This is a genomic window from Chitinophaga horti (genome assembly GCF_022867795.2).
Classification (GTDB): Bacteria; Bacteroidota; Bacteroidia; order Chitinophagales; family Chitinophagaceae; genus Chitinophaga; species Chitinophaga horti.
The window spans coordinates 5,131,958-5,362,643 of the sequence record NZ_CP107006.1; the positions used below are offsets into that span (position 1 = coordinate 5,131,958).

Annotated in this window: 175 protein-coding genes, 4 tRNA genes and 1 pseudogene (2 of these 180 cut by a window edge); 78 read left to right on the plus strand and 102 right to left on the minus strand. The window is 49.6% G+C overall.

All coding sequences use genetic code 11. The features are described from left to right. The 25 genes from MKQ68_RS20650 to MKQ68_RS20770 form a co-directional block, all read right to left on the minus strand. Positions 1-711 carry the 5' end (the start) of a RagB/SusD family nutrient uptake outer membrane protein gene (locus tag MKQ68_RS20650; RefSeq protein ID WP_264280750.1) on the minus strand. The gene continues 1,194 nt to the left of window position 1, outside the view, so 711 of the gene's 1,905 nt are visible here — the first part of the coding sequence; its start codon is at positions 709-711; its stop codon lies beyond the left edge, outside the window. Positions 712-729: 18 nt separating this feature from the next. Continuing rightward, positions 730-4,152, minus strand: coding sequence for a TonB-dependent receptor (locus MKQ68_RS20655; RefSeq protein ID WP_264280751.1), 3,423 nt, complete (start codon positions 4,150-4,152; stop codon positions 730-732). A 156-nt stretch (positions 4,153-4,308) separates the two neighbouring features. After that, positions 4,309-5,346: a FecR family protein gene (locus tag MKQ68_RS20660; protein ID WP_264280752.1), complete on the minus strand. Its 1,038-nt coding sequence runs from the start codon at positions 5,344-5,346 to the stop codon at positions 4,309-4,311. A gap of 74 nt (positions 5,347-5,420) precedes the next feature. Continuing rightward, positions 5,421-6,062, minus strand: a complete 642-nt coding sequence (locus MKQ68_RS20665; RefSeq protein WP_264280753.1) for an RNA polymerase sigma-70 factor — start codon at positions 6,060-6,062, stop codon at positions 5,421-5,423. Positions 6,063-6,247: 185 nt separating this feature from the next. Next, complete coding sequence (locus MKQ68_RS20670; RefSeq protein ID WP_264280754.1) at positions 6,248-7,924, minus strand: ArnT family glycosyltransferase; 1,677 nt, start codon at positions 7,922-7,924, stop codon at positions 6,248-6,250. 11 nt (positions 7,925-7,935) lie between these two features. Then, positions 7,936-9,051, minus strand: a complete 1,116-nt coding sequence (gene nagA / locus MKQ68_RS20675; protein ID WP_264280755.1) for an N-acetylglucosamine-6-phosphate deacetylase — start codon at positions 9,049-9,051, stop codon at positions 7,936-7,938. Between the two features lie 45 nt (positions 9,052-9,096). Then, entirely contained in the window at positions 9,097-9,888 is a 792-nt protein-coding gene (locus MKQ68_RS20680) for an amidohydrolase (RefSeq protein WP_264280756.1), read from the minus strand. Positions 9,889-9,972: 84 nt separating this feature from the next. Further along, the gene (locus MKQ68_RS20685; RefSeq protein ID WP_264280757.1) at positions 9,973-10,434 is read right to left on the minus strand and encodes a regulatory protein RecX; all 462 of its coding nucleotides are present in this window, start codon (positions 10,432-10,434) and stop codon (positions 9,973-9,975) included. Continuing rightward, positions 10,434-12,773 carry an ATP-dependent helicase gene (locus MKQ68_RS20690; RefSeq protein WP_264280758.1) on the minus strand — a complete coding sequence of 780 codons (2,340 nt, stop codon included), beginning with the start codon at positions 12,771-12,773 and terminating at the stop codon, positions 10,434-10,436. The genes MKQ68_RS20685 and MKQ68_RS20690 overlap by 1 nt, the downstream gene beginning before the upstream one ends. A 179-nt stretch (positions 12,774-12,952) precedes the next feature. Next, positions 12,953-13,501 (minus strand): DUF4136 domain-containing protein, encoded by a 549-nt coding sequence (locus tag MKQ68_RS20695; RefSeq protein WP_264280759.1) that lies wholly within the window; start codon positions 13,499-13,501, stop codon positions 12,953-12,955. A gap of 43 nt (positions 13,502-13,544) precedes the next feature. Continuing rightward, on the minus strand, positions 13,545-14,087 hold the full coding sequence (locus MKQ68_RS20700) for a DUF4136 domain-containing protein (RefSeq protein ID WP_264280760.1): 543 nt from the start codon (positions 14,085-14,087) through the stop codon (positions 13,545-13,547). A gap of 218 nt (positions 14,088-14,305) precedes the next feature. Next, positions 14,306-15,391, minus strand: coding sequence for a TlpA disulfide reductase family protein (locus MKQ68_RS20705; protein WP_264280761.1), 1,086 nt, complete (start codon positions 15,389-15,391; stop codon positions 14,306-14,308). A 21-nt stretch (positions 15,392-15,412) separates the two neighbouring features. Further along, positions 15,413-16,903 (minus strand): PKD-like family lipoprotein, encoded by a 1,491-nt coding sequence (locus tag MKQ68_RS20710; protein ID WP_264280762.1) that lies wholly within the window; start codon positions 16,901-16,903, stop codon positions 15,413-15,415. 18 nt (positions 16,904-16,921) lie between these two features. Next, positions 16,922-17,656: a DUF4843 domain-containing protein gene (locus tag MKQ68_RS20715; RefSeq protein ID WP_264280763.1), complete on the minus strand. Its 735-nt coding sequence runs from the start codon at positions 17,654-17,656 to the stop codon at positions 16,922-16,924. A 14-nt stretch (positions 17,657-17,670) separates the two neighbouring features. After that, entirely contained in the window at positions 17,671-19,149 is a 1,479-nt protein-coding gene (locus MKQ68_RS20720; RefSeq protein WP_264280764.1) for a RagB/SusD family nutrient uptake outer membrane protein, read from the minus strand. 10 nt (positions 19,150-19,159) lie between these two features. Next, positions 19,160-22,618 (minus strand): SusC/RagA family TonB-linked outer membrane protein, encoded by a 3,459-nt coding sequence (locus tag MKQ68_RS20725; RefSeq protein WP_264280765.1) that lies wholly within the window; start codon positions 22,616-22,618, stop codon positions 19,160-19,162. A gap of 103 nt (positions 22,619-22,721) precedes the next feature. Then, positions 22,722-23,843: a FecR family protein gene (locus MKQ68_RS20730; protein WP_264280766.1), complete on the minus strand. Its 1,122-nt coding sequence runs from the start codon at positions 23,841-23,843 to the stop codon at positions 22,722-22,724. A gap of 75 nt (positions 23,844-23,918) precedes the next feature. After that, positions 23,919-24,461 (minus strand): sigma-70 family RNA polymerase sigma factor, encoded by a 543-nt coding sequence (locus tag MKQ68_RS20735; RefSeq protein ID WP_264280767.1) that lies wholly within the window; start codon positions 24,459-24,461, stop codon positions 23,919-23,921. Positions 24,462-24,623: 162 nt separating this feature from the next. Further along, positions 24,624-26,201 (minus strand): M28 family peptidase, encoded by a 1,578-nt coding sequence (locus MKQ68_RS20740; RefSeq protein ID WP_264280768.1) that lies wholly within the window; start codon positions 26,199-26,201, stop codon positions 24,624-24,626. A 117-nt stretch (positions 26,202-26,318) separates the two neighbouring features. Then, on the minus strand, positions 26,319-26,777 hold the full coding sequence (gene rpiB / locus MKQ68_RS20745) for a ribose 5-phosphate isomerase B (RefSeq protein ID WP_264280769.1): 459 nt from the start codon (positions 26,775-26,777) through the stop codon (positions 26,319-26,321). Positions 26,778-26,825: 48 nt separating this feature from the next. Continuing rightward, positions 26,826-27,674: a twin-arginine translocase subunit TatC gene (tatC, locus tag MKQ68_RS20750; protein WP_264280770.1), complete on the minus strand. Its 849-nt coding sequence runs from the start codon at positions 27,672-27,674 to the stop codon at positions 26,826-26,828. Between the two features lie 716 nt (positions 27,675-28,390). Next, the gene (locus tag MKQ68_RS20755; RefSeq protein ID WP_264280771.1) at positions 28,391-29,659 is read right to left on the minus strand and encodes a hemolysin family protein; all 1,269 of its coding nucleotides are present in this window, start codon (positions 29,657-29,659) and stop codon (positions 28,391-28,393) included. Between the two features lie 103 nt (positions 29,660-29,762). Beyond that, positions 29,763-30,332 carry a guanylate kinase gene (gene gmk / locus MKQ68_RS20760; protein WP_264280772.1) on the minus strand — a complete coding sequence of 190 codons (570 nt, stop codon included), beginning with the start codon at positions 30,330-30,332 and terminating at the stop codon, positions 29,763-29,765. 78 nt (positions 30,333-30,410) lie between these two features. After that, positions 30,411-31,721: a UDP-N-acetylglucosamine 1-carboxyvinyltransferase gene (gene murA / locus MKQ68_RS20765; protein WP_244835844.1), complete on the minus strand. Its 1,311-nt coding sequence runs from the start codon at positions 31,719-31,721 to the stop codon at positions 30,411-30,413. Then, positions 31,718-32,425 carry a DUF4290 domain-containing protein gene (locus tag MKQ68_RS20770; protein ID WP_264280773.1) on the minus strand — a complete coding sequence of 236 codons (708 nt, stop codon included), beginning with the start codon at positions 32,423-32,425 and terminating at the stop codon, positions 31,718-31,720. Before MKQ68_RS20770 ends, murA begins: the two co-directional genes overlap by 4 nt. 254 nt (positions 32,426-32,679) lie before the next feature. Here MKQ68_RS20770 and MKQ68_RS20775 point away from each other — a divergent pair, with 254 nt between their 5' ends. Beyond that, positions 32,680-33,465 carry an SDR family oxidoreductase gene (locus tag MKQ68_RS20775; protein ID WP_264280774.1) on the plus strand — a complete coding sequence of 262 codons (786 nt, stop codon included), beginning with the start codon at positions 32,680-32,682 and terminating at the stop codon, positions 33,463-33,465. Positions 33,466-34,061: 596 nt separating this feature from the next. Here the strand turns inward: MKQ68_RS20775 and MKQ68_RS20780 are convergent. Beyond that, a complete protein-coding gene (locus tag MKQ68_RS20780; RefSeq protein WP_264280775.1) occupies positions 34,062-34,529 on the minus strand; it encodes an Lrp/AsnC ligand binding domain-containing protein in 468 nt (155 codons plus the stop codon). 514 nt (positions 34,530-35,043) lie between these two features. After that, positions 35,044-36,627, minus strand: a complete 1,584-nt coding sequence (locus tag MKQ68_RS20785) for a protein O-mannosyl-transferase family (protein ID WP_264280776.1) — start codon at positions 36,625-36,627, stop codon at positions 35,044-35,046. A 103-nt stretch (positions 36,628-36,730) separates the two neighbouring features. On the opposite strand from MKQ68_RS20785, the gene trmB reads away from it, so the two are divergent. The 7 genes from trmB (at position 36,731) to MKQ68_RS20820 (ending at position 41,905) form a co-directional block, all read left to right on the plus strand. Next, complete coding sequence (gene trmB / locus MKQ68_RS20790) at positions 36,731-37,438, plus strand: tRNA (guanosine(46)-N7)-methyltransferase TrmB (protein WP_264280777.1); 708 nt, start codon at positions 36,731-36,733, stop codon at positions 37,436-37,438. Next, a complete protein-coding gene (locus MKQ68_RS20795) occupies positions 37,416-38,021 on the plus strand; it encodes an MGMT family protein (RefSeq protein ID WP_264280778.1) in 606 nt (201 codons plus the stop codon). The genes trmB and MKQ68_RS20795 overlap by 23 nt, the downstream gene beginning before the upstream one ends. A 4-nt stretch (positions 38,022-38,025) precedes the next feature. Beyond that, entirely contained in the window at positions 38,026-38,469 is a 444-nt protein-coding gene (locus MKQ68_RS20800) for an IPExxxVDY family protein (RefSeq protein ID WP_264280779.1), read from the plus strand. Between the two features lie 123 nt (positions 38,470-38,592). Then, complete coding sequence (locus MKQ68_RS20805) at positions 38,593-38,823, plus strand: 4a-hydroxytetrahydrobiopterin dehydratase (protein WP_264280780.1); 231 nt, start codon at positions 38,593-38,595, stop codon at positions 38,821-38,823. 116 nt (positions 38,824-38,939) lie between these two features. Beyond that, positions 38,940-40,922 carry a histidine kinase gene (locus MKQ68_RS20810; protein WP_264280781.1) on the plus strand — a complete coding sequence of 661 codons (1,983 nt, stop codon included), beginning with the start codon at positions 38,940-38,942 and terminating at the stop codon, positions 40,920-40,922. Position 40,923: 1 nt separating this feature from the next. Further along, the gene (locus MKQ68_RS20815; RefSeq protein WP_264280782.1) at positions 40,924-41,667 is read left to right on the plus strand and encodes a LytR/AlgR family response regulator transcription factor; all 744 of its coding nucleotides are present in this window, start codon (positions 40,924-40,926) and stop codon (positions 41,665-41,667) included. Positions 41,668-41,722: 55 nt separating this feature from the next. Then, positions 41,723-41,905: a hypothetical protein gene (locus tag MKQ68_RS20820; RefSeq protein WP_264280783.1), complete on the plus strand. Its 183-nt coding sequence runs from the start codon at positions 41,723-41,725 to the stop codon at positions 41,903-41,905. A 269-nt stretch (positions 41,906-42,174) separates the two neighbouring features. Here MKQ68_RS20820 and rho read toward each other — a convergent pair whose 3' ends face one another. Continuing rightward, entirely contained in the window at positions 42,175-43,881 is a 1,707-nt protein-coding gene (rho, locus tag MKQ68_RS20825) for a transcription termination factor Rho (RefSeq protein ID WP_432803750.1), read from the minus strand. A 321-nt stretch (positions 43,882-44,202) separates the two neighbouring features. Here rho and asnS point away from each other — a divergent pair, with 321 nt between their 5' ends. From asnS to MKQ68_RS20840, 3 genes are all read left to right on the plus strand, one after another. Next, on the plus strand, positions 44,203-45,642 hold the full coding sequence (gene asnS / locus MKQ68_RS20830; protein WP_264280784.1) for an asparagine--tRNA ligase: 1,440 nt from the start codon (positions 44,203-44,205) through the stop codon (positions 45,640-45,642). A 281-nt stretch (positions 45,643-45,923) separates the two neighbouring features. Further along, positions 45,924-46,454: an ExbD/TolR family protein gene (locus MKQ68_RS20835; protein ID WP_264280785.1), complete on the plus strand. Its 531-nt coding sequence runs from the start codon at positions 45,924-45,926 to the stop codon at positions 46,452-46,454. 106 nt (positions 46,455-46,560) lie between these two features. Continuing rightward, a complete protein-coding gene (locus MKQ68_RS20840; RefSeq protein WP_264280786.1) occupies positions 46,561-47,517 on the plus strand; it encodes an isopenicillin N synthase family dioxygenase in 957 nt (318 codons plus the stop codon). A 4-nt stretch (positions 47,518-47,521) separates the two neighbouring features. On the opposite strand, the gene MKQ68_RS20845 is transcribed toward MKQ68_RS20840, so the two are convergent. Beyond that, positions 47,522-48,577: a hypothetical protein gene (locus tag MKQ68_RS20845; RefSeq protein WP_264280787.1), complete on the minus strand. Its 1,056-nt coding sequence runs from the start codon at positions 48,575-48,577 to the stop codon at positions 47,522-47,524. A 302-nt stretch (positions 48,578-48,879) separates the two neighbouring features. On the opposite strand from MKQ68_RS20845, the gene MKQ68_RS20850 reads away from it, so the two are divergent. Then, positions 48,880-49,989 carry a chromate transporter gene (locus tag MKQ68_RS20850; protein ID WP_490715594.1) on the plus strand — a complete coding sequence of 370 codons (1,110 nt, stop codon included), beginning with the start codon at positions 48,880-48,882 and terminating at the stop codon, positions 49,987-49,989. A gap of 316 nt (positions 49,990-50,305) precedes the next feature. Here MKQ68_RS20850 and MKQ68_RS20855 read toward each other — a convergent pair whose 3' ends face one another. The 4 genes from MKQ68_RS20855 to MKQ68_RS20870 form a co-directional block, all read right to left on the minus strand. After that, on the minus strand, positions 50,306-51,283 hold the full coding sequence (locus MKQ68_RS20855) for an aldose epimerase family protein (RefSeq protein WP_264280789.1): 978 nt from the start codon (positions 51,281-51,283) through the stop codon (positions 50,306-50,308). Continuing rightward, positions 51,222-51,485: a hypothetical protein gene (locus tag MKQ68_RS20860; protein WP_264280790.1), complete on the minus strand. Its 264-nt coding sequence runs from the start codon at positions 51,483-51,485 to the stop codon at positions 51,222-51,224. Before MKQ68_RS20860 ends, MKQ68_RS20855 begins: the two co-directional genes overlap by 62 nt. Positions 51,486-51,682: 197 nt before the next feature. Beyond that, positions 51,683-52,657: a deoxyhypusine synthase family protein gene (locus MKQ68_RS20865; protein ID WP_264280791.1), complete on the minus strand. Its 975-nt coding sequence runs from the start codon at positions 52,655-52,657 to the stop codon at positions 51,683-51,685. Positions 52,658-52,807: 150 nt separating this feature from the next. Then, positions 52,808-53,260, minus strand: coding sequence for a hypothetical protein (locus MKQ68_RS20870; RefSeq protein WP_244835901.1), 453 nt, complete (start codon positions 53,258-53,260; stop codon positions 52,808-52,810). A gap of 452 nt (positions 53,261-53,712) precedes the next feature. Between MKQ68_RS20870 and MKQ68_RS20875 the strand changes: the two genes are divergently transcribed. From MKQ68_RS20875 to MKQ68_RS20900, 6 genes are all read left to right on the plus strand, one after another. Further along, positions 53,713-54,261 carry an acyl carrier protein phosphodiesterase gene (locus MKQ68_RS20875; RefSeq protein ID WP_244835902.1) on the plus strand — a complete coding sequence of 183 codons (549 nt, stop codon included), beginning with the start codon at positions 53,713-53,715 and terminating at the stop codon, positions 54,259-54,261. 59 nt (positions 54,262-54,320) lie between these two features. Beyond that, on the plus strand, positions 54,321-54,935 hold the full coding sequence (locus MKQ68_RS20880) for a DUF2911 domain-containing protein (protein WP_264280792.1): 615 nt from the start codon (positions 54,321-54,323) through the stop codon (positions 54,933-54,935). A 518-nt stretch (positions 54,936-55,453) separates the two neighbouring features. Then, positions 55,454-56,593, plus strand: a complete 1,140-nt coding sequence (locus tag MKQ68_RS20885) for a cystathionine gamma-synthase (RefSeq protein WP_264280793.1) — start codon at positions 55,454-55,456, stop codon at positions 56,591-56,593. A gap of 159 nt (positions 56,594-56,752) precedes the next feature. Further along, entirely contained in the window at positions 56,753-57,523 is a 771-nt protein-coding gene (locus tag MKQ68_RS20890) for a TIGR02757 family protein (RefSeq protein WP_264280794.1), read from the plus strand. 6 nt (positions 57,524-57,529) lie between these two features. Continuing rightward, the gene (locus MKQ68_RS20895; RefSeq protein ID WP_264280795.1) at positions 57,530-58,483 is read left to right on the plus strand and encodes a DUF6263 family protein; all 954 of its coding nucleotides are present in this window, start codon (positions 57,530-57,532) and stop codon (positions 58,481-58,483) included. Next, positions 58,483-58,812 carry a hypothetical protein gene (locus MKQ68_RS20900; protein WP_264280796.1) on the plus strand — a complete coding sequence of 110 codons (330 nt, stop codon included), beginning with the start codon at positions 58,483-58,485 and terminating at the stop codon, positions 58,810-58,812. Before MKQ68_RS20895 ends, MKQ68_RS20900 begins: the two co-directional genes overlap by 1 nt. 96 nt (positions 58,813-58,908) lie before the next feature. Here MKQ68_RS20900 and MKQ68_RS20905 read toward each other — a convergent pair whose 3' ends face one another. The 3 genes from MKQ68_RS20905 to MKQ68_RS20915 form a co-directional block, all read right to left on the minus strand. After that, a complete protein-coding gene (locus MKQ68_RS20905; protein ID WP_264280797.1) occupies positions 58,909-59,577 on the minus strand; it encodes a sterol desaturase family protein in 669 nt (222 codons plus the stop codon). Positions 59,578-59,681: 104 nt separating this feature from the next. Further along, entirely contained in the window at positions 59,682-62,231 is a 2,550-nt protein-coding gene (locus tag MKQ68_RS20910; protein ID WP_264280798.1) for a bifunctional glycoside hydrolase family 9 protein/polysaccharide deacetylase, read from the minus strand. A gap of 4 nt (positions 62,232-62,235) precedes the next feature. After that, positions 62,236-63,432 (minus strand): class A beta-lactamase-related serine hydrolase, encoded by a 1,197-nt coding sequence (locus tag MKQ68_RS20915; RefSeq protein WP_264280799.1) that lies wholly within the window; start codon positions 63,430-63,432, stop codon positions 62,236-62,238. Positions 63,433-63,605: 173 nt separating this feature from the next. Here MKQ68_RS20915 and MKQ68_RS20920 point away from each other — a divergent pair, with 173 nt between their 5' ends. Both MKQ68_RS20920 and MKQ68_RS20925 read left to right on the plus strand, forming a co-directional pair. Then, a complete protein-coding gene (locus tag MKQ68_RS20920) occupies positions 63,606-64,619 on the plus strand; it encodes a fumarylacetoacetate hydrolase family protein (RefSeq protein WP_264280800.1) in 1,014 nt (337 codons plus the stop codon). 24 nt (positions 64,620-64,643) lie between these two features. Continuing rightward, a complete protein-coding gene (locus MKQ68_RS20925; RefSeq protein ID WP_264280801.1) occupies positions 64,644-65,525 on the plus strand; it encodes a flavin reductase family protein in 882 nt (293 codons plus the stop codon). 54 nt (positions 65,526-65,579) lie between these two features. Here the strand turns inward: MKQ68_RS20925 and MKQ68_RS20930 are convergent, their stop codons facing one another. After that, entirely contained in the window at positions 65,580-66,320 is a 741-nt protein-coding gene (locus tag MKQ68_RS20930; RefSeq protein WP_264280802.1) for a DUF4197 domain-containing protein, read from the minus strand. A 22-nt stretch (positions 66,321-66,342) separates the two neighbouring features. Next, on the minus strand, positions 66,343-67,176 hold the full coding sequence (locus MKQ68_RS20935) for a universal stress protein (RefSeq protein ID WP_244835968.1): 834 nt from the start codon (positions 67,174-67,176) through the stop codon (positions 66,343-66,345). A gap of 217 nt (positions 67,177-67,393) precedes the next feature. Here MKQ68_RS20935 and MKQ68_RS20940 point away from each other — a divergent pair, with 217 nt between their 5' ends. Next, positions 67,394-67,555, plus strand: coding sequence for a hypothetical protein (locus tag MKQ68_RS20940; protein ID WP_264280803.1), 162 nt, complete (start codon positions 67,394-67,396; stop codon positions 67,553-67,555). 6 nt (positions 67,556-67,561) lie between these two features. Beyond that, positions 67,562-69,085, plus strand: a complete 1,524-nt coding sequence (gene lysS, locus MKQ68_RS20945) for a lysine--tRNA ligase (RefSeq protein ID WP_264280804.1) — start codon at positions 67,562-67,564, stop codon at positions 69,083-69,085. 249 nt (positions 69,086-69,334) lie between these two features. On the opposite strand, the gene MKQ68_RS20950 is transcribed toward lysS, so the two are convergent. From MKQ68_RS20950 to MKQ68_RS20985, 8 genes are all read right to left on the minus strand, one after another. Beyond that, positions 69,335-70,273 carry an alpha/beta hydrolase family protein gene (locus MKQ68_RS20950; RefSeq protein ID WP_264280805.1) on the minus strand — a complete coding sequence of 313 codons (939 nt, stop codon included), beginning with the start codon at positions 70,271-70,273 and terminating at the stop codon, positions 69,335-69,337. Next, on the minus strand, positions 70,224-71,477 hold the full coding sequence (locus MKQ68_RS20955) for a beta-propeller domain-containing protein (protein ID WP_264280806.1): 1,254 nt from the start codon (positions 71,475-71,477) through the stop codon (positions 70,224-70,226). The genes MKQ68_RS20950 and MKQ68_RS20955 overlap by 50 nt, the downstream gene beginning before the upstream one ends. Before the next feature lie 893 nt (positions 71,478-72,370). Continuing rightward, positions 72,371-72,709, minus strand: a complete 339-nt coding sequence (locus MKQ68_RS20960) for a tRNA-binding protein (RefSeq protein WP_244835982.1) — start codon at positions 72,707-72,709, stop codon at positions 72,371-72,373. A 354-nt stretch (positions 72,710-73,063) separates the two neighbouring features. Beyond that, positions 73,064-73,645 (minus strand): LPS export ABC transporter periplasmic protein LptC, encoded by a 582-nt coding sequence (lptC, locus tag MKQ68_RS20965; protein ID WP_244835984.1) that lies wholly within the window; start codon positions 73,643-73,645, stop codon positions 73,064-73,066. 7 nt (positions 73,646-73,652) lie between these two features. Then, entirely contained in the window at positions 73,653-74,948 is a 1,296-nt protein-coding gene (gene bamG, locus MKQ68_RS20970; protein WP_490715595.1) for a BamG family beta-barrel-assembly machinery protein, read from the minus strand. An 18-nt stretch (positions 74,949-74,966) separates the two neighbouring features. After that, positions 74,967-75,665: a type III pantothenate kinase gene (locus MKQ68_RS20975; RefSeq protein ID WP_264280808.1), complete on the minus strand. Its 699-nt coding sequence runs from the start codon at positions 75,663-75,665 to the stop codon at positions 74,967-74,969. A gap of 4 nt (positions 75,666-75,669) precedes the next feature. After that, on the minus strand, positions 75,670-76,305 hold the full coding sequence (locus tag MKQ68_RS20980) for an LON peptidase substrate-binding domain-containing protein (protein ID WP_264280809.1): 636 nt from the start codon (positions 76,303-76,305) through the stop codon (positions 75,670-75,672). 33 nt (positions 76,306-76,338) lie between these two features. Continuing rightward, positions 76,339-77,214, minus strand: a complete 876-nt coding sequence (locus tag MKQ68_RS20985; RefSeq protein ID WP_264280810.1) for a glycosyltransferase family protein — start codon at positions 77,212-77,214, stop codon at positions 76,339-76,341. An 89-nt stretch (positions 77,215-77,303) separates the two neighbouring features. Here MKQ68_RS20985 and meaB point away from each other — a divergent pair, with 89 nt between their 5' ends. Then, on the plus strand, positions 77,304-78,218 hold the full coding sequence (gene meaB / locus MKQ68_RS20990) for a methylmalonyl Co-A mutase-associated GTPase MeaB (protein WP_264280811.1): 915 nt from the start codon (positions 77,304-77,306) through the stop codon (positions 78,216-78,218). A gap of 127 nt (positions 78,219-78,345) precedes the next feature. On the opposite strand, the gene MKQ68_RS20995 is transcribed toward meaB, so the two are convergent. Next, positions 78,346-79,686: a chloride channel protein gene (locus tag MKQ68_RS20995; protein ID WP_264280812.1), complete on the minus strand. Its 1,341-nt coding sequence runs from the start codon at positions 79,684-79,686 to the stop codon at positions 78,346-78,348. Between the two features lie 292 nt (positions 79,687-79,978). Here MKQ68_RS20995 and MKQ68_RS21000 point away from each other — a divergent pair, with 292 nt between their 5' ends. Further along, entirely contained in the window at positions 79,979-80,599 is a 621-nt protein-coding gene (locus MKQ68_RS21000; RefSeq protein ID WP_264280813.1) for a MarR family winged helix-turn-helix transcriptional regulator, read from the plus strand. Between the two features lie 58 nt (positions 80,600-80,657). Here the strand turns inward: MKQ68_RS21000 and MKQ68_RS21005 are convergent, their stop codons facing one another. From MKQ68_RS21005 to MKQ68_RS21075, 15 genes are all read right to left on the minus strand, one after another. Further along, the gene (locus MKQ68_RS21005; RefSeq protein ID WP_244836002.1) at positions 80,658-80,888 is read right to left on the minus strand and encodes a hypothetical protein; all 231 of its coding nucleotides are present in this window, start codon (positions 80,886-80,888) and stop codon (positions 80,658-80,660) included. An 18-nt stretch (positions 80,889-80,906) separates the two neighbouring features. Continuing rightward, positions 80,907-81,470 (minus strand): DUF420 domain-containing protein, encoded by a 564-nt coding sequence (locus MKQ68_RS21010; protein WP_244836004.1) that lies wholly within the window; start codon positions 81,468-81,470, stop codon positions 80,907-80,909. A 45-nt stretch (positions 81,471-81,515) separates the two neighbouring features. Then, complete coding sequence (locus tag MKQ68_RS21015; RefSeq protein WP_264280814.1) at positions 81,516-82,109, minus strand: SCO family protein; 594 nt, start codon at positions 82,107-82,109, stop codon at positions 81,516-81,518. Positions 82,110-82,268: 159 nt separating this feature from the next. Then, complete coding sequence (locus MKQ68_RS21020) at positions 82,269-82,688, minus strand: cytochrome C oxidase subunit IV family protein (protein WP_264280815.1); 420 nt, start codon at positions 82,686-82,688, stop codon at positions 82,269-82,271. Between the two features lie 69 nt (positions 82,689-82,757). Next, complete coding sequence (locus MKQ68_RS21025) at positions 82,758-83,435, minus strand: cytochrome c oxidase subunit 3 (RefSeq protein WP_264280816.1); 678 nt, start codon at positions 83,433-83,435, stop codon at positions 82,758-82,760. A 44-nt stretch (positions 83,436-83,479) separates the two neighbouring features. After that, positions 83,480-84,037 (minus strand): cytochrome c oxidase subunit 3, encoded by a 558-nt coding sequence (locus tag MKQ68_RS21030; protein WP_264280817.1) that lies wholly within the window; start codon positions 84,035-84,037, stop codon positions 83,480-83,482. A gap of 14 nt (positions 84,038-84,051) precedes the next feature. Next, positions 84,052-84,861: a heme o synthase gene (gene cyoE / locus MKQ68_RS21035; RefSeq protein WP_264280818.1), complete on the minus strand. Its 810-nt coding sequence runs from the start codon at positions 84,859-84,861 to the stop codon at positions 84,052-84,054. Positions 84,862-85,052: 191 nt separating this feature from the next. Beyond that, positions 85,053-86,879 carry a cytochrome c oxidase subunit I gene (locus tag MKQ68_RS21040; protein WP_264280819.1) on the minus strand — a complete coding sequence of 609 codons (1,827 nt, stop codon included), beginning with the start codon at positions 86,877-86,879 and terminating at the stop codon, positions 85,053-85,055. 95 nt (positions 86,880-86,974) lie between these two features. Next, a complete protein-coding gene (locus tag MKQ68_RS21045; RefSeq protein WP_264280820.1) occupies positions 86,975-88,012 on the minus strand; it encodes a cytochrome c oxidase subunit II in 1,038 nt (345 codons plus the stop codon). Between the two features lie 67 nt (positions 88,013-88,079). Continuing rightward, entirely contained in the window at positions 88,080-89,291 is a 1,212-nt protein-coding gene (locus tag MKQ68_RS21050; RefSeq protein WP_264280821.1) for a quinol:cytochrome C oxidoreductase, read from the minus strand. A 44-nt stretch (positions 89,292-89,335) separates the two neighbouring features. Further along, complete coding sequence (locus MKQ68_RS21055) at positions 89,336-89,968, minus strand: c-type cytochrome (RefSeq protein WP_244836020.1); 633 nt, start codon at positions 89,966-89,968, stop codon at positions 89,336-89,338. Between the two features lie 77 nt (positions 89,969-90,045). Beyond that, complete coding sequence (locus tag MKQ68_RS21060) at positions 90,046-90,636, minus strand: DUF3341 domain-containing protein (RefSeq protein WP_264280822.1); 591 nt, start codon at positions 90,634-90,636, stop codon at positions 90,046-90,048. Between the two features lie 48 nt (positions 90,637-90,684). Next, positions 90,685-92,121, minus strand: coding sequence for an NrfD/PsrC family molybdoenzyme membrane anchor subunit (gene nrfD / locus MKQ68_RS21065; protein WP_264280823.1), 1,437 nt, complete (start codon positions 92,119-92,121; stop codon positions 90,685-90,687). 101 nt (positions 92,122-92,222) lie between these two features. Next, positions 92,223-95,324, minus strand: coding sequence for a TAT-variant-translocated molybdopterin oxidoreductase (locus MKQ68_RS21070; protein WP_264280824.1), 3,102 nt, complete (start codon positions 95,322-95,324; stop codon positions 92,223-92,225). 117 nt (positions 95,325-95,441) lie between these two features. Further along, the gene (locus MKQ68_RS21075) at positions 95,442-96,683 is read right to left on the minus strand and encodes a c-type cytochrome (protein WP_349773797.1); all 1,242 of its coding nucleotides are present in this window, start codon (positions 96,681-96,683) and stop codon (positions 95,442-95,444) included. Positions 96,684-97,237: 554 nt separating this feature from the next. Here MKQ68_RS21075 and purN point away from each other — a divergent pair. Beyond that, on the plus strand, positions 97,238-97,810 hold the full coding sequence (purN, locus tag MKQ68_RS21080) for a phosphoribosylglycinamide formyltransferase (protein WP_264280825.1): 573 nt from the start codon (positions 97,238-97,240) through the stop codon (positions 97,808-97,810). 41 nt (positions 97,811-97,851) lie between these two features. Next, on the plus strand, positions 97,852-98,517 hold the full coding sequence (locus tag MKQ68_RS21085) for a hypothetical protein (protein ID WP_264280826.1): 666 nt from the start codon (positions 97,852-97,854) through the stop codon (positions 98,515-98,517). A gap of 765 nt (positions 98,518-99,282) precedes the next feature. Here the strand turns inward: MKQ68_RS21085 and MKQ68_RS21090 are convergent. Continuing rightward, the gene (locus tag MKQ68_RS21090; RefSeq protein ID WP_285892321.1) at positions 99,283-101,550 is read right to left on the minus strand and encodes a TonB-dependent receptor; all 2,268 of its coding nucleotides are present in this window, start codon (positions 101,548-101,550) and stop codon (positions 99,283-99,285) included. Between the two features lie 255 nt (positions 101,551-101,805). Between MKQ68_RS21090 and MKQ68_RS21105 the strand changes: the two genes are divergently transcribed. Both MKQ68_RS21105 and MKQ68_RS21110 read left to right on the plus strand, forming a co-directional pair. Beyond that, complete coding sequence (locus MKQ68_RS21105; protein ID WP_264280827.1) at positions 101,806-102,432, plus strand: SCO family protein; 627 nt, start codon at positions 101,806-101,808, stop codon at positions 102,430-102,432. 12 nt (positions 102,433-102,444) lie between these two features. Further along, entirely contained in the window at positions 102,445-102,873 is a 429-nt protein-coding gene (locus tag MKQ68_RS21110; RefSeq protein ID WP_244836051.1) for a Fur family transcriptional regulator, read from the plus strand. Between the two features lie 45 nt (positions 102,874-102,918). On the opposite strand, the gene MKQ68_RS21115 is transcribed toward MKQ68_RS21110, so the two are convergent. The 3 genes from MKQ68_RS21115 to MKQ68_RS21125 form a co-directional block, all read right to left on the minus strand. After that, positions 102,919-104,637: a M3 family oligoendopeptidase gene (locus MKQ68_RS21115; protein WP_264280828.1), complete on the minus strand. Its 1,719-nt coding sequence runs from the start codon at positions 104,635-104,637 to the stop codon at positions 102,919-102,921. A 103-nt stretch (positions 104,638-104,740) separates the two neighbouring features. Continuing rightward, positions 104,741-105,382, minus strand: a complete 642-nt coding sequence (locus MKQ68_RS21120; protein ID WP_264280829.1) for a DUF5606 family protein — start codon at positions 105,380-105,382, stop codon at positions 104,741-104,743. Positions 105,383-105,459: 77 nt separating this feature from the next. Further along, entirely contained in the window at positions 105,460-107,964 is a 2,505-nt protein-coding gene (locus tag MKQ68_RS21125; protein ID WP_264280830.1) for a lamin tail domain-containing protein, read from the minus strand. 120 nt (positions 107,965-108,084) lie between these two features. On the opposite strand from MKQ68_RS21125, the gene MKQ68_RS21130 reads away from it, so the two are divergent. Both MKQ68_RS21130 and MKQ68_RS21135 read left to right on the plus strand, forming a co-directional pair. Then, positions 108,085-109,077 carry an aspartate-semialdehyde dehydrogenase gene (locus MKQ68_RS21130; RefSeq protein WP_244836066.1) on the plus strand — a complete coding sequence of 331 codons (993 nt, stop codon included), beginning with the start codon at positions 108,085-108,087 and terminating at the stop codon, positions 109,075-109,077. A gap of 353 nt (positions 109,078-109,430) precedes the next feature. Continuing rightward, the gene (locus MKQ68_RS21135) at positions 109,431-109,682 is read left to right on the plus strand and encodes a hypothetical protein (protein ID WP_244836068.1); all 252 of its coding nucleotides are present in this window, start codon (positions 109,431-109,433) and stop codon (positions 109,680-109,682) included. Between the two features lie 179 nt (positions 109,683-109,861). Here MKQ68_RS21135 and MKQ68_RS21140 read toward each other — a convergent pair whose 3' ends face one another. From MKQ68_RS21140 to uvrB, 4 genes are all read right to left on the minus strand, one after another. After that, positions 109,862-110,554 carry a DUF2461 domain-containing protein gene (locus MKQ68_RS21140; protein WP_264280831.1) on the minus strand — a complete coding sequence of 231 codons (693 nt, stop codon included), beginning with the start codon at positions 110,552-110,554 and terminating at the stop codon, positions 109,862-109,864. Positions 110,555-110,724: 170 nt separating this feature from the next. Then, a complete protein-coding gene (locus MKQ68_RS21145) occupies positions 110,725-111,774 on the minus strand; it encodes a porin (RefSeq protein WP_264280832.1) in 1,050 nt (349 codons plus the stop codon). Between the two features lie 285 nt (positions 111,775-112,059). Continuing rightward, positions 112,060-113,451 (minus strand): ammonium transporter, encoded by a 1,392-nt coding sequence (locus tag MKQ68_RS21150; RefSeq protein ID WP_264280833.1) that lies wholly within the window; start codon positions 113,449-113,451, stop codon positions 112,060-112,062. Between the two features lie 424 nt (positions 113,452-113,875). Beyond that, positions 113,876-115,933, minus strand: coding sequence for an excinuclease ABC subunit UvrB (uvrB, locus tag MKQ68_RS21155; protein WP_264280834.1), 2,058 nt, complete (start codon positions 115,931-115,933; stop codon positions 113,876-113,878). A gap of 125 nt (positions 115,934-116,058) precedes the next feature. On the opposite strand from uvrB, the gene MKQ68_RS21160 reads away from it, so the two are divergent. Then, entirely contained in the window at positions 116,059-116,871 is an 813-nt protein-coding gene (locus tag MKQ68_RS21160) for a S1/P1 nuclease (protein WP_264280835.1), read from the plus strand. Between the two features lie 299 nt (positions 116,872-117,170). Here MKQ68_RS21160 and MKQ68_RS21165 read toward each other — a convergent pair whose 3' ends face one another. Both MKQ68_RS21165 and MKQ68_RS21170 read right to left on the minus strand, forming a co-directional pair. Next, positions 117,171-118,070, minus strand: a complete 900-nt coding sequence (locus MKQ68_RS21165) for a PfkB family carbohydrate kinase (protein ID WP_264280836.1) — start codon at positions 118,068-118,070, stop codon at positions 117,171-117,173. A gap of 86 nt (positions 118,071-118,156) precedes the next feature. Then, on the minus strand, positions 118,157-119,569 hold the full coding sequence (locus tag MKQ68_RS21170; protein WP_264280837.1) for an MATE family efflux transporter: 1,413 nt from the start codon (positions 119,567-119,569) through the stop codon (positions 118,157-118,159). Positions 119,570-120,068: 499 nt separating this feature from the next. On the opposite strand from MKQ68_RS21170, the gene MKQ68_RS21175 reads away from it, so the two are divergent. Then, positions 120,069-120,563, plus strand: a complete 495-nt coding sequence (locus MKQ68_RS21175) for a hypothetical protein (RefSeq protein ID WP_244836077.1) — start codon at positions 120,069-120,071, stop codon at positions 120,561-120,563. A 181-nt stretch (positions 120,564-120,744) separates the two neighbouring features. Here MKQ68_RS21175 and MKQ68_RS21180 read toward each other — a convergent pair whose 3' ends face one another. From MKQ68_RS21180 to MKQ68_RS21190, 3 genes are all read right to left on the minus strand, one after another. Then, on the minus strand, positions 120,745-122,736 hold the full coding sequence (locus MKQ68_RS21180) for an OmpA family protein (protein ID WP_264280838.1): 1,992 nt from the start codon (positions 122,734-122,736) through the stop codon (positions 120,745-120,747). A gap of 52 nt (positions 122,737-122,788) precedes the next feature. Further along, a complete protein-coding gene (locus tag MKQ68_RS21185; RefSeq protein WP_264280839.1) occupies positions 122,789-123,799 on the minus strand; it encodes a PorP/SprF family type IX secretion system membrane protein in 1,011 nt (336 codons plus the stop codon). A gap of 94 nt (positions 123,800-123,893) precedes the next feature. Further along, the gene (locus MKQ68_RS21190) at positions 123,894-131,600 is read right to left on the minus strand and encodes an Ig-like domain-containing protein (RefSeq protein ID WP_264280840.1); all 7,707 of its coding nucleotides are present in this window, start codon (positions 131,598-131,600) and stop codon (positions 123,894-123,896) included. Positions 131,601-132,261: 661 nt separating this feature from the next. On the opposite strand from MKQ68_RS21190, the gene MKQ68_RS21195 reads away from it, so the two are divergent. Both MKQ68_RS21195 and MKQ68_RS21200 read left to right on the plus strand, forming a co-directional pair. Then, positions 132,262-134,850 carry an NACHT domain-containing protein gene (locus tag MKQ68_RS21195; RefSeq protein ID WP_264280841.1) on the plus strand — a complete coding sequence of 863 codons (2,589 nt, stop codon included), beginning with the start codon at positions 132,262-132,264 and terminating at the stop codon, positions 134,848-134,850. Between the two features lie 194 nt (positions 134,851-135,044). Beyond that, positions 135,045-135,956, plus strand: a complete 912-nt coding sequence (locus MKQ68_RS21200) for a transglutaminase domain-containing protein (RefSeq protein ID WP_264280842.1) — start codon at positions 135,045-135,047, stop codon at positions 135,954-135,956. Here the strand turns inward: MKQ68_RS21200 and MKQ68_RS21205 are convergent. Together MKQ68_RS21205 and MKQ68_RS21210 are read right to left on the minus strand one after the other, a co-directional pair. After that, the gene (locus tag MKQ68_RS21205) at positions 135,953-137,554 is read right to left on the minus strand and encodes an OmpA family protein (protein WP_264280843.1); all 1,602 of its coding nucleotides are present in this window, start codon (positions 137,552-137,554) and stop codon (positions 135,953-135,955) included. The two genes, MKQ68_RS21200 and MKQ68_RS21205, sit on opposite strands and share 4 nt — an antisense overlap. A gap of 822 nt (positions 137,555-138,376) precedes the next feature. Further along, positions 138,377-139,225 (minus strand): hypothetical protein, encoded by an 849-nt coding sequence (locus MKQ68_RS21210; protein WP_264280844.1) that lies wholly within the window; start codon positions 139,223-139,225, stop codon positions 138,377-138,379. A 269-nt stretch (positions 139,226-139,494) separates the two neighbouring features. On the opposite strand from MKQ68_RS21210, the gene MKQ68_RS21215 reads away from it, so the two are divergent. From MKQ68_RS21215 to MKQ68_RS21225, 3 genes are read left to right on the plus strand one after another with little or no spacing between them, the layout of a single operon-like run. Continuing rightward, the gene (locus tag MKQ68_RS21215) at positions 139,495-140,550 is read left to right on the plus strand and encodes a sensor histidine kinase (protein ID WP_264280845.1); all 1,056 of its coding nucleotides are present in this window, start codon (positions 139,495-139,497) and stop codon (positions 140,548-140,550) included. Further along, the gene (locus tag MKQ68_RS21220) at positions 140,547-141,629 is read left to right on the plus strand and encodes a sensor histidine kinase (RefSeq protein ID WP_264280846.1); all 1,083 of its coding nucleotides are present in this window, start codon (positions 140,547-140,549) and stop codon (positions 141,627-141,629) included. Before MKQ68_RS21215 ends, MKQ68_RS21220 begins: the two co-directional genes overlap by 4 nt. 19 nt (positions 141,630-141,648) lie before the next feature. Next, positions 141,649-142,431, plus strand: coding sequence for a LytR/AlgR family response regulator transcription factor (locus MKQ68_RS21225; RefSeq protein WP_264280847.1), 783 nt, complete (start codon positions 141,649-141,651; stop codon positions 142,429-142,431). Here the strand turns inward: MKQ68_RS21225 and MKQ68_RS21230 are convergent, their stop codons facing one another. Continuing rightward, positions 142,432-145,485, minus strand: coding sequence for a ligand-binding sensor domain-containing protein (locus MKQ68_RS21230; protein WP_264280848.1), 3,054 nt, complete (start codon positions 145,483-145,485; stop codon positions 142,432-142,434). Between the two features lie 159 nt (positions 145,486-145,644). Here MKQ68_RS21230 and MKQ68_RS21235 point away from each other — a divergent pair, with 159 nt between their 5' ends. Then, positions 145,645-146,424: a DUF5602 domain-containing protein gene (locus MKQ68_RS21235; RefSeq protein WP_264280849.1), complete on the plus strand. Its 780-nt coding sequence runs from the start codon at positions 145,645-145,647 to the stop codon at positions 146,422-146,424. Between the two features lie 52 nt (positions 146,425-146,476). Here the strand turns inward: MKQ68_RS21235 and MKQ68_RS21240 are convergent, their stop codons facing one another. The 6 genes and pseudogenes from MKQ68_RS21240 to MKQ68_RS21265 all read right to left on the minus strand — a co-directional run bounded on the left by MKQ68_RS21240 (position 146,477) and on the right by MKQ68_RS21265 (position 151,936). Next, positions 146,477-147,832 carry a DUF58 domain-containing protein gene (locus MKQ68_RS21240; RefSeq protein ID WP_264280850.1) on the minus strand — a complete coding sequence of 452 codons (1,356 nt, stop codon included), beginning with the start codon at positions 147,830-147,832 and terminating at the stop codon, positions 146,477-146,479. 12 nt (positions 147,833-147,844) lie between these two features. Further along, a complete protein-coding gene (locus MKQ68_RS21245; protein WP_432803751.1) occupies positions 147,845-148,279 on the minus strand; it encodes an AAA family ATPase in 435 nt (144 codons plus the stop codon). Between the two features lie 69 nt (positions 148,280-148,348). Next, positions 148,349-148,835: pseudogene (locus MKQ68_RS21250) on the minus strand (AAA family ATPase); the annotation flags it as partial. Further along, a complete protein-coding gene (locus MKQ68_RS21255) occupies positions 148,836-150,062 on the minus strand; it encodes a DUF4350 domain-containing protein (protein ID WP_264280851.1) in 1,227 nt (408 codons plus the stop codon). Between the two features lie 4 nt (positions 150,063-150,066). Then, complete coding sequence (locus MKQ68_RS21260; protein WP_244836128.1) at positions 150,067-150,951, minus strand: hypothetical protein; 885 nt, start codon at positions 150,949-150,951, stop codon at positions 150,067-150,069. Position 150,952: 1 nt separating this feature from the next. Beyond that, on the minus strand, positions 150,953-151,936 hold the full coding sequence (locus tag MKQ68_RS21265) for a stage II sporulation protein M (RefSeq protein ID WP_264280852.1): 984 nt from the start codon (positions 151,934-151,936) through the stop codon (positions 150,953-150,955). A 62-nt stretch (positions 151,937-151,998) separates the two neighbouring features. Here MKQ68_RS21265 and MKQ68_RS21270 point away from each other — a divergent pair, with 62 nt between their 5' ends. The 4 genes from MKQ68_RS21270 to MKQ68_RS21285 all read left to right on the plus strand — a co-directional run bounded on the left by MKQ68_RS21270 (position 151,999) and on the right by MKQ68_RS21285 (position 155,849). Further along, positions 151,999-152,799, plus strand: coding sequence for an RDD family protein (locus MKQ68_RS21270; protein WP_244836131.1), 801 nt, complete (start codon positions 151,999-152,001; stop codon positions 152,797-152,799). A 129-nt stretch (positions 152,800-152,928) separates the two neighbouring features. Beyond that, positions 152,929-153,990: a carbohydrate-binding family 9-like protein gene (locus tag MKQ68_RS21275; protein ID WP_264280853.1), complete on the plus strand. Its 1,062-nt coding sequence runs from the start codon at positions 152,929-152,931 to the stop codon at positions 153,988-153,990. Positions 153,991-153,999: 9 nt separating this feature from the next. Beyond that, entirely contained in the window at positions 154,000-155,076 is a 1,077-nt protein-coding gene (locus MKQ68_RS21280; protein ID WP_264280854.1) for a glycoside hydrolase family protein, read from the plus strand. A 95-nt stretch (positions 155,077-155,171) separates the two neighbouring features. Further along, entirely contained in the window at positions 155,172-155,849 is a 678-nt protein-coding gene (locus tag MKQ68_RS21285) for a hypothetical protein (protein WP_264280855.1), read from the plus strand. 40 nt (positions 155,850-155,889) lie between these two features. Here the strand turns inward: MKQ68_RS21285 and MKQ68_RS21290 are convergent, their stop codons facing one another. Next, positions 155,890-161,328 carry an Ig-like domain-containing protein gene (locus MKQ68_RS21290; protein ID WP_264280856.1) on the minus strand — a complete coding sequence of 1,813 codons (5,439 nt, stop codon included), beginning with the start codon at positions 161,326-161,328 and terminating at the stop codon, positions 155,890-155,892. A gap of 428 nt (positions 161,329-161,756) precedes the next feature. On the opposite strand from MKQ68_RS21290, the gene MKQ68_RS21295 reads away from it, so the two are divergent. From MKQ68_RS21295 to MKQ68_RS21315, 5 genes are read left to right on the plus strand one after another with little or no spacing between them, the layout of a single operon-like run. After that, complete coding sequence (locus MKQ68_RS21295; RefSeq protein ID WP_264280857.1) at positions 161,757-162,452, plus strand: response regulator transcription factor; 696 nt, start codon at positions 161,757-161,759, stop codon at positions 162,450-162,452. After that, on the plus strand, positions 162,439-163,800 hold the full coding sequence (locus MKQ68_RS21300; RefSeq protein ID WP_264280858.1) for a sensor histidine kinase: 1,362 nt from the start codon (positions 162,439-162,441) through the stop codon (positions 163,798-163,800). Before MKQ68_RS21295 ends, MKQ68_RS21300 begins: the two co-directional genes overlap by 14 nt. 56 nt (positions 163,801-163,856) lie before the next feature. Further along, a complete protein-coding gene (locus tag MKQ68_RS21305; RefSeq protein ID WP_264280859.1) occupies positions 163,857-165,101 on the plus strand; it encodes a TolC family protein in 1,245 nt (414 codons plus the stop codon). 6 nt (positions 165,102-165,107) lie between these two features. Then, entirely contained in the window at positions 165,108-166,187 is a 1,080-nt protein-coding gene (locus tag MKQ68_RS21310) for an efflux RND transporter periplasmic adaptor subunit (protein ID WP_264280860.1), read from the plus strand. Positions 166,188-166,195: 8 nt separating this feature from the next. Further along, positions 166,196-169,294: an efflux RND transporter permease subunit gene (locus tag MKQ68_RS21315; RefSeq protein ID WP_264280861.1), complete on the plus strand. Its 3,099-nt coding sequence runs from the start codon at positions 166,196-166,198 to the stop codon at positions 169,292-169,294. Positions 169,295-169,458: 164 nt separating this feature from the next. Here the strand turns inward: MKQ68_RS21315 and MKQ68_RS21320 are convergent, their stop codons facing one another. From MKQ68_RS21320 to MKQ68_RS21345, 6 genes are all read right to left on the minus strand, one after another. After that, positions 169,459-170,214, minus strand: coding sequence for a nucleotidyltransferase domain-containing protein (locus MKQ68_RS21320; protein WP_264280862.1), 756 nt, complete (start codon positions 170,212-170,214; stop codon positions 169,459-169,461). Between the two features lie 247 nt (positions 170,215-170,461). Beyond that, entirely contained in the window at positions 170,462-171,145 is a 684-nt protein-coding gene (locus MKQ68_RS21325) for a GDSL-type esterase/lipase family protein (RefSeq protein WP_244836149.1), read from the minus strand. Positions 171,146-171,232: 87 nt separating this feature from the next. Then, positions 171,233-172,627, minus strand: coding sequence for a family 10 glycosylhydrolase (locus MKQ68_RS21330; protein WP_264280863.1), 1,395 nt, complete (start codon positions 172,625-172,627; stop codon positions 171,233-171,235). Positions 172,628-172,653: 26 nt separating this feature from the next. Then, a complete protein-coding gene (locus MKQ68_RS21335) occupies positions 172,654-174,345 on the minus strand; it encodes a DUF5018 domain-containing protein (RefSeq protein ID WP_264280864.1) in 1,692 nt (563 codons plus the stop codon). A gap of 30 nt (positions 174,346-174,375) precedes the next feature. Then, positions 174,376-176,082 carry a RagB/SusD family nutrient uptake outer membrane protein gene (locus tag MKQ68_RS21340; protein ID WP_264280865.1) on the minus strand — a complete coding sequence of 569 codons (1,707 nt, stop codon included), beginning with the start codon at positions 176,080-176,082 and terminating at the stop codon, positions 174,376-174,378. An 11-nt stretch (positions 176,083-176,093) separates the two neighbouring features. Then, positions 176,094-179,291: a SusC/RagA family TonB-linked outer membrane protein gene (locus MKQ68_RS21345; RefSeq protein ID WP_264280866.1), complete on the minus strand. Its 3,198-nt coding sequence runs from the start codon at positions 179,289-179,291 to the stop codon at positions 176,094-176,096. Between the two features lie 623 nt (positions 179,292-179,914). Between MKQ68_RS21345 and MKQ68_RS21350 the strand changes: the two genes are divergently transcribed. The 11 genes from MKQ68_RS21350 (at position 179,915) to MKQ68_RS21400 (ending at position 196,995) form a co-directional block, all read left to right on the plus strand. Continuing rightward, positions 179,915-182,542, plus strand: coding sequence for a family 10 glycosylhydrolase (locus MKQ68_RS21350; protein ID WP_264280867.1), 2,628 nt, complete (start codon positions 179,915-179,917; stop codon positions 182,540-182,542). A 1,078-nt stretch (positions 182,543-183,620) separates the two neighbouring features. Then, positions 183,621-183,693 (plus strand) — tRNA-Ile (locus MKQ68_RS21355). A gap of 17 nt (positions 183,694-183,710) precedes the next feature. After that, positions 183,711-183,782: transfer RNA gene (locus MKQ68_RS21360), tRNA-Gln, on the plus strand. 19 nt (positions 183,783-183,801) lie between these two features. Further along, a tRNA-Ile gene (locus MKQ68_RS21365) sits at positions 183,802-183,874 on the plus strand. Between the two features lie 34 nt (positions 183,875-183,908). Further along, positions 183,909-184,394 carry a ribonuclease H-like YkuK family protein gene (locus MKQ68_RS21370; protein WP_244836160.1) on the plus strand — a complete coding sequence of 162 codons (486 nt, stop codon included), beginning with the start codon at positions 183,909-183,911 and terminating at the stop codon, positions 184,392-184,394. Positions 184,395-184,989: 595 nt separating this feature from the next. Next, a complete protein-coding gene (locus MKQ68_RS21375; protein WP_264280868.1) occupies positions 184,990-186,405 on the plus strand; it encodes a slipin family protein in 1,416 nt (471 codons plus the stop codon). A gap of 177 nt (positions 186,406-186,582) precedes the next feature. Continuing rightward, on the plus strand, positions 186,583-187,191 hold the full coding sequence (locus tag MKQ68_RS21380; protein ID WP_264280869.1) for an RNA polymerase sigma factor: 609 nt from the start codon (positions 186,583-186,585) through the stop codon (positions 187,189-187,191). A gap of 100 nt (positions 187,192-187,291) precedes the next feature. Continuing rightward, on the plus strand, positions 187,292-188,458 hold the full coding sequence (locus MKQ68_RS21385; protein WP_264280870.1) for a FecR family protein: 1,167 nt from the start codon (positions 187,292-187,294) through the stop codon (positions 188,456-188,458). A 256-nt stretch (positions 188,459-188,714) separates the two neighbouring features. Then, complete coding sequence (locus MKQ68_RS21390) at positions 188,715-191,987, plus strand: TonB-dependent receptor (protein ID WP_264280871.1); 3,273 nt, start codon at positions 188,715-188,717, stop codon at positions 191,985-191,987. A gap of 17 nt (positions 191,988-192,004) precedes the next feature. After that, positions 192,005-193,447 carry a RagB/SusD family nutrient uptake outer membrane protein gene (locus tag MKQ68_RS21395; RefSeq protein WP_264280872.1) on the plus strand — a complete coding sequence of 481 codons (1,443 nt, stop codon included), beginning with the start codon at positions 192,005-192,007 and terminating at the stop codon, positions 193,445-193,447. Positions 193,448-193,566: 119 nt separating this feature from the next. After that, positions 193,567-196,995, plus strand: coding sequence for a carbohydrate-binding protein (locus tag MKQ68_RS21400; protein ID WP_264280873.1), 3,429 nt, complete (start codon positions 193,567-193,569; stop codon positions 196,993-196,995). 118 nt (positions 196,996-197,113) lie between these two features. On the opposite strand, the gene MKQ68_RS21405 is transcribed toward MKQ68_RS21400, so the two are convergent. Together MKQ68_RS21405 and MKQ68_RS21410 are read right to left on the minus strand one after the other, a co-directional pair. After that, positions 197,114-198,316 (minus strand): DUF4272 domain-containing protein, encoded by a 1,203-nt coding sequence (locus tag MKQ68_RS21405; RefSeq protein WP_264280874.1) that lies wholly within the window; start codon positions 198,314-198,316, stop codon positions 197,114-197,116. Positions 198,317-198,342: 26 nt separating this feature from the next. Next, positions 198,343-198,687, minus strand: coding sequence for a hypothetical protein (locus MKQ68_RS21410; protein WP_264280875.1), 345 nt, complete (start codon positions 198,685-198,687; stop codon positions 198,343-198,345). A gap of 260 nt (positions 198,688-198,947) precedes the next feature. On the opposite strand from MKQ68_RS21410, the gene MKQ68_RS21415 reads away from it, so the two are divergent. Genes MKQ68_RS21415 through MKQ68_RS21440 form a run of 6 tightly spaced genes read left to right on the plus strand, consistent with a single transcriptional unit; the run spans position 198,948 to position 203,681 of the window. Then, positions 198,948-199,799: an STAS domain-containing protein gene (locus tag MKQ68_RS21415; RefSeq protein ID WP_255858894.1), complete on the plus strand. Its 852-nt coding sequence runs from the start codon at positions 198,948-198,950 to the stop codon at positions 199,797-199,799. A 16-nt stretch (positions 199,800-199,815) separates the two neighbouring features. Continuing rightward, positions 199,816-200,223 (plus strand): STAS domain-containing protein, encoded by a 408-nt coding sequence (locus MKQ68_RS21420; RefSeq protein WP_244836179.1) that lies wholly within the window; start codon positions 199,816-199,818, stop codon positions 200,221-200,223. Next, positions 200,204-200,617, plus strand: coding sequence for an anti-sigma regulatory factor (locus MKQ68_RS21425; RefSeq protein WP_264280876.1), 414 nt, complete (start codon positions 200,204-200,206; stop codon positions 200,615-200,617). The genes MKQ68_RS21420 and MKQ68_RS21425 overlap by 20 nt, the downstream gene beginning before the upstream one ends. Beyond that, positions 200,610-201,626 carry an ATP-binding protein gene (locus MKQ68_RS21430; RefSeq protein WP_264280877.1) on the plus strand — a complete coding sequence of 339 codons (1,017 nt, stop codon included), beginning with the start codon at positions 200,610-200,612 and terminating at the stop codon, positions 201,624-201,626. Before MKQ68_RS21425 ends, MKQ68_RS21430 begins: the two co-directional genes overlap by 8 nt. Before the next feature lie 4 nt (positions 201,627-201,630). Beyond that, positions 201,631-203,271, plus strand: a complete 1,641-nt coding sequence (locus tag MKQ68_RS21435) for an ATP-binding protein (protein WP_264280878.1) — start codon at positions 201,631-201,633, stop codon at positions 203,269-203,271. After that, the gene (locus MKQ68_RS21440) at positions 203,268-203,681 is read left to right on the plus strand and encodes a response regulator (protein ID WP_264280879.1); all 414 of its coding nucleotides are present in this window, start codon (positions 203,268-203,270) and stop codon (positions 203,679-203,681) included. Before MKQ68_RS21435 ends, MKQ68_RS21440 begins: the two co-directional genes overlap by 4 nt. Before the next feature lies 1 nt (position 203,682). Here MKQ68_RS21440 and MKQ68_RS21445 read toward each other — a convergent pair whose 3' ends face one another. Together MKQ68_RS21445 and MKQ68_RS21450 are read right to left on the minus strand one after the other, a co-directional pair. Continuing rightward, positions 203,683-205,044: a sensor histidine kinase gene (locus tag MKQ68_RS21445; RefSeq protein WP_264280880.1), complete on the minus strand. Its 1,362-nt coding sequence runs from the start codon at positions 205,042-205,044 to the stop codon at positions 203,683-203,685. Next, positions 205,041-205,736 (minus strand): response regulator transcription factor, encoded by a 696-nt coding sequence (locus MKQ68_RS21450; protein WP_264280881.1) that lies wholly within the window; start codon positions 205,734-205,736, stop codon positions 205,041-205,043. The genes MKQ68_RS21445 and MKQ68_RS21450 overlap by 4 nt, the downstream gene beginning before the upstream one ends. A 150-nt stretch (positions 205,737-205,886) precedes the next feature. Between MKQ68_RS21450 and MKQ68_RS21455 the strand changes: the two genes are divergently transcribed. The 3 genes from MKQ68_RS21455 (at position 205,887) to MKQ68_RS21465 (ending at position 208,309) form a co-directional block, all read left to right on the plus strand. After that, entirely contained in the window at positions 205,887-206,372 is a 486-nt protein-coding gene (locus tag MKQ68_RS21455; RefSeq protein ID WP_264280882.1) for a hypothetical protein, read from the plus strand. Between the two features lie 78 nt (positions 206,373-206,450). Continuing rightward, a complete protein-coding gene (locus tag MKQ68_RS21460; RefSeq protein ID WP_264280883.1) occupies positions 206,451-207,368 on the plus strand; it encodes a bestrophin family protein in 918 nt (305 codons plus the stop codon). 260 nt (positions 207,369-207,628) lie between these two features. Beyond that, a complete protein-coding gene (locus MKQ68_RS21465) occupies positions 207,629-208,309 on the plus strand; it encodes a DUF1003 domain-containing protein (RefSeq protein WP_264280884.1) in 681 nt (226 codons plus the stop codon). 7 nt (positions 208,310-208,316) lie between these two features. Here the strand turns inward: MKQ68_RS21465 and MKQ68_RS21470 are convergent, their stop codons facing one another. Then, a complete protein-coding gene (locus tag MKQ68_RS21470; RefSeq protein WP_264280885.1) occupies positions 208,317-209,216 on the minus strand; it encodes a DUF2268 domain-containing protein in 900 nt (299 codons plus the stop codon). 84 nt (positions 209,217-209,300) lie between these two features. After that, on the minus strand, positions 209,301-209,690 hold the full coding sequence (locus MKQ68_RS21475; RefSeq protein ID WP_244836196.1) for a DUF1801 domain-containing protein: 390 nt from the start codon (positions 209,688-209,690) through the stop codon (positions 209,301-209,303). A gap of 371 nt (positions 209,691-210,061) precedes the next feature. On the opposite strand from MKQ68_RS21475, the gene MKQ68_RS21480 reads away from it, so the two are divergent. Next, complete coding sequence (locus MKQ68_RS21480; protein ID WP_264280886.1) at positions 210,062-210,601, plus strand: GNAT family N-acetyltransferase; 540 nt, start codon at positions 210,062-210,064, stop codon at positions 210,599-210,601. Here MKQ68_RS21480 and MKQ68_RS21485 read toward each other — a convergent pair. Further along, positions 210,590-211,003, minus strand: coding sequence for a DUF6157 family protein (locus tag MKQ68_RS21485; protein WP_264280887.1), 414 nt, complete (start codon positions 211,001-211,003; stop codon positions 210,590-210,592). The two genes, MKQ68_RS21480 and MKQ68_RS21485, sit on opposite strands and share 12 nt — an antisense overlap. 105 nt (positions 211,004-211,108) lie before the next feature. On the opposite strand from MKQ68_RS21485, the gene MKQ68_RS21490 reads away from it, so the two are divergent. From MKQ68_RS21490 to MKQ68_RS21520, 7 genes are all read left to right on the plus strand, one after another. Continuing rightward, positions 211,109-211,717: a sigma-70 family RNA polymerase sigma factor gene (locus MKQ68_RS21490; protein ID WP_264280888.1), complete on the plus strand. Its 609-nt coding sequence runs from the start codon at positions 211,109-211,111 to the stop codon at positions 211,715-211,717. An 82-nt stretch (positions 211,718-211,799) separates the two neighbouring features. After that, a complete protein-coding gene (locus MKQ68_RS21495; protein ID WP_264280889.1) occupies positions 211,800-212,957 on the plus strand; it encodes a FecR family protein in 1,158 nt (385 codons plus the stop codon). Positions 212,958-213,201: 244 nt separating this feature from the next. Then, positions 213,202-216,510: a SusC/RagA family TonB-linked outer membrane protein gene (locus MKQ68_RS21500; RefSeq protein ID WP_264280890.1), complete on the plus strand. Its 3,309-nt coding sequence runs from the start codon at positions 213,202-213,204 to the stop codon at positions 216,508-216,510. A 24-nt stretch (positions 216,511-216,534) separates the two neighbouring features. Next, complete coding sequence (locus MKQ68_RS21505) at positions 216,535-217,998, plus strand: RagB/SusD family nutrient uptake outer membrane protein (protein ID WP_264280891.1); 1,464 nt, start codon at positions 216,535-216,537, stop codon at positions 217,996-217,998. A gap of 24 nt (positions 217,999-218,022) precedes the next feature. Continuing rightward, entirely contained in the window at positions 218,023-218,883 is an 861-nt protein-coding gene (locus MKQ68_RS21510; protein WP_264280892.1) for a DUF4843 domain-containing protein, read from the plus strand. 23 nt (positions 218,884-218,906) lie between these two features. Further along, positions 218,907-220,463, plus strand: coding sequence for a PKD-like family lipoprotein (locus MKQ68_RS21515; RefSeq protein ID WP_264280893.1), 1,557 nt, complete (start codon positions 218,907-218,909; stop codon positions 220,461-220,463). Positions 220,464-220,473: 10 nt separating this feature from the next. Further along, positions 220,474-221,619 (plus strand): TlpA disulfide reductase family protein, encoded by a 1,146-nt coding sequence (locus tag MKQ68_RS21520; RefSeq protein ID WP_264280894.1) that lies wholly within the window; start codon positions 220,474-220,476, stop codon positions 221,617-221,619. Positions 221,620-221,756: 137 nt separating this feature from the next. On the opposite strand, the gene MKQ68_RS21525 is transcribed toward MKQ68_RS21520, so the two are convergent. From MKQ68_RS21525 to MKQ68_RS21540, 4 genes are all read right to left on the minus strand, one after another. After that, positions 221,757-222,461: a DUF2185 domain-containing protein gene (locus tag MKQ68_RS21525; protein WP_264280895.1), complete on the minus strand. Its 705-nt coding sequence runs from the start codon at positions 222,459-222,461 to the stop codon at positions 221,757-221,759. A 454-nt stretch (positions 222,462-222,915) separates the two neighbouring features. Then, positions 222,916-223,956, minus strand: a complete 1,041-nt coding sequence (gene darG, locus MKQ68_RS21530; protein ID WP_264280896.1) for a type II toxin-antitoxin system antitoxin DNA ADP-ribosyl glycohydrolase DarG — start codon at positions 223,954-223,956, stop codon at positions 222,916-222,918. A gap of 3 nt (positions 223,957-223,959) precedes the next feature. Further along, the gene (gene darT, locus MKQ68_RS21535) at positions 223,960-224,550 is read right to left on the minus strand and encodes a type II toxin-antitoxin system toxin DNA ADP-ribosyl transferase DarT (RefSeq protein ID WP_255859272.1); all 591 of its coding nucleotides are present in this window, start codon (positions 224,548-224,550) and stop codon (positions 223,960-223,962) included. A 234-nt stretch (positions 224,551-224,784) separates the two neighbouring features. Beyond that, positions 224,785-224,858: transfer RNA gene (locus tag MKQ68_RS21540), tRNA-Asn, on the minus strand. 151 nt (positions 224,859-225,009) lie between these two features. Between MKQ68_RS21540 and susR the strand changes: the two genes are divergently transcribed. The 3 genes from susR to MKQ68_RS21555 all read left to right on the plus strand — a co-directional run. Next, a complete protein-coding gene (gene susR / locus MKQ68_RS21545; protein ID WP_264280897.1) occupies positions 225,010-226,605 on the plus strand; it encodes a SusR family glycan utilization regulator in 1,596 nt (531 codons plus the stop codon). Positions 226,606-226,951: 346 nt separating this feature from the next. Then, positions 226,952-229,906: a SusC/RagA family TonB-linked outer membrane protein gene (locus tag MKQ68_RS21550; RefSeq protein WP_264280898.1), complete on the plus strand. Its 2,955-nt coding sequence runs from the start codon at positions 226,952-226,954 to the stop codon at positions 229,904-229,906. Positions 229,907-229,924: 18 nt separating this feature from the next. Further along, positions 229,925-230,686, plus strand: the 5' portion of a protein-coding gene (locus tag MKQ68_RS21555; RefSeq protein ID WP_264280899.1) for a RagB/SusD family nutrient uptake outer membrane protein. 174 nt of this gene lie beyond the right edge of the window; only the first 762 of its 936 coding nucleotides appear in the window; its start codon is at positions 229,925-229,927; its stop codon lies off the right edge, out of view.

A 230,686-nucleotide genomic window follows, 5' to 3' on the forward strand; every position in this document is an offset into this window, starting at 1 on the left:
AGCAGTAACGAGCAATTGCGCCTTTACACTTAACGCTACAGCCTTGGTTGCGCGACCCAGTTCGGTCGCCTCGTTCACGATTTGCGGAGGCAGCTCCAATGCAGCTTCGTCCAGCAGACTGGCGATGTAATTCACGCAGGAATCCACCGGCATCTGCCATACTTTTACTTCATTAGGACCACTGGAAATGGGCAAATTTTTATCGAGCAGCGGAATAGGCCCGTACATACGGAAAAGGAAGTAGTGATAGTACGCTTTCAGAAAAGTCGCTTCCGCCTTCCAGCGTTTCTTTTCGTAATCATCCATATCCGGCACCTTATCGATGTTTTCGATAAACGTGTTACAGTCGCGGATGGCCACGAACATACCACGGCCGCCGCGCGTACCGCCCCAGTAGTTGGAATATGGATCTACTATATTCTGAAACCCGCGCGCAATCTGCCAGGCAGGCATGCTGATATTTACATTGTAGTCATTGCCCCACAGCTCATCGCCGCCGAGAATGGTTAGGTAGTTATATTGATCGGTATACCTTGGCTGATAGCTGTACAAGGTGAACAGGTATTGCTCGGCCTTACTGCGCATGCGAAATACATAGTCTACTGTGGCTACGTTATCCGGCACAATGTCCAGGTAATGGCAACCAAACACCACCGGCCAGCTTAGTAACACCAGCCATAATTTTACGTTCCTGGTTAGTTTTATCATCATATCATTAAGTGCTGATGGTTAAAAAGAAATTTGTGTTCCGAAGTTGATCACTCGTTGTACCGGGTAACCTAATCCATTGCCGCCCATTTCCACATCCCAGAGTTTGAAGCGACTGAGGGCAAACAAGTTGATGCCGCTCGCATAAAAACGCGCCTTTTCGATCTTGATACGGCGCGTAGTCGCCTGTGGCAGGGTGTAACCCAGTTCGGCGGTTTTGAGGCGCAGGAACGCACCATTACGCATGAACCACGTACTGCTCACCTGGTTGTTATTGATGTTACGATTGCTCAGTCGCGGCCAGATAGCGTACAGGTTACGATTATCTTCTGACCAATGATCGTCTGCATAGGCTTTCAGCAAAGCCCTGTCGTTCACAAAAGGTGCTGTAGTGGTGGGATTGATCCAGAACGATTCACGCGCCAGGCCCTGGAAGAAGGCGGACAGATCGAAGCTTTTATACCCTACGGAGAAGCCGAAGCCATACACGATCTCAGGGGTAGTAGGATAACCAATGGGCACCAGGTCGCGGGTAGAGATAATGCCATCGCCGTTTACATCGTGGTACTTAATATCGCCGGCCATGTACTCGCCAAAGCTTTGGTGCGGGGAGTTCAGCACTTCTTTATCATCGGCAAACAAACGTTCTGCAATGTAACCACGTACTTGTGACAACGGCTGACCGATCATGGACAAATATCTTTCGTCATAATCAGGTTCTTCGAACACCTCAAACTTGCTCGTAGAATACGTAAAGTTTGCACGTGCCTGCATCCAGAGGTGACGGGAGAAGTTATGGCTGTAGTCAATGGAAAGGTCCATCCCTTTACCGCTGGCCTCACCGATATTCGCTTTTACATCCGAAGAGGAAACTACACCCATCGTTACCGGGATAGACGCGCGGGTCATGAGGATGTTGCGGCGATACTCAGTGTACACATCGAGCAAAATGTTCAGGTTATTGTTCAACCCGATCTCCAGGCCCCAGTTGGTTTTAGTAGCCGTTTCCCAGGTGATGTTGTTATTGCCGTAACGATTCACGTTAATGCCCGGGCGGCTGTAAGTGTAGTCCGTACCAAAGGCAGACGAGCGACCGGGATCATTCATATTTACATCAGATAAATAGAAGAACCTGTCCTCCGGCGCACCAATCGCATCGTTACCTACGAGACCGTAAGTGTAACGCAGTTTCAGGTTATGCAGGATGTGCTGGTAAGGCTTCAGGAACTTTTCATTGGAGATGATCCACGCGCCGCCCACAGATGGGAAGAAGCCGAAACGTTTGTCCTTATGAAATCTCTCCGATCCGTTATACCCGAAATCGAACTCCACGAAATAACGGTTATCATAGGAGTACGTGTAACGACCCGATAAACCGATGTTACGATGCGGCAGCGAGAGTTGCAGGCTGCCTGCATTCGCGGTGATCTGGTTGTTCATCAGGAATACCAGCATCGCGCTGAAGTTATGTTTATCCCTGAAGGTGCGGTTATAGTTGGCAGTCGTTTGTAAATACGTGGTGGCGCGAATGTCTTTGTTACCCTCGTCGTATTCGAGGTACTCGGTACCGTCATTCGGATTGATGATGCCCAGCGTATAGTTATCGGCGTACTTATCGTACTGCTGCACCTGGTACCAGAACGGCTTATAGAAACGGGCGACGTCGAAGAAGGAAGTGCGGGTCGTATTGAACAACGCATGCACCGACAAACCTTCTGTGATAAACGAAAAATCCTGTTTCGCTTCAAACTGCGCTACGATGGTGGAACGGGTGTATTCTTTATAACCCTTCACCATATCTGCATATGGGTTGATGTAGTTACCTGTACCGAAGTTACCGAACATAATATGCTGCGTATGCGTATGCGCATCATCCATCGGGTAATAAGCCGGGAACAGCACCGGGTTAGCGTACATCACCCGGTTGTACATATCCGTACCGCTGGTGAGCGGACCGGTATAATCATCGAACGTACCATACAGGCGTACACCAATTTCAGTTGATTTAGTCAGGTTGATGTTAACGTTCGAGCGGAGTGCGTATGTTTTTAAGTTGATGTTATTGTTGAAGTTGTTCCGCTTATCCACTTTCAGCACGCCATTGTCCTGGTTCATGGTAGCGGCCAGGTAGTAGCGGGCAATTTTACCACCGCCGGAAATATTCAGGTTCGCGCGCTGGTTGTTCGTGTGTGTTTTGAACAGCTCCCTACGCCAGTCAGTTGCGGGATATACCAGGGGATTTGTACCCGCGATCGTGTTATCGATCTTCGCTTCGGAGTACAATTGTTTACCCAGCGGATCGCGGGTTACCACGGCTTCGTTGCCTAATTTCATGTACGTGATAGGGTCGGCCAGTTCTACGTTTTCAGTAGGTGCGGAAAGTGAGTTTTCTACACGTACAGATACGCGGGCCTTACCTTCCACCCCTTCTTTGGTGGTAACGAGAATTACACCATTTGCACCACGGGCACCGTATAAAGCGGTGGATGTCGCATCTTTCAAAATAGAGAAGCTGGCGATATCATCTACCTGCATGCGGGCAAGGTCAGTGGTGGTCAATTCTATACCGTCGATGAGGATGAGCGGGTCTTTTTTATAACCGAATGTGGTCACACCGCGAATGAAAAAGTCTGCATTATCTGCACCTGGTTCACCGCTACGCTGGTAAGCAATTACGCCGGCCATACGGCCTGCCAGTGCAGTGGTCAGGTTACTGGAGGGCACCTTTAATTCTCTCGGGTTGATGGTGGTCATCGCGCCTACTACCTCTTTCTTTTTCTGTTTACCGAAGCCTACGATCACGGTTTCGTCCAGTTGGTTGCTCGCAGGCGCCAGTTGCACATTGATGACGTCGCGGCCATTCAATGATATTTCCTGTTTATCGTAACCGATCATGCTGAATATCAGTGCGGTGCCGCCTTCTGGAATATCCAGCACGTACTTACCGTTTAAGTCGGTAGTAGTACCTACACTTGGCTTTTCCTTTACGGCAATGGTAACGCCGGGCAGCGGCGAGCCGCTGGTATCCGTTACAATGCCGCGTACATCCTTGCGCAATACTTTCGACAGGTTATCTTCCCCTCGGGTAGTAATGGCAATGAGGTTACCGTCCAGCAGTTTGTACTGCAGGTTGGCCATAGGCAGCACGGCTTCCAGCACTTTAAATACATTTTCCTCTTTTACGTTGAGGTCCACTTTTTTGTCGGGCTGCAACTTACGTTCGCTGAACAGGAAGTGGTATTTCGTTTGTGCCTCTATGGCCATTAACACCTTCCGGATATCGGCTTCGCGCAGGTCCATGGTAACCCTGTCCTGCGAATGCACAGAGGCAGAAAGGTGAAGAAAGGAAACGAGGATAAATAAAAAGGTCAGTTTCATAACGACAAGTACCTTTAGCAGCACATGCGGCGGTCCGAAAGCATGCACCAGATGCTTTTTTTTCATAACTTACGTAGAATTAGTAGTAAACAATAGGAAGCCGCGGTCGCTCAAAACTAAGGCCTCCTTACATGCTGATTAAGCGGGAAATGTTTCAGCGTTTCCCGTTTTTTTTATTTTGGTTGTTCTGTTTGCGTTGCTATATTATCTCAGTTTTTTAATTCAGTAAATGACCAGGGCATCGTCTTCGTGCCTGTAGTTAAACGACTCGATCACCTGCAGCGCTTCCAGCGCTTCTTCAGGTGTTTCTTTTTTAAAGGCGCCGGTGAACCGGAGTTGTTCCAGCGATTTATTATCAAAACGGATGGTTACATTATACCAGCGCTCCATGCGCAAGGCAAGGCTGGCAAAGTCTTCGTCGCGGAACAGCAGCATATTGTCGACCCAGGCGGTCTCAATGATCGCGCTATCTTCCGGCGGATAATAGGTTGGCCTGCTGATCAGCGGATCGTGGGCATGTTCTACCTGGAAGCTGTCCGTTGCGGGCAGCACCAGTTTATCGGAAGGTTTTAATCGTATTTTTTTATCGGGTTGCGCGGCGAGCGTCACTTCTACTTCTCCTGTAATGAGCGTGGCTTCATAAGCGCGGTCGCCGGGGTATGATTTGATATTGAAACTTGTACCCAGCACATGAATGCGCATCCTGTCGGTATGCACAATAAACGGACGCGAAGCATCGCGCGCTACGTCGAAATAAGCTTCGCCGCTGAGGTAAACTTCGCGGCTGTTACTGGCAAAACGAGGCGGATACTTTAATTCGCTGTCGGCGTTCAGCCATACGGTAGTACCATCGGCCAGTTTAATGAGGGAGCGTTTGCCACGTTGATTATGTTCGGTGCGTAGATCGTCCTGGTTCGCGTTATGGCTGTACAATAGCCAGGCACCGGTAACCAATACCAATACAGCGGCGATTTTAAGCAAGGGTGCCAGCCAGGCGCGTTTAACTGTGCGCACCGGTGCTTCTTCCCATACATCGGCTGCTTTCATTTGAGAAACAAGGCGTTCGAAAGCCTGGGAGGAGTGAATAGAATCGTCGCCTGTTTCGCGCTGCTTCCAGAAACGCTGCATCAGCTCCTGGCCTTTAGCCAGGCTGGGATCGGCTTTCAACAGGGCATCCAGCTCCTGCAGTTCTGCTGCAGAAATATCGCCCGAAAGCTTTTTAGATAACAGCCATATATACCGGTCGGTGTGCATGTGCATAACGTGGAATTAGCGCGTGTATACATATGACACCAAAACAAACCGAACTTACGTATCCGTTACCAAAAAAAATTTCAGGAAGCCATTCCTGGGAGTAAGATAGCCAGCAAACCCGCTATAGACAAGATATCCGTCGCAGGTGTTTTTTGCCGGTAGTCCGACAGGTAGGGCGCGAGAATGACATGTAATTGTTTTACCGCCTGGAATAACTGGGTTTCTACCGTACGGTGAGAGAGCTGGAGGATCTCCGCCACCTCTTTCGGTTTAAAGCCTTCATCTTTAATAAGGCGGAAAATCATACGCCTGCGGGGTGATAATTGCTCTACGGCCTCGTCGAGGCGCAACAGCAGCTCCCGCCATTCGGTGGCTGAGCAGGGGTCAAAGGTGTTGACGAGGCGGGCTTCGCCGGCGTCGTCGGTGGATACGATATGGATATTGGAAAACTGTCGGAGGTGATTGAGCGATTGGTTGCGTACCGCGGTAAACAGGTATTTGCCGATATGCGCTACGGCTTCGAATTGCTGCCTGCCGGTCCACAGTTTCATGAACACGTCGGACACTACCTCTTCGGCTGCTTCTGTGCTTTGCAGGTATTCGGCGGCAAACTTCACCAGGCGCGTATAACAGCCTGTAAACAGTTCCTCAAAAGCTTTCTGATCGCTTTGGGTCACTATTTTATGCCATAAGGTAGAGAGATGTGTATTATCAATATTCATCCGGGATAGTTTAGGCCGGTTACAACGATACAGTATGATGCATTAACAGTGGAATAAAAACCGGGCGCACGAAACTACAAGTCTGTCTTTAACATGGAATAACTTTCCTAAAGTAAATGTTAATATTTGATTTTGCAAGGTGAAGAGAAAAATTAACGGGGAAGTGTGCAACGCAACGCCCTTGTTTATTCGACAATGAGTTTGATGGTTTGACTGTTGTGTGTGGGTGGCAGTCCGGGTACAAAGACCGTGTATTTGAGTCGGTAACTGCCGGGCGTTTGCGGTGCTTTTACGAGTACATCGATCGAGTCGCGGGTGAGTGCTTCTCTGAGCGTGAGCGTGGTCCTTACGGTATCGAAGTATTTATCCTTACCCATGATCGCGTAGCCCGTTACCGCCGGCCTATCCGCCGGGAAAGGCAGCGCCACTGTGTAATCGGACTGCTTACCGAGCCGGAAATGCAGGTCGGCCCCAGGCGTAGTCGTTACCTTACTTTCGGCCTGCGTGAACTGCAGGAGCGAATAAGACACGTACGGCGCATATTTTTCGAGGTAAATCTTGCCGCGGGCGTCGGTCAGGCTGTCGGGCTGCTGAAAGAACGGGCGATAGCCGCCGACCAGCAATACTTCTTTATTCCAGATCGGCTCCTCCATATGCCAGTAATTGTACTGGCTGCGGCGGTTGCTCACCGTATTAAAGCTATACGCTTCGCCGCCAGTGTAGAACATGTATTTAGAGGGCGCCTGGTAGCTGTTGAAAAAAACAACCGGCCGGTCACCGGCTTTCGCTTTAATAGCATTTGCCCATTCCTGGTTATGGTGCAGCTCCGGGCGCACATGTACGCCAGGCATAAAGTCCCAGACCATGTATACACGTGTCACCAGCACCAGCGCCAACGATATGGGCAGTGTGTAGATCAGTGGCTTCAGGCTACGTTTATTGCGGATGATAGACTGGTGCGCCAGGATGACAAGTGGTGTAAAGACCATTACCGTCCAGTTAGCCTCTACGCGGCCTTTGAATGTGCTGATCAGGAAGAAGACGAGTACACCCGTCAGGCAGAACTTCAATGTACGTTCAAACGTGCGCTGTACCGGGCTGCTGAATGCGTAATAGAGTAACAGCCAGCCCATGAGCGGACCGAATAACAATAACTGCCCGATAATATATTCGATGGAATAATTGAGCTGGTAGGCATCCGCATTACGCTCCACCAGGTGGTATTGCAGCGATGGGAAATGATGCGTGTATTGCCAGTAAATATGTGGCAGGAACAGTACCGTGGTGATGATGCAGGCGATGTAATAACGGGTCACTTTCAGCAGGCTTACGTTGCTCAGTACTGTGAAGAAGACAAGCAATACGCCGTGGTATTTGCTGTAAAACATCAGCGCCATGCTCAGGCCCAGCAGAATCGTGTTTTGCCAGTCCTGCTTTTCGAGAAAGTCTTTATAAATACGGAAGTAAAGGGTCGCGAAGAAAATGAGCGGCACATCCGGCACAGCCAGCATGCCCCCGAGCTGCATGGCGCCCATGGCGCCCATGATCAGGTAAAACACCCGGTTGTTCTTCGGGCGCAGCATATCGTCTACCAGCATGAGCGTAAGTACATTCAGTACGACCATGCCTATACGTACGCCCAATTCGTTATGAAATACCGCGTAACCCAGTTTAATGAGCAGCGCGATCATCGGCGGATGGTCGAAATAGCCCCAGCTGAGGTTGCGGCTGTACACCCAGTAATAAGCCTCATCGTCCATCAAACCGGTAAAGAGTGCCTGCGCAACGCCCAGGGCAAACCACACGAAATAGAAAATGCTTTTATACTTATCCCGCCTGATATAACTAAGAAAGGTAGACATAGGGGGCGAAGTTATGAAATAGTTTGGGGCAGCAGCAATTGTTTCAGTGCCAGGGAGCGGTCGAGCACAACAAAGGCGGCCTCGTAACCCGGAGCGATCATGCCCAGCGGCACCTCACGTGTTAACAGCCGCGCCGGGTATTCGGCGGCCATACGCAGGGCTTCATGTAAATCGATGCCTACATGCGTTACGCAGTTTTGCACCGCCTGCAACATGGTGAGGCAGGAGCCAGACAGGATACCCTCCGGCGTCACGAAGCGATCGGGACGGCGAATATATTTATAGTCACCTTCCAGGTTTTCGTCTACCGCATCGGTGATGAGGTATAAACGTTCGCCCAATATCTTTTTGCTGATGCGCACCGCGTTGTAATTTACATGCACGCCGTCCACCACGATGCTGGCCATTACTTTCGGATGATCGAAAATAGCGCCCGGCATGCCCGGCTCGCGGTGCTGGAAGCCCGACATAGCATTGTACAGGTGTGTGGCGGCGGGAATGCCGGCCTCAAAACCAGCGTAGGCCTCAGGGTAAGTGGCGTTGCTATGGCCGGCAGAAATGATGATGCCGGCATCCATCAGGCGCTTTACGAGTTGGATGTCGCAACGTTCGGGGGCGAGGGTCATCATTTTTACGATGCCTTTGCCTTCTTCCAAAATCCAGTCGATATCCGCCGCAGTTGGCACTTTGATATAGGCTTCGATGTGGGCACCTTTCTTTACGGGATTGAAGAACGGACCTTCGAGGTGGAGGCCGAGTAATCCCTGGCCGCCTTGCTCCCAGTATGCTTTCACCGCCTTCATGGCTGCCAGCATCAATTCTGTAGAGCTGGTGGGTATGGTAGCCATGAAGTAGGCCGCGCCGCCGCTTTTGCAGTAGCCATATAAAGTGGTAAGCGATTGCACGCTCGGGTACATGGAAAACAGTTCGCCACCGCCGCCGTAGATCTGCATATCAATAAATGCGGGGGCGATGTAATCGCCCTGGAGGTCGGTGGTATGTACCGTTTCTTTCACTTCTCCATCGGCCACTAACGCGGTTACTTTTCCGTTTTCGGTGAGGATGGTGTGGCCTTGTAACCAGCCAGTGGGCGATGCAATGATTCCGTTCGTGTAGGCGTGCAACATATGTGTAAGATGAAACAGGGCCGGCTCAAAGGCCAGCCCTGCATGTTAGAGTATCATAAATTTATCGGCGTCCTTCAGGAAGGGGAGCCGGCCCCGTACCTCGTCCAGGTGCTGGCGCGAAAGGGTATAAGTAAATACGTCTTCGTCGTGTTCTTTGCGGTAAACGATCTCTCCCAGCGGGTCGATCAGGCTGCTGTCGCCGCTGTGGTAGATGTTATTGCCATCGTTGCCAACGCGGTTCACACCGATCACGTAACACTGATTTTCGATCGCGCGGGCGTGTAGCAAGGTTTTCCAATGCACATTACGCCTTTCGGGCCAGTTGGCTACGTTGATAAGCAGGTCGTACTCCGGTGCGCCGTCGCCGTTGATTACGTTGCGCGCCCAAACCGGGAAACGCAGGTCGTAACATACCGCCAGGTTGATCTTCCAGCCTTTTACCTGGGCAATGAGGCGTTTATCGCCGGGTGTGTAGTGATTATGTTCGTCTGCAAACGCAAAAAGGTGGCGTTTGTCGTAAGTGCCATATACGCCGTTGGGCTGCATCCAGATAAGACGGTTCAGGTACTGACCACCTTCTTCGATGATCAGACTGCCCATGATGATCGCGTTCTTTTCCTTCGCCTTCTGCTTCATCCAGGTTACCGCCTGTCCGTCCATCGTTTCTGCGAGCCTTTCGGGTTGCATGGAAAAACCGGTGCTGAACATTTCGGGTAGAATAATGACTTCAGTACGTTCTTTGATGCCGTCAATTTTGGCATCAAACATCGCCAGGTTGGCTGCTTTATCTTCCCAGTGGAGATTGGCCTGAATAAGACTTACGGTAAGATCGGACATATGATTCTTTTCATTTCCCGTGGTTAACGGGGTAACAACAAAATTACGGCGCTATGGGTTAGAAAAATTTGAATAATTTTCGATTTAGGGGGATGATTTTGCGATTTGTTTAATTACCTCCCCGATTAACTCCTGTTCAAATCCCCGTTGCAATAAAAACTGCATGGTTTTATACTGCCGTTTCAGGTACTGCTCGCCCTTCAAACTCTCATATTTCTTCTCCGCCAGTTTGTTCAACGTGGCCATGTAATCGTCTTCATCTATTTCCTTGAGGGCCTTTTTAATGCAGTAGGGCGACACCTGCTTCATCTTTAATTCCTGCACGATCTTTTTGCGGCCCCATTGTTTCATCCGAAACCTGCCGCCGGCGAAGGCACAGGCGAAGCGTTCCTCGTTCAGGAAGTTTTCTTCGATGAGGGCGGTGATCAGCTGGTCGATGGCCTCGCCTTTGAGGCCCAGCTCAAAACATTTGGAGCGCACCTCTGAATGGGCGCGCTCCTGGTATGCGCAATAGTTCCTTAATTTCTGTAATTCCTGTTCGTGCATTATTCCCTTACGATACGCAGCTTGGCGTAGTTGAGCATAATTTTCTTTTCGCCGCCGCCGGTGGGGAAGTTAACGGTGGCAATACGGTTGTTGGCAGCACCTTCCATGGCGGTAATTACACCGAAACCAAATTTCTGGTGTTCGATTTTCATGCCGGGCTCCATTGTAGCGGGATCGTCGGGCGCAAAGCCGGGCGTAGGTACGTGGGTGCTTGTTGCCGCAGCCGGTTTAGGCATTGGCCTTGGGCCGGATGTGGTAGCCGTTTGCTGGCCGGGTGCTTTTTTCTGCATCCGATCGAACGGGCTGCCGCCGCCACCGGGGCGACCTGCAGCACCTCCGCCACCGCCGAAGCTGTTGCGGATACCGCCGCCTGCATAACTGCGGTCCAGGAATTTTTCCGGCACTTCTTCGAGGAAGCGGCTCGGTTCATTTTGTTGTAACTGTCCGAAACGGTAACGGCTGTTGGCGTACGTAAGCCACAGGCGGGATTTGGCGCGCGTGACGGCTACGTAGAACAGGCGGCGCTCCTCTTCCAGCTCCTCGCGGGTGTTGATGGACATGCCGCTGGGAAACAGCGTTTCCTCCATACCCACGGTAAATACCACCGGAAACTCCAGGCCTTTTGCAGCGTGGATCGTCATCAGTTTCACCACATCGCTGTCCTCATCGTTGCCCTGGTCGGCATCGGTGAGCAGGGTGATTTGCTGCAAATAAGCACCCAGGCTTTTTTCCAGCAGCTCACCGTCTTCGGTAGGTGTTTCGGTAAATTCCTTGATGGAGTTCAGTAACTCCTGCACGTTCTCGTAACGGGCAAGACCTTCTGTAGTTTTATCGTTAAACAGCTCTTTTACGATATTGGTGCTTTTACCAACCTGCACGGCTACGTCGTACGCATTGCTCTTTTCCAGCATGGAGCGGAAGCTGCGGATCATCAGTACGAAGTTGTCGATCGCTTCGAGGGTACCGGCTTTAAAACCGAACTCGCGGGCGCGTTCGAGTACTTCCCACATGGTGATGTTATTTTCGTTGCTCGCCAACACCGCGCGGTCGATGCTCGTTTTACCGATACCACGCACCGGGTAGTTGATGATACGTTTCAGGCTTTCCTCATCGCGTGCATTGATGATGATACGCAGGTAAGCCAGGAAGTCCTTTACCTCTTTACGCTGGTAGAACGAAATACCACCGAAAATGCGGTACGGGATGGCCAGACGGCGTAAGCTTTCCTCCAACGCACGGCTCTGGGCGTTGGTGCGGTACAGGATCGCGAAGTCGCGGTTACCAAAGTGGTAGCGCAGCTTTTGTTCAGCAATCGTATCTGCCACGTACTTACCTTCTTCGTTATCGGTCATCGTACGTACCAGGCGAATCTTCTCACCTTCAGTATTGTCGGTCCAGAGTTTCTTTTCGATCTGGCCTTTATTTTTTGCAATTACTTCATTGGCTACGCCCAGGATGCTTTTGGTACAGCGGTAGTTTTGCTCCAGCTTTACCACATGCGCATCGGTGTAGTCCTTTTCGAACTGCAGGATGTTTTGGATGGTAGCACCACGGAAGGAGTAGATACTCTGCGCATCGTCGCCCACCACGCAAATATTTTCATGCACGGCACCGAGCAGTTTGATGATCTCGTACTGCGCAGGGTTGGTATCCTGGTACTCATCGATCATGATGTACTTAAACTTGTGCTGGTATTTAGCCAGTGCATCGGGCACTGTTTTCAGCAACACGTAAAATTTGTACAGCAGGTCGTCGAAGTCCATGGCGCCGTTCTTGAAACAGCGTTTGGCGTACATGTCGTAAATCTTACCCGTCAGCGGACGGTTTGCGCGCATGTCTTCCTGGGTGATGTAATAGTCGTGCTGGTATTGTTCCGGGCTCATAAGGCTGTTTTTAGCAGCGGAGATGCGGTTGTATACCAGGTTGGGTTTGTAGTGTTTATCATCGAGGTTCAGCTCGTTGATGATGGTTTTTACCACAGATTTTGCATCGTCGGCATCATAAATGGTAAAGTCGCGCGGATAGCCGATCTTATCAGCGTCCGAGCGCAGCAGGCGGGCAAATACGGAGTGGAAGGTGCCGATGTACAGGTTGCGGGCTTCGTTGCCGCCGAGGATCTTTTCTACCCTCTCCTTCATTTCCTTTGCCGCCTTGTTGGTAAAGGTGAGTGACAATATATTGAACGCATCCACGCCATTTTTCATGAGGTGGGCGATACGTGTGGTCAGTACTTTTGTTTTACCGGAGCCGGCGCCGGCAACGATCATCAGGGGGCCTTTAATATGTGTTACCGCTTCCCGCTGCCGTTCATTCAGCTCATTCAAGTAGTTTGGATTCATTCCCGAGTGTGGTGTTAAATCGTAATAATTAAACTTCTTTCCGAAGCGTGTAAAAGTACGATATGATAGCGGGATGGAAAAATCTGCCGGAGAATTATCGCCGTGGTGTTGTGTTTCAGCGGGTTACCAGGCTGGGTGGACGTGTGATATTAACAGAAATTCTATTATAAAGAATCTGCCTAGTGCAATTTCTTTAACAGGGTGGATGCGGTGGCCGTTATACTGGCTTTCAGGTGTTTTTCTTTGCCGTAGCGGTTGTCGCTGGTGGCGACGTGCCAGATCAGTTTACCGTTACTTTTATCGTAAATCTGCAGCACGGCACGTCTTTGTTTGTACTCAGCACCGCGGGAGCCCATTCTTTGTACGGGCACTTCTGCGGGCAGGCCGCCGAGCATTCTCAGCTCCGGGGCGGTGAAGGGCAGCCGGTTCGTAGCGCCGGAGTTCATGGTGAACGTAGCCATGCCATATCGTATCATAAGATCCCCGGCTTCCGCTTCCTGCAGGCCAGCCAACGTTAACATACGCACAAGTTCCCAGCGCAGCAGGTGGTTTTCGCCGGCGAGCCGCTCTACGAGGGGGCCAGATACACCCATTTCTTCTACCAGTGTAAAGGTCTTGTAAGGAGCCAGGCTGGGACGACGGCGCTCAGGATAACGTTCAGCCACTTTAACGGATGACGAACACGCGGAAAATACAATAACAACGAGGGTGTAAAAAACAACTTTCATGGGACGTAATAGTCACCCAATATACAAAAAGCAGCCGGTTCGTCTAACGTATATCCTTAAACAATTCCGCTACGGCGGCGGTCACCTGCGCCTCGCGCCGGCTGGCCTTCGGCGACACCACATCTTCTACTACACCGCGCCATACCATTTTGTTCTGCGCACGATCCACCAGGTGAATAGTAGCGGTACCTTCCTTATAGCGGCCCACTTCTATTTCCTCACTCTTCCAGGAATAGCGGCGCTGCCCTACGTAACGGGGTGCCTCGCGAATATCGGTCTGGCGGGTTTGTACTTTTTCCTGTAACACCAGGCCAATATTTACTTCCAGGTCGGGATTAGCCGCCTGGTGCAGGCCGTGTAACGTCAGCTGACGGGCAATTTCTCGCTGCAGCATGGTAACGCCCTGCCGGTAAGCCGCATCCGGAACGGTGGAGTCGCCGGAGGCGGAGACTTCGTAAAAGTTAAATGTTTTGTATGACGAAAGCGAGAAACCGTCGGCCGGTTCGCGGTCGACTACGCGAGTGGTACTGCAGGCGGCGAGCAACAACAGCAGGGCGGGCATCAGTATCAAAAATATTCTTTTCATGGCTGGATGAGTTGATCGGTGATTAAACTGCAATAAGAATACCGGTTTGTAACGCCAGAGGCCGTCCAAAATTTGCAGACGCAAGGGGGATGACCCAAAAGTGAATGAAGGCTTTGAGAATCGCTTAAACGATGACAAGTTTCGATCAGGTAACCCGAATAAATTAGGGCTGACCAATACTTTTTGGTCAGCCCTTTATCATCCTATCACGATGCGGATTATTTTCCCGCGAACAATTGTGCAAGCTTTTGCTGCAAGGCTTCTTCCCGCAGGTCTTTGGCAATTACCTTACCGGACGGGTCCAGCAGGAAGTTGGTAGGCACCGCGCGTATACCGTATTCTTCCACGATATCGCTTTTCCATCCTTTCAGATCGCCCACGTGCGACCAGGCCAGGCCGTCTTTTGCAATCGCGGCCAGCCAGGCATCTTTCTTCGTATCCAACGTTACACCCAGTACTTCAAAACCTTTGTCGTGGTACTTGTTAAACGCAGTCACCACGTTCGGGTTCTCTTTGCGGCAGGGGCCGCACCAGCTGGCCCAGAAGTCGACCAATACATATTTACCGCGGTAGCTGGAGAGTTTAACGATGTTGCCGGCAGTATCTGCCAAAGCAAATTCAGGCTTGGCGCCAATGCCCGTCTTGGCAGCGATCTTCCGTATCTCGGTGATTTCTTTACCGTATACAGAATTAAGTGCTTCCGGTTTCAGTTTTGGCAGCAGCAAGTCTACTTTTTCCGGCGCAGGGTAATTGATGTAACGATCGATGATGACCCAGGGTGCCACCGGTGACGCGGGGTATTTACGTACCAACGTAAACACCGCTGTGTCCAGCTCCCGTTGAAGATCGTCGAACAGTCCACGTACTTCGGCGATGGCCGCCGTATCTTTTACTTTATTCGCAGCATCCAGGCGTTTGTAATAACCACCCGCCTTAGGCGTAATGCTGTTCCAGGCGTCAAACCATTCCCTTAAGTGGGTGTTGTAGCGCGAGCCGGTAAAGGTTACGTCCTTAAACGTAGTATCGGTTTTCAGGCTTAATACACCTTTGTCAGAAAAAAACGAATATCCCCTGCGGGTACCGGCCACGTTCAGGTAATACATTTCTCCCGCGTTGGTCCCTTTGTAGGTGAACTTTCCGTCCTTCACCATTACCGAGTCGTTTACCTGTTTTTTCGCTTCTGTATGGGAAATGTAAAGTTTACCGGCGCTCATGCCCTTCACTTCGCCATTCAGCACAAAGCCCGGTTGCTTTTGCGCATATGCTGCCGTAGTAGCCAGCAGCAGTATCATGATCTTTTTCATACCTGGTGTATTTTTTAATGGTTATGGTATTTTTAACGCGAGGTCTACGACACGGGCAAAGCCTTCGTATTTCACGCGATAGTTGGTAAAATCTCCAACGTTATTCAGATCAAAAAAGTATACACGCCCCTGTGTTCCATCCCAGGTAACGGCCAGCAATTCGGACCCCAATAACTGGTTACGCTTATATTTCAGCAAGGTAACTGTTTCTTCCGCAGGGAAGCTAAACTTCTGCGTCGTCGTGTTAGATGTAGACTCGTAGCGGTGAATGGTGTTGCCGGTGGCGTAGTAGATATGCGGCGTTAAGGTAGAGGATGCGATCGCCGTTTTGGTCAAAATTCCCGGGGCGTTCATCTGCACTTTTTGCAGGGCCAGGTCTTGCGAGGCGCCTGTAGCTACCACGAGTTTAAAGCGCAGCAGCCATGGATTATTTGCATCGTCTTTCATGACTGCATTGTACTCACGTGTTACGTTCGCCGTATCCATGAACAACATTTCCATGCCGACGTTGTTCATATCGAAAAGGGAGCCGCTCACCACGGGCAGCGTTTGCAGTTTGGAAGTACCTACGGAGTAAAAACGTTTGCCGATCTGGTCGTACGTTACCGCCGTATAAGTAGAGCCGCCTGCCACATAAGGCGCCATACGGTAATTAAAATCACCTTCGGGTTTGCTCAGCTGCTGACCAAACTTTTTCGTACCAGGGAAGCCACCTACTAAGTTGGAATGCACTTTACCATTATTGATAATGATGCCCTGTGTCGGCGACGTATTACTGGTAGATGCCCAAAACAGGCGTTGTGGTTTAATGACATCCGGCGGTAAAAAGAAAATGTACTGGTAGTCCCACAGCTTCACCATCGTTTGATAATTGAGCTCGATCGCACTATTCTCTGACAAAAGATGGATCTCTTTTGAATCTACTGAGTAACCATCGCTCACCTGGTAATAAGTCATATCCAACTTCACTGGCTTACCGGGTAACATTCCGCCGTTCAGGAGGCTGTAAATATTCCGTTCCACCGTGCCATTGGGCATGATCATAGAAAGGTCGCCGCCGGTATTCCTGTCTTCCAGCACCAGCCAGCCGGTACCATACTTGTTTACCATGGTCATATCCCAGAAGATAGCGTTACTTACGCCGGTATTTTTATCGGTTACCCGGTAGGAGAGGCGGTAGCGCTGACCCAATACAAAGGGCGGGGCCGACACCTTGATCGCCAAAGCCTTTGTGGTAGCGATCACCGTTTTAGGCAATGCGTAGGAAGAGCTGGGTGAGTTGTCGAACACCATCCATTCGTACGTTAAGCTGTCTTCATTAGTGGCAGCAGACTGTGTAACAACAGGTGCTATTTTTAATGAGTCGCCGATGATTACCGACATGGTACGGCTTGTTGTGTCGGAAATAGTAATCCGGTTAATATCGATGTAATCGTAATTACCCTTGTCTTTATAGCAGCCCGCCGCCAGCAGTGCAAGCGCCAGACACATTATGATGGGAGTGAATTTCATGCTTTACTTTTTTAGCGGTTAAGGGAATACAACACGTTCTCCGTTTTCGTCGATCATCGGACCATTCGCCAGTTCATAGTTGTTCAGGGCGTATTTCACCGACTGGATATAAAATGCCTGGTCACCGGGAAAGATTGCACCGGTCCAGTTGGTGCGGCCAGTCACCTGTATCATAAACCTGAACTTCGTTTGGGAGAAGGTACCGAAATTTGATGCCAGGCTATTGTCCCAGTTGCCCGGCTTCAACAGCTGATCGGTAACGGTAAGCTTGTAATGCAGGCGGTCCAGCTTATTGGCAGCAGCGTTCGGAATATCGGAATACCCTGGCAGAAAATCGGCCGAGCTGTCAATTTCAAACACCACATGCAGCGTACTATCCTTCAAACCGGGGCGGCGATACAGGATAACCGGCACACGTGTTTCGAATGCTTTCGCCGGCATTACCAGCTCTTTTATTTCATAGTGATAACCTGCTATTGCGGTGGAACTGTCCAGCGCTTTAATAGCGATTACCCGGTCCCGATCGGCTGCAGAGCCCATAATACGGAAGGTGAGCCAGGCAGTGTCATGCTGCACATTATCCGCACCAACAGCAAAGGAGTATACGATGCTATCGGGATTGACGATAAATTTAGTGAAGTAGATCCTTGGATCTTCCTGGTACATTAACCGTTCTTCTTTACCGCATGCAGTAAGCAATGCGGAGCCGAGCAGTATTGAAAGTATGAAGCGTTGTATTTTCTGAATTTTCATCTGGCTTGTTTTAGTTATTTACCAAATTCGATTTGCGCCAATGGCATCGGGAAGGTGTACTTCGCCTGTGTCATGGTGCCGGCTACACCATCCGGAACGGTAGTGGCATTGGTACGTTTCAGGTAGAACCAGTATTGACCTTCTCCGTAAAACTCTTTACGGTATTCCTTACCTATTTCGGCATTGAGGTTGCCAGAACTGGTGAGGGCCGGCAAACCGCGTGCGGTACGTACCTGGTTCAGGAACACCAGGCCTTCGTCAGCCGTGGCGGATGCTTCGGCAGCGATGTAGTACATCTCCGGCAAACGCATCACCGGTACCAGCTTTTGCTTTACGTTATCAGGGTTATCGTTGTAGTATTTTTTGGTGTAGATAAAACCACTGGCGTTAGCCGCGGTCCAGAGGATGCGTGCATCGGGCAGGCGGATATCGGTACCATAACCCGGCAACGAACTTTCATAAGCCGCGTTCATTTTTGTGAGGGTCGAATACAGATCGCGGTTATCATCGCGCGCCAAAGGTGCGGGCTTGAAGAAGTCTTCCGCATGGCGCCGCAGGCCTGATGAATACACAGAAAATATATGTTCGCGGCTGAAGGTAAGATCGGATGCCAATGCGGCAGGATCAGCATTCAGCTCTGAGGACGCGATGAAGCGAAACTTATTGCTTTGTATCACTTCCCGTGCATATTTTAATGCGTTGATCTTATCTCCTTTATACAGGTATAATCTTGCCAGTGCTGCTTTCACCGCCCAATAGTTCAGGTGGTTCTGGCGGTACATGGTAAACAGGTCCAGGCTTACGGAACCCTGGTTGTCGGCGATCTGGTCGATGTTGGTATTTACCGCGAGCAGCTCGTGTGCAGCCAGTAAATCCTGTTCTGCTTTACCTAATACCGCGTCCATACTTTCTGCTTCCTGCGGGTTGATCGTGAATGCGCTCATGTAAGGAATGGCCTTCGTCGCAGCATTCTGCCCGTTGAGGTAAGCCGGCGCAAACATCCGCAACAGCTCGAAGTGCTGAAATCCGCGGAATGCGAGGCTCTCCCCTTTAATGATATTGTATGCCTCACCACCCAGCATGCTTTGCTTACCTTCGATGTTTTTAAGAATATAGTTCGCCTGCGCGATCAGCTGGTACGATCCGCCCCACATGCCAGCTACGGTAAATTCGGCATCGAGGTTAGCACCTATCACCGTATTGGTATAAGTAGCCCTGGCCCAATAGCCCCAGTATAGACCAGACGCCTTATTCTCATATCGCCCGGCCAGCACATCGATAGCGCCGAAGGTGAGGTTACGGCCGTAGAGCGAGTCGCCTGCGGCCAGCTGGTACATGCCGAACAGGGCGTCGATAAAGCCCTGCCTGGTGCTGAACTGTTTATCCTCACGCACCTGTGTTTTAGGCGACACATCCAGCCATTTGGAGCAGGATGAAAGCGTGAGCACAGCGCCCGCCACGATCAGTAATGTATATTTTATGCTGAATCTCATATTTCCTCTTTTAAAAACTGGTTTGTAATTGGAGCGTAAACGTGCGGCTGAACGGATAGATCAAACCACGCTCGCGTTGAATGCTCGTAAAGCGGAACAGGTCGCCCGTAAAGAAGGTGACACGGGTGTTTTGCACGCCCAGCCTGTTGTTAAGTGCATCCGGGAAACGGTAGTAGGCCGACAAGCTTTCGCAGATCAACTCGTTCTGGTCCTGCACAAAGCGGGAGGAGGCGTAGGTAGTACCGGTGGCAAATCCACCTGCATTCAGCAGGCCTTTAAAGAAGGTTTTATCCCCCGGCTGGCGCCAGCGCTCTTCTGACACGCGGCGATCTACGTTATACATCTGGTACTGCACGTTCTCTACCCGATCGATGAGGGTTTGGTTATACGCCTGTCCGCCCAAACGGAAACGGAAGAACATATTCATACCGATGCCGCGCAGCTCGAAGTTGGTACCGAACGTGCCCTCTATTTTTGGACGGGCATCCCCAACGATCACCTGGTCGAGCGGATTGTAATTGTTGGTCAGTTTGCCATCACGCGTCTCGTATATTTCCAGTCCGGTGGATGGATCTATACCCCTGGACTTCACCGCCCAAATTGCATTCACGCTCTGACCTTCCGCATACCGGATGATCGGGGTGGTAGACCTTGCCGTATCGGCCTTTTCGTTCATCGCCTTCAGTGTATTAGATACCTTTTCGATGGTACTCTTTACGTGGAACGCATTCACAAAAACAGACCAGTTATCGCGGGACTTAGCGTTATTGATGATGTTTACCCTGGCGTTTACTTCGAAACCTTTGCTCAGCACATCGCCCATATTCTCTGCATAGTTGCGGAAGCCGGAAGATGGTGCGAGAGAAATGGTGGCAATGCTGCCGCGGGTACGTTCTACGAAATAGTTCGCGGTAACATCTATCAGGCTTTTGAACAATGTGATGTCCGCACCCAGGTTGCTCTTCCTGGTTTGTTGCCACGAAAGCGACGGGTTACCGTATCCTAAGAGATAAGTACCGATAACACCCCTATACTCCGTACCCGTAAAGTACTGGCTGGTATTGAGGCCCAGGTAGCTGGGAAAGTTTTGCGAGCCGGTAGAACCGTAAGAATAACGCAGTTTCAAACGATTCACAAAAGACAGGTCTTTTACAAATTGTTCGTTATGCAAGTTCCAGCCTGCACCAGCCGACCAGAAAGGCGCAAAGCGATTTTCGGCACCGAATTGCGACGAACCATCCAGGCGGTAAGATAAATCGATCAGGTAGCGGCTGTCGTAAGCGTAACTCAGGTTGCTCAGGTAACCGGCCAGGCGGGAGCGAAACTCCGAACCAATAGGCCTGGCATTTACCGGGAAGCGGTTACCGAGTGTAAGCTGATCCAGAGAGGGATTAGGAAAACCCTGCACCTGGAACTGCTCCGTCGTATACTGTACATCCTGGAAGTTGGCACCTATTGTACCAAACACCGTATGATCACCGAAATGCCTGGTGGCATCGGCAGTTACCATTGCTTCGGTTGTCGTGCGGCGGCCATAGCCCTTATCGTACGTACCTTTCTCGAAAGTAGGCACCTGTACGAACGAGGTATGTTGCGCCGGCTTAAACATGTCCCTTTCATCCCTTTGCTGCGTAAACGCCAGCCTGGTAGATAAACGCAGCCAGCTTAACGCCTGCCATTGTGCCGCAAAGTTGTTGGTAACGTTTTGATACGTGCTCCTGTTAACGGTATTAAGCCCGGCATTGTACAGCGGGTTTACCGCCCTGCCAGGCCTTTGACCGTCAAGGTTATCATAGAGATCGAAGTTTCTCAGGTAAGTACCGTCATTTGCGTACAATTCTTCCATGTACACTTTCATAGTACCATCGGCGTTATAAGGCGTCCAGTAAGGGTTCAGGCGCGTGTATTGTGCGAAGGAACCATAAGGTGATTCATTACCACGATTGTAAGCGATCGTGAGATCGTTCCTGAACTGGAAATTCTTGTGCCGGTAACTCAGGTAGGTATTGCCGGTAATCGTACGACGGTCGGAACCCTTCATGACACCGAGGTCATTTGCGTAAGTGAGGTTTACGCCGTAAAGCGCTTCCTGTGCGCCTCCTTCCAGGTAGATGTTGTGCTTCTGGCCAATACCGGTACGCAACGGTTTGCTCAGCCAGTCGGTATTAACACCACTTTCTACTGCGGCGAGGCGGGCGCTGTAAAAGTATTTCAGCTGCTCGTCCACATAATTGAACGTGTTGTTATACACACCTGCGCTCTGCTCCAGCTCCAGCTTCTCCCTGGCGTTCAGCAGGTCGTAACCATTGAGGTCCGGTGCTTCTACGAACATGCTGCCGTTGTAGGTGACGCGCAGTTTACCGGCCTGCGGACGCAGCGTTTCAATTACGATAACGCCATTGGCTGCACGCGAACCGTAAATCGCCGTAGCAGCAGCATCTTTCAGGATGTCTACTTTCGTGATGCGGTTAATATCGAGATCGTTGATGCGTTGCAAAGTAGTTTCAAACCCATCGAGGATGAACAGGGGGACATTTGGAGCGCTCCCGTAGTTGAATACAGAGGCGGTGCTGTTCACGTCCACCAGGCTGTTACCGCCGCGCAGCACCACTTCGGGCAATGCGTTCGGGTTGGAACCGAGGTTAAGATTTTCAGGCATCTGGAACGATGGGTCCAGCGACTTCAGTGCGGTTAGCACATTGCCGTTGGTCACCTTGCTCAGATCTTCTGCTGTAAAAGAAGTGGCCGCACCGGTAAAGTTTTGTTTAGGGCGGGCAAAGATGCCTGTCACCACCACATCCTTGATCGATTGCTGGCTCACGTTCAATGAATAGCTATAAGTACCGCTATTGGCAAATGGCTTTGTAACCAGTGTTTCATATCCCATAAAGCTGATCTGCAGCCTTGCGCCGGGTTCCACTTTTAAAGCGAAAGTACCCGTGGCGCTACTCACTGTACCGATCTTGGTATCGATCACGGCTACGGTAGCACCAATTACGGGCTCGTTGGTCCTGGCATCCAGCAAGCGACCAGTGATTTCCAGCGGTTGCCCGGGCACTACGTCCGTAGTCCGTGGCGCTCTGTAACCGGACGGCCTGATGATGATCGTGCGCTTGTTGATCGTGTAAGTCACCGGCTGCTCGTCCAGCACCATCTGCAGCACCTCGCTCAGCGGACGGCGTGTAACGTTCACCGTTACCTTCTTCGCCTTTTCAAAATTGGCATTTTCGTACAGGAAAGCGTACCCGCTCTGTTTACGTATCTCCCTGAAAATGTCTGTGAGATTCGCATCTTTCAAATCGAGGGTAATCACCGGCTGCCGGTCTTGCCGCGCACCCAGTACGGGCTGTTGCGACATGGCTTGTAAAACGGGTAAAAGCAGCAGGCACAGGATGGCCAATTGCTTTAACATGCGGGCAAAGCTACGCCCCTCCGCCCGTGCAGGCGGTTTTAAGTAAATACACTTCATACTGTAGTCCTTTAAGTTGACATTAAAAGCAACAATTGCGCATCCAGTTGCGCGGGATAATTATATCCGCTATTGATTCATTTGGTTGATTCCTGTTTCTCGTTTATCGTTCCACTGTTATGGTTGACGGTGAAATGCGGAAATGTACGGCTTCCGTAAGTTCCAGCATTTTTAACACCTCTGATAATTGCTCACTCCTGGCGATCTGGCCCGTTAAGACTTTGCGTTTTAAAATATCTGATGTAAATACTACTTCTACATTATACCAGCGGCCCAACTGTCGCATGATGCCTTCCAGCGGCTCTTCGTTAAAAACGAACATACCGTCTTTCCAGGCAGCCGCATCTTCTATAAACCGATCAACACTTACCTGCAGTTGCTGGCCCGACAACTTTACCTGCTGCCCTGGTTTGATGACGCTGGTAATGGCTTCCCCATTTCTCACTTTGATCGCTCCTTTCAGCAGGGATGTTTTAAACACTTCCTCATGGTAGGCCGATACGTTAAATGATGTTCCCAGTACCTGTACTTCCAACCCGTTTACCTTTACCAGGAAAGGCTGCCCGGCCTTTTGCGCCACTTCAAAATATCCTTCACCCGTTAATTCCACGCTTCTCTCCGCCCCTGCAAATGCCGTCGGGAACCGGAGCGACGAGCTGGCGTTTAGCCATACATTGCTGCCGTCGGGCAGTATCACCTGGTACTGGCCACCGCGTGGGGTGGTAATGGTATTATATAAAACCGGCTTTGGAATGCCTGTTTCTTCTTCGCTGTTATAAGCCAGTTGCGCGCCGGCAATTTTCACGATGCGTGTACCGGCCTGGTTGCCCAGTGTGCCGTTCTGCAAAGTATCCAGCTCCACGATGCTACCATCGCCTAAGGTGAGCGTGGCTTTGTTGCCGCCAGGCTTCACATCATACTGGTAACGCTCCTCTATGCCCGCCAGCACCGGCGTTTCGCTACGCTGCCAGAAGTAGGCGCCCGCAGCAATTAAACCAGTGATGGCTGCCGCAGCTCCCATCCGTAACCACATCGGCCGGCGGGACTTTATCCGCCAATCGACCCGTTGTTTCATCGTGCGATGAAGCTGATCGCCGTCGCCCGGGATGATTTCATCCTGTGGCACCTGGTCGTACCAGGCATGCAACTCAGCCTGCTCAGCTTCCGTCGCCGTCCCTTCCAGGAACTTCTGCGCCAATTGTTGTATGCGTTGTGGAGCCGTCATGTTGCGTATTTGGAAGGGTGTTTAGATATATAGAGACTTGCCGGCACAATTTACCCTTAGCCGGATTCAAAAAAACTAGAAAAAGAAATGAAATGCTTTGCCGAGGTTCATCCTGATCAAACGCAAAGCTTTAGTGAGATGGGCTTCCGCCGTTTTGGGGGATATATTCAGCTGCCGGGCCACATCGCCCAGTGACTGGTCATGTAATTTGGTAGCGCGGAACACGATGCGGCATTTCTCCGGCAGTTCGCCGCTCAGTTTGTTCACCATCTCCAGTAATAACTTGTGTTCCAGCTCGTAGGCGTCTACTCCGGGTTTAATGGCCGCATTGTCGTGTAAGGTCCTGCGCTGCTGTTCGCGTGCCAGGTAACGGTAAACGCCGTAGCGCACCATGGCCGCCAGGTATTTGGAAAGTTCTTCGATAATGAGGGTATGACGCTTCTGCCAGATGGTTACAAATACGTCCTGCACCACTTCTTCGGCGGCGGTAGCATCTTTTAAATGATGCCAGGCGGTGGCGTACAGGCGGTCCCAGTAACGTTCATATATTTCGGTGAACGCACGACCGTCATCTTCCCTGACCAGACCCAATAAATCAGAATCTCCTAACAGACGCATAAACAAAAACTAAAACAGCCCGGTGTATTTTAGATAAATCGCTATAGAAATGGTTGATTATTTGCACAAAATACGCAAAAACAGCGATAATTCTAATACCGTTCAACACACAGGCCTGTAAACAAAAAGGGCCGGCACCATGGCCAGCCCTCTCATAAGTTTTTATTTTTCGTTGCGGTCCACCTTTAACCGGTCTTCCCGGTTGGCGATTTCCCAGGCGGTGTAAAACACCAGCCTCGCACGTTTTTGTAACATCTGGTAACTGATCTTTTCTACGGTATCCGTTTCCTTGTGGTAATCGGCATGCACCCCGTTAAAGTAGAAGATGATCGGAATTTTGTGCTGCGCGAACATGTAATGGTCCGAGCGGTAGTAAAAACGGTTCGGATCATTCGGATCGTTGTAACGGTAATCCAGGTCGAGCTTCGTGTAAGTATTGTTGGCCAATTCGCTGATGGGGCGCAGGTCGGAGCTGAGTTTATCATCGCCGATAACGTACACATAGTTGCTGTCGGATGCGTGCTGCGGATCAATACGACCGATCATATCGATGTTGAGGTCGGCCACTGTGTTCGCCAACGGATAAATTGGGTTATCTGTATAATATTTTGAACCGAGCAAACCTTTTTCCTCTCCGCTCACCGTCATAAACACGATGCTGCGGCGCGGGCCTTTACCAGCTTTTTTCGCTTTGGCAAAAGCTTCAGCCATTTCCATTACGGCAACAGTACCAGAACCGTCGTCGTCGGCGCCATAAAATATTTTGCCATCATGTTTGCCCAGGTGATCGTAGTGTGCTGTAACGAACAGTATCTCGTCTTTCTTATCGGTACCTTCCAGGTAACCCAGCACGTTGCTCGATTTATTATCGATCTGTCCTTTTTTGAAGGTCAGGTTTACCGGCCCACTGGCAGCAGAGGTATACGCGCGACCCGCTTTTACGGAGGCGATCATGCTATCGGCTACTGCTTTACCAAAAACGGTTTCCACGAAAGTCGGTGTAACCAGGTAGGAGTTGGGAATGTACTCCATCGTGGTCATCAGGTTTTCCTTCATGTACACACGTGATTTGGTGTAGCTCTGCACCAGGTATTTTGCCATATTCGGATCGGCCAGCCTGGAGGAGATCACGAATAAAGCCTTTACGCCTTTACCACCCGCCGCTCTTGCTTTCGCTTTGATCTCGGAGTTGGGGGACGGCCTTTTAGATTTAGTAAGCGGGTAATTGCCGTCCGCATCGCGGGGCTCCCCTTCCAGTACCACTACGACCTTGTCGTTAAGGTCGCCCAGATTTTTGTAATCGTCATGCTCTTCTGTGCTGATGCCGTAGCCTGCGAACACCAGCGATGCGTTATTAATATCCTGCGCGGCAGTTTCGCGTACGTTCGCTACATAATCTTTACCGAACGTAAATGTTTGGCGGCCTACCGACAGCGTGCTGGAAGTAACTGTATCCTGCACCATGGAAAAGAATTGCTCCCATTTACCATTAACGCCGGGCTTCAATCCCAGTTTTTTGAAATGAGCGGCGATATAAGCTGCCGCCACACGCTGGCCTTTTGTAGCCGTTTCGCGGCCTTCCGTTTTATCACCGGCAATAAAGTACAGGTGTTTTTTGAGGTCGGCGGCGGTAATGCTGTTGCCGTAGGTATCTGCACCGGGTTTAGACAACGCAGGTGCCTGTGCACAGGCGCTAATGCCGGCTCCCAGCAAACAGGTGAGCAGGGTAAATGTTCTCATATGCAGCGAAATTGGTTTTTTAATGTCGGTTACTGTTAAACAGGTACCGGCAATAGCGGGTAACTATTGCCGGTAAATATAGTTTCGTTCACTGCCGTATAATGGCTCATAAACACATTATGCGCAGGCGATCTTATTTACGCGGTTAGCGTGTCGGCCACCTTCGAACGGTGTGGCGATAAACGTTTCCACCATTTGTTTGGCCACGTCGGTGCTTACAAAACGCGCAGGCACGCTCAGTACGTTGGCGTTATTGTGCCCGCGGGCCAGTCGTGCCAGCTCTTCGCCCCAGCAGATGGCAGCGCGTACGCCCTGGTGTTTGTTAGCGGTAATGGCCACGCCGTTACCACTGCCACAAACCAGTATACCAAAAGCTACTTCCCCTTTTTCCACTGCGAGTGAAAGCGGGTGTGCATAATCCGGGTAATCTACGGAGTCAGGCGAGTTTGTTCCAAAATCTTTTATCTGAATGCCTTTGCCTTCGAGGTAAGAAATGATCTCCTCTTTGTATTCATAACCCGCATGGTCACTGCCGATGGCTACCGGTAAAGCAAGATCAAAAGTATTTTGTTCCATATCTGTGTTAATTAAAGCTGTTTAAGTTAAGGTTGATGCGGTTGCCCGTTAGGACCACTCATCTGCTTTTTCCTCTTCTTCACGTTTACGGTAAACCCTGGCCGATATCACGATGCTGATCTCATACAACAGGTACAAAGGTATGAATACCAGTAATTGGTCCAATATGTCCGGCGGGGTAATTACAGCTGCTAATACCAGCAATACCACAATGGCGTGGCGGCGGTAGGTGCGCATGAAGTTAGGGCCGAGTATGCCGAGTTTAGCCAGGAAGTATACGAGTACAGGCAGCTCGAACAGTACCCCCATACCAAATACGATCTGCGACATGAGGCCGAAGTAATCGGAGAAGAGGAACTGGTTATCGATCTGGTCACTCACATTATAGCCGGCCAGGAAGTTGATGGTAAACGGTGCCACCAGGAAATAACTGAACAACACGCCGATGAAGAACTGGGCGGATACCCAAAAGATAATACCTCTCGAGCCTTTCAGCTCCCGCTCTTTTAAAGCCGGTTTTACGAACTGCCAGAATTCCCAGAAGATGTAAGGCAGCGCGCCCATTACACCGACGATAATCGCCACTTTAAATTGCAGCATGACCATACCGGCCATTTGGGTGTTGAGGAACTTAAAGCTCACCGGTTGCATACACAGTTTGTCGCCCATGCCTAACAGGCCGCCAAGTTTACACAACCACTGGTACGACGGAAAGCCTGGCCGGGTAGGACCAAACACCACGTAATCCAGAATTTCTTTAGTGTATATAAAACCAACTATGGCGAGGGCGATAATTGCAAACGCGGAACGCACCAAATGCCAGCGGAGCTCTTCAAGGTGATCAAAAAACGACATTTCCGCCTTGTCCTCATTGTTGCTGAATATCTTCTTTAACATGTTTATCCTGATAGTAAAGGACACAAATATAGCAGAAGGCATCCAATATATTTCAATAAAGCGACGGGCGGAAAAAAAGAAGAAAGCGGACGGATGGTCCGAATGAGCAGGATTAACGCAAAACCGATTCAGGATTGTAAGGGGCGAAGTGTCGAGGGGTAGGTAAAAAAAAGGAGCCAGCCCGAGAAGAATCAAGAGCCGGCCTTTCATCCATTGTTTGTTAACCCCAAAAAAGTTGAATTCGAGAATGTCTTTTATAGTTCTCTTTAATAATTACTTACACATTTATTTGGCAAGCTAAATTTCTGTAAGTAATTACTGTCAGAGAGCGTTTGAATTTCTGAAACAAAAATAGAAAGAAATCTTGTATTATCAATGTTACAACAAAGTTTTTTACAACCTTTTAACAAAAATCAAATAGACGTGTTAGAAAAAACATCATGATTTGATAATCCGGTAGTTAAATTACTACCAACATTTTATAAATCCGGAATTTTTCAGAAATATGACAATTCTATATAATTCTAGAATATTAATATTCCTAACTAACTGATCTATATGATTTACAAGAACTTCCTTGAAACTGCACCCTACATGAGTTCTACCTCACTTCGGTTGCTGCAGTATAAATGCGTACCGCTTTTCATCTGTTAGAGGCTTATTTTGTATCACTCGAAAAATGGCGTCCTAAAAATGTTGTAAAAATGATGAATTTGCTAGTTCAGGATCTTCAATTTTACCATTTCGATGCGCGTATCGGTCACATTAAGCACGTCAAATTCATAGTCGTCGATGATGATACGCTCTTTTAATTTCGGAATTGTTTCGTGATGCGTGATGATGTAACCACTCAAAGTTTCACTTTCATCCTCCGGAAAATCAAATCCATACTTTTCATTGAGATAGTCCAGCTCCAGGCGACCGGAAAAGATATATTCTTTCTCGGCGATCTGCTTTTCTACGAATTCTTCTACGTCGTGTTCATCTTTAATATCCCCGAAAATCTCCTCCAGTACGTCTTCAATGGTAACAATGCCGGCGGTGCCGCCAAATTCGTCAACCACCCAGGCAATACTTCTCCTTTCCTTATTGAACTTGCTCAGCAGGTCAATAGCGCTCATGGTTTCGGGTACGGCCAGGATGGGATGAATTACCGAACGGATGTCCGACGGTTGTTTGAACATATCCAGCTGGTGAACGTAGCCTAAAATATTGTCGATATTGTTTTCGTAGATAATGATCTTGGAAAGTTTAGTCTCCATGAATTTCTTGCGTGCGTCGGAAATAGGCGCGGTAATGTCCAGCGCTTCAATTTCTTTACGGGGAATGAGGCAGCCACGGATCTTCACGTGCACGAGCGACAAAGCATTCTCGAACAGCTCTGTGTTCAGGTCCTGCCCTTCGCCCATGTGTTGCTGCGATTGGCGAATGTAATGTTCCACATCTACCCGGGCGAAAGAGCTGCGGTTTTCCACGATGCGTACGTTAAACAGGTACTTCAGTATCCACTCGGAAATAGATACCAGCAGGTTGCCTAATATATACAGCGGCTTGGTGAGCAGCGAAATGGGCAGGGCGAAAAAGCTGAGCAGCGACTCGGGGCGGGAGCGGAATACGCTGCGGGGAATAAAAAACCCAAAGAACAGGATGATAAGGGTGGCCACGATAATTTCCATGAACAGGAGAATGGGCAGCAGGCGCGGCGTATCCTGTTCGGGGATGAAGTACGTCCAAACGGGATCCAGCAGGCCCGAAAACAACATACTGTATATTACGGTGGTGATCGTAAGCCCTATCAGGCTGGTGGCAAGTATTCTCGCAGGGTTTTCATTGAAGCCCGCCAATATTTTACCTGTAGCACGTCCCTGCTTTTTCTTCAGTTCGATGCTCAGTTTATTTACGTTGGCAAATGCGGTTTCCATACCGGCAAAAAAGCCGGCCAGCAGGATCAGGGCAACTAATAAGATTATAGTATAAATATCCATCTTAACAAAGATAAAGGATTCCTGTTATTTGTACATCGCTGTAAAAACCATAGGATAGACCAGGTGATGACAAAAAACATACCGGAAGGGCAGGTGCCCGTCCCTAGCTGCGCAGGAAGCTTTCCACGATATTTTTCACCTCCCCGTAAGCCACATCGAGGTGTTCATTTACCACAATCCAGTCAAATTCATGGGAAAACGACAGCTCGTAACGGGCTTTACCGAGCCGTTCTTCCAGGGACGCCTGGGTTTCGGAGCCACGGCCGCTCAGTCGTTCGCGCAGGGCGTCGATAGAGGGGGGCTGGATAAATATGGTAAGGGCATGGCCCAGGTATTTTTCTTTGATGGACAGGGCGCCCTTTACGTCGATATCTACCATGGGTACACGATCCTCCTTCCAGATGCGTTCCAGCTCACTTTTAAGGGTGCCATAGTATTTACCGGCGTACACCATTTCGTGTTCGGCAAATGCGTCTTCTTCTATTTTTTGCTGAAAATCGTCGGGGGTAAGAAAGTAGTAGTCCCGGCCATGCACTTCGCCTTCGCGGGCCTGGCGGGTGGCTGCAGAAACAGAAAAGGCCAGCTGCGGCATTTCGCCTAACAGTTTTTTTACGATGGTGGTTTTTCCTGCGCCGGAGGGGGCGGTAATGATAATGATCTTTCCTGCTTCCATCCCGCAAAAATAATCTAAAACAAAAAAGGAGAAAAGTAATTCCTACTCTTCTCCTTTCTCTTATGTAAAATTATCTCTTTAGATACGTTTGATATCTGCACCCAGCGCGGTAAGGCGGGCATCGATATATTGATAGCCGCGATCGATCTGGTCGATATTGTGGATGGTGCTTTTGCCTTCGGCGCTTAACGCAGCGATGAGCAGCGACACACCCGCACGGATATCCGGAGACGACATGGTGATACCACGCAGTTTGTGCTGACGGCCTAAACCGATAACGGCGGCGCGGTGCGGATCGCACAGGATGATCTGCGCGCCCATATCGATCAGTTTATCGACGAAGAACAGGCGGCTTTCGAACATTTTCTGGTGGATCATCACGCTACCTTTCGCCTGGGTGGCCACTACCAGCACGATGCTGAGCAGGTCCGGCGTAAAGCCTGGCCATGGGTGATCGGAAATGGTGAGGATAGAACCGTCGATGAACGTTTGTATCTCGTAGCTGTCTTGCTGAGGAATATAAATATCGTCACCACGGAACTCCATCTGGATACCCAGCTGCTGGAATTTTTCGGGGATGATGCCCAGGTTTTCGATACCTGCGTTCTTGATCGTGATCTCGCTCTGCGTCATGGCGGCGAGGCCGATGAAGGAGCCGATCTCGATCATATCGGGCAACATGGCATGCTCGGTTCCTTTAAGGCTGGTTACCCCTTCGATAATGAGCATGTTGGAACCGATACCGCTGATCTTTGCCCCCATACGGTTCAGCATTTTGCTGAGCTGCTGCAGGTAAGGTTCGCAGGCGGCGTTATAGATAGTAGTCGTTCCGCTGGCCATTACCGCTGCCATCAGGATGTTGGCGGTACCGGTTACGGAAGGCTCGTCCAGCAACATAAAAGTGCCTTTGAGGCCGTCTGTTTCCAGGCGGAAGTAGTTATCGTCGTTATCGTATACGAATTTAACACCCAGTTTTTCGAACCCGATGATGTGGGTATCGAGCCTGCGGCGACCGATTTTGTCACCACCCGGCTTGGGAATATATGCCTTGCCAAAGCGCGCCAGCAAAGGACCGGCGATCATCACGGAACCGCGCAGGCGGCCGGATTTCTTTTTAAATTCTGCGCTTTGCAGGTAGGGAATATCGATATTATCGGCCTGAAACTCGCATTTATCGCGGCTAATACGGTTAATCTTTACGCCGATTTCTCCAAGTAATTCGATCAGCAGGTTGACGTCTACAATGTCGGGTATATTGCTGATAGTAACTTTTTCGGGTGTAAGCAAAACAGCGCTGATAATCTGTAATGCCTCGTTTTTAGCGCCCTGGGGAATGATCTCTCCTTTTAAACGGTTGCCACCGCGAACTTCAAAAGCGTTGCTACTCACTTGTTCCTATTTTTGTATTTGTTGTTGTTGTGTTTATTGCCTTGCTTGTTGCCTCCCTGGTTGTTATTGTTGTTGTTGTTCTTGAACTTCTGGTAGTTCTTACGTTTACCGGAGCCACTGCTGTTAGCGGCAGCAGTTTGTGCACGGAAGGCTGCCTGTTGTTCAGAAGCGCTTGCGCTGAAGTTCTCGGTCTGCGATTTGTTGGAACCACCGCCGGGATGGTACTCAAGCTGACCTTTGGAAATGTTATGCAGCTCTGTACGGATCGCGTCGTCATGTACGCTTTCTTTATGCCAGTTGCTGTAAGCGAGTTTCATGTAGTTGGCCACCGTTTGTGTAAACCCTTCCTTCTTTTCCGGGTTTTGTTCTGCGATCGCTTTGTCCATCACCATCTCCAGGTTTTTACCGAAGTGGCGGTTACGCGGGTATTTTTTAGGATATCCTAAACGCTCCGGTTTACGGCGCAAGGTTTCGCGGGTGGGGATGGGGTACGGCGATTCCACGTTCAGTTTGAAGTCTGATATGAGGAACAGGTGATCCCATAATTTATGGCGGAAGTCTTCTACGTTGCGTAAATGTGGGTTAAGTGTGCCCATCAGCTCTATCAGCGCCATAGCATTTGCCTGGCGGTGATTGTCGTCCTTAATGGACAACAGGTATTCTACCATTTTCTGGATGTTGCGGCCATATTCTTTCATAATCATATGGCTTCTGGTGGTATTATATTCCATCACGCACTTTTAAATAACGAAAATAAATGCTTTGCGAAATTACGGCGTCCTAAACGCGAGGGAACTCAGGAGGTTTCTTTGTTCTTTAAGGTAGCGGACGGCCGAAAGTGTAAGTTTAAATTGCAGTAAACCTATATATTTTGCAAACCTAACGAAAAATACCCATAAAAACTTAAATTCCAAATTCCCCGGTTGGCGAAAAGCCTTTATAGGGTTAATTTTAACAAATGGAACTATCACTAAAAGGAAAAACCGCTGTTATATGCGGCGGCTCGCAGGGACTCGGTCTTGCCTCCGCCCGCGAACTGGCCCTGTTAGGCGCTGATTGTATACTTATCAGCCGCGACGAAAAGAACCTGCTAAACGCCCTGCAAACGCTGGATGTATCGCAAGGCCAGCAACACAGTTTTGCAACTGCCGACTCCTCCCAGCCCGACACGGTAAAGGCGGCCATTACAGGCATTACAGCCAAACAACCGGTGAACATCCTCGTGAACAATACCGGCGGACCGGCTGCCGGCCCCATTACAGATGCAGATCCCGAAGCATTTGTGAAAGCATTTTCCATGCATGTGGTGTGCAACCAGCTGCTCGTACAGGCGGTGCTGCCTGGCATGAAAAGCAGCGGTTACGGCCGCATCATCCAGGTGATTTCTACTTCCGTTAAAGCGCCTATTAAAGGCCTGGGTGTTTCCAACACCACCCGTGCAGCCGTAGCCGGATGGGCTAAAACCCTTTCGAACGAACTGGCGCCATTTGGCATTACCGTGAACAACGTGTTGCCGGGTTCTATGACCACCGACCGCTTATTTTCCTTGTTTGAAGCCAATGCCCAGCGCCGTGGGGTAAACAAGTCGGTAATCGAAGCCGAGTGGAAATCCGAAATACCGATGCAACGCTTCGGCGACCCGGCAGAATTTGGTGCAGCCGTAGCCTTTCTCGCATCGCCGGCGGCGGCTTACATTACAGGCATCAGTTTGCCGGTAGATGGCGGCAGGATACCCAGCCTGTAATTACTGACCAGATTTTCGTTTGCTATGCCGGCCACCTTGTTTGTGCCGGTACGGCGCGTCGTGTGTTAACCTTAAGTATGGGATAACTGCGGGATAACACTGGGATACCAGGCCAATATAATACCGATATTACCGGAGAAAAGGTGGATTTGAGGCGGACTTGATGTGGACTTGATGCGGTTATGACGTTGATAATGAATAGATTGCGAGCAACGAGAAAATGAAGAGCAATTGATTATCCATTAGTTGCGAGGATTTTTGGTGATTTTCGCAGCTTTTGATGATGGTATTTTCGCGTTCGTTATCGCGAATACACTTGCCCTCGCGCCGGGTAGCGCGTTGCGGTACAAGAGAGTGACACAACGGCGGCTGAGGAGAGAATAAAAGCCGGCTAAATAAAGATGAAAAACGGCGAAAACAAGACATGGCTACGCCATTGCCCGAAGACTGATCTGAAAGGCAAAATGAATGTTTTCATGCAGTTGTGAAGGCTGCTCGTCAGGACTGGCGCCAGGCGGCACCGAAAATCGCCCTGACGTTTACCAGTGGCCGTGCCACCGGTAACATCAGTTTCATAACGGGACGAATGCAGGGTTTTATTCTACCACATTGATCGTGCGGGTAAAGCTTTCTTCGAGCGAGATAAAAGTCTCGGTACGTTCAATACCCTTGATCTTCTGTAATTCATCGTGCAACACGTGGCGCAGGCCGGATATGTCCTTACAAATGATTTCAGCGAACATGCTGTAACTGCCGGTGGTGTAATTAAGGCGAACGATCTCCGGGATCTTACGCAGTTCTTTGGCCACAGAATCGTACAGGGAGCTCTTTTCGAGGAAAATGCCGATAAAGGCAATTACATCGTAGCCAATCATTTTTAAATCTACATGTAATTTAGTACCTTTAACTACACCCAGCTCTTGCAGTTTCTTCATCCTCACATGGATCGTTCCCCCGGAAACAAAGAGCTTTTTGCCCAGATCGGCATAGGAGATTTCAGCATTGTACATCATCTCGCTGATAATCTGCAAGTCAAGTTTGTCAATATTCAAATTGTGGCTCATTTTGACAAATCGTTTTAGAATGTTTTAAAACTACATGCAAATATTTAAAATTTTTCGAAATTTACAAAATTCTTCTTGAAAAATTTGCAAAAAAGTAGTCCTCCCTTTAGATTTGCATCATAATCACTACCGAAAACGACTTGCGAAAGGCATTTCCCCGACCGGTTAAACTTTGTGGGGTGATGAAATTGGCAGACATGCCCTCTTGTCTCGGGGGTGAGGATAACGGGATAAACACAGCATAATGGGTTGACCACTAATCTTATTTGTGCTGCGGCTAACTGCCTCGTGGAGGTTCGAATCCTTCTCCTACAGCAAAGCGCTCAGAAACAATTTCTGAGCGCTTTTTTTATGGTGCATCGCCGGATCTCCTGCATTCGGCCCCGCTCTCATCAGGGCGGCCAGCACACAGCTGCTTTGTGCGCAGCACGGTCCCTGGCCCTTAGCTGGCGTCTTTGCCTGAGGATAGGCCATCCGCCTGGTTCAGACACTTTGCCTGAGGCAGGCAGTTTACCTAATTCAGCTTCCCCCTATACTTCAACTCATAAATCTTCCCAAACCCGTCATTCTCCGGGTTCACCAACACCAGGTAATCCTTATACTTCTCCACGAACACCGCCGTTTTTTCATAAGTTTCCGGGTCGCGGAACTTTACGGCATCGTCGCGGTGGATCATATCCTCGGCAATGTATACATGGTGACCGGCAGCGATGGTTTTTTCGGCTTCGTCCATACAACGATCGAACGCCTGTTCCGGTGAGCAGATAGACGCCGGGCTTTCATACACGATATACGCCAGCATACTACCTGAACCCAATGACAACACCAGGTCGCCGGTACGGGCGTGCTGCTTTAACCAGGCGGCGCGGTTTACGATATAATCGCTGCTTTCGGAGCGAATGAGCATATAGCCCCCTACCAGGTTATGTAACGCCAGCAGGCTCACCGCCAGCCAGGGTACGAACGTCAGTTTCTTTTCGAACAACGGCGACACCAGCCAGGAAGTGAACAGGAGTACGATGGGGACGAGCAGCATAGTCCAGGGTTCGGGCGAGTTGGGATCGAGGTACAGGAGTACCAGGCCATAGATGGCGATCCACAGGACGAGCAGCCAGTTCTCCGGCTTAAAACCTTTCCGTGTCGTATGCCTGAAACCTTTGATCAGCAGCCATAACAACGCGATGCCAGTCAGCACCAGGGTAGCACAGGCTACAAAGTTGAGCACCCCGTTCGTATTCGCTGCGTACACCTCCTCCACGATCATATTTGCCGGAAAATGGCCGCGGATGAACTGCTCCACCGAATCAATCCCATATAAAAAGCCGGTGGACACGATGTTGCTCACCAACACAAAACCAGTCACAAAAATAGAACCGTAGGACTGCGAGGCGCCATCCATTAAGAAGGCTACGAACGCCTGTTGCGGCGCAAGCGCCTGGTAAGTGATATAATAACCGCCGATCACCACCAGCACCCCGACAATGCCATATACAAAAGCGGCAGCCCAATACCGCCGAAGGAAAAAGGCAAAGGGGAAACAGAAGAACAACGGAATAGCGTTCGGTTTGTAGATCAACACACCAATGCCTGCTATAAATCCGGCCAGCACGGCCAGTACCAGGGGCCGCATCTCCCGTTGGGAAAGAATTAAATACAACACCCCGATGCAAAACACGTTGGACAATGCATACACCTCGGCCTCTACCGAATACCGCCAGTACCCATAAGCAAACAGCAACAGCGCGCAACCACACAGGGCGGCGTTACGGCTCATCTTCAGCACCCGCTCCTGGAAGCGGAAACAGAGTACGACGGTGAGTGCGCTACAGATGGCGCTTAAAGTACACATCAACCAATAAGCGTCGATGCGCTCACCGAACAACTGCCAGATGGCTTTTGCCAGGGGCAGGAAGAACAGGTAACGCGGCTGGAACAGGTGCGCATAACCGGAACTACGTACGAGGTAAGCATAGTGAAACCCATCATCTGCCTCGCTGCGGTTGCCCGGGAAGCTGAGAATGAAAAATAGCGTAAGGGCTGCAAAAGCGATCAGTCCATAAGTAAGGGATGCTTTGCCGGGGTTTGTTTTTGCAGTCATAATAATGTTTTAGCGCAGGATTTGCCGCCTAAAATTAAGCGGCTATTCTTAAAAAAGGAAACGTAAGAGCGGCAACGCAGCCTTTTGCTTACTTTTGCAGGGCATGGGACAAAAAAAATTACAACGTTTCGCAGACATTGAGACTTTTCCTAACGTGCTTATTTACCCGGAAGGCATGCAGGGAAAATGGAAGGAACACTTCGGCAACGATCAGCCGATTACGCTGGAGCTGGCCTGCGGCAAAGGCGACTACGCATTGGGACTGGGACGCATGTTCCCCGACCGCAACTTTATTGGGGTAGACCTGAAAGGCAACCGCATCTGGAAAGGAGCTAAAACAGCCCTGGACGAGAAGCTGGCTAACGTTGGCTTCCTGCGTACACAGATCGATCACCTGGAAAATTATTTTGAGGCGGGCGAAGTATCGGAGATATGGATCACTTTCCCCGATCCGTTCCTGCGTGCATCCAAAGCGAAAAAGCGGCTTACGCACCCGAAGTTCCTCGCTATTTACCAGAAGGTACTACGCCCGGGCGCTACCATCAACCTTAAAACAGATTCCGCGGAATTATATCACTTCACCCAGGCAGTAATACCGGCAGCCGGTTGTACCCTGGTAGAAGATGTGGCCGACGTATACGCCAATCCACACGCAATTACGCCGGTATTGAAGATACAAACGTTTTATGAGGGAATGCACCTGGCCGACCGCCGCACCATCCGCTACCTCAAATTCACTTTGCCATCGCAGCCGATCGACTGGCGCACCATACAATTACCCGATGAATATGCCGTTGAAGGAGAACATTGATTTCTACTACAACGAGCAGGGGCTGATGGTGTTAACGGCTAAGTTCCACCTCGACCGTGGGACCTGTTGCGGAAATGGCTGCAAACACTGCCCGTACGATTATGAAAACGTACCCGAACCAAAAAAAGCAGGCTCCTCGCCGAGCGGGACCAGGAGCAAAAAAAGCCCTGAAGCGGAAGCACCTTCGTTTTACGACAAGGTGTTTGAGTTAGTGAGAAAGATACCCAAAGGCCGGGCTACTACATATGGCGCCATTGCGGAAGCGGCAGGCATTCGCCTCTCCGCCCGCATGGTAGGCTGGGCCATGAATGGTGCCGGCCACGTTAAACCAACCGTACCGGCGCACCGCGTGGTAAACAGGAATGGCATGTTAAGCGGCAAACACCACTTCGCCACCCCAACACTTATGCAGGAACTACTCGAAGCAGAAGGCATCACGGTGAAGAACGATACGATACAAGACTTTAAGCATATTTTCTGGGACCCGCAGGGGAAGTCGCCCGCAACAAAGCGATCATCGGCCGTAAAGCCCGCCCCGCCCGTAAAGAAACCAACAACAGTGAAGAAAACTAAAAAACCGTAAGCGCATGTCCGTACTCAAATTAAAACTTGACCAGGACCAGCTGGTAGAAGATTTTTTCGAGGATACCTTTCTCGTAGGCATCGCCTCGTCTGCACGTGATTACCAGTTATGCTGGCAGCTGAACCGCCAGCTGCATTTCGACTTCCGGGTAAACAACTCGCTGGAAATAAAACTAACCAAAGGCGCACGCTCCTTTTACTTCCCCGTATTTGATTTTTTGGAGCCTACCAAAACAGTGGAACATTACTTGTATAACAATCACTGTAAAGGGGAGTTCCTGTTGCCGGAGCTTAAACACATTCATTACATCTGGCTCATCAAAGGAAATTATTACCAGCAGGAAGACATTAAAAAATTAATTGAACTGCTGCGCTATGTGGAGATGGTACAATTAGTATCTTTATTAGATATTAGAGACATTAAGAATAAGATGAATTTAATTTTTTGATGAATGTTTCGCCAGTGGGCCATGAATGTTCCGGACAGTAGCAAAGCCGGCAGACACAGAAAGTACGAGTGAACACCCCGAAACGTATATATATCTGGCATCTCATCCTAAATCATTTTTCGTATGTGGGAGGAAAAAGATAAGCAGCTTTACCGCGCTTTTCAGTTCAAGGATTTTAAGGAGGCTTTCGGCTTCATGACCAAAGTTGCGCTGATTGCCGAAAAGATGGACCATCATCCGAATTGGACGAATGTTTATAACAAGGTAGAAATCTTCCTTTCAACACATGAGGCAGGCAATACCGTTACCGATAAAGACCATCAGCTGGCAAAAGCTATTGATGGCCTGTTGTAATCCATTAATTTACCAGATCAGTGACGCGATTTATTTTAACGCTTCTTTTGTTCTGTTGCACCCTCACAACAACTGCAGGCACAACTTTAGAAGACACGTTTATCCCCGGCTATGACATGTCGCTCCAGGGTGCGGACCTCCGCCATCAACTGGGCGTACTGAAAAGCCAGGGCGACCGCTACACCATCCAGGAAGTGGTACAACTACCTTTCGGTAAAGACACGAGCGTTTTCCACGCGGGCCGCACAATAAACGACGGCACTAACGACGTATGGCTAAAACTCACTGTGCACAACAACACCACGCTCGACAGCAGTGGTTTTGTATTTGCAGGCTGGCACGATTACATGTACTGGTACGAGCCCGGCAGCAACGGCCAATATACGCTGCGCGCCCAAACCGGCCTGATGATGGACAATGCCGGCGTAGAACGCTGGAACCATTACGCCTTTCCTATCCACGTAGCCGCCGGCGCTACCGCAACGTACTACCTTCACATCTCCAACCGCTATTACCGCGAAAATGCGCTGCTCCCCGTACTCCTGAACGATATTGAATACTATAACTTCCGCCATGAAACATCGAATTATTATAAGCAGGAAGCGCTGATCATACAGATCATTATCGGTATGCTGCTCGTATTCCTCAGCATCACGATCATTAACTACACGCAACTACCCGACCGCTCGTCGCTGTACTTTGCGGGCTATATCCTCGGCCTCATCGTGTACTTCGCCCTGCGGCTGGATGCCAAGCCTTACCAGCTTTCGTTCTCACATCACTGGCCGAAGCTGAAGTACTATTGGGACATCCCGGCACTGTACTTCTGTTTTTACGTGATGTACTTCATGTTCGGCAACGTGTTTCTCAGCCTGCGGGAGCGCTATCCGTTAATGGAGAAAATATTCCGCTGGTCGTCATGGGTATCATGCATACTGATGCTGATATCGGTGTACTGTATTTACCGCGGCTGGTATCATATTCCGGGTAAGGTGTACACTTACTTTTACTTTATTACGCTGGTGCCCTTGGGCATTAGCCTGGTAGCACTCGCACAGCGTTCGCGGCACCATCCGCTGATCCGTTTTTTCTTGTTTGGGTCGATATCAATTTATGTACTGTCGCTTTGCGCGTTCGTGTTTAACCAGGAGCCGGTGGGACTTACCGCCATTCCCGAACTGGTTACTCCTTCGGGCATGTTAGTGGCCGGCGTACTGTTGCAGGCGTTGTTTTTTGCGGCGGGACTGAGTTATCGAAACAAACTGGTACACCAGGAAAAAACGAAAACACAGGAGCTGCTCATCAAACAGCTGAATAAGAACAAAGAACTGCAACGCAAACTGAACGAGCAGCTGGAAGAACTGGTGAAAGAACAAACCACGGAAATCCTGCGTAAGAAGCAGGAGCTGGAGGAGCAGCGCAAACTGCAGCTGGAAATCGAGTATGGCAAAAAGTTGTCGGAAATCGAACTGAAGGCCATTCGCGCACAAATCAACCCACACTTCATTTTCAACTGTCTTAACTCTATCCAGTTGTTCGTGATGCAGCGCGATTATGAATATGCGCAAAAGTATTTGTCAGACTTCTCTTACCTCATCCGTAAGACGCTCGACTTTTCGCGGCGCAATTTTATATCGCTGTCTGATGAGATCACCTATTTAAATACTTATCTTGGGCTTGAAAAGATGCGTTTCGAGCATAAGATGGAATACGAGATCATAGTAGACCCCACTATTCCAACCGGCGAACTGGAGGTGCCGGCCATGTTGTTACAACCTTATGTAGAAAACGCCGTGAAGCACGGTATGAACAATGAAGCGCACACCACGGGCAAACTCACGATCCGTTTTAGCCAGGACGATGATGAAGAAATGCTGGAATGTGTGATTGAAGACAATGGCATCGGCATCGAAAGATCGAAAGCGATACGACAATTGCCGGCACATCACCAATCTTCCGGCATGGAAATTAGTTTGAACCGTGCGGAGTTGCTGAACAAAATGTACAATACCGAAATTCAGATCGAAATTATTGACAAAACAGGCATGCAGTATCCGGAAAGCGGCACAATCGTTCGCATCCTGATACCCCAATTATAAGATGGTCCGCGCCGTAATCATAGACGATGAAAGGAACAGCAGGGATATCATTACCCTTATGCTGGAAAAATACTGCCCCGGCGTTGAGCCCGTGGCAACGGCTGCTAATTGTCGGGAAGGTATTGCGCTCATCCGGGAACTTCGGCCGCAATTAGTATTTCTCGACCTGGAAATGCCGGACGGCACCGGCTTCGACGTACTGACCGGCGCTTACGACGAAACGTTTGAAGCGGTATTTGTTACGGCGTTTGAAAAACGTTTCCTGCACACGATCCGTTTCGCAGAAGTGGAGCTGATCTTAAAACCGATCGACAAGGAAAGCCTGGTAGCGACGGTTGACAAGGTGTTACAACGCATCAACACCAATGCCTCCAAACAACGTTACGAGGTATTACTTAATAACTTTTCGAAAGAAGAAAACGACGAAAAAAACCTGATCATACCCGCCCCTGACGGTGCTGCGCCTGTGATTCCCATCAGCATGATCGATTACCTGGAAGGTGCCGGTGACAAAGTGGTTTTTCACTTGCAGGATAGCAGCATACTCCCCTCCACACATGGTTTCCGTTTTTACGCGGAGTTGTTTAATGCCATGAAGTTTTACCAGGTGAACAACCAGCAGATCGTGCAACTCTCTCACATCACAAAAGTCGATGCCGACCGTAACCTTGTGCTGCTCAAAAGCGGCGCCAGTGTTGAAGTAACGGAGCGGCGTAAAAAAGAGCTGCTCGCGCTCTGGCGATAATACCGCATTATTTTGGCAAAGAATTTGAATTATCAGGTTATCAAAAATACGCAACATGAGAAACCTGAAAAAACTGAGCCTGCTGCTGCTGGCTGCAGGTTGCTGCTTCGCCACTGCCTGCGTGGCTCCCAAAGCGCCACCACGGCCGCCAAGACCACCAAGGCCACCTAAGCCACCAAGACCTGCCATGGTCAAACCACCTACGCCACCACAAGCCGTGTTTGCGTACAGGGCATAATATCAGTACATCCACATATATTGAAACAGCAACCTGTTATCGGGTTGCTGTTTTCTTTTGCACCAGCATCAGCGCTTTTCCCACCCGCCGTTGTGTCACTCACTTCGGCGGCATTTTCTCTTCCCGTCATCGAATTGGACCTCCGCACCATTCCGCGATGCAGTAGTGCGGGAGCCAGGGGCGCGCGCGCCGCTCACATTAACAAACAAGTATAAAAACAAAACCCGCCTCAAATGAAGCGGGTTTTGCAAATGATATGAAGACTGATACTATCGGTTCATAGAGATCAGGAACTCTTCGTTGTTACGGGTGCCGCGCATGTGTTGCAGCATGAAGTGCATGGACTCCTCGGTGTTCATATCCGCCAGGTGGTTGCGCAGGATGTAAATGCGGGAAAGCATTTCTTTATCCAGCAACAGATCGTCGCGACGGGTAGAAGAAGCAGTAACGTCGATAGCCGGGAAAATACGCCTGTTGGCGAGGCGGCGATCGAGTTGCAGCTCCATGTTACCGGTACCTTTAAACTCTTCGAAGATCACCTCGTCCATTTTAGAACCAGTGTCGATCAGCGCAGTAGCGAGGATAGTGAGGGAACCACCGTTCTCGATCTTACGGGCGGCACCGAAGAATTGTTTAGGCTTCTGCATAGCATTAGCTTCCACACCACCGGACAATACTTTACCGGAAGCAGGAGCCACGGTGTTATGCGCACGGGCCAGGCGGGTGATGGAGTCGAGCAGGATAACTACATCGTGGCCACATTCTACCAGGCGTTTTGCTTTTTGCAGCGCGATGGCGGATACTTTCACGTGTTTTTCTGCAGGCTCGTCGAACGTGGAAGCGATCACTTCTGCTTTAACGCTACGTTCCATATCGGTCACCTCTTCCGGACGCTCATCGATCAACACCACCATCAGGTAAATATCCGGGTGGTTAGTGGCGATGGCGTTTGCTACCTCTTTCAGCAGCATCGTTTTACCCACTTTCGGTTGGGCTACGATGAGGCCACGCTGGCCTTTACCGATAGGCGTGAACATATCGATAATACGGGTGGAGTAGTTATTAGGCGTAGTAGTAAGCGTGAGTTTTTCGAAAGGGAACAGCGGCGTAAGGTAATCGAAAGGTACGCGGTCGCGCACTTCTTCCGGTGTTTTACCGTTGATGGTTTCCACTTTCAGCAAAGCGAAATATTTCTCTCCTTCTTTCGGCGGACGAACAGAGCCACGCACGGTATCGCCGGTTTTGAGACCGAACAGTTTTATCTGCGAAGGAGATACATAAATATCGTCTGGTGAGCTGAGGTAGTTGTAATCGGAAGAGCGCAGGAAACCGTAGCCGTCGGGCATCATTTCCAGTACACCTTCACTTACGATGATACCGTCAAACTCTATATTGAAAACAGGTTCTTTCTTATTGTTGTTGCCACGCTGCTGGTTCTTAGCTACTGGTGGCGGCGCTACCGGCTCTTCAACCGTTACGAAGTCATTCACAAAATCATCCTCTTCTTCGTCGCGGAGCTCCACTACTTCTTCCTCTTCTTCCGGTAATTCGTCGGACAGTGCTGGCAGCACGATGTCTTCATCATCATCAAAAGTTAAAGAAGGAATATCAAGATCTAATTCAAGTGTGCGTTTTTTTGGAGGTTCCGGGTTAGCAGGTTTTGCAGGAGTTTCTTTCTTAGGTTCTGGTGCTGGTGTTGCTGCTGCTTTCTTTCCTTTTTTCGGTTTATCTTCTGTAGCTGGTTCTGCTACCGGGGCTTCTTCTTTTTTAGAGGATGTTGTCGCTTTACGTTTTCTACCTTTCTTCTCTTCGCCGTTCTCTGCCTGGTCTTCCGATGCCATTACCGCTTGTTTATCGAGGATTTTATAGATCAGGGCCTGCTTATCGAGTTTTTTGGAATTGGGAATTTCGAGCTTCTCCGCAATGTCAAGCAGTTCAGGAACGAGCATATCGTTCAATTGTAAGATGTCGTACATCATCGTGAGTTGTCAAATTTAATTTTGAAGTGTCTAAAGGCGGGTACCACTGCGTGTTTTCACACACACACACCAATTAATAAATAATTGTTTTGAGTCAAGTGAAACTGGTTTGAAATCATTAAACTTGAGGGATGCCTTGAGTTTAGGACTGCTGATGAAGATGGCAAAATGGAAACTTGATCAGACAGATTATAACGCAAGATTAAAACAACTTTTACTATTATCCAAAAAAAGTCCGTTTTAACGTTTCAAAACAGCCGGGAAATGGGATTTAGGACTATTTTTGCAATCCTTAAATAAATAAAAAGTAAATATTTTATGAGCCAAAGAGTGAAGGTCAAACAGATCCTGCTGGACGACAAAACGAACTACGAAGTTACAGTAAAAGGTTGGGTGCGGAGCTTCCGCAACAATCAATTCATAGCTTTGAACGATGGCTCAACCAATAATAATCTGCAGGTAGTGATCAGCCAGGAAAACACCGACCCGGCCCTGGTGAAGCGCATCACCAGCGGTGCGGCCATCAGCGTTACCGGCGAAATTATTCCTTCGCAGGGTAAAGGCCAGAAGGTAGAGCTGAAAGCGCAAACATTGGAGATACTGGGCGACTGTGATCCCGAGCAATATCCGCTGCAGCTGAAAAACAGGCCAAGCCTCGAATACCTGCGCGAAATTGCACACCTGCGCTTCCGTACCAATACGTTCGGTGCAGTGTTCCGCGTGCGTCACACGCTGGCATATGCCGTGCACAAGTTCTTTAACGATCGTGGATTCGTATACCTGCACACACCCATCATTACTGCATCCGACGCAGAAGGCGCCGGCGAAATGTTCCGCGTAACCACGCTCGACATGAAGAAGCCGCCACTGGATGATGCAGGCAACATCGACTACAAACAGGACTTTTTCGGACGCAGCACTAACCTCACCGTATCCGGCCAGCTGGAAGGTGAACTGGGTGCCATGGCGTTCGGTGATATCTATACTTTCGGTCCCACTTTCCGTGCTGAAAATTCTAACACAGCGCGTCACCTCGCAGAGTTCTGGATGATTGAGCCGGAGATGGCTTTCTATGAACTGAAAGACAACATGGACCTCGCAGAAGCCTTCATCAAATACGTGATCGGCTACGCACTGGAACACAATCGCGAAGACCTGGAATTCCTTGCCCAGCGGCTGGAAGAAGAGGAAAAACAAAAACCGCAGGCGGAACGCAGCGAGCTTAAACTGGTAGACAAACTCGAATTCGTATTGAACAACGAATTTGAACGTCTTACTTATACCGAGGCCATTGACATTCTGAAAAACAGTAAGCCGAACAAAAACAAAAAGTTCAACTACCTGATCGAAGAATGGGGCGCAGATTTGCAGAGTGAGCACGAACGTTACCTGGTAGAAAAACACTTCAAAAAACCAGTGATCCTGACTGACTATCCGGCCGCTATCAAATCGTTTTACATGAAGCAAAACGACGACGGCAAAACCGTTCGCGCGATGGATATTCTGTTCCCCGGTATCGGTGAAATCGTAGGTGGTTCGCAGCGTGAAGAGAACTACGACAAACTGGTGAAACGTATGGAAGAACTGCACCTGCCGGTAGAAGAAATGTACTGGTACCTGGATACCCGCCGCTTCGGCTCCGCGCCGCACGCAGGCTTTGGTCTGGGCTTCGAAAGGCTGGTACTGTTCGTAACCGGTATGACCAACATACGCGACGTGATCGCCTTCCCAAGAACACCAGGAAGCGCAGATTTTTAATCCTCCTACAATTCATTATAGAAGGCTGGCCGTTGGTCAGCCTTTTTTGTTTTCGTACACCTATGCTTTGTGTTTTCGTACGCCTATGCTTAAACAGTCAGCATTCTTGTTTCATACCGCTATCCTTAAACGAAGTAAACTTTTATGGAAAATAAAACACCCTGCATCCTATAGCCAACATAACAAGTTAATGTGCGAAAGATGCTACAGTGGCGGGCTATCGCGCCCGCTACTTACTGCTCGATCGTACAGGCATTTCATCATCCTAAATATTTATTCCTATGGCAGAGATGAATACAAACACCAGCAACCACCACGGCAAACCACGCAGCAAAAAGTTATCGACCCGGGTAGACATGACGCCCATGGTGGACCTGGGCTTTTTGCTGATCACTTTTTTTATGCTCACCACTACCATGGCGCAACCAAAAACCATCGACCTCATCATGCCTGCCGAAGGTAAAAGCATGCCCGTTCCTGAAAGTAAAGCACTTACCGTATTACTCACCGGCGACAACCGCATCGCTTATTACGAGGGCGATGGAAGTAATGCAGATGCAGCCGTCAATCTGCAATACACGACCTATTCCACGCAAACAGGAATTGGCGATGTAATCCGTAAAAAACAACAACGCGTAGCAGATAAATACGGCGATGCCGATCAACTGATCGTACTGATCAAAGCAGATGAAAAAGCGAATTACAGCAATGTAGTGAATGTGATGGACGAGATGCTGATCAACCGCGTGGCCCGCTATGCGATCGTTGATATCACGGATAACGACCAAGGTTTTTTACACCCTATGCCATAACGCTACACAGCTAAAAAAGAGGAGGCTGGCTCTTTATGGAGCCGGCCTTTTTTATGGGCTTGACGGTCATTTGTCGTATATTTAATTATCCAAAACAAGTTGAACTATGGCAAACGTTAATTCCATTCCTTCAGTGGATCTGTCTCATTTCATTTCCGGTAATCCTGATCAGAAAGCCGCCTTCGTACAACAACTCGGCAAAGCGTATGAAGAAGTTGGTTTCGTGGCAGTAAAGAACCATGGCATTCCCGATGAACTCATTGCAGATCTTTACAAGTATGTGCAGGATTTTTTCAAACTCCCATCCGATGTAAAACATCAGTATGAAATACCGGAACTGGCCGGGCAGCGCGGTTATACTTCTTTTGGAAAGGAACATGCGAAAGGATTTGATGCGCCGGACCTGAAAGAGTTTTTCCAGTTCGGACAAACGGTGGCAGAGAGCAGTCCGTTAAAAAGCGAATATCCCGATAATGTGCAGGTGAATGAGGTAGCGCCGTTTACGCCCACTTTACACAAAGCTTACCAGGGCTTTGAACGTGCGGGCAAGTACCTGTTACGGGCAATTGCTTTATACCTTGGGCTGGACGAACATTATTTCGATGATAAAATAGAAGAAGGCAACTCCATTCTGCGGGCGATCCATTATCCGCCTATTACGCAGGAGCCGAAGTCGGCCATCCGTGCGGAGCAGCATGAAGACATTAATCTCATCACCCTGCTGGTAGGCGCGTCGGCCGACGGTTTGCAGATCCTGGACAAACAGGATAACTGGGTGCCTGTAACATCGCTGCCGGAGCAGATCGTGGTGAATGTGGGCGACATGCTGCAGCGATTAACGAACAACCGGTTGAAGTCGACTACGCATCGTGTGGTAAATCCACCGCGTGAAAAGTGGGGCACATCACGCTTCTCCATTCCTTTCTTCCTGCATCCTAAATCCAATATGGATTTGAGTGCGCTGCAAAGCTGCATCACCGCCGACAACCCGTTGCAATACGAGCCGATTACGGCAGGCGAATACCTGGACGAACGTTTAAGGGAAATCGGTTTAAAGAAATAGATAGTTAAAGACGAGTGGAACTTAATGTTTTGTCCTTCTCTTTAACGATCACCAACTGGCTGGCCGCGGCGGTGGAAGTAATTTCTTCGCCGCGGAGCAGCCGGGAAAAGTAACCCACCAGCTCCGTTGGAATGCGGTAATCCTTTTGCGGGAAGTTCATGAAGTAAGAATGTTTATACCGCACGGCATCGTGAAAGTTTACGTAAGTGGCATTTACAGCTTTCTCGCCACGAATCTTCTCTCCCAATTGTTTTTTCATGGTAATAAGATGCGCCCCTTTCAACTGAAAATCCTTCCGGTTATGATGGATATACACGTGCCTGGCAAAGCGCATTTTGTTTACCCAGTCCGCATGGCCCTTTTGCGGCACACAAGCAGCGTTCAATACAAGGTTATCGATAAACGGATAGTCATTTAATGGCTGCACATCCTGCGTTTGCATCATTTCCCGCACGATGATATTGCCCATACTGTGATTAAACGTTGTAAAGTGTACACCGGTTAACCAGGGCGCTTCCAGCTTTCGCGCCTGCTGAAATTGTAATAACAGGTTATAATATTGCCGAGCAGACAAGCTTGCGTTTTCGCGTGCGAAGCGAAAGTTCTTCGAGGGTTTGTAAGTCGTATTGATGCTTGCGTAATCGAACATAACTACGTTTACATTGTATTGAGCGCTCATCAGCTGCGCACGCATCACATTAGCGGTAAATATCTTACCCATACCTTCTGCGTACAGCACCACATCCCGCTTGATGGGCAGGCGTTGCATAGCCTCGCCAAGCGTTGCTTCCTGGTAAACATTCCATTTCCCTTCCTGTTTTTCGAGAAAGAAGTATTTGAGCGATGTAGTATCCACAAACTCGTCTACAAAGCGCAGACTGTCTGGCGACAAATGCCGGTTGGTGACGAATACCAGGCAGGTATCGTCTGCGGAAACCGTTACCTCATTGCCTGTATGGAAATGAAACTGCGACCATGCGGCGGCACTGTTAAAATCAATGCTTTGCGCCGACACGGCGGATGAAGCTACGAGCATCAATAAAAATAGGATTGTCCGCATATAGTAAGCAGTTATAAAAACCTTAAACGTCTGAACGGACCTTTTGTTTCCACAAGCCCCCTCAAACCGGGAGTACATCAACTATTATGCCTGTGCAAAAGCACCGGGCTGCGCTGAAATATTTGAAGATGAAAGGCTTAAATACGATCCGGCCACATATTTAGTTTGAATAATTCAGTATTTATCTTGAAATTCGACAACCTGAAACATACCGATAAGTGTTTTTACGTCATATCTCTTTCCTGAAATCAGTCTTTTTTCACAGCATAACCGCTTATGGAGGCCCACAGGGTCACCTGGCGATGATGCTGAAGACGTTTGTGCAGGAACGTAAGGATGTGACGGAGAAGGAGTTAATGGAATACAATGCCTTTTGCCAGCTACTACCAGGCGCATCATCTTCCCAAACCCTTACCCTTATCGCCTACAAGCGTGGAGGTCTTGCCCTGGCCATTGTATCCCTGCTGATCTGGATCGCGCCGGCAAGTATCCTGATGGGGGCACTTAGCTTCCTCCTACAGTTTTTCGATAAGCGGGCACTGGATGTCGACATCTTTAAATACGTACAGCCGATGGCGGTGGGCTTCCTGGCTTACGGGGGCATTAAAGCTTACAGCATCAGCATCCGGAACGCCGCCAGCGTATTCATTATGTTACTGGCCCTCGCTGTCACCTTCTTCCTTAAATCCCCCTGGACCTTCCCCGCACTCATCATCGTGGGCGGCATTATCACCAACTTCACCAACAAAAACATACCCGACTCCATCGAGAAGCCCCGTAAAATCAAATGGGCTAACCTATGGTTATTCGCCGTGCTGTTCATTCTGGCCGGTACCTTATCGGAGCTGGCGCGCATCAATAACTGGGACTTTAAACGCCCTTTTAACATGTTTGAACACTTTTACCGCTTTGGCACCCTGGTGTTTGGTGGTGGCGATATCCTTATCGCGATGATGCTCGAACAATATGTAACCCGGGCCAAAACACAGTTCATGACTGCCGAGGAGCTGCTCACCGGTGCCGGTATTATGCGGGCCATTCCCGGCCCCACATTCTCCGTGGCCGCATATGTAGGCGGTATGGTTATGCGTAATATGGGGCCCGGTTTCCAGCTGTTAGGCTGTATACTTGCGCCCATAGCCATCTTTTTACCAAGCCTGTTACTGGTATTGTTCTTCTTCCCCATCTGGAATAACCTGAAAAAATATGCGGTAATTTATCGCGCGTTGGAGGGTATTAATGCGGTGGTGGTAGGAATTATGTGGGCGGCTACTTTTATCCTGCTGTTTTCTATCTCTATTACCTGGTATAACGTACTTATCATCCTCTGGACGCTGGGGTTCTTATATCTTACACGGGTGCCTTCCCCCTTGATCGTAGTGGCGTGCCTGCTGCTGGGCTGGTTATTTTAGAACAGTTGTAGGTATAACACTTTACGTGTAAGATTCATTTAAGCCAACAACATACTGCAACACCACTACGAACTAATCATCAAGGGATGAGAAAGCACCTTTTGCACCTCCAGGGCCCACAATATATTAAATAAATTCAGCTTATCGGTGCTATCAAATTGTTACACACTGATTTTTAATGAAAAAACGGCTGGTATGCCATAAAGGCTGACTAAAAACTAACGTGCAAGCTTTGAGAATCATGTGCACGATGCAACCAAACAGAAAGGGGCTGACCATTACTGTTGGTCAGCCCCGCTTTATAAAATCCAGTATATTATTTTTTCACGTCGAACTTATACACACAAACGTGGCTATAAGTCTGGCCTGGCTTTAACACCGTGGACGGGAAGGATGGCTGATTCGGAGAATCAGGGTAGTGTTGTGTTTCCAGGCACAGCGCGCCACGGAAGTTGTACACTTTACCACCTTTACCCGTGTCTTTACCATCGATGAAGTTACCGCCGTAAAACTGTACGCCAGGCTCGGTGGTGTATACTTCCATATAACGGCCGCTTGCAGGCTCCAGTACAGTGGCTGCCAGGGTAAGCGAATCACCTTTTTTGTTCAGTACCCAGTTATGGTCATAACCTTTGCCAAACTTCAGCTGCTCGTCCTGCTGCTCCAGCCTGTCACCAATAGCGGTAGGCGTTGTAAAGTCGAACGGCGTACCTTTAACCGGTACGTTTTTGCCTAATGGGATCAGCGTACTGTCAACCGGTGTATAATTGTCTGCATTGATGTGCAGCACGTGATCATTGATGCTGCCATTACCCGCGCCATGCAGGTTAAAGAAGGAGTGATGCGTGAGGTTCACGATCGTCGCTTTGTCAGTAGTAGCGCTGTACGATACTTTAAACTCGTTGTTATCGGTCAGCTCGTAAGTCATCGTGATATCCAGCGCGCCAGGATAACCTTCTTCGCCATCAGGAGAAAGATAGTGGAACACTACTGTTTTAGGATCTTTCTGTTCCATATCCCACACTACTTCATTGTAGCCTTTTTTACCGCCATGCAGTGTGTTGGCGCCGTTGTTCAGGAACAGCGTGTATTCCTTACCGTCAAGTTTAAATTTGCCTTTGGCAATACGGTTGCCGTAACGGCCTACTACGCCGCCATAATATTCTTCGTGGCTGCTGAGGTAACCTTTCAGGTCGCTGTAGCCCAGTACGATATCTTCTTTTTTGCCATTTTTATCGGGCGTAAGCAGCGATACTACTTGCGCCGAAGTTAGTAACGGCCATTTCGATGCCATTACTATTTTTCAGGTAGAAAAGTTTCACCTGTTTGCCGTCGATCGTGGTATCGAAACCGGCGGCCGGGGCGATGGACTCTACTGACGAGGCAGCGGCAGAATCGGCCACTACGGTGCTGTCGGCGGTAGATTTTGTACCGCCCTGGTTACAGGCAGCGGCACCTAAACAAACGGTAGTTAAAAGCGGAAGAAGCTTTCTCATACGTGGGAAATTGGTTTTTATTGGTTTAAAAATGTATATGCTGATGGTTATAAGTGTCTAATATACATATTAGATCGATTACAAACTAGCCGGGAATTAACAGAAAGTTCGCTAAAATGAAAAATCGGCACCTTCTTAAAACAAAACAGGCCCGGGATCACCCGGACCTGTATCCTCCTAAAAAGGAAAAATATAGTTTACCAACCTAACACATATGCAAAAATCAACGGCGCAACAATCGTCGCGTCAGATTCTACGATGAACTTAGGCGTGGTGATATCCAGTTTACCCCAGGTGATTTTCTCGTTGGGGACCGCACCGGAATAAGAACCGTAGGAAGTAGTAGAGTCAGAAATCTGGCAGAAGTAGCTCCAGAAAGGAACGTCATGCCATTCCAGGTCCTGGTACATCATAGGCACTACGCAAATCGGGAAGTCGCCGGCAATACCGCCACCGATCTGGAAGAAGCCTACACCTTTACCACCGCTGTTCGCACGATACCACTCGGAGAGTGTTACCATGTACTCGATACCGCTCTTCATCGTACTGGCTTTCAGTTCGCCTTTGATGATGTAGGAAGAGAAGATGTTACCCATGGTGCTGTCTTCCCAACCTGGTACTACGATCGGAATATTTCTTTCTGCAGCTGCGATCATCCAGCTATTTTTGGGATCGATCTCGTAGTGCTCTTTCATTACACCGCTCAGCAGCAGTTTATACATATACTCGTGAGGGAAGTAGCGCTCGCCCGCATCGTCCGCATCTTTCCAGATTTTATAGATATGCTTCTGGATACGGCGGAAAGCCTCTTCTTCAGGGATGCAGGTATCCGTTACACGGTTAAAGCCGTTTTCCAGCAGGTCCCATTCTTCCTGGGGGCTGAGGTCGCGGTAGTTAGGTACTCTTTTATAGTGAGTGTGAGCTACCAGGTTCATGATATCTTCTTCGAGGTTCGCGCCTGTGCAGGAAATAATGTCCACTTTACCCTGGCGGATCATTTCCGCGAAGGAAATACCCAGCTCGGCCGTGCTCATTGCGCCCGCCAGCGTTACCATCATTTTACCGCCTTCCAGCAAATGCGTTTCGTACCCTTTGGCAGCATCTACCAGTGCCGCCGAGTTAAAGTGGCGGTAATGATGCTGCATAAACTGTGAAATCGGTCCTTTGTTCATGTTCATGTTCTGTTTACAAATTCAGAGGGGCAAAGGTAGCCAAATTTTAGGGAAAGCGGCCGGACGCTACTTAAACAAAAAAGCCGCAGGAGTTACCTGCGGCCTAAACACTGATCTTTAAATTTCCAGATTGGCGGAGACTCGAAACACTTATGCTTTTCTCAGCTTCCTGAAGGTGCTGACAGAAGAGGAAGTAGCCTTTACGGTCGTCCAGTGTGAATCACTCTCCAAAGTAATCATGTAAGTAGTGTTGCCGTCAGCATCATACTCCACGATGTTGTGAATGTTCTGGTCAGGATACTTCTTCATCAGCTTAGTAATTACGTTCAGCGGCAATTCGCTGTCGGTAATGTAACGGGAAGTGGCGAGCAGGTTACCGTCATTGTCAAAGTGGGCGGTAACTTTTGATGATTTGATGGTAAACTTGGCTACATAATTGTCTTTAGTGCCTGCGTACCAGGTAACGTTTGCAGCGCCTGCAAACTCCCTTTCAAAAGATTCAATAACTTTCTTGTTACTAATCGAAATGCCGTCAAAGGCACTGGCTGTGCTGGTTGTGAACGCAACAACAGCAACTGTTAGAATGGCGATTAATTTTTTCATGGCGGAAAAATTTAATTGTTGCTTTTTGTTTGTTGTTAATGATAAAGCAAAGGTATATGCGCCGCAAAGCTAAGTAAAGCGAATAGGTAAGAGTGGCGAAGCCACGTTAATTGATTGTGAAGCGTGTTATAACACCTACTGTAAACGGAGCTTTTGAAGTGTCTGAAACGAGCCACAGCACAGGTGTTGCGCCCGATCGACGAATGTTGCAAAATGCGTTGTTAAGCTTGTGTTAAAAGCACTTTTTGGTGACAATCGGTAAAGCCGAAAAACGTTGTTCAAAGGCGTACAAGAGAAGTTCGAAATCGGACAATCGACTTATTTAGCTTATATTTGATATCCGCGAACGCCCAGTGCATAAGCCTTTCAGGCGATTCGCCCTATCGTTGCATATGAACTACCTGGCCCACGCATACTTATCTTTTAATCACCCACCGTTCATTATCGGAAACATGATAGCCGATTTTGTAAAAGGCAAACAACTGCTGCAATACCCGCCGGACGTGCAACAGGGCGTACGGTTACACCGTGCGATCGACGCCTATACCGATCACCACCCGGCTACCGCCCGCGCCAAAAATTGCCTGAAACCCGCCGTAGGAGCCTACAGCGCCGTTTATACCGATATTATCTACGATCACTTTCTCGCCAACGACCCCGAACATTTTACCGCACAATCGCTGGAAACCTTTGCAGGCGGGATCTATGAAACGCTTGCCGCTCATCATGACCAGCTGCCTCCCGTGTTCCAACAGGTGTTTTCTTACATGCGCCAACATAACTGGTTGCTGCACTACCGCGAACGGAACGGCATTGCCAGCTCTTTCAACGGCATTACCCGACGCGCCAAATACCAGCAGGTACCGGCCACCGTACCTTTTAAAGCTTTTGAAGATCACTATGACACGTTAAAGGATTGTTACGCGCAATTCTTTCCGGACCTGCTGCGTTATGTCAAAAGTTATCTTGAAGCACCTGGCGGAGCGGAGCCCTCGTTTTGAGGATTTTCCGTACGTTTGGGGAGTATTTCACTGTCTAACAATATAATCCACCGTTGAATATGAGGAAATTAGTTGCATGTATCGCCATCACGTTGACCGCAGGCCTGTCGTCACCATCATTTGCACAGGACAAAAAATTGCCCCCGCTGGATCCCAGCCCCATGGATATGGCTTATTATCCGGCCATGTACCCGTATGTGGTAAAGGTGAAAGGCGAACCAGGTGCGCTGGTAGCCAGGGCTTTGTACAGCCGCCCGCAGAAGAAAGGCCGCACCATCTTTGGTGACCTGGTAGAGTATAATAAAGTATGGCGCTGTGGAGCCAACGAAGCTACGGAGGTGGAGTTTTTCCGCCCCGTGACGATCGGTGGAAAAACTGTTCCAAAAGGACGTTATACGCTGTACGCCATTCCCAACGAAAGCAAATGGACGGTCATCCTGAACAAACAAACCGACATCTGGGGCGCTTATAAATATGAACAGAGCATGGACATTGTTCGCACGGACGTGACGCCTGAAAACAATGCCGACGAAACCGAAGCTTTCACGCTGGCATTTGAAAAAGCCAACCAGGGTGCTAACCTGGTAATGGCCTGGGACAAAACCCGTGTAGCCCTGCCGATCAAATGGTCGGAAACAGCAGCCGCTAAGCCGGCACCGAAAAAAACGAAGTAATCGCGAACATCGCCACATAGAAAAGGCCCGGTTTACGCGGGCCTTTTTCGTGCAAATAAAAAGCCCGGCAATGTTGCCGGGCCCCGCTTTATAGTTAATAGTTAATTGGTAGTAAGAAAAAAAGCGGTAAGAATACCGCCTTCAGAAATTTTAACCATATCCTATGAAAAACCTACGGTAAAGTTAAATCATTATTAAGCTCGGGAAAACGCGTTTTGGGTGAACGCATTAAAATTGTTCGTAACCGTAGCCAATCTTACAGAATGCGTTTTTTTCAGCAGTTAGCGCTGCGTCAGCTACGTATAAACCCGCCTCCGTAGTAGTACGCAGCCGAATGCATCATCATTGCAGGCGTTCATTCCGACTAAACTTTCGTATATTCATTATCGCTATTGTGGGTAGCCGGCGGCAGCGCTTTCTTCAGCCGCCGTTGTGTCACTCACTTGTACCCCACACCGCTTTTCGGCATCGTTTTAGATGAAAACCAGTACATTGCAATACACAGCAAAACACATTCTATGAAGCTAGGTACAAAACTCATACATGCGGGTGTTTCGCCCGACCCCACCACCGGTGCTATCATGACGCCCATTTACCAAACTTCCACCTTTGTGCAAAATGCCCCCGGCGATCATAAAGGCTACGAATATGCACGCACGCAAAACCCTACGCGCGATGCACTGCAAAACGCACTGGCCGCCATCGAAAATGGCAAACACGGTCTCAGCTTCGGCAGTGGACTGGCCGCCACCGATGCGGTTATCAAACTATTGAATCCCGGCGATGAGGTCATTGCCTCCAACGATTTATATGGCGGCACCTACCGCATCTTTACCAAAGTGTTTCAGCGTTACGGCATCCAGTTTCGTTTTGTAGATATGCAAAACGCAGCCAGTGTAGCCGATCACGTAACCCCGCAAACAAAACTGATCTGGATAGAAACGCCTACCAACCCTATGTTGAACATTATCGACATAGCCGCGGTAGCCAAAATTGCGAAGCAACATCAACTGCTGCTCGCCGTAGATAACACCTTCGCCTCACCTTACCTCCAGAACCCACTGGATCTCGGCGCGGATATTGTTGTACACTCCGCTACCAAGTACCTCGGTGGCCACAGTGACGTTGTACACGGTGCGCTTATCGTAAAAGACGATGCGCTCGCCCAGCAACTGGCCTTTATTCAAAACAGCTGCGGCGCAGTACCTGGCCCTCAGGACTGCTTCCTGGTGCTGCGGGGCATAAAAACGCTGCACGTACGTATGCAAAGGCATTGCGAAAATGGTGAAGCAGTGGCTAAATTCCTGCGTAGCCATAGCAAGGTCGATAAGGTATACTGGTGCGGTTTCGAAGATCACCCTAACCACGCGATCGCCCGCGAACAGATGCGAGGCTTTGGCGGTATGATCTCCTTTACCCTTAAGAGTGACGATCTGGCCGCTGCCAAAAAGGTATTGAGCCAAACGCACCTCTTCTCCCTGGCCGAAAGCCTGGGTGGTGTAGAATCGCTCATCGGCCACCCGGCTTCTATGACACATGCCTCTATTCCCCGGGAAGAAAGGCTCAAAAACGGACTTACAGATTCGCTGATTCGCCTGAGTGTAGGCATCGAAGATGTGGATGACCTGATATCCGATTTAAATACCGCTATTGGATAAATTTCAGGAAAGGCAGGCCGAAAAACCTCAACTGTCGCGCAAACTCCGTAATTTTAGACCATTCCGGCCCATTTGGGGACCGTGAGACTGAAAACCATTACACCTATGAACCGGCGCTGACATGCATGCATGGCAAGCTAGTTTACTTAACTGAACGCAATGAAGGCGCAGCTAAAACCATTCCTGGAGGCTAAAGTAGCCCACTATGACCAGCCGGCGTTTATCGACGGCGACCCGGTATCGATCCCTCACCGCTTCACTAAGCTGCAGGACATTGAGATTGCCGGGCTCTTCGCCGCTATCCTGGCCTGGGGAAACCGAACCACTATTATTAACAAGTGTAATGAACTCATGGCGATGTTCGATAACGCGCCCTATGATTTCATCCTTAACCACCAGCCGCGGGAAAGAATGAAGCTTATGTCTTTCACCCACCGCACTTTTAACGGGCTGGACCTGCTGTACTTCGTGGAGTACCTGCAGCATTACTATACGGACATCAATTCGCTGGAGCACGCCTTCAGCGGGCATATGAGTCCGGACGACGCCACGGTCGAAAAGGGGCTGATCGGGTTCCAGAAGATGTTCTTTATGCTGGAACACCCGGAAAGGACCCGTAAACACATCAGTACCCCGGCCAAAAACTCCGCCTGCAAACGGCTTAACATGTACCTCCGCTGGATGGTACGGCAAGACGAGAATGGCGTGGATTTTGGTATATGGCAGCATATAAAACCCAGTCAGCTCGTATGTCCGATGGATGTACACGTGGCCAGAGTAGCCGCCAGACTGGGAATGATAGAAAAAGCCGAAGCCAACTGGCGTACTGCCGTTCAACTCACGGAGCAACTCAAAGAATTTGACCCGGAGGACCCTGTGAAATACGACTTCGCACTGTTTGGCCTTGGTGTTGTTGAAAAATATGTTTGATAATACATGATGACGAAGCAATTTTGGACGGCCGCCCTGCTTACGCTCGGTAGCTACACTAGCCTGCAGGCACAGGAACAGAACTATGTAGAACTGCATTATAACTTCGCTGCCAACCAGCAGTTTGAGCTGAACATGGAAAGCCGCAGCGAAACCTACATGACGGTGAATGATGTGATGCAGCGTACCACGCGCGACTTCAATGGCAAAATGAACGTAACCGTTTCTTCCGCCAACCGTGACGTAACCGTTCTAACCTGGAAGTACCAGGACATCCGTTTCAATTATAATTCGAAGAACGTAAATGCGCTCGTCGACGCCCGCATTGCCAACGATAAGGAGCCGCTTACCGCTGCCCTGGCCAAAATTGTGGACAAACCGTTTACGGTAGAAATACAGCCAACGGGCATCATCAATAAGGTAGATGACCTGGATGCACTCATCCGCGAAGCGTCAACGGCCTTCGCATCTTTAAAGGAAGACGATAAAAAAGCTTACGAAAAGCTGCTGGCCGACCAGTTCGGCACACAAGCCTTTCGCTCGTGGCTGGAGCAGTTGCTAGTCATTTATCCAGCTCACGGCATTAAAACCGGCACCCAGTGGGAAGAAAGCGTGCCGTTGCGCACCGGCCTGGTAGGCCGCACCGACCTTTACTGGAACCTCCAGACCTGGGACAGCCAAACGGCCAAGATCGCAGGCACCGCCAAAATTAAGACCGACAAGCTGGAAGTGCTTACCCTCGACGACGATATTAAAGCCACCGCCGAAATTAACGGTGATATGCAGAGCAACTACCTCATCAACCGCGAAAGCGGCCTGCCCAGCATCTGCATCCAGACCACAGAAATGAAAGGAGATTACACTTACCAGATCAATAAAAAGAAGCGCATCAAAAATGAAATAAAAGTACCCGTTAAGGTGATCACCAATGCTTCCTATAAATTCAAGCAGATTAAATAATGCCGGCAGATCCGCTTTTACAGGAAACCGGTAAACTTCTTAAAAAAGAAGCGGGCCTCCGTTTCCGCGGTAATGTGACCATGGAAAAGCTGGAACAGGCGCTGGCCGAAAGGTTACAGCAACTCATCAGCCAGGACTTCCAGCAGTTTGTGATGTTATTGTATACAGTAGATGTATCTGAAAAGAAGATAAAAGGCATCCTGGCGGGAGAAGGCAACGATGACGCCTACCTGCTCATTGCCCGCCTCATCATCGAACGGCAGTTGCAAAAGGTGCAAGCCCGCGCGGCCAGCCGAACAGATAGTCCGGGAGATTGGATGGATTGCTAAATATAATGGAAGGCTCGCCGGTGGCGGGCCTTTTTTATGCACGTAAAAACAAAAAAGCCGGCTCATCGCCGGCTTTCTTCATATACTCAGGGTATCTTATTTCGCTTTTTTCTCGAACATCAGTTCCTGCGCTTTCTCTTTATCTTCTTCTACACCTACGAAGAATGTTCCGAAGATATGGTCCCAAATGGAAGAACTAACGCCGAAACCACGATCATGATCTTTGTAGTGGTGCAGGTGGTGGTTTCTCCATAAAGGCTTCATCCATTTAAAAGGAGGATTAAAAGCGTGAATGGCGTAGTGCATAGTACCGTAAATGAGGTAACCGAGGATAAAGCCCGGGAAGAACATAAACGTTGCATTACGCAGGAAGATATAATGCAGCGCGAACAACACCGCAGCCAGGATAAGGCTGGGCACCGGCGGCATGAACAGGCGCTGGCGGTCGCGTGGGTATTCGTGGTGGTTACCATGCAACAGGTAAGTAAGGCGTTGGATAGCCTTGCTTTCGCTCACCATGTGAAACACAAAGCGGTGCAGCACATATTCGGCGAATGACCAGAAGAAGATCGCCCCAACAAACGTGAGCAACACGGTACTCCATGCATAACCGTAATGGCTGTTAGCATAGAAAAGGCTCCACACGATCAGCGGCAGGTACATGCCCCAGATGATCAGCGGATGCGTTTTGGTCAGTATTTCCAGATACTCGCTTTCGAATAATCTTGCTTGTCCCTTATTTTTTACTTTTGTTTCGACCTGCATGACTCCAATAGTTTTTTTTAATTTTTTTGTGATCAATGTAAACTCCGGTGATAGTTATAGGTTTTTACATTCACCTTGCCGTAACCCGTTGTTCCTGAGCATGTTTAAGGCTGCAATAACTCCGGCACGGTCAGCAATCGATAATTTTCCGACTGTAAATATCGCACCATTTTGCGCAACTTAAAATAAAATTTATCTATTCGTTCAGGCGTAGTCCCTATGTGCGTCAATAACATAAAACCGTTCAGTCCGCTGGCATGCGTTTTTTCATAGTTAACTACCGACTCATAAATCTCCCGGCTATCCCGGTATTGTGCGCCCATTTGTGGCCAGGTATAATCTGCATTACTACGGGTTCCGGGTGTAAAGTTAACTAGTTTTAGGCCATCGGCAAGCGCCCAGCTGGCAATTGTATCATTATACCACTCATAAGGCGGCAAAAAGTAGCCTGCCTGATCGCGCGATACACCCCAATGGGCAAGCGCGTCGTAGTTCGCCGCCAGGTCCGATTCAAACTGCGTACGCGTCACCTGTAAACTATCGCGTTTATCCCAATCGCAGTATAACAAATGCTGATCGGAGTGGCCGGCCAGGTAATGCCCGTCCTGCTTTAGTTCCCGAATAACCGGCGCGAAGGCCGGATTACGGTAAAAGCGGCCCGTTAAAAAGAAACTGGCTTTCACACGGCACTCCCGCAATACCTTGGCAATATGCGACCCACCATCGGCAAACTCATCCCCGGTAAAAACCAATGCTAGTGCTTTCCTCGTACTGTCGCCGCGGATGATGCCGCCATGGCTGTAACTCACGTGCGGCCAATTACCGACTATCGTTTTTTTTAAATGATTTACCTCATATTCCTGCATGGCGAGTAGGTAAACCATGCTGGCCGTTCCGTCCATCGTGGGCTCGTTGGTCGAGTAGTCCCCAAAATCGTCGTGGTAAACGACCAGGTCAGACTGAAAAGGCGCATATTCATCGCCGCCGTGCAGGGTGATACCCAATAACCCCTTGTAAATGCTCGTATACACCGGCCCATCCACCAATCCGCCGGACACCGGATAATTGTGTAAATGCGTAAAAGAGGAATGCGGATCTACGGGAGTGTCGCCTGTTGCAGGCATACCTACGACCATACTCGTTCCCCAGGGATTGCAGCCGAACAACCAGTCGATACAGGCCTGCTCCAGTTCCCGGTATGTTTCGTCGCCGGTAACTCGGCGGTACAGGCCGCATTGGATGGCAAAGGACGCCGTAAGATTATTGGAACACCAGATGAACGGGATGCCGCGATAAAAAGCATTACTACGGGCTTTCTGCCAAACAGCATCGATGCCCGTCCGGTACATCTCCATCCATTCCCGGCCGCTACTTTTAGTCGCCAGTTCACTATGCCCGAAGTTGTGAAACGGGTACCATTGGTAGTGCCGCGCCGTATCTGCCCCCATCCATGGCGTGACCGGCTCTTCCCGCGCCCATTGCTGCGCCTGGGCCAGTAATTGGGAATCGTTCTTTAACGTGGCCAGTTGTGCCGCCGCCAGTTCCATATCATCTTTCCAGCTATCCTCTTCATAAAAATAAGGCGCGCCGCAGGGAGCGGTCTGGCAAACACCAGGGTGCGCGATGCCTAACCTGTAGGCCGACAATGCCCGTTCCTCAAGTCGTTTTGCGTAGCCCGCATCCTTGTCATTCAACAAACTCGCGCCCAAAGCAAAGGCACTGGCAAACTTACCGGCAGTGGATGCGACACCGGTAGACCGGTTCATATATTTTTTAAGCCCCTGGGGCTCGCCTGTGCAAAAGTAAACGGGCCGTTGCCTGCCAGGCCCCTCGTAACTCAACGTATCCTGGTTCGGCAAGCGCATACCGCGATGGTCGCGATCGTCTGCGATCTGGTTAAACATCCAGTCAGCCCGTGGATGCATACGCAGCAGCCAATCCAGGCCCCAGCGGGCTTCGTCCAGCACGTCGGGCACTTTGTTCTTGCCGTTCAAGCCGCTGGCTTGATAGTGATCGCCAAACACGGGGGCAAAGTCGCGGTAGGCCGCCAGCAGGTGATAGGTGGCGTTGGCGGAAGTTGTGACGTACTGGAGATAATCCGTTGCATCGTGCCAGCCGCCGCGGGCGTCGATGTGCGTGCCATCAGGCATGGGGCCATATACGGAGAAGCCATCCTGGGTATGGCAACTGTCTTTCAGGTAAGGATTATAACCGCAACGCTGCTGCCGCATGTATTGCAGGCAGAAGTCAGCGGTGCCGGTGTATACATCTGCGCCGATGCGAAATGTGGCGGATTGAACGTCGCCGGCTTTAATATAGTAAGTACCTGGTTTGTTAAAATCCGTGAAAGCCAGCCGCCATGTGTGCTGAAACGGCCCCCATGCGCCGAAGTTTTTACCGGCCGTAGCCTCGTATACTTGTTTGTGCGTTGCGGCATCGTGTAGCGCAAAAGTGGTTATCGATACATCCGCCTTTGCGCCCAATACGGCTACTTTTATACCCGAGGGCGTATAACCGAGCTGGTTGATGCGCACCCAGGCGACGTCAGACGTTAGAGAAATGAGCGGCATGTGCATTCGCGCCGCCACAGCACCCAATGCGCCCATCTGCACCAGACTTGAAAACGCGATCAGCAATAAACTCCTTAATATCATAACGCTAGTCGTTGTACTTGAATTTAAACTCACTCAAATCCGGTGCGTGCCTGCGTTTGCGCGACAACTCATAATTATAGATGATCTCTCCCACCTCTTTAAAAAAAGGATAACCGATCGTATCGTATTCGTACTTGTTATCGTTCAACACACCATCGCTATTCACATAAATCACCGCGCTTAACATAAACTCTACGTTGTGTTTGAAATCTGTGATGTAAGCTACATCGGTCAAAAAGCCATATGACCAGCCGGTTTTATTGAACGAGCGAATATGCTCCGGGATCTTACTGCGATTGGCTTTGAACCAAAAGAACTTGGTATAACTATCGAAAAATTCGGTCGTATCATACTTCGGATAATGCGATTCTGAAGGCAACATCGACATATAACGTAGCAAAAACCGGCGGTCACTTTCGGCTAAGTTGAATCGTTGCTCAGCCGGCATTGTAGCAGGAAACAGCACCGATTGCAGCATTTGCTGCAGATATGGCAGCGGTACATTATTGTGCCGCGTAAAGTCCATTGGTTGCTGAATCAGACTGTCGTTTTTATCCCAATGCGCCTTACCGATGAATACGGGTCTGCTGTAATCAAATTGCAGATCACAATACGCGGCGGGCTGTGTATAAACCGTCTTACCATTTTTTTTGAAACGGATGGGATTAGTGTGACGATTACCTTCCTCCGTCATAGGAGCGAAGCGGCGTACGATACGCGCATCTTTATATCCTTTTGCCCATAACTGTTCGTGGATGGTTTGCTGGCCAACGAATTCGTATAGCCGGTTGTACGCGTCGTTATCGCTTACTAAAAATACTTTCCTGATGTAGTGTGCAATGCTCGCCAGTCCATTGGCTGCCGAAGTATCTTCACTTACGCGTGTTTGACCATCGAAGGCACTGTCGATATACATCGGCGTGTCTTTATCGAGCTGTAAGGCACGCATCTTTTCCAGTGCCAGGAAGGCCAGCGGCATTTTTACGGTAGATGCCGGATTGAAGTACCGTTGTGCATCTACGTCATAATAAAAATGGGTAAAACCAGGCTTATTGGCGGCATCACGATCGATGCGGGTGTAGATGATCTGGCATTGAAACGTATCCGGATGATCAAGTATATGCTTAAGTGCCGGCGAGGCATTCCGGCGCAATAATTCCTCCAGGAACTTGTCTGTGCGTGATTGTGCGTGTATCGACATAGAAAAAACGCTTAAAAGCATCCATCCAAATATTGACCTAAACACCATATGGCATTGCTATATATGCATAAATCTAATAAACAATCGCCACAAATCACAGCATTTAAAAACGCAAAAACCGGCATTACAAATCTCTTTATATTTGGCCCCTCATACGCCACAAAAAAATTGATATGAAATTAGTTACCTACCTGAATGCTGATGTAGACCAATTGGCCATGTTGGTGGACGGCCGCCTGTATAATATGCAGGACCTTCATCCCGACCTGCCGACCACCATGCATATGTTCCTGCTGATGTGGGACGAAGTCATTGACCTGGCCCGCAGCATCGAAGCCGGATTAAAGCAAGGCCGCAAGCCGTCGACTGTAATGGGTATTCCGTACGACGACGTACAGCTGCTCGCCCCCGTGCCTTTCCCATCTTCCTGCCGCGATGGTTACGCGTTTCGCCAGCACGTAGCAGCCGCCCGCCGCAATCGTAAGGTGGACATGATCCAGGAATTTGACCAGTACCCGATCTTCTATTTCACCAACCACAACGCCATCCAGGGCCCTGGCGATATTCTCTGTATGCCCGATCATTTCGATAAGCTGGACTTTGAGCTGGAAGCCGCTATCGTGATCTGCAAAAAAGGCCGTAACATTCCCGCTGCGGAAGCCGACGAGTACATTGGCGGCTACATGATCATGAACGACATGAGCGCCCGCACCCTCCAAATTGAAGAAATGAAACTGAACCTCGGTCCCGCAAAGGGCAAGGATTTCAGCACAGTGATCGGTCCTATATTGGTTACACCAGATGAACTGGAACCATTCAAGATAGCACCCAAGCCAGGGCACACCGGTAATGCGTACAACCTGAAAATGAAATGTTGGGTAAACGGCGTGCAGGTAAGTGACGGCAACGTGGGCGATATGGACTGGACTTTCGCCGAGATCGTGGAACGCTGCTCGTACGGCGCAGACATCCTGCCCGGCGACGTTATCGGCTCCGGCACAGTAGGAACAGGTTGCTTCCTGGAGCTGAACGGCACCGGCAAACTCAACGACCCCAATTACCAGGAACAATGGCTGCAACCCGGGGACGTTGTTGAGATGGAGATAGATGGTTTAGGCCGCCTTTCCAACACCATCGTTGCGGAAGACAGTGACTTCAGCCTGCTGAAGCTTAAGAAGAATGTGTAAAATCAAACGCCAAAACCGACCATTATGAAACTTATTCCGGGCGAAGTAAAAACCAGCGAACTGCACGCCTACCTGTTAGGCGCCATCTCGCCGCGGCCCATCTGTTTTGCCAGTACGATAGATGAAAATGGTGTGCCCAACCTGTCTCCCTTCAGCTTTTTCAACGTGTTCGGCTCCAACCCGGTGACGCTCATATTTTCACCCGCCCGCCGCGTGCGCGACAATACGGTGAAGCATACACTGGAGAATGTGTATGCCACGAAAGAAGTGGTGATCAACGTGGTGAGTTACGCCATGGTGCAACAAGCCTCGCTCTCCAGCTGCGAATACCCGAAGGGTGTAAACGAATTTGAGAAAGCCGGCTTTACCGCAATCGCATCCGAAAAAGTGAAACCCTTTCGCGTGAAAGAAAGCCCGGTACAATTAGAATGTATCGTTCGTGAAGTGATCGAAACCGGCCAGGAAGGCGGCGCGGGCAACCTGGTTATTTGCGAACCGGTGGTCGTACACATCAACGACGAAGTGTTAAACGACATGGGCAAAATCGATCCGCATAAGATCGACCTGGTAGCGCGTATGGGGGCAGATTATTACTGTCGCGCCTCTGGCAGCGCTGTATTTGAGGTGGATAAACCGCAATTGAAACTGGGTATCGGGGTAGATGCGTTACCTGCCGCCATCCGCAACAGTAGCGTATTAACGGGCAACAACCTTGGTCAGCTCGGCAACGTGCATGCCATCCCGGACATTGATCCAACGTTTAATGATGACCACCTGAAAAACATCATTCAATATTACAGCATGAGTCCCGATGAGATGGAGCGCGAGCTGCATACGTACGCGAAGAAATTGCTGGAAAGTAACCAGGTACAGGAAGCCTGGCAAATACTACTGGCATCGAATTAAAAAAACGGCTGCTCGTATAACGGGCAGCCGTTTTTCTTTAACGCAGCAGGGCGCTTATGACTTATTGCCAAACACTTTTTTCAGCAGTTCTGAGGTACGGGCAGCCGGGTTTGCACGGATGCTCGCTTCTTCTTTCGCGATCTGATCGAACAAGGCTTTTACCGCCATATCTGTCACATACTCGTCCAGGTTCGGATTTACTTTATTAAGCGTAGTAGGCAGGCTGTTATATTTCGTTACCAGGTCGCCGTAGTAACGGGTAGCACTGGTTTTTTCAAGGGAAGATGCGATTACCGGTTTAAAGGCAGACCTGAGCGTATCGGTGGTTTTACCTTTGAAGTAATCAGTGGCGGATGTGTTACCACCGGTTACGAGCTTCAACGCATCGTTAATACTCATTTGTTTGATAGCGCCTACGAAGATCGGCGTTGCCTGTCCGACAGCTTCTTCTGCACCGCGATTAATCTGCATGATCGCTTTATCGACCATGCTGCCTAAACCAATGCCACGTAAGGTTTTTTCTACCTTTTGAGCATCCGGTGGCAGCAATACTTTGTACAATTCGCTTTTATAGAAACCATCTTGCTTGTTGAGCAGGGCAATACCATTGGCCACACCTTTTGCAAGTGCTTCTTTAATGCCGGACCCGGCTTCTTCCTGGGTTACGGAACCGGTGCCTGTAGAGCTGCCGGACGCTTTGTTCAACGCCTCGGTGGCTTTTTTCAGGAACTGGGCATTGGATACTTGCGCCGTAAATACGCCGGCACACAGGATAAGGAGAGATTTTTTTAGCATAGTTTTTTGTCTGTTTTAATCACTACTGGTGTATCGATAATAAAGGGATAGTCGTGTGAAATGCAAACTTCGAAGAATTGCTTCTTTTGAAAATACTTTCGAACAAGCCATGTTTACGTGGCACGATCAGGATCAGGTCGGCGCCGTTTGCCTCGGCGAAGCCCGTTACTGCATCCACTACGTTGGTACCGTCGAGGAAGTGGTATTGGGGAGCATATGCTTTCAGCAGCTCGTCCAGCTGCTGGCCTTCTTTGGAGAGGGCACCTTCGTTCTCTTTATTGTCTTTGCTTACGTTCACGACATGCAGTTCTGCTTTAAACAAGTCGAGCAGCCCTTTCAGTGGACCGATCGGCGTTGTTTCCACTACATTTCTCAGGTTGCAGGCAAAAGCGATTTTGCGAACCGGCTTAAATGTGGCGCCTGTGGGCACAACGATTACCGGGAAACGGCTGTTTTTTACGACATCCACCGTATTGGAGCCGACCAGAATTTCTTCGAGCTGGCTGCCACCAGTAATACCCATTACTACGACTTCCGCCCCTTCCTCCCGGCAAACATTGTCGAGGTTAGCCGCCAGCAGGTGGTTTTCTGCCCGGCCATCCAGCACTACGCCGGCGGGTGCGCTTGCTGCCAGAGCATTTTTCATGTTGTTCAGCCCGTCGAGGCTAGCGCCTTTCAGTTCATCGATATCGACCATCGGCACTGCGGTTGGCAGGTCGGGGATGGGCACGATGAGTTCATAGGCGTGGTACAACAGTACACGACCGGCACCCAGTTGGGTGGCGAGCTGCAAGGCGTAACGGGCGGCGTTGTAAGCGGTTTCAGAAAAGTCGGTGGGAACGATAATCGTCTTCATGGGCGTCGTTTTTTAAGTTTTTCGTTTAGGTCCAAATTCGCTGCTGTCAATCTTCTAACCCTATCTAATAGCAATAATCCTACCACAAAAAATATTAGTGAAAATAATTATTTATTCTGATAAATGATCGCTGCATTCTTACCAAAGCTACCATGTAAGGCCGTATTTGCCGCGTTAAAGTTTGTTAAATCTGCCAAACTCGAATTTTCGGACCTGTATGAAAGGAAAGGTGCTGCAAACGCCCGTTAGCGCGTTGCCGCTGAAGGGAGTGACACAACGGCGGCTGGGGAAGGAAACTACTGCTGGTGAACTGCTATGGGCAATCCGGCTTAAAACGACTATTTTTGCAATCCGTTTATTAAAACATACGCTGATTTAAGATACAATGAGCACCACTACACAACACCTGTCCGAACAGGAACTTATCAGAAGAGACAAACTGAAACAGCTGCAGGAGCTGGGCATAGACCCATACCCGGCGGCGGAATACCCCGTGAATGCTGTTTCTACCGATATTAAGGCCAGGTTTAACGAGGAAACGAAGGAGCAATTCCAGGATATTTGCCTCGCCGGCCGCGTGATGGCCGTTCGCGATATGGGCAAGGCTTGCTTCGTGCAGGTCCAGGACGGCTCCGGCCGCATCCAGGCTTACATGCGCCGCGACGATATTTGTCCGGGTGAAGATAAATCGCTGTTTGACGTGGTGTTCAAGAAGCTGACCGACATTGGCGACATCGTGGGTGTGAAAGGTTATGTGTTCACGACCAAAACCGGCGAAACGTCTATTCACGTGCGCGAGTTCAGCATCCTTTCCAAAGCATTGCGCCCGCTGCCGATCGTGAAGGAGAAAGACGGAGAAGCGTTTGACGCCGTAACCGACCTGGAATTTAAGTATCGCCAGCGTTACGCCGACCTGATCATCAACCCGCAGGTAAAAGAAGTATTCGTAAAACGTACGAAGCTGATGCAAACCATCCGCCAGTACTATAATGATATGGGCTTCCTGGAAGTGGAAACCCCCATCCTGCAGCCGATCCCCGGTGGTGCTGCCGCCCGCCCGTTCATTACCCATCACAATACGCTGGACATGCCGCTGTACCTGCGCATCGCCAACGAACTGTACCTGAAAAGGCTGATCGTGGGCGGTTTTGAAGGTGTGTTCGAGTTTGCGAAAGACTTCCGTAATGAGGGGATGGACCGCACGCACAACCCGGAATTTACCGTAATGGAAATGTACGTAGCGTACAAAGATTATGAGTGGATGATGGACAAAACCGAAGCCCTGCTGGAGAAAGTAGCGATGGCGCTGCACGGCACCACAGAAGTGCAGGTGGGCGACAACGTGATCAACTTCAAAGCACCGTTCCGTCGTGTAACCATGTACGAAGCCATCCAGGAACATACCGGCATCGACATCAGCAACATGAATGAAGACGAACTGCGCGACACTTGCCGCCAGCTCGGCATTCATGTAGAAGCGAGCATGGGTAAAGGTAAACTGGTAGACGAGATCTTCGGCGCCAAAGCCGAAGGCCATTATATTCAGCCCACATTTATCACCGATTACCCGGTAGAAATGAGCCCGCTGACAAAAAAACACCGCAGCAAACCCGGACTCGTAGAACGTTTCGAGCTGATGGCGAATGGTAAAGAAATTGCCAACGCCTACTCTGAGCTGAACGACCCTATCGACCAGCGCGAACGTTTCGAAGAGCAACTGAAACTGATGCAGCGTGGCGACGACGAGGCCATGTTCATCGATCACGACTTCCTGCGCGCCCTGGAATATGGCATGCCGCCTACTTCAGGCATCGGCATCGGCATCGATCGTTTGACCATGCTGATGACGAACCAGCCGTCTATCCAGGACGTACTGTTCTTCCCGCAGATGCGTATTGAAAAAGAATAAGTTTTTAGAAAGATAGGAAAGGCCTCCGCAGTGCGGGGGCTTTTTTGTTTCGGGGACAGCTGGATGTTGTGCGGGGCTCGTGGGGAAAAGTCGGTGCAAGGAATGCGGCCGAAAGCGACGTGAGAAATATGGCTGAAGGCGGAATGAGAAGCGTGGAAGAAGCCGGTGCCCGATGCAAGGCAGAATCGATGAATTGAGTCCTTCGCGATAAAAAAAAGCGGCGCCTCAACAGCGCCGCTTTTTAAAATATTATTTCACTAACAAATCCGGTACTGGTTTATTCAACAGGTAGCGGTAGTAAAAACGGTTCGCCTCCGCGCGGGAGTGTACACCTTTGCTGCCCCCCCAGCCATGCCTTTCACCCGGATAGAGCATGAATTCGAAATGTTTGTTCAGGTCTTCCAGCTTATCGATCAGCTGGATGGAGTTCTGCATATGTACGTTGTCATCCATGGTACCGTGAACGATGCGCAGCATGCCCTTATATTTGTCGGCGTGCGTCATCACGTTGGTCTGCTTATAACCCTCCGGATTTTCAGCAGGTGTGTCCATGTAACGTTCAGTGTAATGACTGTCATACAGCGCCCAATCCGTAACGGAGTAGTTGGCAATGCCGTAATTGAATACATCTGCACCATAGGTGAGCGCCATACAGCTCATATAGCCGCCGAAGCTGCCGCCGGTGATGCAAATCTTGCTGCCATCTACACCGGGCTGGGTTTTAAGCCAGTTGGCGGCGTCCATGTAATCTTCTGTTTCGTATTTACCAAGCTGGCGGTGAATATAGTTCATACCTACTTTACCGAGGTGGCCGGCAGAGCGGTTGTCGATTACTACCTGGATGATGCCTTCCTTCGCATACCACTGCGGCATGAGCGATGGCTTCCAGGTATCATAGATAGAGCCGGCGTCTGGTCCGCCATAGATGCTGATCAGCACCGGATATTTTTTACCCTGCTCCATATGCAGCGGCCAGGTAATGGTGATAGGCAGCTCCAGACCGTCGCGGGTTTTATAAGTACGCAACTCTGGCAGGGCGAGCTGGTACTCGTCTACCGCAGGGCTTTTGCTATCGCCGAGCTCGCGCACCACTTTACCTTTTGCATTGAGCAACGCCATTTTAGACGGCGTGCGCAGGTTAGAATAAGTGGTGATGAAATAGCCCACCGCCGGGTGCCAGTTTAACATCGTGGGAGAAGTTACCGAAGGTAAGACGGGTAATGGGGCCGCCATTGAGACTAACGGTATACAGGTCGTAGCGGGTAGAATGTTCTTTACGGGCGGTGAAGTACACCAGTTGTTTTTTCTCATCTACTTCCAGCAGGTCTTTTACGCGCCACTCGCCGGTGGTCAGTTGCTTTTTCAGCGAGCCGTCCATGTTCAGGAGGTAAAGGTGGTCATATCCTGATTTATCGCTCTGGATAATAAAACCTTTGTTGTTCGCCAGGAAAGTAAAAGGCTTAAACCAGTCGATCCAGGTTTTCTGCTTTTCGTCGTACACTTCCTTTTTGGCGCCCGTCTTCGGATCAACGGAGTAAATCTTGAGGTTGTCCTGCCCGCGGTTCATCCACTGCAGCCAGAGCGAACCGTCGGCAGCCCAGAACGGCGTACCGAAATATTGGTCGTCTTTGGGATTGAAGTCGGCCCAGGTGGTAGCGCCGCCTGTAACCGGAACGATGCCTAGTTTCACCTCCGGGTTGGGATCGCCTGCCTTGGGGTAGCGCGTGTTCTCGAGGTAACCGTGCTGCCCTACCTGGCTGTAGATGGGGAATACCGGCACCTTTGTATCGTCAAAACGCATGTAGGCAATGCTGCGGCTATCGTTACTCCACCAAAAGGCTTTGTAGCGGGTAGAGCGGCCGAGGATCTCTTCGTAATACACCCAGGATGCCCATCCGTTATAGATCACATCGGAGCCATCGGTAGTATACTGAATTTCTTTTTTTGAAGCCAGTTCTATGGCGAATAAGTTATTGCTGCGGGTAAAGGCCACATACTTGCCGTCTGGCGAAAGCGTGGGGTTCTTTTCCTCTTCTTTGGTGCTGGTAAGCTGTGTTTCGCCGGCGCCAGGTGTTTGCAGGAAAATATCGTTATTGCGGATGCTTACCGATTGCCCCGTAACCGGCGGCGGCGTGTAGGCTTCCGCCTTACCGGAAGCAGCGTTCACTTTATACAGCTGCACTTTACCGTTGTCGCGGCGGGTTTCCAGGTAATGGTCCTTATCCAGCCAGCTGCTAACGGCTGGCAATGATTTCGATAGCAACATGGGTTGCTTTACGACCAAATCAAGGGTAAGTTCTTTTTTAGTTTGTGCATGCGCCTGCGGCATGGCTAGGGAAAGCAGGAGCAAACCGGCCACTGTTGCCGGGCGCCTGTAATGCGTAAGTCTCATAGTACTGCAGGTTGATCTTGTTTTTTCAACCCGGCTAAATTAAGTAACACCCGGCATATTGTTACCTATAATTACACAGGCGTACCGGCTGCCACCGGATATTCGCGTAAAACTACCGGTTATGCAGCCATAGCCCGCAAATAAGAAATGGCGCTGGCACAGGAGTATATAGCTTGTAAATTTGAATCAGGTTTTTCATAGGATATGGTCGAAATAAGTAGGGCAGTACTCTTACTGCCCTTTTTTATGCAGTAACGTACAGAACGGTCATAGCTATGGAGCCATACACATTCACCTATTAACCTTTAAATATTGTGGGAAGAAAGATACCGGTGGAGACTTGAGGGAAAAAAACAGGGCTGCAAGAATACAGCCCCGAAAAATTTTAACCATATCTTTATTGAAAAACCTAGAACAAATTTCTATAATTTAGAAACATCCCTAATTTGGAATCTAGCGAACGATGTATTTTATCTGGTGAACGATTAGAAAATCCAATTAAACGCAAACCCCATTTTTTACAAAAAAATATTGCTTTCTAAGCATCTAACTATCAAAATGTTACGTACATTTAGAAGACACATCATGATATCCTTAATTATGTTGTATAATCAGGATCATCTCGTTAAATTTTAAGTGTAGAAGTAATCTGTCGGCAGCGAGTAAAAATCAAACGTCGTGAAAAGCGGGTGAAAGGATAATAGAAAAGGCGGTAAGAATACCGCCTTTGTAATAATTTTAACCATATCCTATGAAAAACCTAACGCAAATATACCCGGCGTCTCTCTCGCATTGCTACGATTTCCGTGAACGTAAGGTTTTAGTTCGTGAAGGTTTATTTTTTCATCGGGACAAGATGTATTAAAAATAATATCAAATTAACATAAGTTGCACTATGAGATGCGGAGACCGTTAGGTACCGGTCGCTCAGTTTGCAATAACGTGACCGTTTTATCATCGCCTGTAGCCCCCAACACCAGGCACTCCGAGAAGAAATTAGCGATCTGTTTTACCGGGAAGTTAATAACAGCTATCACCTGCTGCCCCACCAACGCTTCCATCTCATATAATTTCGTGATTTGGGCAGAAGATCGTTTCATTCCTATTTCCGGTCCAAAATCAATTTGCAGCTGGTAAGCGGGATTTCGTGCGTTGGGAAAGGGATGAACGGCGACGATAGTGCCTACCCGCATGTCAATCTTTTCGAAGTCTGTCCAGTTAATCGTTTCCATCTGGTTAAGATAAGGCCTGGGAGGCAAAGGACAAAAAAAGAAAGGGCGGTAAGAATACCGCCCTCAGTTATTTTAACCATATCCTATGAAAAACCTATGCAAATATAGGAACGTGCAGGCGCGTGTCAACCCTAAACTCGTGAATGACCTCTTTTGCTTGGTGAAAGCATCGGATCGTATTGTGTTAACGACCATTTAACGAAGCATCCCAGCAAAATAAAGCCTCGTTATAGATGAGGCTGGCATGGTTGTTGCCCTTATAGCATTAGAAATTTTAGGTTAAAAATAGGTTAAAGCGAAAAGACCCAATCAGTTACACTGATTGGGTCTTTTCGTTATGCTAATACCGTTATATTAATTGGGAATGCTGTCCGTCGCTTCTCCGGTGGAATCTGTGACGGCCGAGTCTTCATACAGCAGTTTGGCAGTTCCTTTTATGAAAGAGATGTCAGAGAAGTCGGAATTACTTTCGAATCCGGTGCCATATGTCACGCCACTATTACTGACGTACCGTACGGCGGTATCGGAAGAAAAACGTTGGGTGAGCGCATCGTATTTAAGTCGGTGACAATCCATTCGCTCATTCGTAAGTATATTAATGAGGACTACGCTATCACGCAGAAACAGGTCGCCGTTGCTTTCAAAGTATTTACCGTAGAAAGCTGTAAGCGTACTGGTCTGCACCATTGAGTCGTTGTAAAATCTTGCTTTCAACCCTTTGGAGAATTCCACGAAGGCGGGATGCTGCAGGTGTCGCTCCATATAAGGTCCCGTAAGTTCGGCCTTTACATGTCCACCCTGGCTGATGATCACCCGGATGTCGAACCCTTCTTCTACCCCCACCGCGCTTTTATCTAACGCACGTACCGCTTCGAGTTTATTCTCGCAGCTGTAGAGCGCCATGGCCAGCGTGGTGTATAGCAAAAACTTTTTCAACGGAAACTTAGTCGTATTTCTGTTTAATGAACCAACGATCGCTTAGGGTAAAGCCCAGGCCTACGCGGTAAAAGTTTTCCTTTAACACGGTGTTGTTGTTACCCCTGCGGCCTACTTCAAATGAGAGGTTCACAACAGAGAACTGGTTAGAGTACAACATCCTGCGCACCGGGAAGCCTGCACCAACGGTTACACCCAACATCGGCATGTCTTCACCACCGATTTTAATATAGTCCTGGCCGTAGTAACCGCCCAAACGGTAGGTCACCTTGTTCCAATAACCTTTAAGCGCGGTAAGGTTCGGTGTGAACTGTCCACCTACTGCAAATTTCCACGCATCGCGGGTAGAGTCCGCATCGCCGTAATTACGGTACTGTGACCAGGCACCGGTAGTGAAGTCGGCACCGATCTGCCATTTGTCTATCTTCTTAAACATGATACCACCACCAAGCTGCCGGGGATAAACGATATCGCCGCGGTCGCCGCTGGAGTAGGACACGGTGTCCTGCGTACCATAGTCGTCGGAAGAAGCATCATAGTAAAGGGTTTCGCGCAGTTGTTCGCGGCGGGCTTTCAGCTTTTGCTCAAAGTTGCCCGTAGCGGCTAGCACCATGCTCACCTCTTTATTGAACTTTACCTCGTACTGCAGACCCAGGTTGTAAAACAACGACTGGTAGCTGGTACGACGGCTATGTTTCGAAGGGAAGGTATTCGCTTCCACCGAATAAATAGTCTTGGTACTGTTCTCAATATTGCCAAACAGGTAACCGATGTTCGCACCCACGCTGAATCCACCGAAGCCGAAACCAGTACCTAAGTAAGCCTGGTAAACGCCCCCGTTGCCTTCATACTGGTAAAGCACCGGCATCTGTAATGTATCAAAGAAAATGCGTTCTTCGGTGCGCGTAACGTTGTACGATACCTTGCTCATCGGCCTGATGCCTAATACTGCGCCCCATTTGTTGCGGATAGGAATACCGAGTTGTATGTACGACAGGTTACCGATCCCGGAGCTGAAGGACTGCTCGCCGTCACCGATCTTTTTAACGCCGCCTTCGATAGCAACATCGTACGTCACCAATTTCAGGTTCGAGTAGCTGGCCGGGTTCGTAAAGTTCACCGACTGAAAATCGCTGTAAGCCTGAGAAACGCCTCCCATTCCGCGGTTTACCACGTGCTGGAGAGAGTATAGATCGCCAAGCCCATAGCGCGAATAAGGAGAATTTTCCTGCGCTTTAACATCGTTTGCTACACCAAGACACCCACCCAGGCAGCAAAAAATGCTAATTTTTTTCCAATGCATTGATTTCTAGTATTGAATTTAAACCTTCATATAATAAGAAAGGGTCTGCAAATATCTTACTTTTAAGACGGGAACCAAAGAAAACCAAATCCCCCCTGTTAAAAGCACGTTAAAGTTCCGGTACCTTTCCGCATAGCGGTTAATCATACCATCCACTTCTTCCAGCACCCCTTGTTGAACCCCGCTAAGTATGGACTGGCGGGTATTATAGCCGATCAGTGAAAATTGAGGATCTTTCCCTACCTCGGGTAATTTGTCGGTAAATGTATGCAACGCTTTAAAACGCATCTCCAACCCCGGACTAATGCCCCCACCAAGGAACTCCCCGTTTTTATGTAAAAAATTATAAGTAATGGCCGATCCCACGCCGATCACCAGGCTATATTGCCCCGGGAACCTGCGCCAGGCACCGCAGACCAGGGCAATACGATCTACGCCCAGTGTTTCAGGCTTGTCGTACGCAATGCTCACCGGAAACCGCAGTTGGTGCCCCAGCTTTACAAAACGGGTGCGCCCGGCCAGCAGCTGTTCTACCGCCGGCGTATGATGCACTACGGAGGAAAGGATCGCGCCAGTGGGCTGGTACTTGTCCAGCACGGCCAGCAACTCCGCTTCCAGGTGTTGCTCGCGGAATAACAGCTGTTCCTGCATTTTTCCATTTTGCATAATCGCTCCCTTAAGGCGCGAATTGCCGAAGTCGAGGCACAAATTGATCATGCAGCTAAAAATTATCGACGGATAAGTTACGGAAATGGCCGTTCAGCTTAACACGGTCTTTTAACTTTTCCATTTCCGCCATGAGGGGGATAGCTTTGTAAAGATGCCTTTTCAGGTACTCGAGCCGCTGCAGTTCCTGGAACAGGTGCAACAACTCATATTCCTCGTCCAGCGACAAACCCGCGTGATGGGCCAGATCGTAGGAAGACAGCTGATCGTCTTCTTTCTTAAAATCCTTATCTACCTGTAAAATCTTATGTAACTCCCGCACGGCGTGTAGTACCTGTTTCAACAGGCCGGCCTTCGACCTGTTATCGTTATCAGGATAATTCACGATCGCGCCGGAATACAGCTTTCCCGGAATTTCCCGCACCACTTCCAGCACGCGGAAAACGCGCAAGCCACGGGTGCGGATATCCATTTCACCGTTTTCGTATTCCTTTTCCAGGCCCAGCACTTCTACTAGGGTGCCATATTCAGCGACCTTTTTATTGATTACTGTGGGAATACCGAAGGGCTTGTTTTCTGCCATACATTCCCGCACCAGTTCTTTGTAGCGGGGCTCAAAGATGTGCAGGTTCAGCGGCTCGCCGGGGTACACCACCGTGGCCAGCGGAAATATGGGAATGAAATTGGTCATACTCGCAAAGGTAGCAAATAGCAGGGAAGGGGCTTATCTCAATATTTTATAGTTGCGGTAGTCGAACAGGCGGCGCCCGGTCTTTTTCTCGATCCAGTATAATAGCTTATCCTTAAAGCCAAACCGCTTCAGGCTGATGTCGTGCTCAAATTCCCAGTTAATGCGTTTGATGCGCTCGTGCATCACCTTTGGATGCGTACCCGTAAACCGCTCCACCGAGTCAGTAATGGAGTAATCAAAGTCGCCCGTCACGCGGCGCTTCTCGTACTTTTCCGTATCGTTACCGTAATACAGGCTGCGGGCGTTATTTACTTTGATGGCCTGCGTATCCGGACTTTTTACCCAACCGTAATGAGATACGGTAGCGTTTACTCGTTTTACGTGCAGCTTTTGGCCGTTCTTGCGAAAGCCCTGTGCGTCGCGGTACGAGCGGGTGTCCTTATCGTAACGGATAATGCGGATCTCATTTTTGTACCAGGTGCGGCTGTCACCCACGTAATCGTAACTGCCGAAAAAGTGGCGGTATTTAAATAACAACCCTTCTACCCGTTTATCATCTTGATAACGCTCCATCGCTGCCCGTATCGCAGGATAATCCTCTTCATGCAGCACCTCATCAGCCTGTATATAAATCGCCCAGGTAGTGGCGGGGTCTACATGTGCATACGCTTTATCCGTTTCCACGGCGAGTATGCGACCGCCTTCTTTCAAAGAATCGTCCCATACAGAATGAAAGATGCGCACCTTAGGAGAGTCGATAGACTGTATCAGTTCCAGCGTACCGTCGTTGCAATCGCCTACGCTTACCACCACTTCATCGCACAGCGGCAGGATGGACGTAATGGCCTCTACCACGGGATAATCGTACTTCACAGCGTTGCGTACAAAGGTGAACCCTGAAATTTTCATGATACATGTATAAGGCCACAAAGATGATAAAACGGCATCCAAATCCCAAATAGCATTTAGGTTATGAAATTTGCGTTTACATTTGCTGCATGTCGCCTGCATACATCAACGGCCTGCTCGAAGGCCATATTAAAACGCTGGCCCGCTGCATATCCCTGGTGGAGAATGAAGCGGAGGGCTACGAGCAGCTGCTGGAGCAATTGCCTGCCGCTACCAACACGCGTGTGGTAGGCATTACCGGTCCTCCCGGTGCAGGCAAAAGCACGCTGGTGAATGCATTGATCAGTGAGTTGCTGGCACAGCAAAAAAAGGTGGCCATCATTGCGGTAGACCCATCCAGCCCGTTCAATTTTGGCGCGTTATTGGGCGACCGCATCCGCATGAGCCAACACTTTAATAACCCGGATGTATTTATCCGCTCCATGGCTAGCCGCGGCGCACTTGGCGGCCTAAGCCCCAAAGTGATCGAAGTAAGTGATGTGATTTGCGCCGCTGGTTTCGACTACCTGTTTATCGAAACCGTGGGAGTCGGACAAAGTGAAGTGGAAATAGCCGGCATTGCTGATAGTACAGTGGTCGTCGTCGTGCCAGAAGCCGGCGATGAAATACAAACCATGAAAGCCGGCCTCATGGAAATTGCCGATGTATTCGTCGTGAACAAAGCCGATCGCGCCAATGCGGACGAGTTCGTGAAAAACCTGCGCCTCCTTGCGCATACACGTCAAACGGACTCCTGGGAAATACCGGTGGTAAAAACAGTGGCCACGCAAGAGCAGGGCGTGCATGATCTCATTGAAGCGTTACAAAAACATCAATCACAACTCCGCGGCAGCAACGTCCGCAAGTCCATACTCATGGCCGAAAAAGCCTATCAGCTCATTCAACACCGCAGGATGCGCAATGTCAACAAACGGGCATTGCAGGAGGAGATTACGGGTTTACTAAACAATGGTAACTTCAATCTCTACCAGTTTATCAGGAATTTCTTTTTGCACCAGCCATAGTGCTTTCTTCAGCCGCCGTTGTGTCACTCACTTCAGCGGCAGTAACCGTATTGAACGCCGGGGAAGTTTCATTTTTCCGTCATCGCGAATGAAATCAAGCAACGTTCGTACGTAATCTTCGCTCTACTCATTCGCTCACAGGTGCCCCCTGTTTTTTCAAAAACACATACGAAGTAAAGTACGACGCCGTACATGCCAGCGCCAACGGCAACAACGCATTCGGCGCCCGTGTACATTCCAATGCCAATATCACTGCGGCTACCCATGCACGTGAGGTGCCGGCGAACATGGCTGCCATACCTATGATGGCCGCAATATGCACGCTTAAGTGAACATCGCGAAACGACAACTGCAGCAATGCGGTAAGTGTTACACCCAGCGCGGCTCCCATCACCATCAGCGGAAACATCGCACCACCTGCAGATCCGCTTGCCTGTGCAAACAACCAGGATAAAAACTTAAATACGATCAGCACGATCACCAAATGAAAAGTAATGTTACCATTCAGCGTTGTACGCAGTTGGTGAAACCCCGGGCCAAATGTGGCGGGCTCAAAGTAACCAATTATACCAATGCCTGTGGCGCCTACAACCGGCCACCAATAAGGTTTCAAAGGTAGCCTGGCAAACAGGTCGCTCACTAATGATTGCGCACGTGTAATGAGCCCGGCCACTACGCCGGTGCCGACGCCTACAATGGTATAAAACACTAAGTGTAGCCATTCCGGTTCGGCAATAGCAGGCAGACTAAAAAATGGAGTGTTGCTCCAGAACATCTGCCGGAAGGTAGCGCCAGCCAATGCGGCTAATACAACCGATACACCGCTGAGCAAAGAAAACTCTACCATCCATATTTCTGCAGCCAGTACTGCTGCCGCTACCGGCGCGCCAAAGATGAATGCTACACCAGCCGTGCTGCCCGCAATACACAACACCATCGTTTCCGGCGCCGTAGTAGTAAACAATCCACCCACCCATTTACCAAATCCGTTACCAGCATCCATCGCCGGGCCTTCGGGCCCGAGCGGTGAGCCGGTGCCGATAGCGATCATCGCAGGCAATTGTCGCAACGCACGCATAAAACGCCCGCTGTTGCTTTGTTGCAGTGGATTACTCATAATAGTATGACGGGTAACGGCAAGCGATAAACGCTCCAGTACCATCACCAATAAAGCACCCACAACGGGTACAGCGATTACCCAAACATCTAAATCATGTTTGTCAGGACGACTTACATCAAACGAAAATCTGCCCGCAAAAGCGATGGTAGTTACCAGTCGCAAAAGCCACAGCATGGCCCAGGCAGCCGCGCTGGTACACAGCGCCACCACCAGTGATAACACTGCTATATATAACACACGCTCTAATCCTTTACCGGCAATAAGCCGGGGTGTTGCGGTGTTTTTACCGGCCGCACCAGTGGATAAGGGGATGCCGCAATTACGCGATCTGGAAAAAAAATATCTCAATTCAAAAGTTTTCGGTACTGTCAACCAAATAAAACAAGCGGCTAACAACTATTTATCACTCAGCCTCTTGTAAATATAAGAAATGGGCCTAACAGTGTCAAACACGCGACCGGAGCAGATTACGAAGCGGTCGTATGCATTTCGTGTTATAAAATGTAAGAAAAAAGTTTCGTAGTTTTAGCCGTTTTTCAGTCTATCTTAGCCGTTTCCGTAACCCGCACGCGGCATGTATGGCCCATAAATCACTATTAAGACAAACGACACAACAACAAACCGTAACCTATCTACTATCATGGTAAAAGAATCCATCTTTAACCCGGATCACCAGGCTGGCAGTGTGCCCAGTAAGGTCGTTGCTGCCATGGAGCGTTTATCGGAAGCGTTCAGGGTATTATTATGGAATGAGGCCAAGCATCACGGAATAAGCAGTACCATTCAGATCCAGTTGCTCACCTTTCTCTTGTATTATCCGGAATCCAAACGAACCGTTACCTACCTGGCCAACTACTTCAACATGACCAAAGCCACCATCAGCGATGCTGTTAAATCGCTGGAGTCAAAAGGTCTTGTGCAACGCAAAGCAAGCGAAACCGACACGCGCAGCCACTGCCTTTATCTTTCCCGCGAAGGAAAATCAATGGCGCGTAAAGCGGAAAAGTTTGCGCATCCTATGCAAATGGCCGTGTTAAGCCTTCCGGCCGACAAACAAAATGCATTGCTGGAACAGTTGCTGAAATTGATCGGGAACTTAAATGAACAAGGTGTAATCACACCACAAAGCATGTGTGCCAACTGTCGCTACTATGCCACAAAGGGCAGAACAGGACATTACTGCACACTGGTTCAAAGAATGTTTAGAATTGTAGACCTTAAACTGGATTGCCCGGACTTTGAAGCTGTAGGTCACGCATAAACGTGTTGCCTCGCCGGACGGCGCATCCTTTCAATTGGACGCATTATTAAGACTCACCTTACGCCTGCTGGCCCTTACGCTCATGCTGGTAACTGCGGTACCAACGAACACCCAGTACAGCGATAATGGCCAGCGGCATAAATGCCAGCATCAGTATACCATTATTCAAACCTTTGGCAGGCCCCTCACCTAACTGCTGCGCTGTTTTTGTACACAGCGAACACTGCGCCGCCAGCTCCGTACCGGTGGCCAGCAGTAACCCCAACGCTATCACAACTACCTTTTTCATAGTTACAAAGTTACGCGATTAATAGTAAGGAGAAATCATCAAATACACCACTACGCCGGTGATCGCCACGTAGAACCACATAGGCCAGGTGATCTTCGATATTTTGCGGTGTTTGGCCACATCGTTCTGGAACGCACGCAGCAGTGAAAACAATACGAAAGGTATGATAATGCTCGACAGCAGTATGTGCGTGAGCAACACGAAGTAATATACATAACGCATAGCACCTGTAGCCGCCTTTTCCGCTGCATCCAGCACGTGGTCGTGGTTAGTGTCGCCGTAATAGGTTTTAGGACCTATAAAGTGGTAGGTAACATACGACAACAGGAACACGGCCGACAACGCCACGGCAGTAAGATTAGCGATCTTATGCGCGCGGATTTGCCCGTTCTTCACAAAGTATAAGCTCGCCGCCAGCAACACCGCCGTAGCAGAGTTCAGGATGGCATGGAACAGGGGCAATATGCGCACGTCGAAACCCGGATTGTAATTCGGGCGGGGCATGTAAAATAAGATCGCCACCAGCAAGGGTACTACGACCGACACAATAGCAATAGGTACAGTCAGATTTTTATTCTGCATAAAAAATATCTTTCTCGTTAGCAGGATGAAAGCAGCGGGGCGTAACTAGTGATCCTGACCGGAAAACAGGCGTTTCAACAGGCCCGGCTTACGACGGTCCTTGGCAATATTGATGGTAGCGATATCGCCAGCCAGTTTGCCGATAGCCGTTGTGTCCAGGCCATTGTAATAACCGCGGATGAAGCGCTCCTTGTCGAGCAGGACAATCTTCTCCGTATGCACAAAGTCATCGGGACCGCCATTACCCTGGGTAACGCTTACAAACAGCTCATGGCGGGCGAGGTCGTAAATTTCCTTCTTATCGCCGGTGAGTATCCACCAGTTGTCCGGGTTGATCTCGAACTTGTTGGCGTATTGTTTAATCGCATTCACTGTGTCCCGCTCGGGATCTACCGTGATGGAAAATATCTGTATGAGCGTGTCGTTCTTTTCGAACGCCTCCTGCAACATCTTTAAGTTGGTAGTAAGTTTTGGACAGATGGTCGGGCAACTTGTAAAGAAGAAGTCGATCACGACAAACCTGCTCTTCACATCGCTCAGTTTTACCTTCTGACCAAACTGGTTGGTCAATTCAAAATCCCGTACCTGATGAAATACCGTATCGTAAGTCGTCTTACCGTCCTTAAAAACAGTATCCACACGCTCAGGTATGTAATACCGAGGTATGGATACTATATTTTGGCTGTAATGATCAACTATCAAGTACCCTGCCAGCGGAACAAGGATCGCCAGCCCAACTCCTAATAATGCCCTTCGTGAAATGACTGAATAGTTTAGAATTACAGTAATAATATTTGCTTAGTGGTGGTTGCCCGCAGGTTTTGCACCGTGACCGCCATGGGCGTCTTTCGGCGCCATTTCGATTTTACGTTCTCTACCGGGAGACAGATCTTTACGCATGTTCTTCCAGGAATCACCGTCCGCGAGGAAGGCAATGATGAACCAAACGAAGAATACCAGTGGCACCAGTACGCTTAGGATCAGGTTTTTGATCTCGTGGCCAAGGTGCATAAACTCGGCTACGATGTAAAACGCTTTTACTACGGTCAGGATGACGAAAACACCATTCAGCGCCATTTTAGGCATAAAGTTCCACTCCAGGTGAGCGAATGCCAGTATAATTTCAAAAACCGTAATACCCAGCAGTATCCAAAACGTTCTCCAGATCGAAGAAGTTGAGGAGGATGCCTGTTCTGTGGTTGTATCTACGTGTGCCATGATCTAATATTTCTAAAAGCTCTTTTCTAAATTAATTTAATCAAATTCCGCGTTTCGCTCACTGCGTTCTTACAGCAGGTAGAAGCAGGTGAATACGAATACCCAAACCAGGTCTACAAAGTGCCAGTACAGACCAACTTTTTCCACCATTTCGTAGTGACCACGCTTCTCGTAAGTACCGTTCAGTACGTTCAGCAGGATCACGATATTCAGGATCACACCGGAAGTTACGTGCAGGCCGTGGAAGCCGGTGATGGTAAAGAAGAAGTCGGTGAAGTTAGAGTTAGTAGCAACAGTTCCGTCAGCATTAGCGAAAGGATTCAGTCCCCACCATGCACCGCTGTGGTACAAGTGCGTCCATTCCCATGCCTGGCAACCCAGGAACGCAGCACCACCGATGATAGTCCAGATGAGCCATTTGATTACCGCTTTCCTGTCTCTGTGGTGACCAGCGTGTACGGCCAGTACCATGGTAACAGAACTCATGATCAGGATGAAGGTCATCAAGCTCACGAATACGAGCGGCAGGTTAGCGTCGCCCATGAACGGGAAGGAATGGAATACGTCATTCGGGTCAGGCCATGAAAGGCTGCTGAAACGAACCGTACCATACGATATCAGTAATGCGCCGAAGGTAAAGGCGTCTGATAACAGGAAGTACCACATCATCAACTTGCCGTAGCTCACATTGAAGGGAGAATAACCTCCTGCCCACCATTTTTTCTTCGCTGTAACTGTTGTATCCATCTGTATTTTTTGTAGAATTTTAAACGCTTTTAAATCAAATCAATTTATCTGGCCAGGCTTAGGAATACCAGCAGGTATATCCAAAGAATGTCCACGAAATGCCAGTAAGCAGCAGCTACTTCCACCGGTACCGCACTATAACTGCGGATGCGGGTACGGAAGGCACGGAAGAACATGATCAACAGGGCTACTACGCCACCGAGTACGTGTAAAATGTGCACCGCTACGATTACATAAATGAAGCCTGCAGAAACCGGACCGTTAATAAGGGGCAGATTTCGCTGCATCATATCGGCAAATCCGAATACCTGGGAAACTGTGAAAAGAACTCCTAATATCGCCGTCAGGGTGATGAGTTGCTTATAGCTCCTCATGTTCCTCAGGCGGAACTGCCGCAGCGCCAAATGCATGGTTAAACTGCTGGCCAAAATCACCAAAGTAGAGATCCAGAAGATGCTCGGCAGCTCAAATGCCTGCCAGTTCGCCTGTGACCTTTTCACCACATAAGCACTCGTAAAACCGATGAACATCATCGTGATACTTCCCATGGCTATCCAAAGGGAAAACTTATGCGGATGTATTTTATTTTTCTGTGCAGTCATTGTCGCCATTATCCTCACATTTTTACTTTATCAGCCAATAACGCCAGCATTACGATCGTCAGGTAGAAATAAGAACTGAACATCAGTTTGCGGGCAGATGGCACATCACATTTTCGGTACAGCACAATCGCTTTATACAGGTAGAATGCCCCGGCGAGTAACACGATAATCGCAGATACCCAGCCCGTAAGCTCCAGTACGAACGGCGCCAGTCCCGCGGGGATCAGCAGCAATGCGTACATGGCAGACTGTAAAGCGGTCCATTTGCTCGGACCTTTGTCGGATGGCAACAGTTTAAAACCAGCTTTGGCATAATCTGTATGCGCTATCCAGGCAATGGCCCAGAAGTGTGGGAACTGCCACAGGAACTGGATCGCAAACAGGGCCCAGCCGCCTTCACTCAGTTCGTTGGCTCCTGCCGCCCAGCCGATCAACGGCGGTAACGCACCTGGAACCGCACCCACCAGCACCGCTAATGAGTTCCATTTTTTCCAGGGAGTGTACACGAAACCGTACAATACAAGCGAGGCAAGGCTTACACCGAAGCTTAACCAGTTGAAATAGTAAGCCATGATAAACAGCCCCAGACCACCAGTAATGGTAGCTACCGCTACTGCTTCGCTCACCGATATTCTGCCTGCCGGCAGAGGACGGGGAGCGGTGCGGGCCATCAGTTTATCACTGTCTCTTTCCAATATCTGGTTAATGGCGCTAGCGCCACCGGATACCAAAACGCCACCTATAAATAACAAAAGAACTTTTAATAAATCAAACTCAACGCCAGGTACCAGCAAGTAGCCGACTACACTGGAAAAAACTACCATAAACGTAAGGGTAAACTTCATCAGCTGGAAGTAATCCCTCACCCTGCTTGCTAACGCATATGAAGTCGACAATTTTATGGAATTTTCTTGAACCATTGATGTTGCTTTCCATAGGCCGCCGTCTTGCAACGACGACCTCACTTTCTTAACACACCCGGAAGATCAATGGCTCCGGGAACCGGTAAATATTATCAGTGTGCAGACTCGTCAGCCGAAACAGGAACGGTTTGCGGGATAAAGTCTTTACCATCTTTGCTATAATCATATGGCCACCTGTATACTTCAGGAATTTCGCCAGGCCAGTTACCGTGACCAGGATTGATAGGCGTAGTCCACTCGAGGGTCGTAGCCTGCCAAGGGTTGGTAGTAGTTACTTTACGACCTTTGAAAATGCTGTAGAAGAAGTTGAATACGAACAGCAGCTGTACAGCGAACACCGCGATCACAACGATACTGATGAAAGCATTCAGCGCACCAAACTGGTTGAAGGAAGTCCAGCCGGAGTAGTCGAAATACCTTCTCGGCATACCCGCCATACCTTCGTAGTGCATTGGCCAGAATATCAGGTAAGCACCCACCAAAGTAACCCAGAAGTGAATAAAACCGATCGTGTTGTTCAGATAACGGCCATACATTTTAGGGAACCAATGGTATATCGCGGCGAACATACCGAAGAATGCAGACACACCCATTACAATGTGGAAGTGCGCAATTACAAAGTAAGTATCGTGCAGGTGAATGTCGATAGAGGAGTTACCCAGCCAGATACCGGTCAGACCACCAGAGATAAAGGTGCTCACGAAACCGATAGAGAACAGGGAGCCTGGTGTGAAGCGGATATTACCTTTCCAGATGGTGGTAATCCAGTTAAACACCTTGATGGCAGACGGTACCGCGATCAGCAACGTTAACAGTACGAAGAACGCACCGAGGAACGGGTTAAGACCGGTAACAAACATGTGGTGCGCCCATACGAGGAAGGCCAGGATCGCGATTGCGAACATAGAACCCACCATCGCGAGGTAACCGAAGATCGGTTTACGGCTGTTGATAGCCAGTACCTCAGACACCATACCCATCGCAGGCAGGATGATGATGTACACCTCAGGGTGACCCAGGAACCAGAACAAGTGCTGGTAAAGGATAGCGCTACCACCTTCGTTAGGCAGTACTTTACCTTTTACAAACAGTTCGCTCAGGTAGAAGCTTGTGCCAGCGTGACGGTCGAACAGCAACAGGATGAAGCCGGACAGTAACACAGGGAAAGATAATACACCCAGTACAGCGGTGAAGAAGAATGACCAGATAGTCAGTGGCATCTTCGTCATGCTCATACCTTTAGTACGTAAGTTCAGAATAGTAGAGATGTAGTTCAAACCACCCAGCAGCTGCGACACTACGAACAATGCCATGCTCACCAGCCAGAGGTCCATACCAATTTTAGATCCGATAGAAGCATCACCCAATGCGCTCAGCGGAGGGTAAGACGTCCAGCCACCGGAAGCAGGGCCTGTTTGTACGAAGAACGACGCCAGCATTACCATACCCGCCAGGAAGAAGAACCAGTAGCTGAGCATATTCATGAAAGGAGAAGCCATATCGCGGGCACCTACCTGCAGGGGAATAAGGAAGTTAGAGAAGGTACCGCTCAAACCGGCAGTTAACACGAAGAATACCAGGATGGTACCGTGCATGGTAACCAGGGCGTAATAAGCCTGTGGAGTAATGCGGCCGCCTTCTGCCCAGTGACCGAGAATGCTTTCCAGCCAGGGGAAGGTAGCGTCGGGGAAACCGAGCTGTAAACGGAACAGTACAGAGAATAAAGCACCAATGATCGCCCAGATGATACCTGTAATCAGGAACTGTTTCGCAATCATTTTGTGGTCCATACTGAACACATACTTCGAAATGAAGCTCTGCTCATGATGGTGGTCATGATCATGCCCATTATGGTGATCATGTCCCTCTCCGTGATGACTTACCTCATGTTGACCGTGCAAAGTTGCTTCGTGACTCATATTCAGTTCTGTTTGTTATTAGCCATCAACGCGGTAATATTCGTTGCTGGCAATTGTCTTTTTTAAGTTTTTTCTACTGATTTCGTTTTTACACCTTAGTTGGCAGCCACTGTTTTGGTTGCAGCGCTGTCCGCCTTTTCCGCAGGAGCAGCAGGAGCGTCGGAAGTGTGGGCCAGTGAATATTGGCTCACCTGCTTCGCTACCCAGGCGTCATACTCTTCCTGTGTTTCCACCACGATCACACCTCTCATGGAGTAGTGACCTTCACCACACATCTGGTCGCAGGAAATTTCGTATGTGAAATCAGGATTGTTTGTTTTCTTCTTCATTTCCGCTGTAGTAAACTTAGGCGTAAACCACAGTGTAGTAGGAATACCAGGAACGGCGTCCATTTTCAGGCGGAAGTGAGCCAAACCTACGTCGTGTACTACATCTTTAGCACCAATGATCAGTTTAACAGGCTTACCAACAACAATGTGCATTTCGCTGGCCATGAAGTCGTCCTTGTTCAGGTCGTCTGTCCAGTCCTGGCCCACAGGGTTGGTAGCGTTATTGATGTTTTTGTAGAATTTGCTGCCGAGCAGGCCGTCTTTACCCGGGTAGCGGAACAGCCAGTTAAACTGCTGACCGGTAATTTCTACCACTGCTGCGTCTTTAGGCGCCTCAGAAGTTAAACGGAACCAGTGCTTCAAACCGAATGCTACCAGTACAGTCAGCGCGATCGCCGGGATTACTGTCCAGATCACCTCCAGTTTATTGTTATGCGGGAAGTAAAATGCTTTACGACCTTCTTTCTCCTGGTACTTGTAAGCGAACCAGAACAGCAGGATCTGCGTGATAACGAATACGATACCGGTAAGGATCAGGGTTACCTTGATCATACTGTCAATACCTTCACCATGATCAGAGGCAGATTCGCCCAGGATCTTGTCTTTCAGGATGTCATTACACCACCAAACGCCAATCAGCCCCAGTATCAGGAAAGCTATCAGCAGGAAACCGTTGATGCGGTTGTTCTGCTGGCGCGATTTCTTTTCCCCCTTCAAGATGGACACATATTCACTTGCCTTCGCAATCTGAAAGATGACCACGAATATGAGGACAACAACTAAAACTGCTAAAAATCCTGACATTGTTATTTGAAATAATTAAGTTATCTAATGCTTATTCGTTGTTTTTATCTTTTCACAATCCGCAGGACTAAACCTGGTGGATGATGCTCTCTCTCAAATAAGGGTGAGTTTTCGGTGTCAGTGATGCTTTCGTCAGCTGGTGCAGCGTTACAAAAATCACGATGCCTACGAAACCAAGACCAATACCCAATTCGTACCATGGGAATACCAGGTGGTTATCCTGTGTACCCGGAGCTACCATTTGGAAGAAGTCGAGCCAGTGGCCGGAGATAACAACTATCGCCATGATGGTTACCAATGTAGCGTTACGTTTTGCACCACGTTTCATCAGTATCAACAGCGGCAGTACGAAGTTCACGATCAGGTTGGCAAAGAATACCGGCCTGAAAGGTCCCTGCATACGCGGAATAAAGTAAATAGTTTCCTCAGGAATGTTTGCATACCAGATCAGCATGAACTGAGAGAACCACAGGTAAGTCCAGAAAATGCTGAATGCAAACATGAATTTACCCAGGTCATGAATGTGCTCGTCGCTAACATATGACAGGTAACCTTGTTTTTTCAGGTAAATCACGAACAGTGCGATCAGTGACATACCAGATACGAAGGTGCTCGCAAAAGTATACCAGCTGTACATGGTAGAAAACCAGTGTGCATCGATGCTCATCAGCCACAACCATGGAGTAGTAGAACCAACAGTCAGTGCGAATACTACGATAAAGCCTGCACACCAAACGGTATTTCTCCAGATCAGTTTGCGACCGGTTTCAGCGTCCATTACCCAGCTATCCTGTTCGATGGACATCCTGCGCAGTTTAATTGTCAGCGCGATCCACAAACCGATAGTGATAACAGTAGCAGTGATGAAAAATGTAGGGTTCAGGAAGGCAGATTTGAACAACAGGATCGGGTCATGCTGTACGTGTTCAGCATTGGTCCAGTGGTAAATATGCTCTTTCTTACCTAATACTAAGGTGATTAATATAGCAAAGGCAATTACACCCAGCACCGGCACTACCATGGAGATAGCTTCGGGTACGCGACGGAAAGCGATCTGCCAGCCGCCGTGAGCGAGGGTTGTTGCGCTGATGAAGAAGGTGCTGGTCAGTACCACCATCAGGAAAAATGTACTGTTCTGCAGCAAGCCTGCCCAAAAGCGTGTGTCTCCATGCTCACCACCGAGCGTAAACAATCCGATCAATAAAGTCAGCAAGCCAACTCCCATCAGCACAAAGCTGGTCGTTTTTAATCTTGCCGGTACTACAAATTGGTCCTTCATTACCTGTATATTAAAATACTTTTCTAAATTCAGTTTTATCAAAATTACTTAGTTGCCGCCGTATCTGCTGCGGGCGCTGCATTAGCAGCCTGGGTGCTGTCACCTGCAGGTGCTACAGCAGATGGAACGGTACCACCGGTCTGCACACTCTTAATATAAGCCACCACTTTCCAGCGTTGCTCACGATCGAGCTGGCTGGCGTAGCTGCCCATCACGTTATAACCATAAGTAGCTACGTGGAAAATACGGCCTTCGCTGTAACCAGCTACTTTACCGGCGATAAAGCTCGCAGGCGCAGCAGCGTATGGTCCGTCGCCGCCTTTGTAAAGCGGACCGTTACCGTCCAGTTTAGTACCATGGCAAATACCGCAATAGATGTTGTACAGGCGTTTGCCTTCTTCCAGATCAGTTGCAGAGAGCGTGAGCGGGTTCTTAACGAAGTTAGCCTGTGCAGTATCTTCAGCTTTTAAAGTATAAGGCAGTAATTCACCTCTTTTCACGGTACCTTCTACCGGCTTCATGTTCGCTACAGTCTTGTTATAGAACTCATATGCACGGGAGTCAACCATGTCAGGCACATAGTGCTTTCCAGGTTTCCTGTGATCAGTACTGCAAGCCGCCAGGAAAGATCCGCCTGTCAGCGCTGCTGCAATCAATATGTTGGAAGTCCTTTTCATCAGTAATTTTTTGTCTACTCGTTGGTCTGACGTTGCGGCTTTCGCCGCATTATAATTCGTTTATTATGATTCTTTTACTACGCTTTAACGGTAACAGGTTCGCTGTACAAGCGGCTTTCCTGGTCGTAGCGGCCTAACCACCAGCCGGTTTCGGCTGTTTGTTCGTTCACTTCTTTGGCACCTACACTGCTCAAAAACTCCTTCAGTTCCGCAGCACCGTTTTTGCCGGTTACCTCAATCGCCATCACAAACAAATCGTCTGTCTGACGCGGGTGGAAGATGTGTTTTTTCACAAAAGGAGCCAGCTGACACAGGTAGCAGAAAGTAAGCACCATGCCTACTGCCGCAAACAGTACCGTTAACTCGAATGTGATGGGAATGAACGCCGGAAGCGGAAAGTGTGGTTTACCACCGATGTTCATTGGCCAGTCTGTTGTAAATACCCAGCCCATTACAGAAAGAGCCGTAGTAGTACCGGTGATGCCATAAACGAAACCGGCAGTGTGCAGGCTCGTTTCACGAAGACCCATTGCATGGTCCAATCCGTGTACCGGGAAAGGCGTATACACATCGTGCAGCTTGTATCCGGCAGCCCTTACTTTCTTAACAGCCGGGAACAATACCGCCTCGTCATCAAAACTACCTACAACAAATTTTTTTACAGCCATATATTGAGAAATTCAAAGTTCAATTAAAACAATCCTGTTAGTCCGTGATTAGTGGTGATGTGCGTGATCGTGAGCAAATGCTTCAACTTCCTGAGCTTCATATTTACCCATTTTGTCTTTATAGCTCTTACCAGTTGTTTTCAGTACGCTCTTGATCTCTGCTACCGCAATTACCGGGAAGTATTTAGCGAACAGGAAGAAGCAGGTAAAGAACAAACCGAAAGTACCTACATAGAAGCCAACTTCTGGCCAGGACGGACGGTAGTAACCCCAGCTGGACGGCAGATAGTCGCGGTACAGGGAGGTACAGATGATCACGAAACGCTCGAACCACATACCAATGTTCACGATGATAGACATTACGAAGGTCACCATGATGTTTCTTCTCATTTTAGAGAACCAGAACACCTGCGGAGAAATTACGTTACAGCTCATCATGATCCAGTAAGACCAACCCAGCGGACCGGCAGCACGATATTTATAGAAGGTGTCGAACTCGTAAGGAACAGCACCGTACCAGGCCATGAACAGCTCGGTCAGGTAAGCTACACCCACCACAGAACCAGTCAGTACAATTACTTTGTTCATCGCTTCGATGTGACCAATAGTAATGTAATCTTCCAGGCCCAGGATCTTACGGGTGATGATCAGCAGGGTGTTTACCATCGCGAAACCAGAGAAGATCGCGCCCGCTACGAAGTAGGGAGGGAAGATGGTCGTGTGCCAACCAGGAATTACAGAGGTAGCAAAGTCAAAAGATACGATGGTGTGTACAGACAGTACCAGTGGTGTTGACAAACCTGCCAGTACCAGTGATAAAGACTCATGACGCTGCCAGTGTTTAGTGGAACCAGTCCAACCGAAGGAAGCAACACCGTATAATAACTTGCGGAGTTTAGTTTTAGCACGGTCACGAACGGTAGCAAAGTCAGGGATCAGACCAGAATACCAGAACAACAGTGATACCGTGAAATAAGTAGAGATCGCAAATACGTCCCACAACAGCGGCGAGTTAAAGTTTACCCAAACCGGACCGCGGGTGTTAGGATAAGGAAGGATGAAGAAGCCCATCCAAACACGACCCATGTGGAAGATCGGGAACTGACCCGCACACATTACCGCGAAGATGGTCATCGCCTCTGCCGCACGGTTCACACCTGTACGCCAGCCCTGGCGGAACAGCAACAGGATCGCGGAGATCAGCGTACCGGCGTGACCGATACCTACCCACCATACGAAGTTGGTGATGTCATAACCCCAACCGATCGTTTTGTTCAGGTTCCACACACCTGTACCGAAGTAAACCTCCCAAAATACAGAGAAGGCACCGAAGCCTAACAATACGAGAGAAATGAAAAATCCAATGTACCACAGTTTGCCGGGCTTCGCCTCAATAGGACTGATAATATCCTCAGTTACCTGGTGATAATCCTTAACCCCGTCAACTAAAGGTTCTCTCAGTGTGGATTCGTACTTTAAATGCATAGTATTCTGAGCTTTGGTCAGCCAGCCTTGCGGCTGACTGACTATTTAATGCAAAACTTATCTAGATCTCTTTTAATAATTCTTATCGTTTCAACTTATCCTTAGTGGTGAGCCGCTTCTTTCGTTGCAGTCGCGCCGTGGCCATGTTCTGCCGCTTTAGGAGCTGCATCTTTGTTACGGATCTTCGCCAGGTAGTTGATGTTTGGCAGCGTGTGCGTTTCTTCCAGAACGTAGTACAGACGGTCTTTCTGTTCAATGTTACGGAGTTTGTAGATCGCACTTTCTTTATCGTTCACGTTACCGAAGATGATAGAGTCAGAAGCACAAGCCTGTTGACAAGCCGTTTTCGCTTCACCATCTTTGATCGGACGACCTGCTTTCTTAGCAGTCAGTTTCGCATCCTGTAAGCGCTGTACGCAGAAAGAACATTTTTCCATAGTACCGCGGGCACGAACCACTACATCAGGGTTCAACACCATACGGGTAAGGCTGTCGTTCATATCAGCTACATCGTACAGGTTACCGTCGAAGCTATCAGCACCGTTCCAGTCTCTCCAGTTGAAGCGACGAACTTTGTACGGACAGTTGTTCGCGCAATAACGCGTACCGATACAACGGTTATAAGCCATCTGGTTAATACCTTCTGAGCTGTGGTTGGTAGCTGCTACCGGACAAACGTTCTCACATGGAGCGTTATCACAGTGCTGGCAAAGCATCGGCTGGAACACTACTTCCGGATTGTCAACGTCGCCCGCAAAGTAACGGTCGATGCGCAGCCAATGCATTTCGTGCGCCAGGATCACCTGCTCTTTACCTACTACAGATACGTTGTTCTCTGCCTGACAAGCAATGGTACAAGCGCCACAACCAAAGCAGGTGTTGAGGTCGATCGACATACCCCACTTCACACCGTTACCCGGTACCATGTGTACGTCTTTGTACATCGTTGCGTCGTGTGCGAAGTCTTCACCGTAGTGGTGCAGCTTCTCACGATCTTTATTTACTGCTTTAGGGTTCGTGATGAACTCCTGCAGGGTAGTTTCTTTAACGATCGGACGGCCTTCGTAGCTGTTGTGCGTCTGGGTCAGACCAACCGGGTATTTAGCACCCGTTGCTTCTGCAGTTGCTTCAGCAGCAAAGTAATCGAAAGTCTGGCCGTTGAAGCTTACCATTGGATAAGCGTTCTGACCAATTCTGCCGGCAGCTTTACCGATCAGTTTTGCATCGCCACGGCCGTAACCAACTGCGATCGCGATTGTCTCGGGGTGAATACCGGGAACGATCAGCAAAGGCAGCACAATCTCTTTACCGTTAGCTTTTATTTTCAGTACTTTCCTGTCTGCGTTGATCTCATAATCGTCGCCCAGCTCTTCGTGGAAAGATTTGGCGAGCGTGTTGGAGATACATGCGTAGTTGTCCCAGGTAGCACGGGTAATCGGGTCGGGCATTTCCTGTAACCAGGGGTTGTTTGCCTCTTTACCGCTACCGATCGCTACTTTCTGATACAGTGTAAGTTCCAGTTTACCACCTTGCTTGGTGCTGATCTTACCAGCAGCAGCAGCGGCGTCGGCAGCGAATGATGCACCACCCAAAGCAGGGGCTGCAGCTGGTTCGATGATACCGTCCTGGAGTACTTTGTTCCATTGTTCAACACCACCCAGTTTAGCGATCCAGGCATTTTTCAGGTATTCTACCCATGGAGTAGTGTTACCTGCCCAGATCAGCAGGCTGTCCTGCAGGGCGCGTGTTTTAAACAGGGGCGCGATGGTTGGTTGAATGAAGGAGATATAACCCGTTCTGCCTTCCGCATCACCCCAGCTTTCGAGGTAGTGATGGTCGGGAACGATGAATTTACAAAGCTGTGTGGTCTCGTCCAGGCGCTCGTTGAATGACACGGTCAAACCAACTTTAGCGATACCGGATTTGAATTTAGCCTGGTCGAAGTAGTCATAAGCAGGGTTAGCACCGGCAATCAGCAGGGCGCCAATAGCACCAGCGTTCATGTCGTTAACCAGCTGCTGCATGTCTGCATCAATACCCTGGCGGATGTTGGAGGTAGTAGCCCAGTCGATCGTAGTACCATTGGAACCAGCCATGTTATTGATGGCGTTTACAATGATTTGAACGTTTACGTCGTTGGAACCGCTTACGATCAGTGATTTACCGGGGTTAGCCTGGATCGCTTTCGCAGCTTTCATTACACCGGCTTTCACTTTCTCGTCCAGGGCAGGCATTGCTACGCCGCCGCCGAGTGCTGAGTACAGCGCCAGGGCAACCGCGCCAGCCTGTGAAGGACGGTGTGTGAAACGCTCGTCGGCATTGGCACCGGTAAGGCTCATTACGCTCTCGAACTGGAAGTGTTTGCTCATTTCCGGTTTGTCGGCATTGATCTTACGGGTAGTACCGTATGCGCGGGTAATTTCAGCAGTGTTTAACCAGGTACCGAGGAAGTCGGCGCCCAGGCTCACTACTACTTTAGCGTTTTCGAAGTGGTAAACAGGCAGCGTTCTTTTACCGTAAGATGCTTCGTTGGCGAGCAGCATACCGGAATAAGAGATCGCATCGTATGTTACATGGCGGCCACCTGGGTATTTCGCCAGGAACTCGCTGATCACTTGTTTAGTGGAGGGGCTGATGATGGTGGACGTAAGCAGCACAACAGGTTTGCCACCTAAACCAGCCAGCGCGGACATCACTTGTTTGTCCAGCTCAGCGAAAGTCATTTCGTTTACTTTCTCTTTACCATCGAAAGTACCCGGTACACGTACGCGGGCCACATCGTACAGGCTCAGTACAGAACCCTGTACTCTTGCTGTAGTGGTACCACCTGTTACGGTAGACATTTCGTTACCTTCTATTTTGATGGGACGGCCCTCGCGGGTTTTCACCACCACCGGTACGAAATCGCCTTCGGTTACATAAGTGGAAGCATATAAGTTAGGTACGCCAGGCGTAATTTCTTCTGGCTTATTTACATAAGGAATCGCCTTCTTGATCGGAGTTTCACAGCTTGCTGCGATCGTTGCGGCCGCAGTGGTAAAACCGAGGTATTTCAGGAAGTCCCGTCGGGGGGTAGCGGCATTCAGCAGGCTCTCGCTCTCTTCAAACGGCAGTTCTTCTCCGAATTCGTTGTTCACAACTTCCTGGTGTCCAGGTGTATTGTGCAACTCCTCCAAGCCTTTCCAATACTTTTTTTGCTCCATGTTATATTAACGAGTTACGATTTTATAAATGATCGGTTGCAATATGCCCGCGGGAGTGTACAGTGTTTATTATGTTATTATACTGCTTCCCGGCCAGGCGGTGTTAGTTCAATTCGATTAGTAGTGACATTTCTGACATTCAGTACCGCCTACCATTTCTACAGTTACACTGTCGATGGCGCCGCTCTTAATGTCATTGTGCAATTTCTCGAAGATGCTGTAGTATCCGTTTTCAGCAAACTGTACTTTGGTAGTACGGTGACAGTTTACGCACCAACCCATTGACAGGTCGGCATGCTGAGAAACTTCGTCCATATCCTGGATGTTGCCGTGACAGGTTTGACACTGTACTTTACCGGCTACTACGTGCTGAGAGTGGTTGAAGTAAACGTGGTCGGGCAGGTTGTGGATCTTAACCCATTCGATAGGCTCGCCGGCTTTTACATATTTACCAGCTTTAGGGTCCCAACCAACTGCATCGAACAACTTCTGGAGTTCCGCAGTACCATTCACTTTCTTGCCTTCGGCAGTAAACAGGTCCGGACCAGTATATTCATTGATCGCTTTGTGACAGTTCATACACACGTTTTCGGCAGGGATCATCGCGTGTTTGCTCTTCTCTGCACCGGAGTGGCAGTAAAGACAGCTGATCTGGTTAGTACCTGCGTGTACTTTGTGGGAGTAGAATATCGGTTGCTCAGGCATGTAGTCCTGTGTGCGACCCAGGCCAACCGCACCCTGGATGGTGAAGTAACCGCCGATCATGAACAGGATAACGATACCCAGTGCGATGTATGCTTTGTTTTTGTAAAATGCTACCGGCTCTGGCTGGTCAACACCTTCTTTCTCGGCGGCCAGTTTGTTCAGGTTGCTGTTGATCTGCATCAGAATAACCGCTACAACCGCCAGGATCAGGGTAATTACACCGAAGATCAGGCTGTTGCTTCCGGAATCATCTGATTTTGCAGTAGCAGCACCGGCGCCAGAATCTGCACCAGCAGGACCTTTACCACCTTTCGCTTCCTCGTCGGCGATGAAAGCCATGATGTTATCAATGTCTGCATCTGTAAAGGTTGGGAACGCAGGCATTGCAGTTCCGTTATACTCCTTAAACAGGTTATTTGCGTATGCGTCGCCAGTAGCGAGCACGCCTGCAGAGTTCTTGATCCACTTGTGAAGCAAGGCTTGATCCGCCCATCTCTCCGTCACTCCTTTCAGAGCGGGACCTGTCAATTTCTTGTGAACATTATGGCACGAAGCACAATTTGCCTGGAATAATGCCTTACCAGCAGCAGGATCTGCAGCGTTAGCAGGTGTAAAAGAAAACACCAGACCAACGCATAGGATAAGAACACTCACAAATTGCTTGCGCAAAAGAATGGATACACGACAATACACAGCCTATATAAATTTAGATTTGACCTTAGGTTTCTTTAAAAGTGCCCACAAAAATAAGACAGAATGTTGACAATTTACCAACAATTGAAAAAAATTCTTGCTTGCATCTATACAAAGTTTTATATATAATACAAATCGGGATGATCAGCCAAAACACGCTACAGATCAGTCTTTCAAAGCAATTTTATGACAACAATTAGCGCATAAATCTGCTATTTATGATAAAAATCATGTTTTGTAACGCCTTTCCGCCCGATGCTTATTTACTTGCTTCCGGTGCAATATTAACCTTTAAATTATAATCTGTACTTTTTAATCCAGGAAAGATGGAGAGAATTGATACTGAAGGGCTTCCTTGTTCGCCATAAAAGTGATGGTCTTTCATGAATAGGACACCTTATTATATAGGTAACCTTCACCTCCTAACAATTCCAAATACAAAAGGTTTAACCTCCGGCGCCATTTTTTTGAGGTATCCCACTGGGGTAATTCCTATTTTTGCAGCCTCATTAATAATGACCGCTTTGAAAAATATCGCCATTTTCGCTTCAGGGGCAGGCAGCAATGCCCAAAAGATCATCGATCACTTCCGTGGCTCCCAGTCCGTTTCCGTTAAACTGATACTTTGTAATAAACCGGGCGCCGGCGTACTTAACATCGCTGCCAGCGAAAACATCCCATCTATATTAATAGAAAAGGAGCCGTTCTTTCACTCCGATCATTACGTGCAAATGTTGCAACAGGCGGAAATCGACCTGGTGGTACTCGCCGGCTTCCTCTGGAAGGTACCCTCCAACCTCGTGGCCGCCTATCCGGATAAGATCATTAACATTCACCCCGCCCTGCTGCCCAAATTCGGTGGAAAGGGTATGTACGGCAACTTCGTGCACGAAGCGGTGATCGCCGCCGGCGAAAAGCAAAGTGGCATCACGATCCATTATGTAAATGATAAATACGATGATGGCCGCATCATCCTCCAGGAAACCTGCGACATCACCGAAAACGACACGCCGGCTACCCTCGCCGGTAAGGTACATGCGCTCGAACACCGTTTTTACCCGGCAATTGTGGAACGATTATTGTCCTGATCTAGATGCACACCGCGTTGATTCAAAGCTCATTTATCTATATGAAAAGAGTATTACTCATCCTGATGCTGGCCTCCTGCACAAGCCTCACGCTTCGTGCCCAGGACAAAGCTCGCCAACCCAAAGATCTCCGGACTTTTATCAAAATAAACCCAACCAGCTTCATCAGCTCCCTCGATCTTACGGTGGAACAAATGCTGTCTGACAAACTGAGCATCGAACTGGGCGTTATGGGTATATACACCGACTACCCCGACTATCTCCTGGCCAAACGTATCGATCTTGGCCAGAAGAAACCCCGCATCAGCACTACACAATTCGTTGAGGCGCAAGGCCTGGGCTTCAGGGCCGGCATGCGCTGGTACCTCGGCCGCGAATCAGGGGTGTTACATGCCCAGGGCACGTACTTCCAGCCCATGCTGTTCTACAAAAAGATTTTCTACCCGAAAGAGAACTTTATCATCAATGATGTTACCTACACCGGCGACGGCACCAAAAACGTCTACGGCGTTCAGATGCTGATGGGCCGCCAGTTCTCCCGCGGCCACTTCGTCATGGACCCGTACCTCGGCATCGGCCTCCGCACCAAGGTGTACGATTACCTGGTATACGACGAGAAAAACGGTGTCGCCACCCCCGACAATGGCCGCCTGGTTCAGGTACTTCCCAGTCTCCACCTGGGCATCAAGATCGGTCTCGGTTTCTGATTTTTCATTTTACCAACTCCAACACCTTCTTCAGCCGCCGTTGTGTCACTCACTTCGGCGGCTTTTCTTTATTCAGCGAAACGACTCCCCCTTTCCCGTCATGGCGAACAAAGTGAAGCCATCTTCGTGTGCTGGTTTCGCATAAGTAGTTCATGGCTGCCAACCTTACTGCCGCGAAGACTGAAGCGGATGTTCGCTTCCTTTCAGTCTCACTAGCAGAAATCTAAAAATTACTCACATCGATGGCGGAAACGTTCGTTCATGGCGAGTCCTCGCATGCATAGTCGTGGTCGCTACTACCAGGGCGCCCCGGGGAGCTCCGGGAACTGCGGAAAGGGCCCGGAAAGGGCCTCGAAAGGGCATAGCTCTTACCTGGCTTGCTTTACAGCAGGGTCATTCCCCGGAAATGCTTGTAAACAGGATGTTTCAGCGTTTCACTTTTGCGCATCCGTACAAATCGGCTACATCGTTCTCAATTCATTGATAATGCTGGTGGCGCCGCCCTTTTGCTCATCCGAACAAATCGGCTACATCGTTCGGGCAACCTTGCTGTATACTTCGTTAATAGTTCGTTTATCCTTCGTAAATACTAGGTATATAGTTCGTATTGCTGCGAATCTTATACGAAGGATATACGAACCATATACGAAGGATGAACGAAGGATGATACAAGGATCGCTATACGATCCAGCAGGAAAGTTGCAGGCATACGAATGGGAACGCCACAGGTTTTAACCCGCAGCGCACGTAATTCGATAGGGTTGATTATTTGCCCTGTAACAGGTACCTCGCCCCCAGAAAGCCGCGAACTCCCTGGTTCGGGGCGAAAACGTAACTGGGGTCGAACGTGAGGCGGTAAGGATTGTCGGGGGTGGCGATTACCTGGCCGTTGGCATCGAACTGTACTTGTTTGTCGAAGGGATCGTGGGCACGGGCGATCGAGTTAGCCGGAGGGGTAAAGTTGAGCAGGTTTTTAACACCGCCGTACACTTCCCACTTGCCCAGCTTTTTGGTAAGCTGTATGTTTTGAATACTCCATACGGGCGACTCGGCCGGACGGGGATCTTCCTCACTCAGCCGCGGCAGCAACATCGGGCCATACAGGTTGCCGGTGTAATCGAGGGTGAGGCCCGCCTGACGGAAGGCATAAGACGCGCTCCACGTAGCGGATAGCTTCTCCGTCAGCATGGGCCGCGAGCGTACCGCGTCGTTTACCTGGTACACGTCCGACCAGGTGGCGCCGGCAATCAGCTTCAGCGGAAAGGAAAATGCTATATCCATATTAAGGCTGGCACCACGCGATACGGCGTGACCGCGCAGGTTCTCATAAATGATCTTTTGCGGGTCGGTCGTATAGTCGGGCAGTATGCGGTTACCGAACCGGGTATAGAACACCGTAGCATCGAAACCGAGGAAGGCGTTGTTCAACGGCACTTTCTTCACAAAGTTCAGGTTCACATTCCAGCTCTGCTCCGGGTCCAGGCGGCCGTTGACCACCACTTCGCGGGCACCGGTGAGGGCGGCATGATCTTCAGTGAAGATAGAAACAACGCGATAACCCGTACCGGCGTTCAGGCGCAGGATGTTGTTATGGTCGGGCGCCCATTTGTAAGCCAGGCGGGGCGTAAAGATGTTGCCGTGAATGGAGTTGTAATCGTACCGCATGCCGAGCAGCAAGGTATGACCAGCGGCGAGGGCAATCTCGTCCTGCACAAAAGCGCCGGGCAGGTAAGTATGGTCTGCCGTGGAGGTAGCAGCGGTATTATCATCATAAAAGGTGTATCGGAAAGGCAGTCCGGCTACGATGCCGTGGCGGCCCAGCTGCTTGTCCCACGTAAGCTGCGCAAAGGCGATGTGCTGTTTCGCCAGGAAGGTGGTAGCACCGTACACCGAGTTTTGGTCGTGCAGGTTGAGGGAGTATTGTAACATCACCTTTTCCCTGACAGGTAGCTGATAGTTGCCGATCACTTCCAAACGCGAGGTGTAAATACTTTCGCCATACACGCTGTCGGTACCCCGCCACTTGCGGTCCCATTGCGTTTGCCCTCCCCAACGATCCTCGTAGAAGTAACGGGCCGCCATAGTGAATATGCGATCGTTTTTGCGGGAAAAGCGCCATTTATTAAACACCGATATGCGATGCTGTAAGGTAACATCGGTAAAGCCATCCCCATTCTTATCCTCCGGATGTTGGTAATTGTAATAGTTTACACCCAGTAAGGCCGTCGCCTTTTTACCCGCATTAAAACGCATCCCCAGGTCAACACTATGTTCCTGCCAGGTAGTGGTCATTACATCGGCAGATATTAGAGGGGCCGTCAGCGGATCTTTCGTGATAATATTGATCAGGCCTGCTACTGCTTCTGAACCATACAGGGCGGATGCGGGACCTTTCACCACTTCTACCCGCTCCACCAGGCTGTTCGGAATGCCTGATAACCCGTACACCGTAGACAGCGCGCTCACGATCGGCATGCCATCGATCAACACCATGGTATAAGGGCCTTCGAGCCCATTAATGTGGATGTCGCCAGTATTACAAACATTACAGTTCAGCTGCGGCCTTACCCCGTTTACGTTTTGCAAGGCATCGAAAATACTGGGGGTGGGATTACGCTTGAAAAACACCGGCGAATACACTTCTACCGGTACGGGGCTGTCCATCTTACCCACTGCTTTTAACGTACCCGATACTACGACTTCGTTCAGCGAAGATGCCACCGCCTGTAAGTTGACCTCCCGGCTATTACTTCCCGCCGCCAGCTTAACAGCCTGTACATACTTTACGTAACCAACGGCGGTTACCTGCAGCGTATAACTTCCGGCGGCCAGACCATCTATCTTAAACGTCCCGTCTTCTTCACTACTCGCTCCCCGGTGCAGTTCCTTAATGCCTACCGATGCAAAGGGTACTGGCTTTCCATCTGCCATTATACGGCCCATAAGCACAACAGGCTGCTGTGCCAAAGCGTTGATATGCATCGATAAAAAAAGAAAAAAGATCCAGGGTTTTAAGTGTGTATGAATGTTCATGTTAACAAATTTAAAAATTGAAACAACATCCATCTAAATATATTTTTAGACAAGCCTAAACATGAAAAGTTATCCAGTTAGGCATTTACGCCAATAACTGACTCGCAGCCAACAAGTTGTTAAAGTCCTTTCACATTTGCCAGAGCGGTGGGAATTGTCTAATTTTGATACGAAGTTGCATGCAAACAGGGAAATTTTTAGGCTGGGACTAAAACTCGTTACCTTTGCATATTGTTTACTAGCCAGCGAGAGGATATGTCGAAGAAAACGATCTTTATTACAGTATTTTTTGTGGCGCTCAGCGCCGTCTTTCTTGGGTACGCCTCGATGGTGATCAAGAACGAAACGGGTACTTATTTCGGTAAGGAGAAATTGCCTGTGCTGGGCACTCCGGGCCATAAGATAAAAAGCTTTTCCTTCACGAACCAGGATGGCCAAACGGTTACCCGGGAAAATGTGGAAGGCAGGTTTTATGTAGCCGAGTTCTTTTTTACAACGTGCACCGGCATCTGCCCAAAAATGAACACTAACCTGGAAAAGGTGTATAAAACTTATAAGTCTAACCCAAACTTCCTGATCCTTTCGCACACGGTTGATCCGGAAGTGGATACCCTGCCTGCGCTACGTGCATATGCACAAAAACATCACGCAGATCCTAAAAACTGGTGGTTCCTCACCGGCTCTAAACGCGACCTGTATAAAATGGCCCGCGAGAGCTACATGCTCGATGACGGCACGTATACCGGTCCGGATGATTTTGTACACACGCAATGGTTTGCGCTGGTGGATACGCAGGGCCGTGTGCGCGGTTTTTATGAAGGCACCAAAACAAAAGACATCGATAAACTGATTAGTGACATCGATCGTTTAATACACGAATAACCAACTGTTACCATGACATCGAAACAACAGGAACGGATAGAGCAGCTATTACGCGAAAATAAGTTGAGCGTTACGGACACCCGCGTAAAGATGCTGGAAATGTTCATGCAAAGTAAAGCCGCGTTGGAACACGCCAGCTTCGAAAAGCTGAATGGCAAAGCGTTTGACCGGGTTACGATTTACCGCACCCTGCAGACTTTTCTCGATAAAGGCATCGTGCATAAGATACCGACCACAGACACTTCGGTACGATACGCGATGTGTAAATCTGATTGCAAGGAGCACGAGCATCATGACCATCATGTACACTTTCAATGTGAAAGTTGCGGATCTACTACCTGCCTGGATGATACAGATGTACCGCAGATAGCATTGCCAAACGGGTTTGCGGTAAGTAATGTGGAGGTAGTGGTGAGTGGGGTTTGTAAAGATTGTAAATAACTTAAACATAGAAGCGGCGGTCAGTAACTGACCGCCGCTTTCATTTTATCCCAACGTTGCTATTTCTTTTTGCACGAAATCTGCCAGCTCCTTCACATAGTCTGGTGAGAAATCGAACCTAATGCCTGCCGCTTCATACAGTTCGCGCAGGGTTTTGGTGTAACCCAGGCTCAATGCCTTCTCGTAGTTGTCGAGCGCCTGCTGCGGATTTTCTTTATATTGTTTCCACATCGCGATAGCGCCCAGTTGTGCAATGCCGTATTCGATGTAATAGAACGGTACTTCAAACAGGTGCAGCTGTTTTTGCCAGCTGATGGCACGATGTTCTTCGAGTCCGCTCCAGTCCACCGTATTACCGGAAAACTCGTTCAGGATTTCTACCCACTTAGCCGTACGTTCTTCCACGCTATGCTGCGGATGTTCATATACCCAATGCTGGAATTTATCGATCGTTGCGATCCAAGGGAAGATGGTGATCGACCGTTTCAATTGCTGTTGTTTTGCGCGCAGCAGTTCTTCGGGATTACTGAAGAAAATATCCCAATGGTCCATGCTGATCAGCTCCATGCTCATGCTCGCCACTTCGGCGATTTCCATCGGGTACTCTTTGAAAGCGCTTAATGGCAGCGGGTGACTCAGGAAAGAATGAATGGCGTGACCACCTTCGTGTACCATGGTGATGAGGTCTTTCATTTGACCGGCGGCGTTCATGAAGATGAAAGGCACACCTGTTTCGGCCAGCGGACAGTTATAACCTCCGGGTGCTTTGCCGATGCGGCTTTCGAGATCCACCCGGCCCATTTTCTTCATCACACGTAAGCAGTCGCCGAAGAAAGGACGCAGGCGATCGAAACAGGCAATGGAGCTGTCGATCAGTTCTTCACCGGTTTTGAAAGGCTCCAGCGGTTTTACACCAGCCGGTTCCGCCTCCGTATCCCAGGGACGGAGCGGGTCTACGCCCAGCTTTTCCTTTTGTTTTTCCAGTACCTGCGTTACGATAGGCAGGATGTGTTCGCGGATGGCGGTATGGAAGCGGAAGCAATCTTCTTTAGTGTATTCAAAACGGCCCAGCTCCTCGAATTTGTAATCACGATAGTTGGCGAAGCCGGCGTTCTTCGCCACCTGGTCGCGCTTCTGCACGAGCGTGGTGTAAAGATCGTTAAGGGCATCTTTGTCCTGCATACGACGGGCGGCTGTTTTGCGGAACACCTCTTCGCGTTTGGCGCGATCGTTGCTTTCCAGGAATTTGGCAGCCTGCTGCAACGTGTATTCTTTTCCGTCGAGCTCAATGGTCATTTTACCATTGATAACACCGTACTGCTGTGCCATCACGCTCAACTCCGCCTGCAGGGGAATATTTTCTTCATGAAACAGTTTTACCTGTTTGTTTACATTACGCAGGTAGGTGAAATACAGCTGCTGGTCCAGTTCTTTGGTGAAGGGGCAGTCGAGCAGTTTGCGGTTAAGCGCATCTGCATAAGGTTGCAGCTTGGGTTGTATTTCCATGCAGAAGTAGGTAAAAGCCTCTTCCAGCGATTTATCGGTCGTATCGCAGGTCATTTTGATCTGGCGCCAGCAGGCGTCTTCACTTACGATCGCTTCCAGTTCGCTCATGTCGCGCAGCCATTGTTCCAGCGCTTTAACATCCGTAAGCGGGCGCTGTTGCAGTTCCTCGAAGTAAGGTTGCAGTACGTCCCAGCTTGTCACTTCAAAATTCTCCGGCAAAAAGTGCCTTGGTAATTTTTCTATTTGTGCGTTCGCCATGTTGGTATGCTTGTTTTCCGGGTAAAAAAGAAAGTTCCGGCCTCCCTTTTCGATGGAAAAGGAAGCCCGGAACTTCAAATATGACTTAAAAAAACGGAGAAAACTACTCTTCCGTCTTCTTCTTAGCGGCTTTTTTAGGCTTCGGCGCGTCTTCGCCTTCAGCACCTTCTGCAGCGGCCTTTTTAGGTGCACGTGCTTTTTTCGGCTTTTCAGCACCAGCTTCGGCAGCTTCGCCTTCAGCAGCTTCTGCGTCTGCTTTTTTAGCTTTCGCCTTTGCTTTAGGTTTCGCCTCTTCGGTAGCTTCGGTAGCAGCTTCAGTACCTTCTGCTACTTCTTCGCCTTCTTCTGCCAGGATCTCATCGAACTTCAGCAGTTCGTTTTGTTTGAGAATACCGTACCATTTCACCATTTTCTTCATATCACTTACGTATACGCGCTCCTCGTCAAATTCGGGGAATACGCTTTTGAAGTAGGCTTTAATGGTATTATTGTCAGATTTAGGATCGATGATCGCGGACTTTGATTCGTTTTCCTGCATGGCTTTGAATACCAGGGCCAGGTTTACGTTATCGCCTGTAGTGAATACTTCGATGCTTTCCAAGGGGGTAAAGTTGTGGATGCGGGAAGACACAAAGCGCGTGCTTTTATCTTCGAGCGACCTTACAATAGCGCCGTCCTGTTTACTGGCTACCAACTGGAATAAACCACCTAAACCGGTCACTGCGACAATTTCTCTGTACTGCATGTTCTATTTTTTAAGAAGGGCAAATATAAAAAATTAGAATAGATTGACGGCCTGGTAAATTTTATTTCCGGTTTTGGCTACCTCCAGCCTCTCCCCAACATAACCGGCAACCTCCACCTCTCCACCCGACCCGCCGCATCGAACACCTCGGCATAAATGACGTACGCCCCCACTGGCAGCGCCTCCTGGGCATCTGACAGCCCGTTCCAGGTTAACCGGCCGGTGTTGCCTAACAGGTGATTGCGGGCCAGCAGGCATACCCGCCGGCCGGCGGCGTCGAATACCGTGATGTTCGCCACTTTGCCCGGGGCGGTGAAGTTATAGTGGATAAATGCCAGGTCGTCGCGGCCGTCGTTATCGGGCGAAAAAACCTCCGGGGTTACTGAGAACGCTGTCGTACTGGCTCCTGCGGCCGATTGTTGGCTATTGACGTAGCCGGGCGTCGCATGACCAGCCTGGGAGGCGGCGGAGTGCCAGGTGGCGGGCGTTTGGTCGCTTAACCGCTCCAGTGAGATGCCTTCCCGGTTGGTAATGAGCGGGAAATGCTGCTTTTCGGAGTAGGCAAATTCGTCCAGCACGGTGCCCTGGCGGTCCAACAGCACAACGGTGCCGGCATCGTCCGGGAAGGAGGGTATGGGTAATTGAATAACATCACGAACTGCTTTACAGGCGTATTGGCGGCAGAGCGCCAGGCGCTGGCCGGTAAGGGCAACATAGCCGCCGGGCAGCAACTGGCGCTCTGCCGCAATGCGTGTGATATTGTCGAGGGAGCCGTCGGCTTTGCGGTTGGCGAGGTACAGCTGCGAAAGATCGATTACCTGCTTGCCCGAATTGAACAACTCTACGAAATCCTCTACGCCAGGGGGCGGGTTGAACAGCACCTCGTTGATGATAACCCCACCCGCCACCGCAGGCTCCGGCAATCCGAAGCTGAACGATTCGTTTGTCGGCGAAAGGCCCGAGCAACTTTTGGCCGAGATGAGCTGCACGTCATACAGGCGGCCCGTTCGCAGCGCTTCCGGCAGCGTAATGGTGGCTGAGAGGAATGCGGGCGGTGTTGAGGCCACTGCCTGTGTCGCCATACCAGCAATGGAAACGGCAATGGAATCCAGAACGTAGTTGAATGCCAGATGCAATTGAAGGCTATCCGGGGTTGATAACTCCACGATAGCGGGCGATTGCTGTTCGGAGAGAAGACCGGCCACCGCGTTCACCTGTCCGGGTGTACCTCCCAACAGGGCAGTGGAAGCTTTCCAGTTGGCCTGACCGGAACAGGCGGCGTTGGCATCGATCATTTCCAGGCTCCAGCCACCTTCTTTACGCAGGTCGCTTTGGTACCATTCTTTTGTGTAGGATACGGCATGCATCATACTACCGGCGGCGTCATATAATCCGAGATTATCCTGCTCATTACCGAGCGTAGGGAAATGAGCGATCGTGAGCGCACGGTTAAACTTACCGGCAGAACATAACACCACAAAACTATCTGCAGGCAAACGATAAGGCGGCAATATCACACTATCTTCTCCTGCAAAAAATCTCCAGCCATCGAGCCGAATCGGATAATCACTGCGATTATACAGCTCCACGTACTCAAATGTTGGCAGTCCTACCGAAGGCGACGGATCGGCAAAAATTTCATTCATCACAATATCGTAACGCTGCGGGCGATAATAAACCAGGCTGGTATCGAGCGCTGGCATGATCAGCTGCACTTCATCACGAACGTTATTTATTGTGAATGCAAAAGGCGCTGTTGAAACGAATGGCGTATCATAATATAAAAGATACCCTCCCGGTGTCGACACATCCTGCGACAACATCGCAGGCAAAGGAGAAAAATTTTTGACATTCAGGCTATCAGGCGTTTCAGAAAATAACACGAAAATATGTTGTGAATCTCTAACCTCAAGCTGCACCAGCAAAGGCGGGTTAGTGTCGGGTACAAACGCAGCGCAGGCAATACTATCAAAATAGTGTTTACCCCAAAAGCCGCTGGTAGACTGCCGCACGAGCAGTCCAAAATAGCCTCCCTGCAACGTAGCAGTATCAGTCATTTTCCCTTCCTTGGTAAACCGGCCGTCGGGCGGACTGGTAAACAGTTGCCATTCATTGTTCGCGGTCCTGGTCACCTTCACCATCAATTCGTTCGCTGTTGCCGCTGTGCTGCCGTCGCGGCCGTCAATGAGTTTTGTGATGGTACCGTTGCGTGTTTTGCGGTACAGGCTTACCTCGTCCTGGGTGTTGCCTATCCTTACGAAGTAGCCGGCCGCTGCGGGTAGCGAATCGTCATCTGCTACGAGAAACACGTCTGCATAATTCGTGGAAGAGGTGTTAAAGTCCAGCCGTATCCACCATTCCCATTGCACTTCGGTGGGCGTAGTAGCCTGTCTGCTTAAATAAAATGTAGCATTGGCGCGGTTACTCACCGACTTCAACACGCCATTCGTAATGGTCCAGGAACTATCGCTGCCCTTCCACGCGGGAAGTTCGTGCATGCCGGACACATTAAAATTTTCGGAGAATTGGCCGTAAGCCAATAAGGGCGCGCAAAGCAGCGCACAAACAATTCGGGTTAACATAACTTGTTGGTTTTAAATGAAGTTAAAGAAATCTTTGTATATCTCTCTAAAAAAACTTCATAAAAATGAAGTCCCGAAGTATTAATTTTGAACTCCTTTTTAAAACACAATAAAAAAACAATGAAAGTAGCCGTAGTAGGGGCCACCGGTCTGGTAGGCACCAAAATGTTGCAAGTGCTCGAGGAAAGAAATTTCCCGGTAACAGAACTTATTCCTGTAGCGTCTGAAAAGTCTGTAGGCAAGGAAGTAACATTTAAGGGCAAGCCATATAAGGTGGTGAATGCCGATACAGCTATTTCTATGAAGCCGGCCGTAGCCTTGTTTTCTGCCGGTGGCAGCACCTCCCTGGAGTGGGCGCCTAAATTTGCCGAAGCGGGTATCACCGTTATCGACAACTCTTCTGCATGGCGTATGGACCCTACCAAAAAACTGGTAGTACCTGAAATCAATGGTGACGCACTCACACCCGAAGACAAGATTATTGCCAATCCTAACTGTTCTACCATTCAAATGGTGTTGGTATTAGAGCCGCTGCATAAATTGTACAATATCAATCGTGTAGTCGTGTCCACTTATCAATCTGTAACAGGTACAGGTGTGAAAGCAGTTGATCAGTTAATGAATGAGCGTAAAGGCGTTGAAGGCCCTAAAGCTTACGCACATACTATTGACCTGAACGTTATTCCGCAGATCGACGTGTTCCTCGAAAATGGTTATACCAAAGAGGAAATGAAGATGGTAAAGGAAACGAAAAAGATCATGCGCGACGATAACATCAAAGTAACTGCTACTACTGTACGTATCCCGGTAATGGGTGGTCACAGCGAATCAGTGAACATTGAGTTTGGAAAAGAATTTGAACTGGCCGATGTTCGTAAAAGCCTGGAAACCGCGCCAGGACTGGTAGTGGTAGATGATCCTGCAAATGCAAAATACCCGATGCCGAAAGATGCGCACGAGCGTGACGAGGTATTTGTAGGTCGTATTCGCCGCGATGAATCGCAGGATAAAACATTAAACCTCTGGATAGTAGCCGACAACCTTCGTAAGGGAGCGGCCACCAATGCCGTGCAGATCGCCGAGTACCTGCATCAGCAAAAGTGGATAAGCTAAGGCAAATATCCACATGTGAATAACTTCAAATCCCATAGTGTAATTACTATGGGATTATTTTTCTAAAGAATATTGTTTTTTATAAATATTAGCTGTAAATTCACTTCCACATCACGAGTTACTGAGAGGCTTACACGATATACCGCTGCCAACGAGAGTGCCTATGAGCGTCGTCCTATTTTGAAGTGAATCATTGAGAGAGCGTGTAACGTCCATGTCAGCGAAAAAATTACACAGAAGTAGTATTGAATTGTGCCAGATTAAATTGAATTTTGAAATGAAATCCTATGCAATCTGTTTCAAAAGAGTTATTAAAGTTTATTTCACAATTACTAAACTAAATACCCTTTCCTATGAAAACCAACACCAATCGTGAGCTGCTTCTTATGCACAAGTTCACTGAAGAGTGGAGTTCAAATTTCTCGTCGCAGGTTTCGCGCATTATGAGCATTGTAGACCAGAAGGATACAATCGATGGAATCATTCCTATCGTTGAAGTAGCCAACGTTTACAACCAACGCTTCGCTCAGACAAGAACAGATAAAGAAAATCTATTAAAGAACCGTAAAGCGCGTCCATTTGAGTTTTTAATACACAAGAATTAATTGTCCGTTTCGTTTTGTTGTTAGTGATACTAAACGTCCATGGACTATATTCAGGTGGTCCATGGACGGACAACAACTTTAGTAACACGGTTGCATATACGAATTAATACAATGCCAACCCCGACAGGAGCTTTCACCCTATTTATCCGTCTGTCATCCGGTTTTTTCCAATCAATAAATTAATCGAACGCTCTGTTTAAGAATGCGAGGAAAGGATGCATCACCGCAAAGGTTTTGAGTATCTCTCTCGTTAACGCAGGTTGCGTGCACACTTCATCTGTAAAGCTCTTGCTTACGGTAAGACTTTTCAATTTGAGATAGGCGAGTGCCGGATTATCGGCGCTATAACCCTGGGGCACTGTTTTGAGTGCGTCGCCGTCTACCTTTCCGAACGCGCGAATAAATTCTTTCTGCGAGATAATATCCTGGAACTCGGCAAAGTTGTAGTCTATTTCCTGCCGCGTTTTTTTCAGAATGGGCGCATCGGGCATCCATAGTCCGCCTGCAGCAAAGCTTTTACCTCCCGGTTCAAAATGAAAGTAGTAGCCTGCATAAGGCGATTTTTTTCCTCCCTTCGCAAAGGCGGCCCCCATATTGGTTTTGTAGGGCGACTTATCTTTCGAAAAACGCACGTCTTTGTAAATCCGGAACGTACAATCCTTTACCTGTAATCCCTGTATATCTTCATCCTGTCTTGAAAGGCCGTCTATAATCTGCTGAACAAGGCTCTCGTAATCCGCTTTTGCTTCCTGGTATTGTGCTTTGTGCTCGTCAAACCAGGGCTTATTGTTGTTTTTCTGAAGCTCCTTCAGGAACTTCAAAGAAGATGGGCTCAACATAATGAGTATCAGTTTACGCTTAATTGCTGACAAAATATACAAAATAAAGAAAAGAAGCGCCACAATTATGGCGCTTCCTACAAGCAGGAATAATTCAGATGGTTGCCTTCAGCCTGTAACGGCGTGGCAAAAGTGTGCGATAAACATCGCACACTTTTAAGCGTAACGCGGTTTTGTTAAACCTTTCTTATATGAGCCAAATCTTAAAATTTGTAGATAGCCGCCAGCAGGAAGTTAGCAGTCGCCTTCTTCGCTACGTCGCCTTTGGAGAACAACTCCTCCGACGCCTGGTCAAGCCGGAACTCCGGCACCAGCGTAAACCCGCCAACCTTGTAGTTAGCCGATAAAGTGAATGCCATTACCCCCCCGCCGTCGTCGTACTTCACAGGATCGGTGAAAATTTTAAGACCGTCTTTGTCAGAGAAGTACTCGCTGCGAAGCGTAAGTCCGAAGCTTTCGGTCGGGTCCACGTTCAGGTACAGCGCAGAACCCCACCAGTCGTAGGATTCACCGTTTTTATAATGGCTAACGGTACCATTATAACCGATGCCGAATTTCGAGGTAGCCTGGTAAGTGATCACCGCATCGAACTGGTCGTTACGTACCTGGAAGGTATCGCGACCGCCAATGTAGTTCAGGTAAAACTTGAAAGGCACGCTGGACGGCGAAAAGCCCCACTGTGCGCCCACATACTTGTTGTTAGTGAACGAAGCAGATTTAAGATCGGTGGGATTGAACACCCCTACCATGAAACTATGCGCACCAAAGCTCATATCCGCCTTTACACCCGTGTGAAAAAACGGACCGTACGAGAACATGTAGGACATGCTGTAGTTGCGGTTCAGGTAAGCGTCCACCAGTTCGTAGCCCACGTGTGTGCCATAAGCACCCAAGGTAAACTTCAACCAGGAAGCCGGAGAATAATGCACATTCAGTTGCTTGATCGCAAACCTCGTGTTATCATCATTGTAAGAAAACTCCTCCGCACGTTTACCGAAGCCCAGATCGGCCACGAAACCTACGTTTTTAAATGAGTGCTCTAATTTTAACGAAGCCATACCTAACTCGAATGAGTTATGCGAATTGGTAAAGCTCGTTTTGTTATCCGAAACGTTTTCGTTGATGTTGAATTTGTAATATACATCCGCGGATGCTGAAATTTTCAATCCTTCCGGTAACAGACGGGTAGAGTCCTGCGCCTGGGCATAGTAAGCCCATGAAGCAGCCAGTAAAGTCAATACAACTTTCTTCATGCTTTGAATTTTAGGTTGATAAATGGAGCTTAGCTGCTAAATGCTAAATATCAAATCTGTTGAGATGGTGTTTGAGGTTTCTTCTTTATTTAACTGTTGAAAGGCTGAGCTGATCATCATATTCCAGGCTGATGTTTCTTGATATCAATACTGGTTAACAAACCTCGATGCGCGCAAATCCTGTCTGATCGTTATAGTCACCGCGGAGCGGGCAATAAGTGCCCTTACCAACCGCGCCGCGGTGATGAAACAGGAGAGATATTAATTAGTGTCAGATCTTATTAATTATCCGGCAATCATTTCTTCTTCTTTCAGCTGACCATTACCGCCCACTTTCATGTTGTTGGGATGGTATTGCTCGTTGTGCTGAGAAGCGTCCAGACCATTAATCTCTTCTTCCTCAGAAACACGCAGTGGGTGGATGAGGTTGATGATCTTGAAGATCAGGAAAGACATGGCCAGGCTGTAAGAAACTACGATCGCCAAACCGATTACGTGATTTTTGAACAGGTCAAAGTTACCGTAGAACCAACCGTCGCTCGCCGCACTGTTTACCGCTTTGGTAGCGAACAAACCGGTGAGCAGCATACCCACAATACCGCCTACACCATGGCAAGGGAATACGTCCAGGGTATCGTCGATAGTGGATTTTGATTTCCAATGCACTACCATATTAGAGATGATGGCTGCGATGAAACCGATAAAGATAGATTGTGGTATACCTACGAAACCAGCTGCAGGTGTGATGGCCACCAGACCAACTACTGCACCGATACAGAAGCCGAGTGCCGAAGGCTTACGGCCACGGATCACATCGAAGAACAACCAGGAGAGACCAGCGGCAGCACTTGCAGTGTTAGTAGTAGCGAAGGCAGATGCAGCGAGGGCGTTAGCACCCAGGGCAGAACCGGCATTGAAGCCGAACCAACCGAACCACAGCAAACCGGTACCAAGTAATACGAAAGGAATATTTGCAGGCGTGAGTTCTTTTTTCTCTACGTGGTCCTTACGGCGCTTTAACACCAACGCACCTACGAGGGCCGCGCAACCAGCAGAAATGTGTACTACCGTACCACCGGCAAAGTCCAGTACACCCAGTTTAAACAGGAAGCCCTGCGGATGCCATGTCCAGTGTGCGATCGGCGCATATACCAGGAGGCTGAACAGTACCATAAACAGTACATAAGAGGTGAAACGGATCCTTTCTGCTACCGCACCAACCACCAGGGCCGGGGTAATGATCGCGAATTTCATCTGGAAAAGTGCGAACAACAGCAACGGAATGGTGGGTGCCAATTCCCAGGGTGCGCCAGAGGTTACTCCTTTAAAGAAGAAGAAGGTGCTGGGTGAACCGATGAAACCCGCCTGAGATTCACCAAACGCGAGGGAGAAACCTACTACTACCCAGAACACGCTGATGATGCCGGCTGCAATAAAGCTTTGCATCAGGGTAGAGATAACGTTTTTCCGGTTTACCATGCCTCCGTAGAAGAAGGACAAACCCGGGGTCATCAGAAATACAAGTGAAGAGGCCACCAAAATCCAGGCGATATCACCATAATTGTATTTACCCTCGGGATCGGAAAAACTCGCCGGCACATCGAAAAAGATCCCCGCAACCGCAACTATTGCCAGGAGAATAAATGGGAGATAATCCTGAAATGATTTTTTCTTCATAGCGTTTGATTTTAAATTTCGTAATAAAAGTAGATTTACGATTTAAAAAATCAAATACATAGGCTAAAAAATGGAAAAAATCGAAAATGAAGGGACAAATAAGGGTTAAACCTCAGTCACATTTCAAATAATAATAATATTAATATTGTTTTGATGGTGGTTAATATCTGCTTAACAATCAGAAAAAGGTCTATAATATGCTGATTAACATCGATTTAACTTTATCTTAACGTTGAAATTGAAAATTTCCAAAAAAGCAGATGGTGGCGCTACTGTAATTTTCAAATATCCCGTTTAAACAAATGTTAATCAGCATATTAAAAATGATGTTCGAAAATATTCATTGCACTTAGCGATCCATTTACGTTACTCATATTATAAATAACCACATGTTAACTTTCTGAAAGCCTGCATGATTTTTTGATCATTTTTGCTTCATCGCCTCCAATTCCTGCTGCATACCGAACATCTGGTCTCTTAGGCGGGCAGCTTCCATGAAATCGAGGTCTTTTGCCGCCTTTTCCATGTCTTTACGCACCTTCGCGATAGCCTTCTCCATCTGTGGGATGGTTTTGACCACATCCTTATTGTACGCGGCTCCGTCCTCGGCCACCACAGATGCGGCAGATGCGTCGTCATGCACGGCATAAGGCGAACTTTCGTCGAAGCTCTTGATTGCCAGCACAGAGGTTTGTCCCATGATCTGTTCTACGGTTTTCTTCACTGTACGCGGAGTGATGCCGTTCGCCAGGTTGTGCGCATGCTGCTTTTCTCTACGACGATCGGTTTCGTCGATCGTACGTTGCATACTGTCGGTCATCTTATCAGCATAGAAAATTACCAGGCCATCTACGTTACGGGCTGCACGACCTGCTGTCTGGGTCAGGGAGCGCTCGTCCCTCAGAAAGCCTTCCTTATCGGCGTCGAGAATCGCCACCAGCGACACTTCGGGTAGGTCGAGACCTTCCCTCAAAAGGTTTACGCCCACCAATACATCGATATTACCCAGGCGCAGGTCGCGTAATATCTCTACGCGCTCCAGCGTGTCCACCTCGGAGTGAATGTAGCGTGATTTTATATTGATGCGATGCAGGTACTTGTCCATTTCCTCGGCCATACGTTTCGTGAGGGTCGTTACCAGCACACGATCGCCTTTGAGAATGCGCTTGTCGATTTCCTCCAGCAGATCATCTACCTGGTTCACGCTAGGGCGAATCTCAATGGGAGGATCGAGCAGCCCGGTGGGACGAACGATCTGTTCTACCACCACACCTTCCGTTTGCTTCAGCTCGTAATCGCCGGGCGTTGCGCTTACGAAGATCACCTGGTTCAGCAGGTTCTCAAATTCGTAGAAGTTCAGCGGCCGGTTATCCATGGCGGACGGCAGCCTGAAGCCAAAGTCCACCAGGGTCAGTTTGCGGGAACGGTCGCCACCATACATACCACTGATCTGCGGCACGGTTACGTGGCTCTCATCTATCACTAATAAGAAATCGTCGGGGAAGTAATCGAGCAGGCAGAACGGGCGGGTGCCTGGCAGGCGCCTGTCCAGGAAACGGGAGTAGTTCTCAATGCCGCTGCAGTACCCGAGTTCGCGGATCATTTCTATATCATAGTTCACGCGATCGCTCAGTCGTTGTGCCTCTATCAGTTTGCCGTTAGCCTTGAAGTATTCTACCTGGGCCAACAGCTCGTCCTGGATTTCGTACAGCACCTGCTGCATCATATCCTTCGACGCCACATACAGGTTAGCCGGGAATATCGCGGCATTCTCCATCGTGCCGATGCGTTTACCATTGGTGATGTCAATACTTTCGATCTCCTCTATCTCATCTCCGAAAAAGGTTACACGATAGCCATAGTCTACGTACGGCAGGTTAATGTCCACCGTATCGCCCTGCACGCGGAAGTTGCCACGGTTAAAATCGCCGGTAGTACGACTGTACAGCGAGTTTACCAGCCCGTGTAGCAGGGTATTGCGCGCCAGCGTTTGGCCTTTATGAATACGGATGATGCTGTTTGCGTACTCGGTCGGGTTACCCATACCGTAGATACACGATACACTCGCCACCACGATAATATCGCGCCGGCCGGAGAGCAGACTGGTAGTGGCACGTAACCGCAACTTATCCAGCTCTTCGTTAATCGCGAGGTCTTTTTCTATATAAGTGTCACTCACAGGCATATACGCCTCTGGCTGATAGTAGTCGTAATAAGATACGAAGTACTCCACCGCGTTATCCGGGAAAAACTGCTTCAGCTCCCCGTACAGCTGTGCTACCAGGGTTTTATTATGCGTGAGCACCAACGTTGGCTTCTGCACGTTCTGCACCACGTTGGCAACGGTAAATGTTTTACCAGAACCGGTCACGCCCAATAAGGTCTGGAAACGTTCACCTTCGGTTAATCCTTCGGTAAGTCTGCGTATTGCTTCCGGCTGGTCGCCGGCGGGTTGATAAGGGGAACTTAATTTAAATTTCATATCAGATGAGTTTTCCGGGCGTAAAAGCCTGCTGGTACCGTAATATGGCTGCTAAAGTCAAAAAAAGGGCGGCCTTCACACACAATTCATATTTTTGTTCGACTTTAGTCCAAAAATACTTATTCATGAACAAATACTTCCAATATTGTGGAAAGCTGTGCGGCCTGGCGTTACTTATGGTTTTATTCTTAGGCAAAGCCCATGCCTGGGGACCGATCGGCCACCGAGTGGTAGGTGAAATCGCAACAAATCACCTGAGCGCAAAGGCGAAAAAGGGTATCGCCGCCCTGATTGGCCGCGAAACACTGGCCATGATATCTAACTGGCCCGACTTTATTAAATCTGACACCACCAATAAATATAGCCACACTTCTAAATGGCATTATGTGGATTTTCCCGGCAACATTTCCCGCGCCGAGTTGGAGAGAGACCTGAAGGCCATGAAAGGTGAGAACCTTTACACGCAGATCCTGGCCACCACCAAACAGCTTAAAGACCCATCCTTATCCAAAGAAAAAAAGGTAGAGGCTTTGAAGTGGCTCGTACACCTGGTGGGTGACCTGCACCAGCCTTTACATGTGGGCAGGGATGAGGACCAGGGAGGTAACAAAATCAGTATCTTCTGGTTCGACCGCCCGTCAAACCTGCATCGTTTGTGGGACGAGCACCTGATCGAGTTCCAGCAGTACAGCTACACTGAGTACACCAGAATTCTGGACATTGCCTCGCCGGCACAGGTAAAAGCTTACCAGGGCGGCTCCGTGATCGACTGGCTGTATGAATCGCATGTATTGTCCGACAAGGTGTATGCACGCACCAAGGACCAGGAGAAACTGAGCTACCGTTACAATTACATCTTTGTAAACGATCTTAATAATCAACTGCTGAAAGGTGGCCTGCGACTGGCGGCTATTTTGAACGGCATCTACGGGGAGTAGGGACGAGGGACGCTGTTATTTAACAGGCCGACCGCCACGAGCAATCGTATTTCATACAATACGGCCTCGATAAAAGGTTAGTTCTAAGTAATCGAGGAATTGGGGCTCGCTGATAAAATTACCCGTAGCCATGAAATACCGAAAAAAAAGAGGCTTTACCAAAAGTAGTTGGATGGTCATGACAATCGCATAAACGAAAAATTTTTCCATCAGGGACCGAATAAAAAAAGAGGCTGCTCGTTACGGGCAGCCTCTTTTTTTATCGATATAATCAAACTATACCAGGTCGATGTCGAAATTCACCAGCTGTACGAACTGTTCGAGGCGGCTGGCAATGTCTTCCTGCGTGATTTCGCGGAGACGCTGTACGCCGAACTTTCTACACAGAAAGAAGCCATAGCAGAACCTACAATGATGGCCGTTTTCATATTCTCGAAAGAGATATCGCGGGTTTTAGCGAGGTGACCGATAAAGCCGCCTGCAAATGTATCGCCGGCGCCGGTTGGGTCAAACACGTCTTCCAGCGGCAGGGCCGGTGCGAAGAAAACGTGGTTCTCGTGGAACAGTAACGCGCCGTGTTCACCTTTTTTGATGATCAGGTAGCGGGGGCCCATGGAAAGTACCTTCTTCGCGGCTTTCACCAGGGAGAATTCGCCACTCAGCTGACGGGCTTCGCTGTCGTTGATCAACAGCACGTCTACCTCTTTCAATACTTTCTTCAGATCGTCCAGTGCCACTTCCATCCAAAAGTTCATGGTATCCATCACGATCAGCTTCGGACGTTGTTTCATTTGTTTGATTACGTCGAGCTGCACCTGTGGGGTAAGGTTACCGAGAATCAGGAACTCGCTGCTCTGGTAGCTGTCGGGGATATGCGGCGCGAAATCGGCCAGCACATTCAGTTCAGTCACCAGCGTATCACGGGTGTTCATGTCCATGTGATAGCGGCCAGACCAGAAGAAGGACTTTTCGTCCTTTTTGATCTGCACGCCTTCGAGGGCTACGCCGCGGGCTTTCAGCGCATCCAGTTCGGTTTGCGGAAAATCGCCACCTACTACAGAAACCTGGTTAATGGGTTTAACGAAGTTAGATGCGGCCCAGGCAATAAACGTAGCCGATCCGCCAATGATCCTGTCTGATTTCCCGAAGGGCGTTTCGATATCGTCGAACGCCATAGTACCTACAACCGTGAGGGACATGCAATATTTTTTAGATGATGAATGCTTGATGAACGCTGGCAAAGGTAAGTCTTATCGATTAAAATTTAGAGGCCGCGCATCTTCCGTTACACTTTTACCTGCTTCCAGCGCCCTTTCCTGAAAATGATGATCCCCGCCAGCGCAATGGCCGACTCCGCAGCCGATATGGCGATAAACACCCCCGCAGGGCCAAGGCCCAACGGTACAGCCAGCACATACGCCAGCGGTATCTGGAAACACCAGAAGCCGAATATGTTGATCACCGTAGGCGTGCGAGTATCGCCTGCGCCGTTAAAGGCCTGCGCGATTACCATGCCGTAGCCATAAAATATGTAGGCAATGGTCACCAGGCGGAGGCATTGGGCGCCGTACCTGAGCACTTCGTCATCCTGGGTAAAGAAGGTCATCATAGCGGGAGCGCCTATCATGTATACCACCGACACCAGTCCCAGGAAGATCATATTAAAGAAGGCCGCTCGCCACACCGACTTCTCCGCCCTATCCGGCAGTTTTGCCCCGAGGTTTTGCCCCACGAGCGTAGCGGCAGCATTGGCTAATCCCCATGCGGGCAGCATGGTAAATATTACCATGCGTATCGCGATCGTGTAACCGGCAAGGGCTTCTTCGCCAAAAATGGAAATAATACGAATGAGGAAGATCCAGCTGGCGGAGCCGATCAGGAACTGCGCCGTACCGCCGGCGGCGATCTTGATGATCCGTCGCACTACAGCCATATCAAACCCGAGGTGCCGCGCCGCAATGTGAATGCCGTTTTTCTTAATAAATAAATGCCACACCTGGTAAAGCACCCCAATACCGCGACCGATCGTTGTACCAATAGCCGCGCCATCCAGCCCTAAAGCCGGCAATGGGCCAAACCCATAAATGAGCGCAGGGCACAACAGGATGTTCAGTACGTTCGCAATGATCAGTGATTTCATGGCGATAGCGGCGTTACCTGCGCCGCGGAAAATACCGTTGATAAGGAAGAGCAGCATGATCACCGCATTACCCGTGAGCATGATGCGCGCATAATTATGCCCCTCGCGAATAACGTCGGCCCCCGCCCCCATGAGCAGCAGGATGTCATCTGCAAAGAAAATACCTGCTAAACTTATCAGGACAGACATGCCTATCATCAGGTAGATGGCCTGCATGGCAGCATGGGCTGCACCTTCAGGATCCTTCTCCCCTGTACGACGAGCCACTACGGCGGTGGAGGCCATACTTAACCCCATTGCCAATGAGTACACCAATGTAAGCACCGATTCGGTAAGCCCTACACTCGCTACTGCCGCCTTACCCAGTTTGCCTACAAAGAAAATATCGACCAGTGCGAACGTAGACTCCATCACCATTTCCAGCACCATGGGTACTGCCAGTAGAAATATAGCCCTGTCGATACTACCCGATGTATACTCCTGTTCGCCTCCTACAATTGACTCTTTTAATAACTTAAAAAAATTCCCTTTACGGGTTGATCCGGTAACCTGTTGCATTGGATGCAATATTATAAGTGAGATAATTTAGTTCATGTTGATGCGCATACACGCGCGGAACACTGCCTGTAGCAGACGACGATAACGTATCCATGGAAATAAAAATTAAAAGTGATGCAATACCGAAGTGCGCTTCGGCGATAAGACGGGGCAAGCTCTATTTAAGCGGTAACCAGGAAGTACCCGGTAGTCATTAGCAGTTCATATTACTATAAGTTGAAGTCAGATCGAAGATAAAAATAAAAAATCATATTCGCCCCATCAAACGATCAGCCACTGCAAATGTTACATACCTGATCATCTTTTTTTTCATCGGATTGGTATTTGAATATTTTTTTGTGACGCTCTAACGCAATACCATCAAGCATTTCAGACGTCATGAAAAATATCTTTCAAAAATTTTTAACCCATAACTGTAACATTCTTTTCTCAACCCTCGTTTAACACATGGATCAAAATAATCCAGTAAACGGAAAACAAACTTATTAAAACGGAAATCATGCTTATGTTAAAAAACCACGCCCTCAAATTGGGATTGCTGGCTACTGCCGTATTTGGAGTTTCACTTGCTGCCTGCAGTGACGATGACGGACCTTCTGCAAGAAGTAAAAAATATGCGCTGACCAATGGTACTGCTACTACTGGCGAAGTGCTGTTCACTGAAAATGCTGACTCTTCCTTCAACGTGAAAGTCACATTAAACAAGTCTACTAAAGACACTACTTACTTCTTCAACATCATTAAAGGTTCTATTGGTACGCCAACAACCGACACGCTGTTGAAATTCACCGCATTCAAGAGCACGGCTACCGGTTCTGTTGTGACTGCGTCTAAAACCAACATCAACAAAATTGTGTTGCCTGGTCAGACAGCTGAAACTAAGTTCACTTATGACTCTGTACTGAAGTACCGTTCATTTGCGATCATCAGCTTTAAGAAAGCATCTGGCGCTGACAGCGTATCTGCTAAAGGTAACCTGTACCAGCCGCAATAAGCGATACTGGAAGTAGTTAAACGGAACAAACTCTTTTTCATCCAGTACGATTTCCCCAAAAAATAATAGCCGGAAATATTTCCGGCTATTATTATGATTGTCATCGTCGAAGGACATGGCTAACGGGAGTTACCCGGTTAAAACATGTTCTGCGTGCGACGATCTTTTTTTTGAGGTCGCATTAATTGCGCAACACCTTAAATTCAGTTCGCCTGTTCAGCTGTCGACCGTCAGGGTTGTCTTTGCCGTTAGGCTGGTTGTTGGGGGCAATCGGTTTGGACTCACCATAACCTTTACTTTCGAGCCTGTTTCGGGCGATACCTTTACTGATAAGGTAGTTTACGCAAGCTTGCGCCCTTGCTTCTGACAGTTTGAGGTTATAAGCATCAGTGCCCTTACTGTCGGTATGTGCACTCAGCTCAATGGTGATGGCCGGGTTATCAATCATAATCTGGAGTAAGGTATCCAACACGACCAGCGACTGCGAACGCAGATCGGCCTTGTTGTAGTCGTAGAAAATATCTTTGAGGATAATCGCCTTGCCGATCTCATAACGATTCAGGCAAAGTGATGGGCTCATCAGCGTATCCATACGTTCGAGCGGATTCGTACTCACCTGCAGTGCTTTGGTGAAGTAGTTTTCTTTTTCCGCCAGTATTTTATAACGCTTTTTCATTTCCACTTCAAACGTGTACAGTCCCGATTCGTCGATTACCATCTGGTCGATCACTTTGTTAGCAACTGTATCCAGCAGTGTCACTTTAGTACCTGTAAGTGGCTGGCGTGTATCGCAGTCCAGCACCAGGCCGCCGAGCATTTTAGATTTACGTTTTACGCTGTAAATTTCCAGGCAGCACACCGATTCACGGTCGGAACTGATATATCCTTTACGCATACCGAGGTCGCTGTCTGCAGATGCATAATACACATCGTCCTTCTGCGAATTGAGCGGAGTGCCCATATTTTCAGGCACCGTCCAGTTGCCGAACTCTCCTTTACTTTGGAAGAAATCTAGTCCCCCAAAACCAATGCGGCCGTTCGTACTGAACACGAGCATCTTTGATTTAGGATCATAAAACGCCGCCTGCTCTTCATCTTTTGTGTTGATGGTGGTACCCATATTTTGCGCGGTGCCTATCTTTCCATCGATGATCGTACTGTACCAGAGGTCATATTTACCCATGCCGCCCGGGCGGTTCGATGCGAACACCAGGTACTTACCATCAGGGGTCGCAAAAGGTTCTTTGGAACTATAACCTGGCACGTTTACCGCAGCATCCAGCGGGGCTGGCTCGCTCCAGGTGTCACCCTGTTTCGCGCTTGTGTAAATCATTGCGTTCTTCACACCATCTTTTACGCTCCAACGGGTCAGGTACATCGTATTACCATCCGCGCTGAAAGCCGGCGTACCCTGTTCAAAACCTTTCGCTATAGGGATCTGCACTTTTTTTTCATTGCTGTAGGAGTCGTTCACACCGGCAGTCGCTTCGTAAATGTTATTCACGAACGGTGTATTCTTTTTCTCCAATTCAGACTGGTCCAGCCGTGAAGAGGTAAAGTATAGTGTGCTAGTATTCGGCTGTGCGGCCGCATAGTTCGCCCCACCCTGGTTAATATTTCCGGCCATCTTTTGCACTTCAAAACGGGATGGCTTCTTCATTTCGTTCGATGCAAATTCGCAGTTCGCTATCTCGAGGTTTGCGCGGTTCGCGTAATCGTCCAGTGTTTTATATTCCTGCTTAAACTGCTGAAACTGACTGAGCGCCTCGTCATACTTCGCATTGGCGCGAAGGCTTACGCCATACCAGAACCGCGCTAGCGGAAACATCGTTGTTGCTTCCGGCTGCGCCAGCACTTCTGCGTACGTCTTTTCCGCATTACCATAATCGAAATACATACGGTAGGATTCTGCCAGCTTGTATACCATCTGTTCATGGTCCTTAAACGCCTTGCCTTTTTTGGGTGTTCGTTTTTCCGGCAGATATGGCTTTACTTCCAGCTTCGTGCTTTTATAACCTCCGAGTGCCCGGGTGTAGTATTGTGCTGCGGAATAATAATCTTTCGATTCAAAGTAATTATCGGCCGTGCGTTTGTAATCCATCACATACTGCGCGTTCACGTATGGTCCAGGGATCAATAACAGCAAGAGCCAGATGCGTGTAATTTTTTTCATAGTCTGAGGTCGTTTGTTTTAACTATACCTAACCTGGTGTTTGAGATCGGGCTTACAATCTTGGGCAGATGAAATACTCTGGCTGTAAGATCCTGCGTTTGCGGCCGATGAACGAGAGCGATAACTCAAATGCATTGTTTGTATTGGTAAAGCGCCTGTAAGACGATGCATTCACGTCATAACTAAGACCGAGTGTAATTCCTTTGTACTGGAAACCAGCGAATGGCACAATTGCATCCTTCAGGCGGTAGTTAAACCCACCCATAATGTCGCACTCCGGGTTAATTTTCACCTGCATGTAAGCACCGCCCACCGTTTCCTCCGCATTACCCTGACGCATATATAAAAGGTGAGGTGTAACCCCGATCATATCTGTTATTTTGATGCGGGTACCGCCATGTATGAGGTAACGCATCGGCAACTTGTGTGTGTTTTCATCTTCAGCCACGAACGGATCTTCCGGCTGCGTAAGGCGTGCTACTGCAACGCCCGCAAATGGATTGAACATATGTTGCGGATCGCCGTCGAAATAGAGCGCTCCGGCACTTGCGTCGAATACCGTTGACGATGTTGCTTTCAATGTTTCGCCAGATGGAATGCTTGGATCAAAACCGGACACCGGGTTGTACTGGCTGCCCATCTGGAATTTCGTTTGGTCAACGCGGCGGTTAATCAATCCCGCCTGCAAACCGAAAACCAGGCGCTGTGAACCTTCGCGGCCAAACTTGATACCGCTGTAGGATACAGATGCCATTCCATTAAAATAATTATAGCCCGCCTCACCGGCTGCCATGTTGAGCGCAGTAATACCGACACCAATGTTTTTCTCGGTGGCCGCATCAAATGATACTGCCGTAGTTGAGTACGGATGGCCAATATTAGTACCTTGTGTACGATGGTTTACGGTAATGCGGTAATCACCGTCGATGATACCCGCCAATGAAGGATTTAACCATAAGGGATAGGCATAATACTGTGCGAAGTGAGGGTCTACCTGGGCCGATGCAAGTTTCGGGAGACAGGCAGCAACGGTCAACATTACGAAGATGGAAACTCTTCTCATATGAATGCTTTTTCTTGGTTCTTAATTTACCGGAATGGATCGCCCGGGGAGGCGCCATTCCGGCTTTATTACATGATCCGCTGGATATGCGGGATTAACGTATAAGTGTTACAGTACCACGTTTGTTGATCTTCGTGCCATCCTGCATGGTCGACACGAACTCATAAACGTATACACCGACAGGCTGCTTCGTACCGCTCATGGTACCATCCCATCCTTTCGCCTTATCTCTCGACTCGAACACCAGCTGACCCCACTTGTTGAAGAGGCGGAAGGTCATGCTTTGGATCGTGTTACCATATACATAAAGGATATCGTTCACACCATCATTGTTCGGCGTAAAGGCGTTCGGGATGAATACTGAGTTACCGTCAGGATTTTCCGATGTACCGGAAGCCCCCAGGAACCAGCCACTATTCGCACAGGCGTTGGCACCTACCGCACGGACCGTCAGCGTCACTGTTTGACCAGGTAACAGGTTTTGTATGGTGTGGGTAGTACCGGTAAGTCCAGAGCTAGGTGTTTGCACCGTTACACCTCCATCAGTCGATACCTGGTAAGCAATGGCGCCTACAACAGCATTCCACTGGAAGGTGATCGATGTTGGCTCGGTATCCAGTACGGTTACGGTCGGCATTGGCAGCGGCGATAATACCGTTACAACTACCGGCATACGTACCAGGCTTACGCAACCACTTGGCAGGGCTGCATCCACATAGTAGGTAGTAGTGGTTGTGAGCAGCGGTGTGATGAACACGTTACCGGTAAATACTGGTGTTGCATCCAACAAACCAGTGTACCAACGGAAGGTCACACCTGGTGTAAGCGACGTAGCAGTGAGCGTATCCCTGTTGTTCGCACAGATGGCCACATCATGACCAACTACTACCGGTGCTACCGGCGAAACAGCAACCGTAGCCGTAGCCTGTGCCCTGGCGCTGCTTACGCAGTTACCACCGGCAACCGCTTCCACATAATAGGTCACATTACCGGAAAGCGCCGTCGTAACGAAAGTAGATCCGGTGAATACCAGGCTACCGCCAGTCGGTGCATCATACCAACGATAAGTGAGGTTCGGCAACGGTGCTTGTATTGCAAAGGTCGCAGTCGCACCCACGCAGGTTGTTACTACACCTGCACTTGCCAGCACCGGTACCGAAGGTGCATCTGCCGCCGTAACAGCTACCACCGTACGGGAAGCACTTACACATGTACCGCTCGTTGTGGCAGCTTCCACATAATAGGTTGTGTTAGCATTGATCGCCGGCGTAGTAAACTGCGGACCTGTAAAGATCAACGTACCACCTGTCGCTGCGTCGTACCACCTGTAAATCAACTGATCGTCCTGAGAAGTAACGCTAAGGGTTGCCGTGTTGCCGCGACAAACATCTACGCTGGCCGACGTAACTGACGGTGGTGCCGGCGTATTGAGAATTTCGACGATCGCCGTCGTTCGGGTTGCACTGTTGCAATTGCCTGCACTCATCGCTTCCACATAGTAGGTAGTTCTGACATTCACCGCTGGTGTGGTAAAATCAGCGCCCGTACCTACCTGATTGCCGCCGGTCGCGGCATCGTACCAGCGATAAGTGAACCCTGGCTGTGGATTTTGTACACTGAAGGTGACACTGTTGCCCGCACATGCAGAGATGTTATTATTAACGAGCACCACTGTTCCGGCACCATTAGATACCGTTACCGATACCGCCGCACGGGTGGCACTGATACAGTTGCCTGTAGTTGCCTGTACATAATAAGTCGTAGTGGCCGACAGCGCTGGCGTTGTGAAGTAAACACTGTCTGCTGCCAGCAGGTTACCGCCTGTAGGTGCATCGTACCACGCGTAGTCAACACCCGCTTGTGGATTCAACACCTGCAGCCTAGCACTGTTGCCCGCACAAATGGTTACACCGGTAGACACAGCCGGTACTAATGGCGCATCTGTTACACTCACCGTAGCCACTGCCCTAGCATTGCTTACGCAACCGCCTGGCTGGCTAGCTTCTACATAGTAAGATGTATTAGCGTTGATCACCGGAGTTGTAAACGTTTCGCCGGTAAATACTACGTTACCACCAACACCCGCATCGTACCAGGTATAAGTAACACCCGTGATCGGGTTATTGATGGCCAGTGTAGTAGTGTTACCACGACAAACGGTAACGTTCGGACTTGTAAGTGTAGGTGTATTCGGTGTCGCATTCGCCGTAATTGATACTGATGCACGGCCGTTGCTGGAACAGTTGTTCGCATTAACGGCAGATACATAGTAAGTCACATTGCCCGTCAGCGGCGGTGTGCTGAAGCTGGTACCAATCGCCAGCGGCGTACCGCCGGTTGGCACGTTGTACCAGGTATATGTAACACCTGCAACAGGATTTTGGATGGAAAGATTGGCAATAGTACCCAAGCAGGTAACTGGTGTCGGGTTGATGATAACCGGCAGACCAGGAGCCGCACTTACGTTGATCACTACCTGCACCCTCGTGCTACCGCCGGCGCATGCGCCACCTGTAGTGGAGGCCTCTGCATAGTAAATAGCGCTGGAGGTAAGTACAGGCGTGGTAAACGATGTACCACTTGCCACTGGTGTACCGCCTGATAGTGACGTATACCAGTTGTACACGGTACCCGCTGCAGGCGTTACTACATTCACTGTAGCAGTGCTGCCCGCACAGATAGATTGGTTAGCATTATCCAGTACTGGTGGCTGTACATTTGTACCAACCGTTACTGTTACGGCCACGCGACCGCTCGCGTTTGCACAGGTGCCGTTATTCGCTTCTGCGTAGTAAACCGTAGTGGTGGTAAGTGCCGGAGTTGTAAACACGCTGTCGCTTGACAGGAGGCTGCCATTCACAGCCGCATCGTACCAACGTACCAGACTACCGTCGGAAGTATTGGCTTTGAGGGTAGCGGTTTGTCCGGCACAAATAGTGGTATTACCACTGGTAATAACGGGCGTCTGCGGAACCGGCCTTACATTCACCGTTACTTGCGTACGGATCGGGTTCGGACAGCCGTTTGATTTACGAACGCTCTCCACGTAATAAGTGGTAACCGCATTCAGCTGTGGTGTGGTGAAGGTGTTACCTGTCGCCAGTGGCGTACCACCGGTTGGCACATCATACCAGTTGATATTGGCAGAATCGGAAGCTGTTGCTGTCAACGTTACTGTTGAACCTGCACATATATTGGCTGGTGCCGCTACTACCGGCGCTGCAATCACGCGGTTGCCATAATAGACTCTCAGTTCGCTGAGTGCGAGCGCAAGACCTGAGTTCAGGCGTATCTCCACCCTGTCGAACGTAGCGGCAGGAGCGAACGATACGATTACCTGGCCTGTTGCACCACCCAGTACATCCAGCTTAATAAGACCATCGTTGAGAGTTACGCGGTCGTTGTTGTAAGTAGCACCATTGTAGGAAGCTACTGTTACCGCACCCAGTAACCCAGCACTGATAACGCTGCCCGGCATTTCCAGTTTCAGGCGAACAGAATCGCCAGGACCGGTAGCGTAAGGGAATACCAGGTTTTGCTGAACATAACCGCCCACACCTAACACCACATTCAGCGATGAATAGTTGTTAAGATCGTTATCGATCGCATTATCAGGGTTCGTTACGGTACAACCGATACAAAGCCCGCTGGTAGTATTTGTTTGTGCAGCTGCGATATCACAACCAGGATTGAAGTTGCGGTCTACATTGATGATAACCGCCGTACGGGCACTGCTCGCACAACCGGTAGCGTTAGACACTGTTTCTACAAAGTAGCGGGTAGTGTTAGAAAGCGCCGGAGTGGTAAAGCTTGTGCCGGTAGCCAGCGGAGAAGTGCTGGTAGAATCTGCATACCAACGGAACGTTACATCCGCTGTAGCAGAAGTCGCGGTAAAGGTAGCTGTTTGACCGTAAGCCACCTGGCCGCTGGCCGGGTTGATCGTAACAGTCGGCGCGGCCGGCCTTGCATTTACCTGTACAGTTACCGCAGTGCGGTTGGTGCTGGAACACTGTCCGGCATCCACACCTGCATAATAAGTAGTATTCGCATTAAGCGCAGGCGTAGTAAATGTATTGCCTGTCGCGATAGCGGTATCTGCAGTTGCGCTTGCATACCATTTAATGGTACCGCCCGCGACATTCGTTGACGCAGAAAGCGTCACGCTGCTGCCTTCACAGGCAACTGGTGCAGTGGTGTTGATCACTGGCGCCGGTGGCACCGCGGTTACATTCACTTGCACAGCAGTGCGCGCAGTGCTGGTACAACCGCCGGCATTCACCGCATCTACATAATAAATTACGGAACTATCGAGTGCTGCAGTCGTGAAGCTGCTGCCTGTAAACAGCGCAGTACCGCCCGTTTGCTGGCTACACCAATTGAAGGTAGCGCCTGCAGGACCAGTAGCCGTGAGTACGGCAGTATTACCTGCGCAGATCGTTACACTCGGACTTGTGACAGTTGGCGCGGTCACAACAGGCGCCACGATTACCCGAACCGCAGAACGTTTCGGATTAGCACAACCGCTCAGTGTACGTACAGATTCTACATAGAATACCGTATCTGCAGTGAGTACAGCAGTTTGATAAGCGTTACCCGTGAAGAATGGCGAACCGCCCGTAGCAGTAGTGTACCAGTTAAAGGTAGCACCCGCCACCGGCGAAGTCACTGCCAGCGAGGCCGTGTTGCCTGCGCAGATCGTAACTGTATCTTCCTGGAAGGTAGGACTTGCTATTTTACGGGACGCGTAATTCAGGTATACAGAAGTAAGCACACCGGCCGCACCTGAATTGAGGCGAATTTCCACCCGGTCGTACGGAGCGGAAGCGGCGAAGGTGAGAACAGCAGTACGCGTATCTGCCAGCAGGCTGAGTTGCAACAGGCTGGAGTTAAGCGACTGACGATCATTATTGAAAGTAGCACCATTGTAAGTAGCTACTTGTACAGTGCTCAGTAAACCGATGTCGGTTAACGATGCAGGCAGCGATATGGAGAAGCTGATGCTATCGCCGGCATTACCTGCATTCGGGAAGATGAGTGTCTGCTGTGCATAACCACCCAGTAATCCAACCCCTACGCGCAGGTCCGAACCGGTAGAGGCGTCGGTATCTACGGCCAGACCCGGATTGTTCACACCGCAAAGCAGGCATATGCCATTTACGCTGTTAGTTTCGGAGGTTGCCGCATCACAAGGCACATCGTTATTGCCGCCGCCGCTCACTACCACTGAAGCAGTGGAGCGAACAAGCGTATTACAACTGGTAGTATTGGATATCGCTTCTACATAATAAGTAGTATTAGCGACTAATGAAGGCGTGGTATAATTAGCACCGGTAAAGATGCTCGTGCCGCCCGATGCCTGTGTAAACCAGTTAAAGGTTACGTCCGGCGTGGCAGACGAAGCCACAAAGCTGGCCGTCTGACCCAGCGCGATGTTGGCGATCGGTGGTGTTACGACTACGTTAGCCGGCGCATCGTTCACTGTTACGTTCACCGCCAGGCGCGAGGTGCTGGCGCAGGTATTGCTGCGGGCTTCTACATAGTAAGTGCTGGAGGTAGATAATCCAGGCGTTGTGAATGTGGCACCGCTGTCGAGTGGAAGACCTCCGGTAGCAGCATTGTACCAGTAGAAGGTTGCGCCTGCAGGCCCGTTCGCGATAAACGTTACGCTGTCGCCCGCACAAGCTGAGAGACTGGCGGCAGTTACTGTCGGCACAGCTGGCGGTGTATTCACCGTTACGGCTACCGGAACGCGTATACCGTTTTCACAACCGAATTTTCCTGTACCTACATAAAAGGTTTGAGAGCTTGTCAACACCGGCGTAGTGTAAGTGGTGGTATTTGATGCCAGCAGATTACCACCTGCAGGTGCATCGTACCAGTTAACTGTAGCGCCCGCAGGAGCGGTAACGCTCAGCGTAGCAGCTGCATTGGTACAAAGGTCTAAATTAGCGCTCGCAGGCATTGCCTGTGGTATGGTTACCGCCGCATAATAAACCCTTAATTGCGGCAATGCACTGATCAGACCATTAATAGATACAAGTACGCCGTTGAAGGCATTTTCTGCCGCGAAGGACACACGATATTTATTAGTGCCGCTGATGAGTTGCAGGTTGATCAGCCCATTGTTCAGACCGCGCGTATCGCCATTAGATGTAGTTCCTGTATAAGTAGTTGCAGTAATAGAAGAGAGTGCCACGGCAGATAATAATGTTCCTGGCGTTTCAAGCACCAGCACAATGCTGTCGCCGGCGGCGTATGTATTCGGGAACTGCAGGAGTTGACCGGAGAAGGCAGCCACGCCTACCCCAGCGAAGATGGTAGATGCAGAACTGGTATCGGTATCCACTGCAAGCGCGGGATCATTTACACCGCAAAGCAGACACACGCCGCTGAGGATCGGGCTCACCTGTTGTGTTGCAAAACTACAAGGCACATTGTTCTGCACGTTTACATTGGCAGTCACCTGTGTGCGGGTAAGGCTGCGGCATCCCTGGTTGGATACTGCTTCGACATAATAACGGGTGGTCAGGAATAAGCCTGGTGTAGTAAAGGTTGTTCCGGTAAATAACGCAGTACCGCCGGTTGCCTGGCTGTACCATGTATAAGTAGCGGAAGGATCCGGACTTTGAACAGTGAACGATGCTGTTTGTCCTGCAGGTATAGTAACGTTCGCAGTTGTTACAGTCGGTGCAGCCGGAGTCGGATTGACAGTAGCAGTTACCGGCACACGGCTAGTGCTGGCGCAACCGGTGGAGGTCAGTGAAGCCTCTGCGTAGTACACGGTTGTACTCGTAAGCGCGGGCGAAGTAAAGGATGTTCCCGTACCGACTTCTGTACCACCAGAAGGCACCGTATACCATTTATAAACAACACCAGGTACCGGGGTCGACACTGTAAAAGTAGCCGTTTGTCCACCGCAAATCACCTGGTTGGCCACGGCGATTACCGGCGTGGCTGGAAGTGGATTTACGTTTACCGTGATGGCAGACCGCGTTGTATTTGTACAATTATCAAGCGACACCTGTGCATAATAGGTGGTTGTTGCAGAAGGCGAAACTGTAAGCGAAGTACCCTGTGGATTGCCTGGCGTAGGCAGCAATGTGCCGCCGGTAGGCGCATCGTACCAGGAGATTACCGCACCTGGTGTAGGCGTAGTAGCCTGTAAGGTTACAGGACTGCCACTACAGGTAGAAATGCTACTGCCTGTCGTAATGGTAGGCGGATTTAGTATTACCCGGTTGTGGTAGGCGTAGTATAGGCGGAAATTGGTTAGGGCCCCTACCAAACCACCGTTAAGCGTAATACGCACACGGTCAAAGTTTTGCGTGGGACGTAATACGATTTCCCCGCGCTGACTGCCTGCCAGCAGGCGAAGCAGTGCGGTGGAGCCGGTGAACGTTTCAACAACGTTGGTATTGTCACCATTATAAGTGGTAACTGTTACACCACCCAGCAGATTGGCAGCCAACACGTCGTTGGAACTGCCGATGCCGATCACCAGCGAGTCGCAGCCCGCATTGGGATTGGCACCCGGGAACAATAACGTTTCGTAAACAGATGAAGCGAGGCCTACCGTTACATTGAACTGCGCATAATCATCCAGGTTGGCGCTGCCTACGGCATTGCCGGGATTATCGACACCACATAGGAGGCAAAGTAAACCACCGACGCCGGTCGACTGATTATTAGCATACACGCGTTGAGAATAAGCGTCGCCGGCCGGCAGCATAGCCAGCAGCAAACAGCTCATAACGACAGTAAATACGCGCCAAAGGCTTTTAGGAGTAGCTTTTGAACTCATAGCGAACAATGGTTAAAAAATATAAATGAACAGATATACTGCAGCCACCGGTTGGGGCAACTGTAGCGATGAAGGGTAGTAGGGAAGAATAATGGATCTCACATTCGGTTTCAGATGTCTTCCAGCAACACGCCTACACGAAAGTAGGCTGCATATTGTGTTCAGTAAGTGTTCTTTCTCGTTCATTTAGCGACCACCCTGAACGCGTCGTTCAGTTTTGTTCATTCTGTTCATTTTTGTTCATTCATGCAAATTTTTTATTCATTTTCCGTTCATCCCAATCACCCCGATGATCAATTTTTGCGTCTTTATATTGAGTAAGCAACTATTACACTACTGTTCAAAACTGAATCGCATGAAATCTAATTTAATTCTGAAGACGCCCCACTGGCTCGCAAAGCACTGATTAACAAACAAAAACAACTTACCAGAATAGCAAAACTATCATCCGAAGAATAATCTCTCATACCAGTTTCACAACTGTTAGTATGTTTTTACAGAACCTAAAAAACACGATTGAAGATTGTGTGTATTTTACTTATGAAGAAAAACGTGTCCTACTCTGAAAAAACTGAAAATCCGTGGTGCTACATTAGCCGTACATATGACTTTATAGCCCTGATTGCCGAATCCAATTGTGAAATCCATTAATTGTCCCCGTATGATTGATCTGTCGTATGATTTCATCGTAACGCTGCAAAACGAAGTTCTTCGCCGATTTGGTGTCAATCAGTTAATTCCGGGCCACTGTAAACCTTTATCAGAGGCCATTCTTGAGGTTACCGGAAAACTGATCAGTGAAACTACTTTAAAACGCTTCTTCGGATTTGCCATCGCACAACATAGCTTTTCACGTTTCACACTCAATGTATTGGCGCAATATTGCCAGTACAAAGACTGGGACGATTTTCAGGCACATTACTATCGCCGCACGGCCTCTACCGACACAAGTGAACACCCTGCCAGCCAGGAAAAATGGATCGAGATCCGCGCAAAAGCGAATGCTGTTTCCCACTACACATTACTTACATTAAAGAACCGGTCAGGCATTCCGTTCCTGAGTACGGTACCAAGACAGTATTGCCTGTCCCACACCGAACGCTTCCTCGAAAGCGATTGCGTTGCCTCGGTCTTTATTGCTCCGTCTGGCTGGGGTAAATCATTGGCCCTCGTGCATACCGCCGAACACTTTTGGCTCGGAAAAGACGCACTCTATAAAAAAGATATCTGCTGGTTCATTCACGCACACGCGGCAGGCAACCTGCTACTGAAAGGCTTTTCACTGGCCTCCTGGCTCGATAACCAACTACACCTCAACCAGGGCGAAACATTCCGGGATTATTTTGAACAATACTTTGGTGAAAAAGGAGGCAGACTTATTCTAATTATTGATGGGTTTGATGAGATCGCGCTTGGAGCCGATAAACTAAAACTGCTGTATACAAAACTGGAAGACTTCGTTTACGCCAACGGATTACACCGCTGGCTAAAAGTGATACTCAGTATTCGCTCCAGCACCTGGGGTGAAGTATTTCAACAGGCGCAACAATACCCGGCGTTTCGCAGGTATTGGTACCTGGGACAGGAGATGGACGAGGAATGTAATATTAATATACCACAGTTAACTGAACAGGATGTAAAAACTGTACTCTATAATTGTAAGTTCGAACCTGCTACTGTACGTACCTTCAGCGACGGATTCCTGCAAAAGCTGAAACACCCTTATTATTTGCAACTGTTCTGTCAGCTGAACGATTCGCCGGAACAAACGTTCATCGACGAAAACTTAAGCCTGTTCGAGATCACATCACGGTTTATACAAAACAGGGTGTTCAACTCTTCGAGCAACAGCTTCAAAATACAGATCATTTATAAGCTGCTCGACCTGCTGGATATGGGCCGTAACGGGCAGTATGCAGATAAGAGTGTATTGCTGAACAAAAACGCAGAACTGTTCCCGGCGTACAAAGAACTAATTGCCGATAATATATTGGTAGAAGAGAACCTGAGCCAGGAGATCATGTTTCATGTGAAGGTTCGGTTTGCGCACAACTTCCTGCTTGAGTACTTCACGGCCATGCATTTCATTCTTGAGAACAACATGCAGATCTCGGAGGAAATGTTGCAGAAGGTGGTAAACTACTTCCCGCAGTCACCCTTCCGTATTGCCGTGTTTAAGTGGCTGCTTCGTTATGCGATTACACAACAGAACGTTGTCGCCATCCAGCAAATATTTGTGCTTCCACTGATGGTCGTAGAAAAAGCGAACCTGCTCGAATATCTCGTATTGCATTATCAACATGAAGATAATAAGCATACGATGTTGAAGAACATTTTTCCGCCGGAGTATTTCCGCAAACACCCGATCAGTTCCTTTATCAGCGACGACTTTGTACACTTTAAAAAACGCAAAGTGTTGAACTCTCTGATGGGACTGGCAGAAGCGTCGGACGACAAGTTAAAGATCAAGAGTAACCTGTTCGTCATGGCGCTGATACAGCTGGATGCAGAGCAGTGTGAAATTGAACTGAATAACATCAAAAAGATATGCTCGGCCGAACCGACCATGAGTGAACAGTGGATTACGCCTTACGAGGCCTTTCTGTTCATTTATGAGTACCTGAAGTTCGGCATCCGTAATAAAGAGATTGAAGACAAAGTATATAGCTATGCGCGTAAGTGGAGCTTCGCCGCCGGCAAACCCTTTACCGTGCCGGATGAGATCGTGTACCGGGCCATGTGTTATATCTTTTTGATTTTGGGAGATGATGCGCAGATGTTGCACTTTACGCAACGGTTGTTTCAACACTACCCGTCTATCCTGTTCTCTAAAACCGATCCGTTCCGCCTCATGATGCTGTGCTGGAAAGCGCAGGCGCACCTTAATACAGGCAACCTGGATGCAGCGAAACGCATCAGCTCACATGTTGAAAAAATCCTGAAGCAATACTACTCGGCCGACTTCTTTAACGCTAAGCTGGTCGACATCCTGCACAAGATTATTTATGCAGAGATTTGTTTCCAGGAAAAAGATTATAGTAAAGCCATCCGTATTTCGGAAATGGCAATGGACAGTGCGCAACGACTCGACTTCAAATTGTTTTCGCTGAAAAACTTTGCCACGCTGCACAAAATTTACCAGCAGCTGGAAATGGAAAAACAAAAGCGCGATGCCCTGCAAAAAGTGGAGATCATTCGAGAGGGTACCACCTTTAAACAGGCGGTAGTGTACCTGGTTGGTATAGCCTGATAGCTTGTTGTAATCCTTATAAATGCACGCTCCCCGCTCCTGAAAGGACGGGGAGTTTTTTTAAGCGGGCCCGGCGGATAAGGTGTTCATAATGAAGCAGGAACGCCTTTTACGGTTAATCCAACGTCAGTTATAAATTAATTACTTTTGATTAGTATCCATTTTCTGGCATAATTTTAAGGTTTTAAAGGGCCATGGCGATTGACGAAAGGAAATATAGCACCATACAAATGTTCCTGCTCAACTTGTTGAGCCTCCTCACTTTATTACCCCTGGCACCCTTTATTAACAGGTTTCTTCCGCCGATTTCGCTGGGCGCGTTGCACATCGACCTGTTCCTGTCTATACTCCTCGCATTCCTGTTCACCCGGCTACTGTTGTGGATCTTTAAACCTTTGATCATACCGGCTTTCGTGCTGGTAATGACGGTACTGATCATTAACCTGTTCCGCGACAGCTATACGTTTACACATGTGCTGAACGACTATAAAGGCATGGTGCAGGGCAACTGGGGTTCGCGCGATAACAAGGCGAGCGACATCCTCAGCTTTTACCCGCGCAAAGTGGAGACTTACCGCGACAAAACGGTGAAAGGCATCCGCGCTAAGATGACTTATAAAGATTCGGTGGTGAGAAACTTTGCGGTACAGCACTCGCTCGATTACTTTGACGACTATTTTCCAAAGTATGGCAAGATCGTGCGGTACCTGTCCGTTTACAAATACATCCGGCTGAACTTCAAGTATGTGAATGACGTGCTGCGCGATGAATACTTTGCTACGCCGCAGGAAACCATCCAGAACGGTATGGGAGGCGATTGCGACGACCATTCGATCCTCATGGCCTCCTGCCTGGAAGCGATCGGCGCACGGTGCAGGGTGGTGTTGATACAGGGGCACGCCTATCCCGAGTTATACTGTGGCAATAAAGAAAACTTTGAACTGATCAAACAAGCGATCGTACACTTGTTTCCCCATCCCCCGGTAAAAGAAATTAACTACCACGAATCAAAGGGTGAATACTGGATCAACCTGGATTATAGTGCCATGAACCCAGGTGGGCCTTACCTCAACGACAAAGTATACGCTTTGATCGAAACCAATTAATCTACGACTTTATGGATGATGATCTCCACCCGCCGGTTTTGCTGCCGGCCTTCGGACGTCGTATTGGTGGCCACAGGACGTTTTTCACCTTCGCCGGCGATGTACCGCACCTTATCTGCATATCCTTTCATACCCATAAACGTGGCGACCGTACTGGCACGGCGGCGCGATAAATCCTCGTTATAGGCATCCGTTCCGTTATTATCAGTATGACCGATCACCTGTAGTTCTACTTTCTCTTTAGGGATTTTACGGATAAGCGTATCCAGCTTTGCCAGAAAGCGAGGTTCGAGGGCGGCGCTGTTGTGTTTGAAGAGTACGTCCGGGATCACGAGCGTATCCGCTTTAGGCGGCGAAGGCGGCACCAAAGTGATCATCTGCGGAGGTGTACAAACAATGATCTCTATCCGGTCGTTGCCTTCCCGGCCTTTTCCGGTAAGCGTATCATAACGTGGCGACTGGCGGCCCATACCATGGGTTTCAAAATCATCATAGGTAAAACCGGCGCGGTATACCAGGTATTTAACCACCGTTTGGGCGCGGTCGTGCGACAGTAGTTCATTATAGTGGTCCGTACCAGGGCGGTTGATGTAGCCAATCACTTTTATTTTACCGGGCTGACCACTTTGGTAATACCTAAGGGCACTATCCAGTACAAAAGCGTATTTATCATTGATTTCCGCGCCTTTTTCGGTAAATAGTCCACTACCAAGAATGATCGTGTCGCAATGAGAACTGGTTTGCTGTAGCTGCATCAGTTCCAGCAGCTTCCGGTTAATCGTTGCATCCGGCGCCTTGGGGCCACCTGCCTCCAGCAGCCGGAAAAACTCCTCGCGTTTATGGCGCAACATGGTATCCACTACCGGTGCAGTCGCCATTTTGATAAGATCCATGCCCTGGCTGCGCAGGTACGCGTCGGGCAGGGTGTGGCGGTGTCGTTCGCCGTAAACGTTCTTTGCACGCCGGTTGTCGAGCTTTTCAGTGTCTTCCAACGGCGTTACGGCAATACTATCTACCCAAAAGTAAAGCGGCTCCTCATCATCCTTTAACCGCCGCTCCGGCGAAAAGTCGCCCAGCACGAGGTTGGTATAATTACTATCGGGTACGTACACCGTTTCATACACATGCCAGGACTTAATGTGTTTCACCTCGTGTTTTTCCCGGAGGCGGATGGAAGGTTGTACGTCGATAAAGCGTGCGAACATGGAATAGATGTCCTGCGTGCGAAAGAGCAGGTCGATACCATCAGCATAGTCGTGCCGGGAGCCGGCATATACGACAACCTTATATTTTTTGCCAGCCTTTAAAGGCGCCAGCAGCCGTGTTTGCAGGTACTCCCGCCGCTGCCGGAAGCCCTGGTTGCTTTCCAGCTGGATGTAACTGTCACCATTATTCACCCCTTGCGGATTAAACACCGCAGTAACACGCCTTATGTGAGGTGCTACCCGCCACCAGGCCGCTGCCTCGCAGGGCGAAGTATATTCCGTACAAATATTGATATCGGTAAAACTGGGATTGGGAACGAGGTTTTGCGCCGCTAAAGCGCCGGGGAGAAAGATCAGGCTGCACCAAACAAGTAATAGTTTGCACGCAGGCATAACGGGAAATTTAGGTTTTCGGATGACAACCATATAACTGCCGGCATGGTATTTTATTGTTTTGCTGTGCCGCTAACCGCAAAATACTCAATTGTTTGTGCTACCGAACAAAGTGAGACCATCTAGTGTGCAGTTTTCGAACAAGTAGTGCATGGCTGCCCACCTTACTGCAAAGAAAACTGAAGCCGAGGTTCGCTTCCCTTATCATTTTCACACATTTTGACCTGCATTAACGCAACTGATATCGGAGGACTCTCCACCTAAAAACTCGCATCCTGCCAGAAAAATTATCCTGTACTTGGCGCAAACGCCCGCCAATACTCGCCCATGCGTATAAATACGCAAGGGGAAATACCGTATTTCCCCTCGTGCATAAGTAAAAAATCCATTATATTTTTGACTCACCATTGAACCCCGAAAACATTCAGCTAAGCCTGGTGGTTTTCAAAGGACGGCCTTTCATTCATAAGCCCCTACAACCAACAACCGTACTGCTACGGTTGCCGGTTACCCAGACGACGGCCAACTCGCACATCGCCTTTTAAATTGTATCCCCTTTTCTGTTAATCGCCTGCATCCGCATTCATTTTCGTTAACTGCAATGATACCGCGGCCTTCACCATCGTTGTTACTCCGGAACAAAGCAAAAACCCATGGATCTCAGGTCTGTTAACTATTTATTCAGCGTTTGTTCGTACACTAGCTATGAAATGGAAGAGCGGAACTAATAGTCCCGCTCTTTTCGCGTTGTATTCACGGCACTGAATACTAAAAAAGCGCCGGACACAACCCCGGCGCTCAAAACATCCATTTCCAAACTTACTACTTCAGCTCCTTCAGCCATGCCTGTGCAAATGCCCGGGCAGTAGCGGTTACTTCTTTACCGGCACGGAAAGCCATCTTCCAGTTGGATGATTTATTTTCGTAGGCCTTATTGACAAAATACTTTTTATCACCTTTTACGACCAGCTGTGCATTGTAATCCACTCCTTCCGTCGCGTCCAGCATCTCCTGCAGGCGTTGTTTGATGTAGCCGTTCGGGCTGGCGGGATAAGTGTTTTCCCAGGCAGCCAGGTCGTTGGCGTAGGTTTGCTTCTTATACTCGTAGCCAGACTTCTCGCCCTCGATCATCAGGTTCAGCAGTTCACTTTTATTCTTTTCGGCGTCTGAGAGGTTCTGTTTAAACATTTCGAGCGACTCGTTCAATGACTTTTTCATTTCGGCGTCGTTCACCGCTTTGAGCGTTTTCTCCAGGTTTTCTATCGCGGCCTTTGTATCCGCAATGTACTTGGCGCGAACGGCTTCAGGCGTTTGCGGCAACACCGGTTCCTTTGGTTTTTGGTTATTGCGGTATTCGAGGTACGCGTTGCGGAACTCTTCACCCTGCACATACTCCTTCGTATAGGCAAGCAGGTCGCGGGTTACGCCTTCGCGGTTGCCGGTGGCAATGTTGCGAAAGTTACGGGCGCTATAGTATTGCAGGTAGCCATTGAGAAAACTCTCTTTAATGCTGTTGGAAGCTTTTACCTTGGAGAGTCCCAGCTGGGCCCATACATCTTCATATAAAGGTGACGTCTTAAAAGAAAGCAGCACACCTACAGAGAGCGACCAGGCTGTAATTACCATCACGTTTACGATGGTAAAAAACCTTAAAATCAGTTTCTTTTTCATTTCTTTGGGGTGTTAACGGGGGTTGTTACGAATGATTACAATGCAAAGTTGCGGGCCTTTCCCTTCTGCGAAAAGCGGATCTTACATGAACTGTAGAAATATATCGTTGAACTGTATACGCTGAACGGAGTGCATTTTCAATGATATAAGGCAACAATTCATGCGACCGAAATCGCAATTCATTCGCCTTTATCCCCAATAGAACTGGGCGCAGCAGCCCAGGGCTGATAAAATGTCTATTTTTCCGGATCAATCTGTTCATGCAGCACATGATAACCTTACCTCAATATACCCGGCGCGACCTGCTGATTTTCTGCGGGATGATGCCTGTTATGATCACGGTGCTGAACTCCGTCATGTTCGATGTGCGCTTCTTCACCGACTGGCGCATCTTCGTTTGGTCCAGCCTGATTATGTCGGTATTGATCAGCATTTTATGGATCGGCCTTACCTGGATTGCCGTTACGCTACGCGATCGTTTTCCGCGGCACGACCAGCTTATGAAACGCCTGAGTATCGCCATCTTCCTGTTCATTATATGCACCGCGCTGGTAATTACGCTCATGTTCTGGGGCTACGACCGTTTCGGCCTGTTCGGTTACCGCATGAACGAGGCGCGGTACGAATGGACGATACTCGCCGGCATGGTTTTTAATATCACCATTACGTTTATACATGAAGGGGCAGATGGGTTCGACAAATGGAAAACGACGCTTACCGAAACGTCGCAGCTGAAGAAGGAATACATGCAAAGCCGCCTGTTAGGCTTAAAAAGCCAGGTAAACCCACACTTCCTGTTCAACTGTTTCAACACCTTGTCGAGCCTCATACATGAAAACCGCGAACAGGCGGAGTCGTTCCTGAACGAGTTAAGTAAAGTATACCGGTATTTGCTGCGTGGTACGGACGAACAATTCGTGTCGCTCGGCACAGAATTACAGTTCATCCGCTCCTACTTCCGGTTACTGAAAGCCCGTTATGGCGAATCGATACAAATGAATATTGACGTGCCGGAACATGTAATCGACCAGATGCTGCCACCGCTCACCCTGCAAATGCTGTTGGAAAATACGTACCAGCAAAACATCATGAGTAAAGAGCGGCCACTTACGATCAACATTACCAGTCAACCTAATGGCTGGCTCGAAATAACAAATAACCTGGCGCCTAAGCTGGGCGGCTCCCCGGAGGAAACAGATGCGGGTATAGACAATGTGCTGAATAAATACAGGCTGCTTTGTCACCGCGAGATCGTTATCACCAGTACAGAAACGGAACGTGTAATACTGCTCCCATTGATTAACGAAGATACTTTGAAGCGATGAAGGCATGGATGAAGCCCATACGCTCCGAATGGATCACGGTGTTTGCACTCATACCTGTTATTAGTGTAATGCTCAACCATTTGTTATTTGGCGACCGCCTCTGGCGGGATGCAGAGCTATGGCTGTATTCCGTTCCCTCGCTGCTGGTGGCCGGCTTGGCTTCGTGGTATGTATGTGTGGCCATTATGCACTGGCTACGCATCCGCTACCCGGAGATGGCGCAAACGGCAAAACGGCTGTTGTTGCTGGCCTTGTCGTATATCCTACTCACTTCACTTACGTTCATCGGCATCTTCTATATCTACCACCGTTTTCACTTGTTCGGCTATACATTCCATACCAGTCATATTCGCGTTCCGGTATTTATTTCGGTATCGATGACGCTCATCGCCACGGCCTTCTGGGAGGCGGAGTACGTACTGGCCAGGTGGAAGGAGAGCCTGGCGGAGAAGGAGCTGTTGCAGCAACAATCCATCTTCCAGGAATTTGAATCGTTGAAGAACCAGGTAAACCCTCACTTCCTGTTTAATTGCTTCAACACACTTTCATCGCTGATTAGTGAAGACGCGCGACAGGCCGATGCTTTCCTCAATGAGCTGAGTAAAGTGTACCGTTACCTGCTGCGGAGTAACGAAGACGGCTTATCCACCCTGGAAAATGAATTGAAATTTATTCGCTCTTATTTTGAACTGTTACGCCACCGTTACGGCGATGCGGTGCAATTGCAAATTGAGGTGGACAAAAAATATATGACATACCTGTTGCCCTCTCTCAGCCTTCAATTACTGGTGGAGAACGCGGTGAAACACAACATTGTATCGCGGCAGCAACCGTTGGTGGTGGATATATTTACGACAGCGGGCAACAAGCTGGCGGTGAATAACAACCTGCAGTTGAAGCTGATCAAAGCGCCTTCTAATAAGATAGGCATCCGGAACATTCAAGAAAAATACCAATTACTGAAGCAGGACGGCTTCCAGGTGCTAGAGGATGCACGCAACTTTACAGTGGTGTTACCGCTGATATGGTCGCACTCCGACAACCGGCCTACCTGTTTCGATAAACACCTGATACCGTAAACCCCTAAAACATTTTTATATGAAGATTCTGATCGTGGAAGATGAGGAACTGGCTGTTAAAAAGATCCGTAAAACATTGGCCAGTGTGGATACCGCCGCCGAGGTGGCGGGCGTTACCGACAGCATACGTGCTACCGTGGATTGGCTGGAAACGAATCCCGCCCCGGACCTTATCCTGATGGATATAGAACTAAGCGACGGACAGAGCTTCGAGATATTCAACCGTGTGAAAGTGACTAGCGCGGTGGTATTCACCACTTCGTACGACGAATATGCGTTAAAGGCATTTAAGGTAAACAGCATCGATTACTTGCTGAAACCCGTACAGAAGGAAGACCTGGAAGCCGCGCTGCACAAATATCGCCAGCTGAAAGACCACTACACCGCCAGCGTACCGGCTGCCCCCCAGGTAAATATGGACAGCCTTGCCCGCGAGTTGTTCATGAAACTGCAACAGAAAGAATACCGCAAACGCTTCCTCGTAAAGAATGCGCAAAAGCTGGTGTCGATCGAAACTGAAGATATTGCTTACTTCTTCAGCGACGGCCGCCTGAACTTCTTCAAAACCTTCGATAATAAAAAGTTTGTTGTTGACTATACCATGGACGAGCTTGAGGAAATGCTGAACCCCGAGCGTTACTTCCGCATCAGCCGTTCGTTCTTTATTTCGGTAAACAGCGTAGCCCAGATTCATGAATACTTCGGCAACCGCCTCATGCTGCAATTGAAGCCGGAGGTTGATAAAGAAGCCATTGTGAGCCGCGAAAAGGTGGCCGACTTTAAGAAGTGGATGGGCAAATAACTAACGGACGGGCACCTGCAGTATCACGGCAATGCCGCGTTTATCGGTCTGTATGTCGAGCAGGGCAGGCAGTTGCGCGGCACGTTGCTGCATCGCTTCAAAGTAGCGGGCATCGGCGGCGGCTTCTACTACCGTAAAAGGACCGGGGGCGTGGATCTTTAGCAGGAAGCGTGACTTTACCAGGTCCATATTAACGAGCACCGTAGTACCTTCTGCATATTGCACAATGTAACTCAAAGCATCTTTATACAAAAAGTAAATATCCTGGCGGATCTTCATATCCAGTGTGAGGCCAGTCACCTTATTGTCCACTTCCATTTTTACCGTTACGCCGTGGCTGCTCTGTAAACCATCACTAAACTCATTAATGCGCAGCAGCGTTTTCTGCATGCTATCGTTTTCGGGCTGTATGCTCCACAACACGTCGTCCATCGCATCGATCATTTCGCGGCTCTTTTCACTGATTTGTTCGATGTATTCTTTGGAGAGACTAACATCTTTATCCGCTTTGATCTTCGCCATCTCACTCAGGAGGTTGATGTTATTGAGCGTTGTGTTTACGGCGGTGTGCAGGTTACCGGCAATCTGCGATCTCATTTTTTGTAAGCCGAGTATTCGTTTGATGCGCTCCCGGTCGATCCAGTACAGTATGCCGGTAAACAGCAGTGCCAGCGCGCCGTAGAACCACCAGGTACGCCAGAAGGGCGCCTTTACATAAATGTTGAGCATGGCTTCTTCTTCACTGAAAAGCCCATCGCCGTTTTGCGTTTTTACTTTGAACACGTATCGGCCTGGCGGCAGGTAATTGTATATCGCCTGTTGCCGGCCATCTGCCCTGATCCATTCTTTATCCTGCCCTTCTAACTGGTAATAATAAGCCAGCTTTTGCTGGTTCAGGTAAGTGAGCGCACTAAAGCCAATGGTAATCGATGTGCGGTCATGGGGCAATACGACCTGGTCGAGCTGCATTAATGAATCTACCAGCAGCGGGTGGTTTTCGAGACCGAACAAGGTGATCACCGCATCGCGTGGTGCGGCGCGTTGCCGCATACGGGCGGGATCGAACATCACAAAATTATGATCGGTAGTAAAGATCAGGCTGCCGTCGGCCATGCGGGCAGAGCCGATGGATGAGAAGTTATCGTGGCGAATACCGTCGCGGCGATCGAACAAAGTAAAGATGTCTTTTTCTACATTGAACCGGCACAGGCCATTGGCGAGTCCCAGCCACACATCCCCCTGCTGGTCTTTTTCCATTTCGTATACAGAGTTGCTCGGCAGCCCATGCTGTGTAGACAAAATACGAATGGCGCCGGTGCGGGTATTGATGATGTTGATCGCGCCGGTGCTGACGATAAATGTAGTATCGTCGTACTGCAAAATATCCTGCGGCGTGTTTTCGTACAAGCGTCGGCCGGGCTCCGCCTCAGTATGATAGCGATTGAGTATTTTATGCGTACGCGGGTCCATCCGGAAGCAACCGTAACCCATCGATCCTATCCAAAGAAAACCTTCCCTATCGCAATACATTTCATGCACCAGGCCTTCGCGCATCACTAACGTAAACCCTTTGGTGGCATCACCGCCGGAAGCTTTTTTATCCCACTTTACGATATACCCGCTTTGCGTGCCAAACCAGATGTTGCCGTCGCGATCCTCCACCATTTCGCGGATGGTGCTACCTTTTATTTCCGGGGGGCGAAAGTACTGCCCTTTTTTGGTGGCGCGGTCGTATACGAGCAGCTCGCCCGCCTGCATGCCGATCCACATCCGCTGTTTATCTTTTTGCTCCAGGATATGCCATATCATGTGTGCATTGCTGCCGTCCAGCCCTTCGGGTGCCGGTGCGGGGTTCATGTCTTTATCGTAAAAATACAAGCCGCCGCCCCAGGAGCCGATCCACACTAATCCATCGCTGGCCTTACAGATTGCCTGGATGGCGGCTTCGGCAGGTTTTTCTCCGTACCGCTGCGGATACATGTTCTTAAATACCTCCGCATCAGGGTTAAAGAGATACAATCCATTGTCGGTAGCCACCCATAAGTTTTGCTCCCGATCTTCGTACACACGCTCTACCCGGTCGAACCGGATGCTTTGTTCGGTGAGGTATTCGTTGCGGATGGGGATGAAAGGCTGCGTACTGTCGCCCGTATACTCCGCCAGAAAGGGCAATCCATGAAACCATAACCGGCCGTTCCGCTGCTCCATCGGACCGAATACTTCGTGGTAGCCGAGACCTATTTCTTTAGCCAGGCTGTAATTCTTGCTATTATTACTGGCCAGGTCGAACACACAAACCCAGGGGCCAGGTTTATCGGGCTCCCAGGTAACGAATGAAAGTCTTCGGTGCTGGTCAAGGTGAAGCCAGTGCGTATGTTTGTTTTCTGCAAAACGCGTTATGAATGGATTTTTATCGGGGTTATGTCCGCGGTAATTGATGTTGTTTGTTTTAGGATCATACATCACGAGGCCTTCGGCGCAGCTCATCCACAGTTTGCCGTCCTTTTTATCGTCAACGATCGTGTTGGGGCGCCAACCTTTGGGCACTTTCAGGAAATCCTCGGACTGGTTAAAAACATTCCTGACACTATCATACAGGTAAACGCCATTATCGATGGTAGTCATTACGAGGTTGCCCTGCACATCCGTTAGTCTTTTTATAATAAAGATGGTATTATTCATACGCCATTTTACCGGCACCTCTTTAAACTTGAAAGTACGCGTATCAAAAATGCCGACTTTATTATCCCCGGTACCTACCCACAAACGGTGGCGCGCATCTTCATAAACAAAACCCACAAAATCGTTTTCGAACGGATGCAGGTTACCGGGCTGGTGGTTAAACGTGATAAAACGATTGCCGTCGTAGCGTTGCAGGCCGTTATTGGAGGCCAGCCAGATGTAACCCCTAACATCCTGCACGATCGCCTGGATGATATTGGAAGAGAGGCCATTGGCCGTGGTAAGTCGTTCAAATACGTACTGCCCTGCCTGTTGTGCAAACACATCTGAGGCAAGGACAAACAAAAACAGGAGGAGCGGTAAACGTTTCAAGGCGAATAAAACAGTTAATCAAATATACTACGCGGCGATCGAAAACAAAACCAGTCCATACAGCATTTCTGACAACTGGTACAGGGTGTTATTTCACGGGCGGCGGCGAGGCTGCATCTTTACAGTAACATTATTTCTTAATCTCAAAACATTGTTGGTATGAAAAAGATCCTGGCGGCCCTGGTGCTGCTGGCGGCTGTGTTTACCTCCTGCGAAAAAGACGATAGCAAGGGAGGCACTTTTAAAGGCCCCGAAGTAAAATTACATGATGGCAAAGCGTGGACCTGGGTAAAACTTGACGATAAAGGCGATCCGCTGCAAATCGGCGTTACCATTACCGATGCGGCGTTTAACAGCGTACCCATGCCTAACGGCGAAATGCCCGGCCACGACCCCATGAACAGTTTTTCGCTGAAAGTACCTGCTAAAGCCAGCGTACTGCCATTCAAACACATTGGCCTGGACTGGAACCCCGCTGGTCACGAACCTCCCGGCATTTACGACAAGCCGCATTTCGACTATCACTTTTACATGATCAGCGAAGCGGAAAGACTGGCCATTCCAACTTATGACCAGGACAGCCTGAAGTTTAAGAACTCACCCGCTGCAGGCTACCTGCCGGCCAGCTACGTAAACTTTGGTGGTGGCGTACCACAAATGGGCGCGCACTGGGTGGACATCAATACGCCAGAGATCAAGCCGCCGTTCAACTTTACGGAAACGTTCTTCTACGGCAGCTACAATGGCAAAGTAACCTTCTACGAACCGATGATAACACATGACTTCATCAAAGGTGTGAACGGCGCGTTTCACCGCGACATTCCGCAACCCACGAAGTTTCAGCAAAGTGGCTATTATCCCACTAAATCATCTGTCATCAAAAAGAATGGTGTGATCGAAGTAATACTTGACGGTTTCGTTTACAAAACTGCTTCCTAGCAGTATAGCTCCCACTTACAATTACAAAGGGCCCGGTTTCGGGCCCTTTGTGTTATATGATCATTCTCGATTTTAGCTCCAGGTATTTGTTCACCAGGTCCACCGTTAAGTTGGCCGGCGTGCTGATGAGCGGCATGATGCCGTACTTCGACAACTCCCTTGCAATTACTTTCTTTTCATGCGTAAACTTCTGTGCGATGATCTGCGTATAAATTTCTTCGATGGAAAAAGCTTCGTTGGCGGTGAGCTTATGAATCTCCGTATTCTCAAAAAACACAACTAACAGCAGGTGATACCGCGCCAGCCTTCGCAGGTAAGGCAGCTGACGTTCCAGGTTGCTCAGCGATTCAAAGTTAGTGAACAGGATGAACAGGGAGCGCTGGGAGATAGAAGTGCGTAAAGTAACGGCGAGGCGTTCGTAGTCACTCTCCTGCCATTGCGTTTGCTGTGCGTACAGCATTTCCAGTATCTTATTAAGCTGCACCTTTTTGCTGTCTGCCGGCAGGATGTCGACCTTTTGTTCGGCGAATGCAACAATACCGGCCTTATCGCCTTTATTCAGCGCCACCTTGCTAAATATCAGCGAAGAGTTGATGGCATAGTCCAGCAACGTAAGTCCGTCGAAAGGCATTTTCATACTGCGGCCTTTATCGATGAGGCAGTAGATCTGTTGCGCCTTTTCTTCCATAAAGTTGTTCACCATCAGGTTGCCTCGGCGGGCAGTGGCCTTCCAGTTAATGGACCGCACATCATCGCCCTGCGCATATTCTTTGATGTGATCAAACTCCATGCTGTGACCGATGACGCGGCGGCTGTGCATACCGTGTTCGTCCAGCTTGTTATCAACGGCAAACAATTCATAGCTACGCAGCTGTTGGAACGCGGGGTACACTTTTACCGGTTGCTCCTTTTCAAACACCATACGGCGCCGCGCCAGGCCCATGTATCCATCTATAAAAACATTAATGGCACCAAACTCGTACACACCTCGTTCTGTAGGGCGCAGCGTATAGTCCAACACCTCTTTGGCGACATTCGGTTTACCCACCGGCTTTATCCGCACCTTTAGTTTGAAGTCGCGCTGCTGGAACTGGTAAGGCAATTCATCTATCACCGTAACGTTTACCGGCAACGGATAGGCGCTCGTAAGTTGTATTGTAACCTTGTTTTCGTCGCCGTTACTGAACCTTTCACTCGCTATTCTTGCCGCATGAAACGGTTTACGGCTGCTGAAAAGGAAAGCGATGTCCAGCAACACGGCCGCCAGCAGGAACCAGATGAGTCCTTTGGCGAACGGGAACACCGGTGGCACGAAGAAGCCGATGATCAGCAGCACGATAATTACCCCCACGGCCAGGTAAAACCGGTTACGGAAGAACAATGCCGCGTATAATTTTTTAAGCCACATGAGCGTGTTGGTTTAGCGTGGCACTTCCACGGATTTCAATATTTCTGCAATTACTTCGTCGGTGGATATACCTTCCATTTCACGCTCAGGCGTAAGCATAATACGGTGGCGCAGCACGTGTGGCAGCATGGTGACGATGTCGTCCGGCGTTACGAAGTCGCGGTTGTTGATGGCTGCGGTGGCCTTAGCGCAATTCATCACGGCAATAGATGCACGCGGCGAAGCGCCGAGGTACAGCGAAGCGTTCAGGCGCGTTTCATGCACCAGCGCTGCGATGTACTGGATCAGCTTTTCGTCGATGTGTACTTTACGCACCTGTGCCTGCAGTTCGCTTACCTGTGCAGCCGTCAGCACCCGATTTACCAGGTTGGCCACGCCATGTTCCACAGGCGTAATATGTGCAGCTTTCAGCATCGTTACCTCATCGGCCAGCTGCGGGTATTTCACTTCTATTTTGAAAAGGAAACGGTCCAGCTGCGCTTCCGGCAAACGATACGTTCCTTCCTGCTCGATCGGGTTTTGCGTAGCAATGACCATAAACGGCGTGTCCAGCATGCGTGTTGCCATCGTTGGTGATCTGCCTTTCTTCCATTACCTCGAACAGGGCAGATTGCGTTTTTGCAGGAGCACGGTTAATTTCGTCGATGAGGATGAGGTTGCCGAAAATAGGACCACGTTTATATTCGAACTCGCGGCTTTGCGGGTTAAATACAGAGGTACCCAGCACATCGGCGGGCATCATATCAGGCGTAAACTGGATACGCGAAAATTTAGCGTCGATCGTTTGGGCCAGCAGTTTGGAGGCCAGGGTTTTGGCCACACCCGGCACGCCTTCTATCAGTACGTGGCCGTTCGTGAGCAAACCAGTAATGAGCAGGTCTACCATCTGGTGCTGCCCCACCACCACTTTGCCTATTTCTTCCCTGATAGCAGCAACCGCGTTGTGCAGGGCAGAAAAATCAGTCGCGGGTTGAAATGTGTCAATGATTGCTCCTTCTTCCATCTAGTTAGTTTTTTGATAAAAATGGTAAACGCTTTTATAGAATGATGTAAGTTCCTGGTCTGATAAGCTGCTTGTCAGCCGCACATGATCGATCATACGAATGATGGTCGACACCTCCTCGATGCTGTGATTGGATTTTCGCGACAGGCGATGAATGAACTGCTCGTCCAGCACGCTTGTATTAAGGTTGTACTTGTTGCGCACATATTCCAAAAACTGCGTGCTCATTTTATGCGCCAGGTTCAGGTTATTATGATGCGAGAAGTACAGCGCGCCCAATGTTTTGACGAACTCCAGCGAGGTATTGGCCAACGGTGGTTTAACCGGTATGATGCGCTGCCGGCGTTTACTCTCGAACAGTACGAAAAGCAACAACAGCAACAAGGCGAGCATAAAGGCCCAGCGCATGGCGGGGTAACGCATCAATACACTCCAGTTAGAAAAATCTTCGGTCGGCCGCGACGTTTGATGTTTATAATATTCATCCCAGTAAAGCGTACTGATATCCTCCCGCATATACGCCATCATATGCTCCAGCGCATGGCGGTTGGTGCCGCGTGACAGGAAGTAGTTGGTGAATACATAGGGATTGAGACAAAGGAATAACTGGCCGTTACCGCGTGTAATACGTACAAAGTTTGGATCTCCGTTCGCGTTCAGTCCCAGCACGTTCGTTACTGCTGTATCCACGGCATCAAAGCTGCCGTTTGCCTGGCTGCCCGGGTAATAGAACTTCGAGGGTTTCAGTGAGCTGTTTACGAACTCCTCCGTTAACCCGTGCCCGCGCTCCCGCAAGCCGCCGTCTTTTATCGAAAAATTAAACGCATCCATAAAAGCGGAATCCACGTCGCTGGCGGCGATGAACAACTGATGGCCGGCTTCTACATACATTTTCATGGCTTCAACGTCCGCATCGGAAGTATACAGCCTGTTGGCCAGCAATACATAAGCCGTAGGCTCCACAGACTTCATGTGCGTGGCATTTTCGTAGGTACGGCTGAATGATTTGGTAACCGTCAGCAACGGGCCTTTGAATAGTCCGGGCAGCAGTTGATGTGCCATGTAACCGCCGTACACGTCTTTATTCCGGTAGGCGAGCGATAAAGGCCGTTCGCGGCGGTCCGTACCGGGCGTATCGCTACCCACGTAAGCCAGCGATGCCAGTAACAGCGAGCCGAGTAACACCGCCAGTCCGATAATGGTGAATATGATAACGTTCTTCTTCACTCGTTTACTTTAAGTCATTCTTAAATTCCGCAAACCGCACATTCAATTCATTAAACTGGTCTTGTCCAAGATCCACCTTGCCGTACCACACATACTCGTATGCCAGCGTTAGCATCGAAAACGGTTTGTGAAAGGTGGTACCGCGCAGTTCACGCATATAATCCGCGTTGGTCTTTTCGGCCAGGAGTACGATCAGTTCTTTATGTTGCAACAGATGTAAAGTGTGCAGGTATTGATAACGGACCGCCAGCCTGTAGTTGCCGTCGGCCATTGCCTGGCGGGCAGCACTTTCAAAATCATTTGGTAACACTTCCTCCGCAGGCCCCTGTTCCGGTTGCCAGGTGACGTTTTTTCTACCGCCGAAGCTGAAGCTGCCCGTCACCACCACCTGGTAAATACCAAAGAGCAACAGCACGCCCAGCAACCCCAACATCACGTAAAACAGGATGAGGGAATGTGCAAACACCCATAACATGAAGTCGTGCCATACGCCGGAGCGCGGCTTACGTGGCTTGGTAAGTGCGTCGTAGTTCAGCGATTTATCGGCCCTTAATTTATCCGACACCGATACAGAAGCTGAGCGGGGCGATAGGTGTTCCGGGCGGTTTACTTCGCCGTACGGTGAAGAGGTATCATACAAGTGGAACGATTCCTGGTCACGCAGGTATTGCTCCCAGGTTTGATAACTACGTTCTTCCTCTTCGTCAGATTCGCTTTCTTCGGACAGTGAATCTATATAAGCGTCCGCCGCCTGTTTGTTGCGTTCTTCAATTTCCTGCATGCTCTCTGTCATGATCAGGGCGCCGGTATCCAGCTGCTCCTGCGCATGCAACAGCGAAGGCATTAGCAACAGTGCGGTATAAAATATGTACTTCAAAAACTGCTTCATGCTATACTTTTACCCGTTGTGGTTTACCGTCGGCGTTCAGGCTAAAGCCGGCACGTTTCAGTTTAATGGGATAAATAATAAAGTACCAGACGATCAGTGCAAGCGAGCCGCCAAGTATAATAGCGCTCATCCAAATAGGCATAGACCGTGCATTACGGGTAATAAAACTCTCCAGGAAGGCGGCGGCGATAAAGATCGGCACCAGGGAAATGATAATTTTAATCCCATCGCGGGCGCCCCGTTTCAAAGAATCGACACGTTTGTGCGTACCGGGAAAAAGCAGGCTGTTACCCAATACTAGCCCGGCCGTACCGGCAATGACGATGGCCGATATTTCCAGCGTACCGTGGATCCAGATCGTGAGTACAGACTGCATTCCCAACCCCTTCGCGAAGAAGTAATATTGGAAAGAGCCGAGCATGATACCATTGGTCGTAAGCAACCAGAGCGTGCCGGCCGACAGGAAGATGCCGGCTATAAAGCAGTAGATCGCTACCTGGATATTGTTATAGGCGATGCGCACCCACATCAGCCATTCGTTTTCCGATCCGTACACCCCGAAAGGATCGCCGGCAGTAATGTTACGTTCCGTCATATTCACGTACTCGTCGCCCATTACGCCTCTTACAAAGGTTTCGTCATGCGCGGCGGAAAAGGCCGCGATAATGCAAAACAGCAGGAAGTAGCAAAACGTAAAAAGGAACAGGCGGTGATACCGGGCGAACAACAGCGGCAGCTCATATTGGAAAAAGCGCCGGATGCGGCCGGGCTGACTACGACTGCTGTAAATGCGGCGGTAAATAACGGCGGCCATGCTGTTAATATACTTAGCGGAGCTGTTACCGCTGTAAAACGTTTTCGCGTATGCCAGGTCGTCGAGCAGGGTGGTAAAACGTTCCGCCATCTCATCGGGGTCATCCGTGGGTTGCTCCTGGTAGCGTTTCCAGCGCTCCAGGTTTTTCTTAATAAAAAGGGATTCTCTCATGGCGACACAAAAATTTCAGGCTACAAGACTCCGAAATATAATATATTTAATTTTCAATTATTATGACATCCATTAAAATACCTACTGTTTTTAATATCGACCTCGAATTTGAGGCGGCGGATATGGGCAGGCGTTTGCTGGCCTATGGCATCGACGTGGCGATAAGGGTGGCTTATTATATGCTGATCGGTTTCCTGATCAGCCGGCTCATCGACGATTCGCTCCTTGCCACCCTGCTCGAATGGCTGATATTATGGATTCCTATCGCATTGTATTTCCCGTTAACGGAAATTACCATGAAAGGGCAAACGATCGGTAAAAAGATCATGCAGCTTCGCGTGGTGGGCATGTACGGCAATGATCCGTCGCTGAGTCAGCACTTTATCCGCTGGGTATTTCGTTTGATCGAGTCGCCGCTGGTGATCATGTTTGCAGGCATCATTATCGCTTATGGCGCTACTGACCTTGCCGGCGCTACCGCTATTATTTCCCTGCTGCTGTTTTTTACCCCGTTGATCGTGATCGCCCGCTCGGAGCTGAAACAGCGCATTGGTGATATTGCCGCCGGCACCATCGTTATCTCTGTTAAAGAAAAAGCTTCACTGAAGGATACGATCTTCCGCGAAATTAATGACGACCGCTATCAGCCTACTTTTACACAGATCCTGCGCCTGTCTGACAAAGACCTTAACAAAGTGCGCGAGCTGCTGGACCGGTCCCTCAAAACGAATGACCATGTACTGGCGGCCAGGGTTGCACAGCGTATCAAAGAAGTATTATCTATCGAAACAGATATGGAACCTATGCAGTTCCTTGAAACCTTGCTCAACGATTATAACTACCTGGTAACGCGGTCGGCATAAACAATACGCGTTTTATCCTCCAATAATATATACAATTTCATTAATGCAGAAATGAATTTTATCCCCCGCGACAGCCATCCATCCGATTAACTGGCCGGCGCTTGCGGAATAAGCCTTATTTTTAGTGCCATGTGCAGATTATCAAGGAGCGCAAAGAACGCCCTTACGGGCCTGCTACTTACGATGGCGGCTTTAACAGTGAACGGACAAACGGTTTTCCCGGAACAACTTAATTATGAATGCCTTTTTACGAGTGATAGTATTACCATAGATGGAAAAGGTAATGAGGCGACGTGGCGTAAAGCGCCGTGGACTGAGGATTTTGGCGATATAGAAGGCGCTAAAAAGCCGAAGCCCGTACTGCGCACCCGTGTTAAGATGTTATGGAACGACCGCTACCTTTTTGTTTTTGCAGAGATGCAGGAACCCGCCTTGCAGGCCAGTCTGCACCGGCGCGACACCATTATTTACCAGGACAATGACTTCGAAATTTTTATCGACCCTAACGGAGATACCCATCAATATTTCGAGATAGAAGTAAATGCACATAATACCATCATGGACCTGTTCATGGCCAAACCATACCGTAACGGCGGCAATGCGATGATCAATTGGGACGTGAAGGGCTTACACTCGGCGGTGCAGCTATACGGCACATTGAATCAACCTAATGATAGGGACAGCGCGTGGACGGTGGAGATGGCCATCCCTTTTTCGGCACTGGCCACTTATAAAGAGCGGGTACGTCCGCAGGAAAACACCCGTTGGCGCATCAACTTTTCGCGTGTGCAGTGGGACTGGGACGTGGTGAACGGGCAATACCAGAAGCGTAAAGGTGCAAATGGCCGGCCGTTACCCGAACATAACTGGGTATGGTCGCCGCAGGGTATTGTGGACATGCATGCACCGGAACGTTGGGGCAACCTGTGGTTTCGTAACACTGCCGGAGGAACAGCCGCACCGTCTGCCGAAGATGAAGCGGCGCGTCGGTTATTGTGGACTGTATATTACAAGCAGCAACAGTACCGCCGGCAGAAGGGAAGCTACGCTACCGCAACCGCGCAGCTGGAGCTTACGGGCAGCAAAGGCCTGAAACTGGAAGCTACATCGCGGCAATTTAATGCACGCGTGCAATCGGGCAACACCACCTGGATCATTGACCAGGAAGGCCGCATTACGATGGAGAACTAAATAAACGTTATGGATAAACGCAGCTTTCTGAAATCGCTGGGCCTTGGCAGCCTGGCCTTTGGCGCGGCCCCTGCGCGCAGCATTGCCCGTACTACTGTAACCGCTGCCCCTACGCGCATCTCGCACCGCGTGTGGATCAATCCAGATCATAAGGATAGGGACGCCGACATTCGGGAGCGGTATGCGGCTTATTTTAAGGCGGGCATTCGTGATTTGTTTTTCGAGGATGATAGCGAGGCACATTTCCGCATCGCCAAACAGCAGGGCATGAAGGCGCACCGCTGGATGTGGACGATGAACCAGGGCAACAAACAGCTGATGGCAACCCACCCGGAATGGTACGCCGTTAACCGGAAGGGCGAATCCTGCGTCAACCATCCACCCTATGTAAATTATTACCGGTGGCTTTGCCCCAGCAAACCGGAAGTGCTCGAACACTTAAAAACACAGGTAAACACCATTTTATCCCGTAAAGAAGTAGATGGATTTCACCTCGATTATATCCGCTACTGCGATGTGATACTGCCCGTTAACCTTTGGTCGAAGTATGGCATTGATCAATCGCGCGAGTTGCCGGAGTACGACTTCTGCTACTGTAATACCTGCCGGGAAAGCTATAAAAAACAAACCGGCCAGGACCCGCTGGACATGGAACATCCCGACCAAAGCCCGTCCTGGAGGCTGTTCCGCTACAAGCGCATCAACAACGTAGTTAACACACTCGCCGCGGTGGCGCATCAACATAAAAAACCGATTTCGGCTGCCGTATTTCCCACACCCGAAATTGCCAAACGCATCGTTCGGCAGGATTGGACCAACTGGGACCTGGATGCTGTTATGCCGATGATCTATCATGGCTTTTACCGCGAAAACGTAAGCTGGATAGGCGACGCCGTGCAGGAAGGCGTAAGTGCCCTGCATCGTAAGTTTCCGCTTTACGCAGGCCTGTTCCTGCCCGATTTCAACAACAATTACGACGACCTCGACCAGGCGGTAAAACTTTCCATCCGCAATGGGGCGGCCGGTGTTTCGATCTTTGGGCAGGTAACGCCGGAGGTGTTGAAAGTGCTATCGGCAAACCGGTAGGAACAGCGTCGTTATCTCTATAGGAAGATGTTACTCCCATATATAGTGGCTGCCGGTTTTATGTAAACCGGCAAGAACAGTATCTTTATCCTATTATGAAGATGTTACTCCCATGTATAGTGACTGTCAGTTTAATGGCAGCCTGTAAAAGCAAGCCCACGGCGCGGGACTTTCACGGCCTGAAAGGTTCTGTAAAGCAGTTTACCGAAAAAACATTTGAAGCACACTACCGGCAAAATAAATGGGAGAAGGGGGCCGCGGCCGAGAACCACTATCCGATCGCCTACTCCTTTAGGGAAGATGGCGAAGAGCTTTGGTACGAGATGTTTGACGGCGATGGCAAATTGTGGGTACGCTTCGTTTGTGAATATGACGAAAGTGGCAAGTTTACAGGCGGCAGGGCTTACGACGAAAAGAAAGAATTATCCGGTATTACTAAAGTAGACGCGTATACCCCGAACGGCATCGCCAGCGAACTTAGCACCTATATGACCAGCGGCAACGACATGTATAAGGAATGGACAGAATTTGATAAAAAACACAGGATGGTGCATACGCGGATCACACAAGGTACGGGCGAAGTCATTTCCGAATCGTGGCTGGTGTACAATGCCCAAGGGCACCCCGAAAAGAGAACAAATAGTTCGAACGGCAAGGAAAAAGTAACCTATACAAGCCGCTACCTTTCCTATGACAAAGCAGGCAACTGGACACAACGCATAGATGTGGGACCCGATACGTTGTTATACGAGCGAATTATTAGCTATTGGTAATAAAGAAGAAGGGCTACCGATACCGGCAGCCCTTCTTCTTTTATTTCGCTTTCATGAAAGAAACTGTTTTTGATTTATCACCGTGCCTTAACGTCAGGAAGTAAATACCCGACGGCAGGCTGCTGATATCGAGTACCTTTTCGTTGGCCCCGATAATGAGTTCCGTAAGATAAGTCATGCGCCTTTTACCGGAAAGATCAGTTACCTGTACCGTCCATGTACCGGCACCTGATTCTACCGCTACTTTCATTTTGATGTAGTTCGTAGCCGGGTTTGGCATCAGGTCGAAGGAGAGTAACACACCAGGACGTGTATCGATCACGCGGCAATCTACGCGGCGAATGGTTTTAGTCGTTGTGGCCACACAACCCTTGTCGTTGGTATATGTATAAGTGATGACCGTTGTACCTACACCCAGGTTAGCAAAGTTCCATTCGTTACCCGTAAACGTGCCTTCGCCGCTCCAGGCACCGCCGACTACATTGGCCGTGAGCGTCACCTTTCCATCTGCAATACAAACAGAATCGGCACTGGTAATCGTTACGGACGGCAATGCATTCACGGTTACCTGGTGGGCAACCGAAGCAGTACAACCGCCTGTTCCGGTAAGTGTATACGTAATCTGCACCGTACCTGCCGCCATGCCTGTTACCAGGCCGCTATTGCTGATGGTGGCTATCGCATTATTTGCGCTGCTCCAAACACCACCGGCGGTTGCATTCGCCAGCTGTATGCTGGAGCCGATACACACGTTATCGCCACCGGTGATTGCGCCTGCATTTACGGCGCTGTTTACCGTCATGGCAAATTCGGCAGTATTGCTGCAACCTGCTGCGTTAGCCACCGTATAACGGATCGTTGCCGTACCAGCCGCCACCCCGCTAACCATACCCAATGTATTCACATAGGCTGTATTAATATTACCGCTGCTCCAGATGCCGCCGGTTACGGAAGCCGTTAATTGGGTTTCACCACCTACGCACACATTGCCTGCACCACCGATCGTACCGGCGGTAGGTAATGCGCTAACCGTCACCGTTTGGGTACCGGTAGCGGTACAACCGCCTGTCGTTGCCACAGCGTAGCTGATCGTCGCCGTACCCGCTGTTACACCTGTAACCAGGCCATTCGCAACATTAGCGATAGCTGCATCAGAAGTAGTCCATGTGCCGCCTGCCACAGATGGGGTTAATTGAATCGCCGAGCCGATACATACTTTATCGCCACCGGCAAAGGTAATGGCTGCTGGTGCTGCGTTTACTCTCAGTGGATGCGTAACGCTGGCGGCACAATTGTTTGCATTCGTGAACGTATAGGTAATTACGGCATCCCCTGCGGAAATACCAGTTACTACGCCCGTTGCACTCACCGTGACAATACCTGGCTGGTCGACCGTCCAGGTGCCGCCGGCAGTACTGTTTGTAAGGGTAGCGGTACCACCGGTACAAAGAATGTTCGTGCCTACGATGCCACTTAATACAGGCACTGCGCGCACGCTTACCGGCAGTTGCGAAGTACCGGTACAACCGTTGCTCGTAACCGTGTATACGATATTCACGCTGCCTTCAGCTACGCCGGTCAACAGGCCATTATTGATCGTAGCGATCGATGTATTGTCACTCAGCCAGCTGCCGCCGCTTACACTGCTCGTTAAATTCAAGCTTCCGTTTACACACACGTTGCTGCCACCGCTGATAGTGCCGGCCGCCGGAAGAGCATTCACCGTTACGGTAATTTGCTGGCTTGCCGTACAACCGGATGCATTTGTTACGGTGTAAGTGATAACGGCCGTACCCGCGCTAATACCGCTTACTACGCCGTTGCTCACCTGTGCCACGGCGGTATTGCCACTGCTCCAAACACCACCTGCCAGGCTATTCGCCAGGATGGTGGAAGCACCGCTGCAAACAGTCGTTGTGCCGGTAATGGCAGGAACGATAGGGTTGGCGTTTACAGTAACAGTAGTCGAAGTACTGTTTGTACAGCCTGCGCTGGTAACAGTATAGGTAATGGTTTCCGCACCGGAAGCCAGTCCGGTTACAACACCGGTTGCAGCATCAATGCCCGCAAAGCCTCCGTTGCCGGTAGACCATACCCCGCCGCTTACGCTGCTCGTCAGGTTCAACGTATTGTTCACACAAACGCTGTTACCGCCACTGATGGTGCCGGGTGCAGGTTTGCCTTTAACAGTTACATTATAGGCGGTGCTGTTACCGCATCCATCTGCTGAAACAATATTGTATATGATAGCGGTCGTACCTGCACTTATGCCGGTCACTATGCCAGTAGCGGCATCCACAGTGGCAATAGCGGTGTTGGCGCTGCTCCAGCTACCAGTGCCGCTGCCATTCAGGGTGATGCTGCCGCCTTCGCAAACTTCCGTAGCACCGGTCACTACGGGTGCTGCCGGTTTAGCATTTACCTGTACCGCATCGCTGTAAGAGCCGGAGCAACCTGTCGCCACGGTAAGTGTATATGTAATATTGGCAATGCCCGCGCTAATGCCGGTCACTACGCCTGTGCTGGCATCTACGTCAGCGATGGCTGCATTGTCGGTGGACCATACGCCGCCTGTTCTCGTATTATCTAAATCTAATGTGCTGCCTTCGCATACTCCGCGACCGCCGGTAAAGGCAGGTACGGTTACAGACGCGGCTACCTCTACATCCAGCGTACGGCTGCCCACGCAGCCATTTGCGTTTGTAATGTTATAAGTAATTGTGCTTACACCTGCTGCAATACCAGAAATTTCGCCGGTAGTCGCATTCACATTTACGATTGCTGGATCGCTGGTAGTCCAGGCACCGCCCGCAGTTGCGTTAGTGAGCGTAGCGCTGGTGCCGATACACAAGGTGTTGCTGCCGGAAATTGGCAGTAAGGCTGGCAGTGCATTAACGGTTACCACGTAGGTAGCCGAAGCGGTACAACCATTTGCGTTAGACACGGTGTAAGTGATAGTAGCCGCACCTGCAGCGATACCCGTTACCTCGCCGGTAGTGGCATTTACTTCGGCAATCGCTTCATCGCTGCTACTCCAGGCACCACCTGTAGTAGCGTTTGAAAGAATAACATTGCTATTCACACACATACTGTTAGCACCGGTGATGGCAGCCACTGTCGCAGCCGGGTTTACGGTAATATTATATGTGCCGGCATTAGAACATCCTGCACCATCAGTTATAGCATAAGTAATGACAGCGTTACCGTCGGCAATGCCATTCACTACACCGGTTGATGCATGAATGGTAGCAACCGCAGCATCGTTAACAGACCATACACCGCCGGTGGTAACACTGGCCAGTGTGATTTGTTCGTTTTCGCAAACCGCTGTGCTGCCGGTGATGACAGGCACCGCAGGCAATGCGTGTACCGTTATGTCGAAGTTCGCCGTGCCGGAGCAGCCGCTCGCATCGGCGACTGCATAAACGATCGTAGCTGTGCCGGCTGCAACGGAGGTTACCACACCGTTAGTTACCGTAGCTACGTTGATATCACTGCTGCTCCAGGTACCACCAGGTGTCGGGTTCGCCAACGTAGTAGAGGCACCTACGCAGATATCACTCGTACCAGTAGTTGGACTGATCACGCCCGGCGTATTTACATTCAACTGGTGCGTAGCCACGGTTGTACAACCATTTGCAGTCACATTATAGGAAATGACCACGGCGCCTCCGGCAACACCTGTTACCAGGCCGCCCGCATCCACCGTTGCTATATTTATATCACTGCTGCTCCACACGCCACCAGGGGTAGCGTTTGCCAGTTGGGTGGTCGCATTGCCGCAAACGGTCGCGTCGCCGGTGATGGCAGCTACCACTGGGGCAGGCTTCACCGTTACATCTACCGGGTTGCTGACTACCGGGCAACCATTGTAAAGTCCCCCTACCACCACCTGCACATCGCTGGCAGGCGCATAACTAAGGGCGTTGGCTGCGGTGCTTTGTAATACGGTAGCACCAGATGTAAACTGGAACGCCGGGTAAGCAAAGCCGGAAGTAGCGGTGAAAGTAACCGGTGTACCTGCACATACTTCTGTAGCAGAAGCGGCGAGTGTTACGGGCAATCCGTCCACTATGGCTTCAATGCCCGGGGTAACGGTTAAAGTAGTAACCGGAATGATGGGCGCACCACTGGGGTGGATCGTATAAAAGGGTTGATACTGTACATTCACCGTAGCATAGGCGCTGAGTGGTAATATGCCGCTGCCGGTTACTTCCTGGGCAATGCCCAGGTAAAATTCTTCCCCTGCCGGCAATTGTGTCGGTGCAAGAAATTCAAAACTTTTCACGGTACCAAGATCACTGGACGCAAGTGTGACTGGATCCGTACGGTCGAGCTCAACGCCATCCTTATCGATCAGCACACCGTACAGGGTGGTGCCGGGTGCGCTGGCATGTGACGACAGGCGAAGATTTAAGCCTTTTACCAGGACGGGGGTAACAGGCGGTGCCACAAACTTGAGGGCAACAGTACCATTACCAGCACCATAACCGATCGGCGATGGCGTCGTCAGCTCCTCGTAGTAGCGCATGCGGGAACAGTCAACCTGCTGCGTAACAGATTTACTGTTGTTCGCGTTATTATCGTCGCCCGGCAAAGTAGCTGTTATGGTTTGTGTGCCGCTTACATTCGTGGGCAGTGCGTTAAAATTTAGTACCACTGATTGCCCGGCCTGCAGTAGCGGGATGGCCTGGGTTTCGCTGTAAGGGTTGGCGCCCGTTACAGTAATGGTAACCGGCACGGCCGTACGGTCCTGGCTGCCGCGGTTCTGTACTTCTACGCGAATGCCGTTACCAGGGTACATGAATTTATTTTCGATAGAACGATTCAGTCGCAGACTCGCGATGCTTGCCTCGTTCGTATACGGGTTCTGATAAGCAAATATCAGCTGCGGACGAATATTGGTCGTGCTGGTTAATATAGCCGGAGGCGTTGTGGTGTTACTGGCTTCATTCTTTAAACTGGAGTTCAGGCTGTTGTTTACCTGGTATGCAGCAGGTGAACTGGCGAAGGTACTGCCCACATATTCGTAGGCCACGTATAAACCGCCTCCATTATACTGGAAAGGCGTGCCGAATTGAAAGAACGCCTCCGTAGCAGTACCTGCCGGTATGGTGTAGGCACCGGAATAAGCTTCGCTCATGCCATTGATTACATCCGTCCAGGTACTGGTTTTTTGGTTGGTAGCGTCCGTGGTATTTTGCAGGTAAAACTTAAGGGTACCGTTAGCGGCAACATTGGCGCCGTTACGATAAAAGAAGCTGGCCCTGGTGAGCGGCGTGTTAGCCGGGATGTTCGCCAGTTCGGCAGCAGTGAGTATCATCACACCACGGAAGGAACGATGGTCGGTGGTGCCGTTAGGACCGCGATTCGTATTATAATCACTGGTAGCGGCCGGCACGCGTTCTGTCAGCTCGGCCTGTGCAAATACCTGCGAACAGGCAACCAGTATGATGATCAGTAGTAAAAATTTCCTCATCGGCTTCCTTTTTGGTTCATAACTTGGAATGATACTGATCCCGGAACACCCGGGTAAAAACACCGCAACGAGGCGGAGAATAATACTATACAGTGCATAGGTTTATTATGAGTCACGAATATGATAAATTGCTGGACGCACCTTTCCCGGCACGACCGGAGGTCTGGCATAGTTACGGTTAAAATAATCCGTTTGGGGAGCTTGGATGTGCAGGGAAAGCCGTTAATAATCAAGGCTTTTCATAAACAATAATTCACAAAATTAACACTAATTTGATGCATTACCCCTATTTTACAGGGGTATTTTGCAAGCCGCTGATCACCAAAATGTTACCGGGCCTGCCGAACAGACTGGTACGCCACTGCGATAAGATCACCGGACAGGGCCACCTGTTACCCATTTATGGCATAAATCGTAATTTCACCGCTATGCACAATTTACTCCTACTGGAAGACGATGCCAACCTGGCCGCCGACATCAAGGCGCAGCTGGAGCGCGAAGCGTTTCATGTGGAAGTGCGGTTCGACGGGTTGATGGCGGAAAAGACGGCCCTCCGGCAAACGTTCGACTGCATCATTCTCGATATTAACGTACCCGGCAAAAATGGCTACGAGGTGTGCCGCGCCATCCGCCAGGAAGGTATTACTACGCCGGTAATCATGCTTACCGCCTTCGGCGAGGTGGAAGATAAGCTGGACGGCTTTGACAGTGGGGCAGACGATTATCTTACCAAACCTTTTTATTTCCGCGAACTGCTCGCCCGCATTAAAGCCCTGCTCAAACGGGGCGGACAGGCGAATGGGGCAACGGGCATCGTATCCATCGATACGCTGGAAATTGACATAAGCAAGAAACAGGTAAGCCGCGCCGGACAAGTGATTCACCTCACAGGGCGGGAGTTTAACATTCTCTCGATGCTGGCAGCAGCGCCCGGGCAGCCCGTTTCCAAAAAAGAGCTGATCAGTGCGATATGGGGCACATCGGTGGAAGTGAATACCAATACCATTGAGGTGTTCATTAATTCACTTCGCAACAAAATCGATAAAAACCAGCCGGTAAAATTGATCCATACCCGCTTTGGGTTTGGGTATTACATCAGCACAGCGCCTTATGAAGCTTCGTAAAAAGATACTCCGCTCGTTTTCTTTCTTCTTTATACTGATCCTGGGATTCACCCTGGGAAGTGTGTACTATATTTCATCGATCAACCGCCAGCAGGGGTTTTACGAACGCATCAAAGATCTTAACATCACCGTATTAAAGCTACTTTCCACCGCAGAACGTATCGACAAAAGCCTGATCGATAATTTCGACGAAACGACGATCTATACACTGCACGACGAAAAAATATTACTCTTCGACAGTACCGGCAAAAATATCTATACCAGTATCGACGATGCCAAAATCCCTTATGCACGCGGCCTGCTGCGAGAGCTGCGCGACAATCACAGAAATGAGATCACACAAAGTGAAGGTAAGTTTGATATTGTCGCTCATACGATCTATCACAACGGGAAAAAATATTTTGCCATCGGCAAGGCGTACGATAAGGCAGGGCGCGATAACCTGCACTTCCTGGCCTGGCTGCTCATCATCATTTTCATTATCTCACTTTCGCTTTCGTTTTTCGTCACTTTGTTTTTATCAAAACAGATCACGCAGCCCATTACGCTGCTTACCCGTCAGGTAGACCGCATATCCGCCACCAACCTGGAGAAGGTGGCGGTGCCTGCCAGTACCGACGAAATAGCTTCGCTGGCAACCGGCTTCAACAACATGTTAAGCCGGGTGGACGAATCTTTCACTTACCAGAAGAATTTTATCCAGCACGTATCGCACGAATTAAAGAATCCCATTGCTGTATTGATCGCCAATATTGAACGGGGGCTGCACGACGATTCGCCGGAGGTACGCAAACAAAGTCTTGAGTTTCAAAAAGAAGGGCTGATGCAGATTGCTGGTGTGATCAATACCCTCATCGCCATTTCGCGCTACGATACCGATACCCCGCAAAAGTTTACCGACACCGTGCATATAGACGAGCTGCTGTTCGAGTGTACAGACGAATTGCAGGTTATTTATCCGCAGAGTCGCTTTGGCTTTAACACGGCCGACAGCATTCAAAGTACCGACGATATGGAAGTGCGCGGCGACGCACGTATGCTGAAGCTTGCCTTCTACAATCTGCTTAAAAACGCCACCGAATACGCCGCCGACGGGGCTGCATCCATGGAAGTAAGCAGGGAAGACGACTGGCTGCAACTGCGTATTTTGAATGATGGAGAAACCATCCCGAAAGAGGAACAAGCGTTCCTGTTCGGCTACTTCTTCAGGGGCAGCAATAGCCGTAATAAAAGCGGCATTGGCCTGGGACTGGTGATGTGCGCCCGTATTTTTCGGCTGCATGGCGCCACTGTTACCTATAGCATCGCCGAAGGTCGCAATTGTTTTACCCTCCGTTTGCCATCTTAAGCACATCTTTATTTCTCTTAAGGAGATCTTAAGTCCCTTCTTGCCAATATTGTGGCATGAAATATTTGCCGTATATCCTGTTGCTGGCAACTTCTTTCTCCGCGAAAGCCCAACAGCCACTTTCTATTACGCCAGACCAGGCCGACAGCCTGTTTCTGCAACAAAACCTGTTGCTGCTGGCAGAACAATATAACATCGATGCACAGGATGCACTCATCCTGCAAGCTAAAGCTTATCCCAATCCACAGTTCTCGGCCGAACTGCACACCTGGGATACCGATAACCGTAAAGCCTTTTTGCTCGGTTACAATGGTGAAAAAGTATTTGCTTTCGAACAATTACTGGTGCTCGGCGGTAAACGCAAAACCGCTGTCGCCATTGCCAAACAACATAAAGAACTGGCGAAGGCCGAGCTGGGCGAATTGCTCCGTAGCCTGCGCCAGCAACTGCATAATAGCCTGCTATCCCTTTACCAGCAGCAAAACGTAATCGCGCATTACGACCACCAGCTGAAAGCGCTGGATACCCTCATTACCCGTTTTAGTGAACAGGCAGCCAAAGGCAACCTGCCATTGCAGGAAGTGGTGCGACTGAAATCTGTTTACCTGAAAATTAATAACGATCGCTCGGAGATGGCGGCGGAAGAAGTGGAAGCGTTGAAGAACCTGCAACTGCTGTTACAAACAGACGCGCAGGTGCGGCCCGTCATCTCCGACGAAACGTTCGACCGGTTACTGAAATTATCGGACACCAGCCAGCTTTACCGCCTGGCTATCGAAAACCGCCCGGATGTACAGCTGGCCCGCGGCCAACAGGCGCTTTCGCAATTGCAGCTGAGCCTGGAAAAAAGGCAGCGTGTACCGGATGTAAACTTCACCGTGAGTTACGACCAGCAGGGCAACGCCTGGCGCAACCAGTACATGACGGGCATCGGCATTCCTTTACCGCTGTGGGACAGGAACCGTGGCAACATCCGTGCAGCAGAAGCCGGCACAAAGGCCACCGCACTTTATAGCCGCCAGAAAGAAACTTCAGTAAGAGCCGAAGTATTTGCCGCCTGGCAGGACATGCAGCGTACCATGAAGGCGTATACGAACGTGAAGCAGCTTTACACCAACGACTTCGACACCGTGTTACAAGGCATTAACAGCAACTTCCTGCGCCGCAATATTACCATCCTGGAGTTTGTGGACTTCCTCGAATCGTACAACGAATCGCTGACCGCCTTTGAAGAAGTGAAAAATCAGCTCGCGGCGGCGGCAGAACAAATCAATTTCGTGACCGCAACTAATGTTTACTAAGATACTATGAAGCATTTCTTATATGCCCCGCTGCTCGTCCTCCTCGCCAGCAGCTGCCAGCCGGGCACAAAACACGAGGAACGCAACTGGAGCTTTTCGCTGAGCGACAGCATGATGGCACGCTGCGAGTTCGCCAAAGCCCAAACGTCCGACGTGCGTAATGAACTGAAATTATTCGGCAAAGTCGCCGCTGATAATAATCGCCTCGCACAGGTATATCCCTTAGTAGGTGGTAATGTGATGAAGATTAACGTGGAACTGGGTGACTATGTAAAACAAGGCCAGGTGCTGGCCGTGGTGCGAAGTGGTGAAGTGGCCGACTTCCAGCGCCAGCAGCTGGATGCCAATGCCGATGTGGCCCTGGCGGAAAAGAACTACCAGGTAGCGCAGGAACTGTACGAGGGTAAACTCAATTCAGAAAAGGATGTAACCGCTGCCGCCCGTGAGCTGGAGAAAGCGAAGGCCGAACAGGACCGAATCAACGAGATCTACCATATCTACAGCCTCAAAAATGGTTCTACGATAAACATCACCGCACCTAACAGCGGGTTTATCGTATCCAAAAATATTAACCAGAACGAGCAGCTGCGCAGCGATAAAACAGATGCCCTGTTCTCCATCGCGCAAATTGACGAAGTGTGGGTGCTGGCTAATGTGAACGAGTCGGACATATCGCGGGTGGCCGTGGGCTATGAGGCCGACATCAACACGATGAGTTACGGCAATCAGACCTTCCATGGTAAGGTAGACCGCATCTTTAACGCGATCGATCCGGATACGAAGGCGATGAAGGTATTGATCCGCATCCCGAATAAAGACCTGTTGCTGAAACCGGAAATGAGCGCCACCGTCACCCTGCGCTTCTCCGAAAACAAAAAGCTGGTGGCCGTACCGGCATCCGCAGTGATTTTCGATAAGAGTAAGAACTGGACGATGGTTTTTAAAGACCGGAACAACATAGAAACAAGGCAGGTAAGAGTGTATAGCCAGGTAGGCGATGTCGCCTACATCTCCGAAGGCCTGCAGGAAAATGAGCAAGTGATCTCTAAAAACGGGATCATGGTATATGACGCATTAAACGATTGATCGCTACCATGAACAAATTCATTAAAAATATCATCGCCTTTTCCCTCCGCAATAAACTGTTTGTGTTTTTTGCCACCGCCTTATTGGCCATAGCCGGGTGGATCAGTTACCTGAACATCCCGCTGGAAGCCTTTCCGGACGTGACTAACACACAAATCACAGTGGTAACGGAGTGGAACGGCAGAAGCGCCGAAGAGGTGGAACGTTTTGTGACCACCCCCATCGAGATCGCTATGAACGCCGTGCAAAAGAAAACCAGCGTACGCAGCGTAACGATGTTCGGCTTATCGGTTATCAAAATCATTTTTGAAGACGATGTAGAAGACTTTTTTGCCCGGCAACAGGTAAACAATCTCTTGCGCAATGTGCAGTTACCCGAAGAAGTAGAGCCGGACGTACAACCGCCTTACGGCCCTACAGGCGAGATTTACCGCTACATTCTCAGAAGCGACAAACGCGACACCCGCGAACTGCTCACCCTTCAGAACTGGGTAATTGACCGTCAGCTGCGTGCCGTACCAGGCGTGGCCGACATCGTAGCTTTCGGCGGACAGGAAAAGATTTACGAAATATCGGTGGACCCTGTAAAGGTGCAGCAATACGACCTTACGCCGTTACAGGTGTATGAGGCCGTTACCAAAGCGAACCTGAACGTAGGTGGCGACGTGATCGAGAAAAGCGGCCAGGCTTACGTGGTGCGCGGCCTCGGTTTGCTCAACACCACCCGCGATATTGAAAACACGATCGTCGCTACTTATAACGACAACCCGGTACTGGTAAAAAACATTGCCGCGGTGGAAGTGTCGAGCGCCACGCGTGTGGGCCAGGTGGGCCTTAACGAGGAGGATGACGTAGTGGAAGGCATTATCGTAATGCGTAAGGATGAAAATCCGGCCGAGGTGCTGGCGCGCGTAAAAGATAAGATCAGCGAGATCAACAACCAGGTGCTGCCGCATGATGTAAAGATGGAAGTGTTCTACGACCGTGACAACCTCATGCAATATTGCACGGACACGGTGATGCACAACCTCGTGGAAGGCATCGTATTCGTTACCGTGATCGTATTTCTCTTCATGGCGGATTGGCGCACAACGCTTATCGTATCCATTATCATCCCGCTCGCACTGCTGTTCGCATTTATGTGCCTCAAATTAAAAGGCATGAGTGCTAACCTACTCTCGTTGGGGGCGGTAGACTTCGGAATTATTATTGACGGAGCCGTGGTGATGGTGGAGGGGCTATTCGTAGCGCTCGACCATAAGGCCCACAAGTTCGGGATGGAGCGGTTTAACAAGCTGTCCAAGTTAGGCCTCATCAAACGTACGGGCACCGGTTTGGGTAAAGCGGTATTCTTCTCTAAACTAATCATCATATCTGCCCTGTTACCCATCTTCGCGTTTCAGAAGGTAGAAGGCAAAATGTTCTCGCCACTGGCCTGGACGCTGGGTTTTGCCCTGCTGGGCGCCCTGCTGTTCACGCTTACGCTGGTACCGGTACTCGTATCTATCTTATTAAGAAAGAATGTGCGCGAAAAGAACAATCCGTTCGTGAACTTCTTTAACCGCATTGTGGCGAAAGGTTTCGGCTTTACATTTAAACATAAACGTACGAGCGTACTGGTATCTACCCTGGTATTGGCACTCTCCCTGTTCTCCACCAAATGGCTGGGTACAGAGTTCCTGCCACAGCTGAACGAAGGGGCATTGTGGGTAACGGCCGAACTGCCTATGAGTTTATCGCTGCCCGAAAGTGTGAACATGGCGAAAACGCTGCGCCGCGACCTGCAATCCTTCCCGGAAGTAAGTAATGTACTGTCACAAACCGGCCGCTCCAACGACGGCACCGATCCTAACGGCTTTTACTTCCTGCAGTTCCAGGTAGACCTGAAGCCGAAAAAGGAATGGGAGCGTAAGATCAGCATGGAACAACTCATCGAAGAGATGGACAGTCAGCTGAGCCAGTACCAGGGCGTGTTGTACAACTACTCGCAACCTGTGAGCGACAACGTAGCCGAAGCGGTAGCCGGTTTTAAGGCGAGCAACGGCATCAAAATATATGGCGACGATCTCGCCAAACTGGATGAACTGGCAGATAAGGTGATGGCCGAAGTGCAGGATATCCAGGGTATTAAGGACCTCGGCATCCTGCGGAATATTGGTCAGCCGGAGATAAGTGTATCGCTGGACGAGGAAAAGATGGCCATTTACGGCGTGCAGAAAGCAGACGCTCAAAGCATTATCGAGATGGCGATCGGCGGTAAAACAGCCACTGAAAAATACGAGGGCGAACGTAAGTTCCCGATCCGTATCCGTTACGAAAAGGATTATCGTAAAGACGAGAACGATATCATGCAACTGCGCGTGCCGACCGTAAGGGGCGAAAACATTCCCCTGAAGGAGATCTCGGATCTTGAGAAAGTGACCGGCCCGGCCTTTATTTACCGCGACAACACTAAACGTTTTATCGGTATCAAGTTCTCCATTCGCGACCGCGATTTGGGTAGCACCATTGCCGAAGCACAGGCGAAAGTGAAGCAGAACATCGACTTACCGGCAGGCTACAGCATCGGCTGGACCGGCGAGTTCGAGAACCAGGTGCGGGCCACCTCCCGCCTTGGGCAGGTAGTGCCTATCAGCCTGATCATGATTTTCGTTCTACTGTTCATCCTGTTCGGCAACGTGGGCGATGCGGGACTGGTATTGGCCAACGTACCGTTTGCATTGATCGGGGGCATACTGGCGTTACATCTGGCAGGAATGAACTTCGGAATTTCAGCCGGTGTAGGGTTTATCGCCTTGTTTGGTATTTGTGTGCAGAACGGTGTGATCCTCATTTCGGAGTTTCACAATAACCTGAAGCAACGATTACCACTCATCACCGCCATCACCGAAGGGGTAAAAACGCGCACCCGCCCGGTGATCATGACCGCTCTGATGGCTGCATTGGGCCTTACGCCAGCGGCCTTAAGCACCGGTATCGGTTCCGAATCACAAAAGCCGCTGGCGATCGTGATTATCGGTGGATTAGTATCTGCTACGCTATTTACGCTGCTCGTTTTCCCGATTTTTTACTATTGGGCGGTGCGTAAAAAACATGTAAATATTTAAAGATTGTTTTTTAAAGTGTGGTTGAGTTTTAGTGGACCGGGAGATTTTTCTCCTGGTCTTTTTACGCCACCGCTGTGAAGCTGCGCAACGCTTTACAGCCATCGTAGTGTAATTTTTTATTTTTGATAGGCCGGCAGATTCCTCTGCTGGCCCTTTTTTACATCTTACGCGGCTATGTAGTTGCGGAACAGCGTGTCCAGTTCGGCCGTGGTGTGCTGTAGTTCGGGCAGCTGTGCCGATTGTGCGGCACAGTAAGCCAGGGTCGTCTTCAGCCAATCGTGCAGCAATGGTACGGCGTTCACCATTGTCTTTCCACCAGCCTTCGTTCTTTGCAGCAGCAACTCATCTACCACCCGCTGCCAGTTCGTATCCGCCACCATGTCGCGCAAAGCGGAGAACTCCATCGGAGGTATGGTTTGTTTTTCTACCGTCCACAACGCGGCCAGCGCAGGGCGTAGCGCGTGAAAGTATTTCTTCAGGCGTACCTCGCGGGCCTGTAGTTCTCCTTCAAAAACGTTGTGCGCAGTAGATATGTAATACTGGCTGCCCGTACGGCAGGAAAAGTATTTCGGCATCAACGTCCTCAGCTCCTCCACGAAAGTGCGGTCGCCCATATAAAATATCGGCGATTGCAGCCATTCGTAAAGCGGCGCGCTGGATTGCAGGAACAATTGTAAGGTTTTGCGAAAGTCCCAGCCGCCAATATCCATTCTATCCGTTACCGGTAGGGCGATGTTTTCATTTTTGTCGGTGATGGAAAGGTAGTCGGAAATACGGCGTGTGTAAATGAATCGCACATCATAATCACTGTCTGCCGAAGGAAAGCCCCAGGCCCTGCTGCCTGTTTCGCAGGCGTATAATATTTTAACTCGTTCCAGTTGTCCTGTCTCAAATAATCGTTGCTGAATTAGCGATTCCATTTCTCTTTGTTGTTGGCTTTATTTTAATCAGGTTGATGCGCCAGGGCTAAACATGTATACGTACCGGCGCGGGTTTTGGCGCGGGTGGCGTAGTTGCAGCGGCGGGTTACGGTCACCGCTCAACGAATGCTGTATCTTAATGGTCATCAAACCAGGGTTATGGGGCGTTAAAGTAATGAATTTCCGCAAAAAAGAACTGCGTAACCACAAAAGTGATTACGCAGAAGCAAAGGTCGGTTTTCAAAGGTTACAGGTATTTTTTACTTTTCAGGTAGTCGACCCACAGCACATAAGCCTTTGGCGCCAGGTGAATACCATCCACCGTAAGTGGTTGTTTCAGGTCGCCGTGCTCGTCGGCAAACACCGCATTGTGCAGGTCTACGTAAGTTGCACCGTATTGCGTAGCCAGGCTGCGTATGCGTTCGTTCAGTTCGATGATCAGCGCTTTCTTGTTCTTGAGATATTCAGCCTTCAGCACGGCTTCGTTCAGCGGCAACACACTCTGTGCAAACACCTTTGTTTTAGGAGAAAGCGTTTTGACTCTTTGCAGGATGCGTTCGTAGTTATTGGCGATAACCACTACCGGCAAACCGCGACCGAGGTCGTTGATGCCGATATCGATAAATAATTTAGCTGGTTTGGTCAGCAAGATCGTATCGAGGCGGGCCAGTACGCCAAAACTGTTATCGCCGCCAATACCACGATTTACGATGGCTTTACCGGGCAGCAACTCGCCCCACTGCGCCCTTTCGGTAATACTGTTACCAAGAAAAACGATGGCGCCCTTTTGTACGGGCAGCGTGCGGAATATCTCCATACGTCCCACGTAATACGAATTGGCGTAACTGCTGTCGATCTTCTTTTCTGCCTGCTGACCCATTACTGTACCTGCACCGGCCAGCATGGCCAATACGGAGTATATATATTTCATATCAATCTTTTTTTTAGTGAGACGAAAGAGCCGCCATGACGAACATGGCGGCCTGTCTAAAAGTAACTATCGCTTTTCAATTATTTCCTATTTCGTGCCTTCTTTTACAGCATCCCAAAGTGGTTGTTTCAGCCTGTTGTACTGCGGCGCGTAAATATGCACCACATCGAACAGCATCACACCGCCGGAAGTTTGCGAAAGAATGTATTTGATCGCTTTGGATATTTCGCCGGTATTCGCCCACGACACATTGCCCAGGTCCATACTACCATACAGCGGCACCTTGTTTTTCGTGATGTACTTCGTCCCGTTGATAGACCCTTCAATGCTCCACCAATGATATTGCATGCTGGCAGTAGCAGGGTTGTCAGCCAGGCGAATCTGGGTGAAGTAGTTGCCCGTCATCAGGTGGTCCAGCGTTTCGGCATAACCGGTTTTACCGTAGTTCGGGTAAGCCCAGTCGAAACGGATGCTCTGGTCATTAAACGGATCGTACTCCTCGCTGGCCCAGTTCACGCCTACATAGTAATAAGTGGTATACCAGGCACCCACGTACACCCCAAAGCTTACGTTCGGTTTCACCGCCTTCACCGCAGCACGCGCTTTTTCAAAGAACGCTTTGATCACCGAGCAACGGTAAATCAACCATTTGCTGTAGTACTTCCCTGTTACACTTGGCAACACCTGGTCGTTGCTCATTCTCCATGACGCTACGATGTCGGTCGGGAACTTCAGCTTGTCGGCCTCGGTATCATTATAGGTCTTTTTCAGCCACGCGATAAAATCTGCCTTTGAGAAGTCGGAGAAGTCAGCATGTATATCAGTGTAACGGGCGTAATCGAGAATAAACCCGTCGATGTCATACTTACCCACGATCTCTTTCACAATATTCAGCGCCCGCTCCTGTACGGCAGGCTGCGCCGGATTTACGAACCCGTTTTTACCCATGGAGGTAACCGGCACACGATTGCCGTTCACATCACACACGATCGATTCGTATTTCGCACGGAAGTCGGCATCGTCGAAGATCTTACCCACCTTACGGGCGCCGTCGCCCTCCACGAACGTAACGATGGAGGCATATACTTTAAAGTTACGCTTACGGGCTTCCTGCACCATATAACCCACATAGTCTACACCCGGCGTAATGGTTTTACCATCCATGGTCGTGATCTGCGTGGCATAAGCGCTTGGGTACATCGTATGTCCGGAGCTGCCCTTCACATCGATCACCAGGCCGTTAACGCCTACCATCTTCAGTGTGTCCAGCACGCGGTTAATGCCGGCGGTATCATTCAGGCGGCCGTAGGTACCAAATACATTCGAGCGGGCGTCTACCCAGGCAATTACATTGCGGCCACGAACGGTGTCTGGCTTAGGCTCGGGGCCAGGCCCCGGGCCCGGACCTGGTGATTCCTTTTTACCGCAGCCGGTAATGGCCAGCAGGGCGGCAGAACAGGCGATCAATATTATGCGCTTCATCTTAATTATATTTTAGGTGGATGAAATTATTTGGCGTAATTGGTAAACTCATGTCCCATGAGGCCGGCGTTGGTCAGCAAAGTATATATCTGCATCCTTTCACCATTCTCGGTAAAGCCAATGGCCACGTCGCCTGTTCCGTTCGGGTTAGTATCGCCGCGCAGCTCTTCCGCAGAAACAAACACGTTAAAGGATGGGTATACCACACTGTTGAACGCGGTGCCCAGCAACGACGTATTGGTTACATCGAACAGGCTTAACCTGGCAATGTTGTTCGCACCCACACCGCTCGTATACTTCAGAATCGCCAGGTAATTAGCGTTGTTAAAGGTGGTATAGTTCGTCGGCATATGATAGCTGCCGAATATCTGCGCATCGTTCACAAAACCTGCTAACCTCGACTGCGTGGCGCCATTCACATACCCGATCTCGAACTGGTAGTTGATGAAATAGTTCGCATTAGCGGTGGCCGATACCGGCTGTGCTTCTGCATAATAACCCAGGTGAGCTGCACCGGTGATAGATTGATAGATAAGTACTTCCGGGTTTTGATTGACCAGTACGCCGCCGGCTATTCTCCAGCGCAGGATGGTGGTACTCTGGCCGGCTGGGGCCATGATTACCGCATCGCCGTTAAGATCACCGTAAATGTTTACCCTGCGACCTACACCGCCGTCGAGTGTAATGCCCGCGGGGTTGTTGTTCGTCCATTCCAGCAGTTTAACCGGGCTGGCATCCATCGGGTTGTTGTATTTGTAAAGGATGAACTTCGCGTTCTTAGGCGCCCATGAAGCGGCCAGTATCCTTCCTTTATTGTCTTCCGCAATCTGGAAAGAGATCTGTGTACCGAACGGATAATGCATATCCTGCAGGTAAGCACCGGTAAAGCGGTTGTATACGCGGTAGTTGGACCCGCTGGATAACCTGCGGCACAATACCAGGTAATCGCCACTCACGGCAATGGCAACATCGTTATGGGTAACGAAGCCCAGTTCCGCAGCGGTTTTAGAAAACAGTTTGCGGGTAATACCAATGCCATACGGCTGTTTCACCGGCTCCTGCGCTTTTAAAGTATACGTTCTCGCTACTCCGTCTACACCCGTAATAGTAAAGGCCTGCGTACCGGCAGCCAGGTTTACCGCCGCACCTGTTGCAATAGATGCGTTTGAGTGCGGATTGATCTCGTAGCTGATGGTCGCACCACTCACGTCTACACCCGGCACCACGTAAAAGATCACGTCGTTGTTGGGTTGCACCACGCCTTCGAGCTGCTGCTGTACGCCATCGGCCGTAAACGTGAGTACTGCTTTACGCAATACGTTATCGCCTACTTTTTTACCAACCACCACATACTTCTTCTTTAAACCCGTACCGGATGTAACTACCAGGTCGAAGGGTTTGGAAAGGTCCATGGTCGTGCCGAGGGACGGCATCAGGCGGGCATCGGTAGGAATGGTACCGCGCAGGATGATCTGCGTAAGGTCTGTTTCCTCGTCGGAATCTGCCGGGTAGAAGTAAGGGATATCGAAGTAAATAGTGTCTTTCGCGGTGCTGTAGCGCGCTTCGAACAACCTGTCGCGGCCCTGCGAAGTTTTAGTACCGTAGATGTCCGACAATTCGTTGGCATCTTTCGGCGTTACCGCGTCGGGCTTGGCACAGCCGCTGAACATAGCGGCGGTAAAGGTGGTGAGTATGATGGTCGAAAAAATGTTCCTCATGTTTGTCATTTTGCGGTTGATGAATGCGGCCTACCAGGGTTTAATCTGTGAAAGACCGAGATTGGCCTGCAGTTCGGAAGTGATGATCGGCATGTAATACAGCGATGGGGTAAACTCCCTGTTGGTATCGTCTGCATCTACTACCTCGTACTTAAACGTGGCGCCGTTCGGTGTCACCTTATGTCCGTGGAACTTCACATCGTTCAATACGATATGTGCTTTACGCCAGCGGCGCAGGTCCCAGTAACGATGGCCTTCGAACGCCAGTTCAACGATACGCTCATGCTCTATCGCGATCATCATCTGTTCGGGCGTAACGGCATTGGTAACGGGCAGGTCTACACGATCACGTACAGCCAGCAGGGAGGTACGGGCCTCTTCCAGTTTATTGATCTTGGTTTTCGCTTCTGCATTGATCAGCAGTACTTCCGCATAACGCATCTCACTCCAGCTTTGGGTGCTTTTCACCTGCGGGAAGTTGGTGGCCGTTTGCGTCAGCATCTTCCGTGCATAATAACCGGTTACGGTTGTTTTAGGTTCCGTAGTAGAACCATATTGAATCCAGCCTTCCACAGAGCCCGGAGTGGTGTTGATGGTACGACCTTTCCAGGCAGCGCCGTTGTAAAGGATGGAAGCATAAAAACGAGGCTCACGATTCGCATACGGATTGGCGGCTTTCACATTGTCGCCCCAGCTGAAATCGGAACCGTCTGCCATTTCATACTCATCTACCAGTTCCGCAGTAGGTACTCCGTAAACAAGTGTCGCATCGGGATAATCACCCTTAGGCGCAAAACCTAAATCATAGTTATGGGTTACGTTCGGTGACACGAAGTCGAGCTTAAACAGCGCTTCCTTTGTATTCTTGTTCGTAAACGCATCCGCGTAATTATTCTCCAGCCTGTAATAGCCTTCATTGGCGAGTTGGATGACAGAGTCGGATGCCTGAGCCGCGTTGGTGTAATAGGTTTGAGCATTTGCAGCAGGTATACCCGTCAGCGGATCATCATTAAATTGTTTCCTGTCATACTCCGCGATAGACGCTGCATACAACCAGGTGCGCGCCAGCATACCAAATGCCGCGCCTTTGGTAGCACGACCGGTGCCTGCGCTGGTCCATTCTTTAGGCAGATTCGCCGCCGCGAAAGCAAAGTCGTTTGCAATAAACTTGTAGCAATCCTCTTCGGATGAACGCTCGCGCCTGTACACACTGTATTGGTCCAGGTTGTCGAGCAAAATAACGCTGCCATGCAGTTTTACCAGCCAGAAATATACGTAGCCGCGAATGAAACGCGCTTCGGCCTCGTAGCGGTTGCGGGTTGCTTCATCTACTTTCGCGTAGTTGTACAAGCCATGTATAAATTCATTCAGCCTGCGGATGCGGGTGTAGCCGGTGCCCCAGTAATTCAGGTGCGGACTGGCAGCGTTCACCCTGCTGGCATCCGTAGCCAGTACGTTAATCGTACCATTGCCGGATACCATGGAGGTATATTTCAGCAAGTCGGTAAGGCCGTCGGTATTACCGCTGTAGCCGATCGGGAACTCGCCGAAGGCAAATGTTTTAAACTCGCTGTACATACCAAAGATGTACTGCTCCATATTAGCCGGGTTAGCGAAGATGGTACCTTCTGTATACCGGTCGGGGGGCGTAATATCTATTTTACAGCCGTTCATCGCCACCATGGCCCCTGCCAGCAGGCAGGCATTCTTTATATTGATAAGTTTGTTGATCTTCATGACTGCTCTTTTTAGAAGGTTACATTAACACCTGCGGAATACATGCGCTGCTGCGGATAGAAACCGTTGTTTACGTTCGGCATCTCCGGATCGAGGTATTTCAGCTTGTCCCAGGTAATAAGGTTAAAGCCGGATACATACGCACGAATGGATTGGATCTTCGCTACACTTAACACTGATTTAGGCACGGTGTAACCCAGTTGGGCCGACTTCAGACGCAGGTACGATCCGTCGCGGATCCAGCCGGAGTTGATGTGTGCGTTGTGGGCAGACTGCGAAGATTTATACGCGGTGAGGCGTGGCAAAGTAGCATTCGGGTTGTCGGGCGTCCAGGCGTTTTCTACCAGGAAATAAGGCGCGTTACCGTAACCGTAAAAGGCTTTGGTAAAAGGCGTATTATCATCTACGCCGGATGTGCCGCTGGAACCTTCATAAGTACCTGCAAGCGAAACATTGGCCAGCGCCGCTCCCTGGAACAGGGCGGTGAAATCGAACTGTCCGTAACGGAGGTCGAGGTTTAAACCATACATCAACTCAGGCAGATTGCTGCGGCCAATAACGGCGAAATCGTCTGTACGGGTAATACGTCCGTCACCATTCAGATCGCGGTAGCGGAAGAAGCCCGGCGCCACAATGCCGCTCGGTGATGGCGCATCATACGCTTCTGCCCAGGTCTGGTACATGCCATCGGCAATGAAACCGAACTTCGTACCGATCGGGCGGCCGATCAGGCTAAGATCTGCAGCAGTACCGGTGTTTTGGATGCGACGTAATACTTTGTTACGCGCCCAGTTAAAGTTACCTGTTACACTATACTGGAATTTGCCGATGTTATTATTATGACGGATCTGCAGATCGATACCACGGTTAGCCACAATACCAAAGTTCCTGGCGGAAGGAGCGTAGCCACCGATAGAAGCCGGTACATCGGAGGTCTGACTGTCCAGGATGTCTTCCGTCATCTTGTAGAAATATTCGAAATCAAAACCGAGTTTACCTTTAAAGAAGACGGTCTCGAAACCCGCGTTGTAAGTGGTAGAAGTTTCCCAGCGCAGGTCTACGTTAGGCGGACTGTTCGTAAAAATCGCCTGTACCGGTTTACCGCCAATCACCATTACCGGGTCGGAGGTAAGCTGATACGTTTGCATGTAAGGGAACGTAACTCCTGATAGTTTATCGTTGCCCAGGCGGCCTACAGAGCCTTTCAGTTTTACGAAGTCGATATCGGGATTGTTGCCGAAGAAGTCTTCTTTGCTGATTACCCAACCCATACCTACCGCAGGAAACGCCTGCCAGCGGTGTTGTTTCGCAAACATCACAGATGCATCCCAACGGTTGGCGATTTCCAACAGGTACTTTTCTTTAAAGTTGTAGTTCAAACGTGCTACCAGGCCCGCGCGGGAGTTGCTGATACTGCTGCTGCCTGTAGGCGAAATAAAATCGTCTACCGCGGTGCTGCCGTAATCGATCTCTTTAATATCGGTAAGCGCAAAGTTCCTCGCACCGGTGGAGAACACGCTGGTGCCTGCCTGCGACCATTCATACAACACCAAACCGGTGAAGCTGTGATTGCCAAAAGTATTGTTGTAGCTAATGCTCGGCTGGAATGTTTTACGATAGTTCTGGCTGTATGACTGGCGCAATACGGTCGTAGAGATACCGGGTTGCACGCGGATCACTTCCCAGTTACCTGTAACCTGGTCGCGGTTGCGGCCGCGCATTTCATAAGGTGACAACCAGCTTTTATTCTCCGTTCCTGTTTTATCGTACGCCGCGAGTAATTTGATCTCCAGGCCTTTCACGTACGGCACTTTCAAGCCCACGTTCATCTGCCCGTTAAACACATTCGACTCTGTATTCTGGAAACCGGAACGTTCAACTGCTGCAATCGGGTTGATCCAACCGGCGTTTGAGAAGTAGGCGGTAGGATAGCCATCTTCTGTATACATCGGCATGTTCGGCAACATACGCACCGCCTGGTAAAACGGGTTCATGTAAGCAGTATTGTCCGGAGAAATGCCGGGCGTTCTGCCTTGTTGCTGGCGTACGCCGATGTTCATACCAACCGTCAGCAGGTCGCTGAGATCGGCGGTGATGTTTGCGCGTACGTTGTAACGTTTGAAGCCTGTATTTTTCACCACGCCGTCCTGGCTCAGCATGCCGGCAGTGGTGAAGTATTTTACTTTATCGGTACCGCCGCGTACTTCTACGTTATGCTGTTGCGAGTACGCTTTATTGTCAATCAGCTGCCCCAGCCAGTCGGTATTACCCAGCATCGGGTTGGTGTTGGTACCGTTACGCACCGCATCTATCTGCTCCTGTGTATACGTATAGGGAGTAGGGTTAGCGCCGGTATGTTCGCGGTAATCGTTATCCAAGTCGGTACCTTTATTATACCACTGCATGTAATCCGGACCGTTCAGGAATTTAGGGAAACGCGTGTTTTCATTCAGGGTTACCGCGCCTGTATAACTTACTACAGGACGTTGGTTCTTACCCTTTTTAGTGGTGATAAGGATGATGCCGTTAGATGCCTGCAGGCCATACACCGCCGTCGATACTGCATCTTTCAATACAGTGATCGATTCGATCTCATTCGGATCGAGGTTGGCGAAGGAAGGACGTTGCACATCATCAATAATGATCAAAGGCGCGGCGCTGCTATTATAGGAGTTTACCCCACGAACGCGCAGCGTGGCATCGTCCGCACCCGGGCGGCCGCTCTGTTGCAGCGTGGTGAGGCCTGGCAGGCGGCCTGCCAGCATGTTGGTAACGTTCATGGCAGGCATCTGTTTCAGTTGCTCACCGCTGATCTGCGATACCGAACCAACAACGGTGGCGCGGCGTTGCTGACCATAGCCCACGACTACCACCTCGCCGAGGCCGGTGGTACTTTCATTCAACACTACCTGTATATCTTTGTTGGTGGCCACCGTAAGTGTGGCGGCCGTGTACCCCGTCATACTCACCGTAATGGTAACTGTGGCACCGCTGGCCTTCACCTGGAAGACGCCATTAGGGTCGGCCGCCACAACGGCTTTCGGCTCCTTTACCTGGATAGTTGCCCCAGGCAACGCTTCACCTTTCGCATCCTTCACGGTACCTTTCACCGTGATGGTTTGCGCGGATAATGCCCCGAGCTGCAGAAGGCCCAACATCATGAGCAATAACCTGCGCAGGGATTTTAAAGAACGTGTTGATTGATCCATAATTGAATTGATGTTTAGTAATAGTTCGGTTGATCTTTTCTAATGGTGGACCGCGACCCTCTGCTTTCCGGCATGCCAATGGCAACGCCGGGGGCATACTGCCTGCCGGATTTCTTCTTCTTTTTACGATAAGTGTTGCGGACCTGCGGGCCCTCTGCTGATTTTTAAATGCGGGCCTTTACTGTGGTTGTGCAGTATTGCGCCTACGATGGAATAATTTTCATAACGGTTTCCTGGTATTCATACAGGCTTCAATGCTTTCACCGCGGTAATAGGTATTATTATATATAGCTACTCCCAGCTCCTCTGTCCCTACTTTTTTATTTAATTTAATAACTTAAGCCAATATTATAAAATTATTTTGTTTAGTAAAAGCTTTTTAAAATATTTATTTAATAAGATGGGGAAGATGACCGGGTAGTAGCAGAAAGTACCGCAATTACGTTTAGATCGTATCGGTGGCGGAGGTTCGCTTAACAATGCATGTTTATGCTGATATGATAATCAAAAGGACGTAATACACGCCAATTCGTGCAGCTTAATGCGAGAATAACACCCGAAAACTTGCATAAACCAGAAAGAACACTTAAATTAGGAAGGTCAACCAAAAATAATCCTCGTCTATGCTAAAATCTTTACCCCTCCTGCTGGCACTCAGCTTATTCCACTACGTATGCCCGGCCCAAACTGCCCCTAAACGCGAACTGCGCGGCGCATGGATCGCAACGTATGCAAATATCGACTGGCCTAACAGGACGCAGACGCCTGCACAGCAGCGCGCAGCGTTCCTTACCATTGTCGATCACCACAAAGCGACCGGCATTACATCTTTATATATCCAGGTGCGCAGCCAGTGCGATGCGTTGTACCCGAGTAGCATCGATCCCTGGAGTGCCGACTTAACGGGCACGCAGGGCATAGCGCCCAGCACTCCCTGGGATCCCATGCAGTTTATGATCGAAGAATGTCACAAACGCGGCATCGAGTTTCATGCGTGGATCAATCCCTATCGGGCGGTGGCGAACGCGAACAACCTGCCTTCTTTTGCAGCTAATCATGTGGCGAAGCAGCATCCGGACTGGTTGCTGAGCCAGGGTACCTTACGTGTACTTGACCCGGGCCTACCTCAGGTGCGTAACTATATTACCAGCGTGATTACGGATATCGTTAACCGTTATGATGTAGATGGCATCCACTTCGATGACTATTTTTATCCGCCCGCAGCAGGTGCAGGTGTAACACCCTACAACGACGATAGCACGTATAATGCTGATCCGCGTGGGTTTACGGTGCGTGGTGACTGGCGGAGAGATAATATCAACCTGCTGATCAGCCGCCTGTACGACACGATCAAGGTATTAAAGCCCTGGGTGAAATTCGGCGTGTCGCCATCGGGCATTTACCGCAACAGTAACAATCCCGAAATAGGTACTGCCACGAGCGGCCTGGAACATTACACCACCCTGTACGCGGACACCAAACGCTGGCTGCAGGAAGGCTGGGTCGATTACATTATGCCGCAGGTGTATTGGTATATGGGCCAACCCGGCGCCAATTACAGTGTGATCGTTCCATGGTGGAACAACCAGGCCAATAACCGGCACATCTATATTGGTCTGGCTGGCTATAAGGTAAATGATCCCGCACAAGGTGTTAACTGGGCAAATCCCTCGCAAATACCAAATGAGGTACGTTACAACCGCAGCTTTCCTTACGTGTACGGACAGTCAGTGTACAACACATCGAGTATGCGCAGCGCGACCAAACTCGGTTTCCGCGATTCGCTCCGCCTCGATTTCTACAGCAAACCAGCATTGCTGCCTAACATGCCCTGGCGCGACAGCATTGCCCCGGATGCGCCTAACACCGTATACGCCAGCACGTCCGCCAGCGACTCTATCGTACTTACGTGGCAGAAGCCTGTTTTTAACGGCAACGAAAGCGACCGAGCCCGCCAGTTCGCGATTTATCGCAGCACCACGCCTGCGATCAATACCGACAGCGTAAGTAACCTGCTGGCCATCACCAACACCGACACCACCGTTTACATTGATAAAAGCATTGCAGCCAATACCACCTATTATTACCTCGTTACTTCGCTGGACAGGCACCACAATGAAAGCGTCGTATCCAACATCAGCACGAACACGGTGCCGGAGATTGTTTGTCCGGGCAACCAGGAATTGCCGCTTACGACAAATTGCTCGGCCACTATGCCAGACTATACTAGCCTGGCAGTAGTAAATGACACCACCGGCATCACTTTCTCGCAAATACCCGCCGCAGGATCACCAGTAACAAATGCCAATAACCTTGTTACGTTGATAGCGACCAATGCAGGCGGCAAGGCAGATACCTGTTACTTTAACGTCACTACTACCGACACATCCGCACCGGTGTTAACCGCAGCCATCGCCAATAATGGCAGCGTGATCCTACCTGGCTGCACCTTTACCGCCGGCACGCAGTACGATGTGAATGCCAGCGACTGTTCACCGGTAAGCTATAGTTACACCCTTAGCCGCAACGGCAATACGTCCGCACCGGTTAATGCTACCTGCCTGCAAGGTGTCAACTTCGCGCAGGGCAACACCACCGTTACCTGGACCGTAACCGACGCCGCCGGCAACGCCGCCGAATACCGCTACGACATAATCGTGGCCGACCAGCAGGCGCCGGTGATCAGCAAGGTATATGTAACACCGCCTGTACTTGTACTGCCTAATAACCAGATGCGCAACGTGTTCCTGTATTACGAAGTGACCGATAACTGCGGCAGCGTAAATACCACCATCAGCGTAACCAGTAACGATCCAGCTGCGACTAACGACTGGGAGGTGATTGACAACCACCACCTGAAACTGAGGGCCGTACGCAGCAAGGCTGGTCAGTACCGTGTATACACCATCACCGTCACCGCCACCGATGCTGCCGGCAACACCACGACGCAGCAGGTGCAGGTTTGTGTGGTGCAGTTCATTTACGCCTTCAATGAACAAACGCCTGGCGCGCTGGACGTAACTGTGAAGCCTAACCCGGCCGTTCACCAGTTCACGCTCGTATTAACAAGTAAAACCACCGCTCCACTCCAACTCCGCATCCTCGACATGACCGGCAGAATAGTGGAAACCAGAAATAATGCCGCTGCAAACAGCACCCTCACCCTTGGCGCGAACTACAAACCGGGCATCTACTTCGCCGAAGTAACCCAAAACGGCGCCCGCCAGGTGATTACACTGATTAAACTGTAGCGTAAACTTTCGATTTTTTTCTTCTTGCTTATCTATGCAACGGGCTGGTCCATTCGGACCGGCCCTATTTTTTGAGGCGATATTATTTTCGCGCCCTGCGAAATCATTTTGGTTTAGGGCCGGCAAAATTGTACTGGCAACCTTGCTGTATTGTTGTGGCATCCTTGCACCATCCTTCGTTCATCCTTCGTATATGGTTCGTATATCGTTCGTATATGGTTCGTTTACCTACGAATTATTTCCGAAGGATAAACGAAGGATCTACGAACCATCTACGAAGGATATAGCAAGGTTGCAAGAAGGAAGGTGCAGGACTCTGCACGGATGGATGCAGGGTTCCCGCGGGGAGACGCCAAGGACGTAGTAAGGAAACCCTGGGGAAGGCATGTGGGGCCCGGCCAGGAGGCCGCAGAAATCTGGCAACGGAGTTTGGGGACGGCCGTACCTTCCAAACGAACCGCGTAGCTGCTCACCATAGTCACCCACCGCCGAAGTGTGCGACGGCGGATGGGGAGAAAAACCACAGCTGGCTAAAAAATATTTATCGAGTGAAAATGTATTTATCTGTTTGAAAACGATGGGCTTGTAGTGGGTTTATAACGTGAACAGCTACACGTTTTGTAAATAAATTTGTGCGGAATAAAAAATTTACCTCATCTTTGCACTGTTAAAATTATCATAAAATCATGTCACACATCAATTTTCCAACAGCACAAACTAAACGCGATAGCCTGAGAAGCTACGTGGGCCGCAGGGCAGGTTATGTCATAGAATAGTTGATCCGACTGATTCAATATAACTGAAGCCCTGCAAGAGATTGCGGGGCTTTCTTTTTTTATCAAACTAAAAGCAAGCAGTTGCAACAACACACATACATACAGCTGAATAGCGCAAATGACAAACGGGAGTTTGCCATGGGGCAGTGGTGTGCCGATTTCAATACACCTGTGGGCATTGCGCTGCCAGCAAAACATATACGACCTTTTCATCACCGCACGTAGGTAAACTCGTGCAGGATAAAAAACCCGGTCGTACCAAATGCGACCGGGTTTTTTATTTGTTCCATTGTTAACGCCGATGGTCCGTGGCTCAACGGTTAGAGCAGCTGCCTGATACGCAGCAGGCTGCAGGTTCGAATCCTGCCGGACCAACATCTTGTTAATCCCAATGGCTTGTAGCTCAATGGCAGAGCGCCTGTATTTGGAACAGGAAATTGCTGGTCCGAATCCAGCCAGGCTAACACGAATTGTTAACCCTAATGGTCCGTAGCTCAACGGTTGGAGCAGTTGCCTTATACGCAAATGGATGCCGGTTCAAATCCGGCCGGGCCAACAACAAACTAAAACAAAACACAATCAATGAAGCCATGGAGCAGCGTAACAGCTGGCGGCGGTTAAATGGAATGATGGTGCAAACACCCATCAGGGAGGAGGTTCGGCAGGTGTTGTTAACAGCACAGGAACAGGGCCACACCATGAAAGTTTGCATCGGGACCGACAGCCAGGTAAAAGGCAGATGCACGAAGTTTGCCACCGTGATCGTATTCATCCGCAAAGGGAAAGGCGGATTTATGTATCTCCGGAAAGAGGAGATCTATCGCAAGATGAGCATCAAAGAAAGGATGCTGGACGAAGTAGCCAGAACAGTGGATACGGCTTACCAGCTGACAGACCTTTTTACTGCATTTAATGTGGATATGGAGGTGCATGCAGACATCAACACCAATCCCGCTTTCAAAAGCAACGATGCTTTGAAGGAAGCGATGGGTTACATCATGGGGATGGGATTCTCCTTCAGGATGAAGCCGGATGCCTTTGCCAGCTCCAGCTGTGCAAACAAAGTGGTGCAATAAAATATTGCCGGTAGTAATGCCGGCGCAAGAAGCATCCTTAACGGGAAGCAGGACAGTTTTCGAGCACCGCTGTGGCGGCGTGCGCGGCATCTTAATCATCCGCGAAGTGCGGCGGTAGTAACCGGCCGTATCCTGCGCCGGCAACGGCGCGAGACTATCCTCAGAAACCTACGGGTCGGGAGTTCGAATCTCCCTTATCCTGCAAAGGATAGTAGCTCAGTGGTTAGAGCAGTAGACCAACAACAGGTTCGAATCCTGGGGGCTTTAAGCCTTACGCAATACCCGGTAGTTGCCATGGACTTTTAATCCATCTGAACGAGGACGCTGCCTCATAAAAAACGGCGGGAAGAGACCGGTAGTCCTATTATCCCGGTTCGCCGCGGCAAAAGGCCGTGGGCGAGACAACAACCGGCGGCTCACCAGCTGAACGCCAACGCATGTACGAACGGTTAAGGAACAGCGCTGCTGCGCAGGCAAAAGGCCCGCAGCAGTAACGACCGAACACTGTTCGCAATGCCGAGGTGATTTACCGTGAAGACGTTCGGGGGAGCGGATGCGGTCTCTTTTTATTTATTAATTCTCAATTTTTAATCCGATGAAATGGATAGTAATTAACCCCTGGCAGGTAGGCCTGGTATATAAAAACGACGCTTACCGCCGTATGCTGAAACAAGGCCGTCACTGGCTGAACGCCGGTGAAACCGTGATCACCCACTGGATGAACACACCCCTGAACGCGGGACAGGAGCTGGATATGTTATTGCAGGATGAAGCCCTGCGCGAAAGCCTGCATGTGGTGACCGTAAAAGACGATCAACTCGTGCTGGTATATGAGAACGGCCTGCTGAAACAAGTGCTGACCGCTGGTCGCCACGCCTACTGGAAGGGCCTGACCGACTACCGTTTCGAGTACATGGACATCAGCAAACCCGAGATCACCGAAGATATGGACCGTCATACCCTGGCGCACCGGCTGATTTCTCCCTATGTACGTTCTGCAACTGTGAGCAACCATGAAAAAGGTGTGTTGTTCATCGACGGCAAATATGTGCAGTTACTGGAGCCTGGTGTTTACCACTGGTGGGCAGGTAAAATGTCTATAGAGGTAGTGATGGCCGATACGCGCCAGTTGCAGGTTGAGATCAACGGGCAGGAAATATTAACGAAAGACAAAGCCACTTTACGTGTGAACGCCTGGGCACAATACCACCTGAGCGACATCGGGAAAGCCATGTTACAGGTAAAGGACTATGAAAGGCAGTTGCACGTAAGGTTACAGTTATCGCTTCGTGAAACGATCGGTGCGCTTACGCTCGATGAACTGATGGATCGCAAAAGCATGCTGGACGAAAGTTTGCTCGCACAGCTGAACACCAGCGATCTGGGCGTAACCGTAAACAGCTTTGGTATACGCGACATTATACTGCCCGGCGATATGCGCGACATAATGAACCAGGTGCTGATGTCTGAAAAGAAAGCACAGGCGAACATCATCATGCGTCGCGAAGAAACGGCCAGTACCCGTAGCCTGTTAAACACAGCGAAACTCATGGAAGACAACCCCATGTTGTTTAAGCTGAAAGAGATGGAATACGTGGAAAAGATCGCTGAAAAGATCGGCAGCCTGAGCATCAACGGCGACGGCGGCATAGTCGATGGACTCGAAAAATCCTTACAGGACGATAATATTCTAATTTACTGCAAACCGGGCTGGCTCATTGGGGCCGGCCCTTTTTACATGAGGCAGTTGCCTCCCGCATATAGCAGCAGCCGTGGAATGTTCCGTAAAAAAGCCGGTCGCGCGTTAGAAGCTGATTCCCTGGATGTAGAAAGACCAGCTCATGATGCTCATGGGCAGGCAGATGAGCGCCAGCAACATGGCCACCAGGTCTTCCCAGGTCTTTTTTCCTTTACGAATAACACCGAAGGAAAGGCGACCAGGAATACGATCGTGCAAACAACCGCTGCAATAAGGGGCAGCTTATCAGGAGGAAGTGCGAAGGCCGCATAACCTACGGCAACGAGGCCACACACGGCCGCAACCAGCAAAAGTTTCGTAATGTGTTTCATATCAGGGCAGCGAAGATAATAAACGGAAACTTTGCAGTCAAGTTACCCTACAGAATGTGCCTGTTTTGGATAATAGTATTTACCTGCTATCTTTAAGCAGTACCCGTGCGCCACTACAATGCAGGAAAGCATCCACGATAGAGAATTGTTCCGCCTGATATCCGAAGGAGATGAAGCCGCTTTCCGCAGGCTGTTTCACGCCTATGTGCCGCAGTTGCTGCCAATGGTAAAACACCTCACGCAAAATGCAGCCGTTACCGAAGACATTCTACAGGAAGCCTTTTTAAAGATCTGGCTAAGCCGGGACAAGCTGCCCGCCATCGAACACCCACGGGCCTGGCTGATCAAAGTTGTGTATCACCGCTGTTTTTCGTACCTGCGCCGGCAGGCAGTGCATGAAAAAGCGCTGGATGCGGTGAGCCCGGCTACCGAAACCACCCATATGGAAGATGACCTGGCCTTTGCGCAACTGATGCGCACAGTGGGCGAAGCCGTACAGGCCTTACCACAGCAGGCGAAACGCATCTACCTGTTAAGCCGGGAAGGCGGGTTAAAGATCCCGGAAATAGCCGAACAACTTGGCCTGTCACCTAACACCGTTAAAAATTCGCTGGTGCGCTCACTGCACAGCATACGCGAACACCTGGAGCAGGCAGGGCATGTGCTGCCGATGTTCATTTTATGGATGTTAACTGAACACCTGGTTGACCCGTTTAATTTTTTTTAGGAGGATTAGGTCCTAAATTCCGACTTGCGCGTCTGTAATAGTATGGGGCTTCTGCAACCGGCCCTTTCCGCGTTTCCTGATTGATACAAAAGCATACCATTTGGAACCTCTTGACCGCATTACGCAGCTCAGTACCCGGGCGATAAACCGTTTGGCCACCGCGGCCGAACTGGAAGAGTTATGCCTGCTGCTACAGCAACACCCGGATGCTGCTTTACCTCCGCAACTGGAAAAACAACTGCTCGCACCGCCAGCTGCTGATTACGACACGATTTACTGGGACGGCGTGGCCGACCGCATACTGGCGGCAGACCGTAACACCACGCCCGTTATCCCAATGCGAAACCGGAGGCGCTGGATGTGGGCGGCAGCTGTGGCGGTAGTCGTTGCCGGGACAGGCAGCTACCTGCTTACCCGTACCCCCGCAACAACTGAGATCACCACCCGCACTGTTGATAAACCTGCGGATATTGCCCCCGGCGGCAACAAAGCCACCCTGGTACTCGGCGACGGATCCACCATCTCGCTGGACAGCGCCACTACCGGCTCCCTCGCGCAGCAAGGGCACGTGCGTGTAGTGAAGCGCACAAACGGACAACTGGCCTATGAAACAGCAGGGGCGCATCCCTCGGGAGAAATATTATACAACACTATATATACACCCCGTGGCGGACAATACCAGGTAACCCTGCCCGACGGTAGCAAAGTATGGCTGAACGCCGCCAGCAGCCTGCGCTACCCGACCACTTTTACCGGTAAACGTATCGTTGAACTGAGTGGCGAGGCTTACTTCGAAATAGCCGCCAACGCCCGCCAGCCTTTTATGGTGAAGCAGGGCAGCAATACTATCGAAGTATTGGGCACCGCGTTTAACGTGATGGCGTATGCGGACGAGCAGGCAGTCAACACCACATTACTGAGCGGCGCTGTAAAAGTGAATGGAAGAAAGATTAACCCGGGGCAATGTGCCAGCATCTCCCACAGTAGTGGCAAACTGGATATACTAGACCATGTTAACACCGAAGCTGCTGTGGCCTGGAAGAACGGGTACATACAGTTCGAGGGGCACGACATCCGCTCCGCCATGCGGCTTATAAGTCGCTGGTATGACGTTTCGGTAGATTACCGGGGGCAGGTACCGGCGCACTTTCGTGGCACTATTTCCAGCAGCGTACCGGTATCCGAAGTATTAAAGATGATGGCGATGACGGGAGAAGTAAACTTTGAGATCAGTGGGCGTACTATTATCGTAACGCCCGGCCAATAAACATTTTATCAGCTAAAAATTCCATGTATATGAGTCCCTGAACTTATACCACCAACCAATGGGCATTAAAAAACCGGAAGTGTTCGCACCACCTCCGGCTGTATTAAGGTCTGTACAGATAATCGATTTCGGCAATTATTTATTCTTACCCTAACCATACAAATGTATGCAAACGACGCTTTTTTCCCAAAGCAGGCCCCCTCGTGCCCGCGACAAGAAAGATTTTCCACGCTTATTCGCAAAAACGTTACTGATCATGAAATTAACGGTGCTTTTGATGACCATTGCTATGCTGCAGGTGCAGGCGGCCAGCTATGGTCAAACTGTAAGCCTCGCACACCGTAAAGTGCCGCTGGAGAAGGTGTTTTCCGACATCCGGAAGCAGACCGGCTACAGCTTTCTTTATACGGACGAGCAGTTATCCCGTGCCCACCTTGTTACCTTACATGTGCGAAATGTTCCCTTAAAAGAAGCCCTGGACCGCTGTTTCAGCGAACAGCCGTTGACGTACCTGCTCACAGGCAACACCATCATCATTAAAAGAAAAGAAGCGGTTTCCGAAACTTCGGACACGCCGCTGGATGATGTAACGATCCGCGGGCGCATTACCGATGATAAAGGCCAGCCCATTCCTGGTGCGATGGTGCGCATTAAAGGCACACAGCGTGGCGTGGTGACCAACGAGAACGGAGAGTACAGCATACAGGCGCCCAACGCGGATGCGGTGTTACTCATTTCCTCGCTTGGCTTTACGGCACAGGAAGTGGTGGCGGGCGGCAGAACGAGTATCAATTTCGAATTGACTACCGCTGTTTCCAACATCGATCAGCTGGTAGTAATCGGCTATGGTCAGCAGAAAAAAGGCACGCTTACCAATGCGATCAGCACCATCTCTGTAAAAGAATTTGAAGAAGCACCTGTAAACCGCCTGGACCAGGTGTTGCAGGGCCGCTCACCAGGCGTTACCGTTACCAATGCTACGGGCGCACCTGGCGGCAGTGTACGCATCCGTATTCGCGGCTCCAATTCTATCAACGGTGATAACGGCCCGCTGTACGTGGTAGACGGCTTCGTAGGCGCGGAGTTCTTTGCCATCAATCCGGACGAGATCGAATCGCTGCAGATACTAAAAGACGCATCGGCCACCGCGATTTATGGAAGCCGTGGTTCGAATGGCGTAATCATTGTTACGACAAAGAAAGGTACGGCAGGTGCGATAAAAGTGAATCTCACTACCCGCCAAAGCCTATCCACCGTCATTAAGAAAATGGATTTGCTGAACGCCGGCGACTTTGCAGCAACAGCGAATGCACGTGCGGCGGTAATTGGCACCACCGCTCCTTTCAGTGAGGCGCAGATCGCAGAGTTTAAAACGAATGGAGGCACCAACTGGCAGGATGAGATTTTCCGTACAGCACTGAGCCAGGAGTATTTATTGAACCTGAGCGGCGGCACTGAAAAAGGCGGCTACTTCATTTCCGGCGACTACCTGGACCAGGACGGCATTCTGAAAAACTCCTCCTTCAAACGTTACAGCGTGCGCTCGAACATTCACGCCAAGCTAACGGACAAACTCACCGCGACATTGAACATCAATGGCGCTTATTCTTCCGCCCAGAACATCGACATTGTGGCCGACGGTCCGCATAGCCCGATATCACAGGCCATCACCTGGTCACCTACACTGCCCGTGCGCACCACCGCCGGTGGTTATACCGTTACCGATCCGATCAGTTCCGTGTTCTTTAACCCGGTTGCGCTTACCACCGACCAGCTAAGCGTTACGGACCGCATGCTGGCGAATATGATCGGCGGTTTTAAGTACGATGATATTATTCCCGGCCTCTCGTTCAACCTGCAGTATGGCGTTAACTATCTCGGTTATGATAACAAATCCTTCGCGGGCAAAGTAGTGAATACCGGCACTTCTACGGCGTCGCTGCGTTCGAATAAAGAGATCAGGTTACAGAATAGTAATACGTTGAACTACCAGCGCAAGTTCGGTAACCACCGCCTGGAAGTGACGGGCGTTGCCGAATACCAGCAGTCTACCTACAATTATATGTCTGCCGGGGCGAGCAACCTTACCTACGAAAAGTTTATGTGGAACAACCTGGCGCAGGGTACTGCGGGTAATCCGGGTTCGGGTTATTCCAAATGGTCGATCTTTTCGCTGGCGGGACGTGCAGTGTATAACTTTAAAGATAAATACCTGGCTTCGGCCGCTATACGTCGCGACGCATCTTCCAAGTTCGCGGGCGGCAATAAAAACAGTTATTTCCCTTCTGTTTCTGCGGGATGGGTATTGTCGGAAGAGGCGTTCCTTAAACAGGCGAACATCTTCAGCCTGCTGAAAATACGCGGCAGCTGGGGGTTGACGGGCAGCGAGGGTGTTGGACCGTATAACACTTTCTCTGCTTATTCGAACCGCGTGGCCTCGTTCAACAACAGTACATCGGTGACGGGAATTGTGTTAAACAACATCGGAAACCCCGAACTGAAATGGGAAACCACCGAGCAAAAGAACATCGGCGTGGAGATGGGGATTATGAACAACCGGTTCTTACTTACTGCCGACCTGTTCCAGAAAGATACGCGCGACCTGTTACTGAACGAAACGCTTCCATTCTATCTTGGCGGCAACCCGGTTACGCGCAATGTAGGCTCGGTACAAAACAAAGGATTTGAAATCGCACTGGAAGGGATGATGATCGACAAAGGCGCCTTTACCTGGAACAGCTGGCTGAACTTCTCGTACATCAAAAACCGCGTACAGTCTATTGGCAACAGCGCTATCATCTTCGACGCTACCCGTAAGATCGGAGGCGGCATGTCACTGCAACCGGAGTTTGTCGTACGCCCGGGCGACCCGCTGGGCGCTATCTGGGGACTTACCTACCTGGGTACCTGGAAGCCTGGCGACGAAACGAAAGCCGGGGCTTTTGGCGCGAAACCCGGCGACTCCCGCTACTTTGACAAGACCGACGATGGTACGATTGACGCCGATGATTACGATGTGATTGGCAATGGCGTACCGGTTTACTCCTTCGGCTTCAACAACACCTTCAATTACAAAAACTTCTCGCTCAACTTCCTGGTGCATGCGCTGGCAGGTTTCGATAAACTGAATTACAACAACGCGGCCACCATGTTCCTGGGTGGCGATGCGCGGGAAGCTACGCATGTAGACATTAAGAACAGGTACATCCCTGGCGTGAACGAGACCTCAAACATCCCGGCCTTCAGCACCACGAACCGCAACTTCACCCAAAGCACCCGCTTCCTGGAGAAGGCTGATTTCATTCGCCTGAAAAATATTAGTCTCGCCTATACGGTACCTAAAGCGAAAATTGCCAACAAGATGAGCGTACGCGTATTTGTGAGTGCCACCAACCTGTTTACCATCACCGGTTACAGCGGTATTGATCCCGAGGCGAGCAGCGCTGCCGGCGACATTCGCCAGGGTATTGATTATGGCGCTTACCCCAATTCAAAAACATATACCGCAGGCCTTACCCTTAGTTTATAACCTGAAAAAGATCATTCATGAAGAAGTTATATATCATCGCAGCATTTATTATCGCCACCGGTTGCAGCAAACAACTGGAAGAAGCACCACAGGGACTGGTGATCGGCTCGGAAGGACTTAGCAGCGAAGCCGGCCTGGAAGCGGCGCTCACCGGTGCTTACGGCAGTTTGCTAATTCCCTGGGAAAGTGGTTTTACTACCGTTGGACAAATTGCCATGAGTATGGGCGGCGACGATGTGACCACCCACCCCGGTTCCAATAAAGAAGAATTCAGGGAGTACGACCGGTTTAATGTATCGTCGCTGAACGGCCGCATGGTGCCCATCTGGCGCGGCTGTTACAAAGCGATACAATCTACGACCAACATCATCAATAACTACACAGGCGTAAAGGACGGCAACAAAGCCACCATCAAAGTGATTGTGGGCGAAGCATATTTCATCCGCGGACTTTGTTACTACTGGCTTACACGCAGCTGGGGCGAAGTGCCGATCATCCCATCTGAAAAGTACAGCTCTGAATACCTGTCGCTGAAGAAAAGCCCGATACAGGATGTGTACAAACTCGTGGAAGCGGATCTGGCCAAAGCAGAAGAATGGGTACCGAACACGCGTCGCGCACCAGGCCGCCCGAACAAGGGCTCCGTAAAAGCGTTACTGGCGGATGTGTACCTGACGCAGGGCGGCTGGCCTGTAAAGGACCAAAGCAAATATGCACTGGCAGCCGCAAAAGCGAAAGAGGTGATCGACAATAAAGCGACTTACGGATTCGACCTTCACCAGGATGGTTTCCTGAAGATATTCGCCGGCAATACAAAAGAAGATGTATTTGCTTTCTACACCCGTGGCCAGTGGATCACGTACAACTCCTTCTACGGCTTGTCTACCATGCCCGAGGACGAAGGTGGCTGGAGCGATTACTTCCCGGAGATCAAGTTTTTCAACGACTTCCCGGAAGGTCCGCGTAAAGAGGCTACGTTCTCCACCACTTTCACAGTGAATGGCGCGCCCTTAGCCTGGCAGAACACCACGACCAAACATCCTTATTATAAGAAATTCACTATCCAGAGTGGCGCTAAGAACACTTACATGAGCAACAACCCTATTATCATGATCCGTTATGCGCATGTGCTGTTGACGTATGCGGAAGCCCTGGCCCGCTCCGGTGCTGCGCCGGACGATGTGGCTTACACTGCATTGAACGCCGTGCGCTCCAGGGCCGGGCTGCTGCCGCTTGCAGGTCTTACCACGCCCGACTTTATCGAGGCCGTAGTAAATGAACGCAAATGGGAATTTGCCGGTGAATGGACCCGCTGGTTCGATCTCGTAAGGCTCGAACGAGTAGAGGAGGCCAACGCTGTGAAAGACCCGGCTGATCTTACGCCCGCAGGCGCGATTACCAAAGAACATTACCTGTTACCCATACCCGGTGCGGATGCGCAGGTAAATCCGAATTTGTAAATCACTACGGGAGCAGGCTGCCCAGGCCTGCTCCTTTCCACGTTATTCAGTCAGTAAGCACAAACCATAGAGCAACAGACAGGCACGCCCTATTTATTCACGTTTGAAAAATCCTCGTTATGAAAAACAAGATCAGCACCCTGATGGTGATGCTTGCACTGCTGCTATGCGGCAGGCTGCAAGCACAATTCCTCCTGTTCGACGACATGGAAGGAAACGGCCCCTGCTCGGGCCATTGGAATTATTTTATAGGTGGCCCCGGCGCTACCGGCAGCGTGAATATGCACGTGCCCAATCCCAGTATTTCAGGACTAAACCTCAGTTCACATGTAGCAAGATTTACTAAAGACACTACCTGCTCCGAATGGATGTCGGCAGGCTGCACCCTTACAGACAGTCTCGACATCAGCCGCAACAGCGTTTTTAAACTGCTCGTTTACAGCAGCCTGAAAGAAGAAGTATTGTTTAAGCTGCAACCCGGCAGCGACTACACGAAAGCCGTGTACTTCACTTACAAGATCAAAACAGCCAACACCTGGGAAGAAGCATCATTCAACTTCGCGAGTGTAAAAAACCGGAAGGACTTTAACCGCATTGAAGTGCATTTTATGGATGGCAAAGTAGCTAACGGAACGCTCTATTTCGATCTCGTGCAAGGCCCAAACCCCGTGCTTATCAAAGTTGACACAGCACGCATCGCCATGGGGCAGGAAGACGGTGTTACCCTCACCGCCCGCCTGTACGGTGCGCGCTATGACTCCTCATTGACGAAAACCAACTGGCAAGCCAACCTGCCAGCAGGCGTTACGATCGACAGTGTGATCCGCCTGAACGATACGACCGCGCAAGTAGTACTTGCAGGCAATTCGGGCGTTAACTACTCCAGCAGTAACCTCACGCTCACCGTTGCCGGCGCGGAAGTACAAGATGGCGCACTACCTGTTTACACCGCCAGCGGCCTGATCGTACTGGAAGGCAATCCCAACTGGACGCTCGTTTTCGCCGATGAATTTACCACCACCGGCATGCCCGACTTTTCGAAATGGACGGTAGACCCACGCCCCAAAGGCTGGATTAACGGCGAGCAGCAGGTGTATACCGATACGAGCTTCGATAATACGCGGCAGCGTAACGGCTATCTCGTTATCACTGGTAAAAAGGATTATCCAAATATCGTGACGACAGAGCCATGGTCGTCCGGCCGCATTATCACGCAAAACAAATTCGATTTTAAGTATGGCAAGGTAGAAGTGCGCGCCAAACTGCCGAAAGCACGCGGCTCCTGGCCGGCGATCTGGCTGATGCCGACTTCCAGTGCATACGGTGCCTGGCCGAAGAGCGGCGAGATCGACATCATGGAACACGTGGGCAACAGGCTGGGCAACGTGTTATCGACCGTACATACGCAAAACAGCAACTGGACCAATGGTGGCCATAGCTCTGGCAACCGCACCATTTCAGATGCACATACCGCGTTTCATAATTACATCATGGAATGGAATGAAGATTCCATCCGCTTCACGTACGACAGCATCCACTGCTACACTTACAAAAATCCACGCACCGACTGGAAAGACTGGCCCTTCGACCAGAAGTTCCACGTGATCCTGAACCTCGCGATCGGAGGTGGTATGGGCGGCGCTGTTACTGATGCCGACTGGCCGGACAGTCTGCTGATCGACTACGTACACGTTTACCAGAAAGGCCTGGGTACGCCCGTGCTCGACAGCATGAATATTAGTCCGCTCAACCGCGCCGTGGTGGCGGGTAAAACGCAGCCCTACGAAGCGAAACTATTTGACCAGAACGATCGTGCGATAAGTGTGACGCCGACGTGGAGTATTACCGGAACGGGCAACACCATCAACGCCAGCGGACTTGCTACTATTCAGTCGCCGGGCACGGTGACGGCCAGTGCCACCCATAATGGCGTTACACTCATTAAGTCGACCAGCGTAACCTTACGTACGCCGAATTACAAACCGGTGCCCGCAAGAATAGAAGCCGAGAACAACGACTACACCAACGTTTGTTGTACCGAAACCGCTTCGGACACCAGCGGTGGGCTGAACGCCAGTTACATCGCCAACAACAGCTGGCTGGAATATGATATTACTACACCGTCAGCCGACGCTTATCGCTTCCAGTTCCGGGTGGCCGTTAATACCGTAAGCACTATCCAGATCGTGAAAGATCATGTAGTACTGGCAACAGTTAAACTGCCAGCCAGCGGCGGGTGGCAAAGCTGGAGCACCGTTACGACTGCCTCCATCAATCTGCCAGCCGGCAATCAAACCATCAGGATACAGGCACTTACCTCCGGCTGGAACTTCAACTGGCTGCGCATTATAAAAGCCAGTGACCTGAACGTCGCGAGAGTCGTGATTACGCCAGACAGTACCAGTGTATCAGCACGCGGACGTAAACAGTTCACGGCTGCGGCTTATGGTGCCGACAACAGCAAGTTCGATCTGCCCATTACCTGGCAGGCGCAAGCAGGCGCAGGCAGCTTCGATGCTTACAAAGGCATCTTTACAGCGGATAGCCTCCACGGCATTTATAACATTTATGCAACAGCAGGCGGCGTTACCGACACCGCGAAAATTAATGTATTGGCGCCTCCAAGACTGGCGCGCATTGAAGTGGTGCCCGACACGATCGTGATCCCTTACAATGCTTCGCAACTCTTCACCGCGAAAGGGTTCGATCAGTATAACAGTCCGTTTGCGTTTACTGCGCCTACCTGGAGCGTTACGGGTACGGGCAATACGATCACACAGGCCGGTGCGCTCACGGCGCGTAATAATCCGGGCATTGTTACTGCCACCAAAGATTCCATCAGCGGCTCGGGCGTATTCACCCTGGATTATATCTGCACGTTTAACAAACGTTACGAAGCGGAAAGCGCGTCTTCCCGTTCGAGTGTGCCTACCTTGGAAACAACGTCCGATACCAGCGGTGGACAAAACTTTACGGGCATTGCTTACGGGCATTGGTTTGCTTATAACAAGGTGGCCATCCCGGTGAGGGGCCGTTACAACATTCGCTTCCGCGTAGCATCTAACAACACCAGCCAGATCCGCATGGAGGAAAGCGGTACTAACTTCGGGTATATCAACATACCGAACACCAACGGCCAGTGGGTAACGGTTTCCGACACAATTACGCTGCCAGGCATCGGTTACATCAACGTGCGGGTAAACGGTGCGGCATTCAAGTTTAACTGGTGGAGCCTCGACAACTGCGCGGTGGACACCAGCACGAGCATGATGGCGGTGAGCCAGCAGCGCATCGTATACGAAAGTTTGTCCGGTACGTTGAAGCCTTACCCGAACCCGACTACAGGCAACATCACACTGGAACTGGGCGAACATGATTACCAGTGGATCAACCTGCTGGACCTCAATGGCCGCCTGATCCGCCGCTGGGCTACTAACCCGGGCGACCGCAAGTTTACACAGGATGTGAGTGCGCTGGAAAGTGGTACTTATATCATCAGGCTTGAAGGAAGGAACGGGGCTAAGTCGGTGCAGTTTGTGAAGTTGTAGAGGTGATTTGTTGTTGCGACCGCAGGGAAGCAAACTTCGTGTGTAATCTCCGCGCGACAAATAGATGATGACGAAAAAAAGAGGGCTGCCCGTACGGCAGCCCTCTTCGTTTATATCATCAAGTATCCGTACTTACATCATCCCAATCTGCGTCCGCATAACATGTGAGCCAGTTCAGCGAATAATGCCTTTCGTACACTACGCTCGGGTTCATGTGGCCGCCTGGCTCCTGTCCGTTGAGCCGCGCATCTACACAGGCCCAGTTCATGCGGTATATTTTATCCAGCTCTTCGAGTATCTCGGCTTTGGAACGTAGCTGCGCTTTGCCTTCCAGGGAAAGACGCGATTGCTCCAGTACCAGGTCCAGCACGGCAGGTACATCAATTACTTCGGATGGATATTTCAGTTCTTTGATCAGTCCCAGCGCCCATAACATCACGTTCAGGCTCTCGTAGCGCCACATGGAATTGATGGCATCCTGGTCTTCCAGATCGCGAGTATTGATAATGCGCTGTTCTTCCGGTGAGAAGTTTTTAATCTCGTATTCGTCCAGGAAATTCTGTAACCTCGCAGGCTCTACACCTTCTGCTTTTGCGGTAATCGCAGCCAGTGCATACACCCGGTCGATCACTTGTTCGCGGCTGCGTAATACGATGTCTGATTCGCTTTCTGTATAAGGCAACCAGGTATTTATCTTAATACCACGACTGCGTAAAAAGGCTTCTGAACGTTCTTTGCGCTCCTGTATTTCCGGCGTAACCGGCACTTCTTTGTCCAGATAAGCAGCCTCGATCTCGATTTTCAACTCCACGTCGCCGCACTTGCCATTCGTGTCCATCACCAGGTTCATGTCTTTATCGAGGAACTGCTGTTCCTGCGAACGGCCCTTAGGGGTAGTGGCGAATATGAAGGCGTCGAAACTGTGTGATAAGTCTGCCAGCAGTTTGGAAAGCTCGCTGGTAAGTTTGGGTTCTACACTAAACGAGAATTCGGAATTGATCGTTTTAATCTTTTGTAGCAACAAGCCCTGCACCCGCTCGTTGGTAGCGGGCAGTGAGGAGACATAATTATACATTCCGCTTAACTGCCTGCTTAACGGACAGCTCACCTCTTCCAGGTTAAACGAGGGTGTTGCCCGCTGGCGGTAACTGATCTTCAGCCGCTTGTTGAGCGAAAGAAACCCGCCTTTAATATCGAGTATGATGATCTGGCTGCCGTCTTCCTCCCCAACGAACGGGCGTTCTTTGGGAAAGGCTGCTTTTACTTTCTCCACAATCTCGTCAAAGCCGGTTTTGTGCGAGTAGAGCGTGTAGTTTTCCATAAGTGCGTTAAAATACTAAAAATGCATCAATCACCCGGACCTTCATACCGGAAGTTCACTTCCCTGGCGACGGCGCGGAACGAGAAGCCCAGGCCTTGAGCGTCCGTATACAGGAACACCTCTTTGAACCGACCTACCTCGGGGCGATCCAGCCGTGCGGCCAGGTCGAAGGTATACGTACTTCCCAGCTCTTTGATATCCACATGATGAATTACCGTATCGATCGTAGTTGTATCTACATAACCCGCAACATCTATCAGCTCCAGCACACGGCGTTCATCCATATCGTACTTGCTCTCAAAAAACAACTTCAGGTCAGGGCCTACTGCAAACTTTCTTACCAGCAGGTATTTTTCTAAACTAGCGTTCATATACAAACCAATTAGCGGTGATGTTCCGCATCGGCAAAATAGGCAAAACCCCTCATTTTTTTTAGCCATGCGGCATTTTTACGGAATGGCGCGATTAATGCGTTATCGCGGTTTACGGCAATTGAGGATTAAAATCCACAAACATATATCGACTTCATATAATGTAAAAGATAAAAGAGTAAAGTTCAGGTTTAAAGCTGTACTATTGACAATTACTAATATTAGTCATAAAAAATCTACCTCCCTAACACGCAACTATTATGAGTGTCAACATTTCGAAACTGCTGCAAAAAGAGCGCAAAAAAATCCTTGAGTTATGGATGAAAAATCAACTGGCAGATGAGAGTCTGCGGGAAGATCTGATGAGCAACGATGAGCTTCGGGAGCAGTCAGACGAACTGTTAACGGCCCTCACAAAATCGGTGAACGATAAAAACATCGGTAACCCGCAATCAGGCGACTTTGATACGGTACACGAAATACTTTCGGGCATATCTATCTCACGTGCGCGCCAGGGTTACTCACCCCGCGAAACAGGCGTATATGTATTTAGCTTAAGAGATGCGATAGTTGAAGTATTGCAGGCTGAGATCAAAGACGTTGCCGCCTTGTTCCCGATCGTTTTGAGCTTTAACAAACTGATTGATGCTTTTGGTGTAACTACTTTCGAAACCTTTATTAAAGGACGCGAAGAAGTGATCCTGCGCCAAACAGACGAGATCACCGAAATATCTACCCCTGTAATTCAGCTGTGGGACGGTATTTTAGGCCTGCCGATCATTGGCACCCTCGACAGCAGCCGCACGCAGGTAGTAATGGAGAACCTGTTGCAGCGTATTGTTGAAACCGGCAGCAGCATCGCTATCCTCGATATTTCCGGCGTACCGGCCGTAGACTCGCTCGTGGCACAGCACCTGATCAAAACCATTAATGCTACACGATTGATGGGAGCCGAGTGTATTATCAGCGGCATTCGTCCTGAAATCGCCCAAACCGTTGTACACCTGGGTATCGACCTTTCCAACATCGTTACCAAAGCATCCCTGGCGAGTGCATTGCGTTATGCCTTTGCCATGACCAACCTGGAAGTTAAAAGATCAACTATAAAATAAATTTCTCGAGACGCATATGGATAGAATACCTATTCTACAGATGGGCAAGTTTTTGCTGGTGACCATACAGGTGGACCTGTACGACCGCCTTGCCCTTAATCTGGAAACCGATCTCGCCCAAATGGTGAATAAAACCGGGGCACGCGGCGTGTTGATCGACATTTCTGCATTGTCTATCGTAGATTCTTTTATGGGTCGCATATTAGGCAACATCGGTACAATGAGTAAAATAATGGACGCGGAAACGGTAGTTGTAGGCATGCAGCCGGCGGTAGCCATTACCCTGGTAGAACTGGGGCTGGAACTTCGGGGTGTAAGTACCGCACTGAATGTGGAAAAAGGCATGCAGTTGCTGAGCGTAAAAGTCGGTTCTTTCGAGGATCACGAACTGGAGGAAGACCACGATGCTGGTAGTGTTGAATAAGGACAGCATGCTGATCCAGCGTGAACAGGACGTAGTCCCGTTCCGCAACCGCGTGAAGGAATACGCGGTAAAAATCGGCATGAGTCTCGTCAATCAAACAAAATTAATTACTGCGGCGTCTGAATTGGTACGTAATATGTTAAAGTACGGCAACGGGGGCAGCGCCCTTATCGAAGTGGTGAGCAGAGGCCGCGAAAACGGCATCAGGCTCACCTTTGCAGATAAGGGCCCTGGTATTAAAGATATAGATTTAGCCATGAAAGACGGATTTTCTACCGGTAAAAGCCTTGGCCTGGGGTTACCGGGTACTAAGCGGCTAGTGAGCGAATTTGACATCAAAAGCATCGTAGGGAAGGGCACAACGGTAACTGTCATAAAGTGGAAAAATGGCTAGTGCTATATCACATAGGTTCAATGCCTCCGACCGTAGCTACTTCGCCATTCTTAAGAAAGAGATTCACGCCATAGCAGCAGCAGCGGGCTTTACGGCAAAGAAGCTGGCAGAAATAGATATTATCGTTGCCGAACTCGTATCTAACCTCGGCAAACATGCCGTGTCAGGGGAGCTTTTCGTCAAAGTAAGAGAAGAAGAAAATATTAATGGCCTGGAGATTACGACCATTGATATGGGACCGGGCATGAGTGATGTAAACCGGCTGATGACGGATGGTGTTTCTACTAAAGGTACGCTCGGACACGGGCTTGGCACCATTAAACGCATGTCGGACGTTTTCCAGGTATATTCTTCGAAAGGATGGGGCACGGTGATGTATTGTGTAATATATACCAAAGCGTTACCGCAGCGCGTCAAACAAAAGAAGACCGAAATCCGTTCGCTGGTAGTTCCTAAGCCGGGCGAAACTTTTTGCGGCGACGGGTTTTATTACAAGGAAAGCAGCGATCATCTGAAACTATTTCTTTCCGACGGATTGGGGCATGGTAAAGAAGCACAGGCGGCCACAGATGCCGCCATTGAAGCCTTTAAGGTATGCCCTTACGACAGCCCGCTGGATAATCTTCGTTTCATTCATACTTCCGTAAAAAGGACGCGGGGCCTCGTGGGTACGGTGATCCACTTCGATAAAAATGATCGCAGGCTGCGTATTTGTGGTATCGGTAATATTCAGACCAGGATACAGGGGCCTAACGGTACGCGTAATTACATCGGGTATAATGGCATTATAGGTATGAATATTCCCAATACAATTTCGGACCAGGAAATAGTCTACGAAAAAGGCCAGGTTATTATGATGTGCAGCGACGGCATCAAGTCGCGCTGGGATGTGATGAAGTACCCGGGCATCCTGCGCAACGACCTGTCACTGGCAGCCGCCGCATTGTTTCACGATTTCGCTCGCAATACGGACGATATGTCCATAGCAGTTTGTAAAATATCAATCTGACATCATGCTACATGAACTGGTAAGGGTAACACTTAACAATGAAATGGACCTGGTACTCGTACACCGCCGCTCGATGAAACTGGCGGAAATGGCGGGACTGTCCCTGTCTGCCCAAACCACGTTTGCTACTGCGGTTTCCGAAGTATCGCGTAATACAATTGAACATGGGAAGAATGGCTGCCTCGTTTTATGTGTATCGCACGTTAAAAACGAGAAACAACTGATCGCCCGCATTATAGACGAAACCTACGACCCGGCCTTAAACCCCGGTTTGGAATATGCCAAACGCCTGGTGAATAAACTGAACGTTAGCACCGCCGGCGACAAAACCGCGATAGAACTGTACTTCTCGTTCCCCCTGGCCGACAAGTTGGACGCCAAAAAGATAGATGAGTGGCGCCGCAGCTTCAACAGCGACGAAGCCATCAGTCCTTACGAGGAAATCAAACGTAAAAACGAACAGCTACAGTCCCTGGCAGAAAAGCTAAAAGAAAGCGAAGGACAGTATAAAACGCTGACCAACTCGTTGCCCATCATCATCTTTTCACTCGGCAACTCAGGCGAGTTGATTTATGCCAATAAATGGCTTAGTATGTTCACCGGCAAATCCATTGAAGAGTTAAATATCAGTAAGTGGAAGGATGTGGTGCATGCGGACGACTATGACGCTTTTCACCTGTTGATGAACCCGCACGTAACCTCCGGTGCCGCCGCAATCAAAGTGCAATGCCGGTTGAAGAATGTCATAGAAGATCAGTACTACTGGCACCTGGCCTCTCTTTCTCCCCTGAAAGATGAAAAGGGGGATTTGCTTTACTGGATCGGTTTCGTGGTGGACATACATGCACAAAAGGTGGTGGAAAACACGCTACAGATCAATAAAGAATTACAACTGGTGCGCGATCAGCTGAAAGAGCACCAGCTCATACTGGAAGATAATATTGCCCAGTTGAACCGGAGCAATAAAGAATTACAACAGTTTGCGTACATCGCCTCCCACGACTTGCAGGAGCCTATCCGCAAAATCAGTTACTACAGCGACTACTTCCTTAACAAGTACCGTGAATCGATTGATGAAAAGGGGAAAGATTACCTGCACGGCATGTTGAGCGCTTCGCGCCGTATGCGTACATTGATCAACGACCTGCTGGCCTTTTCGCAGGTAGATAAAAAAGCGACTACATTCAAACAGGTAGACCTGGAGAACGTTTTCCGGGAAACCCTGCAGGATATGGAGCTGAACGTGCGGGAAAAATCGGCCCGCATTCAACTGGAGCCATTGCCTACCATCGAAGCCGACGAGAGCATGATCCGCCAGCTGTTCGGCAACATACTCAGCAACTCACTTAAATATGCGCGTGAACATGAGGCGCCTTTGATAAGGATCAGCTGTATCGCGGATAAACATACGATCGAAATTGCCGTTGCCGATAATGGTATTGGCTTTGACGAAAAGTACCTGCCGAAGATGTTTACTTTATTCCAGCGCCTGCACACGAACGATCAGTACAAAGGTACCGGGTTGGGGCTCGCGATCTGCCAAAAGATCGTAGATATACATAATGGCAGCATTACTGCTACCAGCAAAGAAAACGAAGGGGCGACATTTAAGATCACGTTACCTGTTAAACAATTGAGCATATGACCATCATGCCCAGTATTTTACTAGTGGACGACGATGCCGAAGACCGGCTCATAATTAAAGATACTTTTGAAGAACTGGGCTATGGAACAGCCATACAGTTCGCAGGAAATGGAGAAGAAGCGATCCATTACCTCGAGGCCTGCCTACCCAAAAAAGATTTGCCCTCGCTGGTAATCCTGGACCTTAACATGCCGAAAATGAACGGTACGCAAACCCTGCGTTACCTCAAGGCACAACCGGCCTTGTCGAACATCCCCGTAATTATTTTCTCTACTTCGCTGAACCCGATAGAGCATGACGAATGCCTGTCACTCGGCGCCCATTCGTACGTGATTAAACCTACCTCGTACCTGCAGGCGATCGAAGTGGTAAAACACTTTTACAACCTTTGCCAGCAGATGGCCAATTAGCTTAGCGCGGCAGCTCCAGCCTTATTTCGGTACCTTCCTGCACGGTGCTGTTCACAATGATTTCTCCCTTGTGCATGCGCACGATATTCATCGCCAGCGGCAAACCGATGCCATAACCTTTAAAGTCGGATGTATTGCTCGCCCTGAAAAACGGCGAAAAGATATAAGGCAAATCTTCCGGCGGGATGCCGATACCGCGATCTTTTACAATGATAATAATACGGGAATGCGTAGCCGCAAGCGCCAGGCTAACCGGCTGGTTGCTGGAATATTTTACGGCGTTGGTCACGATGTTTGACAAGGCAAGCTCCAGCAACTGGAAGTTTCCCTGGATGGTCAATTTATCCTCCTCTTCAGGGAACAGGCTATAATCGATTTCTACTTTGTTGCCCGGGTAAAGCTTATCCACAATACTTTTCACTGTAAATAACAATTCATCACTACGCACCTGGCCCCATTCCTGCTTCTTACCATCGAAGCCCGTTTGCGCTAATTGCAGCATGCTTCGGGTAATGTGCTCCAACCTTTCGGCCTGCTCCAGGATCGTACGCAGGGCGCGCTGGTAATCCTCGCCGCTGCGCTCGCGGGATAACGATAGTTCGGCCTCACCAATAATGGCAGTAAGCGGCGTACTAAATTCGTGGGAAGCGTTGCTGACGAAGTTGTTCTGCGTTTCGAAAGCTGTTTCCAGCCGGTCGAGCATGTTATTAAAGGTAGATGCGAGTTCGTTCAGCTCATCGCGGCTGTCGGGCGCTGCGAGCCGAAGGTGCAGGTTACGGGAGCTGATGTTTTTTACCTGCAGCATCAATTGACGGATAGGCCGCAGGATGTATTGCGAGAAGAACTGTCCGGTCATGAGTATCGCAAATGCTGCGATGAGCATACTGATGATCAGGATGCGCTGTAACTCGGCGAGGTATTCCTTACTGTATTCGTTTTCGGCGGAAATGATGACCAGGTAGTGACCTTGTTTGCTTTTATAAAGGATGCCTTCGTAAAAGCGGTCGCCCTTTCGGTAAGTAGCCTTTCCCTGTCGAATGGCCTGGTCGTAAAAGATCGATGGCAATTGTAAATTGGGATCTTTTTCAACAGCGCGCGTCACCGTATCTACCTTTAACAGGAACTCCTGTTCGGAAGGCAGTTTTTCCAGGTGCTGATCGCGGATTTCATTATATATCGCCGCGTCGGACTCAAAATAAGGAAGAGAAGCTTTGGCCGTAATATAAGCGCGGATCTCCAGGCGTTTATAGAAGTCCTCGAAGGAATACTGGTTGGCCAGGTAGTACACGAAAAAGCTGGTTACCAGCACCACGGCCAGCGTAAGGCCGGCGAACAATAATATGATCTTGGTACGTATCCTCATTCGTCGTCTTTTAACATGTAACCCAATCCTACCACGGTCTGGATCAATTCCGGACCACCGTTGCGGTTCAGTTTTTTACGGAGGTAATTAATATATACATCCACCACCTTCGTATTCATATTAAAATCGATGCCCCATACCTGTTCGAGAATTTCCATGCGCGACAGTACACGGCGGGGATTTTTAAAGAGATATTCGAGCAACCTGTATTCGGTAGCCGTAAGTGAGATGGAGGTGCCGTTACGGCTGGCCTGTTTGGTATCCAGGTTCAGTTGCAGGTCGCCGAGAGATAAGATATTAGGCGCTACTACCGGTGGTGGTGTTGGCGGCGCGCCACGGCGGCGGAACAGTGAACGCACACGGGCTACCAGTTCCTGGAGTTTGAAAGGTTTAACGAGGTAATCGTCGGCCCCGCTATCCAGCCCCATCACGATATTATCGGTAGTGCCCAATGCCGTGAGCATCAGGATAGGCGTATCCAGGCCACTTGCCCGCAGGCGCCGGCACACCTCGATACCGTTAAGGCCGGGCAGCATTACATCGAGCAATATGAGTCCGTAGCTCCCCGGGGTGGCCATTTGCAGTCCTATGAGGCCATCGGGAGCTACACTTACTTCGTAGCCGGCTTCCGCTAACCCGCGGGAAACCACTGAAACTACGCCCGGCTCGTCTTCTACCAATAATATCTTCATTATAAACAAATTTAAGGGCCAGCGGCCGGAAAGGGAAGGATCACTAATCTTTCTTACCGGATTCTTACCACATTGCAACCACCTTTTTACCCCGTTTTTACGAGTCCCTAACACCCCCGGGATAATTTTGTACTATAAATCTCGTAGTATATGAAAAATATTTTAGTACCTACTGATTTTAGCATCCGTTCCCTCGGATATGTGCACAGTGTAGTGGAGAAGCAAAACGGGGAACCGGTAAACATCGTGCTGATGCACGCACTGAAAATGCCGGATTCCATTATTGACTTGCTCCAGTTTGGACGCGGCGCCCGTCATTACGAGCTGATTACCGCTGAGTTTCGTGAAGCCTGCGAAATACTTAAAAATAAATATGCCTCCGCCATTGGCCAGTTATCGGTAGAATTTTTTGTTGGCACTACCAATGCCGCCTTCCGAAACTTCCTGGCAGCCAATAGCATAAGCGCCATAGCTTGTCCAACTGAAGATACTTATCAACTGCCGGATAAAGAAAGTTTTAATCCGATCCGGCTCATCAGGAAATGCAAATATCCGTTGGTTGACGTTCACTCTGTTACCCGTAAGCCAAGTTTTGTAAGAGCATCGATTTCCGATTTGCTGCTCGCCAACACTTGAAGGGATCCCGGGCCCGGCCCGGTAGTGAGCTTAGACCGTCTGGTATCGCTTAATTAGTCACTACAAAATGAAGAGACTATGTTATTGAAAAATAATATTCCATTTAAGTATGTATTCGGCAAAATAAAGTACGAGGTACTTGCCATTACGGTTTATACCCTGGTTATAAATATACTGTACAATAATTATCACGTTGGTGATATCACTGTCCCTATAGCTGTACCCATGGTACTTGGCACCGTACTGTCGTTATTACTGGCCTTCCGGTCCAACCAGGCGTACGATCGCTGGTGGGAGGCCCGTACCATCTGGGGCGCGATCGTGAACGATTCACGAACACTGGCCCGCCAGATACTAACGTTAACGGATGACCCGTACAAGTCCGAAGAGTTTCGCCACTTCCAGGACCAGTTCGTAAAACGCCAGATCGCCTGGACCTACGCCCTGGGGCAATCGCTTCGCGGCATGGATGCACTGAAAGGGTTAGACAGGTTATTGTCTAAACGTGAATTGAATCAGCTGGCTAAATATGATAACGTACCCTCAGGCCTCATGCACCTGCATGCCCGCGACCTGAAGTACGCGATCGAACGGGAATGGGTGAATCCTTACCAGCAGATAGAGCTGGACCGTACCCTAAGCCGCCTGACCGATGCGATGGGTAAATGTGAAAGAATTAAGAACACGGTATTCCCGGCAACATACAGCTTGTACACTCACTTTACGGTGATCTTTTTCATCATGCTGTTGCCGTTTGCCCTGATAGATCATTTCGGTTTGGTAGAAGTACCTCTGGTAGTTGCCATTTCCGCTTCATTCTTACTGATTGAAAAAATGGCCATTAATCTCCAGGATCCGTTTGAAAATAAACCAACGGATACCCCGATGACAAGTATTGCACGCAATATAGAACGGGATTTAAGGCAAATGCAACAGGAAGAACAGGTGGTAGTGCCTGTTATTCCGGAAGCGAACAAAGAATTTTATGTTTTATAGGTTGAGTTTAACGAGATAATCACAATTTGAAAGGCGTGTAAATAAAGCCCTGGTCTCTACCGGGGCTTTTCTCGTTTTTATACCCTTCGCACGACCGAAAATGAAATTGTGTGCGCCCAACACATATAACAATATGTCATGTTTTAGTTGCTCAATGCGTGTACAATTAGTATTGATTTACAAGTCGATTACCAGAATGTAGATTGTGTGCCATACACACATATAACAATTTGACATACTTTTGGCACAAAGCTTCATTTATGCAACACTTTACGAGCAACATTTCGAATAAGAGTTATCCCGCCAGTGAAAAAGTATCCGCGAAAAGCATTCGTCCGGGCCTGATGAACGAAATCCGGAAGGAGCATCCGGAGTTTGATGAGAACTGTTACTTGTCGGTGCAGGAGATGAATCATTACAGGCAGCAATACATTCAACAATTACTTATCCGCGAAGTGGGCACCCTCACCGACCTGGAAAAAACGGTAATGGACAACATTAACCAGGACCACCTGATTTCCGATGAAGCGAGTGAAGTAAAGAACCAGGAGAGCAGGGGCGATCGATGGGCAGACCGTATTGCCACGTTTGGCGGCAGCTGGCGGTTCATCGGCATTTTTACCGCCTTCCTGGTTTCGTGGATGGCACTCAATGTCGTATTGCTCCGCGAAAAGGGTTTTGATCCTTATCCTTTTATATTATTGAACCTGATCCTTTCCTGCATTGCGGCGATACAGGCGCCCGTCATTATGATGAGCCAGAACCGGCAGGAGGGAAAAGACCGCGAACGGGCGAAGAACGACTACATGGTGAACCTGAAAAGTGAGCTGGAGATAAGGATGCTGCATGAAAAGATCGACCACCTCATGCTGCAGCAACAGGAAATTCAGCAGATACAGGTAGATATGATGAAGGAGTTGATGGAAAGGCCAAAGCGGTAAGCCTGGCCTATTTCCCCGGGAGGTAAGGCGCCAGGTAGCCACTTTTATCCAGCAGGGCGCGATAATCGGTCACCCACAGGATATCTTTGATCGCCTGGTTTTTATTGGCAGCCTTCTTATAATAAGTAGATACGATCTGGTAACCCATCCAATAACCGAGATCGTTGGGCCGCCCGTCCTTACCCGACACCCCGTAAAGCCAGTCCTGGTATTCCACGCTATCCATAACGGTAACAAACTCCCGGCAAAGTGCCTCTTCATGCTGCCGGCCATAAGCGAATGCCTTTTCATTGATAATGCCGCCGGACGTCAGTTCTCCGATAAAATCGGCCGCACCCTCTACAATACTTTGCTGAAGCAACGTTGGGCTTTCGGACCAGGTTTTTTGCTGGAAGTGAGCAGCTTCATGTGCCACCAGGAAAGGGATGATCGCCAGATCAGGCTGTCGCTCCGCGCCAATCATAATCCCATCTTCACTAAAAGTGCCGCCGGAATTAAAAGCGCCTATCACAAAATAAACCGGCGGAAACTGTGCCTCCGGGTAAATTGCCTTCAGCTTATGGAAGGCGGCCCTGCACTTTGCTTCGGCTTGTGCCATTTGGAACGTGGCCGGTCTAACCCGCTCGTATGCTGCCGTACGCGCTTTCACCGTTTTATACAAATGTTCGGCGCTCTGGATGCGACCAGGCAGGAAGCCTTTTACGCCAGGGCTGCCTAACTCAACATAATCTTTACCGAAGGGATTTACGGAGGTATCCTTTTTAAATTTATCGAACGCGTTCCAAAAGCGATCGATGTCGGCGGTTAAAAATACGGAACTATCCGGATGGGATGTGAACGTCGTTTGAGCGTTTACGTTAAATACGTTTGTCAACAACAACAGCGATACGATGGCACGGGTTAGCATGGCTCAACTAGTTTATCAGAAAGACGACGGAACCGGCGAAAAGTTACAGCGCCGTCAGGGTTTTATCTCGGGAATGAGCATTGATTATCGCAACCGCTCCAGCACACCTTTACGTTTTACCAGGTTTTTATAATCCCATTGTATGTCCTCCGCCTTCTTCAGCCAGCGCTTCAGGTCAGTGGTATTTACCTGGTCTGCGGAGGTGTACCGCGCTTCGGCTGCTTTGAAAGTACCTTCCTTTTGCAGGCCGGGTTCGTCGAAGGACTGGCCGCTCCAGAATAACAGGCGAACGCTGTCTTTTAGCTTGCTATAACCGGCAACGGGGTTACCATCAAGGAACCAAACCGGGTGGCGGTGCCATATTTTATTTTCGGCGTGCGGCAGCTGTTTAGTGATGATGGTAGCGAGCAGGTTGCAGATTTCCTGGTCGGCAGGCAACTGTGCATCGTTGTAAGCCTGAACATCTTTATTCATGAAAAAGGGTTTGTTTAAAGATACAAAAACGTCCCAACGTGTATACGCGACGTTATTGTTGCTGTTACACAAATAGCAGGATGGCAGTAAACGCGCTTTTCTATCCGGGCCATCGGGCACAGATTATCAAACACTTCGTTGCTGCAACTAATGATGTAAGGCATACACATATAACATTTTGACATATTTATGCACCCTGCGCACAAAATTTCCTATCTTGCCCTCATAATTTAACGCCGCTGCAAACGAATTATAATAACAGGCATTACATCAGGCCTGGAATTGCCGGTTAAAGGGAAACACTTTTCCCCTCACATACATCACCGCCTGGTGATGCGGTAATTCATTTTTTCAATCAATACTTATATACAATGTCATATCTGGAAACGGAACGGCTACGGCTGATTCCCTTATCCCATAAGCTGCTGTTACTGTGGCAGCAAGATCGTGCGGCGATGGAGCTGCAACTCGGACTTAACCCTTCGGCTATGGTCATCGATGCCGAATACCAATTTGAGATGACCGATGCGCTGGTGAACTTCTGGCTGCCTAAAACGGCGGAGTTCCCCGACAAATACGAGTGGTACACCAACTGGGAGATTGTATTCAAAGCCGAGAACAAATCGATCGGCGGCATCGGTGTTGGTTACCCGAATGAGGACGGCGTATCGGAAACCGGTTTTATGCTGGACGCTAGTTACCAGGGGCGTGGCCTCGCCCTCGAGGCCCTGAAGGCGATGCTCGGCTGGGCGTTCCGGAACGGGGAATTGAAAACAATATTAGCGCGGACGTATACGCATAATGAGGCATGCAGGAAGCTGGTGCAGAACGCCGGCTTCGTGCAGGTGAAGGAGGAAGAAGGGTTGTTGCACTATCATAAATGCAGACGGCCCCTCGTCTTATCTACTTGACTTTATTGCCTTAATCACCTTCAGCCCCTTATCTTTCATGAGCTTCGCATACTCCGGCGACTCCATAGCATACAAAGCCACCTTTCCTTCTTCATTATGATGCGTGCCGAAGCCGTAACGTTTACTTAACGGCGATGTGCGCAGGCATGGCTGTCCTTTGGAAAAGAACTGTTCCCGGGCGGCAGGCTGCTCGGCCTTCGGTATTTTATTCTTCGCGGCGTAACAATGAAACACAATATCGTCTGACGTATATTTATAAGGATGGTCGTACAAGAGGTCGAACTGCAGGTTAGCGATCGTTTTGTCGTCGCCTTTTACCGGGGGCACTTCGCCCTGTGTGGCGCGGCAGTCGTCAGCTACGGTGATGAACGTGTTTTGGTAGTTAGTGGTGTGGACTTTCATAACTGTAATTTACAAAATTGCGTTAGCAACCGCTCATACGGCCCCGCTTGCACGCTGCCGGTTATTGTGCTATTTTTGTAATTATCAAGCCACTCCGCTCCTATTTTGATATCACCAGAGCATGAAATACACGATGAGGTTGTTTTAATACAACAGTTTCGCGCCGGAAGTGAGGAAGCGTTTACATCGGTATATAAACACCTGTACCGCCGGGTGTACTGGTTCGCCCGTAAATTTATGGAGGAAACCGCCGATGCGCAGGACCTCACCGCCGAGGCGTTCGTGCAGCTCTGGCAACAGCGGGATTCTTTTCATTCGCTTGATGCGATCTCCGCTTTTCTATATGTTACCGTCCGTAACAAATGTTTCAACCTGCTGAAGCACCGTAAAATGAAGGCCAGCCACCAGGAAAACCTGCTACGCCTGCTGGCCGAGCGCGAACCCGATGGCTTCTTTGAAGAACAAGTGAAAATCCAGCTCGTGGCCCGCATCTATGCAGAAATCAATAAACTGCCCACCCGCATGCGGGAAATTTTCCTCCTCTCTTACCGTGATGGCCTTAAGCCAGCCGAAATCGCCGAACTGCTCCAGATAAAAGCACAAACGGTTACAAACCAGCGCGTTAGTGCCGTAAAGCTGCTTCAAATTGCCCTTGGCGACAGCGTGTTAACCGTCGCCTTCCTGCTGCTGCTCGATCGTCCCGATCTTTTTTAGAAATTTTTTTATTTTGACTGGTTGATTCGTTGCCTTCGATTGTAGTGTATGCAATATGACGGTCACCAACCTATCGGATCTCTTGCTGAAACACCTGCAGGGAAACCTTTCCGAACAAGAACAAGTACTGCTGAACGAGTGGGTTTCACAGTCCGATCGTAACCGACGCCTGATAGCGTCTGTAAGCGACGAAGAACAATTACGGCAGCACTTGCTTGCCTTTCATGAAGAGGAAACAGCGGATCATGGAGACATTATCCTGGCTAAAATCCGCCAGCGGATGGAAGCAGACATGCCTGCAACTCCCGTTCGCCGCCTGCACCCGGCACGCCGCTGGGGCTGGGTAGCCGCCGCTGTATTACTTGCAGCCGGTACCGGCACCTACTTCTGGATGAAACAGCAAAAACCGCTGGCACCGGTAGTCGCCACGCCCGCAGAAATACTCCCGGGCAGGAATGGCGCTATCCTCACCCTCGCAGATGGCAGCCAGGTAGTACTCGACAGCCTTGGCAACGGGGTAATCGGCACCCAGAACGGCACACAGCTCACGCTCAAAAATGGCGAACTGGCTTACGATGCCGGCCAGGAAACCGCTGCAATCGCCTATAATAATCTTACCACACCGAAAGGCCGCCAGTTCCAGGTATTACTGCCGGACGGGACTAAAGTCTGGCTGAACGCCGCCAGCTCCCTCCGTTACCCGACCGCCTTTTCCGGCGATAAACGGGAAGTGGGCGTGAAAGGAGAGGTGTATTTCGAAGTGGCGAAAAACGCGACGCAGCCTTTTATTATAGATATCGACAACCAGGCGCGCGTGCAGGTGTTGGGCACGAGCTTCAACATCAATGCTTACGATAACGAAGCCAATATTAAAACCACTTTGGTGGATGGTAGTGTACAAATATCCTCCGGCGACGGGCCATTGGTAGTATTACAACCCGGCCAGCAGGCGCAGATACAGGACGGGCGGCCCATCAGGCTGGTGAATAATGCAGATATCGACAAGGCCATCGCCTGGAAGAGCGGCATTTTCAACTTCAACAACTCTACCCTGGAAGAAGTAATGCGCCAGGTAGAACGTTGGTACGATATAGAAGTAGTATATGAAACAAAGATCCCCGACATCCGGTTTGGGGGCAAACTAAGTAATGATGTAAGCTTATCCGGATTATTACAATCGCTGAAGGAATCGGAGGTGCATTTCCGCATCGAAGGCCGCAAGCTGATCGTATTACCATGAAACAATCGACCGAACAGTATGCATGACTAAAGGACTTAGCCGAATGAACCGCCGGCAATGAGCGGCGGCAGACTACTATTATGTAACCATTTTTCAACCAACAAACAGCAACCAAAGTATGTCCAACACTGCCAACAGCAGCCAACGGAGCGCGCTTTTAGCATCAGCCATTTCGCGACGACTGATCAAACACACGCCGCAAGATCCGGACAAACAACTCGCGCCAACTTCATTAAGTACCGCCATGAGAATTTTTATTTTCCTGTTCTTCGCCGCCACCCTTACCGTGTCGGCCAACAGTTACTCGCAAAAGGTAACACTCTCTGCGAAAGGCATGCCGCTGGAAACGGTGCTTTCCAATGTGGAGAAACAAACGGGACTGGTTTTCTTTTACAACCGCCAGTTGCTCGACAATGCCAAACCGGTTAACATCACGGCGAAAGACATGCCGCTGAACCAGTTTTTGCCCGCTGTGCTGAACGAGCAATCGCTCAACTTCCGCATCGAAGGCAAAACCATTACACTTTCCCGCAAACCGGTGCAGCAACCGGCTAACACGAACAGCGCCGCCGAAGACTCTACGATCGTCGTAACCGGCGTCGTTACTTCCGAGTCGGGAGAAGCAGTGCCCGGCGTGAGCGTAGTGGTAAAAGGTACGCGCATCGGCAGCATCACCGATCCGAAAGGTAATTTCGTGATCAGGGCTGTAAAAGGTCGCCCGCTGTTGTTTACCGCCATCGGTTTCCAGCAGGTGGAAATGAAGCCGCAGGCGGGTGAGCCGCTGTCCGTTAAATTGGGTTTGGCAGTTACGGCGATCAAGGATCACGTAGTAACGGGTATCTATCAACGTAAGAAAGAAAGCTTTACGGGTTCAGCAGCTACCTATACGGTGAACGAACTGAAAATGGTAGGCAACCAGAATCCGCTACAGGCCTTAAGAACACTCGACCCATCCTTCGCGGTGATCGAGAACTCCACTTTCGGCTCCGACCCGAACCGCCTGCCAGACGTGGAGATCCGCGGTAAGAGCAGTGTTATCGGCCTTTCTGAAGAGTATGGCACCAATCCCAACCAGCCGCTGTTCATCCTCGACGGGTTCGAATCTACCCTGCAGATCATCAGCGACTTTACCATGGACCGTATCGAGAGCATCACCGTACTGAAAGATGCGGCGGCTACAGCGATTTATGGTTCCAAAGCGGCGAACGGCGTGGTGGTGATTGAGACGAAACGCCCTACTCCCGGTCGTTTACGTTTGAACTACAACCTTAACTCTACGTTCAGCTTCGCTGACTTATCTGACTATAACCTGATGAACGCTTCGGAAAAGCTGGAGTTTGAAAAATTGACGAGCTTCCTCGGATCTTATAATCCAGACAGGGGCTTCGCCACCGAAGTAGGTGAACAGAAATACAACAAACGGCTTGCAGAGGTACAGCGCGGCGTTAACTCCTACTGGATGAATGAGCCACTGCGTTTCGGCGTGAACCATCGTCATACATTGATGGCAGAAGGCGGCGACCAGGTATTGCGTTACAGCGCTACCATCAGCTACGGCAACAACCAGGGTGTGATGAAAGAATCGAACCGTGATCTCACCAATGGTAACATCCGCCTCATCTATCGTAAAAACAACCTGTCCGTATCCAACTCCCTGAGCATCGACCTGGTAAACACCACGAGAGAATCGATCCCGTTCTCTGACTTTTCGCGTGCCAGTCCGTACTTCCGCAAGTACAATGCAACGGGCGGTATAGACAAGGTATTGGAATCGTTCACGTACGGCGGCTTTACCACCGGCGTACAAACAGAGACTTACTATAACCCTATATACGACCTGCAGAACAACAACGTCAACAAATCCAAGTCGCAGGGCTTTACCAACAACTTCGAAATGGAATGGCGGTTGCTGGATGAATTGCGCGCCAGGGCCCGTGTAGGCCTGATGCGTACGGCCGTAAGGGAAGAAATATTCCGCTCGCCCTTTAACTCGCAGTTCGCACAATTAGACCCGCTGTTACAAGGTACTTATAGCGAAGCGAATAACACGCAAATGAACTACGACGGTGACCTTAGCCTTACCTACGGCAAGCTGTTCGCAGAAAAACATATGCTGAACATGGTGGCTGGTATGCGCCTCAACGAAGTATCTACCGTAGGAAGCTCTTACACCGTAAGTGGTTTTGTGAGCGACGATTTCCCGAATGCTTCCTTTGGATTTGGTTATGCGGAGAACTCACGCCCTGTTTACCGGGAGTCGATCCGTCGCAGCGGTAGTTATTTCTTCAATACCGGTTATGCCTATGACGAGCGTTACATGGTAGATGCCACTGTACGTGCGGATGGCGCCTCTGTATTCGGTTCCAACAAACAGTTCACCACGATATGGTCTGCCGGCCTGGCGTGGAACATTCATAAAGAAGCCTTTTTTAAGGAAGCTGATTACGAGTGGCTGAACAGCCTGCGTTTACGCGCTTCTATCGGTAACCCGGGCAACCAGAATTTTTCCGACTACATCTCTACCCGCGTATACATGTACAACAATGCCAATCCGAATCCATTCGGGCCCAGCATGTTGATCAACAACCACGGTAACCCATCCCTGAAGTGGCAGAAAACAATTGACCGTAACATAGGCATGGACGTGCAGTTATTTAACAATCGCTTTCGCCTGAACGCGGACTACTTTGTTAAAACGACCGATCCGCTGCTTGTATTCATCGCCCTGCCGTCTTCTTCCGGCGCCAAAACCGTTACCGACAACCTCGGCGGCCAGCAACAGACCGGCTTTACACTCACTACCAACTACACAGCCATTCAACGTAAAGGTTTTACCTGGATGCTGAACCTGAACGCACGTCACCTGCGCTCGCAATACACGGGCTTCGGCAACGCGCTGTCGAACTTCAATGAGAAGAATAAAGGTATTAACATGATCCGTTACTACGACGGCGCCAGCCCTTCCGACCTGTGGGCCGTACGCTCAAAAGGTATTGATCCTGCTACCGGCCGGGAGATATTCCTGGACAAAAGCGGGCATCAAACCTTTGTACATAACCCTGCAGACGAAGTAGTGGTGGGCAACAGTGATCCCAAAATAGAAGGCATTGTAGGTACCATGCTTTCTTATAAAGGTTTTACTGCCAACGTCGCGCTGCGTTACCGTTATGGCGGCCAGATTTTTATGCAGACGTTGTATGACAAAGTAGAAAACATTCCGCATCAGAACCTGGGCCTCAACCAGGACCGCCGCGCCCTGACCGAACGTTGGCAGAAGCCGGGCGACCAGGCGAAGTTTAAGGCGATCACCGAGGTGAGAAACAACCCGATGTCATCCCGTTTCGTGGAGGATAACAACATCCTGGCAGGTGAGTCTATTTCTTTCGGATACGAAACTACGCAGGCACGCTGGCTGAAGTCCATCCGCGCATCGTCGATGAACTTCCGGATTTATATGAACGACATTTTCCGGGTTTCTACCGTGATGAACGAACGTGGGATCGATTATCCTTTCGCCCGTTCCGTTTCATTCTCCGCCGGTGTGCGTTTTTAATTGATTACAGCCAAAATGAAAAAAATGAGAAAAAGCTTTTTATATAGTTGCATGATGCTGGCCTTGTTGCTGGGCTCCTGCAAAAAATGGATCGATGTACAACCTAGCGACCGGCTGGCGGAAGACAAATTGTTTTCTACCCGGGAGGGCTACCTCACTTCGCTGAATGGTGTATACGCGGAGTTGACCAGCCCCACGATTTATGGTGAGCAGATGACCACCTCCGTGGTAGACGTGATGGCGCAGTATTACTTTATGACATCCAGCACGCATCGCTTCTACGATTTCACCACCTTTAACTATGCGACTGACCGGTCGAGGACGGCGTTTGACAACATCTGGAAGAAATCCTACGAGCTGATCATAAACTGTAACGTGATCATTGAAAGATGTGGTGACGGTACACCTGTTTTACCCGCGCCTTACTTTGGCCTGGTAAAAGGTGAGGCATTGGCCTTACGCGCGATGCTGCACTTCGATATGTTACGTTTGTTCGGTCCTATCTGGTCAGAGACCAACAAAACGGTTCCCTGTATTCCCTTCAACAGCTCGGCGCGTCCGCAAGCATCGGTACTGGTAAGTTCTGACGTGGTCATGCAGAAAGTGATCGAAGATCTTACACAGGCTGCAGCTTTGTTGAAAGACGCAGACCCGATTATTACGGAGGGCGTTCGTCATGGCGCAAACCCGAATGGAACAAATGAGTTGTATTATCGTCAATACCGCCTTAACTACTATGCGGTAAAAGCTTTGCTCGCCAGGGCACACCTCTGGAAGCAGGACAAAGAAAATGCATTGCGGGAAGCGCAGGAAGTGTTAACAGCAGTGCTGGACCCGGCGAAGACCATCTTCCCGATCGGCATTACAAATCCGTCTGCTACGCCGGCCGACTTCGATCACATGATACGTAATGAAGTAATGTTTGCACTTTACAAAGTGAACAGGAATACTGTGTATACCAACTTCTTTACGCCCGACCTGCAGAAAGACCAGCGCCTGAGTTTTAACAATAACGACGCCAACGAGAGCCGGAAGAACGCCCTTTACGACGATCAGAACGATTACCGCCTGAAAGCCTGGATGTCACTGTCCAACCCGAACGGCGCCTTCCTTACCCATATTAAGTTCAGCGTGGCCAGCAATACCCCTGCGCCTAACATGATGCCGTTGATCAGGCTGAGCGAGCTATTGCTCATCGCGGCAGAATGTACGCCCACCCTTGAAGAGGGCACCCGCTACCTGAACATCCTGCGCACCGGTCGTAACTGTGTGAGCCTCACGCCGGCGACTCCGGTGTTGTTAAAAGATTTCATCACCCGCGAGTTCAGGAAAGAAGTGTTCGGGGAAGGCCAAATGTTCTTTTACTATAAAAGGAACGCGATGACCGCCATTCCGAATCATGCGCATCTGACCAATACAAAACAGATGATTCCCGGCAACTATACTGTACCGCTGCCACTGAGCGAAACTGCGGTAAGAGGTAATTAATCAACCTGATAAAAACATTCTGATATGCTTAGACTTATTACTGGTATGATGCTGTTGGTGTTGACATTGACTACTGCATCCTGCAAAAAAGATATGATGGAATATGAGGGCATTGTAGGCGTTTACTTTGCTGCCCGAAGTGGTCCTTATTATGCCGCGCCCAATAGCTGGCCTTTCCGCTCTTTCACAAACGTTGAATTTGTAAGTCAGCCCGCTGATGTAAACGAAGTGAAATTACAAATACCGGTAATGATCACCGGGCCGATGAAAAACTACGACCGTGTTTTTCTCGTGGAAGTAAACCCGGATTCTACTAGCGCCCTGGAAAAAGTACACTACCAGGCCTTTCCGCGCACATGCACCATTCCGGCCAACGCTATACAAGGTTTTGTACCAATTACCGTGATGCGCACGGCCGATATGCTGACCGAAAATAAACGACTGGGCCTCCGCCTGGTAGCTAATGAAAACTTCGGTCTGTCCTTTCCAAAATGGAGAGCGATACCCGACTTAGGAACCGGCAGCGTGGGTGCCGATACCGTTTTTGACGCTACGTTACACATGATCAACATCAATGACCTGATGGTAGAGCCAGCAGTGTGGCGCGGAAAAATGGTGCCGGAAACCAAACAGGAAACTGGACTGTGGGGCGTATTCAGCCGTAAAAAGCTGGAGCTGATGTGCCAATTGCTACATCTCACCTACCAGGATTTCTCGTCCGATGCCACCATGCCAACCATCCTTTCGAGCCTGATTGCAAACGAAATGGCGCGTTATCTCAAAGACCAGTTTAATGCGGGCACCCCTGTGAAAGAAGATGATGGCAGGCTAATGTGGTGCGGTAGCGTGCCCTGGACGTCCACTGTGGGTGTGCCTTATCAATAATTAACAACCGTTAAGTTTTCAACATGAAAAGAATCAGCATCTGTATAATAACTGCATTCACCGGCTTGTTTAGTGCTTGTTACAAAGACACCGGGAATTACGACTATAAAGAAATTAACGAAGTAACCATCAGCGGCATAGCCAGCAGTTACACGGCTATCTTCGGACTCGATGTGCTCACGATCAAACCTACCATCACCATGACAGAAGGCGAAGCGGATCCTAACCGTTTTGCTTACTATTGGGTGCTTTGCAGGGGATATACGCCTTTAGATACTTTGGGAGAAGGACCTGAACTGAACTATCCCGTGAGTGCAACACCCGATGCCTATAACCTGTTCCTGCGGATCAAAGACAAACAGACCGGCGTTACCTGGCAAAAAGGCACTGCCTTCACTATCGGCACCCGCTTCTCAACCGGTTTAATGCTGATGGGATATGCCGAAAACGGCAACGCCGAGGTAGATATGATTACCATGGTAAACGATACCGTAGTGGTGAGGGGCCTGCTCAGCGCCAGTGGTCTGCCTGCCCTTACCGACCCTGTAACGATTGTGCACAATGGCGACAAAGACACCTCCGTTAATAAAGGCCGTGTATGGGTGATGACCAAAAGCGGCTCGTACTACCTGGAGCGTAAATCGATGAAAGGCAACATCAACAACAGGTTCGGCAGAATGGCCGTGATCAACGACCCGGTGGATAAAGACAACCTAAACCCCATCCTTTATGCACCACAGTTCAGGGACAGGGCCGGTAGCGTAAGCAACAGTTCTAACCGAGCCATGATGACCAGCGATGGAAACATTTTTTCCACCAACACCTTCATTGCCATGGGCGATTATTATTCCAACGCCGTGAACAGGGAAGAAGCCACCTATGACAAAAGGTTACCGACCGCACCCTACTTATGGTACGCCATCGGAACTATGCCTTCCATCATCTGGTATGACACGGAGAATGACCGCTTCATGAACTACGCTTCGTTCGGTATCAACTCCTATTCGGTGTCCCTGGCGGATAAAGCCGGAGAACTGTTCCCCTGGAACCAGTCAGGCACCGGCCGAAAGCTGGTATATGGAGAAAACACCCGTAATACTGATGGCGGTTCTACGAGCGGTAACTCATTCGCTATCATGAAAGATGCGACCAACCAATGCCACATCTACAAGTTTTGGGCTAACGGAAACGCGCCTGTGAAACGTGATTACTACACCGTAAAACCTATCGCTACCGATTTTGACAAAGCAAGTTTCTATGCATTTTCGTCGAGGCGTACGGTGGTGTTTTATGCAGTAGGTAACCGTTTATACTGCTACGACTATAACAAAAACCTGGAAAAAGTATACCAGTTCCCTGAATTAGGCGGAGATGAAATCACGATGCTGAAATTCGACACCCAGATCGACTTCAACACTAACACCCTGTACATCGCCACTTACAATCCCACCACAAAAGGCAGGCTGCGCCGCTTTACCGTGGGCACCGATCCGAACACCGTAACCATCACCCCGGTGAACCGTGCGGACTGGGATGGACTGGTGAAGATAAAAGACATGAACTGGAGGGCTTTCAACTAAACTGATGATGATGAATAAAACAATTGGACTACTCTTAGTGAGCAGCCTGTTCACCCAGGCGCTTTATGCACAGAAAACATTTCAGATCAAAGGCGACCTGCAGGATACAGCCCGCGACGGACAAAAAGTATCAATCAGCTACTACGAAGGCGCGAGCAAAATGTACAAATCTGCCGTGATCAAAGACGGCAAGTTCACGATCGACGGACAGGTAACGGAGCCAACCTATGCTGCGATGAGCACCGGCATTCCCGCAGCGATGCGTAAGGAAAATCCGTGGGTGATGAGTGAGCAGACGGCACTTTTTATTGAAGGTGGCGACATTACGGTAACGGGCAAAACCCTGGAAGGCGCAGTAATCAAAGCAACCGGCAAGGCGCAGGCAGATTACCTGTTGCTGAAAAAACAGTTGAAGCCATTTGCGGACAGGCAGCGCGACTCTTACAACGCGATGCTGCACGCTGTGGTAGCGAAAGACACCGTAGAACGTAACCGCCTGAAAGTGATCAATGAGCGCAGTAAAGCGCAGATTGACAGTGTTGAAGTGGCTTTCCTGACGAGCCACCCTGCTTCGTATGTTACGTTAGAGCTGTTTCGCCAGCGCGTAAACGCCATCTCTCTTACTAAAGAGAAAGATAAATTGTCCGCCTGGTATAAAGCCCTCTCCGCCCCGATGAAACAAACGTTGATCGGCAAGCAGCTGAACGAACAAATCAGCTCCGCCTTCAAACTGGCCCCTGGCAATCCTTCCCGTGACTTTACGCTGAAAGACACACTCGGTAACCCGATTGCGTTATCATCCTTCCGCGGTAAGTACGTGTTGTTAGATTTCTGGGCGTCATGGTGTATGCCTTGCCGTGCGGAGAACCCGGCGATCAAGAAAGCCTATGCGCGCTTTAAGGATAAAAATTTCGAAGTACTCGGCGTATCGCTGGAACGCCCCGGCGACCGCAAAGCGTGGGTAGCCGCTATTCAGAAGGACGAACTGCCATGGAAACACGTGGCTCCGCTGGAAGTTAAAGAGCGCGATGATGTGACTAAACTATATGGTATTACCAGTATCCCTATGAATTTCCTGATTGATCCTAATGGAAAGATTATCGCGGTGTATTTACGTGGGGAAGAGTTGATGAAAAAATTGGAAGAAATATTGTGATTTGATGATTTTGGTTTTGTAAGGAGGCCCCGGGTGTTTACCCGGGGCTTTATTGTTGGTGGCTTTACTTGAATTTATGTAAAATTCTCTACGGCAGATCGGAAAAAAACCGATTATCTACTCAAAATTTCACACGCTTACGCTGTAAACTGAACAGTTTTTATACTCTTCCACGTCTCCAAAGCCCAATCGAGGTCGCCATCATAATCAAAATAAATAGCAGCCAATACCACTTCTTTATCGATGATGCAGAAACCGTATAGTACGCTGTACTTTTTATCCCCTTCCTCCTCCTCGATGATATAACCTATCCTGGCCACCTGCTCGTCCGACTGGTCGAAGGTTTGTACGGTTTTACTTTTCGACTGATCGCGGTTATCTATCTGGCCCTGGTACTCCTGAACAAGTGCTTCCTTGTTGTTGTCGGCGCGCCAGATCGTGAGGCGGACTGATTTATCGCCGGTGGTGTAAAGCAAATCTCCGCTTTCTTCCACCCGCCGTTCGAACAGGTTATTGATGTCGATCGTCCAATCTTTGGTGAGTTGATGCGTGGCCATGTAATCATCTTCCATGTCGAAGTCCAATACCTGGAGCCATTCATTATGTTCATCTTTTTCCCATACCGAGCCTACTCCTTTATGCAGAATATCCTCTACAGATGGGTCAATGGCAATGAGTGCTTCCGGGGTACAGATGACCGGTTCTGCCTCGTCTTCTCCTTCCAGGCCGCAGAACACGCGCCAGCCGGTATCTTCGGGGCGGGTGCGTTTTTCGCGGTACATGAAGCGGGGTTCGATCTTTTCGTCGAGGATCATTTTAGAAACGAGGAGGGCGGGAGTCATATTGATTATCGTTTAATGGTGTTAGGTATTGCTATTTCCGTTCCAAAAAATGGGGGAGGTGTAGTGCTGTTAATAGTATTATCGGTGGTATTTGAGCGATGAGAGTACGGAATTGCTGGCTTGGGGTTTAGTAGAGAATTTACACAAATAGCAGTCTGTCAGGTTGGGTGGTGATTGAGCTGTTTTGGTGAATACTGACTTTCAATCGTTTGATGCATTGTGAATTATATGTGCGACATACACATATAGCAAATTGACATGTTTTAGGAAAAGTAGGCTAAAAGAGCCGGCCTTTGTGAGACCGGCACTTCCTTTTAATTGGATTCTTCCGGTTTAGTGGTTCGGCCGCCGCGGTCGATGATCTTCCGCATGTTGTAGTAGACGTTTTCGAACTCGTAATCCTCAATCAAGTTTTATCAATCTCAGAATAATCCGTACCAATCGTGCCCACCGCTCACGAGTAACTCAAATGCCTGGACAAATTGTCCACCGCAATCCTGATAAACCTGTCGTTGGAAAAAAGCGTCTTCTTCCTGTTACTCCAACCTTCCAAATGCGCCCTTACTTCCTCAACAGTTCTGACATGCTGCCCTACCATGATAAAGTCAATAGTTGATAATAACTCAAGACCAAAAGATGAATAGAACCCTTGCAGAAAGCTCTTCGTTTTATCGACTATCTCTTTATAATGCACATTTTCAGGTTGGGAAAGATAGCTATCAATATCCACTGCGGCCTCAGGTATGAGCCCCAGTTCCTCGAATGGTTTCTTGTCTTTAGAGCTATACCCCTTAATATAGCTGCCATTAAGATAGTAGAGTACGTGTTTCACCTTACCGGAATAAGGACCATAGAAGTTAGGTGAGTAATTGAGATTGAAAATGCCCTCTCCACCAAATCGCTGGAGAAAATAGGCGATTTTCTCAGCCGAAAACTCAGAAACGAACTCGCCGCCACTAACGGAATCGTATAGTACTGCCAGTAACATTGCTCTTGCTGGCGTGAGCTTCACTCGTTCTTTCCGAAGTACTTCCTTTATCTCCTTCGACGGCTCATAAATGTATATATCGCACTCCAATGGGCCTAGATATTCCAACAACATTTCCTTGACCCTCGTCCATTCCAGTCCGCCGTTGCCAGCGCCAAGCGGAGGAACGGCGATCGATTTAATGCTCCGTTCTTTTATCAGATCAACGAGCGCCAAAAGGCCATCGTTTATATAGCTATATTCAGATGGTTTACGCCAGGATGTTTTGGTGGGAAAATTAATGATGATCTTATTCCCTGCCAATAAGGACTCTTCTTCTGTTACCAGCAATTTTCCAACTGTCAATTCGTTGTTTTTACATGCCTTCTGGTATATTTTATAATTGTTGGGAAATGCCTGCTTGAATTGTAAAGCAATACCTTTACCCATAACACCTTCGGTATTTACAGTGTTTACTAAAGCTTCTGCTTTACTTTCCAACAAATTGCCGGTGGTGTAATGTATCATAGTCTAAAAGTATGCGTCTGGTTTAATAACTATTTTCGCGCCTTCAATTCCCAACGCTGTTAACCGGGCCTTTGCCGCTTCATTGTATACAATATAGCCTAAAATTGCTGAAACAGGAATGTCTTGTCTAACCAAAAACTCAGCCTCTTTGCGTCTTTTCAAGTCCAGATCATCTTCCCTATTCCAATATTTTGAAGATACCGCGTCCCAATCCACCAGGTCTAAAATACGGTCAACGTTCCCTCTATCGTACTGTAAACTGAAGGAGTTTACGGAATGTCCGTCCGTAAATACATAGTCGATCCCCAGCTGCTCAATTTCGTAAACGGAAGTAATACAATAAACGATGTCAGCAGGCAAGGTTGCCGTGACCATATTAAATCCTCTTTGAATAACGTACAACATCGGCATCCGCGCTCCAAAATAGAATGGAATATAGCTGCCCAACAATGTTCCGTTATCAAGAATGAAATCTTTCCTGGTGGCAATCAGTGAGTCGTCGCCGATAGGAACATATTGGGGATTAGCATTCGTAGAGGCGACATGCGTAATACCATGTTTCAAAATGTGAGGCACATTTCGGATATGCGTCATTCTATAAAGATATACCTTCTTTAAGTCGGGCATGCTGGCAACTAATGTCTATCTGAAATAGCTTGTTTTAATGATTACGCGCACGAAATCGTATCATTCAAATTAATCAATTAAATCACTATCCCCAAATCTTCAGAATCTCACTGCCACCGAAGTGTGTGAGATCGACTATTATCATTTCCCTGGTTTCCTCAAAATAAAAAGGCCTGCATTTCTGCAAGCCTTCATTTTCTGCTCCCCCTGCTGGACTTGAACCAGCGACCCTCTGATTAACAGTCAGATGCTCTAACCAACTGAGCTAAGGAGGACTGTGTTTCCCGTGATTGGGATTGCAAAAATAGGCAAAAATTCATTTCTGCAAAATCTAATTGAAAAAATTTTAAAAAATCTTCCGGCACAGCAATAACAATTTCCTCGTAAATTGAGTCAGCGCCTAGGTTTCGCGCGTTATGATCAACTATGAAGAAATTTATTATCCGCCTGGCCCTCATCCTCGCTGTCACGCCCGTGTTCGCACAATCGGGCGCGGACACGCTCCTTATACGCCTCAATCATACGCTCGAACAAACTAGCCATTTCGATCAACAGAAAATCGCCCAAATAAATAAACTAAAATCAGCCTGCCACGAAGCACAACTGCCGGCACAAAAGTTCGCGGCCTGCCTCCAGCTGTTCGAGGCGTATAAATCTTTCCGGTTCGATTCGGCGTTTGCCACGGCGCAGGAGTTGCAGCAACTGGCGGCCAGTATGAATGACTCTAACCGGCTACAGCAGGCGAAAATAAAACTGGGGTTTGTGCTCATTTCCTCGGGCATGTTTTATGAAACGGGGGTGCTCATGCGGGATGTACACGCGCAAACGCTGCCGGATTCGCTGAAGGCGGAATACTATGTCCTCATGCGCCGCTATTACTATGACCTCGCAGATTATGTGAACAATTGGTTCTACACGCCCGGGTATATCCGGCAGGCGGCCTTGTATACAGACTCGGCGCTCCAGTATTATCCGCCGACGCATTTCGAATACCTGAGCAACCTGGGCTATAAACATTACAAGGCGGGCAATATGGACTCGTCGCTGGTGTACCTCACGAAGGCGCTCGAACTGGATCTCAATTACCACCAGCAGGCGATGATGTATGCGAACGTGGGCAACATTTACTCGGCCAAGAAGGAATATAATAAGGCGATCGACTTCCTGGCGAAGTCGGCGATTGCGGATGCGAAGGGGTCGATCAAGGAAACGACGGCGACTTTTAACCTGGCGTCGATCCTGTTCCAGACGGGGGACGTGAAAAACGCGTCGCGGTATATTGAGAAGGCGGTGGAGGATGCCACGTTCTACGGGGCGCGGCAGCGAAAGGTGCAGGTGAGCGAGATCTTACCTATTATAGAAGGAGAGAAGCTGAATACCGTCGAGGGACAAAAACGCCTGTTGCTCTTTTATGCAGCCATTGCCACGGCGCTGGTGCTGGCGCTGATCGTCCTCACGATCATCGTCATCAAACAGGTGAAAAAATTAAAACTGGCCCAGGCGGCGCTGTCGCTGGCGCATGTGAAGCAGCAGGAAATAAACGAGGAATTGCGGGAGGCGAATAAGATCAAGGAGGAATATATCGGCTACTGCTTCCGGATGAATTCGGAGTATATCGGCAAAATAGAAAAGCTCAAAAAGGGGCTCGACCAGAAAATGGCGGACAAAAACCTGAATGAGGCACGTTTCCTCGTCAATAATATTAACGTAAAGCAGGAACGGGATGAACTGTTCCGCAATTTCGACCGCATCTTCCTGAAAATATTCCCGCACTTCGTGGAGGAGTTCAACGGGTTCTTTAAAGAAGAGGACAGAATACACTTAAAGGATAACGAACTGCTCAACACAGACCTTCGCATCTTTGCACTCATTCGCATCGGCATCTCCGAAAATGAAAAAATTGCGCAGATCCTGGAGTATTCGGTGAACACGATTTACGCATACAAAACGAAGATCCGGAACAAGGCGACGGTGCCGAATGACGAGTTCGAAGCGCGGATTATGGACATAAAAGCGCTCTAAAACGTCTATATTAAAGAAATTATAATGTTTATACAACTGGTTGATTGAGAAAGATTTATTTCCGCTCATCGGTCCAAATCCCGCCAATATTATCTATATTCGGACTGTAAAACTTTTTCAGTTCTGTTTAACCCGTTTACTTTGACATTACAGCGGAGCACTCTGCACCGCCCTTCCACGTACAAACCAAAATTGATCGAGTATGAAACCCAAACTTCCAAACGAACACAAAACGTAATTCCATTCCCGACAGAAAGATGTAGTAGCAGATCAACAAGCGAAAAAAACGACCTACTCCCTCTTTGCCGGCGTAAAAAACTTCTCTTCAATAATAAACCTCTACGTTATGATCACCACTCGAATCATGCGGGCGATCTTGCTTTGCCCCCTGTTTCTGGCCCTGCCGTGCCTGTTAATGGCGCAGACAAAGGCAATATCGGGCTCCGTTAAGGACGAAAAAGGCGCAGCAGTTCCCGGCGCCACCGTCCAGGTTAAAGGCACTAACACCGGTACCACGACCAATGCCGAAGGCGATTTTAAACTGAATGCGCCCAATGCCGCTACCACACTCATCGTTTCCTTTCTGGGGTACACAACGCAGGAAGTAGATATTTCCAGCAATTCCACGGTGGCGGTAGTACTGGCAATGGACAACACAACGCTCACAGACGTGGTAGTCGTAGGCTACGGCACCACGCGCAAAAAGGACCTTACCGGGGCGGTTACTTCCCTTAAGACGAAAGATTTTAACCGGGGCATCGTATCGGCGCCGGACCAGCTGATCCAGGGTAAGGTCTCTGGTTTGATGATCGTGAACAACAGTGGCGCACCCGGTGGTGCAGCAACGGTCCGTATTCGCGGTAATGCATCGGTGCGCTCGGGCAACCAGCCTTTGTATGTGGTGGACGGGGTACCGCTGGATGGCCGCACCGCCCGCCCCAACATCGACGCTAACGGTCTGGGACAAACGCCGGACGCCAACCCGCTCAACTTCATCAACTCGTTCGACATTGCTTCCATCGAGGTATTAAAAGACGCCTCGGCGACCGCGATCTACGGTTCGCGCGGCTCCAACGGGGTGATCATCATCACAACTAAAAAAGGCGCACCCGGCACCACCAAGGTGGATGTATCTTATTCAGTAGGCACCAGCAACATGATGAAAAACCTGGACGTGCTCAGCCCGTCGGAATACCGCAAGGCGCTGGACGACTACAACCTGGCAGGCGGCGACTATGGCGGCAATACGGATGCTATGGACGCGATTACGCGCAACGCGCTTACCAATAATATCAACGTAGGCGTAAGCGGTGGCAATGAAAATGGCCGGTACCGCGCGTCTTTCGGCCTGCTGGACCAACAGGGTATCGTCATCAAATCGGGATTGAAGAAATATACCGCTAACCTCAACGGGCAGTATAACTTCCTGGAAAGCAAACGCCTGGGCCTCGACTTTAACCTGAGCGCCGCACACACCAGGGAACAACTGGCGCCGATCACGAACAACGCGGGCTTTACGGGCAGCCTGATTGGTCAGGCCTTGCAGTGGAACCCTACGCAGCCGTTGTACAAGACCGACGGCTCGCTCAACATCCTCGGCAACGGCGACCCGATCAATCCGCTCGCCATGTCGAAGGCGTTTAACGACAATGCGAACATCAGTTACCTGCTGGGAAGCATTTCGCCCTATGTAAATATCGCTGACGGACTGCAATACCGCTTCCTGTACAGCATCAACCGCCAGATAGGCATCCGTCGTGCTGAGATCAAATCTTTCATCAACATCAATGGTGTGAATGGCTTTGGCCAGGCTTACTACGGTAACACGGAGCTTACTTCGCAGCTCTTCACGCATACACTCAGTTATAACAAAGAGTTTAAAAACAACCTGAACTTAAGTGCAGTGGTGGGATATGAATACCAGAAGTTCGAGTACCGCGGTACCGCATTGGGTGCGCTCGGTTTTTCTACGGATGAACTGGATTACACGAACATCCTTCAGAACGCTTTACAGTCAAACACTTTCATGAACGGATTCCAGAACCCGAGTTCAGAAATTCAATCAGTGTTTGGTCGCGTAACGATGAACCTGCAGGACAAATACCTGCTCACGGGTACACTTCGCGCCGACGGTTCTTCTAAATTCGGTGCGAATAATAAATACGGTTACTTCCCGTCTTTTGCGGCGAAATGGAACATCAGCAACGAGGCTTTCCTGAAAGGCAACACGTTCTTTAACCAGCTAGCCGTACGTGTAGGATGGGGCATTACGGGCAACCAGGAGTTTCCGGCAGGCGCGGCACAGGAGCAATATGTACTGGGTGCCGGCGGCGGCGCGGGACTTAGCAACGTAGCCAACCCTGATCTTAAATGGGAAAGCAGCCAGCAGCTGAACGCGGGTATCGACTTCTCCCTGGCAGACAATCGCATTTATGGTAGTGTAGATTACTTCCATAAGAAAACGACGAACCTGCTGTTCAACTTCCCGGCTATTCAACCGGCGCCGGCTTCCAACTACTGGATCAACCTGCCGGGTAATGTACTCAACTCGGGCGTGGAACTGGCGATTAAAGGCGACGTTGTTCGCGGCAAAGACTGGCAGTGGACGCTGGGCGCAAATGCGGCGTTCATGAAGAATGAGCTGCGCGACTACGCCGGCCCCATCGTCCTCACCGGCTCCATCAGCGGCCAGGGCGTTTCCGGCGCTACCATTCAGCGGCTCGTAAGCGGCCACCCACTCAATACATTTTATGTGAGAGACTTCCAGGGATTTGATGATAACGGCCAGGGCGTGTACGCAGAAAAAGGTTCCAGCATGTACTACCTGGGCGATCCTAATCCAGACCAGCTGCTCGGCATCACCAGCGAACTGAATTATAAAAGATGGGCGCTCAATATTAATATGAACGGCGCGTTCGGTCATCATGTGTACAACAACACGGCCAACACGGTACTGCCGATCGGTAACCTCGGCTCCCGCAACATCGCGGCTTCGCTGCTCGGCACCAAAGAAGCGCTGAGCAACCCGATCACGACTTCCAGCCGTTACCTGGAGAAGGCCGATTTCATGAAGCTCACGAATGCGACGCTCAGCTACAACCTCGGCAATATCGGCCGCAATATCAAAAACGTAAACCTTTTCGTTACGGGCCAAAACCTGTTCGTGCTCACGGGCTACTCTGGCTTCGACCCGGAAGTGAATACGGATAAAAGCATCAACGGGGTTACTTCTTTCGGTATCGAGTACTCGCCGTACCCTACTGCCAGAACGATTCTCTTCGGCCTTAACTTCTCGCTTTAATGTTTAAAATCTAAGATCATGACCCGAAATAAAATATTCGCCGTTTCCATCGCAGCACTGGGGCTGATGTACAGCTCCTGTACCGACCTGGACGAAACACTCGGCTCCACGATTACAAGAGACCAGGCCGACTCGGTGATTAAAGTACCGTCGCTGCTGAAAACTGCTTACGACGCGTTACAATTGCCTTACCAGGACCAGAGCAACTTTTGGGCACTGTGCGAAATGACTACTGACGAAGCTGTCGCACCCACCCGCGGCGGCGACTGGGACGACAACGGCGTATGGCGCGCCCTGCACCTCCACGCCTGGACGCCCGATCATACGCACGTGAACGACGCGTTCAATAACATTCTTACACTGGAGTTTGCGGCCACGAACGTGTTGAACTTTAACCCGTCTGCCTCTCAGTCTGCCGAAGCCCGCTTCCTGCGTGCCTTTGCCATGTTCTCTGTGCTGGATGGCTGGGGACAGGTGCCGTACAGGCAGCCCGGCGACACGTTATTGAATCCACCGAAAGTATTGGTCGGCAACGATGCTTTAACCTTTATTGTGACGGAGCTGGAAGCGATCATGAACGATCTGCCTGCTGGTCCGCCCGCTACGCCCGCTTACCAGGCCAATAAAATTGCAGCCAAAACTTTGTTGATGAAGTGTTACCTGAACAAAGGCGCTTTCGCGAATCGGGAAGCGCCCACGTTCGACCCTGCTGATATGACGAAGGTGGTGACACTGGCGGATGAGATTATTGGTACGGGCAGCTTTAGCATCTCGAACAAC

Coding starts and splice junctions, on each gene's coding strand:
- MKQ68_RS20655 (WP_264280751.1), bottom strand. CDS start 4,152: ATGAAAAAAAAGCATCTGGTGCATGCTTTCGGACCGCCGCATGTGCTG.
- MKQ68_RS20660 (WP_264280752.1), bottom strand. CDS start 5,346: ATGCACATGCACACCGACCGGTATATATGGCTGTTATCTAAAAAGCTT.
- MKQ68_RS20665 (WP_264280753.1), bottom strand. CDS start 6,062: ATGAATATTGATAATACACATCTCTCTACCTTATGGCATAAAATAGTG.
- MKQ68_RS20670 (WP_264280754.1), bottom strand. CDS start 7,924: ATGTCTACCTTTCTTAGTTATATCAGGCGGGATAAGTATAAAAGCATT.
- nagA (WP_264280755.1), bottom strand. CDS start 9,051: ATGTTGCACGCCTACACGAACGGAATCATTGCATCGCCCACTGGCTGG.
- MKQ68_RS20680 (WP_264280756.1), bottom strand. CDS start 9,888: ATGTCCGATCTTACCGTAAGTCTTATTCAGGCCAATCTCCACTGGGAA.
- MKQ68_RS20685 (WP_264280757.1), bottom strand. CDS start 10,434: ATGCACGAACAGGAATTACAGAAATTAAGGAACTATTGCGCATACCAG.
- MKQ68_RS20690 (WP_264280758.1), bottom strand. CDS start 12,773: ATGAATCCAAACTACTTGAATGAGCTGAATGAACGGCAGCGGGAAGCG.
- MKQ68_RS20695 (WP_264280759.1), bottom strand. CDS start 13,501: ATGAAAGTTGTTTTTTACACCCTCGTTGTTATTGTATTTTCCGCGTGT.
- MKQ68_RS20700 (WP_264280760.1), bottom strand. CDS start 14,087: ATGAAAAGAATATTTTTGATACTGATGCCCGCCCTGCTGTTGTTGCTC.
- MKQ68_RS20705 (WP_264280761.1), bottom strand. CDS start 15,391: ATGAAAAAGATCATGATACTGCTGCTGGCTACTACGGCAGCATATGCG.
- MKQ68_RS20710 (WP_264280762.1), bottom strand. CDS start 16,903: ATGAAATTCACTCCCATCATAATGTGTCTGGCGCTTGCACTGCTGGCG.
- MKQ68_RS20715 (WP_264280763.1), bottom strand. CDS start 17,656: ATGAAAATTCAGAAAATACAACGCTTCATACTTTCAATACTGCTCGGC.
- MKQ68_RS20720 (WP_264280764.1), bottom strand. CDS start 19,149: ATGAGATTCAGCATAAAATATACATTACTGATCGTGGCGGGCGCTGTG.
- MKQ68_RS20725 (WP_264280765.1), bottom strand. CDS start 22,618: ATGAAGTGTATTTACTTAAAACCGCCTGCACGGGCGGAGGGGCGTAGC.
- MKQ68_RS20730 (WP_264280766.1), bottom strand. CDS start 23,843: ATGACGGCTCCACAACGCATACAACAATTGGCGCAGAAGTTCCTGGAA.
- MKQ68_RS20735 (WP_264280767.1), bottom strand. CDS start 24,461: ATGCGTCTGTTAGGAGATTCTGATTTATTGGGTCTGGTCAGGGAAGAT.
- MKQ68_RS20740 (WP_264280768.1), bottom strand. CDS start 26,201: ATGAGAACATTTACCCTGCTCACCTGTTTGCTGGGAGCCGGCATTAGC.
- rpiB (WP_264280769.1), bottom strand. CDS start 26,777: ATGGAACAAAATACTTTTGATCTTGCTTTACCGGTAGCCATCGGCAGT.
- tatC (WP_264280770.1), bottom strand. CDS start 27,674: ATGTTAAAGAAGATATTCAGCAACAATGAGGACAAGGCGGAAATGTCG.
- MKQ68_RS20755 (WP_264280771.1), bottom strand. CDS start 29,659: ATGGATATTTATACTATAATCTTATTAGTTGCCCTGATCCTGCTGGCC.
- gmk (WP_264280772.1), bottom strand. CDS start 30,332: ATGGAAGCAGGAAAGATCATTATCATTACCGCCCCCTCCGGCGCAGGA.
- MKQ68_RS20770 (WP_264280773.1), bottom strand. CDS start 32,425: ATGATTATGAAAGAATATGGCCGCAACATCCAGAAAATGGTAGAATAC.
- MKQ68_RS20775 (WP_264280774.1), top strand. CDS start 32,680: ATGGAACTATCACTAAAAGGAAAAACCGCTGTTATATGCGGCGGCTCG.
- MKQ68_RS20780 (WP_264280775.1), bottom strand. CDS start 34,529: ATGAGCCACAATTTGAATATTGACAAACTTGACTTGCAGATTATCAGC.
- MKQ68_RS20785 (WP_264280776.1), bottom strand. CDS start 36,627: ATGACTGCAAAAACAAACCCCGGCAAAGCATCCCTTACTTATGGACTG.
- trmB (WP_264280777.1), top strand. CDS start 36,731: ATGGGACAAAAAAAATTACAACGTTTCGCAGACATTGAGACTTTTCCT.
- MKQ68_RS20795 (WP_264280778.1), top strand. CDS start 37,416: ATGCCGTTGAAGGAGAACATTGATTTCTACTACAACGAGCAGGGGCTG.
- MKQ68_RS20800 (WP_264280779.1), top strand. CDS start 38,026: ATGTCCGTACTCAAATTAAAACTTGACCAGGACCAGCTGGTAGAAGAT.
- MKQ68_RS20805 (WP_264280780.1), top strand. CDS start 38,593: ATGTGGGAGGAAAAAGATAAGCAGCTTTACCGCGCTTTTCAGTTCAAG.
- MKQ68_RS20810 (WP_264280781.1), top strand. CDS start 38,940: ATGTCGCTCCAGGGTGCGGACCTCCGCCATCAACTGGGCGTACTGAAA.
- MKQ68_RS20815 (WP_264280782.1), top strand. CDS start 40,924: ATGGTCCGCGCCGTAATCATAGACGATGAAAGGAACAGCAGGGATATC.
- MKQ68_RS20820 (WP_264280783.1), top strand. CDS start 41,723: ATGAGAAACCTGAAAAAACTGAGCCTGCTGCTGCTGGCTGCAGGTTGC.
- rho (WP_432803750.1), bottom strand. CDS start 43,881: ATGTACGACATCTTACAATTGAACGATATGCTCGTTCCTGAACTGCTT.
- asnS (WP_264280784.1), top strand. CDS start 44,203: ATGAGCCAAAGAGTGAAGGTCAAACAGATCCTGCTGGACGACAAAACG.
- MKQ68_RS20835 (WP_264280785.1), top strand. CDS start 45,924: ATGGCAGAGATGAATACAAACACCAGCAACCACCACGGCAAACCACGC.
- MKQ68_RS20840 (WP_264280786.1), top strand. CDS start 46,561: ATGGCAAACGTTAATTCCATTCCTTCAGTGGATCTGTCTCATTTCATT.
- MKQ68_RS20845 (WP_264280787.1), bottom strand. CDS start 48,577: ATGCGGACAATCCTATTTTTATTGATGCTCGTAGCTTCATCCGCCGTG.
- MKQ68_RS20850 (WP_490715594.1), top strand. CDS start 48,880: ATGATGCTGAAGACGTTTGTGCAGGAACGTAAGGATGTGACGGAGAAG.
- MKQ68_RS20855 (WP_264280789.1), bottom strand. CDS start 51,283: ATGGCATCGAAATGGCCGTTACTAACTTCGGCGCAAGTAGTATCGCTG.
- MKQ68_RS20860 (WP_264280790.1), bottom strand. CDS start 51,485: ATGAGAAAGCTTCTTCCGCTTTTAACTACCGTTTGTTTAGGTGCCGCT.
- MKQ68_RS20865 (WP_264280791.1), bottom strand. CDS start 52,657: ATGAACAAAGGACCGATTTCACAGTTTATGCAGCATCATTACCGCCAC.
- MKQ68_RS20870 (WP_244835901.1), bottom strand. CDS start 53,260: ATGAAAAAATTAATCGCCATTCTAACAGTTGCTGTTGTTGCGTTCACA.
- MKQ68_RS20875 (WP_244835902.1), top strand. CDS start 53,713: ATGATAGCCGATTTTGTAAAAGGCAAACAACTGCTGCAATACCCGCCG.
- MKQ68_RS20880 (WP_264280792.1), top strand. CDS start 54,321: ATGAGGAAATTAGTTGCATGTATCGCCATCACGTTGACCGCAGGCCTG.
- MKQ68_RS20885 (WP_264280793.1), top strand. CDS start 55,454: ATGAAGCTAGGTACAAAACTCATACATGCGGGTGTTTCGCCCGACCCC.
- MKQ68_RS20890 (WP_264280794.1), top strand. CDS start 56,753: ATGAAGGCGCAGCTAAAACCATTCCTGGAGGCTAAAGTAGCCCACTAT.
- MKQ68_RS20895 (WP_264280795.1), top strand. CDS start 57,530: ATGATGACGAAGCAATTTTGGACGGCCGCCCTGCTTACGCTCGGTAGC.
- MKQ68_RS20900 (WP_264280796.1), top strand. CDS start 58,483: ATGCCGGCAGATCCGCTTTTACAGGAAACCGGTAAACTTCTTAAAAAA.
- MKQ68_RS20905 (WP_264280797.1), bottom strand. CDS start 59,577: ATGCAGGTCGAAACAAAAGTAAAAAATAAGGGACAAGCAAGATTATTC.
- MKQ68_RS20910 (WP_264280798.1), bottom strand. CDS start 62,231: ATGATATTAAGGAGTTTATTGCTGATCGCGTTTTCAAGTCTGGTGCAG.
- MKQ68_RS20915 (WP_264280799.1), bottom strand. CDS start 63,432: ATGTCGATACACGCACAATCACGCACAGACAAGTTCCTGGAGGAATTA.
- MKQ68_RS20920 (WP_264280800.1), top strand. CDS start 63,606: ATGAAATTAGTTACCTACCTGAATGCTGATGTAGACCAATTGGCCATG.
- MKQ68_RS20925 (WP_264280801.1), top strand. CDS start 64,644: ATGAAACTTATTCCGGGCGAAGTAAAAACCAGCGAACTGCACGCCTAC.
- MKQ68_RS20930 (WP_264280802.1), bottom strand. CDS start 66,320: ATGCTAAAAAAATCTCTCCTTATCCTGTGTGCCGGCGTATTTACGGCG.
- MKQ68_RS20935 (WP_244835968.1), bottom strand. CDS start 67,176: ATGAAGACGATTATCGTTCCCACCGACTTTTCTGAAACCGCTTACAAC.
- MKQ68_RS20940 (WP_264280803.1), top strand. CDS start 67,394: ATGAAAGGAAAGGTGCTGCAAACGCCCGTTAGCGCGTTGCCGCTGAAG.
- lysS (WP_264280804.1), top strand. CDS start 67,562: ATGAGCACCACTACACAACACCTGTCCGAACAGGAACTTATCAGAAGA.
- MKQ68_RS20950 (WP_264280805.1), bottom strand. CDS start 70,273: ATGTTAAACTGGCACCCGGCGGTGGGCTATTTCATCACCACTTATTCT.
- MKQ68_RS20955 (WP_264280806.1), bottom strand. CDS start 71,477: ATGAGACTTACGCATTACAGGCGCCCGGCAACAGTGGCCGGTTTGCTC.
- MKQ68_RS20960 (WP_244835982.1), bottom strand. CDS start 72,709: ATGGAAACGATTAACTGGACAGACTTCGAAAAGATTGACATGCGGGTA.
- bamG (WP_490715595.1), bottom strand. CDS start 74,948: ATGCATTGGAAAAAAATTAGCATTTTTTGCTGCCTGGGTGGGTGTCTT.
- MKQ68_RS20975 (WP_264280808.1), bottom strand. CDS start 75,665: ATGATCAATTTGTGCCTCGACTTCGGCAATTCGCGCCTTAAGGGAGCG.
- MKQ68_RS20980 (WP_264280809.1), bottom strand. CDS start 76,305: ATGACCAATTTCATTCCCATATTTCCGCTGGCCACGGTGGTGTACCCC.
- MKQ68_RS20985 (WP_264280810.1), bottom strand. CDS start 77,214: ATGAAAATTTCAGGGTTCACCTTTGTACGCAACGCTGTGAAGTACGAT.
- meaB (WP_264280811.1), top strand. CDS start 77,304: ATGTCGCCTGCATACATCAACGGCCTGCTCGAAGGCCATATTAAAACG.
- MKQ68_RS21000 (WP_264280813.1), top strand. CDS start 79,979: ATGGTAAAAGAATCCATCTTTAACCCGGATCACCAGGCTGGCAGTGTG.
- MKQ68_RS21005 (WP_244836002.1), bottom strand. CDS start 80,888: ATGAAAAAGGTAGTTGTGATAGCGTTGGGGTTACTGCTGGCCACCGGT.
- MKQ68_RS21010 (WP_244836004.1), bottom strand. CDS start 81,470: ATGCAGAATAAAAATCTGACTGTACCTATTGCTATTGTGTCGGTCGTA.
- MKQ68_RS21020 (WP_264280815.1), bottom strand. CDS start 82,688: ATGGCACACGTAGATACAACCACAGAACAGGCATCCTCCTCAACTTCT.
- MKQ68_RS21025 (WP_264280816.1), bottom strand. CDS start 83,435: ATGGATACAACAGTTACAGCGAAGAAAAAATGGTGGGCAGGAGGTTAT.
- MKQ68_RS21030 (WP_264280817.1), bottom strand. CDS start 84,037: ATGACTGCACAGAAAAATAAAATACATCCGCATAAGTTTTCCCTTTGG.
- cyoE (WP_264280818.1), bottom strand. CDS start 84,861: ATGGTAGTTTTTTCCAGTGTAGTCGGCTACTTGCTGGTACCTGGCGTT.
- MKQ68_RS21040 (WP_264280819.1), bottom strand. CDS start 86,879: ATGAGTCACGAAGCAACTTTGCACGGTCAACATGAGGTAAGTCATCAC.
- MKQ68_RS21045 (WP_264280820.1), bottom strand. CDS start 88,012: ATGTCAGGATTTTTAGCAGTTTTAGTTGTTGTCCTCATATTCGTGGTC.
- MKQ68_RS21050 (WP_264280821.1), bottom strand. CDS start 89,291: ATGAAGGACCAATTTGTAGTACCGGCAAGATTAAAAACGACCAGCTTT.
- MKQ68_RS21055 (WP_244836020.1), bottom strand. CDS start 89,968: ATGAAAAGGACTTCCAACATATTGATTGCAGCAGCGCTGACAGGCGGA.
- MKQ68_RS21060 (WP_264280822.1), bottom strand. CDS start 90,636: ATGGCTGTAAAAAAATTTGTTGTAGGTAGTTTTGATGACGAGGCGGTA.
- nrfD (WP_264280823.1), bottom strand. CDS start 92,121: ATGCATTTAAAGTACGAATCCACACTGAGAGAACCTTTAGTTGACGGG.
- MKQ68_RS21070 (WP_264280824.1), bottom strand. CDS start 95,324: ATGGAGCAAAAAAAGTATTGGAAAGGCTTGGAGGAGTTGCACAATACA.
- purN (WP_264280825.1), top strand. CDS start 97,238: ATGACCGCTTTGAAAAATATCGCCATTTTCGCTTCAGGGGCAGGCAGC.
- MKQ68_RS21085 (WP_264280826.1), top strand. CDS start 97,852: ATGAAAAGAGTATTACTCATCCTGATGCTGGCCTCCTGCACAAGCCTC.
- MKQ68_RS21090 (WP_285892321.1), bottom strand. CDS start 101,550: ATGAACATTCATACACACTTAAAACCCTGGATCTTTTTTCTTTTTTTA.
- MKQ68_RS21105 (WP_264280827.1), top strand. CDS start 101,806: ATGTCGAAGAAAACGATCTTTATTACAGTATTTTTTGTGGCGCTCAGC.
- MKQ68_RS21110 (WP_244836051.1), top strand. CDS start 102,445: ATGACATCGAAACAACAGGAACGGATAGAGCAGCTATTACGCGAAAAT.
- MKQ68_RS21115 (WP_264280828.1), bottom strand. CDS start 104,637: ATGGCGAACGCACAAATAGAAAAATTACCAAGGCACTTTTTGCCGGAG.
- MKQ68_RS21120 (WP_264280829.1), bottom strand. CDS start 105,382: ATGCAGTACAGAGAAATTGTCGCAGTGACCGGTTTAGGTGGTTTATTC.
- MKQ68_RS21125 (WP_264280830.1), bottom strand. CDS start 107,964: ATGTTAACCCGAATTGTTTGTGCGCTGCTTTGCGCGCCCTTATTGGCT.
- MKQ68_RS21130 (WP_244836066.1), top strand. CDS start 108,085: ATGAAAGTAGCCGTAGTAGGGGCCACCGGTCTGGTAGGCACCAAAATG.
- MKQ68_RS21135 (WP_244836068.1), top strand. CDS start 109,431: ATGAAAACCAACACCAATCGTGAGCTGCTTCTTATGCACAAGTTCACT.
- MKQ68_RS21145 (WP_264280832.1), bottom strand. CDS start 111,774: ATGAAGAAAGTTGTATTGACTTTACTGGCTGCTTCATGGGCTTACTAT.
- MKQ68_RS21150 (WP_264280833.1), bottom strand. CDS start 113,451: ATGAAGAAAAAATCATTTCAGGATTATCTCCCATTTATTCTCCTGGCA.
- uvrB (WP_264280834.1), bottom strand. CDS start 115,933: ATGAAATTTAAATTAAGTTCCCCTTATCAACCCGCCGGCGACCAGCCG.
- MKQ68_RS21160 (WP_264280835.1), top strand. CDS start 116,059: ATGAACAAATACTTCCAATATTGTGGAAAGCTGTGCGGCCTGGCGTTA.
- MKQ68_RS21165 (WP_264280836.1), bottom strand. CDS start 118,070: ATGTCCCTCACGGTTGTAGGTACTATGGCGTTCGACGATATCGAAACG.
- MKQ68_RS21170 (WP_264280837.1), bottom strand. CDS start 119,569: ATGCAACAGGTTACCGGATCAACCCGTAAAGGGAATTTTTTTAAGTTA.
- MKQ68_RS21175 (WP_244836077.1), top strand. CDS start 120,069: ATGCTTATGTTAAAAAACCACGCCCTCAAATTGGGATTGCTGGCTACT.
- MKQ68_RS21180 (WP_264280838.1), bottom strand. CDS start 122,736: ATGAAAAAAATTACACGCATCTGGCTCTTGCTGTTATTGATCCCTGGA.
- MKQ68_RS21185 (WP_264280839.1), bottom strand. CDS start 123,799: ATGAGAAGAGTTTCCATCTTCGTAATGTTGACCGTTGCTGCCTGTCTC.
- MKQ68_RS21190 (WP_264280840.1), bottom strand. CDS start 131,600: ATGAGTTCAAAAGCTACTCCTAAAAGCCTTTGGCGCGTATTTACTGTC.
- MKQ68_RS21195 (WP_264280841.1), top strand. CDS start 132,262: ATGATTGATCTGTCGTATGATTTCATCGTAACGCTGCAAAACGAAGTT.
- MKQ68_RS21200 (WP_264280842.1), top strand. CDS start 135,045: ATGGCGATTGACGAAAGGAAATATAGCACCATACAAATGTTCCTGCTC.
- MKQ68_RS21205 (WP_264280843.1), bottom strand. CDS start 137,554: ATGCCTGCGTGCAAACTATTACTTGTTTGGTGCAGCCTGATCTTTCTC.
- MKQ68_RS21210 (WP_264280844.1), bottom strand. CDS start 139,225: ATGAAAAAGAAACTGATTTTAAGGTTTTTTACCATCGTAAACGTGATG.
- MKQ68_RS21215 (WP_264280845.1), top strand. CDS start 139,495: ATGATAACCTTACCTCAATATACCCGGCGCGACCTGCTGATTTTCTGC.
- MKQ68_RS21220 (WP_264280846.1), top strand. CDS start 140,547: ATGAAGGCATGGATGAAGCCCATACGCTCCGAATGGATCACGGTGTTT.
- MKQ68_RS21225 (WP_264280847.1), top strand. CDS start 141,649: ATGAAGATTCTGATCGTGGAAGATGAGGAACTGGCTGTTAAAAAGATC.
- MKQ68_RS21235 (WP_264280849.1), top strand. CDS start 145,645: ATGAAAAAGATCCTGGCGGCCCTGGTGCTGCTGGCGGCTGTGTTTACC.
- MKQ68_RS21240 (WP_264280850.1), bottom strand. CDS start 147,832: ATGTGGCTTAAAAAATTATACGCGGCATTGTTCTTCCGTAACCGGTTT.
- MKQ68_RS21260 (WP_244836128.1), bottom strand. CDS start 150,951: ATGAAGCAGTTTTTGAAGTACATATTTTATACCGCACTGTTGCTAATG.
- MKQ68_RS21265 (WP_264280852.1), bottom strand. CDS start 151,936: ATGAGAGAATCCCTTTTTATTAAGAAAAACCTGGAGCGCTGGAAACGC.
- MKQ68_RS21270 (WP_244836131.1), top strand. CDS start 151,999: ATGACATCCATTAAAATACCTACTGTTTTTAATATCGACCTCGAATTT.
- MKQ68_RS21275 (WP_264280853.1), top strand. CDS start 152,929: ATGTGCAGATTATCAAGGAGCGCAAAGAACGCCCTTACGGGCCTGCTA.
- MKQ68_RS21280 (WP_264280854.1), top strand. CDS start 154,000: ATGGATAAACGCAGCTTTCTGAAATCGCTGGGCCTTGGCAGCCTGGCC.
- MKQ68_RS21285 (WP_264280855.1), top strand. CDS start 155,172: ATGAAGATGTTACTCCCATGTATAGTGACTGTCAGTTTAATGGCAGCC.
- MKQ68_RS21290 (WP_264280856.1), bottom strand. CDS start 161,328: ATGAGGAAATTTTTACTACTGATCATCATACTGGTTGCCTGTTCGCAG.
- MKQ68_RS21295 (WP_264280857.1), top strand. CDS start 161,757: ATGCACAATTTACTCCTACTGGAAGACGATGCCAACCTGGCCGCCGAC.
- MKQ68_RS21300 (WP_264280858.1), top strand. CDS start 162,439: ATGAAGCTTCGTAAAAAGATACTCCGCTCGTTTTCTTTCTTCTTTATA.
- MKQ68_RS21305 (WP_264280859.1), top strand. CDS start 163,857: ATGAAATATTTGCCGTATATCCTGTTGCTGGCAACTTCTTTCTCCGCG.
- MKQ68_RS21310 (WP_264280860.1), top strand. CDS start 165,108: ATGAAGCATTTCTTATATGCCCCGCTGCTCGTCCTCCTCGCCAGCAGC.
- MKQ68_RS21315 (WP_264280861.1), top strand. CDS start 166,196: ATGAACAAATTCATTAAAAATATCATCGCCTTTTCCCTCCGCAATAAA.
- MKQ68_RS21320 (WP_264280862.1), bottom strand. CDS start 170,214: ATGGAATCGCTAATTCAGCAACGATTATTTGAGACAGGACAACTGGAA.
- MKQ68_RS21325 (WP_244836149.1), bottom strand. CDS start 171,145: ATGAAATATATATACTCCGTATTGGCCATGCTGGCCGGTGCAGGTACA.
- MKQ68_RS21330 (WP_264280863.1), bottom strand. CDS start 172,627: ATGAAGCGCATAATATTGATCGCCTGTTCTGCCGCCCTGCTGGCCATT.
- MKQ68_RS21335 (WP_264280864.1), bottom strand. CDS start 174,345: ATGAGGAACATTTTTTCGACCATCATACTCACCACCTTTACCGCCGCT.
- MKQ68_RS21340 (WP_264280865.1), bottom strand. CDS start 176,082: ATGAAGATCAACAAACTTATCAATATAAAGAATGCCTGCCTGCTGGCA.
- MKQ68_RS21345 (WP_264280866.1), bottom strand. CDS start 179,291: ATGGATCAATCAACACGTTCTTTAAAATCCCTGCGCAGGTTATTGCTC.
- MKQ68_RS21350 (WP_264280867.1), top strand. CDS start 179,915: ATGCTAAAATCTTTACCCCTCCTGCTGGCACTCAGCTTATTCCACTAC.
- MKQ68_RS21370 (WP_244836160.1), top strand. CDS start 183,909: ATGGAGCAGCGTAACAGCTGGCGGCGGTTAAATGGAATGATGGTGCAA.
- MKQ68_RS21375 (WP_264280868.1), top strand. CDS start 184,990: ATGAAATGGATAGTAATTAACCCCTGGCAGGTAGGCCTGGTATATAAA.
- MKQ68_RS21380 (WP_264280869.1), top strand. CDS start 186,583: ATGCAGGAAAGCATCCACGATAGAGAATTGTTCCGCCTGATATCCGAA.
- MKQ68_RS21390 (WP_264280871.1), top strand. CDS start 188,715: ATGAAATTAACGGTGCTTTTGATGACCATTGCTATGCTGCAGGTGCAG.
- MKQ68_RS21395 (WP_264280872.1), top strand. CDS start 192,005: ATGAAGAAGTTATATATCATCGCAGCATTTATTATCGCCACCGGTTGC.
- MKQ68_RS21400 (WP_264280873.1), top strand. CDS start 193,567: ATGAAAAACAAGATCAGCACCCTGATGGTGATGCTTGCACTGCTGCTA.
- MKQ68_RS21405 (WP_264280874.1), bottom strand. CDS start 198,316: ATGGAAAACTACACGCTCTACTCGCACAAAACCGGCTTTGACGAGATT.
- MKQ68_RS21410 (WP_264280875.1), bottom strand. CDS start 198,687: ATGAACGCTAGTTTAGAAAAATACCTGCTGGTAAGAAAGTTTGCAGTA.
- MKQ68_RS21415 (WP_255858894.1), top strand. CDS start 198,948: ATGAGTGTCAACATTTCGAAACTGCTGCAAAAAGAGCGCAAAAAAATC.
- MKQ68_RS21420 (WP_244836179.1), top strand. CDS start 199,816: ATGGATAGAATACCTATTCTACAGATGGGCAAGTTTTTGCTGGTGACC.
- MKQ68_RS21425 (WP_264280876.1), top strand. CDS start 200,204: ATGCTGGTAGTGTTGAATAAGGACAGCATGCTGATCCAGCGTGAACAG.
- MKQ68_RS21430 (WP_264280877.1), top strand. CDS start 200,610: ATGGCTAGTGCTATATCACATAGGTTCAATGCCTCCGACCGTAGCTAC.
- MKQ68_RS21435 (WP_264280878.1), top strand. CDS start 201,631: ATGCTACATGAACTGGTAAGGGTAACACTTAACAATGAAATGGACCTG.
- MKQ68_RS21440 (WP_264280879.1), top strand. CDS start 203,268: ATGACCATCATGCCCAGTATTTTACTAGTGGACGACGATGCCGAAGAC.
- MKQ68_RS21445 (WP_264280880.1), bottom strand. CDS start 205,044: ATGAGGATACGTACCAAGATCATATTATTGTTCGCCGGCCTTACGCTG.
- MKQ68_RS21450 (WP_264280881.1), bottom strand. CDS start 205,736: ATGAAGATATTATTGGTAGAAGACGAGCCGGGCGTAGTTTCAGTGGTT.
- MKQ68_RS21455 (WP_264280882.1), top strand. CDS start 205,887: ATGAAAAATATTTTAGTACCTACTGATTTTAGCATCCGTTCCCTCGGA.
- MKQ68_RS21460 (WP_264280883.1), top strand. CDS start 206,451: ATGTTATTGAAAAATAATATTCCATTTAAGTATGTATTCGGCAAAATA.
- MKQ68_RS21465 (WP_264280884.1), top strand. CDS start 207,629: ATGCAACACTTTACGAGCAACATTTCGAATAAGAGTTATCCCGCCAGT.
- MKQ68_RS21470 (WP_264280885.1), bottom strand. CDS start 209,216: ATGCTAACCCGTGCCATCGTATCGCTGTTGTTGTTGACAAACGTATTT.
- MKQ68_RS21475 (WP_244836196.1), bottom strand. CDS start 209,690: ATGAATAAAGATGTTCAGGCTTACAACGATGCACAGTTGCCTGCCGAC.
- MKQ68_RS21480 (WP_264280886.1), top strand. CDS start 210,062: ATGTCATATCTGGAAACGGAACGGCTACGGCTGATTCCCTTATCCCAT.
- MKQ68_RS21485 (WP_264280887.1), bottom strand. CDS start 211,003: ATGAAAGTCCACACCACTAACTACCAAAACACGTTCATCACCGTAGCT.
- MKQ68_RS21500 (WP_264280890.1), top strand. CDS start 213,202: ATGAGAATTTTTATTTTCCTGTTCTTCGCCGCCACCCTTACCGTGTCG.
- MKQ68_RS21505 (WP_264280891.1), top strand. CDS start 216,535: ATGAGAAAAAGCTTTTTATATAGTTGCATGATGCTGGCCTTGTTGCTG.
- MKQ68_RS21510 (WP_264280892.1), top strand. CDS start 218,023: ATGCTTAGACTTATTACTGGTATGATGCTGTTGGTGTTGACATTGACT.
- MKQ68_RS21515 (WP_264280893.1), top strand. CDS start 218,907: ATGAAAAGAATCAGCATCTGTATAATAACTGCATTCACCGGCTTGTTT.
- MKQ68_RS21520 (WP_264280894.1), top strand. CDS start 220,474: ATGAATAAAACAATTGGACTACTCTTAGTGAGCAGCCTGTTCACCCAG.
- MKQ68_RS21525 (WP_264280895.1), bottom strand. CDS start 222,461: ATGACTCCCGCCCTCCTCGTTTCTAAAATGATCCTCGACGAAAAGATC.
- darG (WP_264280896.1), bottom strand. CDS start 223,956: ATGATACATTACACCACCGGCAATTTGTTGGAAAGTAAAGCAGAAGCT.
- darT (WP_255859272.1), bottom strand. CDS start 224,550: ATGACGCATATCCGAAATGTGCCTCACATTTTGAAACATGGTATTACG.
- susR (WP_264280897.1), top strand. CDS start 225,010: ATGAAGAAATTTATTATCCGCCTGGCCCTCATCCTCGCTGTCACGCCC.
- MKQ68_RS21550 (WP_264280898.1), top strand. CDS start 226,952: ATGATCACCACTCGAATCATGCGGGCGATCTTGCTTTGCCCCCTGTTT.